The sequence below is a fragment of the Methanosphaera sp. ISO3-F5 genome, from assembly GCF_034480035.2.
GTDB lineage: Archaea > Methanobacteriota > Methanobacteria > Methanobacteriales > Methanobacteriaceae > Methanosphaera.
Map to the genome: position 1 here is coordinate 1,198,862 of NZ_CP118753.2, position 230,686 is coordinate 1,429,547.

The window sequence follows — 230,686 nt, forward strand, 5'->3', positions numbered from 1 at the left end:
GGGATTTATTTGATAAGTCTTCTAAGGATTTTTCTCCTGTTGAATGGGCTTTGTATTATTTATGGGAAAATAGTGATATTAGTTGTGTTTTGAGTGGTATGAGTTCTCTTGAACAGGTTAAATGTAATGTTGATCTGGCTTCTAATTATAGGGGTGGTTGTTTAGATAGTGATGATTATAGGTTATTGGATGATGTTAAAAATTTGTATAGTAGTTTGAAGAATATTCCTTGTACTGGTTGTAATTATTGTATGCCTTGTCCTTTTGGTGTGAATATTCCTAAATGTTTCTATGAGTTTAATATGGATAAGCTTTCTGGTAGTAGTAATCAGTCTGTTCAGTATAGGTTCCATTTGCATGATGATAAGAAGGCTCATAATTGTACTAAGTGTGGTAAGTGTTCTTCTGTTTGTCCTCAGTCTATTGATATTCCATCTTGGTTGGGTGTTGTTGAGGATCATTTTGGTGAGTAATTTTATTTTATATTAACATAAATCTTTAAATAACATTAAGTTAATAAAATATATATACGAATATATTTTACTAATAAAGGACAGATTTAAAATGAAATTTGATTACAATAATATTCAAAATATGGATATTAACAAGATGATGAAATATTTAATATTCATTTCATTTGCAACACAATGGTCACTTATATCAATGATACTTAACTTATTTACAATGGGATTAATAAGAATACCATTATTTATACTGTTAATAATTGATGCACTATCAATGCTTGTATTTAAGGAAAAAACAGTTAAAAGACCATCATTTTTATTATCAAAATTATGGGATCTTATAGAATATATTCAAGGTTCAAGAAGTAGTCATGGTTATAGTACTGCTTCTAAATCAGGTTCTGTATCCAATACTTTTAACAATGTAACTAATAGTGTCAACAAAACAAAAAATAAAATTAAAAATATATTCAATAATATTAACAGTATAAAGATTAACAATAAAAAATATAATAAGGAACGTGAATTAAACAAATTTAGTTCAGAAATTGGTAAAAAAATAACCGTAGAATATACATCACAGGATAATAAATTACAAAAGAAAACATTTGAATACAAGGACAGAGCAACAACATACATAAAAATGCTAGAATCCAAAGGATACAAAAACTACACCAAATACAACATAAACCCAACACAAACAGAAACATACATAATATTCAACAAAAACAAAGACATAATAGACATAGAAAATAACAAAATACAACTAAAAAAACAAGACAAAAACTACAAATACGTAGTAGACGGATGGCCAAAAAAATAGAAAATAAACCAACATAATCTTCACCACCCCACAAAACCTTTTTTTAAATAAAATACAAGCAATACATACCCCCAATATAAGAGGAAAATCTATGAAACTAGTAGTACAAAGAGTAAAAAACGCAAATGTAGAAGTAGAAAACAAAATAGTAGGATCAATACAGGAAGGCTTAATGGTACTCGTAGGCTTCGGAGAAAATGACACAACAAAAGAAGCAGACCACCTAGCCAAAAAACTAATAAAACTACGAATATTCGAAGACGACAAAGACAGGATGAACCTATCAGTAAAAGACATACAAGGAAAACTATTACTCATACCACAATTCACACTATACGCATCAACAAAGAAAAACAGACCATCATTCCACAAAGCATTAAAACCTACAGAAGCAACAAAATTATTCGACTACTTCTGCAAAAAATGTTCCGAAGAAATACCAGTACAAACAGGAGTATTCGGAGCACACATGAATGTAAACCTGTTAAACAATGGTCCAGTAACAATAATACTCGAAAAAACATATTACCAAGAGGATTAAAAGAGTTATTTAAAAATTAAACTTATAAATTTATACAAAAAAAAGTAAAGCGTCCCATAACAAAAAATATTACTAATAATATACAAAGTATATATTAATAAATCAATTATTTAGACATATTAAATTTAGGTGAATTTATGACTGAAAGACCATCCACACAATTTTTAAATGCAATTAATATGAAATTTCCTGGAATACAACGAAAAGAAGAAGAATCTCCATTATCCCTATTAATATTTGATGAAATATGCAAATCAGATAAAAATGCATTTTTAGATATGTACAACAGATACGTTACTGGAATAGAAGATGAAAATGCCCATGTTTCAGCTATTAAGGAAACCACAAGCAAAGGAATCACATACGATTACGTGTTCATAACAGAATTATATGTGGAAATAAATGGAAAACACACAACATTATACTACTACTTAACTAGAAAATCAACAAGAAATATGAAAAAATGGAAATAAAACATATTTCCAAATTTATCCCCCATTATCTATAATTTTAATCTTTTTCTATAAATAAAGGACTGCTGAACAATACTAACAGCATACTGTATATCAAATTTAGTTTTAATATTATACGTCACAATATCCGTATTATCCTCTGCAGCATAAGGTTGTACTTGACACTTACGTGACATGTCCAATATACGATCATATGGTAAATTACATACTATTTCCACATAATCTTCTTTTGGAGTGATTGTAACAAACACCATATCTCTAGTGGAATATTTTATTGTATCTTTCTCAATTATTTCATCCATATGGCCCGTTAAATCATTTATTCTATGTTTTAAATCATCTATGATTTCATCATTTGATGTTTTTAGCACATTATCATCTAATGGTAATGGTTTTTGTTTATTTTTTCTTCTCATACTATATTTATCCTAAAACTGATTATAGTTAAATATTTCTACTTCCAAATATTTAATCGTTAAAAAAAAATTAATACTATTTAAAAACTATAATAATAACAGAATAATACTACAGTGATTACATGATAATTCTAAAACCTAGACGTAAAAAGATAGACATTTACATATCCAAAAGTAACGAAATAATCTATGAAGGAAGTTTTACCCTAATAAAATCATACAAACTCCTAATAGATAATATATCAATACAAAAATATTATAAAAAAGTAAGTATTAATGACAAAGAGTTGCTTGAAATATTAAAGAAAGATAAAGTAATACTCACAGATGAAAACGATACACTAAATAGCTTCCTTAATGAAGAAAACATATCTTATACAATTCAGCATATTTGTGATAGCTGTTTACAAAAAAAATTTACTACAGTACTATCAACAAGTGAAGAATACACTCTTTACAGAAAGACTTATTGTAAATACTGTGCCTCTACATATTTGGAGGATGTTATAGAAAATAATACATATACAGACATTACAACAAGCCGTGTTGACCTATTATTAAACAAGTATCATGATTTGACTAAAATCTTAGATATTATTGAAAATAATTATGATCTTTTAAACAATCCTGATTTAACATTAGTAGATACATTACCGGCAACAGAAGAAAAATATGAGAAGATACATGTTAACTCACTGGATATTCCATACAAGTTTAAACAGATACTGAATAAAAAGTATGATTATCTGTTACCCGTACAGGTAAATGCAGTTAAAAATGGATTATTGGATGATGAAAATCTTCTTGTAGTATCATCCACTGCTTCTGGTAAGACACTAATTGGTGAATTAGCAGGGATTACTAAGTGTTTAGAAGATAAGAAGATGATTTATTTAACGCCACTTGTTGCTCTTGCTAACCAAAAATATCGTGATTTTAAAAGGGATTATGAACAATTAGGGTTTAAAGTTGTGATAAAAGTTGGTCGTAATAGGGTTAAAACTGATGAAGAATTAAATATTGTTGAGGAATCAGTTAGTGATGCTGATATTATTGTTGCTACTTATGAAGGTTTAGATTATATTCTTAGAAGTGGGAAGTATAATGTTTTAAATGAGTTAGGTGTTGTTGTAATTGATGAGATTCATATGTTAGATGATAAGGAGAGAGGTCATAGACTTAATGGATTAGTTCATCGATTGTTATCATTATTTAAGGATGCTCAGTTAATTGCTTTATCTGCTACTATTCAGAATGCTCATGAAGTTGCTGAAACATTTAATATGAGTTTAGTTTCCTATGATAAGAGGCCGGTTAAAATTGAAAGACATATTGTGCCATTATATCTTAAAGAAAAAATGAATTTTATTAAGAATCTCTGTCTTAAAGAGTTTAATAATGTGTCTTCTAAGAATTATCATGGACAAACCATTATTTTCACTGATTCCAGGCGTAATACTGAGATTATCAGCAAGTTTCTTGATAAGAATGGTGTAAATGCTGCTTCTTATCATGCTGGTTTAACATATAATCGTAAGCTAGAGATTGAGGAATCTTTTATTAAACAGGAATTAACTGCTATTGTAACTACTAGTGCTTTAAGTAATGGTATTGATTTTCCTGCTTCACAGGTTATTTTTGATTCTCTTCGTATGGGTTTTGAATGGTTAACTCCTAATGAGTTTCATCAGATGCTGGGTCGGGCTGGAAGACCATCTTATCATGATACGGGAAAGGTTTACCTGTTACCTGTAATGGACAGGTACTCTGCTAATGAATATGTTATTGCTCAAAAATTAATTAATAGCAGTATTCAGAATGTAAATGTTTTATATGATGCAAATGATGTATATGAGCAAGTTTTAGCCGACATTTGTGCCCTTGGTTGTGCCGATTTGAATAGTCTCAGAAAAGTATATGACGAATTAGAGTTACCTGTAACATTTAAAGAAGCAGTTAATGAATTAAAAGATAATAAATTAATCAAGGTTGAATCAGATAATACGGCTATTCCCACAGAGTATGGTTTTGCAGTTTCAAAGTCATTTATCAGCATTAATATTGCAGAATTTGTTAAAAACCATTTATTATCTGATATATTGGAGGTTTCCCTAAATATCGAACAGATTAAAAATGTTTATTTATCGGATTCATTGTTGAAAAGCTTTAATAAAGCAGGATTATATCCTAATATCAGACTTTTTTCCGATGAAAACAGGTATGAGATTATTAGAGGTAAAATATTGGATGTTCTTGATAAGAAGACTAGAAATTTTATAATTAATATGCACAATGATTTTTTTATCTGTGATTGTTGGGATAGTCCAAGGTGTAACTGTTTAGAAAAGAATATCTCTGAGCATATAATTAATCGTAGGTTACAGGGTTGGAGTCCATCCGAAATAAGTAAGGAGTTTAAAAAACAGTACTCCCTAGTAATTTATCCTGGAGATGTATATTCATTTCTTGATCAGACAATTAGATTTTTAGATGTTATCAAGCGTATTGCCCGAGTTTATAAGATAAATAGTACTATTGATGATTGTGTTCGCACTATTAAAAAATTAGAAGGATAAACTTCTAATTTATGTTTCTTTTTTTTTTGAATGATATAGTTTACATATTCATATAATACATAGATTACTAGTATTGTAGCTATTATTGTTTCAATTTTACTTATGCTTGTTAGAATCATATTATTCTGTATTAATATCATTTTTGTTGTTGCTATTGCACTTATTACAAAGGGAAATGTAAAAGCACTGTAACTTGGATAAAATGGTAATCGGATGTGCTTGATTAGTTGGTATAATGAGAATATGTAGAGTATTAATCCTATAATGTATAATGTTGTTATGAATTGTGTGTTTAAAGTATTGAATGAATAATAGTATCCTACGGTTAATATGTTGAATATGGCTGCGTAAATACATATTAACGGTTTATTTGCATCAGTTTTAACTGGGTATTTTATGTACCGGTAACTTACGAGTATGAAGCTTGGTATCATTACTATTAAACCGAAGACAAAGAATATCCATGAAATATCATGTAACTCTAGTATACCTCCACTAATGGATGCCATTGTTAATCCAATATATACAACCCATAAGCTTCCATAATACTTTTCTATATTGAAATCAAGTATGATATGATGAATTGTGTAATAGATTATTAGCAGCAAATGTAATAATACTCCTATTAACCATATAATTAGGGATAAATAGTGGTTGGTATTCACAATATAAGTGCTTAGTACCATCACTGCCATTGAGAATGTACCGGAGTGCTTAAAACTACTGGGTTAGATAGTTCTTTAAATAATTCTTTTCTATAATATACTAGTTTTAATAGTAGGATTAATATGATAGTCAGGCCTAATATGAATGTTATACTTTTAATAAGGTTATCCTCGAATAAATTTCCTATTGATAATACTGCTAGTAATGTGCCGCTAATGGCTATTGGCATGTTTTTTATGATGTTGTTCATTCTATTACCATATTATTTTTCTTCTTATAATTATAATTATGAAATGTTTCATTTAAATATTTAAAACAACTTATATTATCTATAAATAAGATAAATAAATAATATGTTTAAAAGTATTATAGATGTAAGCTCAAGAGACACTGATGCATTAGGTCATGTGAATAATACTTCAATACCCTTATGGTTTGAAACATCACGAAATCCTCTTTATAAAATATTTAATCCTACAATGGAATTAAATCCTAAAACATGGAATCTTATAATGGTACATACTGAATTTGATTACTTGGACCAAATATTTTTTGGCAAAACTATAGAAATCAGAACATATGTGGAAAAGATAGGTAATACTTCAGTTACTGTTTACCAGGAAGCATGGCAGGATGATAATTTAACAGCCAAGGGAAAGGCAATTCTTGTACAGTTTGATTTTAATAAGCAGGAAAAAGTATTGATTCCAGAGAATATACGTAAAGAATTAGAAAAACATTTATTTGTGGAGTGAAAGAAGAATGTTATATAAATATCATGTTGCAATCATCAAAGATCAGGTTGTAGTAACGGATAAATATTATCAGGAAGATGAAAAGCCTGATGATGAAGAATATAAAAAATTAATTCAACAATATGAAGCTGATGAGCTTGTATTAAATACAGTTAGTGATACAGAACTTGAATTGTTTGAAAAAGAAGTTATTGATGTTGAAGCATTAAAAAATTAGAATACTCTATTTTTTCCCTAAAAAAAATAATAATAGTGGTGTGATGAAATTAATAATCACCACTTTTAGGTGTTGCTCTTGTAAGAATATATGGTAATATAAGCATTATCATTAACAATATGAATTCTACTATCATAGTAGCACTATCTACAAATATTACATTAGTAAATACTGCTTGTATCCATAATATGAATGATATTACAGGTATTATATAAGTTACTAATAATATCCATTTTTTTCCTAGTTTTAAGAATGTTGCATTTTTATTAATTCCAGGTAACAGTTTGTCTAAACCATAAATTACTGCTATTAATATTGTTTGTAATGTTACATTCAATAATAAACCGAACTGATTTACGAATGTGTCAAATACGCCTAGTAATGTACTTCCATATGTTGTTGCAAATAATAATGATATTACAAATGCAACAATACTGATTATTGAAACTGCTCTTGACCTTGATATATTGAATTTATCCTGAACTGATAATGCCAGTGGTTCTATGATTGATATGTTTGATGTTATTCCTGCAAACAATAAACATAAGAAGAATAATGGACCTATAACATATCCTAATGTTCCCATTACATTAAATATTTCAGGGAATGCTACAAATGCTAATCCAGTTCCCTGTGATACTAGTTCACCTATTGGAATATTATTTGTTGTACTCATAAATCCTAGGATACTGAATACTCCTGCTGCAGTAAATACTTCAAAACTACTGTTTGCTATTGCTACTGTCAGTGCACTTCTTGGTATGTTAGTTTCATCTGGCAGGTAACTAGCGTATGCTAGTGTGATTGTCATTCCTATACTTAATGAAAACAATATTTGCCCAAATGCTGCTACCCATATGTTTGGGTTGAGCACTGAATTCCAGTCTGGTGTGAATAATGTGGTTAATCCTAGTGATGCACCTGGTAGTGTTACTGCAAATGCTACTATGATTATCATACATATGAATAATAATGGTGTTAATATACGATTTGCTTTTCCGACACCATCATTTAAATTTCTATGTGAAATAAACCATACTATTGCCCATACGATTATTAATGCTATTAATACGTATATTGCTATGCTGAATAATCCTGAGGGATCTGCTGAGTTTTGTAATATTGTGTTTGTAAAGAATTCTTCAGGTTTTGGTCCCCATCCCTTGAAGAAGCTTAAAGGTACATATATCAGGTCCCACGCTACTACTACAACGTAATATGTTAGTATTAGAAATGGTGATGCTTGTATAAACCAGCCAATGTATTCATATTTGCTATTTATTTTATGTGCTATTTTACTTATTCCTGATTTGAATTTGTAACCTGCCCCGTATTCTACGAATAATAGGGGTATTCCGAGGAATATTATTGATAGGATGTAGGGTATTAGAAACGCTCCACCACCATTAGTATATGCTACATATGGGAATCGCCATATGTTTCCTAATCCAACGGCGGATCCTATCATTGCTAGTAAAAAGCTCAGGTTACTGTTCCATTTTACTTTTTCATCCGTCATTTTTTCACTATATATTTTTTTGATATATCATATTATGTATATTATAACTAATATAAATTATGAATAAATAGCTAATTTTTTTAAAAAAGGAATTATATTTATTTTCCAAATAGTTTACTGGCTTTTTTCATAACTTCTATTATTTCTACACCAAATGGACATCTTTCTTCACATTTTTTACAGCCAAAACATAATGAAGCATGAGCATCCAAATTATTATAATGTTCACGTATACTTTCTGGTACTTCTTCATGAACTACTGCAAGGTCATATAGCTTGTTTACCATGGCTATGTTTATTTCAAATGGGCATGGTGCACAGTGCCCACAGTATGTGCATTTACCTAGATATGAGTGTTGGGGTGCGGTTGTAAGTATTTTAGAATAATCTTTTTCCTCTTCGGATGCTTTTTCATAGTATAATGCGTCATCTAATTCTTTTATACTGTTTATTCCTACGAGTATTGATTTTGATGATGGTCTTGTTAGTGCGTAGTGTATGCATTGTAGTGGTGTCATTGCTATTCCGAATGGTGAGTCTTCTTTGTTAAATAGTCTTCCTCCTGCGTATCCTTTCATTACTGTTATTGCTGTGTTTGTGTCTTGGCAGGTTTGGTATAGTTGTGATCTTATTGGTTGTATTCCTCCGAGGTCTTGTGAGTATTTTTCTTTTTCAAAGTAGTCGTCCAGTACTACTGGTGGCATCATATCGAATGCTGGGTTTAGGCTGAGCATTAGTAATTCTATTTCGGGGTTGTTTGCTGCGAGTAATCCTACTTCTGGGTTGTGTGTACTTAATCCTATGTGGTGTATCTTGTTTTCTTCTTTTAGTTTGTGTACGTAGTCTATGAATTCTCCGTTGATGATTTTTTTGTATTCTTCTACTTCATCTACGTAGTGTATCATTCCGAATTCTATGTGGTCTGTTTGTAGTCTTGTGAGGAGGTCTTCGAATGCTGGTATTACTTTATCCATTTGTCTTGTTCTTACGTATTGGTTGTTTTGCCAGGTTGATCCTATGTGTCCTTGTATTATCCATTTGTCTCTGTTTTCGTGTATTGCTTTTCCTAGGTTACTTCTTACTTCTGGGTCGGACATCCAGCAGTCTAGGAAGTTGATTCCGTTTTTTTCGCAGTGTGTTATTATTTTTTTTATTTCTTCATAGGGTTTTCCTGCCATCCATTCGGCTCCGAATCCTATTTCGCTTATTTTGTATTTGGTTTTTCCTATTTTATTGTATTTCATTATTTTACTCCTTGTGTTTATTTTTGTATTTTTTGGTATATGTGGCTAATTATTAATTTTTTAGGTGTGGCTAAATTTATATATTTATTTGAATATATTATTAGTATTAATAAAATTTATTAAGAGGGTTTGTAGTATGGATGAAAATCTTATGAATGCTATAATAGGAATTTTAAGTATTGTTGTTCCGATTATAATTTTAATTGTTATTGTTGTCGTATTCTTTTAATATTTTTTTCTTTTTGTAATACTTTAGTTAAGTATATTTATCACTTTTAATATAATACTAGTAATACATAAAAGTAAAAAAGTAATATTAAATTATTGATACTATTAAAAAAAAAAGTTAAACAAATACATAAAACTTGAACAAAGGAGAGAAAAAATGAATAAAAAAACAGGAGTACTAATAATAGGACATGGAAGTAAAATGCCATATAATAAAGAAGTAGTTACAACAATAGCACAAAAACTAGACAAAAAAATAGAAAATACAGTAGAAAGTGGATTCATGGAACTCGTAGAACCAAACATTCCACAACAAGTAAATAAACTAAAACAACAAAACATGGAAAGAATAATAGTAGTACCAGCATTTCTATCACATGGAATACATACCAAAGTAGACATTCCAACAATACTAAGACTACCCCACAGTCATGAAGGACTAGAACATTCACACCACCACCATCACCACCACCATGATGATGAACGAGAAGCTAAATCCGAACTAATAGATTTTGATGGAGAAATCATATACCTAGATCCATTTGAATCAGACGATAAAATTGTAGATATTGTAGAAAAAAGATTAAAAGATGTATTAAAAGATGATAAAATAAATAATGATAACACTGGAATTTTATTAATTGGACATGGCAGTAGTTTACCTTATGGTAAAATAGTGTTAAATGATATTGCTGAAAAAACAAGGAAAAGATTAGATGATTATATTATAGAATTAAGTTTTATGAGAATTGAGACACCTTCAATACCAGAATCTTTTGAAAAATTACAATCACAGAATTTTGATAATATCATCGTATTGCCAGTATTCCTGGCTGATGGTCTGCATACAAAAAGTGATATTCCATTAACTCTGGGTTTAGAAGCTGCAGAATTAGATTTTGATTATCCTAAGAAAGATAAACAAATTGATTATGATGGTAATATTATTTATTTGGATCCTCTTAAGGCTGAAGATGAGATTATTGAATTGATTGAAAATAGGATTGTAGGTTATATTTAATACAGGGTATTTGATGATTTATTCAAATATTCTTAAATTTATGTAAATAAAGTATAATTAATTTTTTATTCAAGTAACCTAGATTTATATAATATTGTAACATAATATAATATTACCTGAAAAGGTACATTCATATCATAAAAACTTATTACAAATATATTTCATAGAGAATTAAATACTTCTTTATGAAAAAATATTTTAAAAACTATTTTTATCAAAAAAAATTAATTAATAATTACTGAATATACGAGAAAAATAATAATAATTCTAGAAAAAAAAGAAAAAAATATGTTTATTAATAAAAAAATGACAGAGCCATAAAAACGATAATAAACATTCCCTTTATTAATATGTGATTTTAAATGATAATATATGTTTAATAATAAATGAATCGGTCTTATAGAAAAACCTAAGCCCACTAGGGCATAATATATTATATACATAATATACTATTTAAATATTAATACATAATAAATAGAACTTAATAAAAAAAACTTTAAAAAATGTTAATAAAAATGAAAAAACATTTAATTCAGGTATAATGTTGATTCACAAAACAACACGGCACTACCAGAAATTATAACATTATCCTCCAAAACCTTACAAGACAAAACACCACCCCTTCTAGAATTCTGATAAGCAAGAATATCCCTCTTACCCAATACACTTGACCAGTAAGGTGCAATCAAACAATGAGTAGAACCAGTAACAGGATCTTCATCAATACCCATACTAGGAACAAAAACCCTGGAAATACAATCATACTCATCAGATTCACAACTAACAGCCACACAAACAGCATCCAACTTTTTTATTAAATCAAAATTAGGTTTTAATAATTCATAATCATTCCTGTCATATATTAATAATAAATCCCTACTTTTAAATGCTTTAATGGGAGTTGCTGAAAAAGAATCAATCATATCCTGAGTTACTGGAACTTCCACATAATCATATTTGGGAAAAGTCATAATATAGTTGTCATTTTCTCGTTCAACAGTAATTTCTTTGACTTTAGTTAAAAAGGTTATTGATTTACTATTATTGGAATAGTAATTAAATATTACAAAAGCTGAAGCTAATGTTGCATGTCCACAAAAATCTATTTCACCTGTGGGAGTAAACCATCTTAATTCATAACATTCATCCTTTTTGACAATGAATGCTGTTTCTGATAAGTTATTTTCTATTGCTATATTTAACATTATATCATCGGATATCCAATCTTTTAATATGCATACTGCTGCTGGATTGCCTCTGAAGATTTTATCTGTGAATGCATCTACTATATATTGTTTCATTATTTTTCCCCATCCTTTTGTAAAACTTTAATAATGATTTGTCTATTTTTTATTTTGTTTATTATAATAACTTAGATTCATTTAGTATTAATTTTATTTGATTAATTATTTATTTTTTTTAAGTTTTTTTTCATTAATTGTTCTATATGTTTATATATTAGTAGGTTTATATTATTATATACCCATAGGGGTATAGGTATATATAGGTGAGAAAAAAATGAGATACATGAACAAAGAAATAACATACAAAAACAATCAAAACCAAACACAATACACATACATAACACCAAACAACATATTCACAACCAAAAAAAATATAACAAAAAGAATAAACCATAAAATAAATATATAGAGGGAAAAAAAAATGAAAATAACAAAAACATACATCTGCAAAAACTTCAAATACCCATACATACAAATAAACAACTACAAAAATACTGAACAATACACAATAAACTTCCTAAACAAAAACCAAACACCAATAAAAAACAAGAAATACAAAAACAAAATACCACAGGCAGTAATAAAACTATTTAACCTAAAACCAAACCAAACAAACAAAGGATTACTAACAGAAATAACATGCATAAAATCAATAACACAATAAAAAATTAGAAAAAATAAACAAAAAAAAATCAGAATTTATTTCTAACCTTATTATAGAACAAAGTTAAAAAGTGTTTAAAAATAACTTTTTTCGTAAAAACATCATTATGACAAGACTCAACACATTTAGAACAATGAACACAATGATCTATATCCATTTCAATATAATTACCAGATACTTTAATCAGATTCAAATCACAAACTTCAGCACAAACTCCACACCCATTCCTTCAACTTTATATAACATAATATCACCAAAATTATATTAATAAATAAATAATTAATAATATTAAATTTAACTGAATTATTCCAGAAAAAACCTACAAAATATTAACTAAAACCTTAAATTTGCATATTTATTTATTGTAACTGAACTTCCAGCACGTTCAGTGGAATTATTATTAAATAAACTTGTAATATTTGTATTAGTAACAGATCCTCTGAAATATAATGCTCCACCATTTACGGCAGTGTTGTTAATAAAAGTGGATTCTATTAAGTTATTTGAATAATCATCTCCTATGAATACAGCTCCACCACATTCATCTGCATGATTGTTTTGGAAAGTACAATTAATTAAATTTATTTTATTGGATTGTGCATAAATAGCATACCATTACCTTCTGTTTTAGCATTCATGAAGTTAATATTTTTAAATTTTATATTGTTTCCGGTAATATTAAAAATTCTTGCTTCATTATTTGCATTTATTATATAATCATTACCGTTAGTCGTAATGTTATGATTATTAATTATTATACCTTCTTTATACTGATTATCCATCATTGAATTATACTATTACTCCTCTGATAAATTTATATGCTTATTTTCTGTATCTGTAATGTTTATATTTTAAATCTGAAAATAAATTAGCATAATTGTCTTCTTGAGTGTCAACTAGTGTTACATCAGAAGTGACTGATTAATATGTTCCAGTAGTGTTCATTTCATTAGCTGAAACCATTGAAATATACTAAAAAATAATAAAATACATAATTATCACTGATATAAACAGTTTTTCCTAAAAAGAAAAAAAGGCATTTAAAAATTCTTAGTAAAGTTTTTTAAAAAAGAAAAATAAACTTTTAAACTAGTTTATGAAAAAAAAATGATATTCATATATAAACATCCTCATATAAATTATGAAATCATAAAAATGAATATATTCGTCCCAATGACAGAATAAATAACAACGGAGAGAAAATAATGAAAATAACAGTTGCAGGAGTAGGCTACGTGGGACTTTCACTAGCCGTCCTATTAGCCCAAAAACATGAAGTAACAGCAATTACAACAACAGAATCAAAGGCAGAAAAATTAAACAAATTCATTAGTCCAATTCAAGATGATGAAATAGAAAGATTTTTCAAAGAAACACGTGAAGGAAAACGAAAACTCAACCTCTACACAACCACTGATAAAGAAACAGCATACAAAAATGCTGAACTAGTAATAATTGCCACGCCAACAAATTATGATGATGTTGATAATTTCTTTGATACATCAGCCGTGGAAGATGCAATTGAATGGACACTAAAAGTAAACCCTAATGTACTTATGGTAATAAAATCCACAATACCTGTTGGTTACACAAATATGGTGCGAGAAAAATATGGAATAAAAAACATCATATTCAGTCCAGAATTCCTACGTGAATCTAAAGCATTATATGATAATCTTCATCCAAGCAGAATAGTAGTTGGATGTGATGATGAACAAAAAGAGGAAGGACAAATGTTTGCAAACCTATTATTAGAAGGTGCAAGAGAAGAAGAAAAAAGGTCAGGCTGTGAAGAACAAGATATTCCAGTGTTATTAGCACATTTAACTGAAGCAGAAGCTATTAAACTATTTGCTAACACATTTCTAGCAGTAAGGGTAAGTTATTTTAATGAACTTGACACATACGCTCAGACCAAAGGCTTAGACACACAAATGATAATTGACGGAGTATGTATGGACCCTCGTATAGGTGGACATTATAATAATCCATCATTTGGATATGGAGGATACTGTTTACCTAAAGATACAAAACAATTACTAGCTAATTATAAGGATGTTCCACAGACCATGATAGAAGCTGTTGTAAATTCAAATACGGTGCGTAAGGATTTTATAGCTGATCAGATTATTTCAGAAAATCCTCAAACTGTCGGAGTTTATAGACTTACTATGAAGAGTAACAGTGATAATTTCCGTGCATCAGCTATACAGGGTGTTATGAAACGTATAAAAGCAAAGGGAATACCTGTAATTGTTTATGAGCCAACTTTAGAAGATGGAAGTGAATTCTTCAGATCTGAAGTAGTAAATGATATTGAGCGTTTTAAGAAAGAAAGTGATATTATTCTTGCAAATCGTTTTGACCAGGAAATTCTGGAAGATGTAGCAGAAAAAGTATATACAAGGGATCTCTTTAGGAGGGATTAATACTTGTTGAAGTACCTGATATATGATAATAATTCTTGTAATTATATTCACCTCCATTTTTTTCCTTATTTTTCTTTTATACAATATTAAGTTTAAAGTTATATTCTAGGATTATATGAACAATAAAGTCTTAAAAGTTTATTTAAATATTTTCCAGTAGATACTGTAAGATGGTTAATATAATTTAATGATACATTTTGTACAATTTTTATAGATATGCTTCTAGTATTATTAAAATTTTTGATATCGGAATTATAAGTTATAAGAGAGCATTTTTTTAAAGATTATTTCTTTGGGTATTATTATGCTTATTGCTTTCCAGTATTTTGCTGATGTGATTGCTTCTATTCCTCTTATTTGATTTTTTATTTTGTTTGTTTCTGTTTTGTTTGTAATTTTTAGGTTTTATAGTAGTTTTATGTTGTTAGTATGTAGATAAAAACATAGATACTTTTTAATATAATAATATTCTTTTTTTCACTCCAAAAAAGTTTCCTAGAAGTCCTTAAATTCTTTTAAGAATTGTATTATATTGTAATGTTTTATTCCTTTTGTACTGTAATTTTCTCTGTCTTTACTAATTAAGTATTTTGGATAGTTATCCCTTATTTCAAGTAATGGTTTTAATTCTCTGTTTAATGTTTTTTTGTTTGACAAGTTATATGTTACTTGTATGTATATTTTTTCATCATCTTTTCTTGCTATAAAATCTATCTCATATTTTTTTAACTTTCCTATCGTTACCTTATAACCATTACGGAGCAATTCTAAGTATACAATGTTTTCTAGTAAATGTCCAAAATTTTTTTGTTTTTCTTCCAGATTTGATTTGTAGAATCCTTGATCTATAAGATAACATTTTTCTGAATTAATTATCTCATTTAATCCAATTGCATCTTCACGTGTTACATTTGAAATAAAATATGCATTTTCTAAGTATTCTAAGTAATTATATACTGTGTTTGGTGTTATTTTAATTTGTTTTCTTTTCAAATAAGAATAGATATTGTTTGCTGATATTAAATTTCCTACATTTTCAATAAGATATTTTATTATCCTCTGTAGTATTCCCGTATTACGTATTTTATAACGTTCTACTATATCATATAATAAAATAGATGAATATACATCTTGTAATATTGTTTTTTTGTCTTTAATATCGTTTGAGATTACTAACGGTAAACCACCATATTGAAAGTATTCTTCAAATAAGTTTTCAATAGGTGAATTAAGATTGTTATCTATGATACAATCAGTATTTAATTCCTCTTTATATTCTAAAAACTCATTGAAACTAAAAGGATAAATTTTAATTTCTAGATAACGTCCGGTTAGGAATGTTGCTAATTCTTTAGATAGTAACTTAGAGTTTGATCCTGTAATGTAAATATCGACATCATATGCCTTATAATAACCGTTGATGCTTTTTTCCCATTCATTGATGTTTTGAATTTCATCAATAAATAAATACTTCTTATCTTGTGTATTTTCCAGTAAGGGAATAATAATTTCATCCAATTCTATCCTATTTGTCAAATAATTATAATTTGGAAGTTCTAAATCGATAAATATTATATTTTCATCATTAATACCCTCTTTAATTAATGTTTTCCTGATTGTATTTAAAATATATGATTTTCCAGATCTTCTTACTCCTGTTATAATTTTAATAAGACCATTATTCCTAACTCGATTAATCTTATCCATATATAAATTTCTATAAACCATTGCAAATCACTATCACATAATATATTATATATAATAATATAATAAAAGATAAATATATAATTTATTATATAAGATAAAGAAAAAGTTTATCAATTAAAAATTTATTATATACAATAAATTTTAATATGAAAAGAGTTTTTCATAACCAAAATCATACACATAAACTATTTAATCAAAAAAAATACTGTTTTAAATCTACATCCATTCATTATTTATCAGTTTTTACAATCCCTAAATAAAAATAATTAGAAAAAATAAACCCATAATGAAATAAAAATATTTTTTAACAGAAAAAACATTATAAATAAATTTTGATATTGAAAAACTTGTTTTTAATATATTATATTGATTAATGTTATGTTGAAAAAAGATTAAGTTATTTATTACTTTGGTAGTTACAAATTTGATAACTTTGCCTTCAAAAAATATTTAAAAATGAGAAATAATGTTTATATATTATTAAAACCATATTATTCGTATAAATATTGTATTTATACATAACATTTTATGGTTAAGTGGGTATTCTAGTAATCATAAATTAACTACTCTATTATCATCTAAAGTATTGGTAGTATATGATGATAATTTCAATGATTATTTTGAGTAATTCCATGTAGGGTAACAAGCCCATACTTTTAACCATTTTGTTTTAATTTGTTTTTTGGGAATTATAATAGTTTCTCTTTGTTTGTTATTGTATCACACTCCTTGTAATAGAATATCTTTTTTTCGATTAACTTCTCATACCAAGAATACCCATTTCTTATTTTCAAAAAGTATTTATTTTAGATGAAAGTGTGATTGTTAAAGTAAAACAAAAATATACTTTTCATAGTGTAGAATAAGTTAATTCTACAGTATAACATATTTTTTAATAGTATATGAATGTTTTTAATCGTTCTGATTCATTTTAAAAACATATTATTTATATTTGTGAATATAACTAATCATTAATCGTTAAATGCAGAAATGAGTTATATAAAATCTCCTTTTAATTATACTGGTGGTAAGTACAAACAGTTAAATCAACTCTTATCTTATTTTCCTAAAGATATTACACACTTCTTTGATTTGTTTGGGGGTGGTTTAATGATGGTTTGAAAGTTGCTCCAAAAGAGGTTACTTATAATGATACTGTGACTTCTTTGGTGGAGTTATGGGAATATTTTTACACTCATGACATGAGGATATGTTGGATTATATCAATGCGACTATTGTTAAATTTAATCTCTCGGATGATAATCCTGGGACATTTAAGTTTTTCAGAAACTTTTATAACACATCCTCATATAGAAACCCTCTTGACCTTTAGGTTATAATCTGCTATTCGTACAGTCTATTTTTATTCGTTATCTTTGGTCTTTAACGAACATAAAATTGATTATTGCTGATAAAATCATAACTCCGATTAGACCTAAAATTATTATTTTGATGTCTTTAACTTGTGGAACTCTAAAAATCATTGACAGATTACCTTTCAAAGCATAAATTATAGGAATTAATGTTGCAAAACAGACTATTAAAGCTTTTTGGATATGAAATCCTTCTAGAGGAACAACAAATGGTGTTATGAATGTGATTAAAAATCCTATAACTAATACTATAATCTTGGAGTTGTAAGCTCTGGAATCCCGTTTAAAAAAGGAATATCATAATCCTTATTTTCATATTTGAAATATTCACTCATTTTTCTATCTCCATTAAAAGTTAAAATAGTTTATATTTTTAATATTAATAAATTTGTTATAAATAGTTAACGAATGTTGTCAAATTTCATTCGTTATCTTAACTGTTTAACGAACGGGGAAGAGTAATCTTAAAATAAATGGAAAAACACTAAAAGATGAAAACAATAACACACTCTATGCTGAAGTGAATAATGGAATAGCAGCTATAAACTACAAAGTACAAAATGTATGGATGAAAAATACTACATACATCGAAGCAGTATAAAGTGGAACAACAAAATTCCATGATTCAAGTTTCAATGCAACAAATATCTTAAACATCACTAAAGGTATAGTCACATTAACTCTAGACAAAACCAATATAACAGCAAAAGCAGGACAAACAATAACACTAAGAGCAAAAGTAGTAGATTCTAATGGTGACAGAATAAACACTGACAAAGTAATATTCAAACTAAACGGAAAAACACTAAAAGATAGTGAAGGTAACACATTATATGCACAAGTAATCGATGGAGATGCAGTAGTAGAATATACTATACCAACAACATACAATGCAAAAACATATACAATAACAGCAGTATACGGATCAAATTACTACGAAATAACAGAAACCAATGGAACATTAACTCTAGAGAAAAAAGGAATAATCATAAATACAGATAGCATAAAAACTGCTGATGGTAAAACCACGATAAAAGCAACAATCACTGATGAAACAGGAGAACTATTAGTATCAAGCACAAAATTAGCATTTAAAGCAAATGGTAAAACTATATTAAATAATGTAACAAGCAATAAGGGCAAAATTGACATATCATTTGATAATACACTAAAATCAGGACTCTATGAATTACTAATAATCAGTGGAGAAAATGGAATATACAAATCCGGAAAAATGACAACAGTATTAAAAGTATAATCAGATATTATTGAATAATATACAGATGATGAGATAAGTGAATCTCTTCATATCTATTTTTACTATATTAAATATTCACTGTAATCTAATATTAGATAATGACTACATTAATTGAACATATTGTCATTGCTTTATTATTGAACTTCTCCATCCTGTTTTTCTGAAAAAGATGTTGCCAATATTTTGTAAAAACTCGTTTTCTGTTATAATTATGTCAAGAAATTATTCAAAGAGAAGTGTATTATTAAAACGAAAAAAAGGAGTAGGCGTAAAAAAATATTATCTTTTACGTCTTATAATATAGATTGAAGTTAAACATATCAATACTAATAATGCAATTAATATGAGGTTTCCATTTTGATTTGAATTAATAAACTGACTTGTATTGTTTTGAACTTCATTTGAAGGTAGTGTCTGGTTTTGTTCAGGTTCAGTTGTATTGGTGCTGTTATTAGTTGTGTTTTCATTTTGTGTGTAATATACATTTCCATCATACCATATAATAGGAATAGTGTTAATTTTGTTTATTTTATATTGTGTTTTATCTTTGACTGAGTCTGTAGGGATTGTATTTACTTTATTAATCTCGACATTTACAGTGGTGCTTGATGGATTATAAATGTCATTACTAAGATATGTGATAACACCAGTATAATTACCATTATTTAAGTTTATGTTTTTAAATGTGACTGTGCTGTTAACTATTGAACCAGTATAATTAGTTCCATTGACTGTTAAGATAGCAGTACCGTTTGTTACTGGATTTCCATTTTCATCAATTATATTTACTTTGACATTAGTCATTTCATCAGATAAGATAGAAACATCTGCAGAGGTAATATTAGTATTAAATTTAGGTAGTGCATATGCTTTTAGGATAGCTATAAAATATACTTTAGAAAGATCTTCCCATTCTTTTTTGTCATCACTTACAAAAGATTTACCTTTTTGTGGATGAATTCTAAGATTATGAACAACACATGCTGTGTTTTCAAAGGTAATTTTAAATACATCTCCTTTTTTAATTTGAACAACTTTATCCAATTTAATTGTTTCATATCCACTTATTTTGCTTATTCCTCTTTGAGTATATACATCAACATCGTTTACTGTTATTGTAAATTCATATTCTCTGCCACTTTCATTGAATACTGTTCCAACAGCACCAATAAGTTCATCATCATCAGCCGTGAAGATACTGGCATAATATTTACTTTCTGGAATCCATTTGGAATCTCCACCAACATCATGCTGGTAAATCCTGGTATATTGATCATTGTTAATTATATAACAGACGCTCTCCTTGTCTGCAAATGATGTGTCATAATATGATAGGTAGAAGTATCCTTCATCACCCCAATCAGTTCCCCAACTGTTTTTAACTATCCATGCACCGTCACCTTCGGGAGTTTTTAGGAAATTATACTTGGAATAATTGTCATCCCATCCCACGATACAAATCCTATGAGTTGACTCCTGTTTGTCATAACAATATTGTGCACTATTTGATTTGTTGAAATACTTGTTTTCATCAAAGTTTGCACAATGACTGGCTGCTACAGCACCATAATTGATTAAAGCATTTTTGATTAAATCTCTATCTGTAGCATTTTTTATTGGAGGAATAATAACCACATTTTGAATATGAATGTCTTCAGGAGTTATGAACAATGAGGATATCTTACCTAGTTCATCATAACCATCATATTCATCAGGGAAAACTCCAAGCCAATCAATTAAATAGGCAACAGCGGAAAATGCATTTCCTCCTTCTTTAATAGTGTCTACACCATATTTTGAATATTGAAGCATTGAATTTTGCATATTATTTACGGATAGGGAATACGTATTATTTGTATATCTAAGCAATGATGATTCCAGTGCTGCCATGTTTCCAAATGCCCAGCAGGATCCCATGAAACCCTGATTTTTAACAGGAGTGACCCATCCATATTTTCTCAAATCAAATTCCTCAGGCATCTTATCAAATAAGAGAGTGTTGTTGATTATTGTAAATGATTTTATCTTATTTTCAAAATTATAGAAATCATTTGTATTATTGAATGATTTAACATCTGATGTGTAATTGTTATCAGATTCATCATCCACTTTTCCATATACTGTGCATATACTTATCCCATCAGAGGGATTGTTGAAGTAATTTCCAATTAAGCTTAAAGTAGTATCATATCCATAAACTGCTGATCCTTCAGAACCAGTATTGTTTACAAAATCATTTCCTTTAAGGAGTACCTCACCCTCATCAAAATAACATGCACCACCATAGGATATGTCATCCATTAGGCTGTTGGATTTAAATTTGGAATTAAAAATCTCAACATCAGTATAACTTGTATAAATTGCACCACCCTCATAATTTGCAGTGTTGGATGTGAAATTTGTATTGTTAATAACTAGATTTCCATCTAATTGAAGGATAACTCCTCCAAAATCAGAAAAACAGTTATTGAATGATGTATTATTAATGTTTACATCACTTCTGAAAACAGAATCTCCACCAAAACTATCTGTAAAAATGGCACCACCATTGTTTTGACTAGATACATTGTCAAATTCACAGTTAGTAATTATTAAATTTGAAATAATTTTTGCTCCAATTGCACCAGCAGTTTTATAAGCATATAAGTTTTTGAATTTGGAATTATTAATTTTTAAAGTTCCATCATTCCTGAAAAAGATTGCTGCAGCATATTTTGAAGTAGTATTTAAGAATTTGGAATTGTCAACAGTTAACCTTGAGTTTTCCAAATAAATTTGGCCTTTAATAATTTTATCGCTACTGCTGATAAATGTTGAATTGACAACATAAACCGTGGAACTAATAGAAGTGATTGAAGCACCATTTTCTCCGCCATTATCAATGAATTTACAGTTATTAATGTTTAATGTAATATTATTAGAATAAATGGCTCCACCATCATATGTTTTGTTATCTCCAATACAATTTATGAATGTAACATTGTTTAATGTTAATGTGGAATTAACACTAATTGCTGAACCATACCCATAAAAAGCATTTTTAATAATTAAATTATTTATTTCAACATTTTTTCCAGTTATATCAAATGCTTTGGCTTGATTGTTACAGTCTATTACATGATTATTTCCATTAATTATAAAATTATTCTTAGTTATATTGATTCCACTAGAATAATCTTTATCAACTTCATTATTGAATTTATAATCATTTTCCAATGTATAACTTGATTTTTCAGCCGTAATTTCCTCTTGAAGATTATTGTATGTTTTATCACCAACGTCTTCTAAATTATCAAAATCTACAGTGCCATTTAAATCCGCAGCTGATACTGCAGTGAATGAAATAAAAGAAACTACAACTATCAAAAAATACAATATTAATTTTTCATTTTTCATAGTTATCCTCTAAATGTATAATGTAATGTATTTATCTTCAATAAAATATTTAAATTTTAGGAATTCTTTAAAAAACTTGTGTAGCTTTTTTTATGTGCCGATAGTAGAGAATTGATCTTGTTTAAATTTTAATAATGTATTATACTGAACAAATGATAAATAAATGGTACTTTTTTTATCCTAATAAATTCCCTTGTAACTCATTATCCATGATGCTATTAAACATCCAAAACAGGAGTATAATATTGCTGGAGGATAATATAAATATCCTATAATTATTCCTATTATAATTAGTAATATTATGATAATTATTTTCCTTGTTATAATTTTAACTCTATTTTCTAGTTCTTTATTATTTTTTTCCAAATTTTAGTATGTAACAAGATTTGAGGAATAATATATCAATTATAATAAATATTAATCCATATAATAACTGGGGAAAGAATATATTGAAATCTTTAATGATTATATTTGTCAGGAAAAGGTATGAATGATAGTACAAATAGTATTGCACCGGTTAACCATATCACCTGATGATTAATGTTTTCAATGTATTCATAGAATTTTTGATGATTATTCCAGAAATTATAACATAACAGGAAACTTACAAAGTATGAGAAAAAATACATTTTTAAGTTTAATATAGAATTTAAAGTAACATTATCAGGTAATGGTATTTCTAGAACTATTATAGTTATAATTATAGTATTACTGCATCAACTAATGCTTCAAATCGTTCTGTTTTCATTATATCAAATCCTTGAAATGTCTGAATGTGAAAATCCATATGCAAACTGTGATTAAACATGACACTAATATACTTATAGGATATCCTAGAAATGCGATTATAAAACCAATTAAAATTACTATTAAGGGTAAACTTTTTTGTGTTCGTTAAACAGTTAAGATAACGAATGAAATTTGACCCTCCCCCCCCCATATACATTATCATAGTAAATTATAATTATTGGAGAATGGTCTGATATGATAAAAATAGAAAAAGTATTACTCTTTGTCATAGTATTGATATTTTTGGTGGGAGTTGTCAGTGCAACAGAAACCCCTCAGGAAGACCAATCTTATACAAATGATGATACAATCGTAAGTGATATAAGCACGGTATCACAGGATAATAAAGAAACAATAAAATTTGAAGAAAAGAATTTAATGGATGATAATCCAAAAAAATAGGTGAAAGTAAAACACGATCTATAGAAAAGAAAACAAAGGACTCTAACCTCAAGAAAGAGGGGATAATAGAAGTACATAACTACACAGAACTAGTAGCTGCTATAAATACTGCAGGTAGTGCAAGTTCTGATACTACCATCCGCCTACTAAGTGGATCATACAATAATACAGGAACAATCACATGGAATCATGGTGGTATGGTACTTACAATAGATGGTAATGGACAAACAATCAACGGACACCAACAACAAGTATTCCTTATAAGTGCGGGTACTTCTATGATTCTTAAGAACATCACAATAACAAACGCAACAGGAGAACAGGGAGGAGCAATAAGTAATTTTGGTATTTTAACTGTAACAGACATCACATTCACAAACAACAATGCAAACGAGGGGGGAGGAATTCGTAATGTAGGTATTTTAAATGTAATAGAATCTACTTTCACAAATAACACAGCACAAATTGGTGGTGCAATATTTGTGGGAGGCTGGATAAATCTTACAAACAACACTTTTAACAAAAACACTGCAACAAGTAACAAGGAAACAATAGACTTAAATGGTTGGTGGAATGGAATACACGAGGACAATCTTTATGAATCCACAGACATAGCCCTCAATGAAATAAAAATAAGTATAAAAGATGACCAAGACACTTTCCAACAAGATGAAGACATAATCCTAAACTACACTATACAACTAACAAATCCTATGTACTACTGGGACTTTGAAACAGGAATCAATGATATAACCCTCTACATCAATGGAGAAAAAAACATAACAACACAATACGAAAACATAACACTAAAAGGTTTAAAAGCAGGAAAATATGAAATATACTATACCACATGTAACCAACAATCAAATACTGTTACATTCAAGGTAATAGGTGATTCACAAATAACCACACCTGAAGAATCATATGAATACTATGAGGGAATAAACAATAAAATACCACTTCATATAACAGACCCTAGTAGAGAAAAAGGAACAATAAACATAACAATAAAAGATCAAGACGAATACAAACAATTATTCACTTACTATAACATAGGTGATGGATATGAATTACCAACAGAATCACTAGCAAGTGCACTAAAAAACCTTTACAACCCACTAAATGACTCCTACCTCATAAATGTAACATATAGTAGTGACTGTACAAATCCAAGCTCAACAGAATTCACACTAAACATCACTAAGCAAAGAAACACCACAATAGTATATGACATAATAAACAACACACAAGGAAATGTACAGATAAATGTCACCGTACAGGATGCAATATACAAGACACCAATAGCTGATGCAAACATCAAAATTACCGGTGACATAAAGCAGAACACCACCAGTGGAATAATAACAGACAACACACTCACACCTGGCGAGTACCAGATAACAGTACAATACCCTGAAACAGATGACTACAAAGAATCAAATGCAACAATAAACTTCACAGTAGAAATAGATAAAGACAAAAAATAGCTGAACTCGAAGGACAAATAGAAAACCTCACAGAAAAACTAGATGAAGCACAGGATAATATAGAAAACCTTACAAATCAACTAGAACGAGCAAACAATGAAATAGAAACATTAAACAACACCAACAATAATTTAACAACACAACTAATAGAAGCAATGGAGAAAATAGAAACACTAAACAATCAAATCAGTAACCTCACACAGGAAACCACACAAAAAGATAAGAAGATAGAATATCTAACAGAACAAATAAGCAACTTAACAAAACAACTACAAGATGCAGAAAAAGAAATACAAACAATCACCCAAGAAAACAATAACCTAAACAATCAACTGGAACAAACACGAGAAGAAATAGAAAACCTACCAACACAACTAAACGACACAACACAACAGTTGGAAACTGCAAAAGACCAAATAAACAACCTAACACAACAATTAGATGAAGCACAACAAACAATAGAAACACTAAACAACACAATAAAAGAACTCACCAAACCACCATTAAACACAACAATCACCATAAACCCAATAAAATCCAGCATAGGAAGCATAACCAAAATAACAGCCAACATACAAGATGAAAATGGAGAAAAAGTAACAGGCGGAAAAGCAATCTTCAAAATAAACGGAATAACACTAAAAGACGAAAACTGTAACATAATCTATGCACAAGTAAAAGATGGAATAGCAAGTATAAACTATAAAGTACAAAACGTATGGATAAAAAACACCACCTACATCGAAGCAGTATACAGCGGAACAGAAAACTACACCTCAAGCAGAACCAAACAAAACGGAATACTAAACATCACAAAAGGAAAAGTCACAATAACAATAGATCCAACAGCCACCACAGCAAAAGCAGGACAAACCATAACACTAAGAGCAAAAGTGCTGGATGCTAACGGTGATCGTATAAACAATGACAAAGTAATATTCAAACTAAACGGCAAAACACTAAAAGACAAGAAAGGAAACACACTATACGCACAGATAATAAACGGCGAAGCAATACTAAACTACACCATACCAGCAACATACAGTGCAAAAACATACACACTTACAGCAGTAATTGGAGGAAACTACTATCAACGTACAGAAACAAACGGAACACTCACACTAGAGAAAAAAGCAGCGCTCATCACACCAAACAGTATAAGCACCAAGAACAAGAAAACCACAGTAAAAGCAACAATCACTGATGAAACAGGCCAACCACTAGCAACCACCACTAAACTGGCATTCAAAGTAAACGGTAAAACAATAAACAATGCTAATAGTAAAAACGTAAAAATAGACCTATCATTCACAACAACACTCAGACCAGGACTCTACGAATTACTGATAATAAGTGGAGAAAATGGAGTGTACAAAACAGGAAAAGTAACAACAGTACTGAAAATATAATTAAACCAGACTAAAATCCAAAAATATAAAAACAAAAACACAGGAAGAAGAGTTAAAAATTATACTGAAATCCTCTTCATCACATACTCTTTTTATTAGATAAATTATAATTATTCTTTTTCAATCACAAACCGTGGAACAGCACTTTTAAATGGATCAAAGTTTTCTATATTCTTTACTGCCATGTATTTCATACTTACTTTGTAGTGTAATGTGGATGGCAATCGTAGTATTCTTTTTGTGTCTATGCTTACTTTGGTGTCGCATAGCCCTTTTTGTATGTTTGCTATTTTTAGGAGTAGTTTATCGTATCGTGTTGGTCTTATTTCTCCCCTTACTATTCCCCATTGTCCCTGATTTACTAGTTCTCGTCTTTTTATTATGTCATTTTTGAGTTGTTTGTTTAGTCCTGTGTAGATTTTATTTTTTTGTAGGTGGTTTATTGTGTATTTGAACCAGTTTGTGTATACTTGTGGGTAGCCGAATGGTATTGTGAAGTGTTGCAGTCTTTCATGTAGTTGTGGTACTTCTGCTGCTATTAGGTAGTTTACTAGTTCTGTTCTTTGTGTGTTGTCTAGTGTTAACAGTTCCGCGTCTTGCATTCGTAGGTGGTATCCACGTCCTGAATATACATTGTGTATGTCTTTGTATCCTAGTTCTCGTATGTTATCACTTATTCTTTGTATTATTTCTTTTGCTTCTTCTAGGCAGTGTGGACATACTTCTCCCTCTTGACAGTCACATGTTCTTATGGATTGTCCTTTGCATCCACATCTATTACATCTAAATATATTCGTTATCTTTAATCTTTAACGAACTCTTATTTATTTTCTTTATTTTACTAGTTTAAAATATTTTCCATTATTGTTTTTAGAGTATTACTAGGATATTATTTTATTATTACTGAAATGGGGGTGGTTTCCCAATTACCAGTATATTTTGAAAATTATATACTTTTCATTATTATTTATTGTTTGTTTTAACGATTTTACTTGTTTTTCTATTATTTGATAATATGTTAATTCTTCATCATAATAATGGATTTTGTTATGAATTTTATCCATTATACTTTTTGTCAGCAGATATTTTGATTCTTTTTTTAGAAGGTTTGTTCTTTTATCTATGTTATCTTCTGTGATTTGTTTTCTGTTAATTAATGAAAATACTGTTTTATCTATTATTTGTTGTCTGAATTCTTCTATTTTTCAAAATTATTTATAAAACATATACTCAAATATAAATAATATAATAATTATATTCATATATAATTAATTAACACTATTATAATTGAGGTGCTTAGAAAATGACTATGAAAACTATACGAGTATCTGAAGAAATTCATACAAAACTCTCCCATTTAGGCTTAAAATCTGAAACTTATAATGATATAATTGGAAGATTAATCACTGTATATGAAGAAGAATATCTAGATGATTTTAGTGATGAAGAAGCTGCTTATTATAATGAAAGAATTAAACAATTTGAAAATGGAAACTATGAAGGAACTAGAAAAGTTGATTTAAATGCAATCAAAGAAAAAAGACATAGATGAACCCCTTTATGAAATCTTTGAAGATAAAAAAGCAATAAAATTTCTAGATAAACATTTTAATGATATCGATTTACAAAACCGTATAGAAGATAAATATTACTGGTTATCTATAAATCCATATAAAGAAGCTCAAAACTCTTTTAAAAGTAAAAAAATGCCATAAATGTAAAAAAAACCCGAATTGGAAATTATAGAATCATCTATTTCATTCATGAATCTAAAAAAGAAATAGAAATTATTGACATAGGACTACGAAAAAATATTTATAAAAAATTGGATTAATTTCTTTATAATTTGTCTAATTTAATTCGTTATCTTCAATCTTTAACGAACCTTTATTTTTTTCTTTATTTTATTAATTTAAAATAGTTCCTATATCATTTTTTTAAGTATTACTGGAAAATTATATTATTATTACTGAAAAATGGTGTTGGTTTTCCAGTTACCAATCTATTTTGAAACCAATAATCATCATCATTGCTTATCGTTTGTCTTAAACGCATTTACTTGTTTTTCCATTATTTGATAAATGTCATATAATACAATATTTTTTTTCTAGTTGATTGAAAAGGATAATATTTGAGACTTTTTGGACATTATTATGAAGAGATATCGACATTTTGTATCATTTTTTTGTCGATTATGATTGTTAATTACATGTAAAACAAGGATATTGTAGATTATATTCTACAATTATTTAAATATTAATAATTTTGTAGATTATAATCGACTAAATATATATATTATAAAATACAAAATATATACAACAAAACCATGAGGATAATTATGATTAAAAGAGAATTATACTTAAATCAAATTAGACGATTAATAGATAAAGATCCAATTAAAATCATAACTGGCGTTCGAAGAAGTGGTAAAACTTATCTGTTAAAAAGTATTCAAGAAGAACTTAAAAACAGAGGAATATCTGATGAAAACATATTCTTAATCTCCTTTGAGTCAATGAAATACAATAAAATAGAAAACTTCAACCAACTTGATGAATATATCATTGACCTAACTAAAAATGTTAAAGGAAAAATTTACCTTCTTTTTGATGAAATCCAAAACGTTGAAAACTGGGAAAAAAGTATAAATGCTTATAGGGTAGATCTGGATTGTGATATTTATATCACAGGATCTAATTCTGAACTGTTGTCCGGTGAAATGGCGACACTAATCTCTGGAAGATACTATCAAATCAACATTTATCCCTTTTCATTCGTCGAATTTCTACAATACAAAAATGAAATGGAAAAAACAGAAGATTACAACTTGGAAGATGCATTTAAAGAATATATTGAATATGGAGGAATGCCACCCATACAACAAGTTGCAGCTGAAGATAAATACTCCTATCTGGGAGATATATACAATACAATACTCCTAAAAGACATTGTTACAAGACATAATATCAGAAACACAGATATGCTAAATCGCATACTTAACTATGTAATAATGAATATTGGAAAAAACTTCTCAGCAACCAATATATCTAAATACATGAAACACGAAAAAAGAAGAATATCAAAAGATACAATACTTGATTATTTATTGTACTCCAAAAATGCATGCTTCATTCATCAGGCTCCACGTGAAAATATAAAAGGAAAAAAAGTATTGCAACACAACGAAAAATACTTTTTAGTGGATCATGGATTTTACCAAGCAAAATATGGAGATATAGAAAATATTGGATCCATCCTTGAAAATATAGTATACATTGAACTGCTCAGAAGAGGATATGACGTGAAAATAGGAATTATCCATGATAAAGAGATAGACTTTATTTGCACAAAAGATAAAGAAAAAATCTATATTCAAGTAACATATCAATTAAAAGGTGATGAAACAATTGAAAGAGAATTTTCAGGCCTTTCACAGATAAATGACAACTTTGACAAATATGTTTTAAGTATGGACAAACTGGATTTTTCTGGAAATGGAATAAAACATAGAAATATAATTGATTTTCTAACCTCTGACTATGTTTAATAAAGATTGCAAAAAAATGTAATTAAGATTGTATGAATAATAGTGTCTAATTTAACTCGTTATCTTCAGTCTTTAACGAACAACTATTTAACCTTTTTTATCTTTATACAACTCTAATAAGAACTTCAAAGTATCCATCTCTGAATCAAACACTCCTTTAACATAATGTTTTTCTTTGGAGTATATCTTTTCAACTTCCTTATCTAATTTGTGATGTGCCCTTTTTAAGTCAGGTGGCATAGTAACTGGATCATACAATACAAACAATGTTGAATTATGTTTTTCACGTATTCTAATATTTCCTGAACACAATTTTCTATCTTTGTTTTATCGTTATCAGATACATTCGGGAATGGAAATTTTTTATATAATGAAGTTGAATACCTATATCTTCCTTCTAATTTTCCACCAATATATTTTATCCAAACCATATGTATTTTAGATGTCAATATTCCAAAAATATATCTTTCTATTGTGGGTACTATGATAGTACTATCACTAGCAATATTTTCTTTATCTGAAAATCCTATTGGAATATATTCTCTTTTTTCTGAGGTATGTCTCGGAATAATTATATAATCTGTTTCTGGTTGTCTTATTTCTCCAAATAATGATGGGTATTCTGCTAATTCTCTTGTTTCTTTACGTTTACTTTTTAATCTAAATTCTTTTACTTTGTTTATCCGTTCATTAATTATTGGAATTGTCAAGTCTTCAGGATTTGCATCAACTAACCATAAACAATATCTATTTTTGCCCTTAATAAATTGGTCTGCACTAATCAAAGGTTTTATATATTTTTCAACACGTGAATCCTGTTCAATCATTAATCTTTTTTCTTGGTCTTTGTTAATTATTAAGTTTCCTCCATCATTAGGCATGCTTCCAAAAACTATTTTGGGAATCCAGGGGGCATGCTTTAAATTTTCATTTGGAATTACTTCTTCCATATTAAGAAGATAACTATTTATTTGTTGTACATTATGCTTAACTGGTGAGGCATTAGGATTTTCATAAATGTATAATGATTTATTTTCACGTTCTTTATAGCTGAATCCAATTATTATACAGTAAACTCCTGCATTGTTTTTTGCTTCATTGTTCCATTTGAAAGTTTGATGTGCAAAATTAATATGGAAATCACCATACATTTTATGTAATTGACTCCATAATGTAGGAACTTGTTCACCTTGACAAATACTATTTGTGGATACAAAAGCAGATTCAATAGATGTACCTTTCATATAATCTAATGCTTTCTTATACCATGCAGTAACGAAATCCAACTTACCTATATTTTTAAATCCTTTAAACACTATTTTCATGTCTTCTTTTTGTTCATCATTCTGATGTTGTTTACCTCCAAAAGGTGGATTACCCAGTAAGTAAACATTATCAGTTGGTGGAACAAATTCAGTCCAATCCACTCTTAAAGAATTATCATGTTTAATGTTTACATACTGTTTTAGTGGAAGGTTATCTGCATGTAAATCTAACTTTTCATAGAGTAAATTCATTTGATGTTCAATAAACCACATGGATACCTGTGCTATTTTGGATGAAAATTCATCTATTTCAATACCATAAAAATTATCAATCTTAATATTGGTGATTGTTCCAGGTAATAAACTTTGTTTATCATTCCAGTCACTAAGATTACTTTCCAGTTCATGTATTTTTTCAAGTATTTGATATTCCAGTAATCGTAATTCCTTGTATGCTACTATTAGAAAGTTTCCTGAACCACATGCAGGTCAAAGAATTTGAGTTTTCCTAACTTTTTCTGTAACTTTTCAAGGTTATAAATCTGGTCATGTTTGGATTTGTTTGTTGTTGCACTACGATATTCATTCCATAACTTGTTCATGAATAAGGAATTAATTACTTTAATGATATTATTTTCACTAGTGTAATGTGAACCAAAATCTCTTCTCACATCTTCACCCATAACATACTGAAACAATGAACCAAATATTGCAGGGGAAATATGTCTCCAGTCTATATCACAAGCTTCCATCAAGTTAGTGTACATCTTCTTTGTAAATACTGGTGGAATAATAGGTTCACTGAATAAGCTACCATTCACATAGGGAAATTCTTTTAATTCATGAGAATAATTGGTTTGTCTTTCAGATTCTTTTTGATCAAGTACTCTGAATAATAGTTGGATTTTTGTTCCTAAATTTTCTATGGTATTATCGTTATCTGCTGTTATTTCTATATAGTTTGTGAATTGTTGTTCTTTGAAAATTCCAGTATCTTCTGCATATAAACAGAATAGTATTCTCATTAAAAATAGTTCTAAGTCTTTTTGATTATAGTTTGTTTTGACTAATTCATCATGTATGTTTGCCAGTAATTGTGAAGCATTGATTGTTAATGCTTTCTGATCATGATGTGTTATTTCACCATAGTTATAGATGAAGTGAAAATCTTCTATGTGGTGGGGAAGTTCTTCTAGGTGGAATTCTTTGGATTTTTTGGTTATGAAATTTGTAATACGTATTCTTTTAAAGTCTGATACTATTATGTATTTTGGTTTTTCACTTGAGGATAAACAGTCAGTGTATCCTATTGCTTGGTAAATGCATCATCTAAATTTTTTCCTTCAGATTTATGTTCGACTACAAGATTTCCTTTCCAGAATAAGTCTATGAATCCATCCTTGTTATCTATGTCTTTTACGTTCCATTCAAATTGTGATACATTTTTTTGTTTGATTTCAAATATGTCTAAGAAATCTATCCAAAAACCTTGTTTTTCAGCACTTTCTTTTGAGTCATGGATATGTTCTTTAACAAATTGTTCAGCTTTTTCTTCCATTAATGCAAAGTTTACCATTGGAATTACACTCATTTTCTTTTTAGTAGTTATACATCTTTATTTTTTTAATATAACTAATTTTTATATTAAAATTTATTCATTATATTTTATTCTTAAAATAATTTATATTATTATACTCATATTACTATTTTTTTATTTTGATTTAGAAAAATTTTATGATTTTACTAAAAAATACATAGTATTTAAAAGCAAATATTTTAGAATTTGTTGCACTTATTTTTTTATTAAAATCTTTCTAAAATATGATTTTTAGTATAGTTAATGTATATGTAATAGTGTATTTTTGGTATTTTAGGTATACTTTTTTTAGTGTTTTTTGATTTTTTGTTTGTGATAATTTCTTTGATTTTAGTTCGTTAAACCGTGGTATAGCGAAGTAAAAAAATTTCATCACCACAAAGTAACAAAAAATAGTGAAAACAGAAAACCAGTCAAAAAAAATTATCAAAAACAACTAACACAACAAAGTAATAATAATGATAAAATAAATAATAACAATTTTTTGAATCAAAATACATATACAAACAACCAATCACAAAACAATAATTAACAAATTCCTACTTTAAATAAAATAAAATATAAAACAAATTAGAATACTTTCCTAATATTATAATAAATAATATATATGACCTATTTCATAAATACCATCATAAATAAATAGGAGGATTAAAATAATATGAAATTCAAACAAATATTTCTACTATTAACAGTAACACTACTTCTAATAGGAATAGTTAGCGCAACAGAAATAACAGATAACAGCACAGTCAAAGACAACCCTAACAAACTAATTACTCCCAAAGAAGTAGAAAAATCAAATATAAACACACATATACCAAATAAACATATCAACAAGAAAAACATAATAAATAAAACAACCAAAACAGCTACAAAAACATATGACATTAACAATTTCAACGATTTACATCATGTATTAACAAATAACAGTAATAAAAATTTAAATATTAATATAAAATCAGATATTCAATTAAAAAATGATATCGATGTTAATGAAAATATTAAATCATTAATAATTAATGGAAACAATAAAACAATTAATGGAAACAATAAATATCAATTTTTATATATTAATAGCAGATCTACTGTTTCAATAAATAATATCCTGATAAAAAATTGTAAATCATATCATGGAGGAGCTATTTTTACCGATGAATATACTAAATTAAATATCAATTCTAGTACATTTCTAAATAATAAAGCTGAAAGTTATGGTGGAGCAATTAAATCATATTTTTTAACAATAAATAATTGTAAATTTGTAAATAATACTGCTGGTAGTGAAGAACTCTTTGAGTTTCAGGGTGGAGCAGTATTTGTATTCACTAAACTAACAGCAATCAATTGTTCTTTCATAAATAACACGTGTAGTGGAGATGGTGGAGCAATATACGGAGAATCAGTAATTGTTAAAGATTGTACTTTAAGAGATAATGTTGCTTATCTTGGTGGAGCAATTTATTGTGGAGGATATTCAGGCAAATCCCACATAATTAATTCACTATTCACAGGAAATGATGGAAGTAATGCTGCTGGAGCTATTTTTGCAATAGGAGATATAAATGTTAGAGGAAATAAGTTTATATCTAATACAGCATCAGGTGATAGTGGGGCATTATACTTTTCAAATTCTATTAATAAGATAAATGTTTATAATAATTTCTTTAGAAATAATAGTGCACTGTATTCACTTCGTGATAATAAAGATCCATATACCGAGGATAATGTACTGAATATCTTAGAATCTGTTATGATATCCTCAAATAATGGAGACGGATTTATAAATAACAACATTTTTAACGATATACCTAAAACTAACATATCACTTGCTTATAGTACAAATGATGAAAAACTTAAAATAAATGGTGTCTTAACTTCAAATGGTAAATCCGTGTCTAATCAAACAGTTAAAATCAATATTGAAGGAAAAGTATTTGATGTTAAAACAGACATCAACGGTAGATATGACTATACTTATGATATGTCCAATTTATCAGCAAATTACTGGAATAACACGCATATTATTTTTGTTTTATTTGATGGAAATGGTAATTATAATCCTTCAGCTGCTGTAACATACTTTAAGTTAAAAAGAATTAAAACTCATATTGATATCATAAAAATCACACAAAAAAATAGTAAATCCAATATGACAATACTCGGTAAGTTTACATCAAATAGTGGAAAGTTATTGATTAACACGAAACTTAAATTAAACATTAATGGAAAGAATGTAATAGTTAAAACTGACAAAAATGCTTTATTTAAGTATACTTTTAAACCAAATATTAATACTTTAAACAAAATTAAAGTAACATTTCTAGCAAATACTAATCATCCTTATAGTGGAGCAAAAATTACAAAAATATTTAACAAAACAACAAAGTTAACTCTTAAAAAGGTTGTTAATAAAAGTAAAATTACTTTTACGGGTACTTTTTATTCCGTTTCAGGTAAGAAATTAATTAATAGTAAACTTAAAATTAAAGTTAATGGATCTGTTAAAACTATTAAAACTAACAGTAATGGAATTTATAGTTATACCATGAATAATCCTGGTAAGAAATTGAATGTTCAAGTTTATTATAATGAAAAGAGTAAATATCATTATGCACCTACCAGTATTACAAAAATACTATAATATATTATCTATTCCTCACCACCCACTTTTTTTTAATAAAGTATAAAAAAACTACTACTTGATATAGATGAGATGATTGATTTTTTAGTATTTTACTGAATTATAAGATGACATAAAATATTACAAGACATTTAGTATGAATACAGGCAGTATCTATTGATTTAACAATTAATTTATATATAATGTAAATATTCTTCGATTATAATGCTTTATATTATATTTAAAATGGTTAAATTTAATTATAGTCCATATTTAACTTTTATATTCAAATCATCACATTTTATAGTTATTTAGAATAATTTTTTGACTTATTTTTATCTAAATTTTTAGATAATATGATACTGTTTTTTATCTAAATTTTTAGATAAGTAATTTATAAAAACCAAGCTATAAAAATACATACCCTATAAAAGTATGATTAAAACTCCAACTTAACCTACAATAATACGAGACAAAAATGCTTGCCATAAATAAAGATAAACTATAATAATCTTTAAAAACATAATATTAGCTAGTATAAATAAATTAGAAAAATCTAATAAAATACTCATAACAAACTTAATTTAATAAAAAGGACGTGTTAAAATATGAAAGCAGATTCTGTAAAAATAGCTGATGGAGTATACTGGGTAGGTGCACTCGACTGGGATGCAAGAGATTTCCATGGTTTTGCTGTACCTGGTATGACATACAATGCATACCTCGTATTCGGTGACGAAAAAGTAGCACTAATCGACAATGTATACGATGGATTCTATCCAGAAATGTGGGCAAGAATAGAAGACGCATTCAAAAAAGAAGAAAAAGACATAAAAATAGATGCACTTATAATAAACCACATCGAAAACGATCACATCGGTTCCATACCAGAATTCCTAGAACAATGCCCTGACGTAGAATGCTACTGTACACAGGCAGCAAGTGTAGGTATCAGAAGACAACACCACTGTATGGCAGAACAAAAACTAAACGTAATAAAAACTGGTGACACATTAGACCTTGGTGGTAAAACATTCACATTCGTCAATGCACCAATGCTACATTGGCCTGACAGCAACTTCACATTATACAATGAAGAAGGCATACTCTTCTCCAATGATGCTTTCGGTCAACACATATGTGAAAGTAAAAGATTCGATGTAGATATTGACCCAGGATACCTTGAATTACATTCAAAAAGATTCTATGCAAACCTAGTTCAATTATCAGCACCTATGGTACTTGGTAAAGTACAGGAAATGACAGAAGCAGGTTACCTTGACAACCTTACAATGATTGCACCATGTCATGGACAAATATGGAAAGAACCTGGAAAAATTGTAGACTTATACGCTAAATGGGCTAAAGGAGAAGCTGATGAAAAAATTACAGTAATCTATGAAACAATGCATCATTCCACACAGAAAATGGCTCATCAAATCGCTGAAGGTATAATGTCAGAAGGAGTGGAAGCTAAAATGCACTTTATCAGGTATGATCCTGAATCTGACATTCTAGCAGATATCCTTGACAGTAAAGCTATTGTTCTCGGTGTTCCTACAATGATGAACAATCCTTATCCTAAAATTGGTAACCTTCTTGCTTATCTTAAATGTGTAAGTCCGGCTAATACTGGTGTACGTAAAATTGCCGCTTTATTCTCATCTAAAGGTTGGGCTGGAGGAGCAATTCCTAGTCTTACAGCAAGTCTTACTGATGCAGGATTTGATGTATTAGAGGATGAGTCTGTTGAAGAAATTTATGTGCCTGATGAAAGTGATTATGAAAAATGTTATGAATTAGGTAAAAAATTAGCTCAAATGATAAAAGAATAATTGATATATTCTTTTTTTAAATCTTCTTTTTTTTTTACAATAACTTTTTTGTTTATCCTCGTTTTATTCTATAGTTATTATTGACTTACTGTAACTTACTATTTATATCAAAATTAGACTACTACATATACATGTAATATTATATATTTACTAAAAAGGGTATAAAATAAAAATTTACTAAAAAAAAGTGTGTGTGAAAAGAATTATCTTTTCTCTGAATATAATAATCCTACTGCTCTGTTTTGATAGAAAATAAGGTAAATACTTACTAGACTAGTAATCATAGAAGTTAACATCTGGGAACCAAATAATCCAAAGATTCCACCTACAATCAACTGTATAACCATATCCACAAGTAATACTGCAACAATAGTCATAACTACTTTAGGCACTCCTATATTTTGCATATCACTGATTGCACCCTGAACATTTAAGGCATAACCTAAATTATTAGTATCTGCTAGCCTACATTGTGCCATAGTCATAGCAAACATAAATATGACAAAAAGAATTAATGCTATTATCATTGTTAACCATGATCTTAAGAATAAACCTATAATATATGTTAATACTAATGGTATAATCATATATACTATGGTAACTATTAAGCAATTAAATCCGTTAGTTAATTGTCTTTCAAAATCTATTCCTGGTGCTTCCTGAGTCCTTAAAATACCTGTCTTAATTATATCCATACCATATCCCTGAACAAAACAGTATAAAGCTAATAATAGGATGATACCTATCAGTAATACTATAATTCCTGCACCATTGATACCATGTTTAGCTCCGGTTAATACTGATGCAAAAACAGAACTGGCTCCTGTAGCAAAAGCTACAACTCCCACAATTATACCAATTAATAAGTATATTGCTAATGCTTTAATGTTTTGTGTAGGATAGATAATAGAATCCATTATTATTTCTGTTAATTCCATTATTATCACCAAATCGTTTATTTGAATTGAAAATATATCTGTAAATATTATTTGCACTTATCTTATCATCACATTTATAGTGAAGTCTTTGATTGTCATATTATTATATAAATTCAATCACATATATTTGTATATAACACATCTTATTAAATTATTGTGATTAATATATAAATCCAGAGGAGTAATCTTTTTAAATATTACAACTTATATTATATTGTATAGGAGAATGCATTTATGAGTTTCAGAACTAGAAGAGTCTTAATGAGTTCACCATTTTATGCACTAATCTCATATCTGGTGTTAAATTATATTTCTTCCCTATTAGAAGTTAAGGCTACTCTTTACATATTATTGTTCGTATTGTTCATATGGAGTATTCATGTTGTGCCAATGTTCTTTGAAAAAGAAAAATCATCAATGCTCGGACGTTGTTTAACAAGACTGTTTGGAGTATGGGAGTGGGTACTGGTAATGCTAATAATCTATTCGGCAATACTGTTTATCCTAGGATTCCTTATTAAAATACCTAAAACATTAATCATCTGCCTACTGTTAACAATACCAGTTATAGGAGCCTACAGTTATTATAATGCACATAAGATAGTAATCAAGGAACGAGTATTAGAGTTTGATAACCTAGGCAATGATTATAATATTGTTCATTTATCCGATGTTCATTTCGGATCTATTATGCATAAAAAGTCCATTTCTAATTTAGCAAGAAAACTAGATGCTTTATCTGATACTTGTGATTTGGCCATTATCTCTGGTGACTTGGCTGATGGTTCATGTGCCGTGGAGGAGGATGACTTGTTAGCATTAGGGAATGTAGATATGCCAATTATTTTCACTTCAGGTAATCATGATTATTACCAGACTATTGAAAGCGTTCATGCTGCCTGCAGGAAGGCAGGTATCATTGTACTAGAAAATAGTGGAATGATCTTTGATGACCTGAACATCTATGGTCTAAGTTACAGCTTTGGTGATATTGAAATGCCAGGTAGGGATGAATTGTTGTCATTTATTGATGAGAGTAGGGTTAATATTGTGAATTACCATATTCCTAATGGTTGGTATGAATTGTCACAGTTAGGCTTTGATATTCAGTTGTCTGGTCATACTCATGGTGGCCAGTTTTATCCTGTGATATTCTTTGGAAACCTTTTCTATGAGGGTCATAATATGGGCTTGTTCAGGGATGATTTGAATCATTATCTTCATGTTACTACTGGTGTGGGTTGTATGGATTTTCCTATGAGGTGGGGTACTGATTCTGAATTGGTTGTTCTTAAATTGCGTGGAAAGAGATAGTATTAATTTGTTTTCCCTAATTTTTTTTGTTTATTTTATATCTTTTTTTATATTTTTTCTGTTTTGATTATTTATATTAGTTTATTTTATATTTTTCTCTTTATTTTTTGGAATTTGTATATTTTTTCTTATTATTTCTTATTTTTTCTTTATTTAGTGTTTATTAATTCATATGGCCTTTGTTATAGTTAGTTTTATTAACTTCTTTAAAGATATATATCTTTATTAAGTATTTTTAAAATAATTTTAAATTATATTTAATACTTAATTAATATGAATATAATTCTATTTATATTTATTATCTCTATCTAATTAGAGAATTTTTATGGAGAATTAATAATAATGAATAAGAAAATTAAATACGTATTCTTATTTACCTCATTATTAATACTTTTATTAGGAATTGCAAGTATCAGCGCAGTTGATATAGACAATACAACAATAACAACAAAACATGCCGATACTGTAAAAAATACAAACGAAATAAACTTACAAACAACTAATAAAATACAAGAAAATGCGGTAAATAAAAAAACAAATGATAATATAAAAGAAGCAGGAAACATAGACTATTATGTTTCAACAACAGACGGAAAAGACGATAATGATGGATCACATGATGCACCATTTAAAACAATACAAACAGCAATAAACAAAACAGACTCAGAAAACACTTACAACATACACTTAGCTGAAGGAACCTATAAAGGCGAAGGAAACACAAATCTAACCATTCCCGGAGATAACCATATAAACATTATAGGAGCCGGAATTAATAAAACAATATTCGATGGTGAAGCAAAATACGATATCCAAAGAAGTGGATTCTATTGGGGCTCATCCGACACATGGTTTTATTATGTTAATGGAACTGGTAACTGGATAATGAACATTACAGAGGGTACTGGTTCAATCAGTATAGAAAACTTCACAATACAACATTCCTGGTCCAATGGGACACGTGGCGGAAGTGCAATAGGATTATATCCAGAAACTACTGTTGATAACCATGGAACATTAACAGCAAAAAACATATACTTCCATGATAATTACTCCGGACTAGGAGCAGGAATAAGAAACAATCCAACAGGTACCTTATACGTGGACAACTGTGTATTTGAAAATCAGACAAAATCTGTAAGTACAGGTAACTTTGGTTCAGCAATATACAATAATGGTACAGCCTACGTAAATAACATACTAGTACTACATAATTATGCACGATGGGGATCAGTAACCAATGATAAAACATTATACATCACCAATTCCACCATTAAAGATGGAATAGGATATGATGGTACCAGTGGACAAAAAAATGGTCCAGGTATCTATGTGAACACTGGAAATGCGGACTTCTTCGCATCCTATGAATCAGAGGGCCTAGTAACAGTTGTGGAAAACTGTGTATTTGAAAACAACCAACAATGTGACATAAACACCGGTAAAGCAAATATCACAGTAAACAATTGTACATTCAATAAATCTACAGGAATATACCTGGCAAGTAATAATGCTGGAACAAAATTCGTACACAAATATACAAACAACAAATTCATAGACATGCACGAGTCCACAATGTTTGTAACAATGCAATCAACAACAAAACCATCATATGCTATACACTCACTAGCAAACTACAACATAACAATAGAAAACAACACAATAGACGTGCCAGTATCACAATACAGTTATGCTATACAAGCAAAACATAACACACACATAATTAACAACACAATAAACAACTACATTAAAATAGACGGAGCAAACTGTACAGTAATAGATAATAATATAAACACGTTACAGGAATACACAGTACAATTAACAAGAAATGCAAAAGAAGCTCAGGTAACCAATAACACACTATATGCTGGATACAGTAATGGAGACTTATCCGTAGACAGTGCATCAGAAGATGCAATAATCAAGGACAACAAACCAGAAGCAAAAATATTACATGTAAATAATGATAATTACACAACATACTTCGATGAAAACGGTATTGCAAGAAACAATATCATAGCAAATGGAAGCCAAATAGTATTAGTAAACAATTTAACAAACAAGAAATTCATCTTCGATAACATAGTAGCAACAGTAGAAGTAAACACAACACTAGTCAACACAACAATAGTTACACAAAATAATGCAAGAATAAGCCTAAACAAACTAGAAATAGATAACAAAAACACTGACGAAGATTATGTTATACTATTTAATTCAACAAACAATAAAATCAGTAATGCAAACATAAAAGTAGACAGTGACAAAACACTGCAAACAATAAAAATTGAAGAAGACGGAAACATAATAAACAATTCAGTCATTAATATATCTGCACCGGCAGGAAACACAATATGGAATGCTGATTATTCAATAGGTAACGTTGAAACTGCAGGAATATTTATCAGATCATCAGATAACCAATTAATTGGAGTAAAATTATACCTAGACACAACAAATAAGAAATCATCTAGTGACGATGCAAGTGTTGATGGAGTAGACATTCAATCCAAAAAAGTTGGAGAATACGTCACAGGAAACATTATAAGAAATACACGTATTAATGTAACAGGTGGATCCTACGTTTACGGATTAAATATTGCACGTGCAACAAATACCATAACACCATTATCATATTATGATGTAACATCCGATAATTATGCAGCAGCAATACAATTAGGAGATTCATACAACAACAATATATCCGGTTACATTCATTCAAATGCAAACAACACCGCTTATGGATTCTATTCAACAGCAATGTCAACCGGTGCATCACATGATAACAATATTTCAAAACTTTACATACAAGGCATGCAAGCAAGAGAAGCAACTGGTGTATTAATAGAAGGTGCAAGTAACATTGCATTAGGTGATGCAACATTCACAATAAATGGAGAAAAAGCAGTAGGAGTAGAAATAGTTCCTGACTGGATGGGTAATAAGCCAGAGAATGTAACAATAACTAAATTAACATTAAACCTTAATGGCCAAACAAACACATCCAACCTGATGACATTTAATAGTGTGAAAAACATTTACATGAACGCTTCCACATTAAAATCAACAAATGGTACCGGAATAATATTAAAAGATACCAGTAATGCTACTATTATAAAGAATTATATAAACCAGGCAAATATGATTGGTGGAGATGCAGCAGTAACATCAAACACAGAATCAACAATAGAAAACAACACACCAACCATAGCAGTACTTACTGATGATACATATCCTAACCTCTTTGATGAAAACAACACATTAAAAGTAGATGCTGGAATAATATCTCTTGGCGGAGATTTACATAATAAAATATTAATCTTTAACAACCACACCCAAGTAATTAACATAACAAACATTGATGATTACACAATGTACAATACAACCTTAATAATTGAAGGAAATGGTACATATGGTGACAGATACGGTTTTACTGTTGATGGCATAAACTTCAACAATACAAACAAACCAGTATTTATTGATAGATTCAATGGTAGCGGACAGAAAAATGTTAAATTTGATAATTGTAATATATACGTTACTGGTGATGATATTGTAGCATTTGATGCAACAAACAATAATAGTTACATTTACCTTGATATTGATTCATCAAACATCACAATGAATGGTAAGAATGTTGTTGCTATTAATTATAATGGACATGATGGAAATGGTAGAGAACACCCAGTTTACATAAAAGACACTAACATATACCTTAATGCAACACAAAAAGCAACGGCACTTAATACTACAGATTCAACTATAAGCTTTAATAATAATAATGTTGAAGCATATGGTAAAACTGTTGTAATGCTAGATGCAAACAAAGTTAGTATAAGTTATTCCAGCTTACAAGGCAATAATTTCACTGGTAAAGCAGATAATATAACTGCTATCAATTTAAACAAGGGCAGCAGATACTCTGCTTATATCAGATATAATACTATTAACCTATCAAGTCCTAACCCTGTTACTGCAGTAATATTATCCGGTGAAAGACATGACTTCGAAGAAAATACTATCATCGTAGATGCAACAAATAATGAAACACCAGTAGTACTTGTACTATCACCATCAATTAATGTAGTAGAAAACTACATACAAGCAAGAGACATTTACGGGGACAATGCTGTAAACAATACTGATGGAACAGTCAAGGATAATACTCCTAATACTTCAGGATTTGAATCCAGGATTAATGTAGAAAACATTACATTTAAACTAAACGAAGAAGGAAAAATAAGGGTTAATGCTACTGACATATTTGGTGATGCTATAACTGGTATATTTACTGCAACAATTAATGGAGAAACAGTACCAGTAGTGAATAATACTATCACATACACACCAAGCAAACTAAAAGATAACATTTTAGAAGTATCCTTTGAAGATCCAAATGGTAAATATAATAATAATACTGTTGAAACAACATTACTTGTTAAACCATTAGCAAGCAGTATCAGTATAGTCTCAGTAGATACTGTGGAAGTAAATAATAAAGTACCAATCACAATACTTTTAACCAATGAACATAATGACAGTATTGGAAATGTAAACGTTACTGTAAGTGTGGATGGAAACAGTCAAACACTAAGTGTGGATAAAAATGGAATTTTAATATTCAATTATACTCCAACAAGTACTGGAAAACAGGAGATTACTGTAGTATTTACTGGTACAGAGGATTATATTAATTCTTCTAACAAGTGCACAATAAACGTTCTGGAAAATCAGACAAAAATTATTGAAGACTTAAATAAAACAGTAAACAATCAGAATAAGACAATTAACGAACAGGAAAAACAATTAGACAATAAGACCAAGGAAATAACAGAACTAGAAAAACAATTAAAAGATGCTGAAGATAAAATAGCATCACAGAATAAAACTATTGATAGTCTCAACAAAAAATTAGAAGATGCAAACAAAAAAATAGATAATCTATCACAAACAGTGAAAAACCTTAACAACAAAATCAGTACATTAGAAAACATAATCAAAGAATTAAATAAAACTACACCAAAACTCAACACTACTATAACAGTTAACCCGGTTAATGCAAGAGTTGGCCAAAAAACAGTGATAACCGCTAATATTAAAGACCAAACAGGTAAAAACTTAGCAAATGGTAAAGTAGTATTCAAAGTCAACGGAGTAACATTAAAAGACGTGAATAATAATATTCTTTATTCCTACATTAATAATGGAACTGCAAGTATCACTTACAAAGTTCCTGGAGGATGGATTAAAAACAATACAGTACAGGTAATATACAGTGGCAGTGCAAAATACAATGCTTCAAAAACAACCAGTAGCAAAGTATTAAACATCACAAAAGGAAATGCAAAAATAACATTCCAAGATACCAGAATAACTGGTGAAAGCGGAGATAAAATTACATTAAGAACCATTGTAAAAGATTCAAATGATGACTATATAACTAATGGTAAAGTACTCTTTAAAATCAATGGTAAAACAATCAAAAATAAAAATGGTAAAACATTAACCGCTAATGTTAAAGATGGTATTGCAACATTCACTTATAGCATTCCAAATAATTTTGCTGCAAAAGATTATAAATTAACAGCAGTACTTAGCAGTAACTATTATAACAGAGCAGAAGCACAGTCAAAACTATCATTATCTAAAAAGGATGTAACAGTAAATGCAACTAGCATTAAAACCAGTAAAGGTAAAACTACCCTAAAAGGTACAATACGTGATGTTCGTGGTAAATTATTAGTTATTCCTAGTAAAATGGCTGTTAAAGTTAATGGTAAAACCTTACTTTCTAAGGTAAGTTCTAAGAATGGTAAGTTTAATTTATCATTTAAGCATACGCTTAGAAAAGGTACTTATGAGTTACTATTAATTAGTGGTGAAAACAGTATCTATAAAAATGGTAGATTAACCACTGTACTTAAAGTATAATATTTAATTATTAGTGAAGGATTAAACTTCCTTCATAATTTCTCTTTTTTTATAAAATAGAGTTCATATACTCTTAAAATTTATTTAATAAAAATTATTATAAACATTATTCTCTATTATTAGCAGATAATTATCCTCCCAGCAAATACATATATCAAAAAAATATATACTTTCTATAATAAAAATAATAATAATCAATGGGAGTAAAATAATATGAAGCATTTAATAATAGATGAAGCAAAATGCATAGGATGTGGCCTATGCAAACAGGTATGTATACGAGATAACATAGAAATAGTAGACGGTAAGGCAGTGGACATTGAAAGTAACTGTTTTGACTGTGGACAATGCTCAACACTATGTCCAACAAATGCCATAACAATAAAAGCATATGATAATGACAACGAAGAGATAGAAGACTATAATCCAGACAGTATACCAGTAAGCTATGATGACATGCTGCAGTTTTATAAGCAACGCAGAACATGCAGATGGTTTAAGGATGAGAAAATTTCACAAGAAACATTCGATAAGTTAATGAAAGGAGCATATTATAGTCCTAACAGGCAGAACATACAGGACGTGGAGTTTGTCGTTGTTGATGAAAAGATGCCCGAATTCATTGATCACATCTACAGTATTATCAGTGCAAAAGAGGATGAATTCTTCAGAATAAAACAGGTAGGAGAATACCTTCGTGATGAAAACCATGACCCTAAACGTCACCCACTATTATGGGAGGGTCAGCAGTTACTATTAGCATTTTCTGAGAATAAGACTGATGCTGTTATTGCAATGACCCGTATTGAATTACTTGCATATAGTCTTGGTCTTGGTGGATTCCATTCATTATTTATTGGAATGGCTGATGAAGTGGATAATAAGGAACTGATGAAATTCTTCCCTGAGATTGACTCTGCTAAGCATATGTATGCAGCTTTTGTTATTGGTATTCCTCGTGTCAAGTATCGTAGGACACGACCTCATAAAGAGATTAAATTACATTACATGTAACAATAACATAATAGGGGAGTGTTATGCTTTGAATAAGAAGATTATCCTCATATTATTCATAATAGTTTTATCCCTGTTTATATTTTCTTCCTTCTGGAATTCATCAAATGAAAATAAGGGTAATTGGTCTTATAATAAGAATGAATACCCGCTTGATGAGTATACTCTTGAGAATATTCCTGTATCTCATAAGTCTGCCGCCGAGGTAAGACAGTTTTTTAGTGACGCAGACACTGATAAGGATGGTAAATTACGGGGAGAAGAGATAAGTGCTTTTGACTATAAAGTTAAGCATAGTCAGTTCACATTTAACGGACCCTACGGATATAATTAATATACCTGTAATAATAAACTATTTAACATGAAAAGAGCTGTGTGATAAAATTATGGATGCACATGAATTAAATCAATTATTAGATGAATTAAATTCTGATATTGACAATGAATTATCCGAATTTTTTAATAATAATACTAAATTGAAAACAAAGTTTTCACAACTGGTAGAAGTGATGGTATGGGAAAAATATCAACTAAGTGATGATATTATTAATAAATTGGATATAATAACTGATGATATGGATTCCTTTAATTTTGGAATTGCTAAGAAGGACATACGAGAATTAAGGGAATTACTAGTTGAAGGAGATGATTAATATTACTGGTGGTGACAAGTCATTAGTTAAGGGTGATGTTTCACGTGAGGTCATTGAATTTGATAATGGTTCACGCGTAGTGGTCGAGTACTTAGAAGATAGAGAAGGCCAGTGTTGTGATGCTCGTGGCAGGTTTACTGCAAAGTATCGTCGTGTCAGCTTGTTTAGTAAGTTAAGTCTTCAGAGTGAACGTGTAGAGTTAAATCCGTTCTATGATAAGAGTGCCGTTGAAGCCGATGAAGAATGGCGGAGCAATTATTCCCTTGAGGTTATTCATGAGGGCTTATCATTGGATGAGATTAAGGAACGTGTCACTGGTGGTGCTTCTTATCTTGTAGTAATATGGAAGAAGGGTAATCCTCCATTGCCTGTTGACCTGGGTTATCATAAGAAGATTACTCTTTCTCTTATTGATGGAGTAAGTAGTGTTGAGGCTTTAACTTTTAATGTTATAAATGTTGTCAGAGGTTTAGGTGGTAAAAAATGAATCTGAGATTACTTTTATTATTGGTGTTGTCTTTGATGATTATCCCTGTTTCCTGTGCTGAGGAAGTCAGGTATGATGATTTTAGTTATGATGTTGAGTTCATGCCCACTGCTTTTGTTTTTGATTATAATGATCATAATACAAGTACTTATGAGGGTGATATTGGCTTGAAGTATGCTTATGCTAACAGTTCCTTTGATAATCATACGTATATTATTCCTACTGAACGTGTTCGTGGTATTGCTTATGCTACTAAGGGCAGCTTTAAGTTCACTGAGCCTATCCTAATTGATCATGGCCCGTATCGTGACTGGGATGATAAGTATGTTATTACTGGCTTGAAGTTTAAGAATGGTACTGAAATTCCTTATCTTGGCATTGAAAGTACTGGTTTGACTAAGGAGCAGATGTCCTATTTTGATAATTATTATGAGCAAAGGCAGGATTATTTAGCTCAGCAAGAGGCTTATGCTGCTGAGGACTTGTATGATTATGAGACCAGTAAGAGTAGAAGTAGTAGTGGTAGGTCTAAGTTTGGTTATTATGTTGGTACGGGTGGTAGTGGAGTTATCTATAATCCTTAATAAAGGTTTTCCACAATTTTTTTCATCCCCAACCCCTTTTTTTCTTTAATGAGTATTAACTTTTTTTCTGAGTGTTTATTTCTTCTATGAGTATTTTTTCTGTTATTTTTACTGCTGATTCAACCATTTTTGGGCAGAAAGTTGTGAATAATTCTTTGTCCTGTGCGTATTGTATTCCTTCTGGTGTTGAAATGTCACATCCGAGTAGTGTGTTGCATATGTATGAACCGTTTTCTTTTTCAAATTCTTCTAGGAACTTGTCACATACCTTGTCTGATCTTATTTTACTTTCAATGTCATCAATTTTACTTTTTCCATATTTTAGTCCGAGTACCATTAGTGCCCCTGTACATGCTCCACATACTTCACCTTTTCTCATTCCACTGCCGAAGCATCCTCCAATTTTTAGTGCATATTCCTTTTTTATTCCGTATTCCTCTGAGAATGCTGCAAATACTGCTTGTGAGCAATGATATTTTTGTTCAAATAATTTTAATGCTTCTTCTACATGAGTCATGTGTGTATCCTCCATATGGCTTTATATATATTAATAACATATTATTATATATTAGTATATTTTATTATTTTATGTATTTTTGGTGATTTACTTTGGTGGATGGCTGTTTGATTTGTAATGGTGAATTAGAATATTTATCAAATGATGTTATGATGGAATGTGAGTTATGTAAGAAAAATGAAGCTTCTAAAACAAGGTGTGTTAATGGACATTATGTTTGTAATGAATGTCATATGAAGGGCTTAAGTAGTATTTTGAGTCTTCTATTAGAGGAAACTTCAACTAATCCAATATGTATACTGGATAAGCTTATGTGTATGGATTTTTGTCACATGCATGGACCGGAACATCATACTCTTGTTGGTGCTTCTCTTCTCACGGCTTACAGTAATGCTGGTGGGGATGTAGATTTAAGGGAATGTTTAATAGAGTTAATGAGAAGGGCTAGGGATGTGCCTGGTGGTGTATGTGGTTATTGGGGTGCTTGTGGTGCTGGTATTAGTGCGGGTATTTTTGTTTCCATCATTTCGGAGAGTAATCCTTTGAGTGTTAAGCCTTTTAGTTTATCTAATAAGATGACTTCTCTTGCACTGAGTAGTATTAGTGAGCATGGTGGTCCTCGTTGTTGTAAGCGTGATTCTTATCTTGCGGTGTTGTCTGCGATTGATTTTGTTGAAGAGAATTTTGGTATTGTTTTAGAGAGGGAGTGTGTTGTTTGTGATTTTAGTGAGTTTAATAAGCAGTGTTTAGGGGAGGGTTGTGTTTTTTATAAGTTTTGATTATTATGGAATAATCCTGTGTTTGATTATTCTTGTTTATTAACTACTTTTTTTTTATTTGCTTTTTGTTTCTTTTATTATGATTTTAAGTTATAATAAGTGATGTTTAATTTATTTGTTAGTTTGTGTATTTTCTTTTTTGAATTCATTACTGTTTATCCATTCTTAAAATCTTTAGTTAAGCCTAAAATTCATATCCTTTATATTAAATGAAAACATAAATAAAAGTATACAAGTTTATATTATAAAATTAAAATTAGGTGATTAAATATGGCAAACCCATACACAATAAAAGACAACTGTGCAGGATGTGGATTATGTTCTGAAGCATGTCCAGTAAACGCAATTACAGAAGGTACTCCTTACACAATCAACCAAGAAACCTGTGTAGGATGCGGATTATGTGCACAAGCTTGTCCTGTAGACGCAATTGAACAAGTAGCATAAGTTTTTTTATTTTAAAATTCTTTAACATAACCCCCCATAAATTTTTCTTATAAGAAAACTGTTTTTTAATGTAAAATTAGCATGATGATTATATTTTTAAAAATTAGATAATATTATATTTTCTATAGTTTTTAACCCGTTTCGGGTTGATATTGAATTTTATATGAAAATTATTGATTCATAATTTATTTTGGTTCGAGACTTGGCATAAATTAGTTTCAAGAGAAAAAAAAGTAATACTCGAAAAAATATTAACTTTTTTTTCAAAATGATAACCAGCATTATGTCTTTGTTCAAATCAAATGTAACAATACCCTTTTCTTTTATTGTTTATTTTTGAAAATAGTCTTGTATTTTTTTGATTTTCCCGGGGGCAGTCCGTGCCCACTTATACAGTCGTTCCTTGGGGAAGTTCTGCTTACTTTTACGAATGATATTACATGCTGCATTGATATCTGCATTTATTAATATTCCGGTGCTTGTTTTATAGAGTCCTCTTTTTATTCGTTTTCCTTTAAATTCATATTCATCTTCTTCTTCGTTTGTTTTGTAGGTTGGTAGTATGTCGTTGTCTAGGAAACTGCTTTTGCTTGTGTAGGATTCTTCGGTAATAATTAGTTTGATGTCGTATTTTTGGCATTGTGTTTCTAGTTTGTTTATGAATTTTTTGAAAGCTATTTGTGTGAATATTTGATTTTGTTTTTTTCCCATATCTGTTTCGTATTGGAAGTTTTTGTTGTATCCGAGTATTATGGTTCCTATGTCTTGTTTTTTGCATGTTTCTATTATGAATTTGGTTGTGTGATCTAGGAAGTTGTTTTGTATTGCTTTAAATTTGGTGTTGAATTTTTGTAATCGTTTGGATGTTTTTAGTCCCTGTTTGTTTAGTATTGATTGATATTGTGCTGTTTTTTTGCATTTGAAGGCTATTTGATTTTTTAAAAATCGCCCGCCCACAAGATATGGGGTCCCTTCACTTGTAACAATACTTGCAAAATTATTAACACCCAAATCAATACCCATCATTTTACTTTCATCTAAATTTAGGGACTCTTTTTTCATTTGGTATGTGAAATTGGCTTTAAACATTTGTCCATTCTTTAATGGTATAATTTCTACTTGTATAATCTTTTTATCACGTATATTTTCAGGAATTCTAATACGTGGTCTGCAATCTTTGGATTTTAACTCTTTTTTATATTCTCTGCTTAAAGGTAATTCAATGTAACCCTGTGCCAATTTTTTCTTGGAAGAAGTTATTGACTCCCGCGGTATTATAATATTATGTAAACGATTATCTCTGGTTTTAGGTTTATTTAATGGTCGTTTATATTCATTATCTATGCTTTTATTTGTTAATGCCACATAAGAATTAAAAGATTCAACATGCTTTTTAATAACATTATTTGCTATATGAGCTTGAATAAGTGAATAATCTTTACTGAATTCAGTTTTAACTTTAGTGATTATTGATTTGAAATTCAACTGTTTAAAATGTTTATCATCAACACATTTGTCTAATTTAGTAGTTTTTATAGCACTATTTCTTAATTTATTCAATTTCAATGAAATATCCACTAAAACATTGAATTGTTTCTTAGAAAGACCTCTAATAAGAGTACTTTGAGTTAAATATATACAATTTTCATCTATCATAATATTTAATACTGCTTATTTCACTCCATTAACTTTAAAACCGAAAAATCAAGAAAAGAATTTTATAAATAACAATTCTATGACTCGATAATATAAATTATAGAATAAAAGGTATATAAGTTTAATCCAAGAGCAGCTGGTAAGTAATCAAGGGGGTCTTGGTAAGTAATCAGGGGGGGGGGTCTTGATAAGTAATCAGGGGGGGGTCTTGATAAGTAATATATTTCATATTCCTATACATACTTAACAATCATACTAAAAAAAAAAGTTTCATCCACATAAAAAGTATTACAAAAACGAATTTATGCTAACACTCAGTTCAAAAAAAAAAGATTAAAATCATTAAATTAATTTAATTTTAATTTAATGTTCCCCTTTATTATATGTTAATTAAAAGCGATAATATGAAAAATAATTTTTATACCCCTAAAGGTATACTACTAATTTTATTAAAACTATTATATATAATTATACCATTACCCTTTTTAAATTATTTAAAATTCTTTAATAAACAAATTAGATCAGACAAATCCCTATTAGATTATACAAGAACACACCCTATATACAACACCAATAATAATAAAACAATAAAAATTAATACAACATTAATAATGAAATAAACAAAAATAAAACAAGCAAACAAGAAAAGAAGACAGGACAACAATAAAAGAATACTTATCAAGAGCTAGGAAATAATACTTAAATAACACAAAATAAAACTATAAAATACAAAAAACAAAGTGTGTGAAAAAAATATGATTAAACCCAAACTATCCAAAATAAGAGAAACCATAAACAAAACACAGGATTACTGGACAAAATACTCACAAACAACCAGCCAACTAGACAAACAAATCATAGAATACCTGGAACTAAAACAAGAAGACGCACTAATAACAAGCCACAACAACAAGATAGAAATAACATTCAAGAACGTGCCAAACACCAAACAAATAACACAACTACTATACCTGAGCAAAACACTAGGATACAAATTCCAGAGATACTCACTAACAAACTATGCAATGACCACCCAACAATAACCAATAATTTTTTTCTTACATCATATTGATTTATATTTATTAACTCGAATCACTCTTTTAATCCTTACTACAAATCTTATTATAGAATAATATTTTCTCATTTAGAGGGATATGAAAAAAAATATTTTTGTGGAATGAATTGTTTTAGTTTTATTTTTCTCCCGTTTTATATATTTCTTCATTGAAAACTTTGATTACATGTTCTGCGATGATATTATCTTCATTGTTTCTTCCGCCACCAACTCCTATTCCACCTACACATTTTTCTTCTACAAATAATGGATAACCTCCAGATATTAATGTTATTTTTGGATCCTTGTTTTCCAATCCCATTAATGGTCCTCCATCGGTGCATAGTTTTGCTAGTTTTTGTGTTGGCATAAACATGACACTTGATGTATAGGCTTTTCCTGGGACTAGTTTGGTACTGATTACTGGTGCTTCACCATAACGTCTGAAAAGAAGTGGTAATCCATTTTCATCATATATTGCGAAACTGATGTCTATTTTCATTTCTTTTGCTTTTTTGTGTGCTGTTATGCATAATTTATCTATTATTTCATCACTTAATATTGTGTTTCTCATAATACATGTTCTTCCTTTAATTTTTTTTTTATTTGAAAGTGTTTATGATTTTTGTATATTATTTCAATGCTGTCAAGTTAAGATAGTTTTTGTGTGAAATTTTTTTTGTCTCGTGTTTTTTTTTAAAATGATCTTTTATTGTTGTCTGAGAATTTGTGTCCGTAATCTACTGGTTCTCTGTTGGTTGATTTGATTTCTTTTTTTATGGGTATTAGGTGTTTTTGTAGTATTTTGATTATTTTTGTTATTGTTTGTTGTTGTTTTTCTTTATCAGTGTTTATGAGGTTTAGTAATTCTTTTTTTACCAGTCCTACTGCGATGTTGAAGTTTGCTTGGTAGTCCTTGTATTTGTATTTTTTATTGTTTCTTCGTTTTTGTTCTATTTCTTGGTTTACATCATGTTTTACTATTGTTGCTATGTTGAATACGTATATATCTGAGTAGAAGTCTTGTTCTATTATGATTTTTCTTCTTCCGCTGAAGTTTTCAGTTTGTAGTTTGTTTTTTAGTTTSYCNWTWACTGGTTTCAATTCCCCATCTTTTGTTGTATATCATTTTAAAGTCATCTATTGTAATTGTTTTATCAAAAACATTTGTTGCAAGGGTTTCTATTTCTCCAGATGATAAGGGGATGGTTATTATTCGTATTTTTATTTTATCTTGCTTTTTTGCTAATTCTTTTATTTCATTATCTGATATTCTTCTCAGGTAATCTTTATCAATTGGTACTTCTATTATTTCATCATCAGTAGTTATATTTTCTCTTTGTTCTATGAATGTGTCTTTTTTAAGACGTATTATAAAAAATGAGTTTAAATCCATTGTTTTTAAAATTAAATCTTTGGAAGGATATCCTCTATCATATATTGTTATTGTCTTCTTAAGATCTATTTTATCTTTAGCATCTTCCAAATGGTTAATAGCATGCTTAACTTCACCATATTTTCTGTTACTAATAGCAGAACTAATGATAAATTCATTAAGTACATCAACCATAGTGGAAACCCTAGCTGTAGAAGTATGGTGGGAATGATTATTATCTTCAATATCAAAATCTTCACGAACAGTAGGATAATTAGGTAAATCAAATATCGAACCATCACCAGCAGTTAAATAAAAACCTTTGAAAGTTTTCAACTCTTCAGGTCTCCTATAAATTTCCCGTATTAACTCATCATTAATATCAATATATGCTTGAGGATTAATAATCATCCTCCTTTGAGAAATAGCTTGCTTAGAAACATCCATATCCAATTCACCCCAATATTCCTCCATAAAATACAAAGCTTCCAAAGCAGTCGTACGGCCACGATTCCAAAGAATATACTTCATAATACATTCCGGAGGCAACTTACGATTACGAAGTTTATTATCAACTAAAATATATTTATCACAAACATAACTATTAAAATTTCCCATACTATCTAATAAAACATTACCTAAAGACATTAAAAACACCAAAATACTATCAATCAAATCCACATAAATTAATAATAAAAAATAAAAATAAATCATGTGTAAATTAATTAAACAATATTATATAGTTCATAATATATAAAAATAACTATAATTAATACTTAAAAACTAGTATAGACAAATAGATACTTATAATATTTAATATAATTAAATAATAAATAGAATTAAGTAAATTTAAAGTAAAAATAAGTTATAATATAAAAATAAAAGAAAATTATGTTAGAAAAACCTTAACTTGACAGCATTGATATTATTTATATCTTTGTTTATTTTAGTGTTTTTATATGTTTATATTTTTTTTTAGATAAAAATAATTTAGTTTTAATAATTATCCTTTTTTTTGGGGATTTGTTTTCCTTATGAAACATGGTTTTATTAAAAATAGTGGTTGTTGTTTTTTAGTGGTTTTTGATGTTTTTTATTGTTTTTGATAGTATGTCTATCCATCTTGTTCTTGTGTAGAATATTTTATCCATTTTTTTATTTCCCCTAAATTTGTATATTATTTTATAAAAAAGTGAATAAATTAGACTTTTATTGTGTCTAATTATATTTTTTTCCTTTGTTTTTGAATAAAATTTTTTGTGATTTAATATGAAAATCTATGAAATACTCATACCCCTGTGGGTATAATATATTGTTTAACACTCAACACATATAAAGATTAATAACAAAATAATAAAAAATACTTGAAAAAATATTCATAAAAAAATAAATAATAAAAATAACAAAAAAAGGAAGAAACTAAAGCATTAAAAAACCACCATACTTCTTAAGAAAAGTATTAAACTTACTATCCAACAAACCAGGCTTCTCACAATCCAAACGATCAACCTCCTCCCTTATAAAATCAATAATAAAATCCTTATGCCTAAAATAACCACTAGCAGGAATAAGATTATACATATGATTACCAAAGAAATAATAATCATCATCAAAATCAACATTCTCCAAGAAACACAATTCCTCTTCAACCATCTGCCTCTCAGTTAACATATTAAACCTACCACTTTCCACATAATCATACAATAACGAACCCTCATCAACAGTAGTAGACAAAGGAGAAAAAATATGAGGCTTAAAAGTATTAAGCAACTTTATCGTCTTCTGAACATGTTCCTCAGAATGCTCAACACCACCAGCACCCAACATAATTAAAGCATTATACCTCATATTCACTCCCTGTAACTTCTTAAGGCATTCATAAACATCCTCACTAGTATACCCATTATTCATTAACTCCAACACATAATCACTGGCACTTTCAATACCAATGTAAAGATCATTAAAGTTAAGATTTCTTAACTCTTCCAGTTGACTAAGTGTTTTATACTTTAAACCTAGTATTGAAGCATAACAGGATATGCATTCTATTTCCGGAAAATACTCCCGTATTAGTTCACCTATCCTGACTAATTTAGTGTATGGTAATCTGAATGAATCACCATTAATTATGAAGATTCTTTTTATCCCATCGGGGTACTTCTGTTTTAATTCCCTTAAATCCTCTTCTATGTCACATAGTGGTGATGCTCCAAACTCTGTCTTATGGTACATTGTACAGAATGTGCATTTATTCCATGAACATCCATATGTTACCTCCAGTAATGGTACATCTGCTTCTGTTGGTGGCCTGTTAACCTGACCTGTCATATGCAATAATAAACCCTCCATATATATTCTTATAATGATCCCCTGTTCAGAACCTTATCCAGTAAACCGGGCTCATTTCTATCAATCTTATTGACTGCATTGTCAATATATTCTAACATTTCTTCCTTATTTTCGAAGTAATTGCTTAGTCTTAAGAGATTATATGGGTGACTGCCAAAGTAGTAACAGTCATCATCCATAGATAATTTTTCTATGAAACTTCTTTCTTCACATATTAGTTCTCTTTCTGTTAAGTCTATGAATCGACCTTCTTTCCTGTATTCTTCTAGGCGTGTGCCGGTTTGTACGCTTGTTGACATTGACAGAATTATCCTTGGCTTGTACCTGTTTAATAGTTTCACTGTATCGTTGATGTGTTCATCACTTCTTCCCTTCCCTGTGACGCCGTACATTATTATGGCATTATAGTCTATGCCTGCCTTTTCTAGTTTTTCAAGGTTTTCATATTCTTCTTCCTGTGTGTATCCCTTGTTCATTAATTCTAGTGCATAATCGTTTGCTGATTCTAGTCCTATGTAAAAGTTATTATAACCAGTGTTTCGTAGTTTTTCTAAGTCTTGTAATGATTTTGTTTTTATGTTTCTGATGGATGCATAGCATGATATTGTTTCTACTTTTGGTAAGTGTTCATGTATTATTTCTCCTATTTTAAGCAATGATTGTGTTGGTAATGTGAATGCGTCACCGTTTACTATGAAGAGTTTTCTAGTATTTTCTCCGTAGGCCTGTTTTATTTCCTTTACATCTTCTCTTATATGATTTATTGGTGATGCTTCGAATTTTGTGTTTGCATACATTGTGCAGAAGGAGCATTTGTTCCATGAGCAGCCAATGGTTACTTCTAGTAGTGGCGTGTTTGCTTCTAATGGTGGTCTGTATATGTTTCCCGTGTAATGCATATATTATCACTCCCCCCCTCTGGATATTATTATTTTTATTTATATTTCATTTATTTTTTTTATACTATAATACATGATTATAGGATTATGTTAATATAAATAGTTAATGTTAGTTCTAGATAACAAAGAATATAACAGTAATTAGTAGGGATATTATCAAATAATAATTATAACAGATATACTATTTAAGGAGATATTTGATAATATGAATACAGAAAAAGAATTAAGAATGGAAACTAAATGCTATGATGCAAATGAGTACGGTTACCTTTATGGTTTGAATCAGAGAATTCCTGATGAAGACTTTAATAAGGTTAAAAAGTATATGAGGGATTTCAGAAGAAAGGATTATGCTGATGGTATAATTAAAGTTACTGGAAGACCTGAAGGTTATCGTTGCCTGGAGGAGGATGTGGCTAAGGTTGAGGAAATACTTGGCATAACCAATACTCTTGCTAAAAGACGTGAGAAGATAGAAGATGCCTTCAGTGATGTTACTAGAAAACGTGAACTTAAGGACCAGGCAATCACATGGCTAGAAGTACTGTTTACCAGGGGTGGTACTCAGCCGGAACAGGACTTGAGCAGGTTGGCTGTTCATTCAACAAAGATTTATGATCCGGATGACAGTTTTAAGAATGGACGTGAGGATGGTAGTGGTTGTCTGTTTATTTACACTCCTCATGGTATGTGGTATATTATAAATAATAGTGGTGAAGATAGTAATAAATCTTTAAATAATGTTAAAACACCGGAGGGTGGAGCTATAGGTTACAGGTTAATGTATGAGGATAATGTTGATACTTTAATCAGAATTTACACTGAGGAAAACCTGTATAGTGGCGATAAATTATACTAAAATATGAGCATAATGTGTTTATTAAATGGGGTGGTGATAGGGGAGTGTATGCTTTGAGTATCTTCCTCTTCTATTTTTGGAAGGTGCTGTCTGCATATTCTTTTGGTGAGAATCCGAAGTCATCTGTACAGTACTGTGATTCTCTTCCTATGAATCTTGAGTTTTGTTTGAATGATTCGAGGTCGTAATTGTTTGGTAATCTTATTATTTTTTTGTCCTTGTCCACCATTTTGTCCACTACTTTAACGTTACTTTTTTCATCGTATGTGTAGTTGATGTATATTCCACTAGTATAGTTGAATGTATTCTTACTATGGTATGCTAATGCTGCAACTTGTTCTAGTGTAAAGTAATAGTAGCTTGTGGTATTGTTTGAATCCTTGACCATACAATTACCGTATAGTTGGTTGTTGAAATCATAGCCATATGGTGTGAAGTTGAATTGTGTCGGATACACAACCTCAGCATTACCCGGAACATTGGCATCATATATCCAGGTTAACACTGTTGAACCTGCTATGAATATTACAAGTACTATTAATATTATTTTAATTATGTTAATGTAATTGATTTTTGTTTTCTTCTTTTTATGTTTAAGTTTAGGAGAATTGTCTTTATTTATTTTCTTAAATTTTCTTGAATCCAATACTATAACCTCCTAAATATTTTTTCCATATATACTTTAGATGTGATTCTATATATACTTACTATTAAATATTGTCGAATTATTGTATGACTGTTTAGATAATTGTAGGACTATTATTGTTATAATGTTGAATTATTAATTTATAAGTGTGTTACTGTATGATAATTTATATGATTATATGATATAATACATATAGATTATATATATATATTTTATATTATTATCCATATTATTAAATATTATTATATTATTTATTATTATTTATATATATTGTTTATTATAATATATGTTTATTGTATTTAATATTCAATCACTTATCATATTATTTCAATCAAACCCCCCCCCCCNATACTCATAATACCACTGTTTCAAACCTTTAAACATTAATATTCACCCCATTTATTAAAATAATAATCATAACATCATACAATTTGTAAGACGATATAACCTAAAAAATTTATTCACTCTTGAAAAAATTTAGAATAAACTCTTACATCCTACCATATTCTATGAACATCATACCAACCATAAAAAAAGAGAAGGAATAATGTTATGGAAATTATAAGAAAATTTCCTCATAATAACCATCAGCATGTAACCACTTCTTAAATTGATTAACATCAACATCCATCCTGTTTGCCTGAAACTCCAAATCTCTTTGACCAGGATATGGTATTGCCCTTAAAATATCCACGCACTCCTCATATAGTTTAGGCCTGAAATTGTTTATTTCATCAATTTCTTTAAGTTTCTTATTTAACCGATTTAATTTTAATTTTTCCTTAGCTAAATCAACTTGTATCTTTTTAATATCACTTTCTATCAAAGATTTTTGATGCAGTAAATATTCCTTATTTAGCCGGAATTCATTTAATGCTTCCTTTACTATTTTACTCTTATTCTTGTACTGATCAAGATAATCCAAATGGGATTGATCCATATATAATGTTATTCTTTGATTCATAATTATTTCACTCCAATATGTGTTTTACAATTATATGTTATGTGAGAGGTATCAATGTTTGCTGAAAATCATATGTTTTAATAAGAATATATTGCAAAGTAATAATATAATAATTTAATAACCTTTATATACTTTAATAATATATAATAATAAATGCAAAAAAAATAAAAGGAATGAAAAAATAAAATGAAAAACAACCTATACAAATCAATACTAAAAAGCATACTCGTAAACAAAAAAGTCGGAACAACCATAACAAGCAAAAAACACGAAAAACTACAACTATGGAAAAACGAACTAAAACCATACCTAGACAAACTAGCAAAAATGGGATACATCGACGGAAAATGGAAAACAATAAACATAAACCTCAAAATACTAAAACCAATAAACACAAAAACCATAACCCAACTATAAAAAAACCACACACAAACCCCCCCAAAAAACAAAAAAAAGACAAATAAAACTAAATAAAAAACAAAACAAAAATAACAAATAACACAAAAAAAGGAAACAAAAGAAGATGATATACGACTACCAAATGCACAAAGAAATAGAAGAAATGATACACGAAAGAAAACTCTACGAACACAAATACAACAAAGGAAACGAACTAATAAAAGTACAAGAAAGCCTAAACAAAAGAATCATAACACTAAAACAACAACTACTAGACGACCCAGAAAACCCAAACCTCAACCTAGAACTCGGATTCTGCGAATCAGAAGTAGAAAGACTAAAAAAAGAACTAGACGAATTCCAAGACAAATACGAAAAAAAAGAAATCAAAATAGCAATACACGAAAACATAATGGAATTCAACATAAAAGAACTAACCCGATACATAGAATACCTAGAAGAACTAGAAATCGACGAAGTACTACTAGAAGGCATAAAAAACACAACAGAATCACTAGAATACAACCTCGCAATGCTAAAAATACTACAAAAATAACCCCCCACACCCCTCCACACCAATAAACAAAAACTTAACCAAACTACACTAATTCTTAAAAAAAGTAATACCAAAATATCAAACAAACAACAAAAAAGTAATACAAAAACCAAAAAAATCAATAACTTAATAAACAATACAAAACAAAAATATAACACATGAATATGAAAAAAACACAAAAAAGTAATAACACACTAACCCAACAAACACAAACACTACAAAACATCATCACAACACTAAACAACACAAACACAAACAACTTCACAAACACAATAAAACAATACGGAACAATCAACTACACCAGAACACAATACCTACCACAACTATCAAAAACAATAACCGAAAACCCACAACACCAAAACAAACTATACAACTACACAACACTAGAATCAATGATACTAGACCTACTAGAACACATAGAATCAAACACAATCAAAACAATAGAAAACACACCCACCAACCAACAAAAAACCAAAACACAAATACAATACACAACACAACTACTCACACTACTACAACAAACACTAACACAAACCAACCAAGAAACAATAACACAAACAATACTACAAACACAAAACCAATACTACCAACTAATATACAACGAAAAAACAGACACAAGAATCAAATAAAACAAAAAAAGGAGAAAAAAAATGAACACACAAAAACAAGAAAAACAAAAAGAAATACCAAAAATAATCATACTACTCCTAACATTCTTCCTGATAAAAAGTCTACTACTAATATACCTATTATAAATTGATGTAACTTGGAACCCTAGGCGTCCAAGCATCATCAAGAATATTTTTAACCTCATCATAAGACATATAACGGAGTTCTTTAGCTTTTTCTTGAGGTATTTTTTTACGTTCTAACTTAGAACTATGAAAATCAGCATCCATCCTAATACAAATATTATGTCTACGAACATTACGTCTAAATGAACGAACTTCCTCATCAGTCCAATTAGGATTAATATGATACTCTTTATTAGTTTGTTTACGCTTACTAGGATTATAACCATCATCTGTTTTATCCAAAGGTCTAAAACGACAATCAGTTATCTGAACACCCCACTCAAAACATTTAACTCGTTTATCCTCCATTTCATTATAATCAATATCATGATTATAAATCATGAAAACAGATATTTCTCTAGGTTTAAATCCAGCTTCAAACAATATGTCCAACTGTTGTTTAATAAACTCAGCATCACTATAATGATGATCCCAAGCAATTTTAGGATTTTTAAAACCTGCCTCTTTCATCTTATAAGCATATTCCGGATGATCTATCAATAAACGACCATCAAAACCACTCTGAGATTCAACATAAGAAATCTTCTTTTCTTTCTTCAATTCAATTAATTCATCCAATATATTATCAATACAAGGATTAGCTAAAAGATTATTATCATAAAAAACAATCTTCTTCTTAAAAATTTCATCTTTAATACTTTTCTTATACAACCAATCTGGCTCCACTACATAAACACCACAAAAACCACATTTACGAATACAACCACGAGTAGTATGTAAAATTTGATAATCAACATCAACCAAATCATAAGCAGGTCTTAATTTTTCAGCCTCAGGAATAATACCCGTAATAACATCATCACATCCAGTATACTCCAAACAATGATCTCGTAATAAAGAAGCATAAATTCCACCAACCAAAACTGGAGCATTAGGATATAACCTTTTATAATACTGAACAGCATCTTTCACATAACTAGACCAATAAGTAAAAACAGACGTTATACAAATTAAATCAGGAATAAAATCAACATCTGCATTATCTTCTATAAATAAAGTTTGTTGAGTTAAATCTTTATGTTCATGACGAATTAACTTTACATCAATAGATTTTTCCCTTAAGAAACTAGCAATTTTTAATAAACCTATAGGCAAAAAGTTAGAATGATTTCTACTCTTTGTAGGAATAGGAAAATCTGGTTCAACTAATAAAACCTTTTTAGTCTCTTTTTTAATCCATTGATTTAACGTCATATTTAATCCTTCCAATATTAATAATATGAACTTGATCGTATATAATTATATTTAAAATAATTTCAAAAAAGTATATAATAAAATAAATGTATATAATATAGTTTAATTTAAATATTAATCTTTTAAAATGCTTTATTCAATAATTTTACAATTAATTATCTAGATAATAATGTACTAATTATATGCATTAGTATTTAATAGCTTAAATACAGATATTAGCAAATACTAATTAAATCAATAGAAAATAATTTGTTTTTTATATTTATACTTTTTAAATAAAAATAAATATTAATTTTTATATATCAATTAAATCAAAAATTTAACTTTTAACCATAAGATATTTTTTTATATAACCTGTTAAAAATTTAAAGATTTAATTTTAAAAATATAATGTTCATTGAAATACCTTCTAGAAAAATATATTTACTATTTTAATTAGATCTTAAATTATTAAAGAAGATAGGGATTTTATGTCTTTTATTGATATCGATAAATTTATTAAAGCTACCTATAAATCCACTAATAACGATTTAATATTGGATTTTTACAATATTGTTTTATCAGAATCTGTAAAATATGATAGAATTACAGGTTTTTTTAGTTCATCTAGTTTAGCTGTTGCAGCTTCAGGAATAGTTAACCTTATAGATAATAATGGTCATATGCGACTTTTATGTGGTTCAACATTAAATGACGAAGATACGGATGCAATTTTAAATGCAGATGATTTAAAAAATTTAATTAATTCTAAATTTTTAAAAGATATAGATAATATCGAAAATAAAATTATTGACGATCATGTAAAAATATTAGGTTGGATGGTTGCCAATGATATATTAGATATTAAAATAGGTGTTAAAAAAACAAAATCTGGTTATAGTTCATCAAGCATGTTACATTCTAAAATTGGTATTTTATATGATTCTAATCAGAATATAATAACATTTGATGGTTCTGTTAATGAAACAGCAAATGGTTGGATTAATAATATAGAATCACTAAAAGTTTTTAAAAGTTGGAAAGATTTTAAATTCATGCAAGAAGATATTGATGATTTTAATAAATATTGGGAAGGTAAAGAAGATTCTTTAGAAGTTTTTGATATCCCTGAAGCTTCTAAAAAATGTTTAGGCACTGTTCAGAATCTATGGGAATGTTGGTTTTTTGGGATTGATTTTGAAGAAGTTGTTGATGGGTTTTTTGTTTTGTAGTACGTTTCTGTGGATCCATCGTATTCTTGCACTTTTAAGTCTTCTCTTTAGTCCTCGTATTGTTCTGTATCTTCTTTTTAGTTGACGTGGAAGTGTTGTTTTGAAGTATAATTCTATTATGTTGTTGGTTTTTGGTATTGCTTCGTTGTTTAGGTATTGTGTTAGTTCGTTGAAGTTATTTTTAATTCTTTTGATGCTAGTTGCTACTGAATCTGGTAAAAACTGTATATTGTTGGTTAAGTGTGATAGGCGTCCTTTTGCTAGTTTTATGTTTTCTGCTTTGAATATGTTGGATATTCTTTCAAGGTAGTTGTTTAGTTCTTTGATCTGTTTTTTGTTGTGTTTTATTTGTTTTTTTATGTTTTTGATTTCTTTTTCTAGTGTTTTGATGTCATTGTGTAGTTTTTTCTGTTTTTTATCTGTTATTGGTCCCATGTGTGGTTTGTATTTTTCTAGTTTTTTATGTATTTTTTCGTTGATTTCTTCTAATTTATGGTATTTTCCATTGTTTTTACGTGTGATTCTTCGGATAACTGGATATACTTCCATTCCTACGTTGTACATCATGTGAAAGACGCATCTTTGTTGTATCATGTTAAATTCTTCTATTATAGGAGGATAAGCTGAATATCCGTCGGTTATCATTATTTCATGTGGTATGTCGTCCAGTATTTGGTGGAAATATTTTTCAATAATTTCCGTGTCAAATAGTGTTGCATATTCCAGAAAATCTTCATAAGGATATTGGGTATTTGCATCAATAATCATTAACCGTGACATATATTCTCCATTTTGTGATGGAAATTGCTCATCATAGTGATATTTGCCACTATCTTTAAGATTTTCTTTTTCTACTTGTTGTTCTACCTGTTTTTCTTTTTCTTCAAGGTATGAATCTGCAGTATTATTTTCATGATAAAAAACCGTAGATTTTGGTAAATGTATATCAAAAAGTGCTTCAAACAATTCAGACTTCTTTTCATATGATTCTTCACCAATCTCGGATAATTTAACACCCCACTCTTTAACAGTAGAAGTATAAACAGAATAATTATCAATAAATTCATTAAAATTAGTTACAATACGATTACCACATTCTGGACAGGAATAATCCTTAACACTAACAGGAATGCCATTAGGTTTACGAGTATGATAACCCTTAGAATGTAATTTACAACCACAATCACCACATACTTCATCAGTAAGAACATAAGTAACCTTAAAATCAAGTAAACCCATCATTTTAAAGATTAATAAAAAATCAGGAGATAAACAATCAGGAAAAATAATTTCATCAATATCACCAGAAACGATATCTTTAAGACAAGTTAAATCTAATATATTATTGGTAAGAGTTTTATTCGACTTCATAATAATATATATTACTCTTACCACTATTTATAGACTTATACAAACTTAAAATTAGAAATACAAAACAGAACAAAATCCATACAAATAAACAAGTTGATAAATATCAGATATTAACTAAAACAGTACATATAACACAGTACAAAAAATAAAACAAATAATCACCAATTTAAACAAACATATAAGAACATAACTACTTTTAATTAAATAACAACACTCATTTAATCAACAAAAAATAAAACTAATTTATTCTATCAAAAATTTTAAGAAAACAAGAAAAATTCATCCCCATGATTATTAGATAGTACCATGTTTAATTAAAAAAGCACCCAATAATACTAACGAATTAAAAACCTTAATTAAAAAATTAAAAAATCAAAGAAAAATGAAAAATAAAGATCAACGTAAATTATTTAAACACCAAGAAAATGCTATAAATTTTTGGTTTGACCATTCATGCAAAGGAATCTTTGAAATGGCTACAGGTACTGGAAAAACGTTTACTGCATTAAAATCTCTTGAAAAATTATTAAAAAAGGATAATCAAATTTTAACTGTTATAGCATCCCCTCAAGCTCATATATCATTACAATGGATTAATGAAATAAATAATTTAGGATTTGCAAATTGTTATAACTTTTTTGGTAGCGTAAATAATCAGTGGTATAAGGAACTTTCTAAATTAATTACTAGAATTAATTTAAATGTACAGTTTAATAAACCCAACATTATTTGTACTACTCATAAATCATTCTCTAATGAAAAATTTATTAAATTAATTAAACAAATTAAGAAAAAATGTGTAATAATTGATGAAATGCATCATGTTGGTTCTGATGTACTAAGTAATGGTCTATTAGAATCATATGATTATAGATTAGGTTTAAGTGCTACTCCTTCAAGGTTTATGGATGATGAGGGTACAGAAAAATTATTAGATTATTTTAATAATAATATTTACTCATTTACATTGAAAGATGCTTTAACAACAATTAATGAAATAACTGGTGAAACTTTTTTAACACCATATAATTATTATCCATATAAAGTTAGATTAACACCTAAAGAAGAAGAGGAATATATTAAATTATCTAAATCTATTCTAATTTCATTTAACTCTAAAAATCAAAACAAAAAAAATCTTAAAAAACTCATAATTAAACGTAAAAAAATTGTAAACAATGCGATTAATAAATATGAAATTTTTAAGAAAATTTTAGATGAAATAGAAGATAAAGATCATTTAATAGTTTTTTGTTCAGATAAACAAATAAGTAATGTTTTAAAAATTCTTAACGAAAAAAACTTCACTAGACATAGATTTACTGAAAAAGAAAAATCTTACTCGAGTAAGAAATATAATGGATTATCCCAAAGAGAAAAAATATTGAAAGAATTTGATGATGGAGACATTAATGTTATTGTAGCTATAAAATGTTTAGATGAAGGTGTGGATGTACCTTCAGCAAATAAAGTAATTATTATGTCAAGTTCTACAAACCCTATAGAATATGTACAAAGAAGAGGAAGAGTTTTAAGAAGATATAAAAATAAAAAAATTGCAAGAATATATGATTTAACAGTTATTCAAAATGAAGACATAAGATTTAACTCTTTAAATAAAAATGAAATTAATAGATTAAATAATTTTATTGATACTGCAAATAATAAATTAGAATGTTACAAATTATTAGATAAATGGGGAGTTTTATAAATGATAAATCATGAATTAGATGAAAATAAGTATTATAAAATTAATTCACAGATAATCGAAGAAATCAATAACTTAGAGATAGATATTAATCTAAAAGATTGTTTAAAAGAAATTTTATTATTTGAATATGATATTAGTAATCAATATAATCCAAATTTCAAAAAACAATACGAGAAAATAATAAATAAATATTTCGAACAGGGAGACTAATCATGATATTAAAGTCAATAAGTGTAACTAATTATAGGCCTTATCATGGTTCTTTTACTATTGAATTTGCAGAAGGAGATAAAAATATTACTATTATTGAGGGGTCTAACGATAAAGGAAAAACAAGTTTATTAAATGCTTTTACCTGGTGTTTATATGGTCAAGAGTCTTATAAAAAAGAAGGTAAGGAGTCTATTTGGAATCGTACTGCTTTTAATAATATAAGTATTGGTGAAACATTAGATGTAATTGTAGAAATTATCATGAAAGATAATGAAAACAATAATATAATTTTTAAAAGAAAACAAACATGTCAAAAATTGAGTCAAAATGATCGTGCAATTCAAACACCAGTTTTTAAAATTTTTAAAAATGATGGAATCAATGATATTCCAATAGATAATCCAACACAATACATTGAAACACATCTTCCTTATGAATTACGCGAATATTATCTATTTGATGGAGAACAATTAGTTCAATTTTTTAACAAAGATTCAAAATCTGTTAAGAAAGCAGTGTTTAATTTATCGCAACTTAATTTATTAGATCGCTCTGAAGAACATATTAGTAAGTTTAGAGTTAAATTAATAGAAAATCAAACCAATATTGCTCCAAAATTAGCTGAATACCAAAAACAAAAAATAGATTTAGAAAAACTTCAAAAAAATTTGAAATCTAAAATAGAGGAACATAATGAAACGATTACTTATTTAAAGAATAAAAATGTTAATTTAGCTAATAAAATTAAAGAATTTGATTCTAATTCTGAAGAATTATATAATAAAAAAGAAGAATTAAAAGAAGAAGTTAAAAATTTAGAAGAGAATCTTAAAAATCTCAACATAAGTTATACTAAATATTTGACTAATAATATAAATTATATACTTGCAAATTCCTTATTGAAAGATTTTGATAATAGAGCTAAAGTTTTAGAAGACAAAGGTTTTATACCGGCTAAATATAAAAAAGAATTTTTAGAAGATTTACTTAAAAGAAATATATGTATTTGTGGAACACGATTAGATGAAAATTCTGATTGTTATAACACATTACAAGAATTAATTAATAAAACCGATGATGTCACAAATATATCTGAAAATGTAAATCAATTATTATCAATTTGTAGAAATATAAAAAAGAAATATCCAAAAAATATGAAAGACACATTAAGATTAAAACAAAGTGAAATAATTACATTAGAAAATGAAATATCTTATAAAAAAACACAAATTCAAGAAATTAATGTTAAATTAGAATCAATTCCTATAGATATGATTAAAGAGAATAATGCAAAAATTAGTAAAAATGAAAAAGAGATAGAAAATTTATATCAAGAAATTGGTAAATTTAAAGATAGGTCTAAAAATATTCCTAATAAAATTAATACAATTAATATACATATAGCAGAAGAAGAATCTAATCAGGAGATACACAATAGAATATCAAACCAATTAATATTTTGTGAAAAATTACAAGAAATATGTTCTCAATTGAATTATAAAATGAAACGATCAATACATAATAAACTTCAAAAATTAACTTCAGAAGAATTTAAACAAATTCATTGGAAAAAATCTTATAAAGATGTATTGATAAATGATGATTTTGAAGTTAGTTTTGTTATGAAAGATGGATCTGAAAAATCTGCTACTGATCCTTCAAGTGGAAGTCAATTAGTGTTAGCATTATCGTTCGTTATTGCGTTAAATTCATTATCGGGTTTTAAATTACCTATTATAATTGATACTCCTATGGGTAGATTAGATTCTAGTGTTCGCGAAAAACTCGCAGAATTCCTTCCAGAATATTTAAATAACAAACAAATGGCATTATTTGTAACGGATAAGGAATATGAAGGATTATTTAAAGAAAAAATAGATTACTATGTTGGTAAAAAATATTTATTAGCATCTGCATTAGATAATGATGATGAAACTAGGGTGATAAAATGTTAAATTATGAATCTAATACTAGCATTTACAATGAAACTGTTAAAGAAATTATTCATGTAGATGAATCTGAATTTGAAAAAATGTACCAAATGTTTACTCAAGAAACTGACTATTTTAAAAATAATCAACATATATTCACTTTAGCAGTATTGATTGGAAAATTTATCGTGAAAAAAAGAAAAAAAATAAATAAACGTCATGATTTTATTAGACATTCATATATCAAAGATAGCGATGAAGAAGTAATTTTAACTGCTTTAGCTATTCAAGAAGTTAATGATGTAGATGTAATAATTGATAAAAATGAAATATATACCATATGTGAAGAGTATGCCCGTAGTGGGATTCAAAAACTTTATGAATGGTATGTTGATAGTAGTATAGATTTTGATATAGAATTAACTAATCTCATAAATGAATTTTTTGAAGAAGAATAAGGTGTTTAAATGGAACAAAATGCATTTACTTTTCTAAAAGATGAATTTTCAGAACCATATGAATATTGTAAAAATATGGAAGAGGAGTTAGTAGATGAAAAATTCGATAATTCCTGTGTTAATGGAAGAAAAGCCTTAGAAGTATTGGTAGATATAATAATTAAAAATGAATCTATCAAAAAATCTAAGTATGAATATGGAACTGTAGATTCAAAATTACATAATAAACTTCAGTTAATTAGAAGATCTAAAACTACAATTACTTCAGATATTTTAAATAAATGTGATAATGTTAGAAAAATGGGTAATAAAGCTTCACACCCTAAAAATAAAATTTTAGAAGAAGATTGTAGAAATACTCATCAATATTTATATGAGATATTTCAATTTTTTTATGAAAGATATTCCATTTTATGTGATAAATCTAAAATTAAAATATATCCTGGTGTACTCTATAAAAAAATTGATGAAAATGAAGATTTAAAAAGAAGAATGAAAGAAATAGAAGAAAAAATTGATACTTTAACTGGTTCTACTTCTGATAAACCTAAAAAAATATCTTGGATTAAAGAGCATACTTTTAATCAAAAGAAAGGTAGTTTTTTAATTTATGAATTATCAAAATTAATGGATTCAAGTAAAGAAGCCGTTGAAGGTTCTGGATATTTAAGTGAATTTAAAGAATATATGCATATTAATAGAACTATTCAAAAAGAATTAGTTACTAAATTAGAAATAGCTTCTAAAATGAATTCTTCCCAATTAATTTTATTATGTGGTAGTGTTGGAGATGGTAAATCTCATTTAATCTCATATTTAAATAAAAATCATAGCGATTTAATGAAAAATTTTAATTATTGGAATGATGCTACTGAAAGTAATGATCCCTCTAAAACTTGCATAGATACTCTTTCGGAAATTTTATCTAATTTTAATGATACGAATATTGATAATAATTCAGAAAAATTAATTATTTCCATTAATTTAGGTGTTTTAAATAACTTTATAGATTCTGAATATGCTTTGAATAATTATACTAAATTATCCAAATTAATTAAGGATTTAAACATATTTGATACAAATAAATCTTCCACAAAAGAGGATTCTACCTGTTTAACTCTTATAAATTTTGGAGATTATAATTTATTTGAATTTGATGAAAGTAAAGATAATAAAGTATATTCTAAATATATAAAACAATTATTCAATAAAATTACTTCACCAGTTAAGGATAATCCATTCTATCAAGCATTTTTAAAGGATAAAAATAATGATATAAAAAGTCCTGTTCTCTATAATTATATTATGTTTAGTGATGATAAAGTACAGGATATAATTATTGAAAATATTATAAAAATAATTATTAAATATAAGAAAATTATTTCTACTAGAGAATTATTAAATTTTATTTATGAAATTTTAGTACCTTATGACCATGTAATAATTAAAAATAATGAATCATTTATACAATATCTTGAATGTTTATTACCTAATTTAATCTTTAATACTACTGATAGATGTGACATATTGGAATTTTTACACAAAGAGGATCCAACCTTAAAACGTAATGAATTAACTGATGATTTACTTATGAAATTGAATGTAACCGATAAATTTTCAGATACAATGTCTAAATATATGGATATGAATTCATTATTATTTTTTAAAGATTATATTGATAATATTAATATATCTAATTTAAAAGATGAAGAAAGATCTGTAATTATATCAACAATTATAAGATGTATGAATATATTCGGTAATCCTGATATCAAAGATTTATTTACAAAAAAATCATATATAGACTATGTTAATTATTTGTATTATTATAATAAAGGAGAAGTAAAACAATTACGAACATTATATAAGGAAGTAGAATCAGCTATATATACTTGGAAAGGAAGATTTAATACAAAAAATATATGTATTCAACAAATTGGTTCATTTTTAATCACTAAACAATTTAATATTAAACCAACTAACTTGAATGAAGAAATCTTAATTGATCCAGATAATGAAAATAGATTTAAAACAGAATTAAGTTTAGAATATACTTTATCAGGAGTAGATGAAGATAAAATATTAAAAATTGACTACCAATTATATGAATTAATAACTAAATTAAATAGAGGATATAAACCAAATAAAAATGAGCAAAAAGATTTATTATTATTTAATGATTTTATTGATGATTTAATAAATTTAGATAATGAAAAACAATTTATTATACATCATCTGAAAGATAATGTTTCATTTGAATTAGAATTAAATGGTTTTGGCGAATATGTGTTTACAAGGTGTTAATATGGATTATAATGAAAATTTAAATATATTATTATCTGAGGTAATTACTTCAAATCATAAATTTGAACGTAAAATGGAACAAATTTATTTACCTATTATAACAAATCAAAATTCTAAATTTGAAAATGGTTTTAAAACGATAGTTGCTAATTCGGTAAGAATATTCAATCATAAAAAAATTACTGAAGAGTATTCAAATGAAAAATTAATTCATAAAATTATAAATAATGATAATTTTTCTTATGATAAAAATGATAAAAAATATCTTGAAGCCTTAATTAAATCTTTTTTAATTAATGAAAATAATGAATTAAATATTATTCATCCGTATTTTTATATGTATGTTCCTGAAGTAACAAATAAACAACGTTCTAATGAACTTCAAATAGGTCAATTCATTTCAGACTTATTTTATAGTGATGTTGAAGGTATTGGAGATTATTTTGATTTTAAAGATGATGACAAAACTGAGTTATATTATAAAAACAATATTTTAACAGATTTAGTTTTTAAGAATTTAATAGTATTGCCGGAAAATACATCTTCATCGAATTATGTTCTTAAATTAAATTATGTGAAAAAAGTGTTTAAAGAGGATATTGAATTTGTTATTGAAAATAATGAAGAATTTTTAACATCAAATTTAGAAGAACTTTTGGCTTATTATTACTTTTATTATATTACCCAACTGACTTTTAAATTATATAATAAAAACAATAATTTAAATAAAATTGAACCATTATATTATCTAACATCAAATGAGAATATCAGTAGTAATAGAAAAACAATTAATTCCGGATATTCATTAATTAAAAATAATAATTTTTATGATATTGTTACTAAAATTTTAGTAATATCTTATTTAAATAAACTATTAGGTACTAAAGGATTAGTATATTCCGAAATTATAGAAAAAATTGAAAATATGTCTAATGAAGAATATAATGATTTTATATATGTATTAAAAGAATTTATAAAAATATATGTTGATTTAAATCCGAGATTAAACTTAAATGAAGATTTTTTAAATGAAAATAATTATATTCAAATTATAGATTATATGTTTGAATGTTTCAATGATCCATTTTATAATGCTGCTAATAATAGATATTTCAAAGCAATAGAAAATCTTGGTAAATTATATTTTTTAAAACGTAAAGGTAGGTATGGTTATGTTTTAAATATTTCTGATAATTTATTATTAGCAATTACTGCATTATGTATTAAAGAAGAAAAAATTAAATTAAAACAGTTATTTAAAGAATATGAACTAAGAGGATTATTTTTTGATAAAAAAAGTAAAAAAGAAATAGAAAATCTGTTAACGAAATTGAATTTAATTGATAAGAAAAGTGATAGTGGGGATGCACAATATGTCCGAAGAATTTTATAAATATATATCAACGAAATTAATAGATACATTTTCATTAGAAGGACAAATAAAAAATGGTGATAAATTTTTTATCGAATTTGATGAAAAAAATCAAGTTAAAAATTTATATGATAATTTAAAAGAAGTTGCTATTAATTATGGAAATAATATTAAAGTTGAACCTTTTAAATTTCAATATAATAATGGAAACCCCTATGAAACTTATACAATTACTTTTAATTCATTGAAATTAGTTATTGCATCTAGTGATAATGCTACTAATGATTACTTAGTAACTTTAAGAAATGCTGTAACTGAACAAAATGATGTTTGGAAAGATACTGCTTTATTAATTATTGGTATTAATTTAATTGATAGTATTCAAAATGGTATGAAAGATCTACAAAATAGGGGAATGCCATTTAATATTAATCGTTTAACAGATAATTTAAAAAGTGAAATTTATTCAAAAGATACTTTAAATAAATATGAAAAGGAATGTTTAAATTTTCATTTAGATAATATGTTAAATGATATGTATGAAACTACTTTATGGGATTATGAAGATGTTTTGGCCATTATTAATCAAGGTAAAATATTAGAAGAACAATATCCTAAATTAGGATTATTCCCAGATAGTAAAATAAATCAAGATAATCATAAACAAACACTTAAAAAACATATTAAAGAAAACCATAATGAATTTGAAAGAGTAGCTGAAGCACATAGATTAGAAGAACCTAAAGATAAATTAGAAAAACGTTATACAAATAGTGGAGTAACAAAATTAAATAAAGATAACTGGTATGAAACCGATTATAATAGTGTTAAACGTTATATTAATAAAGATAAAGGTTTTATTGAATATGATGATGAATATAACAGTGTAAATAATGAAAAATTAATTTATTGGGAAAAACCTGAAAAAAATAATAAAGCAGGATTAAGAAAAAGACATATCATAGTGTTTAATCCTGATAATTTAGAAGAAATTACATTGGAATTTATGTTTGATTCAGTTTTATCTAAATCATTTATTAATAAGAAATCTCAAAAAATTGCCACTACCAAAGGAAAGAAATTAATCATAAATTTAAAAAGTAATCCTAATACAACTACATTTAATAAAGTTACATATACTCATAAAGATATATCTAGTATGAAATATATTTTTAATATAGCAATAGTTAATTGTCCTGAAGACATACTGAAACCTATAAAATCTAATTATCTTATAATGCCTAGTAAAAAATATATTCAAATATTAAATGAAGATAATAATAACTTAATTGAACTAGGTATTGGTGATGAAAAAAATAAAATAATTATTTCTGAAGAAAAACAAGAAATCCCTATAACATTAAATGATACTATAATTATTAACGATGATAATTCATTATTTAGTGAATCAAATAACTTAATAGAATTCCAGTTATCCTATGATTTATTTTTTAAAATTCCATTAGCTATAAAGGAAAATGAAGAAAAAGTTATTCCTAAACAATCAGTCACTATATCAAATTATAAAAGAGAAAATGAATCTAATTTCATATATAATGGTAATAAAATTATTCAAGGATCAAATATTTTCTCTATTGATAAAAAATTTAAAAAATTCCTTAAATTAGAAGAACAAATAGTTAAAGGAAAAATCTTTTCCGGTAATATAGATATAAATAATAACATAGAACCAGAAGAACTACTTCTTTCCAACGAAATTAGAGAAAAGTATGAAAATATTTTAAATTATTATGAAAATATGAAAAATGAAAAAACTATTTGTGGTTATCCAAGTTTAGTTTATTTAGATGATAATTTAGAAAAATTATATACTGATTTTTTAATAGTTTATAATAAAGAAATTGAAAATATTACAGAAGAAGAATCCTTATCAGATTATCCAAATAAATTTAATTTATCTAAGATAGGTGTTTTTAAATCAATTAACAATATTTATTATAGTAGTTTATCACCATTAGTTATGGCTTATCAAATAGAATTAAAACATCAGTTAAAAAATGAACCTATAGAAGAATCTTTATTAAATCGTTTAACACCAGATAATTTATTACCTTATATTTATAATGAAGATAATAAAATATTTAAACCATTAACACAAAACATTGCAAAAGAATGGATAATTTATGAAAAAGAAGTTGAAGTTAATCTAGGTTCTACAAATAAATTTATTGCTAAAGTAATAGAAGATAAAATGAATAGATTTATTAAAACTTTTTATTATCTATTCGATTCAAATGATCCAGCACCTCTTAAATTAAATATTATTAACATACAAAATGATAAAGAAATAGTTAAAGGTATATTTAATTTTATTTATTCATATATCAAAAAATCTAGAAGTATAATACCAGTAGAATTAAATATTTATAACAACGAAGATAAAAGTTTTTTCGATTATCTATTTAAATGTAACAATGAGTCTGACTTGGAGGATATTTTTGACATAAAAATCAATAGTAAAGATTTTGATCCATCGGATATCTTAAGAATAATTCAAAACAATATTACCTATTACAAAATTGATAAAAACATTACTAAAACATTCGAATATGCACATATATCCTTTTATAAGTCATCCACAAATATTGGTACTTCTAATAGTAATATGGAAAATGTTGAAACTGGAGTATACTTAAATGGGTTACTTTCAGAAACAACTGCATTTAAATCAGGAAATAATTATAAAGTAGGATTTGGTACAAGAAATTTACGTAATAAAAATAATTTACTTTTAAAAACCGCTATTAATACTAATGAAATAATACATAATACAAAAAATAATGGTGAAGATATTTATTCTAAAGGTAAATCAATTACTATTAAACCAAAAACACCTGAATTTGATGATATTGAATTATTATATGATAAATCAGTTTGGGTAACTTTTATTGAACCAGTATTTGGACTAGAATATTTTGATACTAATGATAATTTAATTATAGTTCATTATAGTGAACAATACACTTCTTCGAATAAATACGATACAATTACAGTGTCAAATCAAAATAAAGAATATGAAAACATTATAAAACTTTTCTTAAATGAAAATAATTATGAATCTAATGATGAATATATGGAAAACAATTTAAAAATTTTTAATGGAATAAATGGTGAATGGTTATTAAGAGTAATAAGTGATAATAATCAAATTAATAGAGATAAATTAAGTATTATATCGGCTATAAAATATATACTATCCATATTACATAAAGAGAATATCATTTGGATACCTATTAGTTTAGATGAAATTAATAGAATATGTAAAACTATTAATATTACCCTTGATTCAAAATTGCATAAATTATTAAATAATAATCAAAATATGGATTATATTTTGTTTGTAGGATTAGAATATGATACTGAATACAATGTTGAAATAGTTTACTACCCTATAGAAATTAATAACGATATTGATAACTCAGAAGATTTAACAAGTAATGATAATATAATAAATATATCTTATATATTTAATTCAGAACTATTACAAAATTCAAGTTTTAAAAGTAAGTTTTTCAGAAATTTCATTATGCAAATTGCTTTAGCAAATTATAAAAAATTATCTTTAACGGATTTATGGAATGATACTAGTGACATTTTAGATAAAATTAAACCTAAATTACTTAATGATGATTATAATTTTTCTAAAGAAATAAAAAAACATATCTTAGACTGTGCAATATTTAATTTCCGTGAAGATCTTGAAAACATTAAAATTCATTCAGAAAATAAAACCCAATTATACGAATTACCAAAAAAATATGCCTTTGAAGGAATTTCAGATAATGTAGATAGTATTATTAAAAAAATGAAAGATGATGTTGTGGTTTTACCAGAACATAAATTTATATTAGATAATTATAATTCAAAAATATCTGAAAAAAATGTTTCTGTAAACAACAATGAAAATCCAACTACAGAACCAATTAAAAATGATACTCCAGATACAGATTTTATAAATGATGAAAATAATGATATAAACTCCGAAAAAAATAATAAGGGTATGATTTATAAACCTCATCGTTTTGATAGTTTGAATCAAGAAATTCCATTAGATAACATAAGAACATTAATTGGTACTATTCCTCATAGTAATAAGAAAATATTCATAGAGTATGGACATAAAGAATTATCTAATAGACATGTATTAATATCGGGTAAATCAGGTTATGGGAAAACTTATTTCATGCAATGCTTAATTTATGAAATGTCTAAACAAAAAATCCCTACTTTAATTATAGATTATAGTGATGCATTTACTGAAAACGAACTAAAAGATGAAATAAAAGATTTTTTAGGAGAAAATTTAAAAATATTTAATGTTAAAAAAGATAAATTCCCTTTAAATCCTTTCAGAAAACAATTTGAAGAAGATTATTTAGATATATCTTCTAAAATAAAAAGTATATTTAGTTCTGTATACAATATAGGACCAATACAAGAAAATACATTGTTAACAACAATATTTGAAGAATTAAATAATAATCAAGAAAATATGGATTTTAATATTCTAAAAAATGCATTAATGAATAAAAATGATAAAAATTCACAGTCAGTTTTAAGTCAAATAAATGAATTTTTATTATATGATCCATTTATGAATGATAAAACATTTGATTGGTCATGTTTAGATAAACGTTCAAAAGATGTGATAATAATTCAATTACATGGATATTCCAAAAATATCCAAAAAATAATTACTGAATTCATATTATGGGATTTATGGAATTATAAATTAATATACGGATCAGAAGAAAAACCATTTAATATTGTATTAGACGAAGCACAAAATTTAGATTTTAGTACAGATAAATCTCCTTCTGTTAAAATTTTAAAAGAAGGAAGAAAAAAAGGTTGGAGTGCATGGTTTGCTACTCAAACAATTAATGGTATCATTAAAAAAACTGGTGAAAATCCATTTAACATAGCTGAAAATATTATATATTTCCATCCAACAGACAAAATAAAAAATGTAGCTTCAGATTTTACAACCAATAATGAAGATAAACTTAAATGGACTGAAAAAATATCCAATTTAAAAAAAGGAGAATGTATATTTGTAGGCCCTACTAAAAATAGTGAAAATCATTTAAATCCTTCAAGACCATTTTATTTAAAAATTGATTCATTAAAAGATAGAAAAAATAATGATTAATATATAAAATGATGTATAAATATCCTATTAAAAATAATTTATACTAAAGATTATATTATTCTATTCATACAATATATCTTTTTATTCTTTTTTTATTATTAGTACATTTTTTTATTAATAGCTCTGAAATAATAAAATATGCTATAAATACAGAACAATTACTTCGTATTCTAATTATATTACATATATTAAAAAATTGAAAAATAATTTGTGGATTTTGGAGGGTAGGTGGATAAGATATGTTTCCATATCTATTCTTTTTTTTAGTCGCATAGGTAGTGTTTTTTGATTAGTTTGACTATTTGTTTGGCTTCTTGTGTTTGGTTTGATGGTACTTTGAAGGTTATTGGTACGTTTACTGATCCTCCTTCTGGTAGTATTTCGGGGTTGTTTGTTACTCCTATTTTTATGTCTGCGTCTATGTCGAATGTTCCTGCTGTTTCGAATGATATTGTTCTGATTGTTTTTTTGGGGAAGAATTTTACTTCTACTTTTTTTCCGCTGAGTCCTTGTATGTCTACTAGGTATATTCCTAGGTTTGTTAGTATTATTGAGTCTCTTAGGAAGTGGAATGATTGTATTACTGTTTCGTTTTCGAATAGGTATTCTTCTATTATGCTTATGTCTCCGCCTATGTCTGCGTGTCCGATTACTTGGCTTAGGAATCCCATGTGTTTCACCTTTTTTTTGTTTGTATGTTTATGTGTTTGTTTTTGTTTTTATTTATTTTTTTGTTGTATTGTGTGGAAAAAAAGTATAGGGTGTGGGTGTTTTAGAGGGGTAGTTTTATTTTGTTTTTTGTTTTTTGTGGTAGGAATGATAGTATTATGCTTAGTAGGCAGGTTATCATTATTGCTGGTGGGTAGTATGTGTATGCTATGATGTATCCTATTGTGTATAGTATTGTTGTGAATATCATATTTTGTTTTGTGTTTTTTAGTTTTAGTCGTAGTGCTATGTTTGCTGGGTCTTTTCGTATTAGTAGTTGGTCTACTATGTAGAAGTTTATGTTTGTTAGGAAGAAGATTAGTCCGAACATTGCTTGTGCTGTGAATGAGTTCATGTTTGTTGATAGCATTGTTGTTGCGTGTGGTAGTAGGCCTATTATCATCATGCTTATTGCGCTTGCCCATGTGATTGTGCTGTCTAGTTTGTTTACTACGTTGAATAGTGTGTGGTGGTAGTTCCATAGGTTGAAGCATATTAGGAAACTTGTTGTGTATGCTATGAATTCTGGGTTTAGTTCTAGTAGGCTTGTCCAGGTGGGTGTTGCTGGTAGTGGTATTTCCATTACTATTATTGTGATGATGATTGCTAGTATTGCATCTATTAGTGCTTCGAATCTTTCTGTTTGCATTAGTTTTCACCTGTTTTGTATGTTTCCTGGTAGTGTGTTAGGAGGTTCCATGTTATTATGGTTAGTAAGCATATTATCATCATTATTATTGGGTATCCGTGTGTTGCTATTATTGCTCCTATTATGAATAGTGTTGTGTTCATGATGAATATTTTGTTGTAGCTTATTTGTTCTAGTAGTGTGTTGTGTGTGTCTTTTTTTATTGTTAGTGCTGTTGATACTACGAATAGTATGTTTACTATGAAGAATATGAATCCGAACATTATTTCGGGTACTAGGTCGTATGGTTTGTGTGCTACCCATGCTGTTAGGTATGGTACGAATGTTGTGAAGAATATGAGTACTGAGTACATCCATATTACGTGGTCGTCTATGTTTTGTACTTTTTCGAAGAATTTTCTGTGGTGGTCCCATATGCTGAATAGTACTATGAAGCTTATTATGTATGCTAGGTACATTATTTTGAGGTCCCATATTCCCGTGAAGGTTAGTGTTTCGGGTTGTGGTATTTTAAGTACCATTACGGTCATCATTATTGCGAGTATTGCGTCGATGAATGTTTCGAATCTTTCTGTTTGCAATATGTCACCTCTTTTTTTTGTATTGTTGTATATTATTGTTTTTTGTTTGTTTTGTTATTTTATTTTTAGTATAGTAGTGCCATGAGTAGTGTTAGGTTTGTGGGTAGTTTTCCTTCTCGGATCCATTTTATTTCTTCGTTGAATTCTCCTCTGAGTGTTTCTGTGACTAGTCCTCCTATGGATTCTATGCTGTTTCTTAGTTTTTCTGGGTGTTTGCATGGCTTGTTTTGTGTTCTTGTGCATGTGTTGCAGTGTGTGCAGTATCCTGCGGAGAGTATTCTTCCATGGTATTTTTTTTCTTCTTGTTCTAGTTTTTCTTGTAGTTTCTTTTTTTCCTGGAATAGTGTGTTTTCTATTATTTTGTTTAGTTGTTCTGGTGTGTACTGGTTTTGTTGTGCTTTTTGTGTGTAGTTTATTTTTGTCATTATTAGTTTTATGTTTTTGTAGTTGTTCCATTGCTTGTAGGGGTTGTCATGGAATTCTGGGCATGCCCAGTTTTTTGAGTAGTTTGGGCATTCTTTGCATGCTTTCATTGTTGCTTCTTTGTCTATGTATTTTTGTTGGTATTCTTGTGTGGTTATTGTTTTGGTGTGTTGTTCTGGTGTGTATAATTTGTTTATTTCTTCTTGGTTCATATCTTTTTTTGCCCCCATTTTTTCGGTTTTTTTGTGGTTATTTATTGTTTTTGTTTTTTATTGTATGATTAATTTTATGTTGTTTGAATGAGATAGTTAATAGTAGGAATTTATAATTTTTTTTATGTGATATTATGGCAGTTAAAAATCCAGGATTTGATGGCTTAATTGGTGATGTACCATATGAAACTCTTAAACTTGATGGCGGAGTTAATCTTGTAGTTGAATATCTTAGGACTCGTAAGTCTAAGGAGAATGATGGTAAGACTGGTCGTTTCACTAGTCCTTATCGTAGAATTACCCTCTTTGCTGGTGATGAGATCTTATCGGATAATGTTGAGATTAATCCTTATTTTGTGGATGATATCTTGGATGATTCTTTGAATACTATTCATGAGGGTTTGTCTCTTGGTGAGATTAAGAAGAGGATTAGTGATGATGAGGGTTATCTTGTTGTTTTATGGACTCGTGGCCGTACTCCTTTGCCTGTTGAGTTGGGTAATTTTAAGGATTTGGTTCTTGAGAGGATTGATAGTGTTGATGATCTTACCAGTTTGACTATTGAGGTTGTTAATTCTTTTAGTGATTGATGATTATTTTTTTTTACAAAAATATTATTTGTTTAATAATTGTACAAACCTTTATATACTATGAAGATAAACATTAATATGTACAATATATGTACAAGTTGTGTATATTATATGTACAAAAAGTATTTCTTTAAACACAAACTAAGAAAAAAAAATCCTAAAAATCATAAACACGGAAAGTTTTATTGAAGAACCCTCCCAAAAAAAAAAAATAATAATAAAATAAATATATTCCCAAACCATAAGAAACAAATACAATACAAAGATTAATCCAAAATTTATATAACTTGTAGCAATATCCCCCTAAACCCGAATAAAAACTACAAGCACAAAGGATAAACTGACAACTTCAATAAAACTTCTATACATTACTTTTTTTAAACATAAACACAAATCATAGTAAAAAAAATGTTCCAACCCACTAAAAACTATAAATACCCACAAAAAAATAAACATAATACAATAAAATTAATGGGACAAAAACTATGAATAAGAAAATAATATTATTCACAGCAATAACCATAACAATAATATGCCTATTAAACACCACAACAGCAACCAACACAAACAACATCCAATCCAACATAACAAACAACCCCGACAACCTCACCCAAAACAACCAACACACAAACCAAAACCACACACCACCACCATATAAAACAAACACAACCAACAACACCACAAAAAAAGAAAACAACACACCACTAGACAAATCAAGGCCAATATACTTCGCAATGGACCACACCAACAACAAAGACGAAGAAATACTCAAAACAATCACAAACAAACTAGAAGCTGAAGGATTCAACATAGTAAGCGCAGAAATAGGACCAAACAAAATGTCACAAAACACACACTACCTATACGAACACAACATAACAAACGCAATAATATTCCACCTATTCAATGGAGCAGACCCATCCACCATAAGAGAACTAGCAACAAACGGAACAGACAACAGGGGCAGAACAGTAAGAAAAAGAGGAAACCAGTAGTACTAGCATGGTTCTATGACAGCATAGACTGTGTAAACGACAATGCCAGCGGCACAGCATACATATACGCAAGCGAAACAGGACCAAGACTAGAAAACCCCAAACAATACATGGAAGAAAACGACATAATCGCAATATGCACCAGCAGCGACAACGGAAAACACAAAGAAAACGCAGACTACACAGGAGAAAAAACCGCAGAAGAATTCATAAAACTCTTCGAAGAATAAACAAAAAAATAACACATAAAACACCAAAATACTAAACTTTATTTTAATTATTTTTTTTAACTAAATACTATAGGTGTAAAATTAGTAAATATTATACACAAATAATATAACAGAATAATTATTCAACGCAAAAGTTTAAACAAAGCATAGATAAGTACTAAAGCACTAATTAATAATATAATCCTATTAGAAAAAAAGATTTGAATAAAAGAAAAAATAGGAAGAAATTAAAAGGTGATATATGTTTTCATTAATTCTATCTTAATTAATAAAAATACTCAGCATCTTCGCGTTTAGATAATTGTTTCAATTGTAACTCTATTTTATATGGAGTTAACTTTGGATCATGTTTAATAACAACACTAAACTTATTTTCAATAGTTCCATTTATTGTTTTTGTTTGATTTTTACTGTTTTTTAGATAAAGTTTTGCTCCAACTATTTTATTTACTGGTAGAGCATCATAAATTAAAAGATTATTTACTTGTGCTTCAATTTCCCCATAATCCTTATTACCATTATTATATATTATATATTTTTCATATTCATTGGATATTTCTGAACGATGCTTTTTAATCGGTAAAACCACTTTAGATGCTGTTTTGTTATAAACATAAAATGTAGTAGAGTTTATTGTTTCATGAAAATCCTGATTTTCTGATAACTTGATAGTTACTTTATTGGTTCCTACAAGATTAGTCTTATAATAAACACTGAAATGACCATCATCGTCAAGTTTAGCTTTTTGTGTCTTATTTTCATTATTGAATCTTGCTTCAAGAGTAATATTATTTAAATCAATATACACTTCATCAAAACCATAATAAGCATCAGTAGGTATTATCTCTCCATAGATATATACAGTTTCACCTACTTTTAAAGGCATGATATCAGTCCCTATATATAATTCTGGCATAAATTTTGCAGATGTATAATTTTTAATTCTTTTTGCAGGTGCAAATATTTCATTTCCTTCAAATACAACTATTAACTGATTTGATCCTGCTGATAATAATGTTTTCTTACAATCAAATTTTCCTTTTTCATCAGTCATCCATTGATACATATAGCCATACTGTCCATACCTTATTTTATACTCAGATAATGATGGATAAACATATACAAATTCCTCCTTCACTGGATTACCATCTTCATCTGTAATTTTTCCTCTTACACATATACTTTTTCCTGCACGAAGCTTGCTCTCGTTTAATATTTTGAATGTTATTATTGTATTTATACGATTTACTTTGAATGTAGTTTTTGTTTTTGTGGACAAGTAGTTGGCATTACCAGGAGAAATTACTGTTATATTATTGGTTCCTGTTTTGTTTGCCTTTATTGTTTTTTGGAATGCTCCTGTTTTATCTGTTTTAATAATATATTTTTGGTTGTTTATTTTTAGTTGTATTTTTTTGCTAATTACTGGTTGGTTTTTTATGTCTACAAGTTTACCAGTTATTTTTACATTCTTTTTGACTGTTGCATTTGTAATATTGTTAAGGATTATTTTTGTCGGATTTCTATATACACTGAATTTTGTATGGTTTTTATTTTGGTAATATATGTCACTTACTAGTACTGCTTCTATTGTATGATTTTTTGTTGTTCCATCATTATTTATTGCTTTCATTACTTGTGGTATTGTATAATTGTATGTTGCCTTGTTGTTTTCTATTTCTACAAGTATTTTTTTTCCTTTATTGTTTTTTAATGTTTTTCCATCTATTTTGAACAGTACTTTTGATCCAGTGTTTAATGCCGTTTTGTTTTTATGTCCTAGTGTTGTGTCTTTTATTATGGTTTTGATTGTTATTGTTTCGTAGTGTTTTTGTTTTTTGGGTGTTGCTGTTACTGTTAGTTGTGCGTTTCGTTTCTTGATTTGTGCTGTAACTATCCTACTTTTGGCAGCAGTATACTGTTTTGTTCCACTGTATATCGCAGTTATGTTTTTAATGTTTCGTAGGTATAGGTCTGCTGTGATTGTTATTCTTACTTTTCCGTTTTTTACCAGGAATTTCCATGGTGTTTCTGAGCTGCTGAAGCTTCCATCTTTTTTCAATGTTTTACTATTTAGTTTGAATACCAGGTTTCCACCAGTAACTGGTTTGTCTTCGTTGTCTGTGATGTTTGCTTTTAATGTTATGTTTTCTCCTACTATTCCACTGATTGAGTCAACAGTTATTTTTACATTCCTTTTTCTTGTGTTTCTATTGTTTGCTGTTTTAACGTTTTTATTATTATTTGTTTTTATTGTTTTTTGTGAGGTTTTTATATTATTATTTATTTCTTGACTGGATGGATTTATTGTTTGTTGTGCTTGTTTTTCTATCGTGTTGTCTTGTTCGTTTTGTACTTCACTTGCACATGCTATTCCAATCATTAACTGTAATAATAAAATAAATAATAATATCATTTTAGTATTTTTATTCATTTTATTACCTCTTATGATTTTTTAGATTATTTTATGATTTAATCTATATTGTTATATTTGATTTTGTTATAATATGTACTTGTTTATGTTTTTTTCGTTTGATTATTTTATCATTTTTCTGGATTGGTTCTTTCTTTTGACTTTATACTATGTTTATTTTTTGTAATGGTTTTGATTGTTATTTTCCTTGTTCTCTTTTGTGGAGTAGTGTTAATGTGATTGTTGGTATTAGTATTCCTGCTAGTATTAAGCTTGGGTGTATTAGTAGTCCCATGATTATGAATGATATTCCACAAATTATTGTCTGTATTTTTCCGTGTTGTTTTGATTTTGTGTCTTCGTAGTATTGTAGTATTATTGATAGTGATATTTCGATGCTTAAGCATAGTATGCCTGTCATGAATATGCTGAAGGTTAGGAAATTTTCTGGATCATAGTTTATTATGGCCGTTATTGGGAGGATTATTGTTAGGGTTGATAGGATGTATCCTGTTATGATGAGTAGTGTGTGTGATTTTTTTGTTGTGTTTATGAAATTTTCTTTGGTTACTGTTTTTATGTCTGATGTTTCTGTTTTGGTGCTTTTGGTTTTTGGTATTTTGTCTAGTTGGTTTAGTAGTTCTTCGAGTATTGTGTTGATTGCTTGTTCTCCTCCTCTTGTTAGGTCCATGATTGCATGGGGGTAGTCTGCTGTGAATATGATTTTTGTTGTAGTGGGTGTGTTTTCTATTAGTGTGATGTGCATTATGAAAGTTTGATTGAATGTGTCTATTATTGTGTAGGTGTATGTGTATTGGTTGTATCTTCTTATTTTATAGTATTTATATGGGAATATGGAGTTTAGTTTTTTGTTTACTGTTTCTAGGGGGTGTTCTAGGAGTATTTCTTTTGTTGTTTCGGCAAACATTTTTTTTAATCACCCATTTTTATTGTATGTGACATTTCTCTTTTATTTTATAGAGATTATTATATTAAATATTTTTTATTAATTAAGTGTCAATATTGTGATTTTAGTTTAAATTTTATGATTGTTATTTTTTTCTTGTTTATTGGTATGTTTTTGTTCAAAGTTTTAAGTAGTAGTAATGATATACATATTATCTAACGAAAATTTTTTTATGGTAATTTAATGAGAGGTAAGAAATTTAAGTTTTTCTTCCTGACTTTTACATTTTTATTATTTTTAGCTTGTTTATCTGGTATTCATGCTAGTAATGATACTGGTGATTTATTAGTTGATGATGGTAAATGTATTTCTAAGTCTGTGGAGAATAAAAATATTAAAGAAGATTCAGATGATAAAGATGAATTAGACGTTACAGTAAATGAAGTTGAAAGTAAGGATTACCTATCATACACTAGCATTACTGGTAATATATTTACTGATGATGACGATTTACCAGAAGAGTCATACATACACCTATATGTTGATGGTAAGAAACAGTCCCATAATGCTTTCAAATTATATGACAACGGAAACTATAAATACACAACAAAACAAAAAATAGGAAACCACACATTCAAGATACACATAAACGACCCCGAATACAAGACAAGAACAGCCACAACAAACTTCACAGTAACCGACAAAATCAAACCAATACTAAACAAGTCAAGACCAATATACTTTGCAATGGACCATACCAACAGCAAAGACAAAAAAATATGTAACAACATAGTAAGCAAACTAAAACAGGAAGGATTCAAAGTAGTACGATACAGGATAGGACCAAACGCAATGTACCAGAACATGCTATACCTGTACAAACACAAAATACACAATGCAATAATGTTCCACCTCTTCAATGGAGTAGACCCATCCAATATCAGAGAAGTAGCAGCGAACGGTAACGATAACAGGGGACGAATAGTAAGAAGTCGTGGAAATGATGTGGTACTCGCATGGTTCTATGATGCATCCGACCCTATACATGTGGGAGGAAACTGTTACAAGTCAGTAAGAGGTAGTGAAACAGGATCCAGACTATACAATCCAAAGGAGTACATGGACAAAAACAACATATACTATATATGCACTAGCAGTGACCACAGAAAACATAAGAGCACGGCAGACTATAATGGAGACATGACAACACTGGAATTTATGAAACTATTCACAGAAGACAAAAGCCTGAAATATCATACAACAACAAAGGCAAAGGTAAGCTTAACAGATGACTACTTGGTTACAGTGACAGGAACAGTTAAGTATCCAACCAGTACCGTGAACGGATACCTTGATATTAAGGACAGTAACAATAAAACATTATCTGATAATGTAATGGTAAAAGATAATAAATTCTCAACACAATTTATGTTAAAAAGTATTGGAAAACAAAATCTCCGAGTAACCTATAAGGGATCCGCACTATATTCAGAGAGTAATCAGACAGTTACTGCAACAATAAGTGTGAAAAATGCCACAATAAATGTGGCACAGGAATCCAACCTTGTTGAAGACAACAGTGTAAGCATATCATTAACAGAACCTAACACGGATGAAATACTTGTAGATCAACTGGTAAAGGTTACATTTGATGGTGTAACACGTGAATATCGTACAAATAGTACTGGTAGTGTGCTTGCACAACTTGATGTTAAGAAAAGTCAGAGGATTGTCATACAGGTATATCATGACAACAGGCTACTTAATACCAGCAGGTTTTATGTTAAGGTTTACAAGGATAATGTAACAGTAAAGCTAGATAATATTAAGGCAGTGACTGGTAACAGGTTTATGCTTAGAGCCAATGTAACGGATAGTATGGGTAATCCTGTTAAGTCTGGTTATGTTGTGTTTAAGTTGAATGGAAGAAGCTTTAGAGAAGGTGATTCCTTTAATACCAGTAATCCTATACGAAAATTTAAGGTTAAGAATGGTGTTGTGAATTATTATTTGACTGCTGATGTTAAATTTAATGCTAAAAACTTTGTAGCAGTTTACCTGGGTAATTACAGGTATCATTACGGTAAGTCAAGCCTTGTTAAGGCTGTAATTACTAGAAGGTATGCTAAGATTAATATTAGTTATTCTGATGTTAGTAAGGGGAGTATGAGTTTTGTCACTAAAGTTATTGATACTAAGAAAGATGTGGGTTTACTTCAGAAAAAATCCGTCATCCATGTTAAAATTAGTAATAAAGATATTGGTTTGGATAAAACGGTTAATCTTCATGTTAATAAGACTGGTATGGCAGAGTATTCATTACGTTTACCGGCTAGTCTTGTCAATAATTCTAAGATAAAGTTAAATATTAGTGCGGAGTTTGTCAGTGATTATTATTATACTGCCCGTAAAAATAGGAAGGTTATTATCTAATCCCCCATTTTATTACTCTATTTTTTTTTATAATGTGTGTTCTATGCTGTGGCTTGTACATGTTATTTCTTCATTGTTTATTATGATTTTCTCGTTCTTGTTTAGTTGGAACATTTTTTGCATGTTGCCTGTTAGTTGGGTGGTTGTAGTGTATGTTTCTAGTTTGTTTTCTTGTTTGTTTTCTATTACTATGTCGTATATTTGTTGTGGTGCAAAGTAGGATATGCTGTATGTTTTGTGTTCTGATTCTAGTATGGCGTGTTCGAATAGTACTACTCCGAAGGAGTATAGCATTTCTATTTCGTCTAGTGTTTCCTTGTCTTTTTCTATTCTTGTGTTTTGTGTTTCTTTTATTCCTTCATATTGCATTTTGGATCACTACCCCTTATTGGTATGTTTATCTTTTTTTCTAAATATTGGTGGAATATTATTAAAAATAGATAGATTTATATATGATAAAAAACATAATTTAATTTGTACTTTTATGCCGTCGTGGCTCAGTAGGTAGAGCGTTCGGCTGTTAACCGATTGGTCGCAGGTTCAAGTCCTGCCGACGGCGCTATCTTTTTAAAACTTATTCTTTTTTATACATTATTATATTTTATCATCAAACTTATCAACATATTCAATTAATTCATCGATATTTCCTTCACCGTTAACAAAGTAATCGAATATGAAATAGATCATTTCTATGATAATCTCTACTTTTTCTTCCTCATCAAAGCGTTCACTTGTATAATCGAAGGTTAGTTTCTGGTTGAATTCGTCGATGCTGTCCTGTTTGAACTGTTCATGTATCTGTTTTTCTAATTTTTTTGTGATTACCTGTCTTAATATGTCATCTATGTCATGGCTTATTTCATGGGCAAATATGAAGAAATCCTTACTGTATTCCACGTCGATTCCATATTCTATGATTAACTGTATGAATGGCAGGTAGTTATGGTACTTGTCTGGTGTGAATCTTCCTTCCACTATATATGATAGGTATTCATCGGCTACTCTGTTTTCTATTGAATTGTTTAGCATGAACATTACGAATGATTCTATTATTCGATAGTTTTTTATTGTGAATATTCTTGATAATACTTTTTCGAATATTTCTGCATAGATGTGATGGGTTAGTTCATGAATTAATGTGACTATCTGCTGTGATTCTGGCTGTTTATTGTTTAGGTATATTTTGTTGTATATGTAGTATCCTGATGATATTTCCTGTTCTGAGTAGTATATGTTTACGTGCTGTTTTGTTATGCGTTTAATGTTTTCTAGTGGTGTATGTGTGTAGTCCAGTTCAAGGTTTTCTAGGCTTTCTCTTGTTATTTCGTTTATTATTTCATTGTAGTCTTTTGGTGTGAAGTCTACTGTTTCCAGTTTTTTCATGTTTTCTCTGGTTATTAATTGGTGCATGTTTGTTATTGTTTTTTCGTCAGAACTCATATTAATCACATCTTCCTTATTTATGCTTTTATTTGGTAATGCATATATATTATTTTCTTTTTAGTTTTACCTTAGAATTATTAAGTTTAAACTAAATGTATAGTTTTTATAGTTTTAATAGTTATGAGGTACATATTTATTTATTATAAAGTTGTGTTAAATGATTATATATGAGATTTATTGAAAGATGTAAGGATAATGTTAGTGAGGTTAGTGAATATTATGCAGAGGGTATTGTTGTCTTTGAGCATAATGTTCTTGAATCAGAGAATTTTGTTTATAGTATTTGTTATTGTCCATTGTTGGATGTTTATGATGTTTTATTGGAGGATAAGGTTAATGGTAGGCTAGTTAATTATGAGGCTAGGAGGAAATTATCTGGTTCTACTTTAAAGTATTTTAATGTTTTTAAGGGTGATGTGGTTGATGATATGTTTGGTAACAGGTTTACTTGTATGACTCATCATTTGGAGATTAAAGACTAATCTTTTGTTATGATTTTAGTAGGATTAATGTATTTTTTGTAGGAAGTTTATTGTTTGTTTTATTTTGTTAATAAAAGGTTAAATATTGATTTGTACATAACTATTAATTAACTATAAATTAATTTTTTGTGAGGTTTGGATATGTATAATAAAATTTTATTACCTAGCGATGGTTCAAAAAATTCTGATCATGCTATTAAGCATGCGTTGCAGATTGCCTCTGATGAGGGTGCTGAAATTACTGTTTTGCATGTTGTTGATAGTAAGCATTTGAGTAGTTTGTCTGATGAAGCTTTGGATAAGGATGATCTAATTTTTGATGAGCATAGTGATGAGGTTCTTGATCATGTGCTTGGTGTTATTGATGAGCTTCGGGATGAGCTTGGTATTGCTTCTGATATTAAGGTTTCTACTTTGACTGTTGAGGGTAATCCTGCTGATGTTATTGTGCGGGTTTGTGAGAAAAAGAGTATGGATATGGTTATCATGGCTAATAGTGGTAAGCATAAGTTGGATAGGTTCCTTTTGGGTAGTGTTACTGAGAAGACTATTCGGGAGGCTCCTGTTCCTGTTCTTGTTATTCCTGCTAATTATTCTCCCAACTAATTTTTTTCTTTTTTTATAAGTAAAAATATAACAATGTTAATTTATTGTTTTTAAAAAAAAATATAACTAGGTATAGTGGGACCTAGTTAAGTTTCCGAATATATTCAAATAATAAAGTTGAGAACACGCTAAAAAACTCAACCCTAAAATTGGTATAAGATATTGATATTTATATAATAATTAAAAAAATTTGTAAGATAAAGAAGTATTATCTTACAAGAGAGTTAGTGAATCTAGGAGTATGCTGCTACGTATTCACCGACAATGTCAGCGTATTCGTTTCTGATGTCTTCCCAGGATTTACCGTCATCTACAATAGCATCTGCTAATTTAGGTGTGTGGTATGCTTCTACACCGTAGAAACAGTGTGCACTTTCTTCTACGAAGTCACGACGTACTGCTCCACCACCACATCCAATAGGGATGTCTAAACCTTCTTCTTCCATTAATGCTGCAATTTTACCGAATGCGGTCATTGTTGTTGTCATTAATGCTGTTGCTGTTGCCATTGCTGGTTTGTGTTCTTTGAATGCTGCAATTACGTCTGCGTTAGGTACGTCACGACCGAGGTCGATAGGTTCGTATCCGTTTGCGTTTAAGAACATAACAATTAAGTTTTTACCGATGTCGTGAGGGTCACCTTCTACTGCACAACATACGATTTTTGCTTTGGAATCTGCTTTGTGTCCGAGTTTTGCTTCACAAAGTGCTACACCGGACATCATTGCGTCTCCAGCTAACATTAAATCAGGTAAGAAGAATTCACCTTTAGTGTATAAAGCAGATACACCATCCATACCTTTCATTAAAGCATTGTTAATGAGGTCTATTGGATCTGCACCATCGTTTAATGCTGCTTCTACGTCTGCATCGGTTTTGTCTTTGTCACCGTATAATACATCTAAAGCTAGGGTTCTTTTTACTCCTTCTTCTGCTGGTAAGATTTCAACTACTTCTGGGTCGTCTTCAGGTTTGAGAGCTGGACCTTCTACTTTTACGTTGTATCTTATTGCAATTTTTTCGTAATCTTCAAATTTTTCATAATATTTTTCTAAAGGGCTAACCATTTGAATACACATCCTTAATTATTTCTATATATTTTAATTTTTTTCACGCTTATAAATCGTATTGTTTTATGTCGTGTTCTTTTACTTTTCTGCTGTAACGTTTTACAGATTGTTTTAAGAATTTGTCAGAGTCATCTGGTAATTGTTCGTATGTTTTGTATGTAGAATCGAGAGTGTCTCTTTCGAATCTTGTTAATAAGATACGTTTTGCTTCTACAGCTTCGTTAATACAGTCCATTGCTTTGAGTGCTGCTGCACGTGCTCTGAGGTAGTTGTCTTCACCGTCTGCTACGATTGCTTGACCAATTCTGTATGCGTTATCGTATGCGAGGATTACACCTTGAGGGTCTCGGTATTTATCTGCTAATACGTATGAGTCTCTTAATGCTTTTGCGGTTCCGATTTGTTTTGCTGTGTTCATTAATGCACATTCGTAACCTAAGGATTGTAACCATACACCAGGGGTTGGTCCACCCATTTCTTCTCTGTTATATACAGATTCGTTACTCCATACATCACAAACTGCTGCGGTTAAGTTACCCATTAAGTCTGCGTGAGCACAGGTTGCGTTTTTACCTTCTGCACAGATAGGTACGGATGCGATTGATTTTACGATAGGGTTTTCGTATCCACAGTCTTTTGTAGGTCCGGTTGCTCCACATTCGAGAGCTACTAAACTTCTTGCTCCTGCAATTGCTCTTGCTACTGCTGCAATTGTGTGTGAAACGTTTTTACCCATGAATCCACCAGCTAAGAACATTGCTGTGTTAGCTTGTGCACAGTCTGTGTCCCCACCAGCTACTACGCCGTTTCTTTTTGCTATGTCTACGATTTTTGTCCACATGTATTCCATATCGTTGGAACCTAATACACCGATACCGTATAGGATTGCTCTTGCGTCTCCTCTTGATATACCGTAGTCTGATACTACTTTACCACCAACGGTTTCGATACATAACATGGATGCTCCACTTTGTGCACATGCTTCGAATGATTCGTCCATTGCTACGTCGTAGTCGGAGCCTCTTAATCCGTTTTCTTCTTCTCTCATATCAGCTATTGTTGACATTAAGGATACTCTTGTTCCGTATTTGTCGTGTAGTTTTTCGAGTTCTTCCCATGTTACTGCTGTACATCTTTCGGAAGCTTCTTTGCTGATTGATTGTTGTTGTACGTGTTCCATTTCTATTTGTACTGCTGGTAATCCAACATCAGCTGCTCTTTGACATGCTGCGAAAGCTATGTTTTTGGATGTTGCTTCTAATCCGTCAATACTTTCTTCTGATCCTTCTGCAGGTGCTACTTTGATGTTAGGGTAAACCATTCCGCCCCCTGCTACTTGGTCTAATCCGAGTTTTACAGGGTTTTTAGTTTCCCCGAATAACATGTCGTCTGCTGATTCTGTTACCATTTTTGTATATACATTTCTTGACATATAATTTCACCACTTGAATTGTTTAAATTTATACCCACATAGTTATTAGTATAGCCCTTTTAGGTATATAAACCCTAAGTCTAATTTTGTAATTTTTACTTGATTTTTGATTAATGTAATTTTATTTTCCTTGATTTTTAATTTTGTTTGATAATTTTTTAAATAACTTTTAAGTCAGTATTATATGATAATTCATGATATTTATGAGTATTTTATTATAATTCTTTTGTGTAATGTTATTTTTTAATTTTATCTATGTACTTTTGGTGGTATTTGTTATTATGTATTTTATTGAATGAATTAATGTTTGTCTATATACTAACATTTTATTAGAAAATGTTGCATAAATATTTTTGTTTAAAATACAATAACCCTTTTAGATAAATATTCCTTATAGATTACACTATTGTTAAAAATATACTAAAATCCATAATAATATTAAAATCAATAAAAAATAATATAAAAAAATCTGAATAATATATAATTATTACTAATAATAATCATGTTAATAAAAAAAAATAGTAAAATAGTTAAAAGAATTAAAATCTTTTAACCCTTAACAATAAAAGATCGTTTACAGACAGCTGACTTATAATACTTATTACCAGCATAACTGACAGTTAAATTATTAGTACCACTAACACTAGCAGTAATCCTAATACTAAACTCGCTCTTACTGTTAACCTTAGCATTATACTTCTTACCATTAATCTTCAAAGTAACAACACTGTTCTTCAAAGCCTTACCATTAACAGTAACAAACTTACCCTTAACAGTAACCTTACCACCAACATTCACACTAGCAATCTTATTAACAGTAATCTTAGTAGCCTTAGCAACAACATTAAACGTTGCCTTCTTAGTGTATGCCTTATACCTGGAATTACCGGCAAAAGACACTACCACATTATTAGTACCAATACGGGTAGCATTAACCTTCAAGGTATAAACACCCTTGCCATTGGTCTTAACAGTCTTTTTAGCACCATTAACACTAACAACAAGCTTTGAATACTTGAACACGACACCCTTATTGTTAGCAAACTTACCTGTAATAGTCACCTTATCAGTATATGCAGCCTGCTTAATCTTAGAGACACTAATCCATGTGGCACGTTTAACTACCTTGAATGTGGCCTTTGAAACGTTATACTTATAATTAGTGTTACCAGCAAATGATACATGAACATTATTGGTACCAACCTTAGAAGCCGTGACCTTCAAGGTATAAACACCCTTACTATTGGTCTTAACAGTCTTTTTAGCACCATTAACATTAACTATAAGCTTTGAATTCTTAAATATTGTACCCTTATTGTTGGTGAATTTACCAGTAATAGTCACCTTATCGCCATAAACAGTATTTTTAATACTGCTGATAGTAATTCTGGTAGGTCTTTTAACTACCTTGAATGTGGTTTTATTACTGGAAGCCTTATAATTACTGTTACCCGCAAATGATACTGTAACATTACTGGTACCAACCTTAGATGCTGTTACATTAATCCTGTAAACACCATTAGTATCAGTTCTAGCAGACTTCCTAGCACCATTAAAGTTTACCGTTATCAGAGTATTCTTCAATACTACTCCATCAGCATTAGTGAACTTACCAGTAATTGTTACCTTATCCTGGTAAACCTTTTGAGTAATCTTACTAACAGTTACACGAGTATTTTTAGCATTCACATTAAATGTACCAGAAGTACGGGAAGCCTTATACTGTGTGTTACCAGCAAATGATACTGTGATATTGTTAACTCCACTATTATATGCCTTCCTGTTATATGTAAATACACCCTTACTATCTGTTCTGACATTAACAGTGTTACTGTTAATCTTTATTGACACCAGCATATTACTTAATAATAGGCCGTCACTAGTCGTTAATTTACCGCTTACAGTCATACTGTCACTATACTTGACTGCCGGAATACTGTTTAACACTATTCTTGTATCCTTGGCTGTTACAGTAAATACCGTTGAAGCAGATCCTGTAGAGTATATGCTGCTACCAGCATAGCTGATGCTTACACTGTTTTGTCCGACACTAGTAGTCTTATAATTCAATGTAAAAGCACCATTACTATCCGTTGTAACAGTGTGTTTAACATTATTTACTGTTACACTTAGCTGTGTACCAGTTAACCTAGTGTTATACTCATCACTTAGTATTCCACTAATAGTTACGCTATCACCATACTTGGTAGTTGCCACACCATTTACTGTTATTTTAACATTTTTCTTAAGAACATTGAAACTGGTTGTGCTAGTCTTACCAGAATACGTGCTGTTACCATTATATGTGACTGTTACAGTGTTGGTACCAGCACTTTGTGTCTTATATGTGTACCTGTAATTACCGTTACTGTCAGTAGTTACAGTGGCCTTAACTGTTCCAACAGTCACTGTTAAACTTGCCATGCCTAACCTGTTACTGTTTTCATCAGATAGTACACCACTTACTGTTACACTTTCACCAATCTTAGTATTTGCTAAAGTGTTAACTGTTAACCTGGTGTCTTTTATTAACGTGTTAGTTAATGTGATGTTTTGTTTTATTGCATAGTTTTCACTGGAATATACTACTGTTAAGTTAAATGTTTTAAGGTTTGAATCATCCTTGAATGACATATTCACTGTCTGATCCTTACTCACACTCTGTGATAATACTTTTCCACCAACCTTTACGGCTTCTCCATTAATTAGGTATGTTAACATTCCACCAGCCATGACATTATCCACTTTAGTGGTAACATGTATGTTGCTGTCTAGCTCATATGCCGTTGATGATACTATTGGAGTGTCCTTAGTATACACCTTCAGTGGAGCCGTACACTCATACTCATAGAGGTCTTCCCATTGTTTGCCATCAAATGACAGGAAAGATGTGCCGCTATGTATTGATGAATAATACAGGTCACTATACTCCACAGGTACTGGAACCTCATCTTTACCTGTAATGGTTAATGTCACAGTAAATTCCTGATTCTTAGGCAATGACAGGTATCTGTTTAATCTTATTGTACGATAACCAGGTATTGTCACCCTACCAGACTGTGTGTATATTACCTTATTGTTTGCCTTGAACTCAACAATATAGTTTGATTCCTGCAGGAAGTAACTTCCGAATGCTGCAATGTTTTCGTCACGGGTAGTGTTATACACGTTCCTGTATGCAAGATAATCTGTTAAGCTGCTTTCATCCAAAGTGTTAACTGCTATATCATACTGGTAGAGGTTAGTGTAATTATCCTTGTTTTCCAGTAATGGAACATAGTTGAACATTTCACTAATCTGACTTGTTATGCCCAGAGATCCTAAGCTTTCATCATAATAGGATATGTAATGATAACCCTTGTTTCCGGTTGATTCACCCCAACTGTTTTTTATGATGAATGCACCGTCACCAGGCGGATTAGGACTGAAGTTTGTCCTGCTGTAATTATCATCCCATCCGACAATTGTCACACTATGATCTATCTCCTGTCCAGTAGTATAACTGTTCGTCGTGGTAGGCTTACGTACACCAGTAGATACTGCTCCAAACTGGTATAATGCCTGTTTGATAAGCTGATTATCAGTGACTGTTTTACGGTTTGGTATAATGTAAACGTCCTGTACATGAATATTACTGCCTATAACTGGTGAAACATAACTTGTTGCCAGATAAGAGTCATCAGATTCTGTTACAGGACCATACCATCCGACAAGGTATCCTATAGGTTCAAGGTCGTTGAAACCACTATTCGGATTTGATTGAGAATCACCTATAACTGAGTACTTTTTAAGAACATTCTTCATATTGTTCTCTGATAAATCATATGTTACTCCTGTCTTCTTTAGGAGAACTGATTCGAGGGATGCTAATGATGAGAATGCCCAGCAGCTACCACTGCTACCCTGACTTTTTACAGGTGATACAAGGTTTTGGCTGCGTAAGTCATAGGATTTTGGTAATGTGGCAGTTGATAATGTTACATCATTACTCGTGATTGGCACTATGATAATACTTGAATCCTTAACATACAAATAACCATTGACTGTTCTGGCCTTGTAGACACTGTTACCATTATAGGTTAATGTTGTGGTGTAGTTGTTTGCCTTCCATGATGATGGAATTGTATAAGTATACTTAGCTTCACCATTTGACATGTTCGGAGTTAATGTTACACCATTCACCTGTAGTTTCAGTTGCCCCGTTATTGCCCTGTTAGCGTGTATGTTGAAGGTTACCTGACTGCCAGGGGTTGCTGTGATATTGTTTATTGACAGGTATGGTTCTAGTAATGTGTTTACTATTACTTCCTGGTTGTCCATTTTTACTTTTATGTTGTTGCTGTTTCCTGTGTACTTGTTGGTTACTGTACTGGTTATTGTCTGTGTGGTACTTGTGAAACTACCAGTATCTGCAGTGTATGTTACCTGCCTAGATGGTATGTTAGCGGTTGCTATTGTCTGGTCACTTAGAGTGTTTATAGTGACTGTTAACTGGTTAGTGTTTGTGCTTGACTGGTTAGTAACTTTCAGGAGTCTCCAGTTTGTTGGCATGTACCCGTCTGTTACTATTTCAAAGTTTGGATTATTGGTTGACCACCAGTTGTTGTTGAGGTTGTTGTCACAGTTTTTGTCAATGCATACCCAGTTATTGTTTCTGGTGGATACTAATGCATTGTTGGTGATTGTATTATGGTAGTTTGTCCATATTGAATCTCCCTTTATTGTTGCCTTGTTGTTTGTGAATAAGGAGTTTGTTACCTGTAATTGTATCTTGTTCACATTGTTTCCGAGGTATAGTGCTCCACCGTTTCGTGCATTGTTGTTGTTGAATGTTGATGATGTTATTGCTGCACTTGACTGTACTGAGTATATGCTTCCACCATCATATTTTGCACTGTTCTGTGTGAATGTGCTACCTGTTACTGTCAGTGACTTGTTTCCTAGTTGTGTTACTGCTCCACCTATCTTATCTGAGGTGTTGTTCGTGAATGTGCTTCCTGTTATTTTCAGGTTTGATTCCTTGGATAGTATTGCTCCTGCAAGTGTTCCCTGGTTGTTTTTGAATGTTACTCCCTGTATTGTTAGTTCTGAATTGGTTGATGATATTGGTGCTGTTTCTGATTTTGAGTTGATTATTTGTATGTTCTGTAGTTTTACTGTTGCTCCGTTTATGTTGAATATTCCTGTTTTTTGTTGTCCGTCTAGTATGATTGTTTTTCCACTTTCTCCCACAATATTTATGTTCTTGTATATGTTTATTGGGGAGTTTATTGTGTATGTGTCTTGTGTGCTTGTTGTTGTGAGGGTTATTGTTTCCCCGTCTTGTGCATTTTCTATTGCCTTGGTGATTGTTGTTGGATTGGTTTTTGTTGATCCGTTGTTGTTAGTGTTTGCATTGCTTGTTGCGTATATGTCCGTTTTTGTATTCTGTTTGTTTGTATTTTTTTCTATTTTTGTATCTGTTTGTGTATCAACTTGTGATACTTGTTGATTGTCTTTTATTATTTCTGCTGTCTCGTTTGTTATTTCGTTAGCAGAGGTTATTCCAATTGCTAAAAGAAATATTAGGGATAACATTAATAATAAAAAACAATGTTTTTTATTTATTTTCATGAACTTTTAATCCTTGATTTGTTTTAGCAATACTTAAATTATCATATAATTTATCAATAATTTAAGTTGATATGTATTTATATTATTTAGAGAATATATGCTTTTTGTAAAAGGAGTATGGGGAAATTATATTATAAAGTTATGAAAAGTATGGGAGGGCAGGTGTGTTTGTTTAACTTTTAAGGTATTGTGCTGTTATGCTGTCATCATTTTCCAGCACTTCATCTAGTGTTCCAGTGCATACTATTTGTCCACCTTCTAGTCCACCACCCGGTCCCATGTCTATTATGTAATCAGCATTCTTTATAAGGTCCAGGTCGTGTTCAATGATTATGACTGTTGCACCATTTGTTACCAGTTCATCCATCACATGTATTAACTGTTTAACATCCTCAGGGTGTAAACCTATTGTCGGTTCGTCAAATATGAATAATGTGTTCTTCTGTTTTCGTCCCATATGTGATGCAAGTTTTAATCTTTGTGCTTCTCCACCTGATAGTTCTGGTGTGGATTCTCCTAGTGTCAGGTATCCTAGTCCAATGTCCTGTAATGTTTTTAGTTTAGTGTATATTTTGTCTTCTAATTCGTAGACTCCTATTGCTTCATCTATTGTAAGTGCCATTGCATCTTTTATTGAGAATCCCTGGTATGTTATTTGTTCTGCTTTTCTGGAGTATCTTAGTGCTTCACAGTCAGGGCAGTCTATTTCAACATCGGGGAGGAATTGTACATCCATACTTATTCGTCCTGTTCCGTTACATGTACTGCACCTTAATTTTCCCGTGTTATATGAGAAGTCCTTAAGTGTATATTGAAGCTCTCGTGCTTTTGGTTGGTCGGCGTATAGTTTTCTCAGGTTTGTCAGAACTCCACTATATGTTGCAAGGGTACTTCTAACATTTTTACCTATAGGTGTTGCATCGATTAAATGTATCTTGTTGATATTATCATAGTCCACATAATCAATATGCTCTGGTAGCGCCTCACCATCAAGTGATGCTTTAATAGCAGGGTAAAGGCTCTCCAGTATCAGTGTTGTCTTTCCACTACCGGATACTCCAGTGACAACATTAAACCTTCCCTTAGGGATTTCAAGATATAATTCCTTTACTGTGTGCAGTGGCCTGGTACTTAGGGTGATTATTCCCTCATCAAAGAGTTCATCCTCATCATACTTGTCACGTACTACAATTTCCTCCTCCTGGGCAATGTATGGTCCAATAATTGAATCTTTATCCTTCTTAATTTCATCTATTGTGCCCTGTGTTACAAGTTCTCCTCCATCTACCCCTGATGCTGGTCCAATCTCCACGAGGTAGTCTGCTACCTCCAGTATTCTTGTGTCATGATCCACCAGTATGACACTGTTACCATTTAACACTAATTCTTTCATAACATGTATTAGACCATCAATGTTTGATGGATGCAATCCTATAGATGGCTCGTCAAGCACGTATAATACTCCCGTTGTAGGGTTTCTTATTGTTCTTGCAAGCTGCACCCTCTGTAATTCACCAGTGGATAGTGTTGAGCTTGGACGGTCAAGTGTAAGGTATCCTAGGCCCAGCTTCAATAGAGCCTCTGCATTATCCATGAACTCCTCAGATATTGACTCCGCCATACCCCTCATCTCAGAGGGTAGTGTTTCTATACTTTCCGGTATCCATTTTACTAGTTGTTCAAGTGTCTTCTGTGATGCCTCTGTAATGTTTATATCGTTTAGTAGTGTGGAGTTTGCCCTGTTATTGATTCGTGACCCGTTACATTCACTGCAAGTCTTTATTTCAAGGTACTGGTTAATTCTGCTAAGTCCTTTCTCTGATTTTGCCTTATTTAATGATTCCTTCACTGCACTTATTGCATTCCGGTATTCTGCGTTCAAATCAAATAACTTACCGTTCTTGGAGGGGATTGCAACATAGCGTTTTACTGGTTCTCCATAGTAGACTATTTCCTTTTCCTCATCGGTCAAGTCCCTGAATGGTACGTCTGTCCTTACCCCTAGTTCTGCGGCCACAAGGTACATCCAGCTTATACCAAACTTGGACCATGGCTTAACTGCTCCTTCCTCGAGGGTTAAGGTGTCATCAGGCACCAGCTTTGTAACATCAACATCTCTTACAAATCCTGTTCCCGAACATTTCTGGCAGGCTCCGTCACTGTTAAATGCGTATTCTTCTGCTCCGAGTCCATAGAATTCCTCTCCACACTCAGGACATGTTAATGGTAATTCTCTTGCTATGTTCATTGATGCTTCGAGTTTATGGCCATTTGGGCATATATAGTTACCACACCTTGAGTATAGTAGTCTTAGTGAGTTTAAGAGTTCTGTTGATGTTCCGAAGGTACTTCTTATTCCTGGTATGTTTGGTCGTTGGTGTAGTGCCAGTGCAGCGGGTACATGTTCTATAATGTCTACTTTTGCTTTTTCTGTCTGTGTGATTCTTCTTCTTGTATATGTGGATAATGCTTCCAGGTATCTTCGTGATCCTTCTGCGTAGAGTATTCCCAGTGCTAGGGATGATTTTCCACTACCGGATACTCCTGCTATTGCAACTATCTTTCCTAGTGGTATGTCTACATTGATATTTTTCAGGTTATGTACCTTTGCTCCTCTTATTTTTATACAGTCTACCATATGAATTCTCCTATAATATATATCTGTATGAGGATTTATTTTAGTTTAATTACCTAATATTAATCAGGATATGATGACATATACTTAAATATGATAAAAATATAGATTTAAACAAAAATTAGTTATAAAAAAAAATTGTAGCCTTAAGTATGGTATGATATAAATTTGAAGAGGATGGTTGACTGGTAAATATGAAAAATAAATCTGAAACATTAGTAATATTTGTATCTTTTATAACAACATTTTTTGCAGTGTTTTTATCTAATGGTGTTATAATTGGTGTTCCGATGATAGCAGAGGAGTTTGTGATGAATAATGTCCTGCAGAACTGGGTATCTACACTGTTCTTCCTTGTCGTGGCTGTTTTCACTGTTCCAGCAGGACAAATTTCTGGTAAATATGGTGTGAAGAGAACATTAACTGCGGGCGTAATGGTTTTCCTGTTGGGTTCCTTATTGGCTTGTGTATCATTTTCTGCTGAATTCTTTCTTATGTTTAGAATAATGCAGGGCGTAGGTGTTGCATTCCTGAATGTGTCTTCTATGGCTATGGTTGTACAGGCGGTTAATCCAGAGAATCGTGGAAGAGCGTTGGGTTATACTGTTACTGGAGTGTATCTTGCCACTTCATTGTCTCCTGTTATTTGTGGTTATCTGGTGGATAATTTTGGTTGGAGATCAATGTTTTTATCTGTTATACCATTTCTTGTATTTTGCATATTATTATTGGTGCTTGAAATGCCACAGGAATGGAAGACTTATGAAGATGATAAGATTGATGTGATTGGTTCGGTATTGTATTCTATGGGTATTTTATTATTTATTTATGGTTTCACTACTGTGCTTTCCATGAATGGCTTAGTATTGACTTTGCTTGGTATTATCTTGCTGGTATTGTTTGGTTGGTATGAGTTGGGTCTTGATTCTCCAGTTTTTAATATGAAATTGTTTAGGAATAAGAAGTTTACTTCATCGAATATTGCTGCTTTATGTGGTTATCTGGCTATTATGGTTATTACTACTATTCTTAATTATCATTTCCAGTATGTGAGGGGTTGGAATGCTCAGATGTCTGGGTTGGTTTTGATTGTTACTCCTTTGGTTATGGCGGTTATTGCTCCTAATGCTGGTAAGTTATCGGATAGGATTCATCCTCAAAAGTTGGCTGCTCTGGGTATGGGTATTACTAGTGTGTCTTTGTTGATTCTTGTGTTTTTAAGTGGTGATACTCCAGTGTATGTTGTTGTTTTGTCAATGCTTTTGGAGGGTGTTGGTATGGGATTGTTTTCTAGTCCTAATATGAATGCTATTATGAGTTCTGTTCCTCCGGGGGATGCTCCTACTGCTTCTGCGTCTCAGGCTACTATGCGTACTATTGGTCAGACTATGAGTTTGGGTTTGTTGACTTTGGTGTTTGCCTGGGTTATGGGTAATTTGGAGATTAGTGTTCGGTATGCTGATTTGATTATTGGGTCTTCTCAGATTGTGTGTTTGGTTTGCACTGTTTTCTGTGTGGTTGCTGTGTTTGTTTCTCTTGTTGGTATTAGGTCTGGTGATGAGTTTATTTTTTGATGGTTTGATTTTCCATCATTTAATTTTTTTATTAAAAAAAAAAGTTATTATATGGGGGGAGGGTTAGTGTTTTGTTCTTGTTTTTCTAGCTGTCTTCTAGTGTTCCGTCGAGGTAGCTTTCGTATCCTTTGAAGTCTAGTAGTCCGTGTCCTGAGAAGTTTACTACTATTGTTTTTTCTTCACCTGTTTGTTTGCATTTTCTTGCTTCATCTATTGCTACTTTTACTGCGTGACATGTTTCTGGTGCTGGCACTACTCCTTCTGTTTGTGCGAATAGTTTTCCTGCTTCGAATACTTCTGTTTGTTTTACTGTTCTTGGTGTGATGTATCCTTCTTTTCTTAGTAGGGATACTTGTGCGTTCATTCCATGGTATCTTAGTCCGCCGGCGTGTACTGATGGTGCTACGAAGTCGTGTCCTAGTGTGAACATTTTGAATAGTGGTGTGAATCCTACTTCGTCTCCGAAGTCGTACCTGTATTCTCCTTCTGTTAGTGATGGGCATGCGGCTGGTTCTGCTGCTAGGAATTCTGTTTCACTGTTTCCTTCGATTTTGTCTTTTATGAATGGGAATAGTGCTCCTCCGAAGTTACTTCCTCCGCCTGTGCATGCTATCATTGTGTCTGGTGTTTCTTCTACTTTTTCTAGTTGTGTTTTTATTTCTTGTCCTATTACTGTTTGGTGTAGTATTACGTGGTTTAGTACGCTTCCTAGTGTGTATTTTACTTTTTCGTCATTTAGTGCGTCTTCTACTGCTTCTGAGATTGCGATTCCTAGTGATCCTGGGTGGTCGGGTGTTTCTTTTAGTATTTTTCTTCCTACTTCTGTGTTGTTACTTGGTGATGCGTAGACGTTTCCGTCGTATAGTTGCATGATTGTTTTTCTGAATGGTTTTTGGTTGAATGATACTTTTACCATGTATACTGTTGCTTCGAGGTCCATCATGGATGCTGCTAGGGATAGTGCTGTTCCCCATTGTCCTGCTCCGGTTTCTGTTGTGAGTCTTTCTACTCCTTCTTTTTTTGCGTAGTATGCTTGTGCTATTGCACTGTTTAGTTTGTGGCTTCCTGTTGGTGATGTGTCTTCTCTTTTGTAGTATATTTTTGCTGGTGTGTTTAGTTTTTCTTCTAGTCCTTTGGCTCTGCATAGTGGTGTTGGTCTTCCTAGTCTTTGGTATAGTTCTCTTACTTCGTTTGGTATTGTTACGTATCTGTCTGTTGTCATTTCTTGTTTTAGGCATTCTTCTACGAATATGTCTGGTAGTGTTGATAGTTGGTCTTTTCCTTCACTGTTTTTTGGTGCTGGTAGTTCTACTGGTAGGTCTGCGTTTATGTTGTACCATTTTTTTGTTACTTCGTCACTTGTTAGTTCTATTTTGTATTCCATAATAAAAACTCCTATGTATTTTTTTATACATTGATGTTGATTTTTTCACATCTCTAATTATAATTAGTACATCATAGTATATAAATGTAATGCGAAAAGAAAACAATAATAAAATAATACTCAAAAATAATAACAACAAAACAAAAAAATATAAAAAAAGAGCCCTAAGAGACTTGGCATAAATTAGTTTCAAGAGAAAAAAAGTAATACTCGAAAAAATATTAACCTTTTTTTTCAAAATGATAACCAGCATTATGTCTTTGTTCAAATCAAATATAACAATACCCTTTTCTTTTATTGTTTATTTTTGAAAATAGTCTTGTATTTTTTTGATTTTCCCTGGGGCAGTCCGTGCCCACTTATACAGTCGTTCCTTGGGGAAGTTCTGCTTACTTTTACGAATGATATTACATGCTGCATTGATATCTGCATTTATTAATATTCCGGTGCTTGTTTTATAGAGTCCTCTTTTTATTCGTTTTCCTTTAAATTCATATTCCTCATTTTTTTCTTCGTTTGTTTTGTAGGTTGGTAATATGTCGTTGTCTAGGAAACTGCTTTTGCTTGTGTAGGATTCTTCGGTAATAATTAGTTTGATGTCGTATTTTTGGCATTGTGTTTCTAGTTTGTTTATGAATTTTTTGAAAGCTATTTGTGTGAATATTTGGTTTTGTTTTTTTCCTATATCTGTTTCGTATTGGAATTTTTTGTTGTATCCTAGTATTATGGTTCCTATGTCTTGTTTTTTGCATGTTTCTATTATGAATTTGGTTGTGTGATCTAGGAAGTTGTTTTGTATTGCTTTAAATTTGGTGTTGAATTTTTGTAATCGTTTGGATGTTTTTAGTCCCTGTTTGTTTAGTATTGATTGATATTGTGCTGTTTTTTTGCATTTGAAGGCTATTTGATTTTTTAAAAATCGCCCGCCCACAAGATATGGGGTCCCTTCACTTGTAACAATACTTGCAAAATTATTAACACCCAAATCAATACCCATCATCTTACTTTCATCTAAACCTAGAGACTCTTTTTCCATTTGATATGTGAAATTGGCTTTAAACATTTGTCCATTATTTAATGGTATAATTTCTACTTGTATAATCTTTTTATCACGTATATTTTCAGGAATTCTAATACGTGGTCTGCAATCTTTGGATTTTAACTCTTTTTTATATTCTCTGCTTAAGGGTAATTCAATGTAACCCTGTGCCAATTTTTTCTTGGAAGAAGTTATTGACTCCTGCGGTATTATGATATTATGTAAACGGTTATCTCTGGTTTTAGGTTTATTTAATGGTCGTTTATATTCATTATCTATGCTTTTATTTGTTAATGCAACATAAGAATTAAAAGATTCAACATGCTTTTTAATAACATTATTTGCTATATGAGCTTGAATAAGTGAATAATCTTTACTGAATTCGGTTCTAACTTTAGTGATTATTGATTTGAAATTCAACTGTTTAAAATGTTTATCATCAGCACATTTATCTAATTTAGTAGTTTTTATAGCACAATTTCGTAAATCATTTAATTTCAATGAAATATCCACTAAAACATTGAATTGTTTCTTAGAAAGACCTCTAATAAGAGTACTTTGAGTTAAATATATACAATTTTCATCCATCATAATAATTAATACTGCTTATTTCACTCCATTAACTTTAAAACCGAAAATCAAGAAAAGAATTTCATAAATAACAATTCTATGACTTCGATAATATAAATTATAAAATAAAATGTATATAAGTTTAATCCAAGAGCAGCTGGTAAGTAATCAAGGGGGGTCTTGGTAAGTAATATTTAAAAATATTATATATACATAAGTAACAATCATACCAAAAAAAAGTTTCATCCACATAAAAAAGTATTACAAAAACGAATTTATGCCAACACTCCCTAAGAAAAAAAAATAGAAAAAAAATAATAAAATTATAATGCTAATTTAATATCTTCAGCTTTAACAGTTTTTCTACCAGCGTGTTTAGCTAATTTAGTAGCTTCAATAGCAATATCTTCACCATATGCTTCTAAAATTTGTGCTAACTCTTCTGCAGCACTGTCACTGATTCTTGCTGCACCTGCATTTTTTAAAATTCTTTTAACCGGTGCAACTGGTAATTCTGCCATATTTTCACCTCATAATAACTATTATATAATAATAGTATATACCAAGTTCTATTTAAAGATTGCTTAAAAATTAATATAATTATATAAAAAATACTAAAACATGGTACAAAAAAATTAGAGATATCCAAAATAAATTTTAATAAAGAACACCATTTCAAAATTATAATAAAGATACAAAAAAATACAATTAACAATAAAAATCAGATACATCAAAAAATAAAAGTAATAATCTAAACAACAGACTAACAATAATAAAACACTATTCAAAATACACCAGAATATAAAATTACCATTTATTCCAATGTAATTTATTCTCATCCCACTTATCCTTAACCAAAGAATCACCCCCAGGATAACCTAAAGCTATAATTCCAAAAGGAACAATATTACCAGGTAAATTAAAATATTTAATTAACTTTTCACACCTTTCACGTAAAGGATAAATACCCAGCCAGACACCACCCAAACCAAGAGATTCAATGGCCAACAACATGTTCTCAATACTAGCCGAACAATCCTGAACCCATAACTCAGAAAAATTTTCAACACAACGATCCATATTACCACAAACTAAAATTCCAGCAGTTGCAGTTTTAAACATACCCGAATACTCATGAAGATCCACCATGAAATCAAGAATATCCTCATCATCAAAGACTATGAATTCCCATGGCTGAAGATTAATGGCAGACGGCGCACTCATACCAGCACGAACAATAAGCATTAAATCCTCACGACTTACCTTCCTATCCGTAAATTCACGGACACTTCTCCTATTAAAAATAGTTTCCAAAACATTATTTTCTGACATAATATACTATATGCATACAATCAGTATAAGATACTTACAATTTTTAGAAGAAAAAAATAATAAAATGTGAATAATTGGGGGGGGTGATTAATTTATATGATTAAGTTAATATGCTACAATTATAATTCTGCTGCTATAGCTTTAACTTCATCTATGTATTTTTGTAACTCCTCTTCGTCACCAGCATTTTGTGTTCCCATTGCTGTAACGTTACCAACAACTTCCATTCCCATGAATCCGAATGGCATTGTCTTAAAGGACTCTATATAATTTCCGAATACATTTTCTGGTTGTGCCTGTGTGAATATTGTAACTACTTTTTTACCTTCTAATGTTTTTTCAGGGTTTCTTGAAATCTGGTAGAATCTGTCTATGAATGATTTTGCTTGTGCTGTAATTTGACCATAGTATATTGGTGATGAGAATACAAGTACATCTGCATCAAGTAGTGCTTTGATTATTTCGTTTCCATCATCATCTATTACACAATCTCCTTCAACACATCCCATACATGCGTTACATCCATTTAATTCTTTTTCGTTTAAGAAGATGTATTCTGTGTCTGCGTCTACTGCTTCTAAGAATTCTTTAACAAGTACGTCACAGTTTCCGTTTTTTCTTGGACTTCCTACTATTCCTAATACTTTCATTTTATCACCTATTATAATTATTTTATTTTATATAATTGTATTTTTGTTAAAAGAAGTAATTTAAATTTATCCCTAAAATATTTATTGAAAAAAAATAGTTAATGCATCATTAAGAAGTAGGAGCTCTAAAAAAAATTGTTAATAAGTTAAATCTTATAAAAAAAAATTTTTTATTAAAGATATAATTGGATAGCTATATTTACATGGTAGTTTTAGTTAAGTAGTATTAAATATATTATCGTTATTCTTTAGTATCTTTTTTTTATAGATTATAAGCTTATTATTTTGTTTTTCCGTTGTACTAGTAACTGTTTTAATTATTGTGTTTTACCAATCACACCGAATAATCATAAGTGTTACTAGTTAATTAATTCTAACTTTAATATTTTATTAAATAAAAGAAAATATTTTATTTAATATTTAAACACAAACTTTATAGAGATAAAAAAGACTATGATTATTTTTTTTTATATTAATTCTATACTCCCTACATAGTAGGGTATATATACATATATTGTTAGTAATATATAAATATAATGATAAATCATTATATTTATGTTATGGTTTAAACAAAAAATAGGTGAAGTGAGAAAAAAAATGAAAGAAATAGCATTATGCGCATGCAGTGGAATGAACCCAAGAGGACAAGTAGCAAGAGCAGCAGTACATGACCTAACCGAAGAAAATGAAGCATACAAAACATGTTGTATCGTAGCAACAGCAGGAGGCAAACAAAAATACATAGACCTTGCAAAAACACACCCTATAGTAGCAATAAATGGATGCAAACAAAACTGCACAACAACACTCCTAAAACAGAAAGAAGCAACAGTAGACAAAGTAATAGTAGTACCAGAAGTACTTGAAGAGTATGATCTTACAGCTGAATGCACTGTGAGAATGAATGAAAACGATGAGCAATGCGTGAAAATAATAAAAGATAAAATTATTGAAACTATTAATGAAATAACAGATGAATGATCATATTCATCTGTACCCAAATAATACAACTCTTTTTATCAAATTTTATCCTCTTTTTTCCTACTGTTTTTATTAACCAATCCCCATGGACAAACCTTCACACACAAACCACACAGACGTGGCTTACCCATTGATTCAAGCCTGTCAAAGTAGGATGCACATGCTCCTGCATCATATCGCTCATCACGTGAAACATCTTCACTAAATTCCTTATCATCAAATGCATTAACTGGACAATTTTCAACACATAACCTGCAACTTTTACACCTTGACTTCATCCTCTTATTCTCTACGGGTAGTGCTGCATCTGTTAGGATTGTTGCCCACCTGACACGCGGACCATAATATGGATTGATGAATAATGCACTTTTCCCTATCCATCCCAGGCCTGCAAGATTAGCTACTAACTTATGGGATATTTCGCCGACAAAGTTTTCTCCCGGGAGAATGTAGGAACTGTCAACATTCACTGCATTAAAACCATATTGCTTTATTATTTCTACTATATGGCTTGCATTTTCATTCAGTAGATTATTGACTTGTGTGTATGCTTCCAAGTATTTTTTTCTGCCTTCATCTGTATCCAGATTATCAACTATGTTATCTGGAATGTTGATTCCTATTGCTATTGCATAGTCATATCTTTTTAACTGGTCCAGGAATACCGCTTCCTTATTTTCTTCCAGATTGGCAAATCCGTATAGTGTTAGTTTTGCTTCACAGTATTCTGTTAATTTTTCATATAATTCCATGATTTTTTCATCCGATGATATTATAATTATGTTAATTATTTTGTTTTACTTGTATTTATAATTCATTGCTTGATATTTATTGATTGTGTCGTATGGGTATGGTTGTCTTATCATTTTTTGGGAGATGTTATTGTATTAGTAGAATTTATTGCTTGTATTATTGTGTGTAAGATTTTTTCTACGCTCTATTAATACCTTAATGATTAAACAGATATTATTCTAGTAATAGATTAAATAAATCAAATAAAACTTTATTAAAATATCATTTAAATAATTGTCTCTTTAAAATTTTATGAACAGCATCCAATTATATAAATTTTTATTATAACATACTGTACCATGTTACACATAATTTTAGATGAAGTTAAACTTAAAAAGAATAGTTGTTAGTTTCATTGGCAATACGTTTTATAATAAGTTTAGTGTGGAAAGATTTTTTAAAGTTGTAAGGTAATATTATTACCAGTTTATTTAGGGGTACTTTGTACCTTTATTTTATTCTATTTTTTTTTGTAAATAATTAATTTAATACATGACATGAATACTATTTTATAGAAAATTATATCTATTAATTTAAGATATTAATATTTTTTAAGTTATTACTTGTTTTAATCATAGCACTATTCGATTATATTTATCCTAGTAGTAATATTATACTATTTATTATGTTAACATATACATGTACTAGTATTATTATATGTAGTTTTCATTATAACCCATAGGTTACCATAATTATTTTAACCAATAACAATAATAACAATATCATAGACAAAAGACGAAATAATAATAGGAGAAAAAAGAAAAATGAACGAAAAAGTCATATGCCCCAACTGTGGACACGAAAACCAGATAAACATGAACCAATGCTCACAATGCGATGAAGAACTACGAAACTACACCTACTTCAAAAATGATTTCAAAGACTTCTACAAACTATTCAGCACACAAAACATAGAACTACTCGAAAAAATACCACTAACAGACACAGCATATGACAGCATACTAAACACTATCATCGACATAGGAATAGAAAACTACCCGGCAATACCAGAAGATCCAAACACACAACACCTAATAAAAATAGCAAAACCATACGCAAGAGTACAATACGACAACCAAAACACTCACCCAGAATTCTTCAGCTACTACTCATTCAACCACATATACATCAACAGAATAACACCACACCAAATGATACCAGGAGCAATAATACATGAACTAGCACACCACCTATTCAATGAAATAATAAAACAATCCATAATGCACCTACTGAATCTTGAAAAAAACCTGTACATAGAATCATTCGCATGGTACCTTACACTACAAAATGAATACCTTAAAATAGCAAACGAATTCGTATCACATAGAGTACAGGAATACTTTATACCAGAACACTTCACAGGATACACATCACTACTGGAACTATTGGAAGAAAACAACGACCTGGAACATAAAAAGATAGAAACAGCACTCAGCGTAGGATTAAGTGTGAGCCAGGACGTAATATTCATACTCGAGAAATACATTACACCTAACATAAATACAAACCCTGATACCAGCCAATACCACCGCCTAGAATTTAACATAAGAGAACTTGATGAACAGGAAAAACTCAACGCAATGTACACCATCATACTAAACACGTTCAAATTCATAGCAGAACATAAACGTGACATGCAACCCGTACTAAACGATTTAAACGAAAGCTATATCAGATATAATGTTTAAATACATATTAACTCCCTCCATATACATATCATCATTTTATTATAAAAGAACTTTTTAGATTTAAAACACTTTTTTAAAAATAAAAAAGCAATTTACTTATAGTAATGAAAAACAAATATTTACTTATAAAAATATAATTTAATAGTAAAAATGAATTTTAAATTTAAAAATATGATTTAAACTGATCAGCATAAAACATTATTATATTTCTAAAAAGTAATTTTAAAAGCATAAACTACTTTCAACATTTAACATACATTTAAAGGGAGATTAAGAAAAAAAATGAAATACATGCCCATAGTAATGCCAGAAGACATAGACAAATATTTCTACAACAGAACCAACGAAATAGAATTACTAAATGCCAACTTATCACTACTCGAAAAAGGAATACCAAACCAATACCTATTAACAGGATACAGAGGTATAGGAAAAACATCACTTCTAAAAAAAATACTAAAACACCAACCCAAAAAATACCTAACCACATACATAGACCTATCAGCAATATACGGCCAACAAAAAGGAAAAATAACAGAAGAAGAACTAATCAAAGAAATACTACACCAAATAGAAGAAACACTAGAAGAAAACAGCACCACACTAAACAAAATTAAAGAAAAACTAATAAAAAACCTAAACCAACTAAAACTTAAAAACTACACATTCAATAACACATCACTACACGATATTCCAATACCAACCATAACAGAAAACTATAGCAAACTAAGCAAATTCGTCATGGAACTACCACAAAAAATAGTTGATACAATAGACGAAATAAAAGGATACATAATAGTAATAGATGAATTCCAATTATTAAAAACATTAGAAAACCCCGAAGCATTCTTCTGGCTAATACGAAGTTATACACAAAAACAATTTAATGTAAGCTACATATTCACAGGAAGCGTATCAAACACGGCAGAAATAATAACCATGATAAATGGACAAACAGGAGCATTTGGAGGAAGAATGCTACAAATAAACATCAACCCATTCACTAAAGAACAAACAAAAAACTATATAGATGAAAAATCCAATAACATCAAATTTACACCAGAAGGATTTGAACGATTCTACAAATGTACAAGAGGAATACCAGCATACATAAACAGCTTCTGTAATATACTACCAAATAACATCACATGTACACCAGAAATAATTAAAGAATCAATGATACTAAACATAGACAACATAGCAATAATGTGGCTAAGAGTATGGGGAACCCTAAACAGAACAGAAAAAGAACTAATAACACTATTCGTGGAATATGGATCAATGAATAATAAAACAATCCAAGACAAAGTAGATTATACAAAAATCACACTAAACAAATACCTAGAAATATTAAGCAACAAGGGCATAATAGACTATTCAGCAGACAAAAAATACTACCTAGCAGATGAAATGCTAAAAACATGGCTGAAAATAAAAAAAGACACCCAAGGAAGATACCCACAATAAACCATAACCAAAATAAGGACCAATTAACATTAATAATATTATAAAAAGAATATAAATTATATTAAAAGAAGGATAAAAATTATGAAAATATACCATGGAAGTACAGTAATTGTAAAAAAATCCTGAAATAAGAATTGAAAAATACAATAAAGATTTCTACTTTGGATTTTATTGTACTTTTTTAGAAGAACAAGCTATTCGTTGGACCACACGTTTTGGTGAAGGTTATGTAAATACATATAATTACCATCCAGATAATTCACTAAAAATATTAAAATTTGAAGAAATGAGTGAAGAATGGTTAGATTTTATAATTTCGTGTAGAAGTGGTCATCCACACGAATATGATATTGTAGAAGGTCCTATAGCTGATGATACTATCTATAACTATATTCAGGAATATAATGATAATAAAATTAGTAGAGAAGCATTTTGGTCTTTAGTAAAGTTTAGATATCCTACACGCCAAATCTGCTTTAATACTGAAAAATCCCTTAAAACTATTAAATTCTTCAATGCGATGAAAGAATATGAACAAAAATAATAATGCTTTATTTTACACATGTAGTTTAATTGAATTTATTTCTAGACGAACAAAAAATCATAGAAGTGATGTTGTATCTTATCTTGATGAAGATATTGAAAGAATATATAATTATGATTCACCTGTTACTGTTCCTGTAATATACTTGTTATTACCGTTTATTACCAGATTTTTAATTGCTTCGCTTAGTGTTATGGTTTCTGTTACGTAATATGTGTCATCACTATCAAGTGATATTGTCATGTCTTCTTCTGCTTCTTATAGTATTTTTACGATATGTATTATTATGATATATAATAAATTTATATAAAAAAAGGGTAAAGTTTGAAGCAGGAACCCCAAGATCCCCAACTCCAAAAAAAAATAATAAATTAGGAGGTTATTTCAGTTGTTGTAGCACGAGCACCCATATAACCCTCACGAGCTCCAGTAACAAGCATCACTTCTTTCACATTAGTACCCTTAGCTATCTTAATACCTGTAAGATCAACATTACCATCCTTAACAGTGAAATACTTAACCTCACCATTTTCCTTATAGGTAATACCATTGATTTTTACACATACCTTATTATTTCCAACAACATTCTTATTCTCATAATCCGTGAATCTTGCTTTCACACTTAACACATTATTCTTAATACCAGTCTTAATAAAGTTAACATTAATTATACTTCTCTGCACATGGAAAACTGATGAATTACGTGTATCCGGATAGAATACCGGATTATCATAAACTGCCTCAACAGTATAATTTTTAACACCACTATCATCAACTCCACCCATACCAGTTGGTACATGATAAGCATAATTTATCACTGAATGAGTAACACGGATACGGTCTGCTTTACCATTTTTATCCTTAATAGTTACACCATTCACCTTAAATATAATGTTAGCATCAGTAGTAAGACTAGTTTTATTAGTTGCCCCTGGTGTCACATCACTAAGTGTAGCAGTAAATACTATGTCAGTATTCTGCACAGCCTTATTAGGTGTAATTGTTACTTTTACCTGAGCATTCCGTTTTTTGATGTTAGCTGTTGCCACATTAGCCTTAGCAGCATCATACTTGGATGATCCACTATAGCTTGCTGTTATGTTTTTACCATTTCTAAGGTAAAGGTCAGCTTTAATAGTGTATTTTACTACACCATTCTCTACGTGCAGTTTTAATGGACTGCTGTTTGTGTCAAAGCGTCCATCAGTTCTTAGTGTTTTTCCGTTTAATTTGAATACAATGTTTCCTCCACTTACCGGTTTTCCATCATCATCAGTCACATAAGCAGTTAGTGTAATGTCTTCTCCTATTACTCCAGTAATGGATGGAACTTTTACTACTGTCTTGGATGTGCTTGCCTTGAATGATGCTTTAACGGTCTGAGTCTTGTATTCAGGGTCTTCATATTTCACGGACACATTGTTTGTTCCTTCTACTATGCCTGTTGCTGGTAACTGGTAGTTACCATTCTTATCTGTTGTAACAGTACTGGTTTTACCGTTTACTGTTACCTGTACTGGTGCATAGCTTATTGGCTTGTTTTGTTCGTCTACGAGTTTACCTGTTATGGTAATATTATCCTTGAGTTTAGAATCCTTAATTGGGTCTACTGTTAATTTTGCTTCTTTTCTGGTTGCCGTGAATTTACCACTTGCACTGTTAATGTTATAGTTAGCATTGGATGCTGTTGCTGTCACATTATTAGTGCCTTCACGGACATTGTTTGCTTCTACTTGGAAGTTTCCATTACTATCCGTGACTGTAGGTATGGTTTTACCGTTTACAGTTACATTTACTGGAATGTTAGGTAATGTTTTACCATTCTTATCGGTAACCTTACCCTTGACTGTAGCAGTTTGGTCTACTTTCACATTAGATGGCATTGATAGTGTGATTGTTGCATTGTTTTTAACAACACGTGCAGTTGATTCCATGTTTGATGGGTTATACTTACTGTTTCCATCATAGATTACTATAACTTCCTTGTTGCCAACAGTACTTGTAGGAATAGTTACCCGGATGTTTCCATTATTATCAGAGGTGACATTTTGTGTTTTACCATCAAAGGACACTTTTACCTGTGCGGATGCTACTGGTACTGCTTTTTCATCCACAACTTTAGCACTGATTACAACATTTTCGGTTACTGGCACATCCTTAATTGTATCAATTGTTATCTTAGTGTTTAACTTTTCAACAGTTAAGGTTGTAGCTGCAGTACTGTTCATGTAGTTATTGTTTCCATTGTAGCTTGCCCCTACATTGTGTGTACCCACAATGGTGTCATTAAATGTTATGGTGTATTTTCCATATGCATTTGTAACTGGACTTGCCACGAGCTTGTTATCTACTTTCACTTCTACTTTTTCACCACTTACAGGTTTGCCTGTAGCATCAACTAGTGTTCCAGTTATTAGTGTTGATTGTCCTGCTTTTACCGGACTTGTAACGTTAACTGTTAATGTTGTAGCTGACTTTGTTACCTTGAATATGGTTGTGTTTGTTTTAGTTGCATATTTATCATCTGAATAGGTTACTGTGACATTGTATTCGCCTGCACTTATATTGTAAGCACCTATTATGTAAACTGCCCTACCATTTTCTGCCTTAACAGTATCTGCAATGTAATCAGGGATATTAATATTCACATTATCATTTGCATCACTTGGTAATGATATTATGATTGTTTCAATATCACCATAGGTGATGTTTTCAGCTGATACATTGATAGTGTAAATGGTTTTCTTAGTGACACTGAATTTTGTTGTGTTACTTGTTGGATCATAACGAGTATCGTCTCCACGATAAACTGCATTTACTGGTATGTTTTCGCCTGCTTCTGTTGTATTATAAGTGTATCTGAAAGCACCATCTTCATCTGTTCTTACAGTAGTAACAAGCTTATCATTTATGCTTATTTCTATGTATGCATCGCTTATTTTGTTACCCCTATTATCGGCTAAGTTACCAGTGATTACTGCATTTTCTCCTACTTGAACAGTAGCCTTTTCTATTGCTAATTCAAGTATTGGTCTCTCTGCATCCACAGGGATTAATACATCAATACTACTAGCAAGGTATGCATCGTTTTCTTGGAATTCAACCAGTACAGTAATTAAACCAGACCTGCGTATATGATCACCTAATGGTACAATTATGCTTTCTCCTGTATAATCAGCTTTAACAGGAATGTAACCTTCAATAGTGATATTTAATTTACCATTCATTGAAGTGTTACCATCAGCACCTTCTACTCTTATTTCTAGTGATACATTACCCAGTGTACTGTTAACTACTCTTACAATATCTGTTGTGGAGTTAATCTTGTTCACAAGTAATTCGAGGCTTTCACTGGTAGCCTGTTTTGTCTCATCTTTTAGGTATGATGCGTTAACTGTGATTGTTCCATTACTTGTTGGAGTATAAATGTAATTGTATTCTCCTGTTTCTGTGTCGAAGCCTGCTGGGTATTCCTGGCCATTTATTGTTACTATTACATTAGCATTACTGAGCATTACTCCTATTTCATTATATACATTACCGTATATTGTGACTTGTTGTCCTATTACTGTCATGTTACGGGTCATGTTTATAGTGATTCTTGGGTCTACTGTTACTGTTATTGTTGTAGTGTTTTCCTGTCCATGAGTATTTCCTCGTGCATTGCTAGGAAGATAGTGTGTGTTTCCTTCATATGTGATGTTGATTCTTGCATCACCAGGTTCGGTTAGGCCAGGTAATAGTATATCAGCTTTACCATTGTCTAGGTCGCCTTCTCCAAGCAATTCTCCACTAGTAGCGTTAAATACGCTTACATGACCTGTAGGTATTAGGCTGCCTGTAGTGTTTGTTACGTTAACTCTTATTGTTACTTCACCGGATTTGTTACTTAATACTTTCTCTACCACTGTTATGCTAGGAATCTTTTCAACATTTATTACGTACACATCTTTATCGAATGTGAATGCAGTTTCATTCCTATAATTACTTTCAAGGTATATGTTGTTTTCCTGGTAGTATACCAGTAACTTGTTAGTTCCAGGCTCTAATGGTAGTGTCAGGTTAACACTTCTGTTTCCAACTTGTACTTCCTGTTCTAATAATTCACTGTGTATGAAGTCATACACGTAGATTAGACCAGTGGTTACAAAGTTTTCTTCATCACTTGTTGTGGTTACGTTTACTCTGATAGTCACATTATTATATGAATTATTCAATAACTCAACATTGGTAATTGTTGGAAGCTTATTAACAATGAAAGATGAATTATTCCTACTTTCCTGGATTAATATGCTGCCGGACTCTGTTTTAGTAGCATTGAATGTTACATTAAAGTTGATCTGGCCACCAGTGTCGGTTGTGAAATTGTATTCATACCTTCCACCAGTAAATGGTACTAGGATAGGTTCCTTGCCATCAATATCTATTGTAACATTACCATTTTCTACTGGATTGTCAAATTCATCGAATACTTCTCCACTTATTGTAACATTTCTTGTGATGTTCTGTTGTTTTGGTGAAACTTCGACAGTGATTCTGCTGGCTACCGGCCTAGCAGTAAACATGGTTATGACTTCGCCAGTAGTGTTATTGATACCTGTACTGTTAAGATCAACATCTGACTCCACAAACTCTACCTTAAACATTACAGGGTCAGTTGTTGTGATGTTAACTTCATCACTTAATGCTATCCTGGTAGTATTACCAGTTATTGGGTAAAGTTTACTGTTTTCACCAACTGTAACATTAATATAACCACTTGTAATGTTGCCTGTGAATTTAGTGTCGTTTTCTCGTACACTAACATCAATGGTTACGCGGTTAACAATATCATCTACAACGGATACATTAGTGATTGTAGGTATCTTATATAATGAAAATACTGTAGTATTTTTAAAATCAAAGTAATTAGTATTACCTTCCCATTCTACTATGATATCATAATCTTTTGCTTCAGTAAGCGTGAATGTAGTACTATAAGTTCCAGTATTAGTTGTAAGAACGTTATGTGTTTCGGTACCCATAGTAACATTTATATTTACTTTGCTTCCAATATGATTTCCAAAGTCATTTGCTACCCTACCGGAAACTGTTAAAGTACCACCTACCTTAATTGGACCATTATTGTTAATAGTTGCATTAGTAATACCCTTTGTTACTGTAAATGTGGTGGTGTTCACTGAACTTGCATACAATCCGCTTGCTATGAATGTTACCTCAGCAGTTTTTGTACCTATGTTTGTATAGGAGCGTAAATACTCAAATTTACCATCCACGATATTAGCTGTTTGTGGATTATTCACATTCGTTAATTTTATTGATACCTGACCTGATTGAATTACTTCACCGGTTTCAATATCATATACGAATCCTGTTACATTGGTTTGTCCACCATACTGTGTATCACTAGCTGTGAATGTAATGTTAGTCTTATATGGGTTAACTGTTAACTTTGTGGTATTTGATGTTGCATTAATACCTTTTGCTGCATCTCCACCGTAAGTGACTCTTAAATTATTTGCTGTATCATCAGCCAGATCTGTTATGTATTCAAATGAATATTCTCCAGAGTCATTAGTTATTGTGGATGCTTTGTACTGATTTTTAAATGTTAAATTAACAGTTGCTCCACCTATAGGATCACCTGTCATATTGGTTAATACACCATATACTTTGACGGGTTTTGCACCTGTTACCTCTGTTTCATTAGTGTATATGGATATATATGATGGGTCACCTTCTACTGTGAATGTAACACTTTTTGTTCGTGCATTACCAATACCACCATGTGCAGCTACAGTTAATGTGGCAGTGTAAATTCCCAGATTGTCTGGTGTATAGTTAAAGTATACTTCACCATTTGCATCAGTATTGCCTATGGCAACATAATCACCGATTGTTAAAGTTACCTTATTTGCAGATATTGGATATTCTCCATTTAATGTTCCTTTAATAGTGAAAGTATCTCCTACTCGTCCACTAGATGGATTAACACTGGCAGTAAGTGAAGGATTCTTAATACTTTTTGGTATAAACTCGGTTGAATTGGATATGCTTGATTCATAACTATTATCTTCTAGAGAAAAATATGAAAACCATACTGTTTTCCAGGAATAACTTCCCACTTTTACTTGTTGTTTAATATATGCATAGCTTAATTCAATCTTAGCTGTACCATTAACTACAGGTGCATAATATGATTGTTCATCATTTGTATCAACATATATTGTTCCATTTCTAACTGTATCGTTATACTTATCATTGATTAAAACATATAAGTTAAAAAGGACGTCATCATATATTTCTGTTTGATCATGTATATTTAAATCCAATTCTCTGAAATCCAAGCTTATAGATAAATAATTTCCTATATACTCATTATCATGTATTTCATTGACTTTTCTACTGAGTAAAGAATCATAAGTAAATGTTCCACTATTACGAGTATTGACATTGTTAATGAATGTGTTATTAACTATTTTACTTGTTTGAGGTAAAAGTAATATGAATGAATTTGTAGTACCTGATACTGTATTTCCTTCTATAATGTTTCCTTCTAATGTTACTACTCCACTTGGAATGTATAGAACACCATTATTTGGATTAGCTCCTGAAGTAATTGAAGTTGACCTACAGTTAGTGATGTTTGAATCCAGTATTGTTATATTACTGTTTGTTGATGATAATACTGGTGCATTGGAAGCTGCACAATTTGTGATTGTCATATTTTTTATTGTTAGGTTCATGTTATTTGCTGTTAGGAATGCTTGTGAGTTTCCGTTTATTGTTTTACTATTACCGTTTATTACCAGGTTTTTGATTGCATTGTTTATTGTTATTGGTCCGTTACTTGTTAGATCATTTTTTAGTGTGATTGTTAGGTCATCGTATGTTGTGCTTGTTAGTGCTGTTTTTAATTCTGTGTAGTCGTTTACTGTGATTGGTTGTGTTTCTTGTTTTGTGTTCTGTTTTATTGTGTCTTTTTTTGTGATTGTCTTTGTATTTGTTGTTTTATTTTCATTATTTATTTTTTCATCGTTTGTTTCAGGGTTAGTATTGCTAACTCTGTTTTGTACCATTTTATCCACATCATATTTTTGTGGTGTGGATATTTCTTTGTTGTCTGTTATTCCTTGTGTGTTGTTGGTATCGTCTGTTGCTGATACCATTGTTGTTCCTAGTATTAGTGCTAGGAATATGGTGAGGAATATTAGACAATGTTTTTTGTTTAATGTCATAAGTTTTTTCTCCTTAATTACATTAAGCTTTTTTTTGTTTAATTTGTTAGTGGTACACCTAACTTTTTAAACAATGTTATACATTGCTTTTTTCTTGTATTTTAAACTTTTTTTTAATATTTTATTAAAGTTTGTGAGTTTTGATTATTAACCAATTATTTTGATTAATGGATTGTTTTTTATTTTAGGATATATTTATATGTTTATTAGTGGGATTTGATTTTTTTCATGTTTTTAATGGTTTTGTTTGATTTTTTTGATTGTTTTCTTTTTTTATTTTATAATAGTTTATTATTTGGTTAATGATTTTTGTATATTTTCCAATTCCTTTAATTATATCATTTTTTGAATATAACTCTTTTACCATATAATTATTAAACAATATGTCATTAATAATATGTAATTTCATGATTACCCCTAAAACAACATAATTAAATAAAATACAAAAAAATTATTTAAAACAAATCAATAAAAATCTATAAAGAAAGAGCAAAATAAATGGAATAAAAATAAGAATTTAATAAAAAAAATAAGTAATAAATCACATCTAAAAAAATAAAATCATAAAAAAATAGCCTTAAAAATAAAAAAAAGGAAATAATGAATCACATGATTCAATTATCCCCCTATTTGGTGTTTAATTAAATGTTATATCTGTTGTTGTTGCACGTGCTCCAAGGTATCCTTCACGGGCACCGGTTACGAGCATAACCTCTTTAACCTTTTGTCCACTACTAATTTTAATACCTTTTAGATCAACTCTTCCATTTTTAACATTGAAATATTTGACTTTACCATTTTCCTGGTAAGTTTTACCGTTGATTTTCACACATACCTTATTTGTTCCAACAAGATACTTGTTTTCGAAATCCTTAAATGTTGCTTTAACACTTAAGACATTACGTTTTATAGTTGTCTTAATAAAGTTTACTTTCACTTCACTTCTTTCAACGTGGAAAACACTACTGTTTCTTGTGCCCGGATAGAATACAGGATTATCATATACTGCTTCAACAGTATAATTTTTAAGTCCATTAGAATCATATCCACCCATACCAGTTGAAACATGATATACATAGTTTACTACACTGCTCGTTACTGGTAAACGTTGTGCTTGACCTTTACTATCCTTGATGGTTATGCCGTTTAGTTTGAATATTAAGTTTGCATTTTCTGTTAGACAAGTCTTGTTTCTTGCATTACTTGTAACATCTTTTAATGTTGCAGTGAATACAATATCATTGTTTTGTCTTGTCTTCTTAGGTGTCACCGTTACAGTAGCCTGTGCTGTTCGTTTACGTATGTTTACACTGGCAGTGTTAGCTTTTGCCTGTTCATATTTATATGATCCACTGTAACTGGCGGTAAGATTTTTACCATCACGTATGAATTTATCAGCAGTCATGGTATATGTTACTATTCCATTTTCTACTTTGAACTTGTATGGTGTACTGTTTGAATTGAATTTTCCATCTGTTCTTAGTGTTTTTCCATTCATTTTAAAGACAAGGTTTCCACCATTTACAGGTCTTCCATTTTCATCAGTTATTCTTGCAGTGAGTGTTATTTCTTCTCCAAGTGTACCGTTTATGGATAATACTGTAACTTTTACTTTGGTCTTAGTTGCCTTGAATGTTGTTTTTGCAGTCTTTGTATCGTATTTTGTATCTTCATATTTTACTGTTACATTGTTTGTTCCTGCGAGTGTGTCACTCGTGGTAATCTGGTAGTTACCATTTGTTCCGGTTATTGCCGTGATTGTGTTATTGTTTACTGTTACTTTTACTGGTGCATTTGTTATTGCCTTGTTTTCATCATCTACTAGTTTTCCTGTTATTGTTACAGGTTCCCCTACTTTTTTATCAGTTATTGGGTTTATTGTAACTTTTGCTTCTGGTTTATGGGCTGTGAATTTTGTTGTTGTGTCATCTGATTTGTATGCTTTGTCACCAGCATTTACTTTTATAGTGTTTGTTCCTTCAGTTGGTGTTACTTCTAATCTGAAGTTACCGTTATCGTCGGTTACTGTTCGTACTGGTTTGCCGTTCACATCAACTGTTACTGGCATGTTTGCTAATGGTTCTCCATCTTCGTCTGTTACTTTACCTGTTACACTTGTAGGTTTACCTAGTTCTGCATCTTTTATTGGGTCTACTGTAACTTTAGCCTGTGATTTGTTTGCATTGAATGTACCGGATACATCATCAATACTGTAATCTTCATCACCAGCTGTTACCTTAACTGTGTTTGTTCCTTCTGTTGGATTTACTTCAACTTGGAATTCTCCGTTCTCATCAGTTATGGTTCTTACTGGTTTGCCATTCACTGTAACTGTTACTGGCATGTTTGCTAATGCTTTGCCATTGTTGTTTGTTATTTTACCTGTGATGTTTGCTGGTTGTCCTACTTTCACATCTTTTGGCAGTTCTACCTGTGCTGTTGCAGTGTTTTTGTCTGCTTTGCTACTGGTTTCTGCTTGTGATGCAGTGTATTTGTTGTTTCCGATGAATGTTGCTGTTACTGTTTCCTTGTCTGTGTTTGTTACTGGGAAGCTTGTTTTGTAGTTTCCGTCTTTGTCTGTGGTTACGTTTTTGATGTTTCCATCATAGTTTACTTGTACTGTTGCACTGCTTATTGCTTTGTTGTTTTCGTCACTTAGTTTTCCACTTACTTCTATGTTTTCATCAACTCGTACTGGTTTTGTTGTGTTGATTGTTAGTTTTGTTCCTAGTTTTTCTACTGTTAATGTTGTAGTGTCTTGTGATTCAAAGTACTTATTGTCTCCGGCGTAGCTTGCTTCTACATTGTGTGTACCCACAATGCTTTCATCAACACTTGCTGTGTATTTTCCATTATTATCTGTTGTAGTGTTAGTGATTGCTTTACCGTCTACTTTAACTAGTACTGTTGCTCCACTTATTGCTTGTTTGTCTTCGTCGAGTAGTACTCCTGTGATTGTGGATTTTTCTCCTGATTTTACTGGTGTGGTTACGTTTACTGTGATTGTTGTGTTTATTTTGTTTACTGTTATCTCTGTTTTTTGTGTGCTGTTATAGTATTCATTGTTTTCTGTGTATTCTATTGTTACAGTTACTGTGCCATCTGCTGTTGTTGTTATTGGAATGTTTGTTGTGTTTCCTGTTACTGGTATTGTTTTTGTTTCTGTTGGCGTGGTTACTTTGAGTGTTCCACTTGTTACTGCTTGGTTATTGTGGTCTGTTACTGTTACATTTAGGATAGTGTTTCCTACTTTATTGTTTTCCACTGTTATTGTGGTTGTTGTAGGTATCTTATTTACAGTTACTATGATGTTTTCACTTGTTACTATTACTTCATCATCCAGTATGTATGATGCGTTAACTGTGTATGTTCCTGCTTTTGTGAATACTTGACTGATTCCTTTGGCATATTCATCAGGGCTTACTTCCCTGATTGAGCCGTTAATGTTTAACCTGATACTGCCGGTTAATGGGTTAGCATTTGGATCATTTACTGTTCCATGGAGTAATGCTGATTCATTAATCATTATGGTGGTTGAGTCAAATATGCTTATTTCTGGTAATGCTACATTGAATTGTACTGTTTTTGTACTGTCATTGTAGTTGGTGTCATTTGTAAATGTTACATTAACAGTGTATTCTCCTGCACCTAATTTTTCAACAGTTGATACGTTAACTCCATCATCTGATAATTTGGATGATTCTATGACATATTCATCTACTATTTCATTGTCTTTAATGATTCTGACACTTATATTACCATTTGCATGTTCATATTCTGGTAGTGTTACAGTGATTGTTTCATCATACCCTTTAGTAATATTCACTGCTGTTACATCAACACTTGATGCAGCCTTGGATATATTGAATAGGGTAGTGTTGGTTTTGGTTGCATAGTTATCATCACTATACTCTACGTTTACTGTGTATTCATTTACTGGTAACTTGTATGCTTCTATATCAAGTTTTGCCTGTGAATTTGTGACAGGTACTTGCTCTGATATATCGGTTCCAATTATACTTATTTTCACACTTCCTGTAGCATCACTTGGTACACTTACAGTTATGGTTTCAATTTCACCATAGGTGATGTTTTCTGCTGATACGCTGATATTGTAATCAGTGTTCTTGATTACGTTGAATTGTGTTGTGTTACTTGCTTCATCATAACGAATATTGTCGCCCCTATAAACTGCTTTTACAGGAATATTTTCACCGGTCTCATTTGTAGTATATTCATACCTGAACTTACCAGTGGCATCTGTTCTTACAGTAGCAACAAGTGCATCATTTATGCTTATTTCAATGTATGCATCTATGATTTCGTTACCATTAATATCGGATAAGTTACCAATGATTACTGCATTACTTCCTACTTCAACAGTACCATTTTCTACTGCTAATTGTAGTACTGGTACCTGAGTATCTACTGGTATATTTGTTTCAGCACTGCTTCCATAATATACATCGTTTTCAGGATATTCCACCAGTACATTGATTAATCCTGACCTGGTAATATGATCGCCTAATTGCATTATGATACTTTTTCCTGTATAATCAGCTTTAACTGGAATAATACCATCAACAGTAATATTTAATTTACCAGTCATTGAAGTGTTACCATCAGCACCTTCTACGCTTATTTCTACTGACACGTTACCGAAAGTATTGTTAACTACGCGTATAATAGTAGTTGTGGAATTAATCTTGTTAACTAGTAATTCCAGGTTACTGCTGGTAGCTGCTACTATACCCTCTTTAGTGTATGAAGCGTTAACAGTTACTGTTCCATTACTTGTTGGAGTATATGTGTAAGTGTATTCTCCTGTTTCTGTGTCGAAGACTGCATTGTAATCCTCATCATTAATAGTTACAATAACTCTTCCACTGGTTGCTTTTTGTCCTGTTTCATTAAGAACAACTCCACTGACAGTTACTGTTTCTCCAATAACTGTTACATTTTTGTCTAATTCTATTGAAATGGATGGATCTACAACTACTGTAATTGTAGTGGTATTTTCCATTCCAGGAGTGTTACCCTTAGCGTTGCTTGGCAGATAAATTGTGTTACCATTATATGTTACGTTAATTAGTGCTTCACCCGGCTCGGTTAGACTAGGTAATTCTATGTCAACCCGGCCATATTCTAGGTCTCCTTCACCAAGCAATTCTCCACTAATAGCATCAAATACCTGTACATGTCCATCAAGTACGAGAGTATCATCCATGTCTGTAACGCTAACAGTTATTGCTACTTCACCTGACTTGTTACTTATTACTTCCTCTATATTTGTGATACTAGGTATTCTTAGAACATTTATTACGAATACGTCCTTATCAAGTGCAAATGCACTTTCGTTTCTGTAATTACTTTCCAGGTATATGTTGTTTTCCTGGTAATATACTAGTAACTTATTAATTCCAGGACCCAGTGGTAGTGTTAAATCAACATAATTATTTGCAACTGGCTGTTCTTGGACTAATAATATGCTGTTAGTGAAGTCATATACATATATAACACCAGTTGAAACAAACTTACTATTGTTTCCTGCTTCAGTTACGTTTACTCTGAAAGTAACATTACCATAACTACTGTTTAATAATGTTACATTAGTAACAGTAGCAAGCTTATCAACCATGAAAGATGTGCCGTTCTTACTTTCCATGATTAATATGTTACCCTCTTGTGTTCTTATAGGCTCGAATGTAACATTAAACACGTTAAGGCCAAGAGTACCTGTTGTAATATTATACTCGTATCTTCCACCAGTAAACGGTACACGTACCGATACAGTATCATTAAAGCTTATTGTAACATTACCCTCTTCTACAATATTACCGTATTCATCAACTACTTCACCACTTATTGTAACATTACGTGTAATGTTCTGAACACTTGGTGTTACAAATACAGTGATATTACTGGATAATGGTGCTGCAGTAAACTCTGTGATAACCTCGCCGGTGGTACTGTTTACTCCTGTACTGTTATAATAGTATTCGTTTTCAACATATTCTACCTTAAAGTCTAATGGGTCAGTTGTTGTGATGTTAACAATATCATCCAATATTATTCGTGTAGAAATCATAGAAACTGGGTAAAGTTTGGATTTATCACCAACAGTTACATTGATGAAACCAGATTCAATAATATTCTTATGATTAGTATGATTTTCTCTTACCAGTACATCTAATGTTACATTATAGAGTTTATCATTTATTACTGTTACATTAGTTATTGTTGGAATCTTATTAATCTGACATGAGGTATTATTAATCGAACCAACATAATAATCTGTGTTATTTACATATTCCACTTTAACAGTATATGTTCCATTTTTTCTAATGGTGAATTTTTGTTCAAAATGTCCATTATCATCAACATATACTGGAAGGAATATTTCATCACCGACACTAATATTTACTGCCGTGTTAACGACTGGTTCATCAAATTCATCATATAATAAACCACTGACAATTAAATCATCACCAACACATAAATTATCATTAGTTACGATAGTCATATTAGTTTTTCTTGGCAATACATTAAATGTTGTAGTGTTAACAGATTTAGCATATACATCATATCTTGGAAATGTTACTATTACAGTATGTTCTCCCACATTAGTTGCATTATAATTAATTGTAAATATACCATTTTCATCAATAGGAATACCTTCCTGAGTATGTACATTTTTACCATCATGTGATATATTTATATTTACTATTCCATCTTTTAATATTTCATGATTAACTGCATTATAAACACTACCATTAATTGTGGTATTTTGTCCTATTGTAATATTTGTTGCATTAATAACATTATATGTGTCTGCACCTTGTACAACAATATTTGTTTTTTTGTCTATTTCAACTTCACTTATTCCTTCATAAAGTATTCGAACAAAATAAAATTGTTTTCTGATTGGTTTAGATGCAGTGAATTTAAATTCATAATAACCATTAGTATCTGTATGAGTTTCATATAGTACTTTATCTTCAATTATATCCCCATCTTTATCTCCAGCTATTAATTGCATTGTAGCATTATAAACTAGAATTGTTCTCTCTTCTTGAGTATCTTCGAATTTTACAGTACCTGATATTTTAACTTGTTGACCAACTTTAACAGTACTTGCTGATCTAGTAAGACCAATGGTTGTCAAATCAGCATCATCAACTTTACCTTTAATCAACTTAAAAGTTTTAGTACTACTCTGATAACCTGTTGGTGCATAATATGTTAATTCTATACGTTGAGAAACATAGTTATTCTCAGGTAAATCATTATAGTTTATAGATACTGTTGCTACACCACCAGTAACTGGAATACGAGCAAAATCTTCCATAGCAATATTTACAAGTAGTTCACCATCTATATCAGATTTATCCCCACCATTAGTATGGTATAAATTAACATTAAATGTTTTGGGACCTTCATTATTCCATAGCTTAGTATCATGAATATCTTCATATGAAGTAGGATCTATTTCTACATCATTATAAGTGACTTTTTTAGTGTTACCTGTTTGTGTTTTCTTAGTGATTGTCTTAGTATAATTGTTGTCTTCGTTATCACTGTTTGTTGTTTTTTCCACGTTTGCGTCCAGTTTAGTCTCTGCTATACTGGATTGTACCATGTTATCCACATCATAATTGGCGGGTGTGGATAATTCTTTATTGTCTGTTACTCCTTGTGTGTTGTTAGTATCATCTGTTGCTGATACTACTGCTGTTCCCAGTATTAGTACTAGGAATATTGTAAGAAATATTAGACAATGTTTTTTGTTTAATATCATAAAGAATTATATCTCCATAATTTTTTTTTCTTACATTATTTTTTTTACGTACTTGTTTACTAGTGGTACACCTAGTAAACTTACTTATTAACATTAGTCTTATACCTATTCGTATATTTTCATGTGTTTTTAAGTTATTTATTAATCAACCTTATTTTTATTTGATTAATACTATTAATTTGTTAATTGAAACTTATATATCTTATTTAATATTGTTTTATTCTTTAAAATATCCAATTATAATAAGTAAAATTTGTTAAATAATATATTATTACTTGAAATTATTATACTTCATAACATTAAATTGGAAGAAAGATTATACAAAAGCATAAAAGAAGAATTGGAACAAATACATTTTTTATATTATAAAATATTTTAAAATAAGAGAGTATAACCTTAAAAAGTTAAAAAATAGTAATTATATTTGTATACTGTTTATAATAAAGGAGATAATTTATAAAAATATTATAATCAATAAAATCTTTAAAATGAATAATATTATTATCCAAGAAAAATATTTTTCATACCCCACTCATATGTAATTACCACTAATTATTATGATTAAATTATATGCAAACATGAATGAGATTGTTATAAATAGTTAATGACATTTCCTATGTCACTTGAGTATTGGACAAAACTTTTAAATCGCTTATTTTTATAATATTTTTTATATTTTTGCTCTATTTTTGTATTTTTTAGTTGTATGTTCTCTTTCTAATTATGTATTACTTTTTTACTATTTAATATTATTATTTTTTCGTTATTTTTATCATTTATTTTTCTTATTTTCCATTACTTTTATATATTATTTTAATTATAATTTATTATAATTACTTATTATTGAATATAACTTATTAGTTATAAGTTATAAGTAATTTAGAGTTTAAATAAAAATGTATTATTAAATTTATAAATGAATTATAGGTTATATTATAATTTATTGATGTGTGGTGTTTTGTTATGATTTCAAAGATTTTATTGGAAAGGAGTAAGTTTATTCGTGATAATAAGTTTATTAATTTGGTTTTGGATGATGATTTGCTGTTTTTTATCATGTTTTTTGTTGAAAATTATTGTGATGAGATTTGTGCTGATTTTGTTCAAAAAGGCACGGGTAGGCCTCGTTATCCGATTGAAAGGATGTTATGTTTGATTTTATATTCATATTGTAAGAAAATTTTTTCTCCAGTACTTATTGAGTCTAATTGTGTTACAAATATTCCTTATATGATTATAATGAATGGTTTAATGCCTTCTAGTCGCAGTATTAGTCGTTATCGTAAACTTTTAGGTTGTTATTATAAAGTTATATTATCTAAGACATTACAGTTAGCTTTGGATTTAAATTTAACGGATTTTGACCATGTAGCTATTGATGGAACAATTATTAAGGCATATAATAGTAGTTATAATGTTATTCGTAAAAGTGATGTTAATCGTTTATTAAAGATATTAGAAAATGATAATTATGATCAAGAGTTAATTAAAAAATTAAAAAAACCTGCACGTGATTTGTTAGAAGATAAAATGAAGTTAGATCAAAAAATTGACTTTTTATATCATATAAAAGAGGAATTAAGAAAATCAGGACAAAAAACATGTCCCCTTTATGATACTGAAGCTCGTTGGATGTTAAACAAAAAAGGCAAAAAAGAATTATCATACAACCTACAATCAGCAGTAGACTACACCAGTAAGTTAATACTAGCTGTGCATGTTTCCAATAAGGCAAGTGACCATTATCAACTACCTCCAACACTAGTAAAAGCTATAAATAACAGTCCAGTACCTCTTAATAAAATTAGTGCAGATACAGGATATCACAACGAAATAAGTATGAGTATACTGGAAAAATACGAATTAGACGGATATATTGTCAATCGAAAACAAGCAAAAGAAAATAAAAAGAAATACAACCCTAATCCATTCCATAAAGACAACATGATAGAAATAGAAGGAACCAATGCATTCTTATGTTTCAACAATGAACTATTATTCTTCAAATACAAATACATAGTAAAAAATAATGCTAAAAAAGAAGACACAGACCCTTATGAAATAAAAAGAATATATAATAACCCAGAAGCTTGTTATATGTGCCCTTACAAAAAATTATGCTTCACAGACAGCCACGTACACAGACAAATAACAGAATACGGATCAGAATACTCACAACAAATGAAATACAAACTAGAAACAAAAGAAGGAAAAGAAGAATATCAAAAAAGAGGAAAAACAGTAGAAGCACCCTTCGGAACACTCAAACAACAATACCACATCAACCAACTACCATTCATAAACAAACAAAACGTAGAAAACATAATAAACCTATACAGCATAGCATACAACTTAAACAGAATATTCGAAATAATACACATAGATTTAGATGAAAATAACGAATATCAAACATTCAAAAAAGAAAAAATCAAAGAATACAAAACAATACCCTGAATAAAAAACATAAAATAACAACCCTTTTAGAACAAATCACTGTTGGTTAATCCTGGACTAAAAATAAACCATTAATAAAATTAACAATGTTAAGCATTTTTCAGAAAAAATAAAAAACCACACCAGAAAAGCCCAAAACAAACCCCAATCAACCTAAAAACAAGAATAAACAATTTTACAAAAAAAGCCCCATTTAACTAAAAAAAGAACAAAAAAGAAAGTATCAATAAAACTAAGTCATCAGAAAGTTTTGTCCAATACTCCACTTGCAAAAAAAAATTGTTGGGGGTGGTGAAAATATTAAATTGTTCACAATATTTGTTATCTCAAGTGTGGATATTTCCTTACTCTGTAAAGTGCTGTTGGTAATGCAATAATAAAATATATAACTGAAGTAATAATAATCATAATAGCTAATCTCCAATCAAGGAATAATCCACCAACAAATATTCCGATTGATCTGTTCATATTGTTGATGAATAAGTATGAACCGTTCGCAAATTCCTTAGCATCTTTAATTGATGAGCTCAGCCAGTACTGTGAAATAGTATGCATCGAACCATCTAAGAGTCCAAACATGATTAAAACTACAAATACAAATGCCGGCACATCAACTCCAAATGCTAATAAGAGCACAACAATTGCAAAGACTATTGGGTATATTACGATTGGAAGATTGTTCTTCTTGATAATGAAAAACCCGAAGAGACTTGTTCCGAATACTGATGCAATACCAGTAGCTAATAAAAATGTTGATATTACTTCAAGTGGAACCTTAGTAAATACTGCTAATATTGTGGAGAAGTAATTGTTAACAACACTTATTCCAATTCCTATTAGTATTGTGAAGAGTACTGATACTAGGAAATACTTTTCTTTAACAACACTGAAGTTTTTAATTGCACTGGTTTGGTGGCCCTCCATTTCTGGAAATAGGAAGTAAATTCCAATAAGTGCCAGGACATTTATTAGACATAGCCATACATTTACGAAAAGATATCCGAATGTTACACCAATGTGTGTTGATATTGATAATCCAAGGAAACTTCCTGCTGATACTCCCAATACTACTTGACTAACATTTTGTGGATCTAATTCTCCCATTATTGTTAATGCTATACTTATTGCTGATGAATAGAAGAATGCCTGTATTAATCTGATAGTTAATGCTAGATAGAAGTTTTGTATGAAAATCTGTAGGAAACTGCTCAATATGAATATTGATATACTGATTAAGAAGAATCTTCTTCGTTCATACTTGGAAAAATAAGATGGTAAAATTAAACCTGTTACACTTAATATTAATGTGAATAGTGCGACGAATAGGCTTGCCATACTTAATGGTACTTTAAAGTAATCTGCTATTAAAGGTATTACTCCTAGTATGCTTATAAAGGATGATAATGCAAATGCCATTAAAAATAAACTGAAAGTTAGTTTTTTATCCAATTTTCCCTCCATTTATTCCGTTTAAAATATTCTCCAACGAAGTATATTGTTTATTATATCGGATTGCATTATATTTAATTTTTTATTGTTAAAGATTATTATGGAAATCTATGGATTTATAGCATAGCTTCATATGTTATCTTCTATTGTTTGTAAATATTCTAAATTGATTAACGGATACTTTGTTCATATGTTAAGTACTACTTATAGGGATATGTTTTAGTTAAATAATAATTATTCTACACCTAATAGGTAGGTGGAGTGATGTAAGGGGTATTAAATTATATTGTCCATCCACCATCTGCTTTTACTACCACACCAATTAATTAATGATGATTCATCAGAGGCTAAAAAAAAGTGCCAGATTTGCTATTTCTCACAGGTTGTCCTGTTATATGGGTTGACTCGAATGAATGGATTTAATTTTCCATAACTATCCACAACCATTGTTTCTGGATTAATTGATGAAGCAATCTCTGTTTCAACTCCTACTATTACTATAGTAACTATGTTTTCACCAACATTATTAAACATTTGTGGAAATTACTAATCGGATTAGTTTAATTGGCCCGGTTAATTTTACATTAATTACTTTTTCCCATGTTTCATCGTATAGATTTCCAACTTTTTTTTTAAATTAGTCCATATCTAAGAGTACGGGGGATGAAAATTATAACATAACAATCACACAACTACCCTTATTTCCTATTTTCACCTAGAAAAAACATTTTATATTTCCAAATACTTATATTGCAAATCAGTGTTAACAGAAATTACATCCTCTGCATTAATAATATCCTTCACATCATCATAACGATCATCCTTGTCATGCCTTAATGATGCTATACCTATATTATCATATGCCTCATTGAATATTTCATCCAAATTCTGTTGTCTTAACATATCAATATTTTCTTCTATAAATAATTCATTATCTATAGATAATGGTGTTTCTTCAACTTTAGCAACTTTTTTAGAATAATAACTATTTAATGAACATATAACTGATTGTAGTATATTAACAGATTTTTCATAATCATCGGAAGATAGTTCAACTTTTGATAAACATATATCTAAATACTTCTCTTCATCATTATTTTCAACTGCATTATCCTCCTCTATTTTAATGAAATTCCTTAATAATTCAGTTTTTGATACCTTTGTAATGTTTTCATTGTAATATTGCTTGAATTCATAGTACGGTAAACTAGGCACGTATTCAATATACAATTTTGCACATTTATTCGTTTTATAATATCTTCGCCCTTTCTTATTAATCTTAAAAATGTAATCCATGTGTTTAAGAAACTTATAATTAGTGATAGTAGGCATATCATTATTTAATTTCATGTTATACAGCATACTCTTATCATCATCCACATTAGGGTTAGGTGTAGCTTCTATTAATTTCTTATCCAACAAACTTTTAATATAATATTCTTCGCTAATTTCATAATCATCATCAAAGTTTACTAAAAATGAATGCTCACCCATACTATCCAAAAATTTTAAAAGAGATACTTCTGCTATTTCTATTTGTGCCTCTTTCACCATATTTATATCAAGATTTTTTGAGGCTATTTTTTCTAAAAGGGAATTATATAATCCTGTAGATGAATCTATTTGATTTTCTATTTTGTCTTTAATTTTCTCTAATCTTTTATCAAATTGATTATATCCACATATCTGACATATACCCTTTTTAAAGGTTACCTCACCACAATAGTCGCATCCAAAAGAGTCTTCCTCTTCATCTAAACAAATATCATTATCCACAAGAAATTCAAAACGTGTACGTATATGTTCATAATTAATATCATTATTATCTAATGCTTTTTGCACATCATTTATCATATTTTTAAGAGTTTCCACCGGAATATCCTTATCCTTATGGATTTTGTCTATCTCATCCTCCGTAATTATTTGTTCTACTCGGATGTCTGATAAGATTTTTTCCATTACTTCTGCTTCTTTTTCCTCGTTTTTCAACACGTTTCTTACAATATTTTTATAATTGTTCCGCATATATTTCTTATCAACTTTTTTTAGTTTCTTTGATAAATTATAGCTTTGTAAATCATATTGTCTGGGATTGGACATGCATAACATTTCTTCATCGGTTATTAAATTCATAGTGTCGTTGAAAATTATACTGCAAGTGTTCGTATCATAGAGGTTGGTGTAAACATCTATCATGCCCATACTTAAGTCTATATCATAGTAGCAATTACTGATTTTCTTGTTTTTAAACACGTCATTATATCTTGATGACAATTTGAAAATTGATCTTACAAGGTTTTTTGAAAAATGCCATGCCATATTGTTTTCTATGAAAATTTCAATTACTCTTTGTGTAGGCTTGTATATTGTGAATTTTTTGTTATTGATTGTTAAGTCAAGGAGGGTGTTTATCATTATCTTGTTTCCACGATATTCTGGTATGATGTAAAATTCAGTGATGCATATTTGATCCTGATATTCTTTTACTTCATCATATGTATAAAATCCCACTATCTTATCATCATATATTATTTCGTGAAAAAAGTTTGGATAAATATATTCCATTGTATAATCATCATTCTGGTAAGCTTCATATATGCTTGGATATTCATTCTTTAAAAATACTGTTATATCTTCTTCATGTTCGGTCATATCTATAACTTTTGGAGTATTGTCTTCTCTTTTCTTTTCTTCCATAATTAATCCCTTTCAATAAATAATGCAAACTATTATTTTAATAATCTATGATGGGGGGGGGNTGGGGTTCTATTGTTTTCCTGTTTTGTTGTACCCCCTTTGTCTTATTAAATGTGAGGTTGCATATGTTATGTTAATATATATTGTGCTTTTTATTATTTATTTTACCTACTTATTTTTCATTTAATGAATATGATATAAGTACTCAATATGGAAAATAGGATTTATTCTTCAATCTATATTCAGGATATGAACTACTCTTAACAATCATAGCATTGGTGTTTTTATTAAAAATAAGTGTTGATGATTTTGTTGATTAAATAGTATATAATTGTGTTTTTTTTTNAATTAAAAAATAGGATATAATTAATTTATAGTTAGTTACCAAACTTTTGTTATAAATTTTATATACCATTCATCAGTAAAATGATGATTTATTAAAGATTCTTCAAATGTTTTTATAACTAATTTTTCCAAATAATCGTCTGATTTTATCAAATATTGTTTTATTATATTCTTCATTTTTCTCCATAATTGTTCTATTGGGTTTAAATGAGGTGAATAAGGTGGTAAATATATTAATTTTATATTCAATATTTTGGCCACTTTTTTAATGAATTCAGATTTATGTACGCTGTAATTATCTAATATTAAGTAAATTGTTTCTTCTTTTATCATTTGACTCTTAATATTATGGTTATTTAATTTGTCTATTGTGATTTTTCGTTTTAATGCTCTTCTTTTTGTAATATTATTTAAAGATTCTCTTTTGCAGTGTTTTCCGATTATTCTAGCTAGTGTTGATGTGGGATCCTCTTCATATTTTTCTATTGCTTTCATTATTTTATCTGTGAATTTAGTTTTCTCTTCACTATTTTTGATAAGAATTTTATCTAAATCTTCATCGTTTATTTGTATTTGATTTATAACTGATTCTAGTTGTTTTTTAGAAGTTTGATTAATAGTATTTGTTATTCTGAGATTAATTAAAGCTATTGCTACTTCTGGTGCTGTTGATGAGTTTGTAATTGTTATTGAAGAATTACCATTGATTGCTAAGGATCCTGTTGCATTAACTTTAATTTTATATGGATTTACTTTTTGTATATGTTTTGTTCCTTTTTTATATAGGCTTCTGGATGTATATGGGGCATTTAAAAATGATGCTTCGTCAAATAAAACAATAATACTGTTTTCTTGTACTCCCATTTTATTTAAGTTTTTTTTAATTGTTTTTCTGCATCTTTTGGAGTTTTGGTGAAAATAGGGTATGCTTTACTGTAATTATAGCCTAATTTCTTTGTTATAACTCCTATTTGTTTTAAACTATAGTCTATATTGAATTTTTCTTTAACTAAATGTTGTACTTCTTTCATTGATAAATTGGGTGTTGAATCTATTATTTTATCGAGTTCTATGAATTGTTCGTATGTTAATTTTGATGGTCTTCCTCCACCAAAAGATGGTTTTAATCCTTCTAATCCTTTTTCTTCACAAGTTTTTGCCCATCTATGTACTGTTTGATAAGAAATATTCAGTATATTTGATGCTGGTTGGATGGATTTCTCTTTACTTATGATTTTCATAGCAATAAGACGTTGATAATACCTGTAATATGCTACATACTTGCTCATTTCTTCATCTAACTCAGTATCAGTCATATTTTTATGAATATCAATTTTGGATTTTCCTGACATAATAAATAATATGTCATTTATCTATAATAAAAGTTTGGTTAATTACTATAGTTAGAAAAAATAATAAAAAAAAATGAAAAATGGGGGGAATTTTATGTAAAGTGTGTGTATTATAAAGTTTCAACCTTTTTAGTAGTTACTGATGATTCATAATATGATTGTCTTTCACCGGTAGTGATGGTAAGACTTTTTACCTTGTTACCACCAAGTTTTAAACCACTTAGACTTATCACACCATCTTTGACTGTGACAGCACTTTTACCATTAATCTTAAATGTTTTACCATTAATCTTAATGGATACCTGGTTTTTACCAATCACATGATATCCATACTGGTCAAGTATGTTGGCCTTAATGGATAATTTATCATCCTTAACTGTTGCACTTGTTATCTTAATACTTGTCTTACTACGTTCTACATGATATATACTATTTGCCCTGGAATCTGGGTAGTAATCTGGGCTTGAATAAACTGCACTTACTGTGTAGTCTCTCATATGTCCATCTACCATTCCACTAGTACCTAACGGTACATGATAAGTGTACTTAGCAACATTGTTAACTACTTTAACCTTAATGTTCTGATCATTGGAATCTTTTAAAGTTTTTCCATTAATCTTAAACATTACATATGCATCATTAGTACTTGCTAATGATTTGCTGCTACCACTTGTAACATCTTTAATAGTTGCAGTGAATACTACATTTTTATCCTGTTTAACAAGTGTAGGTGATACACTTACACTTACTTGTGCAGTTCGTTTACGTATATTTGCTTCTGCAATATTAGCTTTTGCAGAATTATACTTGCTTGAACCACTATATGAGGCGGTAATATTCTTACCAGCCCTCAAGTACAGGTCAGCTGTAAGTTTAATGGTTACTATTCCATTTTTAACACTGATTTTATAAACACTGGTATCGTTTGTATCAAATCTTAGGTCAGTTCTTAATGATCTTCCGTTAAGTTTGAATACAAGGTTTCCGCCAGTAACTTTGTTTCCATAAACATCAACAACTTTAGCAGTGAGAGTAATTGTTTCTCCAACAATACCCGTTACTGAATCAACTGTTACTTTTACATTTATTTTTTCAACATTTACTTTAATTGTCTTGCTTGATGATCCGTATTGATCATTAGCTTTTACTGTAACATTTAAAGTATTTGTTCCAGATGAAAGTTGTGTTTCTACACGTGCTAATCCATCTTTATCTGTTGTAACATTGATTGTTGTGCCATTTGGTAACTTGACAGTAACAGTTTCATTTGCTACGCCTTGACCAGTGATTTTATCTGTGACATTTACAAGTACTGATGTGTTTGTCACTGTATTGTTTTCTATTGTGACTTTTACATTTATATCCCTTGCTTCAACTTTGTCTTTGACTCTTGCTGAACTTGAAGTGTAATTTTGATTTCCTTCAAATTGGACATTAAATGTGTAATTTCCTACTTTTGTAATGTTTACAGGTATTGTTGCTATGCCTCTATAGTTTAGTTTGGCTTGTCCAACAACACTACCATTTACGAGTACTTTTACATTTCCACTTGTTACTACCCGTTTGTCCAGCTTGTCTGTGACTGTTGCCCTTATTACCACATCACCGGATGTTTTGCTTTCTAGGACTGCACTTGTACTGCTTGGACGTTTTTTAGTATTTATGTTGATAATTACTTCTTCATCATCATAAGTACTGTTTCCTGGATAGTTTACTTTGATGGTGTTGTTTCCTACTGGTAAATCCAGTGGTACTTCTATTTTACCATTATGTGTGGTTGTGTTAATTTTTGTACCGTTTGGTAATGTTACTGTTACATTACTATCTATTGGAGTATCTGTCACTTTATCAGTGATTGTTATCTCTACTTTTGTGTCACCATGTGTGTCATCGGTTACATTTACGGTTACATTAGCTTTTCTTGGTGTTACTTTCACATTATTGTTTGTAGCATTACTGCTTGTGTAATTAACGTTTCCTTCATATTTTGTTATGATGTTGTAATTACCTGTGTTTGTAATGTTTGTTTTTATGTGTGCAACTCCATTTTTGTCTAATGTTGCTCTTCCAACAATTACATTGTCTACTATTGCTACAACATTTCCACTTGTAACTTTCTGTTTTGTTGTGGAGTCTGTAACTTTTGCTTCTATTGTTACATTTGCTGCTGTGTTGTTAGTGATTTTTGTTGTTGTTGTACTGCCACGTTTTACTATGTTTACTGGTAGGCTTTGTTCACTTCTAGCATATGTTTCATTACCTGGGTAAGTTACTTTTATGTTGTTGGTTCCAACTGGTAGGTCAACTGGTATGCTTGCTTTACCATTTGTTACTTTAACATTTCTTGTATTTCCGTCAGGTAGTGTTACTATTACATTATCAGTTAATCCTTTGTTTGTTATAGGATCTTTTAATGTGATGTCTAGTGTGGTGTTTCCTACTGTTTTGTTTGCAACGTTTGCTGTTACTTTTGATGGTCTTTGCTGTACATCTTTTGGTCCTATGTTGTCATAACTACTTGTGTAGTTTGTATTTCCTTCATAGGTTGCAATTATATTGTATCTGCCGGTTGAACTTATTGGAACATCTATTACGACTGTACCATCTGTTCTTAGTTGTCCTTTTGCAAGGTTTTTACCATCAACACTTATTGTAACGTTTCCGCTTGTAACTTTGTTATCGTTTATTGCATCTTTTACTGTTACTTTGACTTTTACACTTCCAGCTGTATTGTTTACTATGCTTGCAATGGTAGTACTTGGTCTTGGTGTGACTTTAATTGGAATTGTTGTGTTTGTTCCATTATGTACTTCGTCACCAGGATAAGTTACTGTTATGTTTCCTCCAGGTACTGGTACGTCTATTGGAACTTCTACACTACCATTTGTTACGTTTACAGGTATTTCTGTGCCGTTTGGTAATGTGATTATTACTGTTCCATTTATGTCTTCACCAGTTATTGGATCTTCTAATGTTATATTTATGGTTGTATTTCCTTGTGTATTGTTTTCTACTGTAACTGTTATGTTACTTTCTCTTCCAACTATTTCCACGTTTTCAAGTGTTTTGTTGCTTGCTGTGTAGTTTTCTGTTGGAACATAGTTTACTACTAATGTGTAATTACCTGTTGTGTCTATGTTTACTGGTATTGTCACAGTACCATCAGTGCCTATTGGTGCTTCACCTATAACTTCGCCATCTTTTGTGACGTTTACACTGCCCTCACGTATAGGTTCTCCTGTAACTGGGTCTGTTACTTTGGCTGTGATTGTTGTGTTTCCTGCAGTGTTGTTAGATACTGTTGCATCTATTTGGCTGCTTCTAGGAGTTACATCTACATGTATTGTAGTATTGTAATCCTCGTATGTTCCATCTGTCGGATATGTTATGTTCACATCTGCTCCTGGAACTGGAATATCAACTGTTACATTACCTGTGCCGTTTACTACAGGTACTGTTATGTTTGTACCATTTGGTAGTGTTACTATAACTGTACCGTTTAGTTTGTCTCCTGTTACTGGGTCTTCTAATGTGATGTTTATTGTAGTGTTTCCTTTTGTAGTGTTGGTTACGTTTGCTGTAACGTTTATGCTACGAGGTTCTACAATTTCTGTTATTGTTGTTTGTGTGGAGTTATATTTGTCACTGCCAGGATAGGTTACTGTTATATTGTTTTCTCCTACTGGTAGGTCTACTGGTATGCTTGCATTACCTTCTTCTACTGTTACAGGTACTTTACTTCCATTTGGTAGTGTTACTATAACTGTGCCGTTTAGTTTGTCACCTGTTACAGGGTCTGTGAGTGTAATGTTTAGTGTTGTTTCTCCACGGGTAGTGTTTGTTATATTTGCTGTAATATTGGATTCTCGTCCAACTATGTCAACCGTTCCTATATTATCATAGCTGCTTGTATAATTATTGTTTCCTTCATAGGTTGCTACTAGTGTAAATTTACCGGTAGTGTTTATGTTGGTAATTATTATTGCAGTTCCATCAGTTGATAATGTTGATCGGCCAACTTCTTTGCCGGCTGCTGTTATTGTTACATTTCCACTTGTTACTTTGTTGTCATTTGTTGCATCGGTAACAGTTACTTTTATTGTTACATTTCCAGCAGTGTTATTTATTATATCTGCACTGGTTTTGCTTGGACGTTTTGTTACATTAATTGTGAAGCTCTCATTTTTGGCATTGTAGGTTTCATTGCCAGGATAAACTACTTTAAGTTCATATAATCCTTCTGGTAGTGTTAAGTTAACATTTACTGTTCCATCATTTCCAGTTGTTGCACTTGCTATAACTTCTCCATTATTGTTTGTTATGTTGAATGGAGTATTTGTTAAAGCTTGTCCTGTTGAACTGTCTGTGATGTTTACTTTTACACTTGTATTTCCTATTGTAGTGTTTTCTGGAATAGCCTTTATAGTTACATCTCTTTTGTTGATTGTGAATGATCCTAGGGCTGTGTCATTAGTACTGTTTGCATATTTGCTGGTTCCTTCATAGTTTGCTACTAAACTTATTGGATCATTTGTTGTGATTGATTTTAGTACAATATCAACATAGTTTGTTCCGCTTAGTTGAGCACGTTCTATGATATTACCATCAGTACTGGTAATGTTCACATAACCTGTAGTTACTGGTCTTCCTTCTATGTCATTTACAATTAATCTTACAGTTACGTTACCAGCAGTACTGTTAAGTACTATTACTGTGGTTGTAGTGTTTATTTTGCTTACTGTGAATTGTGTTTGTGCACTGGTATACTCATAATTTTCGTTGCTGAATGATACGTTTACCGTGTATGTGCCTTCTGGTAAAGTGTTGTTCTGGTACTTGAATTTACCTGTAGGACTGGTTGTCACATTCAATGAGTATACAATTTCTTCTTTGTTTTTAACTGTTATATTTACTGGTACATCAGTGATGATGTTAGCATTATTGTCAGTTAAGTTTCCGAAGATTTCATATACTTTTTCTATTGTAACTTCTACCGGTTCTACATTTACATTTATTACTGCTTCTGCTTTAGTTGCAATTATCTGAGTGAATTCTTCACTGGATTGTGCATCTTTACCTGTACTGTTAATGTACACATTTGTGCCAGGATATTTTATGCTGATACTTACTGGTGTTGTTGTATTAATGTTTAATCCTAAATCTTTAAGATTTATAATATTTTCAACACTAGTGATTGTGTATTCAACACTTTCATCTCCAACTGTAATGTTTAATGTTCCACTAGTAATTGGAGTATGATCTTCTTCTGTAACATTTACGGCTATTGTAACATTGCCCTGAGTAGTGTTAACGAGTCTTACAATTGTATTTGTAGGAACTTTATCAGATTTGAGGGTTGTGCTGTTTACTGTATTGTTAACTATGCCATTGCTATTGAATTTAACTGTTACTGTGTAGTTTCCTTCAATATTTGAGGTAAAGTTAACACTGTAATAACCGTTTTCACCTGTAACAACACTATCATTATAGTAAGTGTTATTTACTGTTATGATTAGGTTTGCACCAACTATTGCGGTTGCATTTGTATCAACAAAGTTACCACTGATATTATATGTTGTACCTACTCTTGATACACGTGGTTCTACGTTCACACTTAAAGTAGCGTTATGCTGATTTAATGTTACTTGTGTAAGTTCTTCCTGATATTCATCAGAATATGTTGCATTATCGTATCCTTTACTTGCTTTGTATGTTCCATTACCAAGATAGTCTACATTTATTCCTACAACTTGACGATTATCAGTGACAGGTACCTGTATTCTGGTTGTGCCTGTTGAATTAATTGTGTAAGTATAGCTTCCTTCACTGATTGTGACTCTTATTAGTTCGGATCCACTTGTTAATGCTTTTTGTGTTACTTGGTCTAGTACGACAACATCTATTGTTAAGTTTCCTATTGTAGTGTTAACTACTTGTACAAGTGTTATTGTGTCACGTTTTTCTACATTGTATGTTTTTGTAATGTTATATGAACTTATTGTATCATTACCAGGATAACTTACTGTTACATTGACTGTTCCAGTAAGTTGTGTGGTTCTATTTTGTTCATAGTATCCACGTGTTACTTCTATATCAGTAATGGTGTAACTGTCAGTACCATTACTTACTGTGATGTTAACTTTTGCATCAATAGTATTACCAGATCCATCAAGGAGTGTACCATTGAATTTAATGTCTTCAAATACTGTTAGACTTGTTTCGTTAACTTCTAATGTTAATGTTGCATTTTGTTTAGTAACTGTTAATTCCAGTTCATCTTTTGCAGTACTATTTGCATACTTAGGTGTTCCTTCATAGTTTGCAATTAAGCTTATATCACCAATAGTGGTAATTGAACTTATCACAATATCAACACTGTTAGTTCCAGTTAATTGACCTCTTTCAAGGACATTACCATCAGTACTAGTAATGTTCACATAACCTGTAGTCACTGGTCTTCCACTAGCATCTTCAACCATAATACGTATTGTTACGTTACCAGCAGTGCTGTTAATGATACGAGCTTCTGTTGTTGTGTTGATTTTATTTACTGTGAATGTTTTCTCTGCACTAGTGTAGTTGTATTCACTACTAATATATGATACATTTACTGTGTATGTGCCTGCAGGTAGGGTGTTGTTACGATATTCAAATTCTCCGTATCTGTCTGTTGTGACATTGACAGAGTAGATTATTCCTGTATCGTTTTTAACTGTGATATTGATGTTTGCATATTTTATTGCATTATTATCAGTATCATTTAAGCTACCTATAATACTGTACCTGTTTCCTATTATGGAACTGGTTGGATCAACATCTACGCCTATAACAGCTCCTTGTTTGTCTGCTGTTATGTTACCAAATTCTTGTGGTATGTCATCACTTAATGTTCTTGCATCAAGTCCTGTACTGTTAATGTATTTATTGTCTCCAATGTATACTACCTTAGCAGTTACTTCTTCTGTAGTGTCAATACCTAAGCCCATACTTTCCAGGTCTATGATTATTTCACCATCAGTAAATGTTACCTGTTTGGTTGTTGTTCCAATTGTAACATTTAATGTACCATTTATTGGGTTAGCATTAATATCTGTTACTGTTACTTTTAATGTAACGTTTCCTACTGTACTGTTAACAATGTATACTGTTGTGTTTGTAGGTATTTTGTTAGACATGAATGTTGTAGTGTTACTTGTAGCACTTATTACATCATCACCATTATATGATACTTTTACTGTGTAGTTTCCTTCATGGTTTGAAGTATAGTTTACACTGTAGTAACCATCAGGTAGTGTTGTGAAGTAATATGTGGTGCCGTTAATGTTTATTGTTAAGTTTGCACCTGCTATTGCGGTTGCGTTAGTATCTGTGAATTTTCCACTTATGTTATAGGTTGTTCCTACTGTGGAATTGTTTGGAGTTACATCTATTGTTAGTGTTGAGTTGTGTGTTTTTACAGTTATTGTAGTGATTGTTTCATGATTATCTTCTGTGTATGTTGCATTATCGTATGCTAGACTTGGTTTGTATGTTCCGTTTCCAAGGTAGTCTACGGTAATTCTTACAAGTTGACGATTATCACTTACTGGTACTGTAATTCTTGTCACACCAGTTTCACTAATTGTGTAATTGAATATTCCTTCTGTAATACTTACTGCAATAGCGTTTTTGCCACTAGTTAATACTGTGTTATTTATGGCGTCTTTAACAACTACGTCTATCACAATGTTTCCGATAGTGTCGTTAACTACTTGTACTAGTGTTATTGTGTCACGTTTTTCTACATTGTATGTTTTTGTAATGTTTAATGGATTTATGCTTTCATTACCCGGATAGATTACTGTTACGTTTATTGTTCCAGTAATTTGTGTGGTTCTGTTTAGTTCATAGTATCCATTTTCTACTTTTACATTTTCATAGGTGTAGTTTTCTGTACCGTTGTCAACAATTATGCTTACATTAGCTGTAATGTTATTTGCTAGTCCATCAATGAATGTACCATTAAATTTAATGGTGTCAAATACTGTTAGACTTGTTTCATTTACTTCTAATGTGAGTACTGGGTTTTGTTTTTCTATGTCTATTTCGGAGAATTCCTCTGGATTATCTGTGTTCCATGATGCTAATGTTACTCCTGTACTGTTTAGGTAAGTGTTGTTACCCATGTATACTACTTTTACATTAGCTTTTGATGCATTGTTTATGTCCAGTTTTATGGTAGTATTTTCTGTTGTGAAGTCAACAAGTTTACTATTATTATTTACTGTTATATTAAATGTACCATTGGTTATGATAAGTCCTTTATGATACATGTCATATACAACTATGTCTATTAACACGTTTCCTGCTGAGTTATTAACTACTCTTACCGTGGTATTTGTAGGTAATTTGTAAACAGTATAATGTGTTTGAGCTGTCGCATTATTGTATTTACTTGTACCATTATAGTAAGCGTCTACATCAACATATCCTGCAATTGTAGTGTCTCTTTCATAGGTGTAATGACCGTTTGAGTCGGTTGTTACATTGACAGAGTCTGCATTTGCGAATGTTAATGTGATGTTTGCGTTTGCTATAGGTAATCCACTACTATTTGTTAGGTATCCGCTTATAACCATGATTGTTCCTATTGGAATTTCATGACGGATTACTCCTACTGTAAGGTTGACATCCTGTTTGGTTGTTGTGATTTCTGTAAAGTCTATTAATTCTCCACTTTCTTCATCAACTGTCTGTGCCTTACTTGATTCGTACTGGTTATCTCCAAGATATGTGACATTTATTCCTATTGTAGTGTTTTCATTTACATCTAATTTTACTGTTGTTATGTTACCAGTTATATTGTAAGTTATTGGAGTGTTTTCATCTAGGGTTATGTTGAATTCTCCATGATCAACAGGGTTTCCTCGTTCATCTGTTACATTTACTGTTATTGTAACATTACCTGCAGTGTTGTTTAAAACTTTCACAATGGTTGTTGTGTTTAGTTTTGTTACATTAAATGTTGTTTCAACACTCATAGGGTTTACACTATTGTTTCCTTTGTAGGTTGCAATTGCTGTGAATGTACCGTTTATGGTTGATGTATAGTATACTTTGTAATCTCCATTTGCATCGGTAGAGTTAGATAATACTGTTTCTCCGATACTTACTGTGATGTTACGGTTAACTATGTTGTTTCCCATTCCATCTTCTAAGTGACCGGTTATTATTACTGTGTCACCTACACTACTGTTTGCTACTGGTTCTATGGTCATGTGTGCTGTTTGATACTCGACAGTTATGTTTGTAACTGTTTCGTTCTCACTTGGCTCATCAAGGTATTTGTTCATGTCAATACCCGTACTTTGAGCATAATATTCATTTCCATTGTAGATTACTGATACAGTTATGTACTGGGTTGCACTTGTAAGGTTTAGTTTTACAGGTGTTCTTGTACCATTGATTTGTACTGTTGTATCTGGCTGATCTTGTACTTTAACTGTGAAGTTTCCTTCTGTTAATACTGTGCCGTTATAGTCTCTTACTTCAACATCTATTGTTACGTTACCAGCAGTGTTGTTTGTAATGTTTACAAGTGTTACTGTTGGACGTAATTCTATCTGGTATACTGTTGATGCAGTAGCCGGATTAACAGTGCTGTTTCCAGGGTAGTATGCAGTTATGTTTATTAATCCTACAGCTGTTGTTGTTCTGTTAAATGAGTACACACCATCAATAACATCTTCATTGTATATGTTTACAATGGTTATGCCATCTCTTGTTACTGTAAAGTTGAGTTTTCCGGTTATGTTATTTCCCAGTCCGTCAACGAGTGTACCATTGTTTGTCACATTATTTAACACGTATACCGGGCTTGGTCCTACAACTATTGTTAATGTAGCATTTTGTTTATCTGCAGTAATTTCAGCAAATTCTACTGGGCTGTCAGTAGCGAATGTGTCTCTGTCTACACCTGTACTGTTTGCATAAGTATCGTTTCCAAGGTATAATACTGTTACGTTAGCTTTTGTACAGTTGTTTATGTCTACTTTAATGCTTGTTACACTTCCTGTGAGGTTGTGTTGTGTTGTAACATTGTTTACTGTTACATTCACTGTTCCATTTGTTATTATTACTAATGGGTCATTAGCATTAATTACCTGCACATCTATTGTAACATTTCCTACGGTGTTGTTAACTATTGCTACTGTTGTATTAGTAGGTATTTTGTTAACAAGGTAGCTTGTATTTGCTCTGGCATCATTATACTTATTATTACCCTCGTAGTATGCAACTACTGATACATTACCGTTTATGTGTGTTGGTCTGGTGTATGAATAGTATCCTGCAGCATTTGTTGTTGCTTTTACTGATTCTGTTCCGTCAAATGTTAGTGTAATGTTAACATTGCTTATTGGTTGTCCGCTAGCATTTCTTAGTTCACCTTGTATGAGCATGTTTGTTCCCACGTAGACTTCCTGACGTATGACTCCTACTGTGAGGTTCACATCCTGTTTGGCTACTGTTATGCCAGTGATTTCTTCACCAGATTCATCTTTTCCGATACTGTCCTTATATTTTGTTGTTCCAGGGTATGTTACGTTGACTTTATAGTCTCCTGCATCATTTATTGGAAGGAGTACATCTGTTGTGTCACCAGTTATTGGAATTATTAATTCTATTGGTGTATCATCATTGTGTGTGATGTTTACTGCAAATGTATCTTCATGTACCGGGTTTGCAAATTCATCTGTAATGTTTACTCTTATTGTTACATTTCCTGCACTATTGTTTAGTAGGGTTACAGTTGTTGTCGTTTCTACTTTGTTTAATGTTAATGTTGTATTAGCACTTGTAGCTTTAACGTACCTGTTTCCTCCGAAGATTACACTTATATTGTAGGTTCCATTGGTTGTTCCAACATAGCTTATGTTGAATTCACCTGAAGCATTTAGACTTACTTCATCCTTGTATGTTACATTATTTATTAGTATGCTTACTATTTCATCTGTAATATTATTTCCTAGTCCATCAGTTAATTTACCAGTTATGTATGATTCATTTCCTACATGGTTAGGGTTTGGTGTTACAGTTATTGTTAATGTAGCATCTTGTCTTGTTACATCTATTGCTTCAAATTGTTCACCAGTTTCATTATCCAGACCATAACTTGGCTGATAATAGCTGGTTCCATTGAATCTTACGTATACATTAGTGTTTCGTACATTTGTAACATTTAATTTAATAATTGTTTCTGTACCTGTTAATGTTACGTTGCATGGAGCTCCACCTGTTATTATGAGTGTACCTTCTGATAGTAACTTGTTATAGATTGTATCATTTACTACTACTTTTATTGTAACGTTACCAAAGGTATTGTTTAGTAATGTTACACTGGTACTGGTAGGTATTCTTTCAACGGTCACAGTTCTATTTGCTGTAGCATAGGATAATAATTCATTACCCGGATAGATTACTTCAATTCTATGATTACCCATTTCGGATTTTATGAAATTGAATTCACATCCAGTTGAAGGAATTAGCACATCTCTGGCAAATAGTTCATCATCGAGTGTGATGTTTACTACTGCATCAAATGCTACGCCTTCTGCATCCCTTACTGTTACATTAAATAATACTGTTTGATTGATGTATACACTTTCATTTGTTTCTAAGTCTATGTTGATAGTTGCTTTTTCAAGTTCTTCTTCATCTAATGTCCAGCTTGAATTATATGTTCCGTTTCCTAGGAATGTTATAATACTTTCAGGAATCTTTTCATGTTCATCGAAGAAGCTTTCATCTACTTTAAGAATTACTGTTCCCGTACTTGTTATGTTGAAGTTGTCATCATTTTCATCATCATCTAAGTTGTAAGTTACTAGTGATTCTGGATGACCTACGAGTACGACTGTGAAGTTTGATCCACTAGTAATTGCATTACCTGTATGACTATCAGCAAATCTTAATTCTAGTGTAATGTTTCCTACTGTGTTGTTTACCATACGTACAAGTGTTGTTGTTGTAGGTATTTTAAGTATTGTGTAATTTGTACTTGCTTTAGCTGGGTTGATTGTTGTATTACCAGCATAGTTTACTGTTACATTTACGTGTCCTGCTAGGTGACTTGTTCTGTTATAGACTACAAGTCCGTCAGTTACTTGAACTTGTTCTATTTCAGAGCCTTCTTCTGATGTGAAGTTGAGGGTTACCATACTAGTTATTCCATTACCCATATCATCTTTTAGGTCTATGTGTATTTCCACAGTTCTTCCTACATATGCTGTTTCTGGATTAGCTGAAACATTTAATATTGCATCATCTTTTACTGTGTGAATTGGAATATCTGTATTTCCTTGACTGTCACGTCCTGTACTGTTTATGTACTTGTTATCACCGAGATATTCTACTTTGACTGTGTAATCACTATCTGCTTGATCAAGAACTATTTTTACTAAAGTGCTTGTTCCTGTTATATTGTATACTGTGGTACTTGTCCATGTACTGTTTTGTACTGTTACATTGAATTGTCCACTTGTAACAGGATTTGTTGCATTGTCTGTTACGTTTACACGTAGTGTGACATTTTCTACTTCAGTATTTAATACTTCTACCATTGTATTGGTTGGTATTTTGTTAACAGTTAGATTAATGCTTCCTTTTGTTGCCCTTACTGCTCCACCACCAGCATATGATACGTTCACTTGGTATACTCCTTCATGTGTTGGAGTGTATGTGAATTTGTATGTACCATTTTCGTCTGTGGTGATTTTATCAGAGTATGTTTCAATATTGTATGATAGTTCAACATTTGAAATGTTTCTGTTCATTCCATCAGTTAATCTACCTGTTATTGTTATTTCATCTCCTACGCTTGCAGGGTTTGGTGTTGCATTAATTGTGATGTTTGCTACTTGACTTATTACTGTGAATACTGTGTAATTTTCGCTTCCAAGGTATACTATGCTGTCATCTCTTGGAACAAAGTTTACTGTTACTCTTACGTTTGGCTGAGCATCTGTTAATGAAGGCAGTAATATGTTGTTTGTATCTTTTACTGTTACATTCATTATATTGTTTTCTCCAATGAATATGGTTAAATTACCTATGCTGTTACTGTTGTCATCAAGGTAATTTAATTCTTTATTGTTAAATGAATCGTTTACTTTGATGTTTATTGTAACATTTCCTGCGGTATTGTTTAACACTTCTATTATAGTCATTGTTGGCAGTTTTTCAACCACGTAAGTTACATCAGATTCTGTTGGTCTTACTAATTCAGTACCATTATATCTGATTGTTGCAACTTTTCCACTAGTTACTTGTCTTGTAGTGTAATTGTATACAAAGTTTCCATCAGTGACTGTTGCATTTCCAACTTTAGTGTTTCCTATCCAAATTTCTACAATTTCATTGTCCACTTTTGTTCCATTATCAATTACAAGTGTTCCCTGTATTGTAATGTTTTGTCCAATTTTCACTGGAGACTCAACTACTGTAACGTTCATTATAGAGTTGTGTCTTGTGGTGTTAATGTCTATGTATTCTTTTGGATCTTGTTGGTGAATTGTTCTTGCATCTATACCCTTACTTGAATTGTATACTTCATTTGCCAGGTATGTTACAGTTACTGTTACATTATCCATTAATGTTATTTCATCTAGTGTGATGAATGTTGTACCGGTTGTGTTTACACTTACTTCCCGTGAAGCGTTTTGGCCAACTTGAACTTTAAGTCTACCATTTGTTACACATTCATCGGTAAGATTGGTTACATTAACATTTAATACAACGCTTCCAACAGTTGTGTTAACTATTGTAACAATTGTCTTGGTAGGAATTAGGTTTACTGTGAATTCCTTGGTATCACTTACAACTGGACTTATTGTATTGTTACCAGTGTATGTTGCATTTACCTTTTTAACTCCCTGAGTATATGTTATGTTTACTAGACTGAATTTTCCACCGTTTACATTTACATGATAAACATCGTTATCAATTCTGATGTCAACAATTTCTATTCCATCTATGTTTTCTCCCATATCATCAACGAGTGAACCGTTAATTGTTACACTATCTCCTATAGTATATGGACCTTCTTCTACACTGATTAGTATGATAGCTGTTTTATTTGCTACTGTGATGTTTCCTAAGTTATTATTATCCTTATCTTTTACATCACTTGCTAGGAAAATATTGTTTTCTAAGTACTTTGCAGTAACTTCTATGTTTCCACTTGTTGTGATGTTATCGAGTTTAATAATATTATCTGCACCAGTTATAGAATAACTTCCTATGACTTGACCATCTTTATCATAGAATTCTACAGTACCATTTGTTACAGCTTGTCCATCTATAGCATTTACTACTTTAACATTTACTGTTATGTTTCCTACAGTATTGTTTAATATTTCAATACTACTGTTTGTTGGAATCTTATCTACTTTGATTGTTGTAGAATTGTGTGAAGCATTAGCATCAAGGTTAGTGTTAGGATCATATGAAACACTTATTGTGAATGTTCCATTTCCATTATTTTTACTGGTTTGTTCATCATATGTGAATGTATAACTTCCTGTATCATCATTTGTTGTACGTACTGTGTAGAGTGTATTGTTTATTGTTATGTGAATTACTTGGTTGTTCACATTTCCTAATGGATTTATTAGTTTACCAGTTATTGTTATTGGTGTTCCAATATATGTTTCATTAGGATTTGCCTCTACTGTGATATTTGTTGGCTGTTTGGATAATATTATGTCATTTAATTCTTCATGACTTGTAGCATTTATTCCAAGGCTTTGGTTATACTTATGGTTTTCAACATACCTTACACTTAGCATCACATCTGTTCCTGTAGTGTTTAGTTTAATAATGGTTATACCACTACTGTTTACACTTATAGGATTTAGGACGTGTGCTTGTCCATCAACTGTTACAATTAATGAACCCATAGTTACTATTGCACTATTTTGTGTATCATTTACTTTTACACTTATTGTTACATTACCTATTACATTACTTACCACATCAACTAGTGTTTCTGTTGGTAATTTGTTTAATGTGAATGTTTTTGTAACGTTTAGTGCATTGTAAATGTTTGTTCCACCAAATTCTACTTTTATTGTGTATGTGTCACTTGTATCATTTGTGAATGAGAATGATTTATTACCATTTGTTAAGTATTCATCTGAGGATATTGTTTTGACAACATCTCCGGTTGAATTTAGTATGGTAATGTTTACTCTTCCTTCTACTGGTAAATTGTTATGAGTCATTGAAACATTTACATTTACATTATTATCTACGAATGTTTCGTTTTTGTCTAATGTAATGTTTATTTGTATGTCATCCTTGTATAATCTGTCAGTATAATCCTTATGACTTGGTTTATACTTATAGTTACCATTATAACGTACGATAACAGTGTTTTCTCCTACATCAAATTCTTCATCTAATGCTATGGTGTAACGTCCATTTTCATTAGGTGTTAAATCTTTTAGATTGTATGATTTGTATGGTGTTTCGCCCTGATTTACAAATACGTCAAAGCTTCCTTCTCTGATGTATTGTGTTACATCTAACTGGTTAATAAACCATGTTTCTATACTTACATTTCCTAGTGTGTTATTTACTGGGTTAATGTAGGTTACAGTATCAATTTTCTCTACAAGATATGTTATGTTTGCGCTTGATGAGTTTATCTCATTTGCTTTACCATAGTAGGTTGCTGTTACATTTATTGTTCCATTGTACTCGGTTGTTCTTTGATAATAGTAGTATCCTTCACTATTAGTTATGTTAAATGATTCATAATGGTGTTCATTATCTTCATCAACAAAGGTTAGGTTAACTATTGCATCTGGTATTGGATTTCCCATTGCATCTGTTAGACGACCATAGATTGTGATGTTGTCTGTTACGTATACACGTTGTGCATCTTTTGCTATGGTTATTGTTGATTCCTGTAAACTGATAGTTATGTTGGTTAGTTCTTCACTATTACCATCTTTTGTAATTTGTCCGTTACTTGGATAGTATTTGTTTTCTGTTCCAAGGTATTGTACGCTTACATTATGAGTACCATTTTCTATTATGTTTAGTTTGTAGATGTATTCTGCTGTATCTGTGAATGTTACAGTTGTGTTTTGGTTGTTAACTGTTACATTAAATTGACCACTGGTAATGTTGTTACCGTGTTCATCAGTTACTTTTACTTTTATTGTAACGTTTCCTGCTGTATTGTTGAGGATTGTTACTTTAGTAATTGTTGGAATTTTATCTACTGTAAATGTAACTTTTTCTGTGATTATGCTTGTTACTATGTCGTCTCCCACGTAATGTGTTTCTGCTGTGTATGTTCCATTCTTGTTTGGTGTGAATGTTACTTGGTATTTTCCATTTGCATCGGTACTTGTTGTTATTTGTTCGATGTTGCTGTCTGTTGAATTGTATATGTATATGATTACTTCTTTGTTTGGATAGTTTTGGCCCATTCCATCTGTGAAGCTACCGTTTATTGTGACTGGCTGATCTACTTGCACTGTTTTTGTTGCATTTATTGTTAGGTTTCCTACTTGTTTGATTAGTAAACCTGTGTTAATGTTATTTGTACTGAATGCGTGTGTGTAGTTTCCTGTGTAGTTTACTATTACTGTGTATGGAGCTTGTGATGTACTTGTTAGATTAAATAGTGTGTTTGTACTATTTAGTTTTGCATCACTTATTATGTTACTTCCATATTCGATTGTAATGTTTCCTTCTTCGAGGATTGTGTTATGGTATGTTTCTTCTACTTGTACACTTATAGTTAGGTTACCTACTGTATTGTTAACAATGGTTATTGTTACTTTGGTTGGTAATTTGTCTATTGTGTAGTATGCAGTATTGTTTGCTGGATTGATTGTTTCGTTACCTGGGTAACTTGCTGTTATGTTAACCATTCCAGTCATGTTTACTGTTCTATTGTAGGAGTATCTTCCATTTATTACATTAACTTCTTTTATGTCAGTATGTGTTCCATTAGTAAATGTTAAGTTGATTTTGCCTGTTATCACATTGTTTAAGCCGTCAAGGAGTGTTCCGTTTATGTTTATTGTTTCTCCTACGTAGGTTTCTGTTGTGTTAACATTTATTGTTAGGGTTGCTGTCTGATTTTTGCTTTCGAATTCGATTATGGTGTTTCCATTTTCGTCTTTTCCTGTACTGTTTTGGTGTGTTGAGTCTCCTGTATAATTTAGTGTGATTCTTAGTTGACGGTTTGTGGTGTCTATTGGTACTATGAATGTTGTGCTGTTTATCCAGTTACTTTCTTGACCAAATTCTTCAACATTTAAATCGTCATTTACTGTTAAATTATATTTACCTGCAGTAATAGGGTTGCCGTTTCTTGCATCAACTATTGTAACTGCTAATTCTACCTTATCATATGTGTCATTATAGACACTTACAGTAGTATTGGTTGGTATTTTTTCAACAGTATATGATGTTTTTGCAGTTGAATTATTAAAGGTATCATCAATAAAGGACACTGATACATTAATTAAACCAGCATACCTTGTATGCCTAATTAATTCATAATATGAATTAATAACACGCACATTATATTCCGTTTCAACATCATTATTATCATCAACAAAGGTTATGTTCACAAAACCATTAATAAGGTTAGTTTGATTATTAACACCATCATAAACATAACCACTAATTTTAACATCATCACCCACTACAATACCAGTACTTGGAGTGACAAAAACACTGACAACAGCATTCTGATTCTGAACAACTACCTGTGTTAAACCACTAGTATTATTACTTTCAACATACTTACTGTTTCCAGGATAAGAAACATTTAAGTTATATGTGCCAACAGTACTTGGTGAAGGCAATTTAATAACAGTGACATTACCAGTAATAGGCCTTTGAAGTTCAGATTCTCCAAACTTAATAGTTAATAAGCCCTCTGTAATGTTAAGTCCATCATCACCTTTAACGTTAACCGCAATAGTAATATTGGAATAAGTATCATTTAATGATTCAACAATGGTTGTTGTTGGAATTCTAGTTACAGTATAAGTTGTATCGTTATTTACAGCATTAACATTGCTTACACCTGCAATTGTAATTCCTTCAAATGTAGCATTAACACTGAATACTCCAGCAACTGAACTGGTACGATTAACACTATAGTAACCATCAGCATCAGTAGTCAGATGATATGTTGCTAAGGTTGTTGTACTATTTTTAATCATTACCTCTACAGTCTGTCCTGAAATTGCAAGTCCAGTATTTATATCATACAAGTATCCGCTAATAGTAACATTTTCACCAACATAATAAACATCCTTATCAGTATTTACTGTTAAGTTTGCATCATGTTTTTGTATGTTTATTACTACTGCTTCTCCGGAATCATTATCTAATCCATTACTTGATAAATACTTTTCATTTTCCAGGTACACTACATTTATTGCAAATTCTCCAGCATACCTTGTTTCTATAGGAATGTTAGTAACACTGGATGTGATATTTTTCTCAACAGTTGTCTTATCAGCATTTCCGATTACAATATGTAAGTCACCAGTACTTATGCTTGTATTAGTACGTGCATCATATACTACTACATCAATACTTGCGTTACCCCATGAATCATTATGTACTGAAACATTGGTCCTGGTAGGTATCTTAGTAATGTTGAAGCTTGTAGTATTAAATGCTGTACCATATATAGCAGTGCTGAGTGTTGCTACCACATTATATGTGCCTGCTGTAGCGTTTTGGTATATTATACTGTAAATACCGTTATCTGTTGAGTCAATAACTATACCTGTTGTAATGTTATCATTGATTTCTAATGTTAATATTCCACGAATTGGATGACCTTCAAGGTCTGTTACATTAACTGTAATGTTTACGCTTCCATCAACATAAATACTTGACTGGTTAACTGTTACATTAACAACTGCATTGTCAAGTAAAGTACCTGAATAAGTATCACTACTTGCAATGTAATACTCATTACCAGCATATTCTGCTTTAATGCTTGTTACCCCACCAGTTATACCATATTCTTCAAGATATTCCTCTGTGAAGTGTTTTACAACATAAACATTACCATTGAATTCTGTGTATTCTATGTCACGAGCAGCAAGGTCTGTGACATTAATAACTGTACCCATAACTGATAATGTTACATTACCAATTTTTACACGGGTAGTATCATTATATACTCTGAAAAGTACTCTAAGATCTGATGCACTTTCATCATCTATTAATACTTCAGTATCTGTTGGTATCCTAGTAACATTGAATGTTGCCTTTGCAGAGGATGAATCATATTCACCACTTATACCTGTGAAAGTTGCATTTACTTCAAAGCTTCCTATCTCGGATGCTCTTATTGTGAAGCTAAATTTACCTTCATTATCAGTTGTTACACTACCAGTATATGCATAGGAATCATTGAATGTGAATACTATTTTACCTGTACTTTCTATTGGATTTCCTAGTTCATCAATTAAAGTACCGTTTATTGTAATAGTCTTGTTGTATTGTGTGCTTGGTGAAGCACTTATACTTAGATTACTATTCTTTATACTTGCATGTACTTGACTTAACTGTGTACTACTAGTGTTATACTTTTCATTTGCTTCGTAAGTAACAATGATATTAACTGTATCATTATTCACTATACTTGGCAATTTTATGATGTTTTCACCCATTGTAACATCATGATAGACTGTACTAGTACCTACTTCTACTTTTATCCTACCATTTTCAACACGGTTATCCGTAAATCCTTCACGGTTATCTGTTACATTTACGCTTATACTGAAGTTTCCTGCAGTACTGTTATAAACATCTGCAACAGTACGTGTTGGAATAAGGTTTACTGTGAAATTTGTATATCTGGTAGTGTTTTGAATACCATCCTGTCCACCATAATATGCTGTTACAATATAAAATCCAATTTTATAAGTATTGTAAAGCCTTGTGTAAACACCATTACTATCAGTAGTTACAGTTTCAGGATCAACATGTCCTTCCTCATCAAATACACGAACAATAATGTTACGGTTTGCAATAGGTTGATTAAATCCATCCCGTATTTGACCAGTAATATTTACCACTTCTGTCACATAGACACTTTCATTAGCAGTTAAATTAAATGTGATTATCTGTGGTAATATTTCAATAGGACTGATGCTTACTGCACTACTTGAATGATATGTATTGTTACCAGAGTAGTCAACATATATTGTGAAATTACCATAGGTTGTAAGCTCTGTTAAAGGTATTGTAACCACTTTCTGACCATTAAGTGCTACAATGTCATATTGATGACCATTAGCAAGTACTGTAATGTTACCATCAGTTACATTAACATTATTAGCTCCTACTACTGAAACGTTGATTATTACATTTCCTGCAGTATTATTTACTATTGTCATACGTGTTGTTGTAGGTATTTTAACAACATGAACTACGAAATCAGTAGATGAATCATGATGAACACCATCATGGTCAATAAATTCTACAGATACAGGTAATACTGTTTCATTTGTTGTAGGATAAGACACTACTAAGTAATCGCCTTCAACTACACCTGTAACTTTTTCTCCAACAATATAAACATCAAGCATGGATGCTCTTAGTTTTTGACCATACTCGTCAGTTATGTTGAATTTCATCACAAGTGTGTCACTTACATTAACACTTTCTGGACTAATGACACCAATAATTGTATTAATCAATACAATCTCACTTCTAGGAATTGATACTGTATCATATGATGCATTGTATTGTGTGTCACCTTCAAATACTGCTTTAAAATCTAAATCATATAACCTGTTAGCAGGTGTGTAACTTGCCTTATATAATCCACTTACAGGGTCATAAACAACATTAGTTATTTGTTCATCATTAATTGTTACAATTAATGGCTTATCTGGAAGATTGGTTGTACCATTAGTTAATGATATAGTGAAATTAAATGTTTCATTAACTTTATAAGTGTTTGGAACACTTAATTTTGTAGTTGTAAGAGCAAGATTTACAGGAATTGTGTATGTTGCACTTTGATTAGAACTGTATACACTACCATCACCATCATAAACAGCATACATTTCATATGTTGTATTATTCTGTGGTATAATCGTGAAGCTAACTGCTCTGTCAACTATTTCTACTGTCCTGTTTAGCACTCCATTTATGTATACTTTTACATTTCCTCTTACTACTTCCTTATCTGTTGTAGCATTTGTTAAATTAACAGTTATTGTGTATGGAACAAATACTGTTGCATTTGGACTGCTGAATGTTAAAGATGCAATTGTTGGAATTGTACCTATAACACTACTTGTAAGCGTGTTATTAATAGCACTAGCTGCCTTATAAACTGTTGTTTCGGGTGAACTTGCAGTTATAATGATGCTATCATTATTTTTTGGAGTGTAGACTCCATCATATAATCCGCTTGTACTATTATATGTTACAGCCACGTTTTCATTATTAACTGTTACTGTTATTGTTTGACCACTTATAGCTTCTCCGGAAGAGTTTGTGAGATTTACATTAAATGTGAATGGTTCAGCTACATTAACCGTAGCAGGTACAATAATACCCATTACAGTATCAATTAACTCTATATCACTGCTTGTTATGCTTGAATCTTCATCATAACTGGCACCGTATACTTTGTCTCCAGTAAAGTTAGCCTTAAATAACAGGTTATTATTGTTTGCTGGAGTGTATGTTCCCACATACAAGTTCTGACTAGAATCATATGCGACAGTTACACTTTCTCCGTTAACTGTTACATTAATGTCTTTACCACTAATAGGCTGACTGCCAGTAGTATTAGTTAGACTTACAGTGAATGTGAACTGTTCTGACACTTTTATTCCATTACTTGGAACATTAATAATTAATGTAGTATTAAGAACACTGACCGGAACATTATAAGTTTCTGTTTTGTTAACATCATACTTATGACTGTCACCACGATATTCTGCACTAAATTTTAATGTAGTATTATCACTTGGTGTATATGTCATCTGATTAGAGCTACTGGTATCAACAATACCAATAAATTGACCATTCTCAAATATTCTTACAAGACCATCTACATTATCACCACTACGATTAGTTAAAGTAACCGTAATAATAATAGGATTAAGAGCCTTGTTATTTTGTGAGAATGATAATGATAAATTAGTACTTATAAGACCTATCTTATCACGGGTAAGAGTGTTATTTGTTGCACTAGCAGCTTTATACACATTATCTTCAATTGTACTTGCACTTATAACAATATTAGTATTATCATGTGGTGTGTAAGTACCAATATAAAGCTTTTCATTAGTATCATAAACAACACTAACACTATCACCCAGAATACTTACAGAAACATTTTTATCAGGTATTGCATCACCAGTAAGATTAGTTAGATTAACCTTAAAAGTAAAAGGCTGTGCTACACTAACTTTATCTGGTACAATAATACCCATAACAGTATCAATTAAGTCAACATTACTACTACTTATACTAGCACTCGTAGTATTAGAATTATACACGTAATCTGTATCATAATTTGCAACAATAGTCAAATCAGACTTACTACTTGGTGTATAACTGACTGTTACCATACCATCATTACCAGTTGTATCACTAACCGGCACATTAACACCATTAACAGTTACACTAATACTTTGACCACTAACCGAATCATCAGTACCATTAGTTAATTTAACATTAAAGCTGAAACGTTCACCAACTTTAACATTAACAGGTAAATTAACAATACTTAACTTAGTAGGTATAGTAATCCTTGTAACAATAGTATTGTTAGTACTGTTTTCATAATCTGCATTTCCATTATAGAAAGCGGTTATGTTAACACTTTCTTCAGTGCCAATAGTGTACTCATACTCTGCTTGTCCACTGGAATTAACATTACGATTAGCAAGTACAGTATCACCCTTCTTGAATGTTACAACACCTTCAGTTATTATGTTACCATCATTTTTAACAGTTGCAATAATTTTTACTTTATTTTTGTAATATCCTGTTAAAGATTCCTCTGTTTCCACGTTAGTTATTATTTTATGTATGTTTAATGTTACTACATCACTTGAATTTTCACATAACTGTGTTTGATCAGTTAGATATAGTGTATCATTAAAGTAGGCATAAAGTTGTCCACCATATATGGTTTCATTAAATTTAACAGTTGCATGAGCCACCCCATTATTTATTGGAGCTATGGCCAGTACTCTATTATTATAGACAAATGTAACATTTTGTCCATTTATCATGTTACGTCCTGTTAAATCATAAACATTAGCAGTTAATTCTATATTTTCACCCAATACTCCTGATACAACCCCACTAGTATTTTGTATACTTACACTTGTAGGATTTCTATATACATATACAACGGTAGTTTTATTAGTTGAATTTGTATATAACTTGTTTCCTAAGAACTGTGAAGTAATATTAAAGGAATAATAATATCCTTCAGGATAAGATACATTTGGAGATATAGAACCTACAAATGGTATTTGCCAGGAACCAGTTACATTTTCAAATACTGATTTACCATCTATAACAGGTCTTGTATAATAGTCATAATCTCCAGTATTAGTATTATAAATATAGAATCTAACACCTTGATCAGGTACTGCAATATCATAACCAGTAGCTCCTTCAGGAGAGGTTAATCCCTCATTATCCACATTGGTTACATTAACCCATAAATTAGGATAATCATTATAATACCTGTATATGCTATCTGGTACACTATAATTCACATAATCTTGTATAATAAATTGTCTGTTTCCACTAACAGGAAGATAATTACCTGTAGGAGGGAAAGTATATTCTAATGTATATATTCCTCTTTGTGAAAAAGTTGCACCAACAAGTGCCGTACCATCTGTACCAGTAGTTAAAGTGCGATCTTTAATTTGATTTCCATAACTATCAAACAGGTAATTTCCATCAGAATCTTTTAAACTAAATGTTACAGTTGCTGATCGTTGAGGAGTAATATTATTACCCCACTCATTATTACCTTTATTATAATATGTTTGGTTAAATAAGGAAATGTTTAATATAGTACTTCTATTCACAAACCCATCTTGTACTGTAACAAGACAAATTAACTGTTTAGCCCCTGAACTAAATATACGATAAGTGTAACTATTACCCAAATCATCTTGATTTATTTCTACACCATCATGCTGAATATTAGTTAATGTTACATAAGTTTTTTGTCTGCTACTATATATCAATGTAGTACCACTATAATCATATCTTAAATTAGTTAGTGAACCACGTAAATTATTTTTATTCCCAGAACTATCACCTAATGTACTGTAAATTGTTATAATACCATATGAACCAGTTTCATATACATGTATAAAAGTACAATTATCAACAATTAAATTACTTGTTGATTGAGCTGAACCCTGTAAACTAGATTCAAAACGTATTAATGATTCTAATGTGTCAAAGTTCTGAAATACTATGTTTTTAAATGTAACATTTTTATTTTCTCCTACACTTGCATCAAATACACGTGTTCCTGAAAAACTTGAACCATCTATTACGTGTCCTTGACCATCTAATGTAAAGTCATCATTTATGCTTTTTAAACTAGTAGCACTTATATCCTGTGTAAGCGTATAATTTCCGCTACTGCCTATACTCGACCATTGTGTGACATCTACTTCTTTTACAGCTTTTTGTGTAATGTTTGAAACTTTATTTATTTTGGCCTTTGCATTTGTTTTGTTATCTTGTTTTACGGCATTTTGATCATCTGTCTCCTCGATAGTGTTGTTTTCACTTTGTGCCGATGATTGTGTGTTTATTCTGTTTTCCTCATTTATTGTTTTTTCTACTGTTTTTACAGTTTTTTGTGTGTGTGTTTGTGTTGTTGTGGTTGTTGTGTTGTTTGCTGCATTATCGGTTGCAGTTACTATGCAACAACTCATTAAAGTGATAAACATGACTAGGCAGAAACAGAGTATTATTTTGTTTCTTTTTTGCATTTTGCCTTCGCCTCTTGTTTTTTTTGTTCACTTATCAGTCTTTTTATCTTTCCTTTATTTTTTTGTCATTCATGTGTTTTTTTAGGTATTGTGGTAAAAAATGGGAGTGTATATTATTTTAGTTAACAGTACCTCTTTTACTGTTAGGATTGTCTATTTTTTTTTGCAAAGGAATATTTTTATTTGTTGTATTAGTTAGTTGTTACAAAAAATTTTATTGTTTTTTGTATTAAAATAATTTTTACTCCTTTTTTTACTTTATGTTTGAATAATTTCCGTTTTTAACTTGTTTGAACAGGTTTTTTTTGTTTTCTTGTTCATTTTTTTGCTAGTTTGGGTTATTATTTTTTACATAGAATACCTTGATATTATTAGTGTTTTTTTTTATATATATTGTTTGTGTTTGGTTTTTGTGTTTTTTTCTATTTTTGGTTTAAAAAATTAATGTTTTGTTTATTTTGTGTTATAGTTTTTTTGATTTTTTCTTGTGTTTTGGTTTTATTTTTTTGTGTATGATTTGTGTTGTGTTGTGTTTTGGTGGGGTTGTCTTGTTTTCTGGTATTTTTTGAGTTGTTGTTTTGTGTTTGTATTGTCTTTATTGTATCATTAATTAATAGGGGGTTTAGTAAAAATAGTATTTATTGAACATTGTTTATTATTTTGTGTAAATTTTTTATTGAGTAAAAAATAGCTTTATATATTGTAGTAAAAAAATTTGAAAAAAAAGGAAAAAAATTTGAAATTTTATATAGTTATTATGTGTGTAATTATAAAGTTTTAACACTTTTAGTAGTAACTTGTGACTCATAATATGATTGTCTTTCACCAGTGATAATAGTTAATGATTTAACCTTGTTACCACCTAATTTTATACCAGATAAGTTGATTTTTCCATCTTTAACTGTTATAATATTTTTACCATTCATTTTAAATGTTTTACCATTTACTTTAATGGATATTTGGTTGTTTCCAATCACATTCTTTCCATACTGGTCAAGTATTTTTGCCTTTATGGAAAGTTGGTCATTCTTAACAGTTGCACTTGTAATGTTGATCTTGGTTGAACTTCTTTCCACATTGTATACATTAGTATCTCTTGCATCTGGATAATAGTTATCAGCTGCGTATACTGCTGTTACAGTGTAGTCTCTCATGTGTCCATCAATCATTCCACTTGTACCAAGTGGTACGTGGTAAGTGTACTTAGCTACTCCTTTGGTTACTTTGACTTTTATGCTTTCTCCTTTGGAATCTTTAAGTGTTTTACCGTTGATCTTGAAGATTACATAAGCGCCATCGTTTACCATGGATTTTGTGCTGCCCGTTGTCACATCTGTTACCTTAGCGGTGAATACTACGTCCTTATCCTGTTTTACTAGTTTTGGACTGGTAGTTAAGCTTACACTTGCTGTGCGTTTTCTGATGTTGGCTTCGGCTATGTTACCCTTAGCTGATTCGTACTGGTAGCTTCCACTATAGCTTGCTGTGATGTTTTTACCTGCTCTTAGGTAAAGGTCTGCATTCATTGTGAAAGTTACGAGTCCGTTTACTACTTTGAGTTTCATTGGCTTGTTGGTTGTTGTGTCGAAGCGTCCGTCTGTCTGTAGTGAACGACCGTTTAGTTTGAATACTATGTTTCCACCACTTACTGGTTTACCATATTCATTGACAACATGTGCTGTTAACGTGATTTTTTCACCGACAGTTCCGGTTACACTGTCAACGGTTAGGATTACCCGTGATTTTACTATGGTAGTGTTTAGTGTTGTGCTTGATGTGTTGTATTTATCGTTTCCATCTACACTCACTACTATCTGGTTGTTTCCTGAAGTAGCACCAGCTTTTATGATAGCTCGTCCATTAGCATCTGTTTTAACAATCATACGTGTTCCATTTGGTAGTGTTACTGTTACTGTTTCGTTAGCTACTGGTTTTCCATTGCCGCTATCGGTTACTGTTACTTCAAATGTGGTGTTTGCAACTGTGTTGTTCACAACTTTTACGTCAACATCTACTTTTCTTGGTTCTACTTTTTCTGTTAGAGTGGTCTGTGAGGATTCATAGTCTGTTCCTCCATTGTATTTTACGTCTAACTTGTAGTTTCCGGTCTTGTCGATGTTGGTGTTTACTATTGCTACACCATTTCTTACAGGTGCTTTTCCCACTTGTTTACCGTTTACGGTGATTGTTACTTCTCCACTTGTTATTGGTTCACCGGTTGCTTCATCATTTACGCGTACTTCTACTGCCACGTCACCTGCAGTGTTGTTTAATTGTTTTGCACTGGTTGTGGTTGTACGTTTTGCAACTTTTACTGGAACTTTTACTACTACGTCATCATAGGTGTCGTTTCCTGGGTAGGTGACTGTTATTGTGTTGTCTCCTACTGGGAGGTCTACTGGTAGTATTATGTTTCCGTTTTCTGCGGTTGCTGTGATGTTTTTACCGTTTGGCAGTGTTACTATTACTTTACCGTCTACTGGTTTGTTGGTTGCTGGGTCTACCATTGTAATGTTTACTTTGGTGTCTCCACAGGTGTTGTTGGTTACTGCTACTGTTACGTTGGATGGTCTTGGACTTACATGCACATCTTTCTCGGTTGTGTTACTGGTTTCGTATTCTGGGTTGCCCTCATACTTGAGAACTACTTCATAGTCACCAGATTTACCGAGGTCAGTGTTGATAAGTGCGTTTCCATCCTTGTCTAATGGTGCTCTTCCAACAACTTTACCACCAACTATAGCCACTACTTCTCCACCTGTTATTGGTTCTCCTGTGGTAGTGTCTCGTAGACTTGTTTTGAATGCTACGCTTCCTGCAGTGGTGTTTGCTACTTCTGATGTTAGTGTGGTTTCACGTTTCTGTACATTTACTGGTACTTCATAGTGTATGCTGTCATAGGTTTCGTTTCCTAGGTAGGTTACACGTAGTGTGTTGTTTCCTACTGGTAGGTCGACTGGTATGACTGCTTCACCATTGGTTACGTTTACTGGGACGTTGGTACCGTTTGGCAGTGTCACTGTTACTGTACCATTTAATCCTTCTCCGGTTACTGGGTCAACAAGTTTTATGTTTACTGAGGTGTTTCCTCTTGTATTGTTTGTTAACTCTGCGGTTACTTGTGATTCTTTTGGTGTTACAGTTATTGTATCTGCCTGTTTTGTGACTGGTGCACTGTCATTGTTACCTTCATATGTTACTACTATTGGATAGGTTCCTGTTGAGGATATGCTTGTAGGTATTGTGACTGTGCCGTCTGGTCCTACTGGTAGTCTTCCTACTTCTTCACCGTTTACTGTGATTGTTACATTTCCACTAGTTACTGGTTCGCCTGTTTCACTATCAGTTACGTTTACTTTTACTGTTGTGTTACCTGCTGTGTTATTGGTTACTTCTACGTCGACATTGGTGCTGCGTGGTTCCACGGTCACGTTTAGTGGCGTGCTTGTAGCATTGAACGTGTCACTACCAGGATAGCTTACTGTGATGTTCTGTTCACCAACACTTAGTGGCACAGTAATTGTACCTTCTTCACTTACTGGTAGTTCTGTGGTTGTGCCATCTGGTAATGTTACATTCACTGTAGTTAGTAGTAGTGTTTCATTTGTCACTGGGTCATAGAGGTCTACCTTGATTGTTACGTTGTCCTTGGTTGTGTTTAATGGTGTGAGGTTTAGTTTGGATTCACTTCCCATTATAGGTACGCCGGTTAATTCTCTTGTGAAACTGGTATGGTTTTCGTCTCCTTCAAAGGTTACATTCAAGTCGTATGTTCCTTTATCGGCAATGTTAACCATTACTTCTACTGTTCCATCAGGTCCAACTGGTGCTCTTCCAATCAGTTTATCACCAATGGTTATGTTTACATATCCACTTGTGATTGGTTCTCCTGTTACTGGGTCACGTACTTCCACTATTACTGATGTTTTGTTTGCAACTTTAGGTGAAACCTCTGCAGTTAAAGTACTATCACGTTTTTCTATACTTAACGTGTTAGTAGTGTTTACTATGGTTTCATTGTTTACTCCATCAGCAGGGAATTTAACAACTAACGGTTCACCAGTATTGTTGGTGATTGGAATGTCCAGTACTACTGTTGCAGTTCCATCCACTATTGTTACTGGTACTGTTGTACCGTTTGGTAGGGTTACTTCCACTGTACCGTTTACGCCAACACCTGTTTCATCGTCGGTCACATTTACCTCTAAGGTTATGTTTCCTTGTGTGGTGTTGGTTAATGTAGCGTTCACGTTGATTTTACGTGGTTCCACGGTTACTGGTAATGTGATTACATCTTCATCATACTTATTGTTTGATGGATATTTGACTGTAAGAGTGTTTTCTCCTACTGGTAGGTCTAGTAATGCTTTACCAGTTCCTTCGATTACTTCTACTGGTACATTGGTACCGTTTGGTAGGGTTACATATACTGTACCGTTAAGTTTTTCACCAGTTACTGGGTCAACAAGTTCCACTTCTATTGTAGTGTTTCCTTTGGTCTTGTTAGGAATATCTGCGGTTACCTGTGATTCTTTAGGTGTTGCATCAAATGCGTTGGTAGTGTATGTTTCACCAGCTGTGTTTTCGTCTCCACTGTATTTGGCTACTAGTTTGTAGTTACCTGTCTCGTTAAGAGTGGTGTGGATGATTACTGTTCCATCTTCCTTTAGGTCATCAGGAATAGTTGCTGTTCCCACTACTTCTCCGTTTAGTGTGATGTTAACTGTTCCACTACTTACAGGTTTTCCGGTTGTTGCATCGGTTACGTTCACTTTTACTGTGATGTTACCAGCAGTTGTATTGGTTACTTCTGCTGTTATGTTACTTGCACGTTTTTCTAGTGATAGTTCAGTGAATTCTTTTTCGGTTGGGTCGTAGCTTGTAGTGTTTCCAAGGTACTTGACAGTTACATTCTTCGTGTCTATTGGTACTTCTATTGGTACTGTGACTTTTCCGTCACTGCCGATTGTACCATTTCCTACACGTTGACCGTTTTCATCGTATACTTCGACTATTCCACCTTCAGGTAATGCATCACCAGTCACACTATCAACTAATGTTACGTCAATTGTAGTGTTACCAACTGTGTTATTGTTTGGTGTTACTGTGATGTTAGCTGTACGGTTTGCAATATTTATATTTGATAATGCTTCGTCTGTGTAGCTGCTTTCTGTGTAGTTTTCATTACCCAGGTAGGTGATGTTTAACTTGTGAGGTCCACTAGTTGTAATGTTAGTAGGAACTTCCACCACACCCGTTGTGTCATCAAAGACTATGCGAGCAACTTCCACGCCATTATCAGTGACAACAATAGTACCACTGGTTATTGGTTCACCAGTTACAGGATCAGTTACTGTTACGATTACGCTTGTATTGTTTGCACTGGTGTTTCCAGGACGTGCTGTTACACTGCTGTTACGTTGTGTTACAGTTACGGTTTCTGGTGTTGTAGCTGGAACTTCCTTGTAGGTGTCATCAGCTGGGTATGATACGCTTACTTCTCCACCAGTTACTGGTATGTCAAGTACTGCTGTACCTACACCATCTTTGATTTCTACTTCTACTGGAGTACCATCAACGAATACGATAGCGGTTCCGTTTATGCCTTCTCCTGTTTCTGTATCGTTCACGGTTACTTCAATTGTAACATTTCCCTGTGTATTGTTGGTTATAGTATAACCTACATCAATACTTCTTGGTTCTACTGTTACATTGAATTCAATGCCTGTTTCATTATAGGTTTCGTCACCATCAAATGTTACACTTATGGTACTGTTACCTACTGGCAGGTCTACTGGTATTCCACCAACACCATCAACAACCTGTACCGGGACAGGTTTGCTTCCATTTACTGATACGAGTACTGTGCCGTTAAGTTTTTCACCTGTTACTGGGTCAACAAATGTTACATTTACAGTAGTGTTACCTTTAACCGTGACTGGTACTTCTGCTGTGATGTTGGATTCTTTTGGTGTGCTGTCAAATGCATCAATATTGGTGTAAGTATCTGTGTAGTTAGTGTTTCCACCTACATTTGCTACTAGTGTGTACTTACCAGTCTTATTAATATTGGTGTATATGGTAGCTGTTCCATCCTCTTTGATGTCTGCTTCTCCGACAACTTCACCACCTAGTGTAATGTTAACTTTTCCACTAGTTACAGGTTTACCCGTAGTTGCATCAGTTACATTCACTTTTACAGTGATGTTACCAGCAGTCATATTAGTTACTTCTGCAACGACATTCATTGCACGTGTATCTACGTCAACATGTACTGGTATGCTGGTTGCGTTGTATGTTTCATCACCAGGATATGATATATTGATATCGTTTGGTCCAACGTCGAGTGGCACGTTGATTGTACCATCAGGGTTTACTTGAACTTCTTTAGGTGTTTCTTCACCAGGTAATGTTACATTTACTTTATCTACTGGTAATTTTTCACCACTTACTGGGTCAACAAGGTCAACCTTAATAGTCACATTACCTTGTGTAGTGTTAGTTACAGTTACATTGAACTCTGATTCACTACCCAATATTTCAACATTTTCTAAGTCTGTTGAATCACCTGTGTAGTTAGTATTGCCTTCATATACAACTTTTAAGTTGTACGTGCTTTTTACTGGTAAATCAGCTTTGACTATTACAGTTCCATCAGGGCCAAGTTCTGCTTTACCAACAATTTCATCTGCAAGATATACTGTTATGTTACCGCTTGTAACTGGTTGTTCTGTTACTGGGTCTACTACTGTTACAGTAATCTCTGCTTTGTCGGCTACAGCATTAGTTACCTGTGCGGTTACTTTACTGTCACGTTTGTTTATTGTTAATGTGTTGGTTGTGTTTACAGTTGTTTCATTGTGCACTCCATCAGCAGGGAATGTAACCACTAACGGTTTATCACTACTTTCATTGATTGGAATGTCAAGAACAATTACTCCTTTACCATCAACTACTGGTACTGTTACGTTTGTACCGTTTGGTAGTGTAACATTTACAGTACCGTTTACGCCAACACCTGTTTCACTGTCGGTAACGTTAACTTCGAGTGTAATGTTACCCTGTGTGGTGTTGGTTAATGTAGCGTTCACATTAATTTTACGTGGCTCAACAGTTACATTGAATTCATGTTCTGTAGCATTATAGGTTTTATCACCATCAAACACTACCTTTACAGTGCTATTACCAACTGGTAAGTCGAGTTTTACTTCATCTTCCGGTACACCATCTACTAGTTTTACTGCTCGTCCTGGTTCCTGGCCGTCAACGATAACATATACTGTACCATTTAAGCCTTCACCAGTCACAGGATCAACCAGTTTAATATTTATTGTAGTGTTGTCCTTAGTAGTGTTTGGTATGTCTGCTGTTATATTGGACTGTTTAGCTGTAGAATCGAATGATTCAATGTTAAATGTTGCTCCAGTATAATTCTCATTACCAGAGTAGTTAGCTACGAGTGCATAATTACCAACATTAGTAATGTTAGTACTGATAACTACTAATCCGTCCTCATCCAGAACAGCACTTGATAGGTCTACTGTTCCTACTACTTCGCCCTTATTGGTTATGTTAACTGTTCCAACAGTTAATCTTTCACCAGTAGTTGCATCAGTAAGGTTTACTTTTACAGTAATGTTACCAGCTGTAGCATTAGTTACGGTTGCTACCATGTTACTTGCACGAGGTTCAACTTTGATATCAGTATAAATTACATTTACAGGATCATAGCTTGACTCGTTTCCAAGGTATTTGACTACAAGTTCTGTAGTGTCTACAGGTACGTCTACTGGTACGGTTACTTTACCGTTTTTGTCGATTGTACCGTTACCAACTTCTATACCATCCTTATCATATACAACTACTTTTCCACCTTCAGGTAATGGATTACCAGTTTGGCTATCAGTGACTGTTACATCAATAGTAGTGTTACCAAATGTACTGTTACCAGGTGTTACATCAATTTTAGCTGTACGATTTGCAATATTAATATTGGATAATGCATCATCTGTGTAGTTAGCATCAGTGTAGTTAGCGTTACCTGTGAATGTTACGTTTAACATGTGTGGTCCACTGGTTGTAATATTGGTTGGAACTTCAACTACTCCAGTTTCATCGTTAAACTCAACTCTTGCAACTTCAACACCATTATCAGTAACAACAATAGTACCACTAGATATAGGTTCACCAGTTACAGGATCAGTTACTGTTACGATTACACTGGTACTGTTTGCACTAGTGCTTCCAGGCACTGCTGTTACACTGCTGTTACGCTGTTCAACAGTAACACTTTCAGATGGTAATACCTTTTCTGGGTAAGTGTCATCCTCGAGGTATTTAATACCTACCTGTTGAGGATTTTCTCCATCTATTGGTATGTCAAGAACAACACTTGCTTCACCATCAACAACTGGGACGTTAACTTTTGTACCATTTGGTAAAGTTACTTCCACAGTACCATTGATGCCTTCACCGGTTTCTTCATCCTTAGCTGTTACTTTGAGTGTTACATTACCCTGAGTACTGTTGGTAAATTCTGCTTCTACAACTGCAGTACGAGGATCAACTGTTACAGTGAAATCGTATCGAGTTTCATTGTATTTTTCATCACCATTGAATGTTACATTCACAGTGTTACTGCCAACATTCATGTCAACAGGCAATACACCAGTACCATTTACTACTTCAACAGGCACTGCCCTTGCACCATTAACAGATACGTAAACTGTACCGTTAAGTTTTTCACCAGTTACTGGGTCAACAAGTGTCACATTAACACTAGTGTTACCTTTAACCTTGACAGGTACTTCTGCTGTGATATTGGATTCTTTAGGTAATACATTGATTGCTTCAAGATTATATGATTCTTCACCATAAAGTGGACTGCCATCATATACTACTGTTAACTTATACCTTCCGGTTTCGCTAACATTAGTAGTGACCAGTACAGTACCATCATCCTCGAATTCAGCATCCTCAAGGTTAATACTTGCAACAACCTCACCATTAACTGTAATGTTAACAATACCAGAACTTACAACATTATCCTTAGCAATGTCAGTAACGTTCACACGAACAGTCACATTACCAGCAGTAACATTAGTAACTGATGCAGTAACATTAACCATACGAGGAGTGATACTAATAGGCTTAGTAGTTACATTCTCATTATATGTGGTGTTACCAGTATAATTAATTACAAGCTGAGTTGTATCTACAGGCACATCTAATTTAATGAGTGTTACTCCATTTTCATCAGTAGTGTTACTTCCAATAGGATTTTCCACACCATCTATGTATACGTTTACTGTACCGCCAGTTACTGGTGTTACACCATCCTGGTCAAGTAAGGTTACTTTTATAACAGTATCATTAAGTGTAGAGTTTACAACTTCATAATCTACTGTAGCATTACGTTTATCAACAGTAAATGATAATACGTTATCGGTATCATCAAATGTTGCATCATCATATACATCAGTTCCCTTGTATTCAACGGTTAACTTATTATCACCGGAACCTGTGATGTTGGTTTTTACATCAACATATCCAGGATTATCACCTGTTACTGGAACTTCTGCTACAACATTACCATCCTTGTCTTTGATAACAATTGTACCCTCTGTTAACGGAGTGCCAGTAGTCTTATCAGTAACGTTCACACGAACTGAGACATCACCAGCAGTACTGTTAACAAGTGAAGCATTCACACTAGTTAATCGTTTTTCAAGATTAATTGTTTCTGTTGTGTTCTTTGCATCATAGGTAGTGTTACCAGGATACTCCACATAGAAACCTGTAGTTCCAGGTGTTGCATTCAATAGTATATCTACTGTACCATCATTACCAGTTACACCAGTACCTATTAGTACAGTCTTGGTATCATCAGTGTATATGTTCACAACTGCATCAGATACACCTGTTGTTCCATCTTCATCAAGTATTGTTACCTTGATTGTGGTGTTACCAATTGTATTGTTGGTTGGGTCAACAGTGATTGTTGAGTTACGTTTAGCAACCACGAAGTCTAGTACGCCTTCGGTGTCATCAAATGTTGCATCAGCATAAACTTCATTACCAGTGAATAATACTTCAAGGTTATGTTCTGCTTCAGAGTCTGTGATGTTAGTTTTTACATAAACTATTCCATCAGCACTGCCAGTGAATGTATGATTAGCAACTACTACACCATTATCAGTAATAATAATTGTACCGTTACTAATAATCTTTGAAAGATCATTAGGGTCTGTTAATGTTACTTTAAGAGTTACATTACCAGCAGTAGTGTTAGCAACACTCACGTCAATGTCTGTGCTGCGTTGTTTAATGTCAACAGTAAATTCCAGAGTATTAGCAGAGTAGGTTTCATTACCCTCAGGGAATACCACTTTCAAAGTATTATTACCCACAGGTAAATCCTCTGTTAACGTGATACTGATTATTCCATCAGCACCGGTTGTACCAGTACCAACAACATTACCTTCACTATCAGTAATATTGAATTCTGCTCCTATTATTCCTGCACCTGTTGTTGCATCTGATATGTTTACTTTAACTTGTACATCACCATACGTGTCATTTACAGGAGTTGCACTAATTGTAATGTTACGTGTAATTATATCATAATCCAATATCATATCATTATATGAATTTGATGCATATTTGCTTGTACCATTGTAGTAAACAACATAAAAAATGTTTTCTATGTTACTTGTTATCGTAGTAAGTGGTAGTGTTGCTTCACCATTACTGTTTAATTCTACATCATTGCATATTATGTTGTCTTCATGGTCTGTGATGTTTATCTTACCTTCACTTATTGGGTTTCCATTTTCATCAGTAACTTTTACGCGTAGTGTGATGTTACCAACTGTAGTGTTTTCTACTGTTACTGCCATATTGGTTGATATTTTACGTATAGTGAATGTTTTAGTTACATTTACAATATTATGGTTTTCATCATAATATGATATGTTTACCTTGTATTCTCCTGCTTCGTATTCGCCAACTGTTGCAGTAAATTCTTTATCGTAGAACCCATTACCCCGTGTTGTAATGTTTTCTGATGATTTAATGCTTCCATCAGGATTTATTATGGTAATGTTAAGGTTACTTGTTGTTATTGGTGTTCCATCAACTTCTGTAAGATAACCATACACGTTAAACTTGTTATCAATTGTCACAGTACTGCTAGGATCTATTGTAACATTTATTACTGTCACTCCAGGATCTGCAGTAATAGTTGATAATGATTCTGGTGTTAGTCCTTCACCAATAGTTGCAGCATCCAATGCTACACTACTTTGATACCTGTCATTTCCTTGATAGGTAATAGTTATAGGTACTGTGCTTGTGGTTGTAATACCAAGGTTAAGATCATTAAGATTTATTATAACTTCATCATTTGCATCAACTTTAGTGAAGCTTATTACTCTTGGCACTCCATCCACTTCAACTGTTAACTTACCAGTACGTATAGCTTCATTATGTTGACCTAATATTTTTACACCGATTGAAACATTACCTGCAGTATTATTTATAATACGTGCTACTGTAGTTGATTCAAGTTTAAGTACTGTGAATGTTGTAGTAGCCGATGATGGCCTGTTACCACCACTACCATAATAATTTACTATTACAGTATATTCCCCTGCCCCAAGAATACTAGGAAGATAGTGTTGAGTACTACCGTCTTTGTTATTTGAAGTTTGATCAGCATAAAATACTGATTCTTGGTTATTGTTATTAGTAATAGTTATGTTGTATTTACCATTTTGAGGGAAATTCTGGAGATTGAATATATCAAGGTGTATATATACCGTTTCATTAAGATAGAACACCTTTTTTATAGTTGTATTATATTCATCTTCATAAGTATTTAATTTAACATAAGTGTCATGTTTACTAGCTTCATCCATACTACTAATAGATTTACCATTATCTTGATACTTATCTGATTTACTAAATGTAACATATGCGTATGGTTCCCCATCCTCTCTGAAAAACTTAGGATCCAGATAAATTAAATAAAGATTTCTACCCTCATCAATAGTAATATTCCACTTATAATCATATAAGTCATTATTAAGATCACTTAGATTATAATCTTGTCTTTCACTTTCAGTGTTATTCATATTAAGATGCAAGTTTCCATCTTTAATAAGATTACCCTCAGCATCTCTAATACCAACAGCTAAAGTGACATTACTATGATCATCCTCAGCATAAAATAATTCAATAAATGAAGGAAGCTTTTCAACAGGAACAGTAATATTTTTAGTTGCACTGTTAATTTTTCCAACTACTTCATGATAATTAAATATAATAGTATGATTCACCATTTTAGAAGGTGTGAACTTTATAGTCCAAAGCTTATTAACAGAATCATACTGACTAAATTGGTTATCCTCTAGATGTATATAATTAGCATCTAATACAATATGAGAATCACTTGAATCAAGTAATTCATCACCAGCAGTTACATTAACCAATACAACATATTCCTCATCGATACTAGCATCACCAGTAGTATAAAAGTTAATTACCGGATCCATCAAGGAAATACTGGAACCACTAATCACTTTTTCAACAGTTTTACCAGAATAATCCTCTGTACCAGCATATTCTACACTAATTGTAATAGTAGAATTACTGGTAGGAGTATAAGTTAGACTAATATTACCCTCAGATCCAGTAGTGTATGGACCACCAAGAGTTTCACCATTAATCTTAACAACTAATGGTTGCCCTTCAAGACCGTTACCAGAACTATCTGTGAGATATGCATCGAAAGTGAAAGGTTCACCCACCTTAAACTCACTAGGAAGAACAACATTTATATCAGTTTGTTCATGACCAAGATCTAAAGTATCAGTAATTGAAGATGGTGCAATGAAATTTTCTTCATCACCCGTAAAATTAATGACAGTATTAAAAGTTCCACCTACTAAAGTACCAGGTAAGTTAATAGTTGCAACACCATTTTCTACAGTACCTTCAAAAGTACCTTCGTAAGTATTATTTTTAACAGTCATTTTAACTATACCACTAGGAACAGTACTACCAGTACTATTTTTAACATTTACCTGAACAGTTACACCATCAGTAGCTGATATTGAAGCTATATTAACATTTGACATGGAACTGGTTTCATAAACTTTAATGGTTTTAGTACCATTAATAGCTTTATAATTATCTAATCCATCATAAGCGTAATGAATATAATATTCTCCTTTTTTATTGAATGTATAATCAAATGATAATACACCATTAGCTGATGAATCTGAACCATGTGTAAGTTCATTACCTTCTGAATTTAATAGTTTATATGAAAGTGGTCCTGTAATAGGCTCAAATGTTTTGTTAATATCCCCACCTTGAGTAGCTGATTGTTCACCTATATTAATATTATAAGTCTTTGTTTCATTAACAAATATATTATCAACATCAAGATATAAAAATACAACTTTTGCTTTCTGCGTAAATATTCTTTTAGATGAACTAGCTCCAAAATCGGTTGTTTTAATTTCAGTACCATTATATCTTATTTCAGAAAGACTGGCCGTTGAAAGAGAACCGGTCCACGTTGCACTTGAATATACATGAAGTATAGGAGATACACCATAAAACTCAGTATTTTTCATTCTAAGGTTAGCACCATCTTTTAAATATATTATTCCTGAACCTATACTACAATTAATAAAAGTACAATTTTCTATTAAGACATCTGTACAACCATCAAAATATACTGAATTTGTACCGGCTAAATCCTTAAAAACAACATTTTTAATGATTATAGGACTAGTTATACTACCAGAAGTAGTAATTGAAGTTCCTGAACCATCAGGTCTGCTGATTGTATGTCCTTGTCCATCTAATGTGAAAGCACCTGTAATAGTAATTTTAGCAGTTCCTAAATTAATATCATCACCCAGTATAAAATCACCCTGCCTGTTTCCAGTTATATTTGAAGCTTGGGTTACTGTTGAGATATCTGTTTTGGTGTTTTTTGTGTTGTTTGTAACTTTATTTATTGTTTTTGCCTTTGCATTTGTTTTGTTTTGTTTTACCGCATTTTGATCATCTGTCTCCTCGATAGTGTTGTCGTCACTTTGTGTTTGTTGTAGGTTGTTGTTTTGGTTATTTTGTGCATTTTGTGTTACCTCTTTTGTTATTGTTGTGGTTGTTGTGTTGTGGTCTGCATTATCGGTTGCAGCTACAAGTGAACAACCTGTTAAAGTGATGAACATGACTAGGATGAAACAGAGTATTGCTTTGTTTCTTTTTATCATAGTCCTTTTCTCGCTTTTAATATTTTTTTCATCATAATATGTTTAATATTTGATGATTTTGTTTTTCTTTATTTTTCTTTTCTCCTTTGTATATTTTCGTGAATATAATATTTTTTTCTAGTAGTTTCTGGTCTTGTTGTGTCTTTTTTTTTGTGTTGTATTTGTTTTTTGTTGTGTTTTTTGTTTAGATTTTATATTATATTCTGTTATTTTTTTTTGTTTATTGTTGAATATATGCAAGTCATTTTTCATGTTTTTTTAGAAAATGTTGCATTTTTTTGTCAATAAACTTAATTGTAGAATTATCTACATTGATATTTTTGAACATTATAATATTTATATGATTTTATATCCATTTTTGACTTATTATTGTACAATTTTTTAGTGTTTTGGTCTTTTTTATGGATATTTTTAAGAAAAATAGTGTTGTTTATTAATGTACATTATAATATTATCATTGTAAAAATATTTTATTTAATATTGTTTAATAGAGTATTACTGTAATATGCTTTGTTAATATTACATTATAATTACATAAAATTTGTATATTTGTTAAATCTTTTTTTAAAAGTAGTTGTTTGTTTATATGTTTTTTCTGGAGATTTTATTTAGCTTAAAATATAAAAAAAATTGTAATGAAATTATGAGTAAAGATGTATGATATTATATTTATCATACATTATCATTCTACTCATAAATTTTATTTTTTTTGTTGTTTTACATGTCTATCCATTTTTTCGTGAATAATCTAGTATGTTATTCCACTTTTTATTAGATTCTAATTATGTTTTTACGTTTCGGGTTGTGACCTGTGATTCAAGGTATGATTGTCTTTCACCGGTTATGATTGTCAGTAATTTTACTTTGTTTCCTTTGAGGTCGAGATTGTTTATGCTGATTTTTCCATTATTTACTTGTGTGAATGTTTTTCCATTTATTTTAAATGTTTTACCATTTACTTTTATGGATACACTGCTTTTTCCGATAACGTTTTTACCGTATTGGTCGTATATGTTTGCTTTTATTGAGAGTTTGCCGTTTTTGACTGTTGCTGTTGTTATGTTTATTGTGGTTTTGCTTCTTTCGACATTGTATGCTACTGTGTCTCTTGCATCTGGGTAGTATTTATCGTTTGCGTAGACTGCTGTTACCATGTATTCTCGTTTGTGTCCGTCTACCATTCCGCTTGTTCCAAGTGGGACGTGGTAGGTGTACTTGGCTTTACCGTTTACTACTTTGACTTTTATGTTTTCTCCTTTGTTGTTTTTTATTGTTTTGCCGTTTATTTTGAAGATTACGTATGCGTCTTCGTTTATCATGGTTTTACTGGTGCCTGTTATGTCTTTTATTGTTGCTGTGAATGTTATGTTTTTGTCTTGTTTTACTTGTTTTGGGTTTGTGTTTACTGTTACTTTTGCTGTTCGTTTCTTGATGTTTGCTTCGGCTACATTTGCTTTGCCTGATTCGTACTTGTAGCTTCCACTGTAGCTTGCTGTGATGTTTTTACCTGCTCTTAGGTATAGATCGGCTGTCATTGTATATATTACTAGTCCGTTTACTACTTTGAGTTTCATTGCTTTGTTGGTGGTTGTGTCGAAGCGTCCGTCTGTTTGTAGTGAGCGTCCGTTTAGTTTGAATACTAGGTTTCCACCATTTACTGCTTTGCCGTATATGTCTGTTACGTGTGCTGTTAGGATTATGCGTTCACCTATTATTCCTACTACGCTGTCGACTACTACTTTGACTTTAACCTTTTCTACTGTGGTGTTTATGGTGGTTGTTGATGTGTTGTATACATCGTTTCCTTCTATTTTTACGTTTATTGAGTTGTTTCCTTGTTTTGTTTCTGTTTTTATGGTTGCTTTTCCGTTCTTGTCGGTTGTTACTTTTATTATGGTTCCGTTTGGTAGGGTTACTGTTACTGTTTCGTTTGGCACTGCTTTTCCTGTTAGTGTGTCGGTTACTGTTACTTCTAGTTTGGTGTCTTCTACTGTGTTGTTTACTACTTTAACATCTACTTGTACTTGTCTTGGTTTGACTTTTTCTGTTATGCTTGTCTCTGTGCTGTCATATTCTGGGCTTCCATCGTATTTGATGTTTAGCTTGTAGTTTCCTGTTCGTGATATGTTGGTGTTTACTTTTGCGACACCATTTCTTACTGGTGCTTTTCCTACTTGTTTTCCGTCTACTGTGATTGTTACTTCTCCGTTGTTTACTGGTTGTCCTGTTTTGTCGTCTGTGACTTGTACTTCTACTGCTACGTTTCCTGCAGTGTTTGTTAATTCTTTGGCTGTTGCACTTGTTTGGCGTTTGTTGACTTTTACTGGTATTGTTACTACTACGTCATCATAGGTATCATTTCCAGGGTATGTGACTTTTATTGTACTGTCTCCTACTGGGAGGTCTACCGGCATTACTAGGTTACCATTTTCTACTTTGGCAGTTATGTTTTTGCCGTTTGGTAATGTTACTATTACTTCTCCATTTACTGGTTTGTTTGTTGCTGGGTCTGTCATTGTTATGTTGACTTTTGTGTCTCCTAGTGTGTTGTTCGTTACTGCTAGTGTTACTTTGGATTCTCTTGGTTTTATGTTTATATTTCCTGTTGATGTGTTGCTGTTTTCATAGTCAGAAGATGCTTCGTATTCTAGTATGATGTTGTAATCTCCGGATTTGGTTATGTCTGTTGTGATTATTGCATTACCGTTTGAGTCTGGTGTTGCTGTTCCTATTACTTTGTTGTTTGCTTTTGCTACTATTCTTCCACTGGTGACTGGTTTTCCTGTTGTTTTGTCTTTTATGTTTGTGTTGAGTGTTACGCTTCCAGCAGTAGCATTAACTACTCTGCTTGTTATGCTTGTTTCTCGTTTTTCTACTTTTACTGGTATTTCGTAGTGTACGCTGTCATAGGTGTTGTTTCCTTGGTATGTGACTTTTAGTGTGTTGTCTCCTACTGGGAGATCTACTGGTATGTTAGCTTTTCCGTTTGTTACTTTTACTGGTATGTTGGTACCGTTTGGTAGTGTTACTGTTACTGTACCATTTAATCCTTCTCCGGTTACTGGGTCAACAAGATTAATACTTACTGTGGTGTTTCCTTTTGTCTTGTTTGCTAGTTCTGCTGTTATTTTTGATTGTTTTGGTGTTACTGTTATTGGATTTGTTTGTTTGGTTACGTTACCATAGTTTTCGTTACCATGATATGTTACTACTAGTGGGTATGTTCCGGTTGAGGCTATGCTTGTTGGTATGGTTACTGTTCCGTCCGGTCCTACTGGTAGTCTTCCTACTTCTACTCCGTTGGATGTTACTGATACTTCTCCGCTTGTGACTGGTTTTCCGGTTACTGGGTCTGTTACTTTGGCTTTGACTGTGGTGTTTCCTGCTGTTGTGTTTGTTATGTTCACGTCTATTGTTGCTTCACGTGGTTCTACGTTAACTTTTATTGGTATGCTGGTTGCATTGTATGTGTCGTCTCCAGGGTATGAGACTAGTATATTGTTTTCTCCAACACCTAGTGGTACCTTGATTGTACCTTCTGGGCTTACTGGTATTTCTGTTGTTGTTCCATCTGGTAATGTTACGTTCACACTAGTTATTGGTAATTTTTCTCCTGTTACTGGGTCTATGAGGTCTAATTTTATTGTTACGTTGCCCTGTGTATTATTGGTTAAGGTTGCGTTGAATTGTGTTTCACTACCTGATATGTTCACATCTTTTATTTCATTGGTAAATCCTGTGTAGTTTTCGTTTCCTGTGTATGTTACGTTGAAGTCATAGTTGCCCTTGCTTGGTACGTTTACTGGTATTGTTACTGTTCCGTCTGGTCCTACTGGTAATCTGCCTATTTCCTCGTCACCGTTTGTTACTATTACTTCTCCAGTTGTGATTGGTTCTCCTGTTACTGGATCAAATACTTTTACTGTTATTTCTGTTTTGTTGGCTACCGGGTTTGTTACTGTTGCTTCTACTGTACTGTTACGTTGTGTTATACTTATTGGTTCTGTGGTGATGCTTGTAGGTTCGTTTACTCCATCATCTGGGTAGGTTACGGTTACAGGTTTGCCTGTGTCACTTATTGGTATGTCAAGCACTACGCTTGCTTTACCATCTACTACCTGTACTGGTACGTTTGTACCGTTTGGTAGTGTAACGTTTACCGTACCGTTTACTCCAACACCAGTTTCATCATCGGTCACAGTTACTTCTAGTGTTATGTTGCCCTGTGTATTGTTGGTGATTTCTGTTTCTACATTGATTTGGCGTGGCTCGACTGTTACCTGTATCATGGTTGTGTTTTCATCATACTTGTTGTCTGATGGATACTTGACTGTTATGGTATTGTCTCCTACTGGTAGGTCAAGCAGTAATTCACCATTACCATCAGTTACTGTTACTGGTAGGCTGGTACCGTTTGGTAGTGTGACGTATACTGTACCATTTAAGCCTTCACCTGTTACTGGGTCTTCTAGTTTTATTTCTATTGTCGTGTTTCCTTTGGTCTTGTTAGGTATTTCTGCTGTTACCTGTGATTCTTTTGGTATGCTGGTAAATGATTCTGTTGTGAATGTTTCAGATGTGTAGTTTTCGTCTCCACTGTACTTGGCTACTAGTTTGTAGTTGCCTGTCTCGTTAAGGTTGGTGTGGATTATTACTGTTCCATCATCTTGTAGGTCATCAGGGATATTTGCTGTTCCCACTACTTCTCCGTTTAGTGTTATGTTAACTGTTCCACTACTTACAGGTTTTCCAGTGATTGCATCGGTTACGTTCACTTTGACTGTTATGTTTCCATTTGTCTTGTTGGTTACTATTGCTTGTACGTTACTTGTACGTGGTTCTAGTTTTATGTTATCATATTCTACTGTTGCAGGGTCGTAGCTTGTAGTGTTTCCAAGGTATTTGACTGTTACCTTATCTGTGTCTACAGGTACGTCTATTTTTACTGTGACTTTTCCGTCATCTCCTATTGTGCCGTTTCCTACAAGTTTACCTTCTTCATCGTATACTTCTACTATTCCACCAGCAGGTAATGCTTGACCTGTAGCGTTATCAACTACTGTTACGTCGATGGTGGTGTTACCAAATGTGTTATTGTTTGGTGTTACGGTTATGTTAGCCTTACGATTACTAATATCCAGGTTGGATAATGTGTCATCAGTGTATTCACTCTTCGTGTAGTTTTCATTACCTTCAAATATTACTGTTAGGTTATGTTTACCACTAGTTGTAATATTGGTAGGAACTTCCACCACACCTGTAGTATCTTCAAAGTCTATGCGTGCTACTTCCACGCCATTATCTGTGACTACTATTGTACCACTGGTTATTGGTTCTCCGGTTACTGGATCAGTTAGTGTTACGATTACACTGGTACTGTTTGCACTTGTGTTTCCAGGACGTGCTGTTACACTACTGTTACGCTGTGTAACTTCAACGTTTTCTGGTGTTGTTGCTGGAATTTTCATGTATGTGTCATCAGCTGGGTATGATACGCTTACTATTCCACCAGTTACTGGTATGTCAAGCACTACGGTACCTACACCATCAATGATTTCTACTTCCACCGGAGTACCATCAACGAATACGATTGCTGTTCCGTTTATGCCTTCTCCAGTTTCTGTATCATTCACGGTCACTTCAATTGTAACATTACCCTGAGTATGATTAGTAATAGTATAATCCATCTTAATACTTCTTGGTTCGACTGTTACATTGAATTCCATGCCTGTTTCATTATAGGTTTCGTCACCATCAAATGTTACACTTATGGTACTGTTACCTACCGGCAGGTCAACTGGTATTCCACCAACACCATCAACAACAGTTACAGGAAGAGGTTTGCTTCCATTTACTGAAACGTATACTGTACCGTTAAGTTTTTCACCAGTTACAGGATCAACAAATGTTACATTAACAGTAGTGTTACCTTTAACATTGACCGGTACTTCTGCTGTGATATTGGACTCTTTTGGTGTGCTGTCAAATGCATCAATATTAGTGTAAGTGTCAGTATAGTTAGTGTTTCCACCTACATTTGCTACTAGTGTGTACTTACCTGTCCTGGTAATGTTAGTGTATACGGTAGCTGTTCCATCCTCCTGGATGTCTGCTTCTCCAACAACTTCACCGCCAAGTGTAATGTTAACTTTTCCACTAGTCACAGGTTTACCCGTTACAGCATCTGTTACATTGACTCTTACTGTGATGTTACCAGCAGTCATATTGGTTACATTTGCAACGACATTCATTGCACGAGTATCCACATCAACATGTACTGTTTTACTGGTTCCGTTGTATGTGTTGTTACCAGGATATGATATTGTGATATCGTTTGGTCCAACATCGAGTGGCACGTTGATTGTACCATCAGGGTTTACCCTGACTTCCACGGTTTCTGTGCCAACAGTTACATTAACTGCATCTACAGGTAATTTTTCACCTGTTACTGGGTCAACGAGGTCTACCTTAATTGTCACGTTACCCTGTGTAGCATTAGTTACACTTACATTGAACTCTGATTCACTACCCAGTATTTCTATGCCTTTGATTTCCTGTGTAAATTCTGTGTAGTTTTCGTTACCGGTAAAGGTTACGTTGAAATTGTATGTGCCTTTGTCTGTAATGTTGAGTGGCACTACTACTGTTCCGTCCTGTCCTACTGGTAATCTGCCCACTTCTTCTTCACCAATTGTTACTACAACGTCACCGTTTGTGATTGGTTCTCCAGTTACAGGGTCAACTACTTTTACTGTTACTTCAGTCTTGTTGGCTACTGGGTTTGTAACTGTTGCTTCTACTGTACTGTTACGTTGTGTTATACTTATTGGTTCTGTGGTGATGCTTGTAGCTTTGTTTACTCCATCATCTGGGTAGGTTACGGTTACAGGTTTGCCTGTGTCACTTATTGGTATGTCAAGCACTACGCTTGCTTTACCATCTACTACCGGAACTGGTACGTTTGTACCGTTAGGGAGTGTTACGTTTACTGTACCGTTTACTCCAGTACCTGTTGCTGCATCTGTCACGTTCACTTCCAGGGTGATGTTACCCTGTGTATTGTTAGTGATTTCTGCTTTCACATTTATTTCTCTTGGCAATACATTTACTGTGAACTCGTCTTCTGTAGCGTTATATGTTTTATCACCATCAAAGACTACTTTTACAGTATTTTGTCCAACTGGTAAGTCTAGCAGTACTTCTTCTTCTGGTACACCATCTACTATTTTAACTTCTCGTCCTGGTTGCTGACCGTCCACTATCACATGTACTGTACCGTTTAAGCCTTCACCAGTCACTGGGTCAACAAATGACACGTCAAGTGTTGTGTTACCCTTAGTAGTGTTATGTAATTCTGCTGTTAATGTGGATTCTTTAGGTGTTGAATCGAATGATTCTATGTTAAAGGTTTCTCCAGTATAATTATCATTACCTGAGTAGTTAACTACGAGTGCATAGTTACCAACATCTGTAATGTTAGTAGTGATAACTACTAATCCGTCCTCATCCACAGCATTTGAGAGGTCTACTGTTCCTACTACTTCGCCCTTGCTGGTGATGTTAACTGTTCCAACTTTTAATCTTTCACCAGTGGTTGCATCTGTAAGGTTTACTTTTACAGTTACGTTACCTGCTGTGGTGTTAGATACTATGGCTTCAAGATGGCTTGTACGAGGTTCTACACTTAAATCAGTAAATTCTACTGTTGCAGGGTCTGTGCTTGTATCGTTTCCAAGGTATTTGACTATGACTTTCTCGGTGTCTACAGGTACGTCAATTTTTACTGTGACTTTACCCTCACTATCTATTGTACCGTTTCCTACAAGTTTACCTTCTTCATCGTATACTTCAACTATTCCTCCCTCTGGTAATGCTTGACCAGTTGCGTTATCAGTTACTGTTACGTCTATGGTTGTGTTACCAAAGGTGTTATTGTTTGGTGTTACGGTTATGTTAGCTTTACGGTTAATAATATTGAGGTTGGATAATGTGTCATCAGTGTATTCACTACTTGTGTAGTTTTCGTTGCCTTCAAATATTACTGTGAGGTTGTGTTTACCACTAGTTGTAATGTTTGTTGGAACTTCTACCACGCCGGTTGGGTCATTATAGTCTATGCGTGCTACTTCTTCACCGTCATCGGTGACTACTAGGGTACCACTGGTTACTGGTTTTCCTGTTACTGGATCAGCTACTCTTACAGTTATAGTGGTATGGTTTGCTATGTTATTGGTTACTGTTGCTTCTACTGTACTGTTACGTTGTGTGATAGTGATAGGGTCTGTGACTATTTGTTTTTCCTCGTTCACATCATCGGCTGGGTATGTTACCGTTACTGGTTTACCTGTGTCACTTATTGGTATGTCAAGCACAACACTTGCTTTACCATCCACTACTGGTACTGTTACATTTGTACCGTTAGGGAGTGTAACATTTACTGTACCGTTTACTCCAGTACCTGTTGTTGCATCGGTCACGTTAATTTCCAGGGTGATGTTGCCCTGTGTATTGTTAGTGATTTCTGCTTTCACATTTATTTCTCTTGGCAGTACATCTACGTGAATATTTTTTGTTGTTTCGTTGTAGGTGTTGCTTCCAGGATATGATATTGTGATGTCATGTGCTCCTACTGGTAAGTCTAATGCTTCTTCAAGTTTTCCATCTTTTACATTGTATTCCTGTTTTTTGCCATCATCAATTGTTACTATTACTGTGCCGTTTAGTCCCGTTCCTGTTACAGGATCTGTTAGGTTCACATGTAATGTTGTATTACCAGTGGTTGCATTAGGAATACTTACATTAAGATTGGATTCCTTGTATGTTGCATCGAATTTGTCTAATTGGAAGGAGTTTTCCTCATATTCTGGGCTTCCATCATATTCAACGCTTAACCTGTATGTTAAAGCATCAGTTAGGTTAGTTCCCAGTATTAATAATCCGTTCTCATCATATACGAGTGTGTCCTCGTCAAGGTTTACTGTTGCCACTACCCTACCATTATTGGTTATGTTTACAGTACCATGCTCTAGTCTTTCACCAGTTGCTGCATCGGTAAGATTAACTTTTACCGTGATGTTACCAGCAGTCTTGTTAGATACTGTTGCATTGATAGTAGCTTCTCTTGGCATTGTTGTGATGGTTACTGTTTTTTCTGTCCTGTTGAAAGTATCGTTACCATCATAGGATATTGTAACTGTCTGTGGTGTACTACTATAGTCTAGTGGTAATGTTACTTTACCATCCACTATTTTCAGTTCCACTGTTTCTTCTCCTATGGTTACGTTTACCTTGTCTATGCCTAATGATTCACCAGTCACTGGGTCAACTATGTCCACACTTACTGTTACATTGTTAAGTGTACTGTTAGTTACTTCTGCCATTATAGTGGCATTTCTGCCTACTACATTAACATTTTCTATTGTGTAACTAGTATTTGCATATTCATCGCTGCCCTCATAGTTCACGACTAGTGCTATGTCATCAGAGATTGTGCTTATGTTTGTGGTTATTGTCACTGTTCCATCCAGTCCGACAGGTTGTCTTCCAACAGTCACACCATTATATGTGACGTTCACGTATCCACTGGTTACTGGTTCACCAGTTACAGGATCATATACTTCCACTTTTACCGTGGTATTACCAGCAGTATTATTGGTTAGCGTAGCTGTTATTGTAGAGTTACGTTCAATAATTTCTACTGCTTTACTTGTTGTGCTTGAATTGTATACATTGTTTCCTGTGAAGTTTACGTAAATGTTCTCTGTACCTACTGGTACTGTTAAATTAATAAGTACGTTACCGTTTTCATCAGTTACACCCGTACCGACTAGGACTGTCTGTTCAATATCACTGTACACGTTTACTGTTGCATTTGCAACCGTACTTGTACCATCCATATCAGTAATGGTTACTTTTACAGTGGTATTGCCTACCGTAGCATTTTCCACGTTAACATCTATTGTTGCGTTACGTTTGTCTACGCTAAGGCCGGATAGACTAGAGCTTGTGAATGTTTCATCAGCGTAGTTAGTGTTTCCTGTGAATTTTACTTCCAGGTTATGTTCACCATCAGAGTCTGTGATATTTGTTTTAACCAGTACACTGCCAGTGGCTACATCCTCATATGAGTAGTCTGCTACAACATTTCCATTATCTGTTATGATAATTCTACCACTTGTTACTCCGGAATTGTTCACCTTATCTGTAACGTTTACCTGTACTGTCACATTACCTGCTGTTGTGTTAACAAGTTCTGCTACTAGGCTTGTTTCACGTTGTTTTACATTTACTGTGAATTCCTGTTCTTTTGGTGAGTATGTCGTGTTTCCTGCTGGGAATACTACTTTGTATGTTTGGTCTTCACCTACTGGAACATCTAGTTTAACCTGTACTGTTCCATCATTACCAGTAGTGCCTCTGGCTATAACGTCACCTGTACTGTTTGTGATGTTAAATTCTAGTCCAGGTATTGCTTCTCCTGTGGTTTCATCTGTAACGTTTACTAGTACTGTTGTGTTTCCATAGATACTGTTCTGAACATTGGCATTAATTGTTATGTCTCTGGTTGTTAGTTGTAAGTCTTTTAGTGCGTCAGTATCTTGTGCATCTGTGTACTTACTTGTACCATTATAGTTTACTATGAGACTTACCGGTTCGTTGCTGGTTATTGAATCAACTGTTACCAGTACTTCTCCATCACTTCCTTCTGGTACGTTTACTGTTTTTATTCTGTTGCCATTAGTGTCTGTTATGTTAACTGTACCCTCAGTTATTGGTCTTCCCTGATTATCCTTTAGAACTACCTTGAATGTAAGGTTACCCACTGTGTTGTTGACTGGTATGACTTCAATATTTGAGGTTACCTTGCTGATGTTAAAAGTTTCAGTCACGGTCTTTGTTTCATGATCATCATCACTGAATGATACTTCTACCGTGTATTCACCGCTAGGATAGTTTTCAGAGACTATGTCTTCTTCTAGGCTGTAGTATCCACGGGCATTTGTAGTTTTGTTTTCTGTGAATACTATGTTACCTTCTTTGTCACGTATTGTGATGTTAACGTTTCCACCAGTGATTGGTGTGCCGTCTACATCGGTTAATGTACCATGAACATTTAGTTGTGAGCCTATGGTCACATTTTCTGGTTCAACTGTTACACTTATAACGGATGTACCCTTATCTGGTGTTATTGTTGAGAGTGGTTGTGGGTTACCAGATTCTATGCTTTCCTTGTCATATGCTACACTACTAGCGTGTATATCGTCTCCCTGATAGGTTACTGTTATGTTAACCGTATCGGTGCTTCTGATTCCTAGTCCAATTTCGTTAAGGTTTATTATTATTTCATCTTCCTCGTTTGAAAGTTTGAAGTTAACTACTCTTGGAACACCATCAACTTCCACGGTAAGTTTACCCTTCCTGATTGGTTCATCTTCTATACCAGTTACTTTAACTCCTAAGGTAATGTTACCTGCGGTTTTGTTCTTAACTTCAACAATACTGGTTGATTCCAGTTTTTTAAGAGTGAACTTAATGGATGCAAATGAAGGATTGTATGCACCACTACCCGGATATTCTACCAGTATAGTGTATTCCCCGCTTGTATGGTTATGGTATGTGAAATTAAATCCTTCTGTATGTGTTGCATGACTAGTGTACTTGAATGCCTGGCTTGGGTATTTGTCATTGTATATTGTTATGTTTACATCACCGTTTTGTTTGAAACCAAACATGTTAATTAGGTCAAGGTATATGTAAACTTCATCGTCAATGTAGAATGTATCTTTCTTCGTGGTTAGTTTTTTGTCCTCATAGGTGTCCAGGTCAATTGTTATATCATATTTGACTGCCATTTCACCTTTACGTCCAGTACCTCCTTTGTACTTGTCATTTTCATTATATGTTACATAGGCATATGGTAGGCCGTCTTCACGGTAGAACCTTGCTCCAACGTCGATATAATATGTTCCGTTTTCGTCCACTGTTATAGGCCATTTATAGTTTGGATCGTCTAGGTTTTGGGTGTCATATGTTTGTCTTTCATCTTCACTGTTATTCATGTTAAGACGGAATGTTCCCTCATTAACAGTATTATTATTTTCATCAGTGAATCGGACTATCAGGATAACACTTTCTGGGTCATCCTCAGCATAATCCACGTGTACGGTTACCGGTATCTTGTTCACAGTCACAGTGAAATCTACTGTTTCGGCAGGATTGTATACACCGGTTAGTCCCGGGTAACTTAGCCTGAAGTTGTATGGTTTTACTTCGTCAGGGACAAGTGTGATTGTTAATAGTTTATTTTCCGTATCATAGTTGAGCATTGATGCATCAACACTGTTAAGACCTAGTCTGACAGTTATGTTAGATGGATCAATTAATTCATCATTACCTGTGAGGTTAACCCTGATTTTATATTCTTCACCTAATGCTGCATTACCAGTTAGGTTTACTCCTATGACAGTGTCAACTAGTTTAATACTAGTACCAGGAATTGTTTTATTGAATTCTTTTGGATTTATATCATCTGAACCAGGGTATACTACTCTGATTGTAATGTCACTATTATTCTTTGGAGTTAATGGTAACTGTAATTCACCGGATGCATTAGTTGTGAATGGGCCTGTAAGTTCTTCTCCGTTAACGTATATTTTTACTGGTTGGCCTGGTATTCCCTCACCATCCTCGTTAACTAGACTAACATTAACAGTTAATGGTTCAAGAACACTAATATCCTCCGGAACATCAACGCTTAAAGTAGAATCCACTGGTGATATGTCCACATGAACAGTAACAGATGACTCATTATAAATCAGTTCAGTACCAGTATAATTGAATGTTAAATCATAACTTCCCTTATGAGTAAAGTTATAAGTGAAAAGGGCCACACCATCCACGACAGGACTGGTCTGGTTAACACCATCAGCATCAACTAAATCCACACTACCACTAGTAACAGGGTTACCATTAGCATCAACCACGCCTATACTGAAATTCTTACTAGTATATGCCTTACCAGACAAAGCAGTACCACCAACACTAGTAGTTGTGTTAAGACGGAAAAACTCATGAGTTAAAACAGAGGTAGTACCACCATAAATTTTCTCTTGTTCTATTCCAACTACACCACTTCTATTACGTAACACGTCACCATAAATATCATCAGTACGTACATTAATAATTAAATCACCTGCAACATCTGAAATATAATCCTTAATGACTGCATTACCATCATCATCAGTTTCTAAATCAAATGATTCGGAGGTACCGTTTGGATGAGTTATTGTTATATGCAAAGTAATATTTTCCATTGCAGTACTAAAACCAGTTTCAATAGCTGATATTACTATATCTTGTGTATTATTAATAGTTGTATTAAAATCTATATCACTCACTTTAATAGGATACTGGTTTACATTAAAGTATATACCTTGATCGGTTTCATTTACTGGTTTTGCAGTAAGACCATAAGTATCATTTAAACAAGTTACATAAACTCCATTTACTTTGTTATTATAACCATAAGCATTAGAAGGAGCTTGTGACCCCGTAAAAGTTAATACAACATTATTTTCATAGGTGGTTCCATTAGGTATGGTAATATAATTATGATTAAAATCACAATCTATAATATTTAATTTAGGACCATCTTCAAAGTATAAAGCTCCACCACCACCTCTTTCATCGACAGCAGGATTTCTTGCAGTACTGGTTGTATTATTTTTATTATATGCATGGTTTCCTTCAAAATAACTGCTTGTGATATTTATTGTCATAGGGTCATTACCGAATATTGCTCCTCCACGACCACCACTATTATTAATAAAATCACAATCATCAATTAATAAATAACCACCATTTACTGTAGTGACTCTTGTCTGAATAGCACCACCACCAGCAGTAGCACCATCGTCACTTGAACCAGGGTTATTATTGTTAATAAATGAAGAATCAGATATTTTTACATATCCTGGTCCTTGTAACATTATGGCGGATTTATTACCATTGATAAAATTACAATAAGTAACATTAATCTTTGAATTAGTTCCAGTAATTACATTATTTCTAAAATTATTAAAAGTAATATTATGTAATGTTAACTGAGAAGTAGCATCACCTTGAATAAATGTTAATGTTTGTGTTCCAGTATAAGTAATATTATGCCCATTTCCATTAATAATCCAATTTCTAGCATTACCATTTAGTAAGTTACCATTACCGGTTAGTTGGATATCGCGAGTAATATTGACATATGTATTTGTATTAAAACGTGTGAAATCACTAGCACTACTAACATTAACTACGGTCCATCCACTTGGTACTGTGGGTGCTTCGCTTTTTGTGTTTTGTGTTTGACTTGCTATTTTGTTTATTTTTTTAGTTGTATTTGTTTTGTTCGTGAGTGTGTTTGTTTCTAATTTTGTTTGTTCACTATTTTCTATTATTTTGTTGGTTTCCACAGTTTTCTCGTGTGAGATTGTGTTTGGTGTTGTTTTTGTTGTTTTTTTGATGTTTTTGTTTGTTTTGTTGGTATTTCTTATTTCATCATTACTTGTTGTTACTTCTTTTTGAGTGTTTATTTTATTAATTTCGTGTTGAGTAACAGTATTTGATGGTTCAGTTGATGTTGTTTGGTTATTTACATCTTCTGCTGAAACAACAGACACTCCTAACATCATTAGAATTAATATTATAAATAAACATGTTGTTGTTTTTTTATTTATCATATTAATCATTTCTTTTAAGCCTTTTTCTCCTATTTTAAAAACATTTGTTAATCCTTCCTTTTGGAGGATTGTTTTTGTTTTTTAGATAATAATTTTATGTAATTATCACCTGTTTTGGGGTATAGAACCTTTTTTTTGTTCTTGTATTGTTGGATAAATTTAATAACTTGTTTTTATCATTTGGTTTTTTTGTGTTTTTCATTGAATGGTAATACTTTTTTTTTATTCAATGTGTTGTATTCCTGTTATTTAGGAGTAATATTGTTTTTTTGATTTATCTATATTTTGATATATATTTTGTATTCATTGTATACTTGTTTATTATGATTATTATTTATTTTATTATATAAAGTGAATTTTATTGTTGATTTGTTCTATACTATTTGAATAATTATTGTATTACTTTTTTGTACAATAATTTTTGGTTATGTCAAATTATGTTAAATATTAATAAGTTAAATTAATAATTAACATTATTTATTATATATTAGATTATATATAAAGTTTTAAAAGGTTAAATGCATTAAATAAGATAATATTAATCCTTGATTAATTGAACAAATTATAAAAAGCTACCTTATTTTGAATAGAATGTTGTACATCTTTTAATTTTTATGAAAAAATATGAAATATTACTAATAAAGGATATTATATTTTAGTAATATATAAAAAAAAGCTATTTAAAAATAATTGAAAAATTGAAGAAAAATGGGAGAAATAAAAATAATCACCCCCACTTCTAATTATATATAATGGTGTTTAGGAAATACTTGTTGTTGTTTCACGTGCACCAAGATAACCCTCACGAGCTCCAGTTACGAGCATGACAGATTTAACCTTAGTACCACTTGCTACTTTAATGCCTGTAAGATCAACTTTACCATCAGACACGGTAAAGTACTTAGCCTTACCATTTTCCTTATAGGTTACTCCATTAATCTTTACACAGACCTTATTTTGTCCAACAAGATACTTGTTCTCATAATCTGTAAATGTTGCCTTAACACTTAAAACATTACCTTTTAATGTTGTTTTTAAGAAGTTAATGTTAACTATGCTTCTTTGTACATTAAATATGTTTGAACCTCTTGCACCAGGATAGTACATACTGTTATTATATACTGCTTCAACAGTATAATTTCTCTGACCGTTTGCATCATAGCCGCCCATACCAGATGGTACGTGATATGCATAGTTGATTACAGTGCTTGTAGCATTGATACGTTTGACTTTACCATTTTCTTTAATAGTTACACCATTAATTTTGAAGATAACATCTCCACCAATTGTTAAGCATGTCTTATTAGTAGCATTCTTAGTTACATCTCTTAGTGTAGCCGTGAATACAATGTCACTATTTTGTTTAGCCATTTTTGGTGTTACATTCACTGTTACTTGAGCATACCTTTTTGTCACACTCATTTCTGCAGTGTTTGCTTTTGCTTCTTCATATTTACTGCTTCCACTATAACTTGCTGTGATATTTTTTCCGTCACGAAGGTAGAGTTCAGCCTTTAATGTGATTGTAACTATTCCATCCTCTACACTTAATTTTAGTGGACTGGTATTATTGGTATTGAAATGTCCGTCCACACGTAATGTTCTTCCATTTACCTTAAATACCAGGTTTCCACCAGTAACTTTGTTTCCAAATTCATCAGTTACATGTGCAGTGAATGTTATGTCTTCACCCACAACTGCTTTTATGGATTCAACTGTTACAATGGTTTTAACCTTTTTAATTGTAAATGTTGTGCTTGCTGTTGAGGACTTATAGTCATCGCCATCATATTTTACAGTTACATTATTACGTCCTACTATTGTTTCTGGATTTACGTATTTGTAGTTTCCAGATTTGTCTGTTGTTACAGTGTAAGTATTGTTGTTTACTTTTACTGTGACAGGTGCATTGTTTATAGGATTTTGTTGTTCGTCTACGAGTTTACCTGTTATGGTTATGGTTTTTTCATCCATTTTCTGATCAGATATCTTGTTTACTGTTATATGTGATTCCATTTTTTCTGCATTGAATTTTTCCTGTGCAGATTTTGTGTTGTATTTGTAGTTATCTGATGTTACTGTAACATTATTGACTCCGCTTACTATGTTGTCTGCTATGACTTCATAGTTTCCATTAGCATCTGTTACTGTGTGTAGGGTTTTGTCGTTTATTGTTACGTTTACTGGGATGTTTGCTACCGGTTTACCGTTTTTATCATATAATTTTCCTGTTATTGTTACTGGCTTGTCTGGTACTGCATTTGTTGGCTTGTTTACTGTTAGTGTAGCATTGTCTTTTATTACATTTACCTTAGTATTATTCTTAGAATTACTGTATACATTGTTTCCAGCATATTCTATGGTTATTGTTTTTTGTCCAAGAGTGTTTGCCTGGATTGTGCTTACAATATTTCCGTTTTCATCTGTTATGACAAGTATTGTCAAATCATCTATGGTTATTGTTGTATTTGTATTAACAATTGGATTGTTTTGTTCATCCACTAGTTTTCCAGTGATTGTTATGTTATCCCCAATTATTGTATCCTGTAATGGGTCGATTGTTATTGTTGTCTTGACTTTTCTTACGGTGAATGTGCCATTAACCGGTTGTGCTATAACGGTACTGTTACCCGCTGTTACTGTAACATTATTTTCTCCCAAGACCACACTTACACCAGTTACAATATAATTTCCACTGGAATCAGTAGTTGTTGGAACTGTCTTATTATTGACTGTTACATTTACTGGTAGGTTTGATAACACATTACCATCAGTATCCGTTACTTTTCCAGTTATGTTAACAAGTGATTTCACTGTTGCATCTTCCGGTAAAGTTAAACCAATATTTGCATTGATTATTATTGATTCAAAGCTTGTTGATGTATTGCTGCCATTATATGTATTGTTACCATTGTAAGTACTTGTTACATTGTGTGTACCTAGGATACGTGTGGAATAATTGAGATTGTATACTCCATCATTTCCTGTAGTTACATTTGCAACATTTACATTGTCAACTTTGATTATTATTGTTGCATTATTTATTGGTTGATTGTCTTCATCCACTAGTTTTCCTGTGATTGTTACGTTGTCTCCGATTATTGTGTCCTGTAATGGGTTGATTGTTATTGTTGTCTTGACTTTTCTTGCTGTGAATGTGCCATTAACTGGTTGTGCTTCAACAGTACTGTTACCCGCTGTTACTGTAACATTGTTTTCTCCCAATACCACGTTTACACCAGTTACAATATAATTTCCTCTGGAATCAGTAGTTGTTGGAACTGTCTTATTATTGACTGTTACATTTACTGGTAGGTTTGATAACACATTACCATCAGTATCCGTTACTTTTCCAGTTATGTTAACAAGTGATTTCACTGTTGCATCTTCCGGTAATGTTAAATCAATATCTGCCTTTATTTTTATTGTTTGGAAGTTTGTTGTGGCATTGCTGCTGTTGTATTTGTTGTTGCCGGCATATGTGACTGTTACATTGTGTGTACCCACAATGCCTGTGGAATAATTGTAGTTGTATATTCCATCCTTGTCTGTTGTTGCATTTGCAACTTTTTCACCGTCAACGTATATGATTACAGTTGTGCCATTTATTGGTTGATTGTCTTCGTCCACTAGTTTTCCTGTGATTTGTGTTTTGTTTCCTGCTTGTACTGGGCTTGTTGCTGTTAATGTTATGTTGGTTTTAATTTTTTGTACATTGAATGTTGTTTTGTTGGATGATGCCTGGATTATGCCTTCACCAGTATAGTTTACTGTTACATTATGTGTGCCTATGCTGGTTGTTGGATAATTGAACCCATATTTTCCGTCAGAGCCTGTGCTTGTTTCTTCTATGAATATGTTGTTTATGTATAGTTTTATTGTTGCTGCTTGTATTGGTGTTTGTTCTTGATTGTCTTTTGTTAATGTACCGTTTATTGTTACATTTTCTCCTATTTTTACTGATTCATTGGCTGATACTGTGATATGACTATTCATCATGTTCTTGGTTAACTTGAATGTTTTTGTGATGTTCTGGTAATGTTTACTTAAAGTAATGTACTTTAATGTTATATTATTTACCTTTTCTGGCAGGTCATCCATCTTGATTTCTATACTTGCCTTACCATCTGTTACGTTGGCTGTTAGGTATTCAGTTGTGTTTTCATTAATGTATACTTTTAATGTGCCGTTTCTTATGGTGTCATTATAGACGTCTCTTAAATCCAGGATTATATCTTCATGGTAGTCAGCATCTATAAGTGCATCTTCTGCAGTTATTGTGTCATTAAGGTAATTGTCTATGTAAATGTTTCCTTTCACTTCACCAGCTAATATGTTAAATAACATGTCCCTTTTATTGTCTGTGTTGTTTACAAAGAGGTTGTTATTTATCTTTGTATCTTCAGTTAATGTGAAAACCCATCCCTCTGAACTGCCAACCCAGTTACTATCAAAAAGGTTATCTTCAACTGTTACTAAAGTATCCTTTATTGAGATAATTGTTGAATTACTTGTTGCATAGTTACTTGTGAAGTTAGATTCTTTTATTATGACTTCACCATTCTCACTAGATATAACACCTGCTTTTTCAGCTTTGTTATTGGTAAAATTATTACCGGATATTTCAGTTTTTAACCTATTATCCAGATAAATTACTCCTCCAAGTGTTTGTGCTTCATTATCTGTGAATTCTGAATTTGTGATTGTAATATTATTTCCTGTAGGAGTATCAAGAGGGGTGGATATTATGTTTTTATTATCATCTGTGTAGTATACCATATTATTTTCTTTATCTACCCTATACCCCTCATCTTCGTCACCAATATAAAGAGGTGTGGAATGACATAACACTGCACCTTTTTCTGCTTTATTGTTAACGAATTTACTATTATTTATGTTAGTATATCCGATTAATAAAGAATCATCATATATAGCATTCCCATCAGCATCTTTATAGAAAAAGTAACGATAAAATGGACTTGCTATTGCTCCACCACTTGAAGCAGTGTTATTAGTAAAATTACAATCATTAGCTGTTAGATTAAAATCATAAATGATTGCTCCTCCAGCTCCGGATGCTCTGTTTTCTGTGAAATTACAGTTATTTAATTCCACTACATTCACATAAAGTGCTCCACCATAAGACTCCTCTAAATCAGTTACAGAATTATCATAGAATGAAGAATCATTAATTATAACATTGTTTGCATTTGAAAATATTGAACCTCCCATATAGAAAGCAAAATTGGAAGTGAAATTAGTATTTTCAATAGTTAAAAAAAATGGAGTGGACTTTCCAGAATTGGATTGGTATATTGCTCCACCTTGTGAAAGATATTCATCATTAGCCTTATTTCCTTCAAAAATGGAATTACTTATAGTTAAATTAGTAGGATTGTTTATATAAATTACACCACCATCACCATAAGCAAAATTGGATTTGAAAGTAGTGTTATTAATTGTTATTATAGCAAAATTTTCAGAATTTTGATATAATACTCCTCCCTTACAATCATTATCCATATAATTATTTTCAAAGAAAGAATTTAGTATAGTTATGTTAGAACTTTCACTATCATGAATAACTGCACCATCGTTCCAATCATCATAACAGTTTTTAACTATAAGTTCATTAATTGTTAAATTCAGTCCTTTATTTATGGTTAGAAATCCGTATTGCTCCTTTCCATCAATGGTTATGCTGTTACCGTTTATGGTTAAGTTTTTTATTGATTTACTTACAATTATACGTTCTGTGATAGTATATGTATCTGTTCCAAGTAAATTTACTGTTAAGTCTTCAGCAGTACTTGTTGTGAGTAGATTATGTAATTGTGAATAATTGTTAACGTTTTCTGGTGTACTTTCTGTTTTTTTGTTTGTTTGACTATTTTTTATTATTTTCTTATTTTCAGAAAGTATGTTGTTTTGATTGTTTTCTGTTTTTTGTACGTTTGCTTCAGTGTTTGACTTGTCTACACTATTTTGTATTTTATCCACATCATAATTGTTGGGTGTGGATAATTTGTTGTCATTTATTTCTTGTGTATTGTTTGTGTCTTGATTGTTTGTTGCTGACACTGCTGTCATACTTATTGTTAGTATGACAGTTATTATAAGAAATATTAGACAATGTTTTTTGTTAAATGTCATATTTTTTATTCTCCTTTGGTAACATTAAGAAAATAATTATTTATTGTCTAGTGGTACACCTAGAATAAAAAAATTTTTTTTAACATTGCTTTTTTTTATTATGTATCATAGTATGTTATATGATACTTTATTTTTTTTGTAATGAAAATATTAATCAAATTAGATATTGATTAATAAATATAGTATATTATTCAAAATATTTATAATTTTTAAATTATCATATATTTTTTAATACGTTTATGTTAATAAATTCCCATTTCGTATACTGTAAAAGAATATTTGATAAAATTATTAGGTATATAATGTATTTTTAAAAAAGATTAGTGGATTTTAGAGTATTTTTAATATGATAATTTATAATAGTTTTATATATTATGTTATTATTGTATTAATCTTATTTTATTGAATAAATTAATGTAATATTAGGATAAAATTTTTGATTAATTGTTTATTGTTCTTTTAATATATGAACATTTTAAAATTAGTATAATTTGGGGTTTACTTATATCAGAGACAATATTCTTTTTACTTCATGACATAAAAAAAATAAAATAATAGTCGTAGAAATTGGTGTATATTTCTACTATTTTATGATACATTTCTTCTTGTCAATTTTCTTTACTCACCACAGTAAAAAAAAAAGTGCTTCACTACTAGTCATATTCCTTGACATATACTGTGTACCAAAAAATTATTTTCTTATTATTTTATATGTGAATTTATTTAATTAGTAAAAAAATAAGAGTATAAGTAATTATACCCCTACTTTACAAAAAAAATATTAATTCCTTAACTTGTTAGGATGTCTGTTGTTGTTAATCTTGCTCCATAGTACGGTTGTCTAGGACCAGTAACAAGAGTTAATGATTTGACTTTCGTACCTTTTGCAAGTTTAATATTTTTCAAATCAACGTTTCCATTTCTTACTGAAACGTAATATACTTTACCGTTTTGTTTATATGTTTTTCCATTGATCTTCAGACATACTTTATTGGTTCCAACAAGCAATTTGTTCTCGTAATCTGTAAGATTTGCTTTAACACTTAAAACATTACCTTTTACAGTTACACGTTTAAAGTTAACATTCACTATGCTTCTTTCCACATTATAATACGTTTTGTTCCTAGTGTCAGGGTAGAATCCAGAGTTAATATATACTGCTTCTACAGTGTAGTTTCTGATTTTTCCATCATTATCTACTGCTCCTGTTCCACTAGGCACGTGGTAGACATAGTTTACAACTGTACCCTCTACTGGTACAAGAATATTGTTTCCAGATTTATCCTTAAGGGTTACTCCATTAATTTTAAGTAACACACTGGCATTTGTGTATATGCTGGTAGTGTTACGTGCATTACTGGTCACATCCCTTAGTTTTACTGTTATAACAATATCATTGTTTTGTTTAACTTTGCCCGGAAGTACTTTTACAGATAATTGTGCTGAACGTTTACGTATATTTGCTACTGCAACATTACCTTTTGCACTTTCATACTTGTAGCTTCCACTGTAGGATGCAGTTATGTTCTTACCGGCACGTAGGTAAAGATCAGCTTTCATTGTATACGTTACAAGTCCATTCACTACTTTGAATTTATATGGACTGGCCGTGTTTGTATCGAAACGTCCATCTAGTCTTAGTGTTCTACCGTTTAGTTTGAATACTATGTTTCCTCCATTCACTGGGTTTCCTTTTTCATCTACAATATGTGCTGTGAGTGTTATGTCTTCTCCTATAGTTCCTTTCACGGAGTCTACTGTGAGTTTAACTTTTACTTTAGCAATATTATATGACGTGGTTACCGTTTTTGTTTTGTGTGAGGAGTCTCCATTGTACCTTGCAGTTACGCTTCCTTTTCCACTTGGAAGGTCTATTGGTACTGTTGCTGTACCAGTTTTTCCTACATTAACGTTTACTTGTGTTCCGTTTGGTAGTGTTACTGTTACGGTTCCACTCACTGGTTTTCCGGTTGTGGAATCGTTTAGTGTAACTTTTATCTTGGTAGAGCCTACACTTGAATTATCTATTGTTACAGCCATGTTTGTGTCACGTCCATTGACGTTAACATTTCCTATTGTTTTATTTGCTGCTTTGTAGTTGGTTGATGGTTCATAGTTTGCAACTAGTGTGTATTTTCCGGTATCCTCTATACTGGTTTGTATTGTTGCTTTTCCATCTTTATCTACTTTTGCTCTTCCAACAGTTTTTCCGTCAACTGTAATGTTAGCATATCCCTCTGTGACAGGTTTTCCTGTTACAGGATCACGTACTTCTACTGTTACTGTCGTGTTACCGGCAGTGTTGTTTGTGACCCTTGCTGTTATGCTGGTGTCTCTTGGTGTGACATTCACAGGTACCCGTATAGTGGTGCCTTTGTGTTCATCATCACCAGGGTATGTTACTGTTACCGTAGTGTTTCCAACTGGTACATTTACTGGTACTGTTACTGTACCGTTTACTAGTTTGCCACTAGTTTTTGTACCATTAGGTAGGGTTACTGTTACGTTTCCGTTTAGTCCTTTTCCTGTTGTTGGATCTTTCACATCTACTTTTATTGTGGTGTTGCCACGGGTACTGTTTGTTACAGTTGCTGTTACCCTTGTATCTCTTGGTGTGACATTCACAGGCACTTGTATGCTTGTAGCATTGTGTTGGTTGTCACCAGGGTATGTTACTGTTACCGTAGTGTTTCCAACCGGTACGTCTACTGGTACTTTTACACTTCCGTTCTCAGCTTTTGCTGTTATGTTTGTTCCATTTGGTAGGGTTACAATTACTGTTCCGTTTATTGGTTTTCCAGTTGTTGTGTCCTTAATGGTTACATTTATGGTTGTGTTGCCAGCAGTGTTGTTGGTTACTTTTGCTGTAACGTTGGTGTTTCTTCCATTTACTTCTATGTTTTGTAGAGTTTTGTTACTGTTTTTGTAGTTTGGTTTTCCATCATAATTGGCAGTTATCGTGTAGTTTCCTGTACTGTTTATGCCAGTGTTTACTGTTGCAGTTCCATCAGGTCCTACAGGTACTTTACCTGCTGGTTTACCGTTTACTACTATTTCAACTGTTCCCTCTGTGACTGGTTCGCCGGTTACTGGGTCATGTACTGTTACTTTTACTGTTGTGTTACCAGCAGTATTGTTGGATACTATTGCATCTATTGTACTGTCACGTGGGTTTACAACTACTGGTATTGTCTTGTTGTATTCCTCGTAGGTTCCATCAGTAGGGAATGTGACTGTTACGTTTCCTCCAGGAACAGGAATATCAACAGGTACAGCTGCACTACCATTAGTTACCTCTACAGGTACTTCAGTACCATTAGGTAAGGTAATAATAACTGTACCGTTTAATGGTTCGCCGGTAGATGGGTCTTCTAATGTTATGTTTAATGTTGTGTTACCTTTAGTGTTGTTTAATTCTGTTACTGTTACGTTAATATCACGTGGCTCTACAGTTACTGTTATGTTAGTTTCTGTTTCATTGTATGTGTCGTCACCTGGGTATACAACTTTTATTGTGTTGTTACCTACTGGTAAGTCAACAGGTACAACAGCACTACCATTTGTTACGTTTACATCCACTTTTGTTCCATTTGGTAATGTTACGATAACAGTACCATTTAATGGTTCTCCAGTAGTTGGATCTTCTAAGGTTATGTTTACTTTAGTTTCTCCTCTGGTAGTGTTTGTGATATCTGCACTTACATTGGATGCTTTTGGTTTTACATCAATGTTTCCAAGTGATTTGTAACTTGGCGTGTAGTTTTCTGTTCCTTCATAGTTTGCTACGAGTGTGTATCTGCCAGTAGCATTGATATTTGCATTGAGTGTTGCCTTACCGTTACTATCTACAGGTACACGGTCAACTGTTACTCCGTCAACAGTTAGGTTAACGTATCCTTCAGTAATTGGTTGTCCAGTTACTAGGTCACGTACTTCTACTGTTACGGTAGTGTTACCAGCAGTATTGTTTGATACTTCTGCTGTTATACTACTACTTCTTGGTGATACGGTTATTGGTATTGTGATGTTTGTTCCGTTGTGTACGTCGTCTCCTGGGTAGGTTACTGTTATGTTTCCTCCAGGAACAGGTACGTCAACAGGCACTTCAACACTACCATTTGTAACATTTACAGGCACTACAGTACCGTTTGGTAATGTAATGTTAACTGTTCCATTAAATGTTTCATTAATTGTAGGATCAACTAGTGTGATGTTTATGGTTGTGTTTCCATATGTATCATTTTCAACAGTTACTGTAATGTTACTAGTTCTACCAAGTACTTCAACATTATCCAATGTTTTACTGCTGCTTGTGTAGTTTTCTGTTGGTTCATAGTTAGCTACAATTGTGTAATTACCAGTTGTGTCGATGTCAGCATTTAATGTTGCTTTTCCATCTGGTCCTACTGGTACACGGTCTACAAGTTCACCGTTTACAGTGATGTTCACATATCCTTCAGTGATAGGTTCTCCTGTTACTGGGTCACGTACTTCTACTGTTACTGTAGTGTTTCCAGCAGTATTATTTGAAACTGTAGCATTTATACTACTATCACGAGGGTTTACAACAACAGGTATTGTTGTATTGTATCCTTCATATGTACCATCTGTAGGGAATGTGACATTCACATCTCCTCCAGGAACAGGAATATCAACAGGTACAACTGCACTACCATTAGTTACATCTACAGGAACTTCAGTACCATTAGGTAATGTTACGATAACAGTACCGTTTAATGGTTCTCCGGTAGATGGGTCTTCTAATGTTATGTTTAATGTTGTGTTACCTTTAGTGTTGTTTAATTCTGTTACTGTTACGTTAATATCACGAGGTTCTACAGTTACTGTTATGTTGGTTTCTGTAGCATTGTATGTGTCGTCACCTGGGTATACAACTTTTATTGTGTTGTTACCTACTGGTAAGTCAACAGGTACTTCTACTGTACCATTTGTTACATTAGCTTCTACTCTTGTACCGTTAGGTAAAATAACTGTTACTGTACCGTTTAATGGAGTGTCAGTTACAGGATCTACGAGAGTAATGTTTACTTTTGTTTCTCCTCTGGTAGTGTTTGTGATATCTGCACTTACATTGGATGCTTTTGGTTTTACATCTATGTTTCCAAGTGATTTGTAACTTGGCGTGTAGTTTTCTGTTCCTTCATAGTTTGCTACGAGTGTGTATCTGCCAGTAGCGTTGATATTAGCATTGAGTGTTGCCTTACCGTTACTATCTACAGGTACACGGTCAACTGTTACTCCGTCAACAGTTAGGTTAACGTATCCTTCAGTAATTGGTTGTCCAGTTACTGGGTCACGTACTTCTACTGTTACGGTAGTGTTACCAGCGGTATTGTTTGATACTTCTGCTGTTATACTACTACTTCTTGGTGATACGGTTATTGGTATTGTGATGTTTGTTCCGTTGTGTACGTCGTCTCCTGGGTAGGTTACTGTTATGTTTCCTCCAGGTACTGGTACATCAATAGGCACTTCAACACTACCATTGGTTATGTTAGCTGTAATATTAGTACCGTTTGGTAATGTAATGTTAACTGTTCCATTGAATGTTTCATTAGTTGTTGGGTCTACGAGTGTAATGTTTATGGTTGTGTTTCCATATGTATCGTTTTCTACAGTTACTGTTATGTTACTGCTTCTTCCAACTATTTCCACATTGTCTAATGGGTAGCTGCTACTTGTGTAGTTTTCGGTTCCTTCATAGTTTGCAACAAGACTGTATGTTCCATTAGTTTGGATGTCTACTGGTATTGTTGCTTTTCCATCAGGTCCTACAGGTACTCGACCAACAGTTTCATCACCAACTGTAACATTCACAAATCCTTCAGTAATAGGTTCACCAGTTACAGGATCAACAATTTCCACATCAACTGTCACGTTTCCAGCAGTATTATTAGCTACTGATGCTGTAGTTGTACTGTTACGTGGTTGTATTGTTATACTGTCTTCAATTATTGTTTTGTTGTAGTTTGTATCTTCTGGGATTACAGTTATGTTATAGTCTCCTCCTGGTACTGGTATGTCTACTGGTACTGTTACTGTACCATTTTCTATTGGTGTAGTTACGTTTGTACCATTTGGTAGTGTTATAATTACTGTTCCGTTGATTTTTTCTCCATCTACTGGGTCAACTACTGTTACATTAATTGTTGTGTTACCAAGAGTATTGTTTGTTACATTGACTTCTACAGTTAATGGTTTTATTAATACATTGTATGTTGTGCTTGTGTTTATGCTAGTAATGTTTTCATTTCCAGCATAGGTTACGTTAACATTTACTATGCCAACATTGTTTATTATTATGTTGTTTAGTTCATATTTTCCATTTATTACTTGTATGTTATCGTATGGAGTGTTGTTAACTGTAATGGTTACTGTTGTGTTTAATCCATTTCCAAGTCCATCATATAATGTTCCCATTATTGTATTGTTGTGACCTACATATACTTCTGGTAATGTGGTGTTTACTGTGAGGTTTGCTGTTTGTTTTGTTACATTTATGCTTGTTAATTCTTCAGCATTTTCTGGATCGTCTATGTGTTGGTTGTAGCTGTCACTGTCAAGTCCGGTACTAGCTTTGTATTCATCATTTTCTATGTAGTTTACATGGATGTTGAATGTTCCGTTACCATTGATGTCAAGTTTTATGTAATTGTTTTGGGCATTGATTTGTCCTGTTCCAATTACGTTTCCTTCATCGTCGGTTACGTTTACTAGTCCTTTTGTTACAGTGCGTCCTTCATAGTCTTTTACTGTTACATTTAATGTTATGTTTCCGGCTGTGTTGTTTTCTATACTTACAATTGTGGTTGTAGGTATTTTGTCAACATTGAAGGTTGTGTTTGCTATTATTTCACTTACGGTTCTGCTTCCAAGGTAGGTTGCATTTACGTAGTATGTTCCATTGTAGTCTGGTGTGTAAGTTGTTGAATAGTATCCATTATCATCTGTTCTTATTGTTTCACTGTCAGTATTTATGTCAATTATTATCTTGGTACGTTTAACAGGGTTACCACTTGCATCAAGTAGTGTTCCGTTAATTGTAACTGGTTGACCTATGTATACTTTTTGTGGTGTTGCGTTTACTGTTAATGTGTAAACTATTTCTTCCACATTTATTTCAGTGAATTCTTCAGGGTTTGTTGGGTCTTCTTCATAACTTGTTTTGTTCACTCCGGTACTTTCTTCGTATACATCATTTTGCAAGTATTTGACTGTGATACTTGTTGGTTTTACTGATGTTATGTTTAAAGCAATTGTTGTGTTACTGCTTGTCACATTTACTTGGAAAGTTTTTCCAGGAATTGTTATTTGTAATGTACCAGTTGATACATTGTTTTCTCCTTCTGTTATTGTATTGTCAATAACTGCTACGTCTATTGTAACATTTCCACTAGTGCTGTTTAATAAGTCTACGAGTGTAGTTGTTGGTATTCTGTTTATTGTGTAGTTATCAGTAGCATTGCATGGGTTGATATCATCTGTTCCATTGTATACTGCTTTAACTTCTACAGTGTCCACGAAGTGTGTGGTTCTGTTGTATTCAAACGTTCCATTTATTACTTCTACTGTGATGTTTTCTACATCATTGAAGGATAATGTTATGTTTGTTGTAATACCTTTTCCTAGTCCATCGGTTAGGTTACCCATGATTGTTACGTTACGTCCAACATATCCATAGTCATTTACTACTTCAAGTGTTAGTGTAGCGTTTTGTTTTTCTAGGTCTACATTGTCGAATGGCTTATATTCTTCTGGGTTTCCAGTTTCATAGCTTTCTCTTGTTATACCTGTACTTGCTTCGTATTTGTCATCTCCCATGTAATCTACTTGGATATGATATTCTCCGCTTGTACTGTTTATGTCTGCAAGAGTTATACTAGTGTATTTACCAGTTATTGTATGGTTACTGCTGGTATCATTTACTGTTACTGTAATGTTTCCTTCAAGTACGTTGTCACCATATTTATCAACAACTTCAACAACTATTGTTACGTTTCCAACAGTATTGTTTTCTGCGTTTACTATTGTTGTTGTGTTTATTTTATTGATCTTATATGTGTCGTTACTTGTTGCCTTGTTAGCTGTACTGTTTCCGAAGAATGTTCCACGTACAGTTACATTTCCAGCTAAGTGTGTACTTCTATCAAAGGATACGTGTCCGTTTGTTACTAGTACTTCTTGTTCATCTTCATTATTGAATGTTAATTCCACATAACCTGTTATTGGGTTGCCCATTCCATCAGTTAATCTGATGTCTATGGTTATGTGTCTTCCTACATCAACATTGTCTTCTAAAGCATTGATAATTAATGTTACATTTTCCTTATCTGCTGTTATTCCTGTGAATTCTTCAGGGTTTCCACTTGCAATACTGTCATTTGTCATTCCAGTACTGTTAAGGTAAGTGTTGTCTTCTACAAATTCTACTTTAACATCTACATGTTCAGTTGTGTTTAATCCTAATTTAATAGGTGTTACTTCACCACTTACTGGGTATAATGTTGAAGTTCCGTTTACTGTTACATTAATTTGTCCACTTGTTACAGGATGATTATATTCATCTGTAACGTTTACTCCAATGGTTACATTTCCAACAGTGTTGTTTATGATTGAAACACTTGTCGTTGTAGCAAGTTTTGTTATAGTGAATGTTGTTGAGACTGTCTGATTTGCTACTCTGCTGTTTCCATTGTATGTGGCGTTTGCAGTGTATGTGCCGTTATGGTCTGCTCTAAAGTGTACAATGTAATGTCCATTGTCATCAGTGTAGTTAGTTAATGTTGTTGCATTACTTATTGTTACACTGATTAATCTGCCAGTAATAGCTTTGTCTAGTCCGTCTTTAAGGTATCCTTCGATTGTAACTATATGTCCAACTTTGCTGTCACCACTATTGGTTATAGTCATGTTAGCTGTTTGTTTGATTACTTCAATGTTAGTTAGTTCTTCAGGATTTTCCGGATTTTCTGTGTAACTCTTATTGGTTACTCCCATACTTTCCTGGTAGGTTGCATTTCCATCATATTTTACACTTAGTGGTGCATATGGTAATGCACTTGTAGTGTTGAGTTTTAGGTTTGTGACCGTGCCTGTGATATTTAATGGTATTTCGTTGCCATTAAACATTACATTTAATGTTCCATTGGTTAATGATTCATTGGTTAACTTATCTTTAACTACAATGTTTATCTCGGTGTTACCTACTGTGTTGTTTATGATGTCTACTATTGTTACGGTAGGTCGTAGGTTTATAATGTATGTTGTTGATGCACTTACAGGGTTGATGTTATCGTTTCCTGCGTATGCTACTGTTACATTTATTTCTCCTACACGTACTGATTGTCTTGTCCAAGTGTATTCACCATTTACAACCGGTACGCTACCATTAAAGTCTACCCTTTCGTCTCCATACATTACGGTAATGTTCACTGTACCGTTGAGCTTGTTACCAAGACCATCAGTCAAGTTACCTTTGTAGGTTACGTTACTGTATACGTATACCCTGTTTGGTTCTTCGACGATGGTGATTGTTGCATTCTGTTTACTGGTTTCAACACCAGTAAATGGCACTTCACCATCCGGGCTCTGGTAGCTCTCACTGGTTATACCAGTACTGTTTTCATATGTATCATTACCCAGGTATTCAACGCCTATCACGTATGTACTGGTCATATCTGTCACATTCTCTAGTGTAATGTAAGTGTACTTACCAGTAATACTGTGTGTACTGTTGGTTCCGTTTACGGTTACATTGATTGTTCCACTGGTTATTGCATCAGTGTACTTGTCAATTACTTCAACTCTTATGGTTACATTACCAATAGTACTGTTTTCCACATTGACAAGTGTATGAGTACTTATCTTGTTAACATGATACACATCAGTGCTGGTAGCCCTGTTGGCTGTGCTGTTTCCAGAGAACACACCAGTTACTGTTACTAATCCTGCAAGGTGTGTTGCTCGGTCATATGATGTATGACCATTAGTTACTAGTACAGTGTATTCTTCTCCATAAACTCCATTAAATGTAAGGTTTACATATCCTGTCACAGGGTTTCCCATTCCATCAGTTAATCTGATGTCAATAGTCATGTGACGTCCAACGTCAACATAATCATCTAAAGCATTAACAACTATTGTCACATTTTCACGGTCAGCAGTTATACCAGTGAATTCTTCAGGGTTACCACCTGTTATACTGTCATAGGTCATTCCAGTACTGTTAAGGTAAGTGTCGTCCTCCATGAATTCCACTTTTACACTTACATGCTCGGTAGTGTTAAGTCCTAATTTGACTGGTGTAACATTTCCTGTTACATTGTATATTGTTGATGTTCCGTTTACTGTAACATTTAATTGTCCGCTTGTCACTTGACTGCCATCAATACCTGTTACGTTCACTGCTATTGTTACATTGCCCACGGTATTGTTAAGGATGCTTACCACTGTTGTGGTGTTTATCTTGGATACTGTGAATATTGTTTGTCTTGTTGCTCCATCTATGGATGAGTTTCCATTGTATGTTGCTATTGCCGTGAATGTTCCGTTATGATCTGCTGTGTAGTATACCATGTAGTGTCCATCACTGTCTGTGTAATTTCTTAGTGTTGTACCGTTTACTGTAACTGTTATCAGCTTATCAGCTAATGACTTGTTAAGACCGTCCTTGAGGTCTCCTTCTATTGTTACAGGGTATCCTACTAGTGTGTTTCCACTGTTTGTGATGTTCATGGCTGGTACTTGTGATTTTACATCAATACCTACGAGTACTTCTCTGGTATCGTTATCTAATCCGTTACTGGATTCATATTTATTTGTTCCTTTGTAGGTTACTGTTAGTAGTGTGTTTTTGCGTGTTACATTAAGAGGTATTATCATTTCAGTACTGTTTAGTTCTACTTCAAATGTTTTATCTTCTAATGTAATGCTTAGGTTTCCATTGTTAACGAGTTCGTTATGGTATGTGTCGTTAACCACTACTTTTATGCTTGCATTACCTACTGTATCATTTAATATTGTTACGAGGGTTTCTGTTGGTAATTTGTTAATAGTGTAATATGTTATGTTGTTTGAAGCATAGTATGTTTTGTTTTCATTGAATCTTGCTGTTATATTCTTTATTCCAGAAACAGTTTCACTAATATCTTGTATGGTTAATCCTTCCTCTGGAATGTATACCGTTACTTCTTCTCTGTCATTGATTTTATAGGTTATTGTACCTGTTATTGCTTCATCATTTGATGTTAGTTTAATCATTACATCAAATGCTTGTCCTATGTAGGATTCATTACGTGAAAGTGTAATGTTAATATCTGTTGGTAACTTGATTAGGTTACCGCTTGCTGTTGTATTACTTGCATGGTATGTGTCATTTCCAGTGTAGCATATGAGTGCTGTATCATATTCCTCTGTGAGGTATGATTCTGGTATGGTGTAAATGATTTTACCATCAACAAGGTAATCTCGGATATTGTATTCAGCTACATAGACGTCATTAACTGTTACATTAAATTTACCATCATGTATTTCATGAATGTTAATTGTGTCCTCTACTACAATATGTAATGTTACATTGGTTCTTGTGTAATTTAGTACTGTTACACGAGTTTCTGTAGGTAATTTGTTCACAGTGTAATTAATTGAATTGTTTGTTCCATTAATTGTTGCACCGTTTCCAGCGTATACTACTGTTACGTTCACGTTACCGGTTAGGTGTGTGTTTCTTGTGTAGGAGTATCTTCCGTTTGCATCTGTAGTGTTATATTCCTCTTCTGGAGTGTTTATTCCATCATTGAATACAAGTTTTACTGTTGCATCTGGGATTGCTCTTCCAAGGTCGTCAGTAAGTATACCACTTATTATCACATCTTTTCCTACTCTTATCATTTCAGGATCGGATCCTATTGTGATATGAGATTCAAGCATACTTGTCTTTATGGTGTTGAATTCTGTACCGTCACCATTTTTACCAGTACTGTTAATGTACTTGTTGTTATCAAGGTAGGTTACTTTTACACTAAATGTGTCAACACTGCTTATGTCAAGCTTGATAAGTGTTTCTATGCCTGTCACATTATATGTGCTGTTTTGGCCGTTTATTGTTACATTAATTTTACCAATATCTGCTTGGCTTCCATCATGACCTGTAACTACTACTTTTATTGTAACATTATCTACTCTACTATCAACTAATTCAACCACTGTATCTGTTTCTATCCTGTTTACAGTGAATTCTACGCTCTTAGTTCCACCTACAATGTTTCCAGTACCAGTATATGTTACTGTTGCATTGTATATTCCATCATGGTCAGGGGTGTACTGGGCAGTGAATTTACCATCTGCATCGGTTGTTGTTCTTATGGTTGTACCGTTCACATGGATACTTATACTGGTATCTGGTAGTGTACGGTTTAATCCATCCTTAAGGGTACCGTTGATTGTTACAATTTGACTTACATTTCTTGGACTTGTTGCACTTACATCTATGATAGGTATTTGTCCAACAATTGTAATGTTTGTAAGTTCTTCTCCGGTACTTCTGTAACCTTTGCTTGACATGTAAACAGGGTTTTCAAGGTATGTTACTGTGAATGCTACGTTTGGTCTTGCATATGTGGTGTTTACTTTGATTCTTGTAATACCAGTGCTGTTCACATCCACGTATGAGGTTTCATTTCTCAGGAATACCATGAACTGTCCACTAGTTACAGTGTTGTTCATATAATCTTTCACTACAACATCTACTGTGAAGTTTTCCACAACATTACTTACTATTGTAACATTTGTTGTAGTTGGAATCTTATCTACAATGAAACTAGTGTTTGCTGTTGAATTAGAGATGCTGGTGTTACCATTATAAGTTGCAGTAACTGTAATGTTACCACTTCTTACTGTAATGTTTTCAAGGCTAAATATGCCATCTCTTACGCTTGCAAAGTATGATGTTCCATCTATTGTGATGTTCACAATGTCTGTTCCATCTATTGCTTTATTACGATCATCATATAGTGTACCAGTAATTTTAACTGTTTCTCCTACAATGAGGCTTGTAGTGTTTGCTTGTACAGTTATTACTGATTCTTGTCTTGTTGTATTAAATCCATTAAATGTTGAGTTTTCTTTTCCTAACGTTCTGGCACCAATACCCGTACTGTTGTCATATACATTGTTACGAACATATTCTACTGTAACGTTTACCATGCCCATATCATTAATATCTGGTAATTCTATGCGTGTTACACTACCAGTTACCTGGGTTAATGGTAATTGTCTGTTGTTTACTGTTACATTCAATTGACCCGTGGTCACGTTTGCTCCAGTACTGTCAATTACTTTAACATCTAGTGATGCATTACCTACTGTACTGTTTGCGATTTCAACTATTGTTTTGGTTGGAATACGCTCTACTGTGAAAGTGACTTGTTCTGAGTCAGCTGAATCAACTCTTCCAGGGATTCCCTGGAATGTTGCAATAACATTCTTAGTTCCTATGCTGCTTGTTACATTGGTTATTCTGTATTCACCATTGTAAAGAGTTGCATAGTATATGTCATCACCTATCACTATTTTAACAAGGTTTTCTCCACTAATTCTGGCATTTAATCCATCAACCACTGTACCGTTTATTTCAACACTTTCTCCGAGTATTACATTATCATCGGATACTGATATTGTTATTGTTGGTGTCTGGTTAATTACTTCGATTTCGCCTAGTTTTTCCTTAGTAGTGTTGTCTATTGCAGTACTGTTTAAGTACTTATTGTTTTCCAGGTATTCAGCGGTTATTGTGTGTTTACCTGAACTTGTTATTGGTATTATTGTACTGTTACGATTTAATAGGTTTATCTGTGCGATAAGGCCTGTAGCGTTATATATGTTCACATAACCCGTACTGACTCTTGTATTATCAACTGTATTTACAACGCTTACTTCTAGTATTACATTACCTGCAGTATTATTTGCTATTACTGCTACTGTATTTGTTGGTATCTTGTATACTGTGTAGTTTGTAGTGTTTGTAGCACGTGCTACGGTATCGTTTCCTTCATAAACTACGTTTACTGTGAATGTTCCGTTTCCTTTGTAGCTTAGTCCGTCATCAAATACTGTTTCATAGTAACCATAACCGTTGGTAGTTGTGTGTGCTGTTGTACCATTGATTGTGATTGTTATGTCTTTATAAGCTACACTTCCCAGTGGGTTGTATAGTCTTCCACTGATTATTAGCTTATCTCCAAGGTATAATTCCCTCTGATTAAGGGTATTGTTCCTGTTTACGTTCACTGTTATTGTTGCCTTTTGTTGTTCAACGACAATGTGTGTGAACTCTTGACTGGTATTTGAACTGTTTACTCCACTACTTGGAAGGTATGAAGGGTTTTCAAGATAGTTTACCGTTACTGGCACGGATGATCCAGGGTTTTCAATACTTATTGGTATTATTGTTGTACCGGTACTGTTTACCATGATAGTATGTGTTTGTCCATCATAGGTAACTTCCAGTGTACCAGTGTTCACTACCTTGTTTCTGTCAGTGTCATTTACGACAACACTTATCTGTAGGTTTCCGGTTGTGCTGCTTGTCACATCTACAAGTGTTTGTGTTGCTAGTTTTTCTATAGTGAATGTCTTGTTTCCAGTTGCCGGATTCCATCCAGGGCTTCCAGGATAAACTACATTTATTGTGAAGTCTCTTCCTGTTTCGTTCGTGAATGTTATGTTTAATCCGTTTTCTCGAGAACTCATACGGTTTAGGTATGTTGTGTTGCCTATTGTTATGTTTACTCTTGCATTCTGTCTTTTGTTTTCACTATTTACTAGTTCTACAAATACGTTAACTGTTTCGTTAACTTTGAAAGTGTCCTTGTCTAAGCTTATTTTAACTGTTAGGTTTCCCTTATTAGTTAATTCACTTATACTATTACTGCTTTCATCATATTTTTCGTTACCATGGTACGTTACAAATACGTATGTTGGTTTACCAGTCTTATCATAATCTTCTGCATCAAAGAATTCGTTTCCTAAACTTATATAACAATATCCTTCATCGGTTATTATGATAGGGAATTTCTGGTCATCATTTGACTTGTTGAAATAATAATATGAACGATTATTGTCTGAACCGTTTACTTTAATTTCAAACCATCCTTCCCTTAGAATATTTCCTGATCTTTTATCAGTAAACCATACTTTATATGTAATGTTTCCTTCAGTATAGCTTTCACTTGTAATATATGTTCTTGTTGGAAGCTTGTTAATCTTATAACTAACTGAATTGTTACAGCCACTAATAATGTGGTCACTGCTTCCAGCATATTTTACAGTGACATTAATTCTTTCACCGGCAAGCTGTGTAATCCTAGTGTATGAGTATCTACCATTACTATCAGTACTTATATCATTTATTGTATGGACTGTGTTTCCATCATGTACTATGAATGTTAATGGTGCATTTGCTATATTGTTTCCAAGAGAATCCATGAGTCTTCCATTGAATATTACGTCATCACCCACATGTGCTTCTAGTGGTAAAACATTTATTGTTATATTGGAAGCTCTGCTTGTTGGAGTAAATGTGATATTAGTTTCACCTGTTACTTCATCACTTGCAAGGCTTGGATTATAGTATTCACTACCAAGGTATGTGATTTTAATATCAACATCATCAAGGCTTGTGATTTCATCTAATTTTATATAGCTCGTGCTTGTATTGAATGTTTTAGTATAATTATCTGATCCAATACTTATATTTAACTGTCCACTAGTTATTGGAACGTGCTGATAATCAGTTACCACTACTTTTACTGTGATGTTACCAACAGTAGTGTTTTCCAGTTTCATCACTGTAATAGTATCCTTCTTATTAGCTGTCACAACTTTATATGCGGAACTGGCATTTATTGTTGTTGTTCCATGATAAGTTGCCGTTACATTGTATTGTCCAGCAATTGGTATTGTTTCATTGTATGCGTATTCACCATTATCTCCAACTATGTATGCTGTCCGGCGTACAGTTGTTCCGGGACCAGCAATTGTTATCTCAATTTCTTCTCCACTTGGTATTGCATGGTTTAATCCATCTTTTACAGTACCTGTTATTTCAAGTTTTTCTCCGACAAATAGTGTTGTCTGAGATGATAAGGTAATAGTTGAATTCTGTTTTCCTACAATAATATGGTCAAATGTATCGTTTGTTCCATTAACCTTTCCAGTACTCATATCATAGTATTCTGTTCCATTAAATAATACGTTAACTGAGTACCTGTTTGAATCTGGAGCATCCAATACGATGTTTGTCACATTACTGTTTATAGTGTACTCATCTGTAGCACCGTTAAATGTTACGTGTAGCCATCCAGTGGACACGTTCTTATTATTTACTGTATCAATGACTTCCACGTTAATATTTACGCCACCATATGTACTGTTAGCTACTGTTACACGAGTTTCTGTTGGAATCTTAATAATAGTATACTCTGTACTGTTACTCTGAGAAGCATATACTTTCTCAACTCCAGCATAGTTTACTGTAACGTTAACTGTTCCAGTAAAGTGTGTTTGTCTTGTGTAAGTATATTCACCAGTTGTACTGTTAACAGGTAACGGACCTGTTGTTTCCATATTATTAAATGTTAATGTAACATACTGGTCACCAGGTATAACATTTCCTTTAGCATCAAGTAATTTACCACGAATAGTAACATTACCCAATACATAGTTATCTGTTTCCGGTACCACAATTGATAATAATGGACTTTGTAAACCAGTTTCTATAGTGTTAAAATCACTGCCGTCACTGTTTACTCCAATACTTTCATTATATGTACCATTACCAAGGTATTTAACACTTACAGTGTAAGTGCCAGCATTAGTTATATCATTTAATTCTATGATTGTAGGACTTCCAGTGGAGTTAATAGGAGTTGTTATGGAACCTTCAATTCCAGTGATTGTTACAAGAATATCTCCACCTGTTACAACAAGATGATCATCACCAGTAACAACAACACTTATAGTCACATTACCTGCCGTACTATTCAATACTTCAACAACTGTTGTTGTATTAATCTTATATACAGTAAAACTAGTATTTTCTGTGACATTACTTACTGTATTGTTACCCGGATAATATACTGATACATTAACCGTACCATTACGTGTTGCAACATATTGTGTGGAGTATGCTCCACCTGTTACCGGTACTGTTGGCTGTACTATTCCATCAACAGTAACTATCACATTTGCATCGGATATATTATATCCCATCCCATCCCTTAGTGTTCCAGTAATTGTTACTGTTTCACCAACAAGATATGATGGCTTATCTGTTGTTACTGTTAATGTTGCGGTCTGATTTTCTACAATAATATTTGTTAATGACTTTTCACCACTAGGACTATCAACTGTATTATTATCAATTCCACGGCTTGATAAGTATTTACTGTTTTCAATATAATTTATTGATACACTGTAAGTTTCTGATGAATCCAGCTTATCAAGCTTTAATACTGTACTTGCACCTGTAACATCAGAGGTGTAACTTTCACCATTAACTGTTATGTTTAACTTACCAGTAGTTACTGGAGTGTTATGAATGATATCTGTCACATTTACTGCTACTGTTACGTTGCCAACAGTTTTGTTTAATACGCTTACTACTGTTCTTGTATCTATCTTTTTAACAGTATATTCTACTCTGCTGGTGTTTCCATCTATATTTGTTATTGCGATGAAGGTTGCCGTTGCAGTGTATGTACCGTTTATGCTGGTTGTGTAGTAGTAAATATATTTACCATTGCTGTCAGTGGTGTTTGTACCTACTTCTCTTCCATTCACGCTTATGTGAATACTTTGTCCAGCAAGGTATTCTTCTGAGTCTCTGTTGTATAATGTACCGTTTATGACAAGTACATCTCCAACATATACTGGGCTTGTTGTGCTTATTGTTAGGTTTGTTTTCTGTGAATAGATTGTTATTTGATCAAATTTTTCATTTGTCGTGTTTGCAGTTAGTTTTTCTATACCATTGCTTGACTGGTAGTAATCGTTCTGATGATAGTTTATATCAATACCAAATTGTCCTGTATAAATTGTTTCTACTGGTACAATTAGGTCTTGACCATCTAGAGTGTACATATTATTTGTCTGGTTTCTGTTATTGACATATACACTCACGTTACCATAATCAAGCTTCTCGTTAGTAAGAGCATTCACTACTTCTATTTTTATCTGTGTATTATTCCATGTGTCATTTAATACACTGACTAATGTTTTAGTAGGTATTCTTACAATTTCAAGTACTTTTGAATCCGTGGTTGGATCATATAAAGCGTTTGGTCTTAAACTAGCTGTAATATTATAGTTTCCAATCGTGGAGTTTGAATATGGTAAGACTAATTTTGCTACGCCATCATTTATGCGTATAGTTCTAGACCATGTTCTGTCCTTGATTGTTACGTCAACATCACCAATAATAGCTTGTCCTTCAGAATCGGTTAATGTAATTATTACATCAACACTTTCGTTTACATAGGCTGCTCCTGTCTTGTTTAATTCGACTTTTATTATTGCTGTTCCACGTATACTGCTCACATCATACAATCCTGTACTGGTATTGTATGCAGGTGTACCCTGATAGTTAGCTGTTAAAATACTTGAAGAATGCACATTATGATCTCTAAGTTCGTCCTCAGTGATTGTGATATAAACATAATTGTTATCATAGTATGGCTGGTATTCATAGTCTGATAAGCTTATTGTTTTAACACTGTGTCCGTCAACAACTAATTCAACATTTCCCTCATTAATATAGTCAAGGGTATCATTCTGTACTCTTACACCAACAATTATATGGTCACCTTCAATGCTTATGGCAACAACGTTTGTCTGTGTAGGAATCTTCACAACATTGAATGATGAAGTATTAGTTGTTCCTAGAATCACGCCACTTACTGTGTCAAAGTGTGCAGTTATTGTGGTGTTTCCAAGTTTAAGCGCATCCATTGTGAATGAGAATCTTCCATCATCACCTGTGGTTACACTTTCATGTGAATATGTTGTGTCATTAAAAGTAAACCTTACAGTTCCCTTAAATCCTTCGCCTAGACCGTTTACCAGTTTACCGTTCACAGTTATTGTTTCTGTTAAAACATTTTCTGGTGAAACGGTTAAACTTAGTTGTGCCTGGTCTTCAAGGGCTGTGATACTATGGAATGTATTGTCACTACTAATAGCATACTTTTGTGAATCATCAACATATACTAAGCTGACAGATACAAGGTCCGTGCTAGGTATGTTTAGTTTTACTATTGTTTCATTACCTGTTACAATGGTTGTCTCAGATTTTCCAAGATAATCCACTACTAGTTTACCCCTTGTAACGTTTTCACTGACACCACTTCTTGCATCAGTTACCCTTACACTGAGTGTTACATTACCAACTGTACTGTTTAACACACTAACCCTGGTATTTGTTGGAATAAGATTTACATTAACTGTTCTACTTTCAGCTGAACGGTTAACATATTCATTTCCTTCATATAAGGCATTTACAGTGTAAACTCCATACGGGGCATTTTCCCATAGGTATGTGAATTTTCCATCTGCACCGCTGCGTACACGTCCATTATTTGCTAATGCTACAGTGTTTCCATTACTGTCTGTTATTACAAGTTGAATGTCCTGATAGGATAATATGTTACCTAATCCGTCAACGAGCACTCCAGTAATGTTAACTGTTTCATCAACAAATACGCTGGTGTTAGCCACAAGGTTTAATGATGCCTGCTGGTAATCCACGCTAATATGTTCAAATTCGGTCAGGTCAGATGCGTCCACTCCCTCACTAGGAGCATAAATTGTTGTACCAAGATATGATACATGTACTCCTATGCTACTTGTTGGAGGAATATTCGTATTGACCCTGATTGTAGTGTTACCCGTACCAGCGAGAATGTCCTGGTACTGTGTTGGAAGGTTTCCAATATCAAGTTGTATTCTGCCATCATCAACGACAGTGTTTTTGCCATCAAGGGTTACTACCACAACATCAAATGATACGTTACCAGTTGTACTGTTTAACACACGTACCTTAGTAATTGTAGGTATTCTTGTAATGTTAAATGAAGTAGTGTTACTAGCCGGAGCATAAACTGTGTTTCCAGGATACTCTGCACTTGCAACCACACCAGTTAATGGAGTATTACCAGTGAATTCACGTGTAATAACACCATTAATACTAACATCTTCTTCACGTACACCATTAATGGTTAAATTAACCATTCCATTAACAGGATTGCCATCAGCATCACTTAGCTTAAATGTAACTGTTACCTTATCCCCAACAATTGTTGAAGCAGGATTTGCAGTAACATTCAATACAGTAGCTATCCTCAATATTTTAGTGCTGTCCAGTTCAGTGTTACTAGTATTTGATGACAGGTAAACAATAGAACCAGCATAGCTGGCATTAATTACAATATCACTATTATTTCTTGGAGTGTAACTTGCCATGTAAACATTACCAGTACGGTCATAAGTAGCTGTTACACTCTCACCATTAACCAGTACACTGATACTTTCAGGTGTGCTTCCAGAATTAATACTATTTCTTGTATCAGTTAATGACACATTGAAATTGAATGCCTCATTAACACTTACACTACCTGGTACGCTTATAAGCATACTTGTAGGGATACGAACAATAGTATCGGATGGTATAGTAACTGTATCATTACTTCTTTCATAGGATGAATCACCCATAAACATTGCAAAGACTTCAATATCTGAATTATTCATTGCAGTGTAAGGAATATCCACATAACCCTGACTGTTAGTAATAGTGTTACTGTTAGAAACAGTTACATTATCTACTTTAACAAGTAATGGATATCCACTCATAGGAGAGAGCTGATCATTAGTTAAGTTAACCCTGATAAAGAACTGCTCTCCAACATTAATAGTCCCCGGATAAGAAATCCCTGTAATTGTAGGATAAGTAGCAGAAATATGTAAAATACCAGTACATGGATTATAAGTACCGTTACCCTGATACTCTGCCTGTTCAAGAAATGCGGAATCCTCAAACTGTACACTTGTCAGTACACTACCAACACCATCCACAACAGTAATGTATGGATTAACATGATTAGCTGGGATTGCCTGATCTCTTATACTTATAGGAATATTATGTTCCGGAGTAATACCTTTACCATCCTGTCCCATTAAGATAATACTTATATTACCCATACCGTTACCATACTTATAAAATACTTCCATACTAGTATTATAACGATATACATTATAACTTGCACTGCCAGTAGTATCTGCAAAACCAGCACTACTATTAGCATTATAGGAAGCACTTATATCAACTTGTTGAACAGCAGTACCTATACTGAATATGCTAGCACCAGTAAATCTGGCCTTACCAGCACTATCAGTAGTAACAGTATAAGATGCACCATTAATACTTAATGTAACATCCTGATTCACGGCTGGACTATTATCCTCACCATAAGTTAATGAAACATTAACATCAACAGGCTGACCAACGAAAACATCACCAGCAGTGACATTTAACACAGGCCTAACCGGAGAAACAGTACCAACAATACTACTACTAGTCTTAGAACTGTTATAAACCTGTTCTGTACCAGTATAATTGAATACTAGACTAGGACTACCACTAGTAGTAAAGGCATAACTAAACCTTGCAATACCATTATCCACAGGCTGAGTATCCTTCACAACCCCATCGATTATCAGATTAACACTACCATCTGTTACAAAATTACCATTAGCATCCTTAACAGTGATAATGAAATTCTGAGGCTTATGAGTAACAGTCGTGAAAGAAGACACATCACTTACCGTAGTAGTGTTAAGACGGAAAATAGTATGAGTCAAAGTAGTACTACTAGTACCACCATAAATTAACTCCTTTTCTATACCTACAACACCACTACGATTACGTAATACATCACCATAAATATCATCAGTACGTACATTAATAATTAAATCACCTGCAACATCTGAAATATAATCCTTAATGACTGCATTACCATCATCATCAGTTTCTAAATCAAATGATTCGGAGGTACCGTTTGGATGAGTTATTGTTATATGCAAAGTAATATTTTCCATTGCAGTACTAAAACCAGTTTCAATAGCTGATATTACTATATCTTGTGTATTATTAATAGTTGTATTAAAATCTATATCACTCACTTTAATAGGATACTGGTTTACATTAAAGTATATACCTTGATCGTTTGCATTTACTGGTTTTGCAGTAAGACCATAAGTATCATTTAAACAAGTTACATAAACTCCATTTACTTTGTTATTATAACCATAAGCATTAGAAGGATCTTGTGAATTCGTAAAAGTTAATACAACATTATTTTCATAGGTGGTTCCATTAGGTATGGTAATATAATTATGATTAAAATCACAATCTATAATATTTAATTTAGGACCATCTTCAAAGTATAAAGCTCCACCACCACCTCTTTTACCTATATCAGGATTTCTTGCAGTACTGGTTGTATTATTTTTATTATATGCATGGTTTCCTTCAAAAATTGAAGAAGTTATATTAATAACTAATGGGTCATTAGAGAATATTGCACCTCCACGTGCACCACTATTATTAATAAAACGACAATCATCAATTAATAAAATACCATTTATATTAGTATTCCATAATACTATAGCACCACCACCAGATCCCGATCCATCTTCTTGACCTGTTGAAGGGTTAGTATTGTTAATAAAAGAAGTATCAGTTATATTAATTATACCAGGATTATTTCTGAAAGCCATAGCACTATTTTTACCATTAATAAAATTACATTCAGTAATATTCATGTTTCCACTATAAACATTAAATGCATTACTTCTAGTATTAATCATATTTACATTAGATAAATTTAAACTAGGACTACCAACACCATAAACAACATTATAATAATTATCTACTGTTAAATTATATAATGTTATCTTAGAATTACCATTAGTTTCTATAAAATTGTAATTATTATTGGCTGTAAATTTTATGGTATGATTATTACCATTAATAATCCAAATTCTATCATCACCATCAAGTAAAGGATTTGAACCAGAGATATTAATGTCATTTGTTATATTTACATAAGTATTTGTTGCAAATCGTTTGAAATCACTTGCACTTCTTACTGTTACAACATTCCATCCACTGGGTACGGTTGGTGCTGTTGCTGTTTTTGTTGTTTGTGTTTTGTTTGTTGTTTTCTTTATTTGTTTTGTTGTATTTGTTTTGTTCGTGATTGTGTTGTTGTTTGTTTCTATAATATTTTGTTTTTTGTTTTCTATTTTATTGGTTTCCACAGTTTTCTCTTGTGAGATTGTTTTTTGCGTTGAGGTTACTGTTGTTGTGTTGTCAGTTTTTTCAACGTTTTGTTCTGCGGAAACTACAGACATTCCTAACATTAATAGAATTAATATTATAAATAAACACATATATGATTTTTTGTTTATCATATTGTTCACGTAAGCTTTTTTGTCTCCTGTTTTCATAATTTTAATCTTTTGTAAAAGATTATTGTTATGTTGATAATAATTATTTTTTTGTGTTAATTATCACCAATTGTTTTTTTGTATAACATTTTTTTTCTGTTTTTATCTGTTTGTGTGGGTGTTTTTGTATTTTTTTATCCAGTTTTTATTGAGTTTTTGATTGTTCAGCGTTTTTGTTTTTTTTTCTTTGTTAATTCGAGTTTTTTTCTTTGTTGAAAACTGATTTTTATTTGTTGGTTTATATTAATATCTTTTTTTGAGTTTTGTTAGTTTTTTGTTTATTTTTTGGAGTTATGTTATACTTTTTTTATATTGTTTTAGATGTTCTTAGCTTTTTTTATATAAACTTTGAACACTGTATAATTAATTAGGAATTAATTACGGTTAGTTTATATGTATTTTCTATTATTTAAATGTTTTTTATTATTCTGTTTGTTTTTTTGTAATATTTTTTTGATTTGATGTTGTTTTTGTTTTGGTTTTGTTTTGGTTTTGTTGTTTTATTCGTTATTTTGTGTTTTTGAGTTTTTTTGTTTTTATTGTTTATATTATTTTTATTGTTGTTATACAGTGTTTTGTTTTGTTTTTGTTTGTTGTACATTGAGTAGTTTATTTGTTTTGTGGAATGATTTGTTTTTAGTATTTCCTTTTTTCGGTTGATATTTTTGTGTATTATTTTGTCAGGATGTTTTATGTATTTTCATATTTTCATATTCAGTATTTTGATAATTTAATAAGTATTAGGAAATTATTGTTTTTTGCTTGTTACCTGTATATCATGTTAATATTTTTCCAAGTTTTTCATGGGTTTTGTTTTTGGAAGTAATTTTAATGAGTATCAGATACAATATAATATTATATTAAAATTATTTGGGTGATTATATTGCATTATACGGGAACTTTATACAGGAATCCTTATTAGCCTCCTTCTCCATTGCTGGAGATTACGCAGGGCTGTACACATAATAAGTGTAAATTCTGTAATATGTACTCTGGGATTACTTTCAGGCCTTCTCCGATTGAATGGATTAGAGAAGATTTGATGGAGATTGCATCAGTTTATCCTGAAACTAGTCGGTTGCAGTTGGTTGGTGCTGATCCTTTTTGTCTGGATTTTAATAGGTTGAATAATATTTGTGACCTTGTCCATGAGTATTTGCCTCATGTTGAGATTATGACTATGGCTGCTCGTGTGGATAATATGCGCAATAAGTCTGTTGAACAGTTAGAAATTCTTAAGGATAAGGGTATGAGTGAAGTTAATATTGGTGTTGAGAGTGGTGATGACAATACATTAAAAAGAATAAATAAGGGCTATAAATCTAAGGACATTTTAGAGCAGTGCGGTAAATTGGATGATGCTGGTATCAGTTATTGGTTAACTTTTCTTAATGGTGCTGGTGGTAGAAGTCTCTCGTATGATCATGCCTCTAATAGTGCTGAGATTTTCAGCCAGCTACATCCTATTGTTGTTGGTACTGGTGGACTTGTACTCTTTGAGGGTACTGTTCTTAGAAGTGAGTTTGATGCTGGTCTTTTTGATATGTGTAGTGAGCGGGAGTTGATGGAGGAGTTGTTGTTGTTTGTTGAGAACCTTGACTTTGATGGTCGTTTCATCACTCATCATACCAGTAGTATGAATCTTAACACATTTAATTATAAAGAAGATAAAAAGAGAATAGTTGAATCTTTACGTCCGGGTATTGAAAACCTTGATATGAATGTTTTAACAGATATTAGAAATAATAAAATAGGATTATGAATGGGAGTGTTAATGTTTATGAAGATTGTTGCTTTGATGGGTAGTCCGCGTAAGAATTCAAATACTGATGTTTTGGTTGATGAGATGATACGTGGAGCCGAGGAGAATGGTCATATTGTTACCAAGTATTGTATTGGTGACTTAGTGGTTAGTCCTTGTAGGGCTTGTGGTACTTGTATAAGTGGTCGTGACTGTGTTTTGGATGATGATGGCCTGCGTGTTACTCATGAGATTGCTGAATCTGATGCATTGGTTCTTGCTACGCCTATTTATTTTGGTCAGATGACTGGTGCATTGAAGGTTCTTGTGGACAGGTTCTTTGGTATTACTAATAATCCGTTTATTAACTTGGATGGTAAGGTTGCATTGATTTTCACTCATCTTGGTCCTAGGGGTTATTATGATAGTTATATTGATTTAACGGTTGTTCAGCCTTTTCGTATGAATATGCATTATGATTTATTGGATATTGTGGATGTTGGAGATTTGGGTAATGTTTATAATCAGCCAGATAAGTTGGTTGAAGCATATAATGTTGGTAAAAAGTTTTAGTATAATTAGAGTATATGGAGATTGTTTTTGTATGAATAATTGGAATTTTGATAAATTAGAAGAGATGACAAGGTCACAGAATGAGTTTACAAAGACCAGACTTGATTATGTGAAATTAGCAGAATTGTATGAGGATATAGTTGTGAAAACATACTGTAATGGTGATGTTGTTCCTCTTGCTTTTAAGGATGTTGAAGTTACATATGAGGGTAAGGTTGAAGATGATATAATATTGCCTAGCATTGATGATGAGACTAGGGAGTCTATTGATGTTAAGGAACAGGAACGTCATGTTATGCATATTAAGCATTTTTCTCGTAGCATTTCTCATCAGTCATGGTTTGATTTCTTGGATGATGAAGTGAAAAGTTTTATAGAAAAGTATCCTGAGTATGAAGAGGTTATACTGGAATAATTTAACCCCTTATACCCCCTAAAAACATTTTTTTAGAAGTCTAAAAATTTTTTTAGGGAGTATCCCTACACTTTTTTCTTATTTTATGATTTTAATTATTGTTATTAGAAATAATCTTTTACCATTTAATTTAAAAGAACTTACATTTTTCTGGGGTGTTGATGAAATTCCCTATTGAATTTTAATATGAAATTGTATAAGATCATTAACCTAAACTATTGTTTAAAATAATTAAAACAGAATCTTACACTTATAAAATGCGCATATTAGTACTTTTAAGTATGTGAATCATCCATTATATGGTTATGGCTTTTTTTGGACAAATGTTTGCACATTCTCCACAGTCAACACAGACGCTTCCTATGATTATCATGTCATTTACATTTCTGATTATTTTTAATGGACAGATTTCTATACATTTTGCTTTTTCTGGACAGTTATTTGTATTTTCACATTTTTTTCTATCTATTTTGGCCATAAATATTACACCTTAAATTTTATATATAAAAAAAAGTTTGGAATAGTTTATTCGTCTATTCCATGATAATTGTTTCTTAAACGTCTTAGGTATACATTTGCCCATATGAAGCTTATGATTCCTCCCAGGAATCCTCCTAGTACTACTCCGTAGTAGATTCCTTGTTCTCCCCATCCGAATAGTACTCCGAATACGTATGAGAACACTACTTCTAGTAGTAATGCTCGTATGAATGTTAGTATGAGTGATGTGAATCCTTTTCCTACTCCCTGGAACATCATTGCTGATACCATTCCTAGGCATACTGCATATATGAATATTATCATTATCTGTATTAGTTGTGCTATTCTTGGTGCTAGGCTTGCACTTGATGAGTATGCGAATACCATACTGATTTGTGGTGCAAAGAAGTAGAATACTATTGCCATGATTGTACTTACTATTAGTCCTAGTTTTAGTGTGTAGAAGAAGGAGTCTTGTAGTTTCTGGTAGTTTCTTGCTCCGTAGCTTGCTCCTGCTACTGTTAGGAGTGCTGTTCCGAATCCCATGAGTGGTATCATTGATAGTTGTATGAGTCTCATTCCTGCGGTATATGTTGCTACTGCTATTGTTCCTGATACTAGTACTAGGAAGTAGTTTTCTATTATTCCTAGTGCACTGAATATTAGGTTTTCTGCTGTTGATGGTATTGCTACGTTTAGTATTCCCCATGTTATGCTGTTTTCATAGTGGAAGTTTTTGAATTCTAGGTTGAGGAATGTGTCTTTTTTTATGTGCATCCAGTATAGGAGTACTAGGCAGCTTATGAATCCGGATAGTACTGTTGCCCATGCTGCTCCCATTATTCCAAATCCTAGTATGTATATGAATATTGGGTCTAGTACTATGTTGAATATGGCTGTTATTGCCATTACATACATTGCTCTTTTTACGTCACCTTCTGATCTTAGTATTGCGGTTCCTACGTTGCTGTAGATGAATATGATCATGAATGTGAATACTATTCCACCGTAATCTAGTGCTTGTTGTGTTGCTGTGCCTGCTCCCATTATTTGTAGTAGTGATGGTAGTATGAAGTACATTACTACTGATCCGAGTATGGATATTATTACTGTTAGTACTAGGCTGTGTAGTGCGGTGTTGTTTGCTTCTGGTATGTTTTTTGCTCCGACGAATCGTGCTATCATACTGTTTGCTCCTGCTCCTATTCCGTTTCCTAGTCCTACTAGTATCATGAATAGTGGTGTGATGAATCCTATTGCTGCTAGTGCGTCGCTTCCTAGTCCGGCTACCCATATGCTGTCTGCTAGGTTGTATGCCATTATTAGGAACATGCTGACCATCATTGGCCATGCTAGTTTTTTTATTGCGACTTTGTAGTCGCCTGTTAGTAGTTCTATGTTACTGTTTTTTCCCTTATTTTCTTGCATTTAATCCCCCAATATTTTATTGTTATATTCTTTTGAATTATCTATTATTTCTAGGAATATTTTTATTAGTTCTTGGCGTGTTATTGTTGTGTTTTTCATTATTTCTTCTTCACGCTGTATTCCTTTGTCTCTTATTTTTGTTGTGAATTTTCTTCCTTTTGGTGTTAGGCTTATCTTGTTTTGTCTTCTGTTTTCATTATCTTCTTTTCTTGTTACGTATCCTTGGTCTTCTAGTTTTCGTATGTTTCTTGTTAGTAGTCCGTTGTCTATTTTTAGGTCGTTTGCTATGTCTTTTTGGTATATGTATTCGTGGTTGAGTAGTTTTAGTAGTACTGGTATTTGTTGTATTGTTATTTCTTGGTCTTTGAGGTAGTGTTTGTAGTATTGGTGTTGTGATTTTAGAAATATTGTGAAAAGGAATGATAGTGATATGTTTTCTTCGTCTATTGGACATTTCATTGTTTTTACCTGTACGTATTTTGTTTTTTGTAATACATTATAATTTATCAATGTTTGACTATTTATAATTATTGATAAAGTCAAAAATTAAAATTGACAATAATTTAAAAATACAAAAAATAGTATAGAGTAAACTATTTAATTATTCGTAATTTCGGAACAATAAACATATGAAATTATTCGCTATTATAGAATAATAATTAGGTTATATTGTTCGTTATTTTAGAATGATGGTAGGTTTTTGTATTATGGTTTTTTTCTTGTGTTTTTTAAGTTTGTTTTGATTGATTTTCTATTGTTTTTTATTGTTTTTTGGGTTATGTTTATATAGTGTGTTTTTTAAACTATATAATATACCCATAGGGGTATAGGTATAACAACCTATGAAAATATTACCCCTCACAAACAAGGAATGTTTATAAGGAGTAACAAAAACCAACAAATATAAGGAGTAAAATTAGACTACAAAATAATTCTCAGAAAAAATGGAATACAATTAAAAAAATAACAATATTTAAAAGAACAATGAACTTTTAAAAAACAAAATGCAAATATTAAAAATACTTAAAACAAAGTGTTTAATGAAAACAAGTATCAACAATAACTGAATTTCTAAAAGAAGAAATTATAAAAAAGTAAAAAACAATAGCACTAAGTAATAAATAATGTATACCTAAATATTTTTTAGTTATACTTAAAAAAAAGTTCATATCGCCTAAAAAAAGGCACATTTAAATATAATAATCATTAGAAAATTATATATCCAAGAATAAAATTTTAAAAATTCTGAGATTAAAAAAAAAATACAATAAAATAATATATAAGGTGATAAATATGGTATTCAATAGAAACGGCGAAGGAAACGGAATAGGACAAACAGCAAGAGACTTCTTCGGAAGCACAAAAGTAAAATACTTCATAGCAGGAGCAGTATGTGCATACGCAGCAAAAAAAATCTGTGAAACCGAAGCAGCACACGACTTTGCAGTAAACCTCACAGCAGGAGCACTCGACATAAAAGACTCCGTAGAAGAAAGCATAGAAAACATCAGAGAAGACGCAGAAGACATCCACACAGAAGCACAAGAAAAACAACAAATCGAAATCTTCGGCCCAGAAGACCTAGAAGACGAAGACGAAGAAGACTTAGAAGACGAAGATGAAGATAAAGAATAAACACACCTGACCACCCAAATTATTTTTTACACAAAAAAATAGTGGAATTACGAACATGAAATTTAAAATAGTTTATGATAAAAACAATATCCTACGTGTTCGTGCAGGAAAAAACGCATTCACACAAAAACAAGGATATGGAATAGCTAGACTACTAACTAGCAAAAAAGGAATCAAAACTGTTAAAGTTTCATCAGTCAATGGAAGTATTTACATAGAATACACAACCAAAAAAGTGAAAATTCTAAAATACTTAGCAAACCTTAAAAAAAGTGACTTATTCGAAGCCGAACCAACACAAGAAGAAATATCCCGTGAAACAGATGGTCGTTACATAAACAAAATACTTAAAAAAATTGCAACAAGATACCTGGCCAAAATGCTACTACCACTACCATTACAAGTAGCAAAAATAGTATATGAAGGCTTACCATACATGGCAGCAGGACTGGACAGCCTCATACACCTAAGACTAGATGTAGACCTACTTGATGCAACAAGCATATTCGTAACACTATCACAGGGAATGTTTGGACCAGCAGGATCAATCGTATTCCTCCTCGGATTATCAGAAATCCTAGAAGACTACACAATAGAAAAAACCAAACACTCACTAGAAAACAGTTTAATGCTAAACATTAACAAAGTATGGATAAAAACAGAAAACGGCGAAGAAGTACAAATACCATTCACAGACCTAAGAGAAGGTAACAGTGTAGTGGTAAGAACAGGTACAATCATCCCGGCAGACGGTACAATCATCGAAGGCGAAGCTGCAATAAACGAAGCAACAATGACTGGAGAATCATTAGCAGTACATAAATCAGAAGGTAAAAAAGTATACGCAGGTACAATCGTAGAAGAAGGAACAATTGTAATACGCGTTGATGAACTGAATGAAAAAACAAGAATCAACCAAATTATTGATTTAATCGAAAGTTCAGATAAGGCAAAAGCTGGAATACAGAGTAAGGCAGAAAAACTTGCAGATTCAATTGTACCATGGAACTTTGCAGTAACAGGACTAACCTACCTCCTCACAGGAAGTACAATAAAAGCAATAGCCGCACTGACAGTAGACTATTCATGTGCAATAAAACTTGCTACACCAATCTCAATCATCTCAGCAATGCGTGAAGCATCAGAAAGAGAAATTGTAGTAAAAGGTGGAAGATACCTGGAAGCATACGCAACTGCAGACACAATCATATTCGACAAAACAGGAACATTAACCAAGTCAAGCCCACACGTGGCAAAAACCGTGTCACTAGGAGTACTATCAGATGATGAAGTACTAAGAGAAGCAGCATGTCTAGAGGAACACTTCCCACACAGTGTGGCAACAGCAATAGTTAACAAAGCCAAAGAACTAGGACTAAACCACGGAGAAGAACTACACTCCGAAGTAGAATATGTTGTAGCCCATGGTATAGCAACAACACTAGTCGGTAAAAGAGCAGTTCTTGGTAGCAGACACTTCGTAATAGAAGATGAAGGAGTGGAAATATCAGAGGAACATCAAGCAATCATCAAGGAAAACGCTGATAAATATTCAATAATTTACTATGCAATTGATGGAAATCTTGAAGGAATAATCTGTATAGATGATCCACCAAGAGATGAAGCAAAAGAAGTGCTTGATAAGCTCAGAGAACTTGGCATTAATGACATTATCATGCTCACAGGTGATTCTGAAAATGCTGCTCATACCACTGCAGAACTGTTAGGAATTGATAATTACAGGTCACAGGTATTACCAGAGGATAAGGCTTCCATCGTGGAAGAAATTAAGGCTTCAGGTAAGAAAGTTATAATGGTTGGAGACGGTATTAATGATTCACCTGCATTATCAGCTGCTGATGTGAGTGTTGCTATGAAAGATTCATCAGATCTTGCAAGGGAAGTTGCAGATATTACTTTGCTCAGACCAACATTACATGACCTTGTAACGACACGTTTATTAAGTCAGCAAATGCTGGATATAATCCAGAGAAACTATAAGTTAATTGTTGTGTTCAACACTTTATTCATGGGTCTTGGATTAACTGGTGTTATTACTCCTTCATTAACATCTGTATTCCATAATGGTAGTACAATGTTAATTGGTTTAGATAGTGCTAGGTCTTCAAATTATGAACATGTGGACACTTTTGAAACCATAGATGTAGAAGTTTAGGTACTTCTACTGTAATCTTTTTTTTCTAAAACAATTTTTTTATTTTAAATTTATGTATAAATCAGCATTTTATAATATTATTACTCACCACATATACATATAATAATTCATTATTTTTACTAAATAAAAAGTTAATACTTTAAATTAAAATAAGCATCAATAAAATAGATAGTGAATACAAAAACAATATGATAAAATAATAGAATTTTATAAAAAAAATAGTGTTAAAAAAGGATGGTAATTATCTTTGTATTTTACTCTCAGCCCTATTAATCAGGTATAATACAGCAAGGAATAACGGCCAAACACTAATCCTGCCAACCCAGAAATCAATGATTAAAACAATCTTAACCATCACAGGCATACTAGCAGAAATATAACTAATAGTTATACCCGTATTACCAATAGATAACGCTGCAACAGTACTAGCCAAAGCAAAGTCATTACAATAAAACAGTATGACAAAAGTACTGAACAAGAATATTAACACATACGAAACAATAAATATCAGTATCGTTTTAATTGTTTTAGTT

The 230,686-nt window shown here is 31.5% G+C and carries 122 protein-coding genes and 1 tRNA gene (2 of these 123 cut by a window edge); 59 read left to right on the forward strand and 64 right to left on the reverse strand.

The features are described from left to right. The 4 genes from PXD04_RS17120 to PXD04_RS17135 form a co-directional block, all read left to right on the forward strand. A protein-coding gene (locus PXD04_RS17120; protein WP_323736030.1) for an aldo/keto reductase crosses the window boundary here: on the forward strand, positions 1-473 show its 3' portion. The gene continues 676 nt to the left of window position 1, outside the view; only the last 473 of its 1,149 coding nucleotides appear in the window; its start codon lies beyond the left edge, outside the window; the stop codon is at positions 471-473. A gap of 91 nt (positions 474-564) precedes the next feature. Next, positions 565-1,287 (forward strand): hypothetical protein, encoded by a 723-nt coding sequence (locus PXD04_RS17125; protein WP_323736031.1) that lies wholly within the window; start codon positions 565-567, stop codon positions 1,285-1,287. 91 nt (positions 1,288-1,378) lie between these two features. Next, a complete protein-coding gene (gene dtd, locus PXD04_RS17130; RefSeq protein ID WP_323736032.1) occupies positions 1,379-1,828 on the forward strand; it encodes a D-aminoacyl-tRNA deacylase in 450 nt (149 codons plus the stop codon). Positions 1,829-1,965: 137 nt separating this feature from the next. Further along, positions 1,966-2,301, forward strand: coding sequence for a hypothetical protein (locus tag PXD04_RS17135; RefSeq protein WP_323736033.1), 336 nt, complete (start codon positions 1,966-1,968; stop codon positions 2,299-2,301). A gap of 29 nt (positions 2,302-2,330) precedes the next feature. Here the strand turns inward: PXD04_RS17135 and PXD04_RS17140 are convergent, their stop codons facing one another. After that, positions 2,331-2,717, reverse strand: a complete 387-nt coding sequence (locus tag PXD04_RS17140; protein WP_323736034.1) for a hypothetical protein — start codon at positions 2,715-2,717, stop codon at positions 2,331-2,333. 122 nt (positions 2,718-2,839) lie between these two features. Between PXD04_RS17140 and PXD04_RS17145 the strand changes: the two genes are divergently transcribed. Further along, positions 2,840-5,293: a DUF5814 domain-containing protein gene (locus PXD04_RS17145; protein ID WP_323736035.1), complete on the forward strand. Its 2,454-nt coding sequence runs from the start codon at positions 2,840-2,842 to the stop codon at positions 5,291-5,293. On the opposite strand, the gene PXD04_RS17150 is transcribed toward PXD04_RS17145, so the two are convergent. Together PXD04_RS17150 and PXD04_RS17155 are read right to left on the reverse strand one after the other, a co-directional pair. Next, positions 5,233-5,988 carry a hypothetical protein gene (locus PXD04_RS17150; protein ID WP_323736036.1) on the reverse strand — a complete coding sequence of 252 codons (756 nt, stop codon included), beginning with the start codon at positions 5,986-5,988 and terminating at the stop codon, positions 5,233-5,235. The genes PXD04_RS17145 and PXD04_RS17150 overlap by 61 nt on opposite strands. After that, positions 5,979-6,209: a hypothetical protein gene (locus tag PXD04_RS17155; protein ID WP_323736037.1), complete on the reverse strand. Its 231-nt coding sequence runs from the start codon at positions 6,207-6,209 to the stop codon at positions 5,979-5,981. Before PXD04_RS17155 ends, PXD04_RS17150 begins: the two co-directional genes overlap by 10 nt. 103 nt (positions 6,210-6,312) lie before the next feature. Here PXD04_RS17155 and PXD04_RS17160 point away from each other — a divergent pair, with 103 nt between their 5' ends. After that, positions 6,313-6,714, forward strand: a complete 402-nt coding sequence (locus PXD04_RS17160) for a thioesterase family protein (RefSeq protein WP_323736038.1) — start codon at positions 6,313-6,315, stop codon at positions 6,712-6,714. 7 nt (positions 6,715-6,721) lie between these two features. Then, on the forward strand, positions 6,722-6,931 hold the full coding sequence (locus PXD04_RS17165; RefSeq protein ID WP_323736039.1) for a hypothetical protein: 210 nt from the start codon (positions 6,722-6,724) through the stop codon (positions 6,929-6,931). Between the two features lie 49 nt (positions 6,932-6,980). Here the strand turns inward: PXD04_RS17165 and PXD04_RS17170 are convergent, their stop codons facing one another. Both PXD04_RS17170 and PXD04_RS17175 read right to left on the reverse strand, forming a co-directional pair. After that, positions 6,981-8,450 carry a sodium-dependent transporter gene (locus PXD04_RS17170; RefSeq protein ID WP_323736040.1) on the reverse strand — a complete coding sequence of 490 codons (1,470 nt, stop codon included), beginning with the start codon at positions 8,448-8,450 and terminating at the stop codon, positions 6,981-6,983. Positions 8,451-8,548: 98 nt separating this feature from the next. Further along, a complete protein-coding gene (locus PXD04_RS17175) occupies positions 8,549-9,694 on the reverse strand; it encodes an aldo/keto reductase (RefSeq protein ID WP_323736041.1) in 1,146 nt (381 codons plus the stop codon). Between the two features lie 385 nt (positions 9,695-10,079). Here PXD04_RS17175 and cfbA point away from each other — a divergent pair, with 385 nt between their 5' ends. After that, entirely contained in the window at positions 10,080-10,943 is an 864-nt protein-coding gene (cfbA, locus tag PXD04_RS17180) for a sirohydrochlorin nickelochelatase (protein WP_323736042.1), read from the forward strand. 527 nt (positions 10,944-11,470) lie between these two features. On the opposite strand, the gene PXD04_RS17185 is transcribed toward cfbA, so the two are convergent. Then, on the reverse strand, positions 11,471-12,244 hold the full coding sequence (locus PXD04_RS17185; protein WP_323736043.1) for a PhzF family phenazine biosynthesis protein: 774 nt from the start codon (positions 12,242-12,244) through the stop codon (positions 11,471-11,473). A 217-nt stretch (positions 12,245-12,461) separates the two neighbouring features. Between PXD04_RS17185 and PXD04_RS17190 the strand changes: the two genes are divergently transcribed. After that, the gene (locus PXD04_RS17190) at positions 12,462-12,596 is read left to right on the forward strand and encodes a hypothetical protein (protein WP_323736044.1); all 135 of its coding nucleotides are present in this window, start codon (positions 12,462-12,464) and stop codon (positions 12,594-12,596) included. Positions 12,597-12,608: 12 nt separating this feature from the next. Further along, positions 12,609-12,851: a hypothetical protein gene (locus PXD04_RS17195; RefSeq protein WP_323736045.1), complete on the forward strand. Its 243-nt coding sequence runs from the start codon at positions 12,609-12,611 to the stop codon at positions 12,849-12,851. 333 nt (positions 12,852-13,184) lie between these two features. On the opposite strand, the gene PXD04_RS23410 is transcribed toward PXD04_RS17195, so the two are convergent. Together PXD04_RS23410 and PXD04_RS17200 are read right to left on the reverse strand one after the other, a co-directional pair. Beyond that, the gene (locus PXD04_RS23410; protein ID WP_409988283.1) at positions 13,185-13,457 is read right to left on the reverse strand and encodes a hypothetical protein; all 273 of its coding nucleotides are present in this window, start codon (positions 13,455-13,457) and stop codon (positions 13,185-13,187) included. Beyond that, a complete protein-coding gene (locus PXD04_RS17200; protein WP_323736046.1) occupies positions 13,433-13,636 on the reverse strand; it encodes a hypothetical protein in 204 nt (67 codons plus the stop codon). Before PXD04_RS17200 ends, PXD04_RS23410 begins: the two co-directional genes overlap by 25 nt. A gap of 420 nt (positions 13,637-14,056) precedes the next feature. Here PXD04_RS17200 and PXD04_RS17205 point away from each other — a divergent pair, with 420 nt between their 5' ends. Beyond that, positions 14,057-15,280 (forward strand): nucleotide sugar dehydrogenase, encoded by a 1,224-nt coding sequence (locus tag PXD04_RS17205; RefSeq protein WP_323736047.1) that lies wholly within the window; start codon positions 14,057-14,059, stop codon positions 15,278-15,280. A 495-nt stretch (positions 15,281-15,775) separates the two neighbouring features. On the opposite strand, the gene PXD04_RS17210 is transcribed toward PXD04_RS17205, so the two are convergent. Next, complete coding sequence (locus PXD04_RS17210) at positions 15,776-17,008, reverse strand: ATP-binding protein (RefSeq protein ID WP_323736048.1); 1,233 nt, start codon at positions 17,006-17,008, stop codon at positions 15,776-15,778. Positions 17,009-17,977: 969 nt separating this feature from the next. On the opposite strand from PXD04_RS17210, the gene PXD04_RS23415 reads away from it, so the two are divergent. Continuing rightward, positions 17,978-18,109, forward strand: coding sequence for a DNA adenine methylase (locus PXD04_RS23415; protein WP_409988278.1), 132 nt, complete (start codon positions 17,978-17,980; stop codon positions 18,107-18,109). Positions 18,110-19,897: 1,788 nt separating this feature from the next. Here PXD04_RS23415 and PXD04_RS17215 read toward each other — a convergent pair. Then, positions 19,898-23,014 (reverse strand): C1 family peptidase, encoded by a 3,117-nt coding sequence (locus tag PXD04_RS17215; RefSeq protein WP_323736049.1) that lies wholly within the window; start codon positions 23,012-23,014, stop codon positions 19,898-19,900. Between the two features lie 458 nt (positions 23,015-23,472). Next, entirely contained in the window at positions 23,473-23,718 is a 246-nt protein-coding gene (locus PXD04_RS23420) for a TMEM175 family protein (protein ID WP_409988284.1), read from the reverse strand. Between the two features lie 280 nt (positions 23,719-23,998). Between PXD04_RS23420 and PXD04_RS17220 the strand changes: the two genes are divergently transcribed. The 3 genes from PXD04_RS17220 to PXD04_RS17230 all read left to right on the forward strand — a co-directional run bounded on the left by PXD04_RS17220 (position 23,999) and on the right by PXD04_RS17230 (position 27,101). Next, positions 23,999-24,205, forward strand: a complete 207-nt coding sequence (locus PXD04_RS17220; RefSeq protein WP_323736050.1) for a hypothetical protein — start codon at positions 23,999-24,001, stop codon at positions 24,203-24,205. Between the two features lie 197 nt (positions 24,206-24,402). Then, positions 24,403-25,692, forward strand: coding sequence for a hypothetical protein (locus tag PXD04_RS17225; RefSeq protein WP_323736051.1), 1,290 nt, complete (start codon positions 24,403-24,405; stop codon positions 25,690-25,692). A gap of 155 nt (positions 25,693-25,847) precedes the next feature. Beyond that, on the forward strand, positions 25,848-27,101 hold the full coding sequence (locus PXD04_RS17230; RefSeq protein WP_323736052.1) for a hypothetical protein: 1,254 nt from the start codon (positions 25,848-25,850) through the stop codon (positions 27,099-27,101). 110 nt (positions 27,102-27,211) lie between these two features. Here PXD04_RS17230 and priS read toward each other — a convergent pair whose 3' ends face one another. Together priS and PXD04_RS23425 are read right to left on the reverse strand one after the other, a co-directional pair. Then, positions 27,212-27,901, reverse strand: coding sequence for a DNA primase catalytic subunit PriS (priS, locus tag PXD04_RS17235; RefSeq protein WP_323737472.1), 690 nt, complete (start codon positions 27,899-27,901; stop codon positions 27,212-27,214). Positions 27,902-28,027: 126 nt separating this feature from the next. After that, positions 28,028-28,303, reverse strand: a complete 276-nt coding sequence (locus PXD04_RS23425) for a CRISPR-associated endonuclease Cas1 (protein ID WP_409988285.1) — start codon at positions 28,301-28,303, stop codon at positions 28,028-28,030. Positions 28,304-28,404: 101 nt separating this feature from the next. On the opposite strand from PXD04_RS23425, the gene PXD04_RS17240 reads away from it, so the two are divergent. The 3 genes from PXD04_RS17240 to PXD04_RS17250 all read left to right on the forward strand — a co-directional run bounded on the left by PXD04_RS17240 (position 28,405) and on the right by PXD04_RS17250 (position 30,648). Next, positions 28,405-28,653 (forward strand): hypothetical protein, encoded by a 249-nt coding sequence (locus tag PXD04_RS17240; RefSeq protein ID WP_323736053.1) that lies wholly within the window; start codon positions 28,405-28,407, stop codon positions 28,651-28,653. Beyond that, positions 28,625-28,816, forward strand: coding sequence for a hypothetical protein (locus tag PXD04_RS17245; RefSeq protein ID WP_323736054.1), 192 nt, complete (start codon positions 28,625-28,627; stop codon positions 28,814-28,816). Before PXD04_RS17240 ends, PXD04_RS17245 begins: the two co-directional genes overlap by 29 nt. 623 nt (positions 28,817-29,439) lie before the next feature. Continuing rightward, on the forward strand, positions 29,440-30,648 hold the full coding sequence (locus PXD04_RS17250) for an ATP-binding protein (RefSeq protein WP_323736055.1): 1,209 nt from the start codon (positions 29,440-29,442) through the stop codon (positions 30,646-30,648). Positions 30,649-30,735: 87 nt separating this feature from the next. Here PXD04_RS17250 and PXD04_RS23430 read toward each other — a convergent pair whose 3' ends face one another. From PXD04_RS23430 to PXD04_RS17265, 4 genes are read right to left on the reverse strand one after another with little or no spacing between them, the layout of a single operon-like run. Further along, positions 30,736-30,888 carry a type IIL restriction-modification enzyme MmeI gene (locus PXD04_RS23430; protein ID WP_409988279.1) on the reverse strand — a complete coding sequence of 51 codons (153 nt, stop codon included), beginning with the start codon at positions 30,886-30,888 and terminating at the stop codon, positions 30,736-30,738. Then, entirely contained in the window at positions 30,873-32,375 is a 1,503-nt protein-coding gene (locus PXD04_RS17255; protein WP_323737473.1) for a DNA methyltransferase, read from the reverse strand. Before PXD04_RS17255 ends, PXD04_RS23430 begins: the two co-directional genes overlap by 16 nt. Continuing rightward, entirely contained in the window at positions 32,375-33,235 is an 861-nt protein-coding gene (locus PXD04_RS17260) for a type IIL restriction-modification enzyme MmeI (protein ID WP_323737474.1), read from the reverse strand. Before PXD04_RS17260 ends, PXD04_RS17255 begins: the two co-directional genes overlap by 1 nt. Continuing rightward, positions 33,220-33,489, reverse strand: a complete 270-nt coding sequence (locus PXD04_RS17265; RefSeq protein WP_323736056.1) for a type IIL restriction-modification enzyme MmeI — start codon at positions 33,487-33,489, stop codon at positions 33,220-33,222. The genes PXD04_RS17260 and PXD04_RS17265 overlap by 16 nt, the downstream gene beginning before the upstream one ends. A 679-nt stretch (positions 33,490-34,168) precedes the next feature. Between PXD04_RS17265 and PXD04_RS17270 the strand changes: the two genes are divergently transcribed. Further along, a complete protein-coding gene (locus tag PXD04_RS17270; RefSeq protein ID WP_323736057.1) occupies positions 34,169-36,151 on the forward strand; it encodes a hypothetical protein in 1,983 nt (660 codons plus the stop codon). 587 nt (positions 36,152-36,738) lie between these two features. After that, the gene (locus tag PXD04_RS17275; protein WP_323736058.1) at positions 36,739-37,965 is read left to right on the forward strand and encodes an FprA family A-type flavoprotein; all 1,227 of its coding nucleotides are present in this window, start codon (positions 36,739-36,741) and stop codon (positions 37,963-37,965) included. Between the two features lie 203 nt (positions 37,966-38,168). Here the strand turns inward: PXD04_RS17275 and PXD04_RS17280 are convergent, their stop codons facing one another. Further along, positions 38,169-38,903: a DUF4013 domain-containing protein gene (locus PXD04_RS17280; RefSeq protein ID WP_323736059.1), complete on the reverse strand. Its 735-nt coding sequence runs from the start codon at positions 38,901-38,903 to the stop codon at positions 38,169-38,171. 234 nt (positions 38,904-39,137) lie between these two features. Between PXD04_RS17280 and PXD04_RS17285 the strand changes: the two genes are divergently transcribed. The 7 genes from PXD04_RS17285 to PXD04_RS17315 all read left to right on the forward strand — a co-directional run bounded on the left by PXD04_RS17285 (position 39,138) and on the right by PXD04_RS17315 (position 48,886). Continuing rightward, a complete protein-coding gene (locus tag PXD04_RS17285; protein WP_323736060.1) occupies positions 39,138-40,217 on the forward strand; it encodes a metallophosphoesterase in 1,080 nt (359 codons plus the stop codon). 342 nt (positions 40,218-40,559) lie between these two features. Beyond that, positions 40,560-46,148: a hypothetical protein gene (locus tag PXD04_RS17290; protein ID WP_323736061.1), complete on the forward strand. Its 5,589-nt coding sequence runs from the start codon at positions 40,560-40,562 to the stop codon at positions 46,146-46,148. 213 nt (positions 46,149-46,361) lie between these two features. Beyond that, on the forward strand, positions 46,362-47,162 hold the full coding sequence (locus PXD04_RS17295; RefSeq protein WP_323736062.1) for a nitroreductase family protein: 801 nt from the start codon (positions 46,362-46,364) through the stop codon (positions 47,160-47,162). 28 nt (positions 47,163-47,190) lie between these two features. Further along, on the forward strand, positions 47,191-47,496 hold the full coding sequence (locus PXD04_RS17300) for a hypothetical protein (protein WP_323736063.1): 306 nt from the start codon (positions 47,191-47,193) through the stop codon (positions 47,494-47,496). 52 nt (positions 47,497-47,548) lie between these two features. Then, complete coding sequence (locus tag PXD04_RS17305; protein ID WP_323736064.1) at positions 47,549-47,815, forward strand: hypothetical protein; 267 nt, start codon at positions 47,549-47,551, stop codon at positions 47,813-47,815. Then, on the forward strand, positions 47,799-48,302 hold the full coding sequence (locus PXD04_RS17310; RefSeq protein ID WP_323736065.1) for a hypothetical protein: 504 nt from the start codon (positions 47,799-47,801) through the stop codon (positions 48,300-48,302). Before PXD04_RS17305 ends, PXD04_RS17310 begins: the two co-directional genes overlap by 17 nt. Next, positions 48,299-48,886, forward strand: coding sequence for a hypothetical protein (locus PXD04_RS17315; RefSeq protein ID WP_323736066.1), 588 nt, complete (start codon positions 48,299-48,301; stop codon positions 48,884-48,886). The genes PXD04_RS17310 and PXD04_RS17315 overlap by 4 nt, the downstream gene beginning before the upstream one ends. A gap of 55 nt (positions 48,887-48,941) precedes the next feature. Here the strand turns inward: PXD04_RS17315 and PXD04_RS17320 are convergent, their stop codons facing one another. Continuing rightward, the gene (locus PXD04_RS17320) at positions 48,942-49,403 is read right to left on the reverse strand and encodes a C-GCAxxG-C-C family protein (protein WP_323736067.1); all 462 of its coding nucleotides are present in this window, start codon (positions 49,401-49,403) and stop codon (positions 48,942-48,944) included. 95 nt (positions 49,404-49,498) lie between these two features. On the opposite strand from PXD04_RS17320, the gene PXD04_RS17325 reads away from it, so the two are divergent. Next, positions 49,499-50,182, forward strand: a complete 684-nt coding sequence (locus PXD04_RS17325; protein ID WP_323736068.1) for a DUF5714 domain-containing protein — start codon at positions 49,499-49,501, stop codon at positions 50,180-50,182. Between the two features lie 270 nt (positions 50,183-50,452). After that, positions 50,453-50,629 carry a 4Fe-4S binding protein gene (locus PXD04_RS17330; RefSeq protein WP_323736069.1) on the forward strand — a complete coding sequence of 59 codons (177 nt, stop codon included), beginning with the start codon at positions 50,453-50,455 and terminating at the stop codon, positions 50,627-50,629. Positions 50,630-50,959: 330 nt separating this feature from the next. On the opposite strand, the gene PXD04_RS17335 is transcribed toward PXD04_RS17330, so the two are convergent. Then, complete coding sequence (locus tag PXD04_RS17335) at positions 50,960-52,285, reverse strand: transposase (protein ID WP_323736070.1); 1,326 nt, start codon at positions 52,283-52,285, stop codon at positions 50,960-50,962. A 755-nt stretch (positions 52,286-53,040) separates the two neighbouring features. On the opposite strand from PXD04_RS17335, the gene PXD04_RS17340 reads away from it, so the two are divergent. Next, on the forward strand, positions 53,041-53,328 hold the full coding sequence (locus tag PXD04_RS17340) for a hypothetical protein (RefSeq protein WP_323736071.1): 288 nt from the start codon (positions 53,041-53,043) through the stop codon (positions 53,326-53,328). Between the two features lie 150 nt (positions 53,329-53,478). Here the strand turns inward: PXD04_RS17340 and PXD04_RS17345 are convergent, their stop codons facing one another. From PXD04_RS17345 to PXD04_RS17360, 4 genes are all read right to left on the reverse strand, one after another. Further along, positions 53,479-53,913, reverse strand: a complete 435-nt coding sequence (locus tag PXD04_RS17345) for a GlcG/HbpS family heme-binding protein (protein ID WP_323736072.1) — start codon at positions 53,911-53,913, stop codon at positions 53,479-53,481. 486 nt (positions 53,914-54,399) lie between these two features. Further along, entirely contained in the window at positions 54,400-55,362 is a 963-nt protein-coding gene (locus PXD04_RS17350; protein WP_323736073.1) for a transposase, read from the reverse strand. Between the two features lie 771 nt (positions 55,363-56,133). Then, positions 56,134-57,042 carry a radical SAM protein gene (locus PXD04_RS17355; RefSeq protein WP_323736074.1) on the reverse strand — a complete coding sequence of 303 codons (909 nt, stop codon included), beginning with the start codon at positions 57,040-57,042 and terminating at the stop codon, positions 56,134-56,136. A 29-nt stretch (positions 57,043-57,071) separates the two neighbouring features. Further along, a complete protein-coding gene (locus PXD04_RS17360; protein WP_323736075.1) occupies positions 57,072-57,962 on the reverse strand; it encodes a radical SAM protein in 891 nt (296 codons plus the stop codon). Between the two features lie 205 nt (positions 57,963-58,167). On the opposite strand from PXD04_RS17360, the gene PXD04_RS17365 reads away from it, so the two are divergent. Next, positions 58,168-58,821 (forward strand): hypothetical protein, encoded by a 654-nt coding sequence (locus PXD04_RS17365; protein ID WP_323736076.1) that lies wholly within the window; start codon positions 58,168-58,170, stop codon positions 58,819-58,821. A 70-nt stretch (positions 58,822-58,891) separates the two neighbouring features. Here PXD04_RS17365 and PXD04_RS17370 read toward each other — a convergent pair whose 3' ends face one another. Together PXD04_RS17370 and PXD04_RS17375 are read right to left on the reverse strand one after the other, a co-directional pair. Next, the gene (locus tag PXD04_RS17370) at positions 58,892-59,467 is read right to left on the reverse strand and encodes a hypothetical protein (protein WP_323736077.1); all 576 of its coding nucleotides are present in this window, start codon (positions 59,465-59,467) and stop codon (positions 58,892-58,894) included. Positions 59,468-60,026: 559 nt separating this feature from the next. Continuing rightward, the gene (locus tag PXD04_RS17375; RefSeq protein WP_323736078.1) at positions 60,027-60,431 is read right to left on the reverse strand and encodes a hypothetical protein; all 405 of its coding nucleotides are present in this window, start codon (positions 60,429-60,431) and stop codon (positions 60,027-60,029) included. A gap of 186 nt (positions 60,432-60,617) precedes the next feature. Here PXD04_RS17375 and PXD04_RS17380 point away from each other — a divergent pair, with 186 nt between their 5' ends. The 3 genes from PXD04_RS17380 to PXD04_RS17390 all read left to right on the forward strand — a co-directional run bounded on the left by PXD04_RS17380 (position 60,618) and on the right by PXD04_RS17390 (position 62,015). Next, complete coding sequence (locus tag PXD04_RS17380) at positions 60,618-60,848, forward strand: hypothetical protein (RefSeq protein ID WP_323736079.1); 231 nt, start codon at positions 60,618-60,620, stop codon at positions 60,846-60,848. A gap of 106 nt (positions 60,849-60,954) precedes the next feature. Next, positions 60,955-61,386, forward strand: a complete 432-nt coding sequence (locus PXD04_RS17385; RefSeq protein WP_323736080.1) for a hypothetical protein — start codon at positions 60,955-60,957, stop codon at positions 61,384-61,386. A gap of 158 nt (positions 61,387-61,544) precedes the next feature. Next, positions 61,545-62,015 (forward strand): hypothetical protein, encoded by a 471-nt coding sequence (locus PXD04_RS17390; protein WP_323736081.1) that lies wholly within the window; start codon positions 61,545-61,547, stop codon positions 62,013-62,015. Positions 62,016-62,135: 120 nt separating this feature from the next. Here PXD04_RS17390 and PXD04_RS17395 read toward each other — a convergent pair whose 3' ends face one another. Beyond that, positions 62,136-63,395: a cobalamin-dependent protein gene (locus PXD04_RS17395; RefSeq protein ID WP_323736082.1), complete on the reverse strand. Its 1,260-nt coding sequence runs from the start codon at positions 63,393-63,395 to the stop codon at positions 62,136-62,138. A 470-nt stretch (positions 63,396-63,865) separates the two neighbouring features. Here PXD04_RS17395 and PXD04_RS17400 point away from each other — a divergent pair, with 470 nt between their 5' ends. Then, a complete protein-coding gene (locus PXD04_RS17400) occupies positions 63,866-64,606 on the forward strand; it encodes a hypothetical protein (RefSeq protein WP_323736083.1) in 741 nt (246 codons plus the stop codon). On the opposite strand, the gene PXD04_RS17405 is transcribed toward PXD04_RS17400, so the two are convergent. Further along, on the reverse strand, positions 64,541-65,977 hold the full coding sequence (locus PXD04_RS17405; RefSeq protein ID WP_323735625.1) for a hypothetical protein: 1,437 nt from the start codon (positions 65,975-65,977) through the stop codon (positions 64,541-64,543). The two genes, PXD04_RS17400 and PXD04_RS17405, sit on opposite strands and share 66 nt — an antisense overlap. A gap of 382 nt (positions 65,978-66,359) precedes the next feature. Here PXD04_RS17405 and PXD04_RS17410 point away from each other — a divergent pair, with 382 nt between their 5' ends. From PXD04_RS17410 to PXD04_RS17440, 7 genes are read left to right on the forward strand one after another with little or no spacing between them, the layout of a single operon-like run. Further along, positions 66,360-67,688, forward strand: coding sequence for a DEAD/DEAH box helicase family protein (locus PXD04_RS17410; protein WP_323736084.1), 1,329 nt, complete (start codon positions 66,360-66,362; stop codon positions 67,686-67,688). Further along, positions 67,689-67,898 (forward strand): hypothetical protein, encoded by a 210-nt coding sequence (locus PXD04_RS17415; protein ID WP_323736085.1) that lies wholly within the window; start codon positions 67,689-67,691, stop codon positions 67,896-67,898. A 2-nt stretch (positions 67,899-67,900) separates the two neighbouring features. Next, on the forward strand, positions 67,901-69,856 hold the full coding sequence (locus tag PXD04_RS17420) for an AAA family ATPase (protein WP_323736086.1): 1,956 nt from the start codon (positions 67,901-67,903) through the stop codon (positions 69,854-69,856). Beyond that, on the forward strand, positions 69,850-70,290 hold the full coding sequence (locus PXD04_RS17425; RefSeq protein ID WP_323736087.1) for a hypothetical protein: 441 nt from the start codon (positions 69,850-69,852) through the stop codon (positions 70,288-70,290). Before PXD04_RS17420 ends, PXD04_RS17425 begins: the two co-directional genes overlap by 7 nt. A 9-nt stretch (positions 70,291-70,299) precedes the next feature. Beyond that, positions 70,300-72,594, forward strand: a complete 2,295-nt coding sequence (gene dptF, locus PXD04_RS17430) for a DNA phosphorothioation-dependent restriction protein DptF (RefSeq protein ID WP_323736088.1) — start codon at positions 70,300-70,302, stop codon at positions 72,592-72,594. A 1-nt stretch (position 72,595) separates the two neighbouring features. Then, complete coding sequence (gene dptG, locus PXD04_RS17435) at positions 72,596-73,987, forward strand: DNA phosphorothioation-dependent restriction protein DptG (protein ID WP_323736089.1); 1,392 nt, start codon at positions 72,596-72,598, stop codon at positions 73,985-73,987. Further along, positions 73,968-79,139: a helicase HerA domain-containing protein gene (locus PXD04_RS17440; RefSeq protein ID WP_323736090.1), complete on the forward strand. Its 5,172-nt coding sequence runs from the start codon at positions 73,968-73,970 to the stop codon at positions 79,137-79,139. Before dptG ends, PXD04_RS17440 begins: the two co-directional genes overlap by 20 nt. 263 nt (positions 79,140-79,402) lie before the next feature. Here the strand turns inward: PXD04_RS17440 and PXD04_RS17445 are convergent, their stop codons facing one another. From PXD04_RS17445 to PXD04_RS17460, 4 genes are all read right to left on the reverse strand, one after another. Further along, the gene (locus PXD04_RS17445) at positions 79,403-79,810 is read right to left on the reverse strand and encodes a PH domain-containing protein (protein ID WP_323736091.1); all 408 of its coding nucleotides are present in this window, start codon (positions 79,808-79,810) and stop codon (positions 79,403-79,405) included. Between the two features lie 101 nt (positions 79,811-79,911). Beyond that, positions 79,912-80,496, reverse strand: a complete 585-nt coding sequence (locus PXD04_RS17450; RefSeq protein ID WP_323736092.1) for a TMEM175 family protein — start codon at positions 80,494-80,496, stop codon at positions 79,912-79,914. After that, positions 80,496-81,077 carry a TMEM175 family protein gene (locus PXD04_RS17455; protein WP_323736093.1) on the reverse strand — a complete coding sequence of 194 codons (582 nt, stop codon included), beginning with the start codon at positions 81,075-81,077 and terminating at the stop codon, positions 80,496-80,498. Before PXD04_RS17455 ends, PXD04_RS17450 begins: the two co-directional genes overlap by 1 nt. Before the next feature lie 65 nt (positions 81,078-81,142). After that, the gene (locus PXD04_RS17460; RefSeq protein WP_323736094.1) at positions 81,143-81,712 is read right to left on the reverse strand and encodes a DUF2284 domain-containing protein; all 570 of its coding nucleotides are present in this window, start codon (positions 81,710-81,712) and stop codon (positions 81,143-81,145) included. Positions 81,713-81,846: 134 nt separating this feature from the next. Between PXD04_RS17460 and PXD04_RS17465 the strand changes: the two genes are divergently transcribed. After that, positions 81,847-82,302 carry a hypothetical protein gene (locus PXD04_RS17465; RefSeq protein ID WP_323736095.1) on the forward strand — a complete coding sequence of 152 codons (456 nt, stop codon included), beginning with the start codon at positions 81,847-81,849 and terminating at the stop codon, positions 82,300-82,302. 485 nt (positions 82,303-82,787) lie between these two features. After that, a complete protein-coding gene (locus PXD04_RS17470) occupies positions 82,788-83,297 on the forward strand; it encodes a hypothetical protein (protein WP_323736096.1) in 510 nt (169 codons plus the stop codon). 495 nt (positions 83,298-83,792) lie between these two features. Here the strand turns inward: PXD04_RS17470 and PXD04_RS17475 are convergent, their stop codons facing one another. Together PXD04_RS17475 and PXD04_RS17480 are read right to left on the reverse strand one after the other, a co-directional pair. Further along, complete coding sequence (locus PXD04_RS17475) at positions 83,793-85,961, reverse strand: Ig-like domain-containing protein (protein ID WP_323736097.1); 2,169 nt, start codon at positions 85,959-85,961, stop codon at positions 83,793-83,795. A 178-nt stretch (positions 85,962-86,139) separates the two neighbouring features. Further along, positions 86,140-86,868, reverse strand: coding sequence for a hypothetical protein (locus PXD04_RS17480; RefSeq protein ID WP_323736098.1), 729 nt, complete (start codon positions 86,866-86,868; stop codon positions 86,140-86,142). A gap of 222 nt (positions 86,869-87,090) precedes the next feature. On the opposite strand from PXD04_RS17480, the gene PXD04_RS17485 reads away from it, so the two are divergent. Next, positions 87,091-89,280, forward strand: a complete 2,190-nt coding sequence (locus PXD04_RS17485) for a hypothetical protein (protein WP_323736099.1) — start codon at positions 87,091-87,093, stop codon at positions 89,278-89,280. A gap of 27 nt (positions 89,281-89,307) precedes the next feature. Here the strand turns inward: PXD04_RS17485 and PXD04_RS17490 are convergent, their stop codons facing one another. Further along, positions 89,308-89,649: a hypothetical protein gene (locus PXD04_RS17490; RefSeq protein WP_323736100.1), complete on the reverse strand. Its 342-nt coding sequence runs from the start codon at positions 89,647-89,649 to the stop codon at positions 89,308-89,310. 117 nt (positions 89,650-89,766) lie between these two features. On the opposite strand from PXD04_RS17490, the gene PXD04_RS17495 reads away from it, so the two are divergent. Then, positions 89,767-89,839: transfer RNA gene (locus PXD04_RS17495), tRNA-Asn, on the forward strand. A 35-nt stretch (positions 89,840-89,874) separates the two neighbouring features. Here the strand turns inward: PXD04_RS17495 and PXD04_RS17500 are convergent. Beyond that, positions 89,875-90,720: a hypothetical protein gene (locus PXD04_RS17500; RefSeq protein WP_323736101.1), complete on the reverse strand. Its 846-nt coding sequence runs from the start codon at positions 90,718-90,720 to the stop codon at positions 89,875-89,877. 170 nt (positions 90,721-90,890) lie between these two features. On the opposite strand from PXD04_RS17500, the gene PXD04_RS17505 reads away from it, so the two are divergent. Together PXD04_RS17505 and PXD04_RS17510 are read left to right on the forward strand one after the other, a co-directional pair. After that, entirely contained in the window at positions 90,891-91,205 is a 315-nt protein-coding gene (locus PXD04_RS17505; protein WP_323736102.1) for a hypothetical protein, read from the forward strand. 141 nt (positions 91,206-91,346) lie between these two features. Continuing rightward, positions 91,347-91,811 (forward strand): universal stress protein, encoded by a 465-nt coding sequence (locus PXD04_RS17510; protein WP_323736103.1) that lies wholly within the window; start codon positions 91,347-91,349, stop codon positions 91,809-91,811. A 233-nt stretch (positions 91,812-92,044) separates the two neighbouring features. Here the strand turns inward: PXD04_RS17510 and mtaC are convergent, their stop codons facing one another. From mtaC to PXD04_RS17530, 4 genes are all read right to left on the reverse strand, one after another. Beyond that, positions 92,045-92,878, reverse strand: coding sequence for a methanol--corrinoid protein MtaC (gene mtaC, locus PXD04_RS17515; RefSeq protein ID WP_323736104.1), 834 nt, complete (start codon positions 92,876-92,878; stop codon positions 92,045-92,047). Positions 92,879-92,927: 49 nt separating this feature from the next. Further along, positions 92,928-94,313: a methyltransferase MtaB domain-containing protein gene (locus PXD04_RS17520; protein WP_323736105.1), complete on the reverse strand. Its 1,386-nt coding sequence runs from the start codon at positions 94,311-94,313 to the stop codon at positions 92,928-92,930. Between the two features lie 549 nt (positions 94,314-94,862). Further along, positions 94,863-99,926, reverse strand: a complete 5,064-nt coding sequence (locus tag PXD04_RS17525) for a C1 family peptidase (RefSeq protein WP_323736106.1) — start codon at positions 99,924-99,926, stop codon at positions 94,863-94,865. A gap of 172 nt (positions 99,927-100,098) precedes the next feature. Further along, positions 100,099-102,564, reverse strand: a complete 2,466-nt coding sequence (locus PXD04_RS17530) for an excinuclease ABC subunit UvrA (RefSeq protein WP_323736107.1) — start codon at positions 102,562-102,564, stop codon at positions 100,099-100,101. A 191-nt stretch (positions 102,565-102,755) separates the two neighbouring features. Here PXD04_RS17530 and PXD04_RS17535 point away from each other — a divergent pair, with 191 nt between their 5' ends. Continuing rightward, a complete protein-coding gene (locus tag PXD04_RS17535) occupies positions 102,756-104,135 on the forward strand; it encodes an MFS transporter (protein ID WP_323736108.1) in 1,380 nt (459 codons plus the stop codon). Positions 104,136-104,220: 85 nt separating this feature from the next. On the opposite strand, the gene PXD04_RS17540 is transcribed toward PXD04_RS17535, so the two are convergent. The 5 genes from PXD04_RS17540 to PXD04_RS17560 form a co-directional block, all read right to left on the reverse strand. Further along, positions 104,221-105,519: a TrpB-like pyridoxal phosphate-dependent enzyme gene (locus PXD04_RS17540; RefSeq protein ID WP_323736109.1), complete on the reverse strand. Its 1,299-nt coding sequence runs from the start codon at positions 105,517-105,519 to the stop codon at positions 104,221-104,223. Between the two features lie 301 nt (positions 105,520-105,820). Further along, positions 105,821-107,149, reverse strand: coding sequence for a transposase (locus PXD04_RS17545; protein WP_323736110.1), 1,329 nt, complete (start codon positions 107,147-107,149; stop codon positions 105,821-105,823). Between the two features lie 302 nt (positions 107,150-107,451). After that, complete coding sequence (locus tag PXD04_RS17550) at positions 107,452-107,649, reverse strand: histone family protein (protein ID WP_323736111.1); 198 nt, start codon at positions 107,647-107,649, stop codon at positions 107,452-107,454. Between the two features lie 286 nt (positions 107,650-107,935). Then, positions 107,936-108,460: a nitroreductase family protein gene (locus tag PXD04_RS17555; protein ID WP_323736112.1), complete on the reverse strand. Its 525-nt coding sequence runs from the start codon at positions 108,458-108,460 to the stop codon at positions 107,936-107,938. 119 nt (positions 108,461-108,579) lie between these two features. Continuing rightward, entirely contained in the window at positions 108,580-109,110 is a 531-nt protein-coding gene (locus tag PXD04_RS17560; RefSeq protein WP_323736113.1) for a flavodoxin family protein, read from the reverse strand. A gap of 597 nt (positions 109,111-109,707) precedes the next feature. Between PXD04_RS17560 and PXD04_RS17565 the strand changes: the two genes are divergently transcribed. Further along, complete coding sequence (locus tag PXD04_RS17565) at positions 109,708-110,091, forward strand: putative zinc-binding protein (RefSeq protein ID WP_323736114.1); 384 nt, start codon at positions 109,708-109,710, stop codon at positions 110,089-110,091. A gap of 38 nt (positions 110,092-110,129) precedes the next feature. Here the strand turns inward: PXD04_RS17565 and PXD04_RS17570 are convergent, their stop codons facing one another. Next, positions 110,130-110,843 carry a 4Fe-4S double cluster binding domain-containing protein gene (locus PXD04_RS17570; protein WP_323736115.1) on the reverse strand — a complete coding sequence of 238 codons (714 nt, stop codon included), beginning with the start codon at positions 110,841-110,843 and terminating at the stop codon, positions 110,130-110,132. An 804-nt stretch (positions 110,844-111,647) separates the two neighbouring features. Between PXD04_RS17570 and PXD04_RS17575 the strand changes: the two genes are divergently transcribed. From PXD04_RS17575 to PXD04_RS17585, 3 genes are all read left to right on the forward strand, one after another. Further along, positions 111,648-112,571, forward strand: coding sequence for a zinc ribbon domain-containing protein (locus PXD04_RS17575; RefSeq protein WP_323736116.1), 924 nt, complete (start codon positions 111,648-111,650; stop codon positions 112,569-112,571). Between the two features lie 282 nt (positions 112,572-112,853). After that, positions 112,854-114,038, forward strand: a complete 1,185-nt coding sequence (locus tag PXD04_RS17580) for an ATP-binding protein (RefSeq protein ID WP_323736117.1) — start codon at positions 112,854-112,856, stop codon at positions 114,036-114,038. A gap of 133 nt (positions 114,039-114,171) precedes the next feature. After that, positions 114,172-114,582, forward strand: a complete 411-nt coding sequence (locus PXD04_RS17585) for a DUF3990 domain-containing protein (protein WP_336470736.1) — start codon at positions 114,172-114,174, stop codon at positions 114,580-114,582. A 111-nt stretch (positions 114,583-114,693) separates the two neighbouring features. Here PXD04_RS17585 and PXD04_RS17590 read toward each other — a convergent pair whose 3' ends face one another. The 4 genes from PXD04_RS17590 to PXD04_RS17605 form a co-directional block, all read right to left on the reverse strand. Then, complete coding sequence (locus PXD04_RS17590; protein WP_323736118.1) at positions 114,694-114,825, reverse strand: hypothetical protein; 132 nt, start codon at positions 114,823-114,825, stop codon at positions 114,694-114,696. A gap of 128 nt (positions 114,826-114,953) precedes the next feature. Then, positions 114,954-121,820 carry an Ig-like domain repeat protein gene (locus tag PXD04_RS17595; RefSeq protein WP_323736119.1) on the reverse strand — a complete coding sequence of 2,289 codons (6,867 nt, stop codon included), beginning with the start codon at positions 121,818-121,820 and terminating at the stop codon, positions 114,954-114,956. Positions 121,821-122,046: 226 nt separating this feature from the next. After that, complete coding sequence (locus PXD04_RS17600) at positions 122,047-122,229, reverse strand: hypothetical protein (protein WP_323736120.1); 183 nt, start codon at positions 122,227-122,229, stop codon at positions 122,047-122,049. A 228-nt stretch (positions 122,230-122,457) separates the two neighbouring features. Next, positions 122,458-129,618: an Ig-like domain repeat protein gene (locus PXD04_RS17605; protein ID WP_323736121.1), complete on the reverse strand. Its 7,161-nt coding sequence runs from the start codon at positions 129,616-129,618 to the stop codon at positions 122,458-122,460. 963 nt (positions 129,619-130,581) lie between these two features. Here PXD04_RS17605 and PXD04_RS17610 point away from each other — a divergent pair. After that, complete coding sequence (locus PXD04_RS17610) at positions 130,582-132,072, forward strand: transposase (RefSeq protein ID WP_323736122.1); 1,491 nt, start codon at positions 130,582-130,584, stop codon at positions 132,070-132,072. Between the two features lie 321 nt (positions 132,073-132,393). Here PXD04_RS17610 and PXD04_RS17615 read toward each other — a convergent pair whose 3' ends face one another. The 10 genes from PXD04_RS17615 to PXD04_RS17660 form a co-directional block, all read right to left on the reverse strand. After that, complete coding sequence (locus PXD04_RS17615; RefSeq protein ID WP_323736123.1) at positions 132,394-133,521, reverse strand: MFS transporter; 1,128 nt, start codon at positions 133,519-133,521, stop codon at positions 132,394-132,396. Between the two features lie 369 nt (positions 133,522-133,890). Continuing rightward, positions 133,891-134,055, reverse strand: a complete 165-nt coding sequence (locus PXD04_RS17620) for a hypothetical protein (protein WP_323736124.1) — start codon at positions 134,053-134,055, stop codon at positions 133,891-133,893. Between the two features lie 195 nt (positions 134,056-134,250). Next, positions 134,251-136,218: a hypothetical protein gene (locus tag PXD04_RS17625; protein WP_323736125.1), complete on the reverse strand. Its 1,968-nt coding sequence runs from the start codon at positions 136,216-136,218 to the stop codon at positions 134,251-134,253. Positions 136,219-136,599: 381 nt separating this feature from the next. After that, positions 136,600-137,427 (reverse strand): transposase, encoded by an 828-nt coding sequence (locus PXD04_RS17630; RefSeq protein ID WP_323736126.1) that lies wholly within the window; start codon positions 137,425-137,427, stop codon positions 136,600-136,602. A 5-nt stretch (positions 137,428-137,432) separates the two neighbouring features. Continuing rightward, positions 137,433-137,915, reverse strand: coding sequence for a helix-turn-helix domain-containing protein (locus PXD04_RS17635; protein ID WP_323736127.1), 483 nt, complete (start codon positions 137,913-137,915; stop codon positions 137,433-137,435). A gap of 110 nt (positions 137,916-138,025) precedes the next feature. Next, positions 138,026-162,952, reverse strand: coding sequence for a beta strand repeat-containing protein (locus PXD04_RS17640; protein ID WP_323736128.1), 24,927 nt, complete (start codon positions 162,950-162,952; stop codon positions 138,026-138,028). A gap of 767 nt (positions 162,953-163,719) precedes the next feature. Beyond that, positions 163,720-177,243, reverse strand: coding sequence for a SpaA isopeptide-forming pilin-related protein (locus PXD04_RS17645; protein WP_323736129.1), 13,524 nt, complete (start codon positions 177,241-177,243; stop codon positions 163,720-163,722). A gap of 782 nt (positions 177,244-178,025) precedes the next feature. After that, positions 178,026-191,972, reverse strand: a complete 13,947-nt coding sequence (locus PXD04_RS17650; protein WP_323736130.1) for a SpaA isopeptide-forming pilin-related protein — start codon at positions 191,970-191,972, stop codon at positions 178,026-178,028. Positions 191,973-192,731: 759 nt separating this feature from the next. Next, positions 192,732-198,125 (reverse strand): Ig-like domain repeat protein, encoded by a 5,394-nt coding sequence (locus tag PXD04_RS17655; RefSeq protein WP_323736131.1) that lies wholly within the window; start codon positions 198,123-198,125, stop codon positions 192,732-192,734. A gap of 789 nt (positions 198,126-198,914) precedes the next feature. After that, a complete protein-coding gene (locus tag PXD04_RS17660; RefSeq protein ID WP_323736132.1) occupies positions 198,915-221,705 on the reverse strand; it encodes an Ig-like domain repeat protein in 22,791 nt (7,596 codons plus the stop codon). A gap of 934 nt (positions 221,706-222,639) precedes the next feature. Here PXD04_RS17660 and PXD04_RS17665 point away from each other — a divergent pair. The 3 genes from PXD04_RS17665 to PXD04_RS17675 are packed head-to-tail and all read left to right on the forward strand — an operon-like array spanning position 222,640 to position 224,434. After that, positions 222,640-223,467: a radical SAM protein gene (locus tag PXD04_RS17665; RefSeq protein WP_323736133.1), complete on the forward strand. Its 828-nt coding sequence runs from the start codon at positions 222,640-222,642 to the stop codon at positions 223,465-223,467. An 18-nt stretch (positions 223,468-223,485) separates the two neighbouring features. After that, positions 223,486-224,019, forward strand: a complete 534-nt coding sequence (locus PXD04_RS17670) for a flavodoxin family protein (protein WP_323736134.1) — start codon at positions 223,486-223,488, stop codon at positions 224,017-224,019. Between the two features lie 31 nt (positions 224,020-224,050). After that, positions 224,051-224,434: a hypothetical protein gene (locus tag PXD04_RS17675; RefSeq protein ID WP_323736135.1), complete on the forward strand. Its 384-nt coding sequence runs from the start codon at positions 224,051-224,053 to the stop codon at positions 224,432-224,434. Between the two features lie 295 nt (positions 224,435-224,729). Here PXD04_RS17675 and PXD04_RS17680 read toward each other — a convergent pair whose 3' ends face one another. Genes PXD04_RS17680 through PXD04_RS17690 form a run of 3 tightly spaced genes read right to left on the reverse strand, consistent with a single transcriptional unit; the run spans position 224,730 to position 226,801 of the window. Continuing rightward, positions 224,730-224,912, reverse strand: a complete 183-nt coding sequence (locus PXD04_RS17680; RefSeq protein ID WP_323736136.1) for a 4Fe-4S binding protein — start codon at positions 224,910-224,912, stop codon at positions 224,730-224,732. A 47-nt stretch (positions 224,913-224,959) separates the two neighbouring features. Continuing rightward, complete coding sequence (locus tag PXD04_RS17685; RefSeq protein WP_323736137.1) at positions 224,960-226,342, reverse strand: MATE family efflux transporter; 1,383 nt, start codon at positions 226,340-226,342, stop codon at positions 224,960-224,962. After that, a complete protein-coding gene (locus tag PXD04_RS17690) occupies positions 226,343-226,801 on the reverse strand; it encodes a MarR family winged helix-turn-helix transcriptional regulator (protein ID WP_323736138.1) in 459 nt (152 codons plus the stop codon). Positions 226,802-227,635: 834 nt separating this feature from the next. Between PXD04_RS17690 and PXD04_RS17695 the strand changes: the two genes are divergently transcribed. Both PXD04_RS17695 and PXD04_RS17700 read left to right on the forward strand, forming a co-directional pair. Continuing rightward, positions 227,636-227,977 (forward strand): DUF6110 family protein, encoded by a 342-nt coding sequence (locus PXD04_RS17695; RefSeq protein ID WP_323736139.1) that lies wholly within the window; start codon positions 227,636-227,638, stop codon positions 227,975-227,977. Positions 227,978-228,032: 55 nt separating this feature from the next. Then, the gene (locus PXD04_RS17700; protein ID WP_323736140.1) at positions 228,033-230,153 is read left to right on the forward strand and encodes a heavy metal translocating P-type ATPase; all 2,121 of its coding nucleotides are present in this window, start codon (positions 228,033-228,035) and stop codon (positions 230,151-230,153) included. A 241-nt stretch (positions 230,154-230,394) separates the two neighbouring features. On the opposite strand, the gene PXD04_RS17705 is transcribed toward PXD04_RS17700, so the two are convergent. Then, positions 230,395-230,686 carry the 3' end of a TrkH family potassium uptake protein gene (locus PXD04_RS17705; protein ID WP_323736141.1) on the reverse strand. 1,202 nt of this gene lie beyond the right edge of the window, so 292 of the gene's 1,494 nt are visible here — the last part of the coding sequence; its start codon lies off the right edge, out of view — the gene reads right to left on this strand; it ends in the stop codon at positions 230,395-230,397.

Excerpts from the sequence above, each read along its gene's own strand:
- PXD04_RS17625 (WP_323736125.1), bottom strand. The coding sequence starts at position 136,218 with ATGGAAGAAAAGAAAAGAGAAGACAATACTCCAAAAGTTATAGATATG.
- PXD04_RS17295 (WP_323736062.1), top strand. The coding sequence starts at position 46,362 with ATGAAGCATTTAATAATAGATGAAGCAAAATGCATAGGATGTGGCCTA.
- PXD04_RS17470 (WP_323736096.1), top strand. The coding sequence starts at position 82,788 with ATGAATAAGAAAATAATATTATTCACAGCAATAACCATAACAATAATA.
- PXD04_RS17635 (WP_323736127.1), bottom strand. The coding sequence starts at position 137,915 with ATGTCAGGAAAATCCAAAATTGATATTCATAAAAATATGACTGATACT.
- PXD04_RS17475 (WP_323736097.1), bottom strand. The coding sequence starts at position 85,961 with ATGAATAAAAATACTAAAATGATATTATTATTTATTTTATTATTACAG.
- PXD04_RS17220 (WP_323736050.1), top strand. The coding sequence starts at position 23,999 with ATGATAAAAATAGAAAAAGTATTACTCTTTGTCATAGTATTGATATTT.
- PXD04_RS17450 (WP_323736092.1), bottom strand. The coding sequence starts at position 80,496 with ATGCAAACAGAAAGATTCGAAGCACTAATAGATGCAATACTAGCAATC.
- dtd (WP_323736032.1), top strand. The coding sequence starts at position 1,379 with ATGAAACTAGTAGTACAAAGAGTAAAAAACGCAAATGTAGAAGTAGAA.
- PXD04_RS17375 (WP_323736078.1), bottom strand. The coding sequence starts at position 60,431 with ATGAATCAAAGAATAACATTATATATGGATCAATCCCATTTGGATTAT.
- PXD04_RS17400 (WP_323736083.1), top strand. The coding sequence starts at position 63,866 with ATGTCTTTTATTGATATCGATAAATTTATTAAAGCTACCTATAAATCC.
- PXD04_RS17610 (WP_323736122.1), top strand. The coding sequence starts at position 130,582 with ATGATTTCAAAGATTTTATTGGAAAGGAGTAAGTTTATTCGTGATAAT.
- PXD04_RS17520 (WP_323736105.1), bottom strand. The coding sequence starts at position 94,313 with ATGTCAAGAAATGTATATACAAAAATGGTAACAGAATCAGCAGACGAC.
- PXD04_RS17580 (WP_323736117.1), top strand. The coding sequence starts at position 112,854 with ATGAAATACATGCCCATAGTAATGCCAGAAGACATAGACAAATATTTC.
- PXD04_RS17675 (WP_323736135.1), top strand. The coding sequence starts at position 224,051 with ATGAATAATTGGAATTTTGATAAATTAGAAGAGATGACAAGGTCACAG.
- PXD04_RS17530 (WP_323736107.1), bottom strand. The coding sequence starts at position 102,564 with ATGGTAGACTGTATAAAAATAAGAGGAGCAAAGGTACATAACCTGAAA.
- PXD04_RS17355 (WP_323736074.1), bottom strand. The coding sequence starts at position 57,042 with ATGACAGGTCAGGTTAACAGGCCACCAACAGAAGCAGATGTACCATTA.
- PXD04_RS17690 (WP_323736138.1), bottom strand. The coding sequence starts at position 226,801 with ATGAAATGTCCAATAGACGAAGAAAACATATCACTATCATTCCTTTTC.
- PXD04_RS17125 (WP_323736031.1), top strand. The coding sequence starts at position 565 with ATGAAATTTGATTACAATAATATTCAAAATATGGATATTAACAAGATG.
- PXD04_RS17205 (WP_323736047.1), top strand. The coding sequence starts at position 14,057 with ATGAAAATAACAGTTGCAGGAGTAGGCTACGTGGGACTTTCACTAGCC.
- PXD04_RS17380 (WP_323736079.1), top strand. The coding sequence starts at position 60,618 with ATGAAAAACAACCTATACAAATCAATACTAAAAAGCATACTCGTAAAC.
- PXD04_RS17545 (WP_323736110.1), bottom strand. The coding sequence starts at position 107,149 with ATGATGGATGAAAATTGTATATATTTAACTCAAAGTACTCTTATTAGA.
- PXD04_RS17365 (WP_323736076.1), top strand. The coding sequence starts at position 58,168 with ATGAATACAGAAAAAGAATTAAGAATGGAAACTAAATGCTATGATGCA.
- PXD04_RS17650 (WP_323736130.1), bottom strand. The coding sequence starts at position 191,972 with ATGATAAATAAAAAAACAACAACATGTTTATTTATAATATTAATTCTA.
- PXD04_RS23415 (WP_409988278.1), top strand. The coding sequence starts at position 17,978 with ATGAGTTATATAAAATCTCCTTTTAATTATACTGGTGGTAAGTACAAA.
- PXD04_RS17440 (WP_323736090.1), top strand. The coding sequence starts at position 73,968 with ATGTCCGAAGAATTTTATAAATATATATCAACGAAATTAATAGATACA.
- PXD04_RS17655 (WP_323736131.1), bottom strand. The coding sequence starts at position 198,125 with ATGACATTTAACAAAAAACATTGTCTAATATTTCTTATAATAACTGTC.
- PXD04_RS17595 (WP_323736119.1), bottom strand. The coding sequence starts at position 121,820 with ATGACATTAAACAAAAAACATTGTCTAATATTCCTCACCATATTCCTA.
- PXD04_RS17335 (WP_323736070.1), bottom strand. The coding sequence starts at position 52,285 with ATGATAGATGAAAATTGTATATATTTAACTCAAAGTACTCTTATTAGA.
- PXD04_RS17240 (WP_323736053.1), top strand. The coding sequence starts at position 28,405 with ATGACTATGAAAACTATACGAGTATCTGAAGAAATTCATACAAAACTC.
- PXD04_RS17395 (WP_323736082.1), bottom strand. The coding sequence starts at position 63,395 with ATGACGTTAAATCAATGGATTAAAAAAGAGACTAAAAAGGTTTTATTA.
- PXD04_RS17555 (WP_323736112.1), bottom strand. The coding sequence starts at position 108,460 with ATGTCAGAAAATAATGTTTTGGAAACTATTTTTAATAGGAGAAGTGTC.
- PXD04_RS17460 (WP_323736094.1), bottom strand. The coding sequence starts at position 81,712 with ATGAACCAAGAAGAAATAAACAAATTATACACACCAGAACAACACACC.
- PXD04_RS17465 (WP_323736095.1), top strand. The coding sequence starts at position 81,847 with ATGGCAGTTAAAAATCCAGGATTTGATGGCTTAATTGGTGATGTACCA.
- PXD04_RS17700 (WP_323736140.1), top strand. The coding sequence starts at position 228,033 with ATGAAATTTAAAATAGTTTATGATAAAAACAATATCCTACGTGTTCGT.
- PXD04_RS17630 (WP_323736126.1), bottom strand. The coding sequence starts at position 137,427 with ATGGGAGTACAAGAAAACAGTATTATTGTTTTATTTGACGAAGCATCA.
- PXD04_RS17330 (WP_323736069.1), top strand. The coding sequence starts at position 50,453 with ATGGCAAACCCATACACAATAAAAGACAACTGTGCAGGATGTGGATTA.
- PXD04_RS17190 (WP_323736044.1), top strand. The coding sequence starts at position 12,462 with ATGAGATACATGAACAAAGAAATAACATACAAAAACAATCAAAACCAA.
- PXD04_RS17265 (WP_323736056.1), bottom strand. The coding sequence starts at position 33,489 with ATGGTAAACTTTGCATTAATGGAAGAAAAAGCTGAACAATTTGTTAAA.
- PXD04_RS17640 (WP_323736128.1), bottom strand. The coding sequence starts at position 162,952 with ATGCAAAAAAGAAACAAAATAATACTCTGTTTCTGCCTAGTCATGTTT.
- PXD04_RS17270 (WP_323736057.1), top strand. The coding sequence starts at position 34,169 with ATGAAATTCAAACAAATATTTCTACTATTAACAGTAACACTACTTCTA.
- PXD04_RS17360 (WP_323736075.1), bottom strand. The coding sequence starts at position 57,962 with ATGCATTACACGGGAAACATATACAGACCACCATTAGAAGCAAACACG.
- PXD04_RS17605 (WP_323736121.1), bottom strand. The coding sequence starts at position 129,618 with ATGATATTAAACAAAAAACATTGTCTAATATTTCTTACAATATTCCTA.
- PXD04_RS17390 (WP_323736081.1), top strand. The coding sequence starts at position 61,545 with ATGAATATGAAAAAAACACAAAAAAGTAATAACACACTAACCCAACAA.
- PXD04_RS17195 (WP_323736045.1), top strand. The coding sequence starts at position 12,609 with ATGAAAATAACAAAAACATACATCTGCAAAAACTTCAAATACCCATAC.
- PXD04_RS17160 (WP_323736038.1), top strand. The coding sequence starts at position 6,313 with ATGTTTAAAAGTATTATAGATGTAAGCTCAAGAGACACTGATGCATTA.
- PXD04_RS17275 (WP_323736058.1), top strand. The coding sequence starts at position 36,739 with ATGAAAGCAGATTCTGTAAAAATAGCTGATGGAGTATACTGGGTAGGT.
- PXD04_RS17140 (WP_323736034.1), bottom strand. The coding sequence starts at position 2,717 with ATGAGAAGAAAAAATAAACAAAAACCATTACCATTAGATGATAATGTG.
- PXD04_RS17500 (WP_323736101.1), bottom strand. The coding sequence starts at position 90,720 with ATGAGTTCTGACGAAAAAACAATAACAAACATGCACCAATTAATAACC.
- PXD04_RS17215 (WP_323736049.1), bottom strand. The coding sequence starts at position 23,014 with ATGAAAAATGAAAAATTAATATTGTATTTTTTGATAGTTGTAGTTTCT.
- PXD04_RS17525 (WP_323736106.1), bottom strand. The coding sequence starts at position 99,926 with ATGAAAATAAATAAAAAACATTGTTTTTTATTATTAATGTTATCCCTA.
- PXD04_RS17645 (WP_323736129.1), bottom strand. The coding sequence starts at position 177,243 with ATGATAAAAAGAAACAAAGCAATACTCTGTTTCATCCTAGTCATGTTC.
- PXD04_RS17230 (WP_323736052.1), top strand. The coding sequence starts at position 25,848 with ATGGAGAAAATAGAAACACTAAACAATCAAATCAGTAACCTCACACAG.
- PXD04_RS17200 (WP_323736046.1), bottom strand. The coding sequence starts at position 13,636 with ATGATGGATAATCAGTATAAAGAAGGTATAATAATTAATAATCATAAC.
- PXD04_RS17320 (WP_323736067.1), bottom strand. The coding sequence starts at position 49,403 with ATGACTCATGTAGAAGAAGCATTAAAATTATTTGAACAAAAATATCAT.
- PXD04_RS17410 (WP_323736084.1), top strand. The coding sequence starts at position 66,360 with ATGAAAAATAAAGATCAACGTAAATTATTTAAACACCAAGAAAATGCT.
- PXD04_RS23430 (WP_409988279.1), bottom strand. The coding sequence starts at position 30,888 with ATGCCACCTGACTTAAAAAGGGCACATCACAAATTAGATAAGGAAGTT.
- PXD04_RS17620 (WP_323736124.1), bottom strand. The coding sequence starts at position 134,055 with ATGTTTAATAATGTTGGTGAAAACATAGTTACTATAGTAATAGTAGGA.
- PXD04_RS17660 (WP_323736132.1), bottom strand. The coding sequence starts at position 221,705 with ATGAAAACAGGAGACAAAAAAGCTTACGTGAACAATATGATAAACAAA.
- PXD04_RS17560 (WP_323736113.1), bottom strand. The coding sequence starts at position 109,110 with ATGAAAGTATTAGGAATAGTAGGAAGTCCAAGAAAAAACGGAAACTGT.
- PXD04_RS17575 (WP_323736116.1), top strand. The coding sequence starts at position 111,648 with ATGAACGAAAAAGTCATATGCCCCAACTGTGGACACGAAAACCAGATA.
- PXD04_RS17340 (WP_323736071.1), top strand. The coding sequence starts at position 53,041 with ATGATTAAACCCAAACTATCCAAAATAAGAGAAACCATAAACAAAACA.
- PXD04_RS17245 (WP_323736054.1), top strand. The coding sequence starts at position 28,625 with ATGCAATCAAAGAAAAAAGACATAGATGAACCCCTTTATGAAATCTTT.
- PXD04_RS17540 (WP_323736109.1), bottom strand. The coding sequence starts at position 105,519 with ATGGAATACAAAATAGAACTAACAAGTGACGAAGTAACAAAAAAATGG.
- PXD04_RS17145 (WP_323736035.1), top strand. The coding sequence starts at position 2,840 with ATGATAATTCTAAAACCTAGACGTAAAAAGATAGACATTTACATATCC.
- PXD04_RS17290 (WP_323736061.1), top strand. The coding sequence starts at position 40,560 with ATGAATAAGAAAATTAAATACGTATTCTTATTTACCTCATTATTAATA.
- PXD04_RS17565 (WP_323736114.1), top strand. The coding sequence starts at position 109,708 with ATGAAAGAAATAGCATTATGCGCATGCAGTGGAATGAACCCAAGAGGA.
- dptG (WP_323736089.1), top strand. The coding sequence starts at position 72,596 with ATGGATTATAATGAAAATTTAAATATATTATTATCTGAGGTAATTACT.
- PXD04_RS17505 (WP_323736102.1), top strand. The coding sequence starts at position 90,891 with ATGAGATTTATTGAAAGATGTAAGGATAATGTTAGTGAGGTTAGTGAA.
- PXD04_RS17600 (WP_323736120.1), bottom strand. The coding sequence starts at position 122,229 with ATGAAATTACATATTATTAATGACATATTGTTTAATAATTATATGGTA.
- PXD04_RS17510 (WP_323736103.1), top strand. The coding sequence starts at position 91,347 with ATGTATAATAAAATTTTATTACCTAGCGATGGTTCAAAAAATTCTGAT.
- PXD04_RS17445 (WP_323736091.1), bottom strand. The coding sequence starts at position 79,810 with ATGGGATTCCTAAGCCAAGTAATCGGACACGCAGACATAGGCGGAGAC.
- PXD04_RS17285 (WP_323736060.1), top strand. The coding sequence starts at position 39,138 with ATGAGTTTCAGAACTAGAAGAGTCTTAATGAGTTCACCATTTTATGCA.
- PXD04_RS17405 (WP_323735625.1), bottom strand. The coding sequence starts at position 65,977 with ATGAAGTCGAATAAAACTCTTACCAATAATATATTAGATTTAACTTGT.
- PXD04_RS17165 (WP_323736039.1), top strand. The coding sequence starts at position 6,722 with ATGTTATATAAATATCATGTTGCAATCATCAAAGATCAGGTTGTAGTA.
- dptF (WP_323736088.1), top strand. The coding sequence starts at position 70,300 with ATGGAACAAAATGCATTTACTTTTCTAAAAGATGAATTTTCAGAACCA.
- PXD04_RS17550 (WP_323736111.1), bottom strand. The coding sequence starts at position 107,649 with ATGGCAGAATTACCAGTTGCACCGGTTAAAAGAATTTTAAAAAATGCA.
- PXD04_RS17170 (WP_323736040.1), bottom strand. The coding sequence starts at position 8,450 with ATGACGGATGAAAAAGTAAAATGGAACAGTAACCTGAGCTTTTTACTA.
- PXD04_RS17570 (WP_323736115.1), bottom strand. The coding sequence starts at position 110,843 with ATGGAATTATATGAAAAATTAACAGAATACTGTGAAGCAAAACTAACA.
- PXD04_RS17305 (WP_323736064.1), top strand. The coding sequence starts at position 47,549 with ATGGATGCACATGAATTAAATCAATTATTAGATGAATTAAATTCTGAT.
- PXD04_RS17415 (WP_323736085.1), top strand. The coding sequence starts at position 67,689 with ATGATAAATCATGAATTAGATGAAAATAAGTATTATAAAATTAATTCA.
- PXD04_RS17345 (WP_323736072.1), bottom strand. The coding sequence starts at position 53,913 with ATGAGAAACACAATATTAAGTGATGAAATAATAGATAAATTATGCATA.
- PXD04_RS17425 (WP_323736087.1), top strand. The coding sequence starts at position 69,850 with ATGTTAAATTATGAATCTAATACTAGCATTTACAATGAAACTGTTAAA.
- PXD04_RS17485 (WP_323736099.1), top strand. The coding sequence starts at position 87,091 with ATGAGAGGTAAGAAATTTAAGTTTTTCTTCCTGACTTTTACATTTTTA.
- PXD04_RS17185 (WP_323736043.1), bottom strand. The coding sequence starts at position 12,244 with ATGAAACAATATATAGTAGATGCATTCACAGATAAAATCTTCAGAGGC.
- PXD04_RS17670 (WP_323736134.1), top strand. The coding sequence starts at position 223,486 with ATGAAGATTGTTGCTTTGATGGGTAGTCCGCGTAAGAATTCAAATACT.
- PXD04_RS17420 (WP_323736086.1), top strand. The coding sequence starts at position 67,901 with ATGATATTAAAGTCAATAAGTGTAACTAATTATAGGCCTTATCATGGT.
- PXD04_RS17175 (WP_323736041.1), bottom strand. The coding sequence starts at position 9,694 with ATGAAATACAATAAAATAGGAAAAACCAAATACAAAATAAGCGAAATA.
- cfbA (WP_323736042.1), top strand. The coding sequence starts at position 10,080 with ATGAATAAAAAAACAGGAGTACTAATAATAGGACATGGAAGTAAAATG.
- mtaC (WP_323736104.1), bottom strand. The coding sequence starts at position 92,878 with ATGGTTAGCCCTTTAGAAAAATATTATGAAAAATTTGAAGATTACGAA.
- PXD04_RS17280 (WP_323736059.1), bottom strand. The coding sequence starts at position 38,903 with ATGGAATTAACAGAAATAATAATGGATTCTATTATCTATCCTACACAA.
- PXD04_RS17590 (WP_323736118.1), bottom strand. The coding sequence starts at position 114,825 with ATGACAATATCACTTGATAGTGATGACACATATTACGTAACAGAAACC.
- PXD04_RS17385 (WP_323736080.1), top strand. The coding sequence starts at position 60,955 with ATGATATACGACTACCAAATGCACAAAGAAATAGAAGAAATGATACAC.
- PXD04_RS17250 (WP_323736055.1), top strand. The coding sequence starts at position 29,440 with ATGATTAAAAGAGAATTATACTTAAATCAAATTAGACGATTAATAGAT.
- PXD04_RS17695 (WP_323736139.1), top strand. The coding sequence starts at position 227,636 with ATGGTATTCAATAGAAACGGCGAAGGAAACGGAATAGGACAAACAGCA.
- PXD04_RS17225 (WP_323736051.1), top strand. The coding sequence starts at position 24,403 with ATGGTACTTACAATAGATGGTAATGGACAAACAATCAACGGACACCAA.
- PXD04_RS17685 (WP_323736137.1), bottom strand. The coding sequence starts at position 226,342 with ATGCAAGAAAATAAGGGAAAAAACAGTAACATAGAACTACTAACAGGC.
- PXD04_RS17490 (WP_323736100.1), bottom strand. The coding sequence starts at position 89,649 with ATGCAATATGAAGGAATAAAAGAAACACAAAACACAAGAATAGAAAAA.
- PXD04_RS17150 (WP_323736036.1), bottom strand. The coding sequence starts at position 5,988 with ATGGCAGTGATGGTACTAAGCACTTATATTGTGAATACCAACCACTAT.
- PXD04_RS17315 (WP_323736066.1), top strand. The coding sequence starts at position 48,299 with ATGAATCTGAGATTACTTTTATTATTGGTGTTGTCTTTGATGATTATC.
- PXD04_RS17680 (WP_323736136.1), bottom strand. The coding sequence starts at position 224,912 with ATGGCCAAAATAGATAGAAAAAAATGTGAAAATACAAATAACTGTCCA.
- PXD04_RS17535 (WP_323736108.1), top strand. The coding sequence starts at position 102,756 with ATGAAAAATAAATCTGAAACATTAGTAATATTTGTATCTTTTATAACA.
- PXD04_RS17480 (WP_323736098.1), bottom strand. The coding sequence starts at position 86,868 with ATGTTTGCCGAAACAACAAAAGAAATACTCCTAGAACACCCCCTAGAA.
- PXD04_RS17135 (WP_323736033.1), top strand. The coding sequence starts at position 1,966 with ATGACTGAAAGACCATCCACACAATTTTTAAATGCAATTAATATGAAA.
- PXD04_RS17210 (WP_323736048.1), bottom strand. The coding sequence starts at position 17,008 with ATGGTTTATAGAAATTTATATATGGATAAGATTAATCGAGTTAGGAAT.
- PXD04_RS17155 (WP_323736037.1), bottom strand. The coding sequence starts at position 6,209 with ATGAACAACATCATAAAAAACATGCCAATAGCCATTAGCGGCACATTA.